This is a genomic window from Pseudomonas entomophila (assembly GCF_013523165.1).
Lineage (GTDB): Bacteria > Pseudomonadota > Gammaproteobacteria > Pseudomonadales > Pseudomonadaceae > Aquipseudomonas > Aquipseudomonas entomophila_A.
In genome coordinates, this window is the sequence record NZ_JAAMQI010000002.1 from 56556 (window position 1) to 256459 (window position 199904).

Below are 199904 nucleotides of genomic sequence, written 5' to 3' on the forward strand. Positions count from 1 at the left end.
GACCCAGCTCACGCAGCAGAGCACCAACATCGATGGCAACCTGGCCACCATGGCCGACCAGGTCAACAAGCTCAGCAGCACCATCGCTCAGTACAACGACCAGATCGCCCGCGTCTCGGCGACCCAGGGCACGCCCAATGACCTGCTCGACAAGCGCGATGGCGCGGTGCGCGAGCTGACGTCGCTGGTCGGCGCCCAGGTGGTCGAGCGCGAAGGCAACTACGACATCTACCTGAACAACGGCCAGTCGCTGGTGCTGGGCAAGACCACCCAGACCCTGTCGGTGGCGCCTGGTCAGAGCGACCCGACGCGCATGGCGCTGATGCTCAACCGCGGCACCACCCAGATGGACATCACCGCCAGCACCACCGGTGGCGAGATGGGCGGCCTGCTGCGCTACCGCAGCGACACCCTGGACCCGGCACTCAACGAGCTGGGCCGTATCGCCCTGGTCGTGTCCGACTCGATGAACAGCCAGCTGGCGCAAGGCCTGGACAAGAACGGCGAGTTCGGCGCCGCCTTGTTCGGCGACATCAACAGCGCCGAGGCGACCAGCCAGCGCAGCATCCCGCGGATCGGCAACAGTGTCGGTTCGGGCAACCTGGGCGTGACCATCGAGAACAGCGGCAAGCTCACCACCAACGACTACCAGGTGACTTTCAGCAACGCCTCGACCTACAGCGTGCGGCGCCTGCCGGACAACACCGAGCTGGGCAGCTTCGACCTGAACGCCGATCCGGCGCCGGTGATCGATGGCTTCAGCCTGGCGATGAACGGCGGTGCACCGAAGGCGGGCGACAGCTTCCGCATCGTGCCGACCCGCAGCGGCGCCGGCGACATCGGCACCAGCCTGACCGACGCCAAGCGCCTGGCGTTGTCTGCGCCGCTGAGCATCAGCACCGCCCTGGGCAACAAGGGCACGGCAGTGGCCGGGCAGCCGACGCTGACCTCGAAGCTGGACGCCTACGATGCCGCCCAGCGCAGCCAGCTGCAGACCGGCCTGAAGTATTCCACCCCGGTCAAGCTGGTGTTCGGCGACGACAGCGCCTCGCCCCAGGGCTACCAGCTGTACGATGCCCAGGGCACGCAGATCGGTACCGGCACCATCGTCGCCGGGCAGAACAACGCACTCAAATTGAGCGTGCCGATGGTCGACGCCAGCGGCAACCCGATCACCGAGAACGGCCAGCAGCAGGCGTTCACCTTCGAGATGAGCGTGGAGGGCGTCCCCCGCAAGGGCGACAGCTTCACCGTCTCGCTGACCGGTTCGGGCTCTACCGACAACCGCAACGCCCAGGCGCTGCTGGCCCTGCAGAACGGCTCCAGCGTCGACGTCGGCGCCACCGGCAAGGGCATGAGCTTCACCGATGCCTACGCCAAGCTGGTGTCCAACGTCGGTGGCAAGGCGTCCCAGGCGAGCATGGACAGCACGGCCACCTCGGCCTTGCAGCAGTCGGCCCGGGACAGCCGCGATTCGGTGTCCGGCGTCTCGATCGACGAAGAGACCGGCAACCTGATCAAGTTCCAGCAGTACTACACCGCGTCGTCGCAGATCATCAAGGCGGCCCAGGAAACCTTCGCCACCTTGATCAACAGCCTTTAAAGGAGCGTCCTGACCATGCGTATCTCGACCTCGCAGTTCTACAACACCAGCAGCGCCAACTACCAGCGCAGCTACGCCAACACGGTCAAGAGCCAGCAGGACGCCAGCGACAACCTGCGCATCCGTTCGGCGGCGGACGATCCGGTCGGCTCGGCGCGCCTGCTGCAGCTCGAGCAGCAGCAGAACATGCTCGAGCAGTACAGCACCAACGTCACCAGCGTGCGCAACTCGCTGGGCACCGCCGAGACCACGCTCAGCTCGATCAGCACCCTGTTGCAGCGGGTCAACGAGCTGGCAGTCAGTTCCGGCAACGGCGCCTTCACCGACTCGGACCGCAAGGCCAACGCCGACGAGCTGTCGTCGCTGGAAAGCCAGCTGTACACCTTGATGAACACCAAGGACGAGACCGGCAGCTACCTGTTCTCCGGCTCCAAAGGCAGCACCCAGCCCTACGTGCGCAATGCCGACGGCACCTACAGCTACCAGGGCGACGAAGTCAGCCTGACCTTGCAGGTCGGCGACATGATCAGCCTGGCGGCCAACGAGACCGGCTACAGCGCGTTCGAGCAGGCGCTCAACACCAGCCGCAGCGAGACCAAGCTGGTCTCGCCGGCCACCGACGATGGGCGAGTCAGCCTGTCCAACGGCCAGGTGTCGGGCAACACCACCTACAACGACCGGTTCCGCAGTGGCGAGCCGTACCAGATCGAGTTCACCAGCAGCACGCAGCTGAAGATCACCGATGCCGCGGGCAAGGACGTGACCGCCGAAGTGGGCGAGAGCGGCACCTTCAACCCGTCGGCCGACAGCAACACCCTCAGTTTCCGGGGCGTCGACCTGCGCTTGCAGGTCAAGCCCGACAGCGCCGACCCTGACGGCTCCATCGCAGGGCATGTCTTCTCGCTCGGCTCCAAGCCCGACACCCTGGTCGGCACGCGTAGCGCTGGCAACCCGTCGACGGCCCAGGTCACCGGTGCGTCGATCAGCAACCCGGACGCCTACCAGTCGACGTTCCCTGGCGAGAGCGCCGTCCTGCGCTTCACCAGCGACAACGACTTCGAACTGTACGCCGCGCCGGTCAACGACAACAGCCGGCCGGTGGGCAAGGGCACCCTGGCCAACGGTGTCGCGACCGTCGCCGGGGTGAGCTTCCAGGTCGCCGGCACGCCGGCGGCGGCCGACCAGTTCATGGTCAAGGCCGATACCCACCAGACCCAGAACGTGCTCGACACCATCGGCCAGCTGCGCAAGGCGCTGAGTGTGCCGATGGACAAGGATCCGGCGGCCCGCCAGACCTTCCTGGCCTCGCTGGACGCCGCCGTGGGCAACATCGCCAACGCCAGCAACCAGGTCGGGGCGTCGATCGCCTCCATCGGCGGCCGTGGGCAGGCGCTGGACGTGCAGACCGAGACCAACGAGGCGTTGAGCATCGAGAACACCAAGACCCAGAGCTCGATCCGCGAGAGCGATCCGGCCGAGGTCATGCTGCGCTTGCAGATGCAGAGCAACATGCTCTCGGCCTCTCTGCAGGCCTATGCCAAGATCGCGAGCCTGTCGCTGGTCAACTACATCTGATTGACGTGCTACGTTCTCCACCATGCGTCGCTTCGCTCGAAGCAGACGCATGCCTCTTTTCAGGGTCATTCACGTGAATCAGTCTACGCCTGTCAGCCTTGTCATCCCTGCCCACCGTGCCCGCTTTTTCACTCCCGCCTTGCACAGCGCACTCACCCAGACCCATGACGCGCTGGAGATAGTGGTCTGTGATGACAGCCGTACGACCGAGATCGAAGCGATCGTCACGGCACTGGACGCCGACACTCGAGCGCGCGTGCGTTATGTGCGGCACGACGACAGCAACGGATTCATCGACAACCTGATACGGGCGATCGAGCTGGCCAGCCACGATGCAGTGAAAGTGCTGTGCGACGACGACCGCCTGTTCCCGCAATGCATCAGTGAGCAGGTCAAGGTGCTGTCGAGCCTGCCGGACGTCAGCCTGGTGCTGTCTCAGCGAGTGCTGTGCGACGAGAACGACTTCATCCTGCCCATGCGCATCGCCAATGCGCGGTTCGCCAGTGAGGACAGCCTCTTCAAGGGCGAAGACATGCTGTCGCTGCTCGAAGGCCGTCCATTCAACTTTCTCGGCAACCTGTCGGCGGCGTTGATGCGACGCGATCAAGCGCTGCATTGGCTACGCGCGCTCAGCGCCGATGGCCAGCGCTTCCAGGCTTTGTTGGACATCGCCGTGTTCGCTTGCCTGATGCGGCGTGGCGACATGGTCATGCTCAGCACGCCTGCATTGATCGAGCGACTGCACCCGGAACGCTTCAGCAAGCTGCCGGAGGTCGTCCAACGCGCGCCTCAAGAATGGCGTTGGCTGTTGCAGATGGTGGCTGCGCGCAGCGGCGAATCGGCGCCGGCCAGCGGCTGGGTACGCTTCGTGCCGCTGGACCAGGCTCAAGAACGGCCGCTGCCTTGGCAGGAACTGTGCGTGGCGAGAATTCTCAGCAATTGGCACACGCGGCTCAGTGGCCGGGTGGGCAGCGACTGTGAAAGCTATGCACAGTTCTACGGGCAGTGGCTGAGTGCTCGGCAGTTCAGCGAGGTGCAGCGCGGCCTGGTGCCGCGAATCGTATCGGCCTGGCCGACGCAACCACGACTGCTGGTGGTGGTGCTGGACCTGGAAGAAGACACTCAGGGCGTGCAGTGCACGCTCGATAGCCTGGCCAGCCAACTCTATCCGGCGCAGGCCTGTCTGCTGCTGAGCAACGTCGTGCCGAGCGCTCATCCGTCGTTGGTCGTATCGCACGAGGCCCCGCAGGCAAATTGGTCCGTGCAGGTCAACCGTTGGGTGGCCTTGACGCCTGCTGTCGACTGGGTATACCTGTTGCGCGCGGGTGACCGCCTGAGCGAATCCGCCTGTCTGCTGCTGGCCGAACGTGCGGCTGTGTTCCCCGGGATCGCCTGTGTGTATGGCGACGAAGGCGCCTGGGTGGACGATGCGCCAACCGAGCCTGTATTCAAACCCGATTTCAACCTCGACCTGCTGCGCAGCTATCCGTATGTCGGCCGAATGCTGGCGTTCGAGCGCGCCGCGCTCCTGGAACTTGGCGGGCTGGACGGCCGCTTCGGCGAGCTCGCGCCGCACGATCTGCTCTGGCGTCTGGTAGAAACGCGTGGGCCCCAGGCCATCGATCACATCGCCGAAATCCAGGCCCAGTGCACGTCGAGCTTCGCCCAATGGTTGTCGTCACCGGCAGTGGCTCAAGGCAGTGAGGCGTTGGTGAGTGCGCACCTGGACCGGCTTGGCGTCGAGTATCGTGTTCGACACGATCAGCTCGACGTGCTCAATCGCATCGACTACCAGCATGCAGGTAGCGCCACGGTGACGATCATCGTGGTTGTCGAAGAGGGCCTCGAACAGTTGCAGAGCAGCGTCGAGCGCCTGCTCGAGCGGACTGTCACGAAGGACTATGAACTGCTATTGGTGGCGGGCGCAGGCTTGTCGGCGCCCGTGACGGATTGGCTCGACGCGATGGCCGGGCTGGATGCACGTCTGCTGCGCGTCATTCGTGTACCAGAGGTGGACGAGCCTGCGCAGCTGATCGACCGCGCCGCCGCCCAGGGCCGGGGTGACTACCTGCTGTTGCTCGGCGCCACGGTAGAGGTGCTCGATGGCCACTGGCTTGACGAGATGCTGCACTTGGCCCGTCGCCCGGAGGTGGCAGTGGTCGGTGGCACCCTGATCGACGCCCGTGGTCGTGTCATCGAAGCCGGGCGTGTGCTGGGCGTGGCAGGCAGTTCAGGGCCAGCGTTCGCCGGAGAAGACAGTCAGGCCCGAGGCTACTTGCAACGCCTGCAGGTCGTGCAGAACTGGAGCGCCGTGGGCGCGGGCTGTCTGATGGTCCGCAAGACGGTCTTCGATGAACTGGGTGGGTTGAGCGCGCAACCGCTGGCACTGGGGCTGGCCGAGGTCGATCTGTGTCTGCGCGCTGGCCAGCTCGGCTACCTGGTCGTCGGCACGCCGCACGCCAGGTTGCTCAAGACGCCCTCGAACCCATCAGGTGTGCCAGGCGTCGATCCTGACCAGTGGCAGATGCAGCAACAGGCGTTCTGCAAGCGTTGGCTGCCCAAGGTGGCACGCGACCCGGCTTACAGCCCGAGCCTGAGTCTGAACAGTGCGGACTTCAGCCTCGAACCCAGCCTTCGAGGGAGTTGGAACCCCTTGTGTGCGCGTGCGCTGCCGGCGGTGCTGGGTTTGCCCGTGAACGACTCGGCCGTCGGACATTATCGGGTTGATCAGCCATTTCGCCAGCTGGAGGCGGCAGGCCGCGTGGTTGGCCGGGTGGTCTACGAATCGCCCAGCATCGTGCAGCTGGCGCGCATGGATCCGGACGTGATCGTATTCCAACTGCGCCATTCCGAGGACTCGGTCCGTGACATCGAGCGCATCGCCCGCTTCTCTGGCGCGCGGCGCATCTTCGAAATCGACGACTACGTGATCCAGGCATCCACCAAGAATACCCATGCGCGCAACAAACCGGCCGACACCGAGCAACAATTGCGTCGTGGCATCGGGCTGTGTGACCGCGTCGTGGTCACGACGCATGCGCTGGCCCAGCGACTTGCGGACATGCACACTGACATTCGTGTGGTGCCAAATATGCTGGCGCCGCACCTGTGGACCACGCTGGCACCCAGCCGGCGGGGCACCTCGCCCAAACCCAGGGTAGGCTGGGGGGGCGGGACCAGCCATAGCGGCGATCTGGAGATCATCGCCGAGGTGGTGCGTGCCTTGGCCGACGAAGTGCACTGGGTGTTCTTTGGCATGTGCCCGGATGACCTCAAACCCTATATCCACGAATATCATCCGGGTGTCGCGCTGAATGCATATCCGGCCAAGCTGGCCAGCCTGGACCTGGACCTGGCGCTGGCACCGCTCGAGTTCCACGTGTTCAACGACTGTAAGAGCAATCTGCGTCTGCTGGAGTACGGTGCCTGCGGGTACCCAGTGGTCTGCACCGACACCGAGGCGTATCGCGGCTACTTGCCCTGCACGCGGGTGTATACCAACAGCACCGAAGAATGGCTGCAGGCGATCCGTCAGCATCTGGCCGACCCCGTCGCCAGCCAGCGCATGGGCGAGGCGCTGCGCGAGGCGGTGATGCGCGATTTCGTTCTGCACGGTGACAACCTGCGCCAATGGGAGTGGGGGTGGTTGGCGCCCTAGCCCCATGCTGCAAGCGCACAACAGTGCGGTCAGTCACCGGTCGCCAGGATGTCGACGCGGCGCTGACGCACTGACGGGCAACGTGCAGCCCGTGACCTTCCTCCCAGATTGGCGCGCTTCCTGCAATGCACCTCCGATATCGCCATAAATCCTTCACCTGTGCACGGTGCAGGTGGGGTCGACAGACGAGGAACTCGATGAAGGCAGTCATTCTGGCAGGTGGGCTGGGCACGCGTATCAGCGAGGAATCGCACCTCAAGCCCAAGCCGATGATCGAAATCGGCGGCAAGCCAATTCTTTGGCACATCATGAAGCAGTACTCAGCCCACGGCATTCACGACTTCGTGATCTGCCTGGGCTACAAGGGGTATGCGATCAAGGACTTCTTCGCCAACTACTTCCTGCACACCTCCGACGTGACCTTCGACATGCGCGCCAACCGCATGGACGTGCACCAGAACTACAGCGAGCCCTGGCGCGTGACGCTGGTCGACACCGGCGAGGAAACCATGACCGGCGGCCGTCTGCGCCGTGCCGCACGCTACCTCGAAGGTGAGGAGGCGTTCTGCTTCACCTACGGCGACGGTGTCTCGGACCTGGACATCGGCCAGCTCGTCGCCTTCCACCGCGCCCATGGCAAGCATGCCACCGTGACCGCCGTGCAGCCGCCCGGTCGCTATGGCGCCTTGCAGTGCGAGGGCGATCGGGTCCTGGGCTTCAGCGAAAAACCACGCGGCGATGGGGGCTGGATCAACGGTGGCTTCTTCGTGCTGTCGCCGGCGGTGCTGCCGTACATCGACGGTGACGCCACCTCCTGGGAGGCCGAGCCCATCACGCAACTGGCGCAAGAAGGCCAGCTGCAGGCCTTCACCCACGAGGGCTTCTGGCATCCGATGGACACCCTGCGTGACAAGAACTACCTGGAACAGCTCTGGGCGAACGGGGAGGCCCCATGGAAACAGTGGACCTGAACCCAGGCTTCTGGGCCGGCAAGCGCGTGCTGGTGACCGGCCATACCGGTTTCAAGGGCAGTTGGCTGGTGCTGTGGCTGCAGCAGATGGGCGCCGAGGTGATCGGGTTCGCCCAGGACCCGTCCACCGAGCCGAACCTGTTCACGCTGGCACGGGTCGGGGAGGGGATCGACGACCGACGCGGCGATGTGCGTGACCTGGGCGCGGTGATGAACGTGCTGCTCGAGGCTCAGCCGCAGATCGTCCTGCACCTGGCAGCCCAGCCGTTGGTGCGCGAGGGTTACCGCGACCCGTTGGGCACCTATTCCACCAACGTCATGGGCACGTTGAACCTGCTCGAGGCGATTCGCCAGATCGGCGGCGTGCGCGCCTGTGTGGTGGTCACCACCGACAAGGTCTACGCCAACCAGGAATGGCCGTGGCCGTACCGGGAGAACGAAGCCCTCGGCGGGCATGACCCCTACAGCAGCAGCAAGGCCTGCTGCGAACTGCTGGTGCAGTCCTACAAGTCGTCGTTCTTCCCGGCCGCCGAGCACGCCGCCCATGGCCTGTGCCTGGCCACGGCGCGGGCCGGCAACGTGGTCGGGGGTGGCGATTTCTCCCCGGAACGGTTGATCCCGGACGTGCTCAAGGCCTGGACCGAAGGCCGTCCCGTGACCTTGCGCTACCCGCAGGCGGTACGCCCCTGGCAACACGTGCTCGAACCGCTGGCCGGCTACCTGCACCTGGCGCAGGCGCTGTACGAGCGCGGCCCGGCGTTCGAAGGGGCCTGGAACTTTGGCCCTGGCGAGGACGATGCGCGCAGCGTCGGCGAAGTCGTGCAGCTGTTGGCCTCGCAGTGCCCCCAGGCCGCCGGGGTCGAGCTGCGCCAGAGTGAACTGCACGAGGCAGGCCTGCTGCGGCTGGACAGCTCGCGGGCGCGCCAGGCGCTGGGCTGGCAGCCACGCTGGTCGCTGTCCGAGTGCCTCGACCATACCCTGGCCTGGCACCAGGGCTGGCAGCAGGGGCTGGACATGCGCGCCGTGTGCCTGACCCAGCTGCATCACTACAAGGAGTCGTTGTGAGCCAATACCGCCTGATCCCTCTGCCGCTCGAAGGCCTGGCCCGGGTCGAGCATCGCCGGCACGACGATGCACGCGGCGCCTTCGCGCGGCTGTACTGCGAGGACAGCCTGCAGACACAGGGCGTGCCGTTCCACGTCCGCCAGATCAACCGCTCGCTGACCCGGCAGTGTGGCAGCGTGCGCGGCCTGCATTACCAGACCGGCCTGCCGGCCGAAAGCAAGTACATCACCTGCGTGCGTGGTGCCGTCTGGGACGTGGTGGTCGACCTGCGCCGGGGCTCGCCGACGTTCCTGCGCTGGCATGCCGAGCGGCTGACGGCCGATGGCGGTTTCAGCCTGCTGGTGCCGCCCGGGTTCGCCCATGGTTTCCAGACCCTGAGCGACGACAGCGAGCTGCTGTACCTGCACAGCGCCGACCATGCGCCGGACCGCGAGGGCGGACTGGCCCATGACGACCCGCGCCTGGCGATCGACTGGCCCCTGCCGGTGATCAACCTGTCGCTTCGCGACCAGCAGCATGCCTGGATCGATGACTCTTTCAGCGGACTGAACCCATGACGCCTGCCTCCCATACTTGCCGCGCCTGCGCCAGCCCCTTGCAGCTGCCCCTGATCGACCTGGGCACCTCGCCACCGTCGAATGCCTACCTGCGCCCCGAGCAGCTGTCGCAGCCCGAGGTCTGGCTGCCGTTGAAGGTCTGGGTCTGCGAACGCTGCTGGCTGGTGCAGGCCGAAGCCCACCAGCAGGCCGACCAGCTGTTCGACGCCGATTATGCCTACTTCAGCAGTTACTCGCGGTCGTGGCTGGCGCATGCCGAGACCTACGTGGCCGACATGGTCGAGCGCTTCGCGCTCACCGCCGACAGCCGTGTGGTCGAGATCGCCGCCAACGATGGCTACCTGTTGCAGTTCGTGGCCCAGCGCGGCATCCCTTGCCTGGGCATCGAGCCGACGCGCAGCACCGCTGCAGCGGCGCGCGCCCGCGGCCTGGCCATCCGCGAGGACTTCTTCGGCACGACATTGGCCGAGGCGCTGACGGCCGAGGGCTGGCAGGCCGACCTGATGGTCGCCAACAACGTGCTGGCCCACGTGCCCGACATCAATGATTTTCTCGAGGGCTTCGCGCGCCTGCTCAAGCCCGGTGGCGTGGTCACCTTCGAGTTTCCACAATTGCTGACGCTGATCGCTGGCCGCCAGTTCGACACCCTCTACCACGAGCACTACTCCTACCTGTCGCTCACCACCGTGGACCTGCTCTGCCAGCGCAACGGCCTGCAGGTCTTCGACGTGCAACCGCTCACGACCCATGGCGGCTCGCTGCGGGTTTTCGTCCAGCGCCACGCGACGGGTGAACAGGCCGTCAGCCCGGCGGTGGGCGCGGCGTTGTCCGCCGAGCGCGAAGCCGGTGTGCTCACCCCGGCGTTCTACGCGACGCTGGCGCCGGCGGCCCAGGCCATCAAGCTGCAACTGCTGGACTTTCTGCTCGAGGCCAAGGCGCAGGGCAAGCGCGTGGTGGGTTACGGTGCGGCGGCCAAGGGCAATACCTTGCTCAACTATGCCGGTGTGCGCAGCGACCTGCTGGCCTGGGTCGCCGATGCCAGCCCGCACAAGCAGGGCAAGTACCTGCCGGGCAGCCGCATCCCCATCGTCGCGCCCGAGCGCATCGCCCAGGAGCGCCCTGACTACGTGCTGGTGCTGCCATGGAACCTGCTGCCGGAGGTCCAGGCCGAACAGGCCGGCATCGCCGAGTGGGGAGGGCGGCTGGTCGTCGCCGTGCCCGAGTTGACGGTCCTGTGAGCGCGCCGGTCGTACTGGTCACCGGCGCCACCGGTTTCGTCGGCCGCCATCTGGTCGGTGAACTGCTGACGCGCGGCATGACCGTCCGTGCACTGGCGCGGGACAGCGTGCGCGCCAGCACGCTGCCGTGGTTCGGGCAGGTGTCGTTCATCGCCGCCGACCTGCACGAGGCCACCGCCGAACAGGTCGCCACCTGGTGCGAGGGCGTGGACGTGCTGGCGCACCTGGCGTGGCCCGGCCTGCCCGATTATCAGGCGCTGTTCCACCTGGAGCAGAACCTGAGCGCCGATTACCGCTTCATCAAGCAGGCCGTGCTGGCGGGTGTGCCGCAAGTGCTGGTGACCGGGACCTGCTACGAATACGGTGACCAGAGCGGCCCGCTGGACGAACGGTGTCCCGCCCGCCCGCAGACGGCCTACGGGCTGGCCAAACACAGCCTGCATCAGTTCCTGCAGGCGTTGCAGCGCCACCATCCGTTCGTCCTGCAATGGGCGCGCCTGTTCTACCTGCATGGCGAAGGGCAGAACCCCAACAGCCTGCTGGCGGCCCTGGACCGCGCCATCGATCAAGGCGCCGCCGTGTTCGACATGTCCGGCGGCGAGCAGCTGCGCGACTTCCAGCCGATCACGGCCCTGGCGCGCCAGCTGGCCTCGGTGATCGCGCAGCGCGCGTTCGACGGCACCGTCAACTGTGCCAGCGGCCAGCCGATGGCCGTGCGCACGCTGGTGGAGCGGCACCTGGCCGCGCGCGGGGCGACGCTGTCGCTCAACCTGGGGCATTACCCCTACCCACGGCACGAACCCATGGCCTTCTGGGCGGTGACCGAGGTGCTCGACCGGCTGCTTGTGGCCCAGGGCACCGGCCATGCGGCCTGAACCCTGCCGAGCAGGGGCGCCTGCCTTTTTCGACACGTGCGCGGCCCTGTTGGTCGCCACGGTGTGGTGTGTTTCGCGGCCGACGCCGCGCCTCGATGATTTTTGGAGACGTTCATGAGCGACAAGACCCCCCAGCAGATCTTTGCCGAAGAGTGCGCGATGCAGATCGCCGAGCAAGGGCAGAGCCAGACGCTCAAGCAGCTGGCGCGCGATTTCTACGACGAGTCGGCCAAGCACAAGTACACCTACCACTTCTCCTGGATGGGGCGACCGATCATCCAGTTGCCGCAAGACATGATCGCCATGCAGGAGCTGGTCTGGCGCATCCAGCCTGACCTGATCATCGAGTGCGGCGTCGCCCATGGCGGCTCGATCGTCTACTACGCCTCGCTGTTGCAGCTGCTGGGGCATGGAGAGGTGCTGGGCATCGACGTGGACATCCGCGCGCACAACCGCCACGCCATCGAAAGCCATCCCATGGCCCATCGCATCACCCTGTTCGAAGGCTCGAGCATCGACCTCGACATGGTCGAGCGGGTCCGCGCCCATGCCCAGGGCAAGCGGGTCATGGTCGTGCTCGACTCCAACCACACCCACGCCCATGTGCTTGAGGAGCTGCGTCATTACGCGCCGCTGGTGTCGGTGGACGGCTACTGCGTGGTCATGGACACGGTGGTCGAGGACATGCCGGCCGATGCCTTCCCCGATCGTCCCTGGGGCCCTGGCGACAACCCGAAGACCGCGGTCTGGGCCTTCCTCGAGGAAAACGACGATTTCCAGATCGACCAGTCGGTGCAGGACAAGCTGCTGTTGACCGTCGCCTCGGACGGCTACCTGCGTCGCGTTCGCTGACCTTTCCTTACCCGTCGCGCAGGAGCGTACCGTGCCTCTTTCTTCTTCCCGATTCGCAGACGACGCGCTACGCAACCGTCTCACCGTCGTGCTCATCACCCACAACCGGCCGGCGTTCCTGCGGCGCACCTTGCATTACTACCGCGATTACCCGGCCTCGCTGATGGTGCTGGACTCGTCCAGCCAGGTCGACGCAACGCTGCAGGCCGATTTTCCGCACGTCGAATACCTGCACCTGCCGCAGTTCACCTACACCGGGTTGCAGGACAAGCTGGCCTATGGCGTCGAGCGGATCAGGACGCCGTTCATGACTTTCGCTGCCGACGACGACTTCCTGCTGTTCGACGGCATGACCCAGTCGGTGGCGTTCCTGCAGGCACATCCCGATTACGGGGTGTGCCACGGCTACGGCATGATGTACGTCGGGCGCGGCACCGAGGTGCAGTACTTCCGCCGTGACAAGCGGGTCCAGGAAGACTACGGCAGCGACGACCCGGCGCGGCGCCTGGTCGAGTTCATGGGGCAGTTCCTGCCACCGTTCTATGCGGTCACCCGTACCGACCTGATCCAGCAGTGGTACCGCCTGTTGCCGGCCGGGACCAGTTTCGAATGGCAGGAGATCGGCCATACCTTCTACCTGCTGACCAACGCCAAGGCCCGCGTGCTGCCGATTCCCTATGCCGTGCGCGAGGCCAACGTGGGCGGTTCGGAGCACAACACCAACGTGCTGACCGTGCTGACCTACCAAAGCGAAGCCGCGTGTCGCGAGCGCGAGCAGTTCGCCGAATTCCTGGCCGGCCTGCCGACCGGCCTGGCGCCGCTGACGCTCGAGCAGGCCAAGCAGGTCGTCCTGGAGGCCTTCCAGGCCATGGCTGACGGCCTGCTCACGGGGCGTGCCTTGCAAGGCTGCATGATCGTGCGCTCGCACTGGCTGCTGCCGACGCCGGAGCCGACCCGCGCCTTCGGTGAACAGCAGTTCCTCGAGATGCCGTACTACACCAAGCCGATGTTCGACCTGCTTGCCGAGTTCGAGCACCTCATCCACAGCCTGCCCTGTGGCCGTCTGCAACTGCGCGAGCTGGAGCCGATCCTGGTGCGTCAGCGGCAGCTGATGCAGGTGCAGGCCAACGACGACGAGCGCACGCTGTGTGCGCGGCTGTGGCAGGCGCTGACCCTGAGCCCGTTCAACCGTCAGGTGGTCGAACGCCTGCTGGCCTCGCTCGAGACGGCAGAAGACGCAGAGGCCGTCCCGTTGCGTGCCTGGCTGGCCCGGCTCGAGGCGGTACCGAGCTACGACAGCCAGGCGCTGCTCGACGCACTGCCGTCGGGCCGGCTGCTGAACTGGCTGGAGCGCCGAGTGCCGTCGCCGGCCGCGCTCGAGCGACTGCGCCAGCGGCTGGCCGAGGCGGACGGTGGGCCGTCCTTCGGCATCGTGCTGCTCGACCTGAAGAACGACCCCGAAGGTCTGCAAGCCACCTTCGACAGCCTGATGAACGGGCTGTGCCGGCGCTTCAAGGTCGTGGTGCTGACGGCCGGTGAGCCACCGGCCCAGACCCATTCGGGGCAGACCGTGCACTTCGTGCCGGTCGACGCTCGGCAGCCGGTCGCTCGCCTCAACCAGGCCGTGGCCCAGCTGGACACCGACTGGGTCGTGATGGCCGATGCAGGCGATCGCTTCACCGCCAGTGGCCTGCTGCGCGCCAGCCTCGAGTTGCTGGGGGCGGAGGGCGTGCGTGCCGTGGCCATGGACGAGGTGCACGTGCAGGCCGACGGTCGCCTGACGGACGTGCTGCGCCCTGGTGTCAACCTGGACCTGCTGCAGGGCGTCCCAGGGCTGATGGCCCGGCATTGGCTGTTGCGTCGGGACCTGCTGCTGACCATGGGCGGGTTCGATGCGCGCTGGCCGCAGGCCCTGGAGTTCGACCTGCTGCTGCGCCTGATCGAGGCGCAGGGGCTGGCAGGGCTGGCGCACCTGGCCGAACCGTTGCTGACCTGCGCGGCACCGACCGAGGAGGACGAAGGCCAGACGCGCAGCGTGCTGGCCCATGCGTTGAGCCAGCGTGGCTACGATGCCGACGTCTCCTCGGCAGCGCCGGGCGTTCATCGCATCGACTACCGGCACACCCAGCGTCCCCAGGTTTCGATCCTGCTGCACTGCCATGACAATGCGGTCGACGTGCAGCGGGCCTTGCTCGCCGTGGTCCAGCGCACGCGTTATCAGCACCATGAGATCCTCATCGCCGACAATGCCAGCCAGTCGACGGCGCTGCGCGAGTGGCTCGACGCCTTGCAGGCGGCCGGCAGCCGCGTGCGCGTGGTGCGCAGCGAGCAGCCGGTGCCGTCGGGTGCGCTGCTCGAGCGCGCGCGTCAGCAGGCGCGAGGCGAGTACCTGGTCGTGCTGTCGGAGTCGGTCGAGGTACTCAATGCCAACTGGCTCGAAGGGCTGCTCAACCAGGCCCTGCGTCCAGAAGTGGGCGCGGTCGGCGGGCTGCTGCTGGATGCGCACGACAAGGTACGCGAGGCGGGCCTGGCCCTGCCTGAGCCGTCGTCGCTGCAGGCCGCCTTCGTCGGCGCGTCGCGCAAGGAATCTGGCTACCTGCGGCGCCTGAGCGTCGAGCATGACGTGTTCGCCGTGTCCGGGTGCCTGATGGTGCGCGCCGAGGCCGTGCAGGCCGTGGGCGGGTTCGACACGCAGCTGGCGTCGGTGCGTGCCGTGCAGGTCGAACTCTGTCCACGCCTCGCGGCGGCCGGGCTGCTGGTGGTCTGGACGCCGCAGGTCCAGGCGATCGACCATGGCGACGCCACGGGCGGGCTGTCCTCGCCCTGGGCCGAGGTGCACCCGGCCTCGATCCCGCATGACCCGTTCCACAATGCCAACCACGGCACCGGCCCGACGCTGTTCACGGTCGACCCACTGGCCGAGGTCGACTGGCAGGCCCTGGGCGGCTGAGCGCCCGCCGGTGCCGCCCTGCTTTCGAGTCGAAGGCAGGGCGGCATCCCCCCTTCGGTGACGTCCTTGCAGGGCACGTCACAAAAAAAGCGCGTGACTCGAGAGTCATATCGCGCATCTCCCCTGTATATTACCCGACCACGAATCGTTGCCTCGTCTTCCGGCGCGCCTGGCAGGTGTCGATGTCCCTCGACAGACCTGGGGCCTGGCCGTTGTGAAGTCGCCGCATGTGTTGCGCTGTCACTGAATTGGGAAGCCATATGATTGGCCTGAAAAGCATCGCCAGCTACGTACCGCTCGAGGGTGTGGACAACTACGCCCAAGGTGCGAAATTCGGCAAAGACCAGGATTTCATCTTCGGCAAGATCGGCTCGACCTTTCTGCCGCGCAAGGACGAGCACCAGGAAACCTCCGACCTGGGTGTCGCAGCCGCCCGCAACCTGTTCGCCGCCAACCCGGCGCTCGACCCTGCCTCGATCGAGGTGGTGATCGTCGTCACCCAGAACGGCGATGCCGAAGGCTTGCCCCACACCGCAGCGATCGTCCAGCACAAGCTGGGCCTGTCCACCGCCGTCGCGGCGTTCGACGTCTCCCTCGGCTGCTCGGGCTACGTGTACGGCCTGTACGCCATGAAGGGCTTCATGGAGGCCACGGGCCTGAAGAACGGCCTGCTGATCACCGCCGACCCGTACTCGAAGATCGTCGACCCTGAGGATCGCAACACCACCATGCTGTTCGGCGATGCCGCCACCGCCACCTGGATGGGCGAGGATGCCCCCTGGCAGCTGGGCAAGTCGCTGTTCGGCAGCGACGGGGCAGGGGCCGAGCACCTGCGCACCACCGACGGCACGTTCTTCATGAACGGCCGCCAGGTCTACAACTTCGCCCTGGTCAAGGTGCCGGCGCATCTTCACCAGTTGCTCGAGGCCAGTGGCCTGAGCGCCGACCAGGTCGACCTGTACTGCCTGCACCAGGGCAGCGCGGCCATCGTCGATGCGGTGTCGTCGCGGTTCGACGACGGCGCGCACAAGCACAAGTTCGTCAAGGACATGCTCGAGACGGGCAACACGGTGTCGTCCAGCATCCCCCTGCTGCTGGAAAAGCACGTGCTCGGCTCTGGCCTGCAGCGCGTCGCGCTCAGCGGTTTCGGCGTGGGCCTGTCGTGGGGCTCGGCGATTCTCGAACGCCAACGCTGACGGGTCGTACGCGTTGCCAACGCCGCTCCTGCCGAGCGGCGTTTTGCGTCAGGCCTTCCAGCACGTGGCCTGGAAGGCGCAGCACGGCAAGTCATTGATTTCTCGACAGTGGCAGCCTGGCAGCAAATTTTTTGCAAATTTTCCTAAAGCAACCCGCCCTGACGACGATAACTACTACGAAGGTTCTCTGTGCCACGCCCGGCGATTTGCCAAGGCCGGAAGCCGTAGTACCCATACCACGAGGAATTCGTCATGGCTTTGACTGTCAACACCAACACCACTTCTCTGGGCGTTCAGAAAAACCTGAACCGGGCTGCCGATGCGCTGAGCACTTCGATGACCCGTCTGTCCTCCGGCCTGAAGATCAACAGCGCCAAAGACGACGCTGCCGGCCTGCAGATCGCTACCCGCATGACCTCGCAGATCCGTGGTCAGACCATGGCGATCAAGAACGCCAACGACGGCATCTCCATCGCCCAGACCGCTGAAGGCGCGATGCAGGAACAGACCAACATCCTGCAGCGTATGCGTGAACTGGCCGTCCAGTCGCGAAACGACACCAACAGCACCAAGGACCGTGAAGCGCTGAACAAAGAATTCGCGCAAATGTCCGACGAGCTGACCCGTATCGCCAACTCGACTCAGCTCAACGGCAAGAACCTGCTCGACGGTACCGCTGGCAAGATGACCTTCCAGGTCGGTTCCAACTCGGGTGCCAACAACCAGATCAGCATTTCGCTGGACAGCGGCTTCACCGCTGGCGCGCTCAGCGTCGACTCGGCTACCGTCGCCATCACCGGTACCGACAGCGCTACTGCTGAAGCCAGCATGAACAAGGCATTGTCGGCCATCGACGCTGCTCTGCAGACCATCAACACCACGCGTGCCGACCTGGGTGCTTCGCAGAACCGCCTGACCAGCACCGTGAACAACCTGCAGAACATCAACGAAAACGCCGAGGCCGCTCGTGGTCGCGTGCAGGACACCGACTTCGCCGCTGAAACCGCTCAGCTGACCAAGCAGCAGACCCTGCAACAGGCGTCCACGTCGGTTCTGGCCCAGGCCAACCAGCTGCCATCCTCGGTTCTGAAGCTGCTTCAGTAATCGGTGAAGGCCATCGGCGGGGGAGTGTCGTAAGACGCTTCCCCGTCTTTTCGTTTCGAGGTGAATGTCATGGACATCAACGTCAGGTTCAGCCAGCCCTATCAGGCACCCCGCGCAGACGACACGGCCGCCGAACGGCCCATCGCGACGCCTGGTTCCCCGCCAGCTGACCCAGGTCGTACGGACATCACCCCCGAGCCTGGGTCGGTGGACGAAGCCGACCAGCTCAAGAGCGCTGTATCCGATATCGAAAAATTCCTGAACGCCAGCCGACGCAATCTCCAGTTCTCGACCGACGAGGAATCTGGCAGGCTGGTGGTCAAGGTCATCGCCAGCGACACCGGGGAATTGATTCGCCAGCTGCCTTCCGAAGAGGCGTTGCGCATCGCCCGTGCCCTGGACGATACCGCGAGCATCCTGTTCAGTGCCAAGGTCTGATCCATCGACCCCTGCCGGTTTTTCCGTTCAGGGCAGGGGCGGGACACCCGGATCAGGCATAGCGATCAACAGAGAGAGACAATGACATGGCTTCTACCATCGTATCCAGCACCGGCCTGGGTTCCGGCTTGGAGATTGGCACCATCGTCACGTCGCTGGTCAAGGCAGACACGGCGGCCAAGCAAGGCCAGATCACTCGGCAGACCAGCAACAACAGCGCGATGCTGTCGGGCATCGGCGCGTTGCGCAGCGCACTGACCACCTTCCAGTCGTCGCTGGACAAGCTCAGCAGCACCACCGCGCCCTCGTTCAACGCCTTTGCCGCCAGTTCGTCCAACGAAAGCGTGCTCAAGGTCAGTTCGAGCAACACGGCGGTCGCCGGCAGCTACAGCGTCCAGGTCGACAACCTGGCGACCAGTTCCAAGATCGCCAGCCAGGTGTTCACCGGGGGGGCAACCAGCAGCGTGGAAGCGGGCAAGCTGACCCTCACCCAGAACGGCAAAAGCTACTCGATCGACGTCGCCGACGGCGCCACCCTGCAGAGCGTGCGCGACCAGCTCAACAAGGAGCTCGGGCCCCAGGGCTTCTCGGCCAACATCATCAATGCCGGGGATGGCGCTCGGCTGGTGCTGGGCTCCAACGTCACCGGTGCGGGTTCGGACGTATCGGTCAGCGGCATCGCCTCGCTGGCGATCGACGGCACCCAGCAGATGAGCGGCAACGGCGCCGGTTTCATCACCGGGCTTGCCAAGGATGCCTCACTGAGCATCGACGGGCTGAAGGTGACCAGTGGCATCAATACCATTACCGACGCCATCAGCGGGCTGACCCTGGACCTGGCCTCGGCGCCGGTGCCGGCGACGGCCGTCACGGTGACGGTGGCGCCCAACAATGATGGCCTGAAGACCTCGGTGCAGGCGTTCGTCGATGCCTTCAACACCTTGCAGAAGGGCATCTCGTCCCTGACCAGCACGTCCACGGACGCCGATGGCAAGACGGTCCTCGGCTCGCTGACCAACGACCCGACCACGCGCTCGTTGCTGGCCGACATCCGTGGCGTGCTGGCGACAGCCGGCGCGGGCGATCAGTTGTCCACCCTGAGTCAGCTCGGTGTGGCCACGCAAAAGGACGGCACGCTGGCCTTCAACACGACCACCTTCACCACGGCGATGAACGACAAGAAGCTCGGCACCAGCGTCGAGGCGTTCTTCACCGGCGAGAAGGGCCTGTTCAGCCGGCTCAAGAGCTCGATCACCCCCTACAACGCCACCGACGGCAGCCTGGCCACCCGCAAGAGCAGCCTGGACAAGGTCGCCAAGGGCCTGACCGAGCAGCAGGCGGCGCTGGACCGCCGGACCGAGTCGCTGACCGAATCGCTCACCAAGCGCTACGTGGCGCTCGACGCCGCACTGGGCAAGATGAAGGCCCAGGCGGCGCAGATCACCTCGATCTTCGACGCGATCAACGCCCAGGCCAAGAATTCCTGATCGGCGTTCGAGCCCACCGACCCGCGGTCGCTTCCAGAGCCCCGCGGGTTTTTTTGGCCTAAAGTTTCTCGGCCTGGCGACGATAACCCAGTACATGCAATCCATTCGCTGCAATGAGGCAGACCATGAACCCAATGCTGGCCATGCGCCAATACCAGAAAGTCAACAGCGTCGCGCAAACCTCCGAAGCCAGCCCGCACCGCCTGGTGCAGATGCTGATGCAAGGGGGCTTGGACCGCATGGCTCAGGTCAAGGGCGCCATGGCGCGCAACGATGTGGCGCAGCGTGGCGTGCTGATCGGTAAGGCCATCGACATCATCGGTGGCCTGCGCGAAGGGCTGGACCTGGAGAATCACGGTGCGCAACTGGCCGACCTGGACAGCCTCTACAGCTACATGAGCCGACGCCTGATCGAGGCCAACGTGAGCAACGACCCGGCCATCATCGATGAAGTGGCGCGTCTGCTGATCACCGTCAAAGAAGGCTGGGACGCGATCGGCGACCAGGCCGGCACGGATTTCTAGGAGGCACCCCGATGAATGCAGTCCTCGAACGCATCGACCAGACCCGTCAGGCCCTGCTCGCTGCACTGTCCACGCGCGACTGGAACGCCATCGGCGAGCTGGACCTGGAGTGCCGGGTCTGCGTCGACGATGTGCTGGCCGAATCGGCGGTCAACCAGCAGGCGGTGAAGGGACGGCTCGAGGAATTGCTGGGCGTTTACCGCCAGTTAATCGATATTGCAAGTGACGAGCGTCAAAGTGTGATGGCAGAAATGACTGAAATCCGACAGGCACAGACGGCGACGAAGGTATACCATCTGTTCAGCTGACACTGGATGATGCAAAACACGTGCGCCAACAAATTGACTGCTCGTGGTTTTTTGACTTAACTAGTAGCTGTTTTCGTAGATGACGTCGTGAACGCTGAGCATTCAGTCGTAATGGTGTCGAGCCTGCCCCCGGGCGCCGATATGACTAGGGAAGTTGCTATTGCATGTGGCGTGAATCAAAAATTCTCCTGATCGACGACGACAGCGAGCGCCGCCGCGACTTGGCGGTGGTCCTGAATTTCCTGGGCGAAGAGAATCTGCCTTGCTCTAGCCAGGACTGGTCTCAATCGGTCGACGCGCTGGCGTCGAACCGGGAGGTGCTCTGTGTGCTCATCGGCACCGTCGAGGCACCTGCGACGGTACTTGGGCTGCTTAAGACCGTGCTGGCCTGGGATGAGTTCCTTCCGATTTTGCTGATTGGCGATATTTCTGTTGCCGACTTCCCCGAAGAGCTGCGCCGTCGGGTGCTGTCCAGCCTGGAAATGCCCCCCAGCTACAGCCAGCTCCTGGATTCGCTGCACCGCGCTCAGGTCTATCGCGAGATGTACGACCAGGCCCGCGAACGTGGCCGCCAGCGCGAGACCAACCTGTTCCGCAGCCTGGTCGGCACCAGCCGTGCGATCCAGCATGTCCGGCAGATGATGCAGCAGGTGGCCGATACCGACGCCAGCGTGCTGATCCTGGGCGAATCGGGCACCGGCAAGGAGGTGGTCGCGCGCAACCTGCATTACCACTCCAAGCGCCGCGAAGCGCCGTTCGTGCCGGTCAACTGCGGGGCGATTCCGGCCGAGCTGCTCGAGAGCGAGCTGTTCGGGCACGAGAAGGGCGCGTTCACCGGCGCCATCACCAGCCGGGCCGGGCGCTTCGAACTGGCCAACGGCGGCACGCTGTTCCTCGACGAGATCGGCGACATGCCGCTGCCCATGCAGGTCAAGCTGCTGCGTGTGCTGCAGGAGCGTACGTTCGAGCGGGTGGGCAGCAACAAGACCCAGAGCATCGATGTGCGCATCATCGCGGCGACCCACAAGAACCTCGAGCAGATGATCGAGATCGGGTCCTTCCGGGAAGACCTGTATTACCGGCTCAACGTGTTCCCCATCGAGATGGCGCCACTGCGTGAGCGGGTCGAGGACATTCCGCTGCTGATGAACGAATTGATCTCGCGCATGGAGCATGAGAAGCGCGGTTCGATCCGTTTCAACTCGGCCTCCATCATGTCCCTGTGCCGCCATGGCTGGCCGGGCAACGTGCGCGAGCTGGCCAACCTGGTCGAGCGCATGGCGATCATGCACCCGTACGGCGTGATCGGGGTGTCCGAGCTGCCGAAGAAGTTCCGCTACATCGAGGACGAGGACGAGCAGATGGTCGACAGCCTGCGCTCGGAGCTCGAAGAGCGCGTCGCGATCAACGGCCAAGCCACCAGTTTCTCGGGCCATGCGATGCTGCCGCCCGAAGGCCTGGACCTCAAGGACTACCTGGGCAACCTCGAGCAGGGGTTGATCCAGCAGGCGCTGGACGACGCCAATGGCATCGTGGCCCGCGCCGCCGAACGCTTGCGCATCCGTCGCACCACGTTGGTGGAAAAGATGCGCAAGTACGGCATGAGCCGGCGTGAAGGGGAAGACGCGGCGGACGAGTGAGCGGTGTGCGGCGCTCGTCCAGAGTCATGGGCGCGCGCCACTGACGTTTCATGGGGCTGCCTTGCAGCCCATCGCGGGCAAGCCCGCTCCCACAGTACCGCGATCGCCTGTACCACTGCGGTGTAACTACGGGTGCGGGAGCAGCCCCCGTGCCGCGACTGGGTCCCACAAGACACTCTTGCAAAAGGGTGAGCGATTGCTGCATCACTGCGGCGTGGCTCATACGGGTGTGGGAGCGGGCTTGCCCGCGATGGCGGCTTCGAACTCGCTGCGTGCCCCCAGGCTGTTTTGTTCCCACCCGGCACGGTGATTGCTTCCTCCTCTCGTACCGTACCGTTTTTGACGGTCAGCCCTACGAGACAGCACGATGCCCCACGCCGCCTCATCTGCCCCGCCTTCGGCTCATCCCGCTTCGGCGCTGCCTGGCCCGCGTAGCCGTTCGCTTCGAGAACAGGCCGTCTCTCGTGTCGATCAGGTGGCCGACCAGCTCACCGATTCCTACGGCATGCTCGAAGCCCGAGTCAACGCGCTCAAGGGCGAATTGGCCGCTGTCAGCGAGCAGCGCCTGGCGGAGCTGGACGACAAGGCGCGCCTGGCCGACCGTCTGCGGCACCTGCTCGACCTGCTGCCCGGTGGCGTGGTCGTCATCGATGCCCAGGGGCGGGTGTGCGAGGCCAACCCGGCCGCCAGCGACCTGTTGGGCGAGCCGCTGCGCGGCGAGCTGTGGCGTCAGGTCATCGCCCGTTGTTTCGCACCGCGCGAGGACGATGGACACGAAGTGTCGCTGCGCGACGGGCGCCGCCTGTCCATCGCCACCCGCTCGCTGGACGCCGAGCCGGGCCAGTTGGTGCTGCTCACCGACCTGACGCAAACCCGGCACCTGCAAGACCAGCTGGCGCGGCACGAACGCCTGTCCTCCCTGGGCCGCATGATGGCGTCCCTGGCCCATCAGATCCGTACCCCCCTGTCGGCGGCCATGCTGTACGCCGGCCACCTGGCCGATGCCGAGGCCAACCTGCCCGCCGCGACCCGTCAACGCTTCGCCGACACCCTCAAGGCCCGCCTGCACGAGCTGGAACACCAGGTGCGCGACATGCTGGTCTTCGCCCGAGGCGAATTGCCCCTGACCGACCGGCTCACGCCCAAGGCGCTGTTCCAGGCCTTGCAGCAGGCCGCGCAGAGCCATGTCCAGGGCCATGCCGTGCGCTGGCAGTGCGACGCGCGCCTGGGCGAGCTGTTGTGCAACCGCGACACCCTGGTCGGTGCCGTGCTCAACGTGCTGGACAATGCCCTGCAGGCCAGCGAGGCACCGGCTCGCCTCAAGGTGCACCTCTACCGACGCGGCACCACCTTGCGCCTGGCCATCAGCGATGCCGGCCCCGGTATCGCGCCGCCCCTGCTGGCCCGCCTGGGTGAACCGTTCCTGACCACCAAGGCCACCGGCACGGGGCTGGGGGTGGCCGTGACGAAGGCGGTGGTGCGCGCGCACCAGGGGCGCGTACGGTGGCGCTCGCGCCTGGGGCGGGGTACCTGCGTCGACCTCGAGCTGCCCTTGATCGAGGCGCACCCCTGCGTGCCGGCGCGCCCATGACCAAGGTCCTGCTGGTGGAAGACGACCCCGCGCTGCGTCAGGCCTTGGCCGACACCCTGGAGGTCGGCGGCTTCGCGCACCGGGCCGTGGACTGTGCCGAGGCGGCCCTGGCGGCCGTGGCGCAGGACGCCTATGCCTTGGTGATCAGCGACGTCAACATGCCCGGCATGGATGGCCATCGGTTGCTGGCGCACCTGCGTCACGCCCAGCCCCAGCTGCCCGTGCTGCTGATGACCGCCCATGCCACCGTCGAGCGCGCCGTCGAGGCCATGCGCCAGGGCGCGGTGGACTATCTGGTCAAACCGTTCGAGCCGCAGGCGCTGCTGGCGCTGGTCGAGCGGCATGGCCAGGGCCGCCTGCTGCCCGACGACGAGGGGCCGGTGGCATGCGACCCGGCCAGTCGCCACCTGCTCGACCTCGCCGCCCGGGTCGCGCGCAGCGACTCGACGGTGCTGATCGCCGGCGAATCAGGGACCGGCAAGGAAGTGCTGGCGCGCTACATCCATGGCCGTTCGGCCCGTGCCGAGCAGCCTTTCGTAGCCATCAACTGCGCGGCGATCCCCGACAACATGCTCGAGGCCACGTTGTTCGGCCATGAAAAGGGCGCCTTCACCGGCGCCATCGCGGCCCAACCCGGCAAGTTCGAGCAGGCCCAGGGCGGCACCTTGCTGCTCGACGAGATCTCCGAGATGCCCCTGGCCTTGCAGGCCAAGCTGCTGCGCGTCCTGCAGGAGCGCGAGGTGGAGCGGGTCGGCGGGCGCAAGCCGATCGCGCTCGATATCCGCGTGCTGGCCACCACCAACCGCGACCTGGCGGCCGAGGTGGCGGCAGGGCGATTCCGTGAGGACCTCTACTACCGGCTGTCGGTCTTCCCGCTGCGCCTGCTGCCGCTTCGCGCACGCAGCGCCGACATTCTGCCGCTGGCCGAGCGCTTGCTGGCGCGCCACGTCGGCAAGATGCGGCACACGCCCGTGCGCTTCTCCGAGGCGGCCCGGCACGGATTGCTGACGTATGGCTGGCCGGGCAACGTGCGCGAGCTGGACAACGCGTTGCAGCGCGCGCTGATCCTGCAGCAGGGGGGCGTGATCGAAGTGGCGGATTTCTGTCTGGAGGGCAGCGTGCCGCCGCCTGCCGCGCCTGACGCGGCGCAAGGCGCTGGCGTGCCTGCAGGGCTGGAGCACGACCTGCGCCGCCATGAATTCCAGATGATCCTCGATGCCTTGCGTGCCGAGCGCGGCCGGCGCAAGGAAGCCGCCGATCGGCTCGGTATCAGCGCCCGCACCCTGCGCTACAAGCTGGCGCAGATGCGCGATGCCGGGTTGGACCTGGACGCCGAACCCGACCTTTGAGCGCCCTGTCACGTCGCTGAAACAGGTACTGGCATCCTTGTTGCTAGATCGTGCCTATCCGCCGCAGGAGTGTCAAAAAAATGCGGCCGCCGCAGAGAGAAGTCCATGAGCCAAGGTGTTGAATTCAATCGTTTGATGTTGGACATGCGCGCCATGCAGGCCGATGCCATGTCGCTGTCCCGGACGACGGTCACGGCCGCCCCTGAGGCCGGTTCGATGAACTTCGCCGACATGCTCGGTCAGGCCATCGGCAAGGTGAACGAGACCCAGCAGGCGTCCTCGCAGCTGGCCAACGCCTTCGAGATCGGCAAGAGCGGCGTGGACCTGACCGACGTGATGATCGCCTCGCAAAAGGCCAGCGTGTCGTTTCAGGCACTGACCCAGGTACGCAACAAGGTCGTCCAGGCGTATCAGGACATCATGCAGATGCCGGTTTGAGGGCAAGCTAAGACATGGCCGACGCACTCGACACTCCACCCGCTACCAGCGGCGCTCCCGCCCCACGCAAGCCTGGCTTGCCGGGCCTGGCGTTCCTGGAGAACATTTCGCGCATGCCGGTGCTGCGCCAGATGGGCCTGCTGGTCGGCCTGGCTGCGAGCGTGGCCATCGGCTTCGCCGTGGTGCTCTGGTCGCAGCAGCCGGACTACCGGCCGCTGTACGGCAGCCTGGCGGGCATGGACACCAAGCAGGTCATGGACACCCTGGCCTCCGCCGACATTCCCTACACCGTGGAACCGAACTCCGGTGCCTTGCTGGTCAAGGCCGACGACCTGTCGCGTGCACGCCTGAAGCTCGCTGCCGCAGGCGTTGCGCCGAACGACGGCAACGTCGGGTTCGAGATGCTCGACAAGGAGCAGGGCCTGGGTACCAGCCAGTTCATGGAGGCGGCCCGTTACCGTCGCAGCCTGGAAGGCGAACTGGCGCGGACCATTTCCAGCCTGAACAACGTCAAGGCCGCCCGCGTGCACCTGGCGATCCCGAAAAGCTCGGTGTTCGTGCGCGACGAGCGCAAGCCCAGCGCCTCGGTGCTGATCGAGATGTACGCCGGACGCTCGCTCGAGGCCGGCCAAGTCATGGCCATCGTCAACCTGGTGGCGACCAGCGTGCCGGAGCTGGACAAGTCGCAGGTCACCGTGGTCGACCAGAAGGGTAACCTGTTGTCCGATCAGTTGCAGGACACCGCCCTGAGCGCGGCCGGCAAGCAGTTCGACTACAGCCGGCGCATCGAAGGCTTGCTGACCCAGCGCGTGCAAAGCATCCTGCAACCGGTGCTGGGCAACGATCGCTACAAGGCCGAGGTGTCGGCCGACGTCGACTTCAACGCGGTCGAGTCCACCTCCGAACAGTTCAACCCCGACCAGCCGGCCTTGCGCAGCGAGCAGGCGGTCAACGAACAGCGCTCCAGCAGTTCGGGTTCGTCGGGCGTGCCCGGTGCGCTGAGCAACCAGCCACCGGCAGCGGCCGCCGCACCGCAGGTCGCCACCGGCGGCGCCGCTGCCGCCGGTGCGATCCAGCCCGGCCAGCCCCTGCTCGACGCCAACGGCCAGCAGATCATGGACCCGGCCACCGGCCAGCCCATGCTGGCGCCGTACCCGAGCGACAAGCGTGAACAGACCACGCGCAACTTCGAGCTCGACCGTTCGATCAGCCACACCCGCCAGCAGCAAGGGCGCCTGACCCGCCTGTCGGTGGCCGTGGTGGTGGACGATCAGCTCAAGCTCGACGCGGCGACCGGCCAGACCTCGCGCGCGCCCTGGAGCGCCGAAGACCTGGCGCGCTTCACTCGCCTGGTGCAGGACGCGGTGGGCTTCGACGCCAGCCGGGGTGACAGCGTCAGCGTGATCAACGTGCCATTCTCCGCCGACCGCGGCGAAGTCATCGCCGAAGTGCCGTTCTACTCGCAGCCCTGGTTCTGGGATATCGTCAAGCAGGTGCTCGGCGTGCTGTTCATCCTGGTGCTGGTGTTCGGCGTGCTGCGCCCGGTGCTGAAGAACATTTCCGGTGGCGGCCGTCCGGCCGAGGCGCTGGGCAGCGACATGGAGATGGGCGGCATGATCGGTGCCGATGGCGAACTGGCCAACGACCGTGTGAGCCTCAGCGGGCCGCAAAGCATTCTGCTGCCTAGCCCGACAGAGGGTTACGAGGCGCAGTTGAACGCAATCAAAGGCCTGGTGGCCGAAGACCCGGGCCGTGTCGCCCAGGTCGTCAAAGAGTGGATCAACGACGATGAGTGACAATCGAGCCGCTACCGCCAAACTGACCAAGGTCGACAAGGCTGCCATCCTGCTGCTGTCGCTCGGCGAGGCCGACGCGGCCCAGGTCCTGCGGCACATGGGGCCCAAGGAAGTGCAGCGCGTCGGCGTGGCCATGGCGCAGATGGGCACCGTCAACCGCGAGCAGGTGCAACAGGTGATGGGCGAGTTCGTCGACATCGTCGGCGACCAGACCAGCCTGGGCGTCGGCTCGGATGGCTACATCCGCAAGATGCTCAACCAGGCCCTGGGCGAGGACAAGGCCAATGGCCTGATCGACCGCATCCTGCTGGGCGGCAACACCAGCGGCCTGGACAGCCTCAAGTGGATGGAACCCCGTGCGGTGGCCGACGTGATCCGCTACGAGCACCCGCAGATCCAGGCCATCGTCGTCGCCTACCTCGACCCCGACCAGGCCGGCGAGGTGCTGAGCAACTTCGACCACAAGGTGCGCCTGGACATCATCCTGCGCGTTTCGTCGCTCAACACCGTGCAGCCGGCCGCGCTCAAGGAGCTGAACCAGATCCTCGAGAAGCAGTTCTCCGGCAACTCCAACGCCGCACGCACCACCCTGGGCGGCATCAAGCGCGCCGCCGACATCATGAACTTCCTCGACAGCTCCGTCGAAGGCCAGCTGATGGACTCGATCCGCGAGGTCGACAGCGACCTGTCCGAGCAGATCGAAGACTTGATGTTCGTCTTCAACAACCTCGGCGACGTCGAGGACCGCGGCATCCAGGCGCTGCTGCGCGAGGTGTCCTCGGACGTGCTGGTGGTGGCGCTCAAGGGGGCCGACGACAAGTTCAAGGACAAGGTCTTCAAGAACATGTCCAAGCGTGCCTCCGAGCTGCTGCGCGACGACCTGGAGGCCAAGGGGCCGGTGCGGGTCAGCGATGTCGAGGCGGCGCAGAAGGAAATCCTCACCGTCGCCCGGCGCATGGCCGAGGCCGGCGAGATCGTGCTGGGTGGCAAAGGCGCCGAAGAAATGATCTGATGGGCCTGGCCGGGTGTCCAACGTGTGATGCCCGGCCCTTCAGTCACGGTTTCGAGTACCCCAGCGCATGTCCAGCAACGACCCCTCCAGCGACCTGATCCGCGCCCGCGACCTGCGGGGCGTGGACGTCTGGGCGCTGCCCAGCTTCGATCCGCCGCCTGAACCGGCGCCTGAGCCCGAACCCCAGGCGGTGGAAGACGAAGTCGAGGAAGTGCCGCTCGAGGACGTCCAGCCGCTGACCCTCGAGGAACTCGAGAGCATCCGGCAGGAGGCCTGGAACGAGGGCTTCGCCACGGGTGAGCGCGAGGGCTTCCACAGCACCCAGCTCAAGGTGCGCCAGGAGGCCGAGGTGGCCTTGGCGGCCAGGCTGGACAGCCTCGAGCGTGTCATGCAGCAGCTGCTCGAACCGATCGCCGAGCAGGACGCGCAGATCGAGCGCGGCCTGGTGCACGTGGTCAGCCACGTCACCCGCCAGGTGATCGGGCGCGAGCTGCGCCTGGATTCCGCGCAGATCACCCAGGTGTTGCGCGAGGCCCTCAAGCTGCTGCCGATGGGCGCCGAGAACATCCGCATCCACCTCAATCCGCAGGATTTCGACGCGGCCAAGGCGCTGCGCGAGCGGCACGAAGAAACCTGGCGGCTGCTCGAGGACGACACGCTGTTGCCCGGCGGGTGCCGGATCGAGACGGCGCACAGTCGCATCGACGCCAGCATGGAGACACGCATTGAGCAGGCCGTGGGCCAGTTGTTCGTGCAGATGCACGATCAGGTCCTGCACCCGGCCAGCCCTGACCTGACCATCGACACGGACACCTTTGATGCCGGTTGAACGCACCAGTTTCGCCAAGCGCCTGTCCGGCTACCTCGGCGCCATCGACCTGCCGACCCGGCCCGTGGTGGAAGGGCGCCTGCTGCGCATGGTCGGCCTCACCCTGGAAGCCGAAGGGCTGCGTGCGGCGGTGGGCAGCCGCTGCGTGGTGATCAACGACGACAGTTACCAGGCGGTGCAGGTCGAGGCCGAGGTCATGGGCTTTTCCGGCAGCAAGGTGTACCTCATGCCGGTCGGCAGCGTCGCCGGCATCGCGCCGGGCGCGCGGGTGGTGCCGTTGGCCGACAGCGGTCGCCTGCCCATGGGCATGAGCATGCTCGGGCGAGTGCTCGACGGCGTCGGGCGCCCCCTCGACGGGCGTGGCGGCATGAAGGCCGAGGACTGGGTGCCGATCGACGGCCCGGTGATCAACCCGCTCAACCGCGACCCGATCAGCCAGCCGCTGGACGTCGGCATCCGCAGCATCAATGGTCTGCTGACCGTGGGTCGTGGCCAGCGCCTGGGTCTGTTCGCCGGTACCGGGGTGGGCAAGTCGGTGCTGCTGGGCATGATGACCCGCTTCACCGAGGCCGAAATCATCGTGGTCGGGCTGATTGGCGAGCGGGGGCGCGAGGTCAAGGAATTCATCGAGCACATCCTCGGCAGCGAAGGCCTGAAGCGCTCGGTGGTGGTGGCATCGCCCGCCGACGATGCGCCGCTCATGCGACTGCGTGCGGCCATGTACTGCACGCGCATCGCCGAGTACTTCCGCGACAAGGGCAAGAACGTGCTGCTGCTGATGGATTCGCTGACCCGCTTCGCCCAGGCCCAGCGCGAGATCGCCCTGGCCATCGGCGAGCCGCCGGCCACCCGCGGGTATCCACCCTCGGTGTTTGCCAAGCTGCCCAAGCTGGTGGAGCGTGCCGGCAATGGCGAGGCGGGCGGTGGCTCGATCACCGCGTTCTACACGGTGCTCTCCGAAGGCGATGACCAGCAGGACCCGATCGCCGACTCGGCGCGTGGCGTGCTCGACGGCCACTTCGTGCTGTCCCGACGCCTGGCCGAAGAGGGCCATTACCCGGCGATCGACATCGAAGCGTCGATCAGCCGGGTCATGCCCCAGGTGGTCAGCCCCGAACACCTGCGCGAGGCGCAGAAGTTCAAGCAGCTCTGGTCGAAACTGTCCCAGGCCCGCGACCTGATCAGCGTCGGTGCCTATGTGGCCGGCGGCGATGCCGAGACCGACCAGGCGATCGCCTTGCAGCCACGGCTGGTCGGCTACCTGCGCCAGGCGCTGAACGAGAACGTCAGCCTCGACCAGAGCCGTGGCCAGCTGGGCAGCCTGTTCGCTGCGCCTCCCGGTAACTGACGGCCATGGCCACCAACAGTCGTGCCGCCCGCCTGGCCCCCGTCGTGGAAATGGCCGAGGAAGCCGAACGCAAGGCCGTTCAGCGCCTGGGGCAGTTCCAGCAGCAGGTCACCCAGGCGCAGGCCAAGCTGAGCGAGCTCGAGCGCTTTCGCGAAGACTATCAGCAGCAGTGGGTCAACCGCGGCGGGCAGGGTGTCGACGGCAGCTGGCTGCTCAACTACCAGCGCTTTCTCGGCCAGCTGGAGACGGCGATGAACCAGCAGCGCCAGAGCCTGACCTGGCACCAGAACAACCTCAACAACGCCCGCCAGACCTGGCAGCAGGCCTACGCCCGTGTCGAAGGGCTGCGCAAGCTGGTGCAGCGCTACCTCGACGAGGCCCGCCGCGCCGAAGACAAGCGCGAGCAGAAGCTGCTCGACGAGCTGGCCCAGCGCCTGCCACGGCTGGAGCAGCCTTGACGATGGCTTGCCCCGCGGGCGCAGGCCTGCTACACCTGTCCTAGCCTCGACGTTCGCACGGGCCCAAGGAATCGCATCATGGCTGTCGATACCGACTTTTCAATGGATGAAAAACGCTTGACGATCAAGGTCCGCGGGCGGTTCGACTTCGGCCTGCATCAGGCCTTTCGAAGCGCCTACGAAGACCAGCCCGTCGCGCCCGAGCAGGTGGTGGTCGACCTGGCCGGCACCACGTACCTGGACAGCTCGGCGCTGGGCATGCTGCTCCTGCTGCGCGACTACCAGGGCGGCGACCAGGCGCGCGTGAACGTCATCAACGCCAATACCGACGTGCGGACCATCCTGGCCATCTCCAATTTTTCCAAGCTGTTCGAGATCGGCTGACGCAGGAGGCCTGCCCATGTCCGCCAGTGAACCGCTGCGCGTGCTGATCGCCGAGGACGCCGCCGCCGACCGGCTGCTGCTGGCACGGATCGTCAGCCGCCAGGGGCACCAGGTGTTCACCGCCGAAAACGGTCGGCAGGCCGTGGAGCTGTTCACCCGCGAGGCGCCTCAACTGGTGCTGCTCGACGCCCTGATGCCGGTGATGGACGGGTTCGAGGCCGCGCGGCAGATCAAGCAGTTGGCCGGCGAGGCGCTGGTGCCGATCATCTTCCTCACGTCCCTGAGCGAAGAGGACGCCTTGGTCCGCTGCCTGGAAGCCGGTGGCGACGACATCATGCCCAAGCCCTACAGCGCGACCCTGCTGGCGGCGAAGATCCGCGCCATGGACCGCCTGCGCCGGTTGCAGGCCACCGTCCTGGCCCAGCGCGACGAGATCGCCCGGCATCACCACCACTTGCTCAACGAGCAGCGGGTGGCCAAGGCGGTGTTCGACAAGGTCACCCACTCGGGCTGCCTGAATTCGCCGCACATCCGTTACGTGCAATCGCCTTATGCGCTGTTCAACGGCGACCTGTTGCTGGCCGCGCACACGCCTTCGGGCGACATGCATGTGCTGCTGGGCGATTTCACCGGCCACGGCCTGCCGGCGGCGGTCGGCGCCATGCCACTGGCCGACGTGTTCTACAGCATGACGGCCAAGGGCTATGGGCTGGCCGAGGTGGTGCGCGAGCTCAATGCCAAGCTCAAGCGCATCCTGCCCGTGGACATGTTCTGTTGCGCCGTGGTGGTCAGCGTCAGCTTTCAGCATCGCACCGTCGAGGTCTGGAACGGCGGCATGCCCGACGGCTATCGCCTGGACGCTACCGGTGGCATCCGCGCGGCCTTGCGTTCACGGCACCTGCCCCTGGGGATCCTCGGAAGCGGGCAGTTCGACGATGAACTGGAGGTCATGCCGTTGCAGGCCGGCGACCGGCTGTTCCTGGTGTCCGATGGGGTGGTCGATCGACGCGATGTCCAGGATCGGCCTTTCGGCGTGGAGCATTTGCAGGCCGCCCTGAACGCCGACGACGCCGGCGGCTCCTCGCTCGAACGTGTTCTGCAGGCCCTGGCGGCCTTCGGCGGGCATGTGCGCGACGATGTCAGCCTGGTCGACATCCGCCTGGCCGAGCCCGAGCAGGCGCCCCTGTCGGTGCTCGGGGCGCAACGCCGCGGGGTGTCCGCCGCGCCGCGCTGGTCGTTGTCCTTCGAGTTGTGCGACGAGAGCCTGCAGCAGCTCAACCCGATCCCGTTCCTGCTGCAACTGCTGCAGGAGGTGCCCGGCCTGCGCGCGCGCAGCGGCGCCTTGCACAGTGTGCTGACGGAGCTGTACTCCAATGCCCTGGAGCATGGGGTGTTGAAGCTCGATTCGGCCCTCAAGCGCGACGCCGCAGGGTTCGCCGATTATTATCGACAGCGCGCCTTGCGACTGGCGGCAGCGCCCGAGGGCTTCGTGCGTCTTGCGCTGCAGGTCGAACCGAAGGACGATGGGGGGCGCCTGGTGATCGAAGTGCTCGACAGTGGCAAGGGCTTCGACGTCCAGCGTGTCCTGGCCCCCGGGCCTGCGCAGCGCGGCTTGAGCGGGCGCGGTCTGGATCTGGTACAACGTCTGAGCCAGCGTGCGCAATGGCTCGAAGGTGGGCGTCGGGCCCATGTGGAATTCACCTGGGGCGCCTAGGGTCAGTGACTTGGTCAAGGAGTGAACAAGTGTCAGAGCATCGCATCGATCACAAGGTCCTGAACGACCTGCGGGAGGTCATGGAAGATGGCTACCTTCACCTGGTCGAGATCTTCCTGGAAGACTCGGAGCGGCGTCTGCTGCAATTGCACGATGCCAAGGACGCCAGCGAGCTGGGACGGGCCGCCCACAGCTTCAAGGGCAGCAGCAGCAACATGGGCGCCGTGGGCCTGGCCGAACTGTGCCGCCAGCTCGAGGAGCGCGCGGGGCAGCTGCCCTTGTACGGCATCGAAGACCTGATCAACCGCATCGACCAGGAATACCTCGAAGTACGCCGCTTCTACCGCGGCGAGCACGAGCGGTTTTCGGCCGTCTGAGGGAAACTGGCGCGAGTCTTGCCTGCTTTTGTGCCAGAGCCATTCAGCCTTCTGGCGCGGAGACCCTTTCAATGCCTGTTGCATCCAATCCTCTGTTGCAGACCGGTCCTGCGACCCCGTCGGTCGGTACGCGTGCCATGTCGGTGGAAAAGGCCTCGCAGGCGGCGAACGACCGTGCTTCGGGCTTCGACCAGGTCATGGCCCGGCAGACCAGGCCAGGGGCGACAACGCGTGCGGACGCGCCCGAACGGGCCCGTGACGATGAGCGCAAGGTCGAGGGGGAAGGGCGGCAAGCCGAGGCGTCAGAGACCGCCGAGGGCGGCAAAGCCTTGCCGGCCGACGTACGCGAGACGGCCGAGGCCACGGCGACCGATTCGACCGACGCGCGCCTGGTGGCCGGTCAGGTGACCGATGCACCGCCGGGGGCGCAGATGATGCAGGCCCAGGCCGAAGCGGTCGCAGGCCTGCCTTTGCCTCCAAGCCAGCCAGTTTCCAGTGACGAAGACGTACCTGAAGGCGAACCATTCGACCCGAGCGGCGATGCCCTGGCTGACCTGCCTGCCTTGCGCCTGGCCTTGCAGCACAGCGCCGAGCGACAGGGCACCACCTCGGCCCATGCCCGCGAAGAAACTGACGCCTCCCCGGGCGATGGGCGTGGGGCCGTCAATACCTTGGCGACCCTCGACCTGACTGCCGAAGGCGAGGCAGGTGCATCCGAGTCGGGCGACAAGGCCTTCGGCGCGCTGATCGACAGCGGCCTGAAGGACATCAAGGGCGCAGGCCAGGACACCCGCGTCGACGATTTCGCCAACCGCCTGGCCGCCCTGACCCAGGCGGTGCCCCACAAGCCCGAGGCGGCCGTGCCGAGCAACCCGCTGCAACAACCGCTCGCCCTGAACCAGAGCGCCTGGAGCGAAGGCCTGGTCAACCGCGTCATGTACCTGTCCAGCCAGAACCTCAAGTCCGCCGACATCCAGCTCGAGCCGGCCGAGCTGGGACGCCTGGACATCCGTGTGAACATGGCCACCGACCAGGCCACCCAGATCACCTTCGTCAGCGGCCATGCCGGGGTGCGCGACACCCTAGACAGCCAGCTGCATCGGCTGCGCGAGCTGTTCACCCAGCAAGGCCTGGCCCAGCCGGACGTGAGCGTCGCCGACCAGTCCCGTGGGCAGCAGCACCAGCAGGCCCAGCAGCAGGGCGAAACGCGCCTGTCGGGCGTGGCAGCCCGCCGTGCCGAGGCCGAAGGGCAGGGTGGAGAGCGTGAGGCGGTGGGGGCGGTGGCTGAGCGACAGGTGGTGATGGGGAGTAGTGCGGTGGATTACTACGCGTAGGAAAAGGGCAGGTTCGATCAGGCCTTCTGCTCGAGCCCATGGCGTACCGGTTCACCAGGTACTGGCTGTACGGGCCTTCATCGCTGGCAAGCCAGCCCCATCGGCCCTCATTCCAAGCCACTGCCTGGCATCAGCCTACTGACTGGCCCCCTGTGGGAGCGGGCTTGCCCGCGATTGCGGTGGTAATGTCACTGCATGCTTGGCAGGCACGACGCGAGTCTGTCAGTGCGTCCATGCTTGAACGTCTTGTCACTGCCTGGCAAACCGCCCGTTCCAGCCTCCGTTTGACTCCCCGCGTCCAGTCGTATCGACAGACCTGGCACAACACTTGCTCCACCCCCCGTCATTCCCCTCGACCCCTCGCTGGATGACGGATTATTGGCATGGCAAAAACCGAAGACACGAAAGAACCCGGCGCCAAGAAGGGCAAGCTCAAGCTGATCCTGCTGCTGGTCGTAGGCCTGCTGCTGGCCGTTGGCCTGTCCGTGGGCGCGACGTGGTTCTTCATGCACAAGAGCGAGCCGGCTCCGGCCGCCGACCCCGCGCAGGCCAACGCCAAGCCGGCGGCGATCTACGAGGCACTTACCCCCGCCTTCGTGGTCAACTTCAACCAGAACGGTCGCCAGCGCTACATGCAGGTGAGCATCACCTTGCAGGCGCGCAACCAGGCCGACCTGGACGCGCTCAAGGTGCACATGCCGGTGATCCGCAACAACCTGGTGATGATGTTCTCGGGGCAGGGCTTCGACACCCTGGCGGGCAGCCCGGTCGGCCAGGAGATGCTTCGCCAGAAAGCCGCCGTGGTCGTCCAGGAAGTGGCGCAGAAGGAAGTCGGCAAGCCGGTCGTGGACCAGTTGCTGTTCACCAACTTCGTATTGCAGTAGGAGCACCCGATGGCCGTGCAGGACCTGCTGTCCCAGGATGAGATCGATGCCCTGCTGCATGGGGTGGACGATGGTCTGGTACAGACCGAAGTGCCCACCGAGCCGGGCAGCGTCAAGAGCTATGACCTGACCAGCCAGGATCGGATCGTCCGTGGACGGATGCCGACCCTGGAAATGATCAACGAACGGTTCGCCCGCTATACCCGCATCAGCATGTTCAACCTGCTGCGTCGCTCCGCCGACGTGGCGGTGGGCGGCGTGCAGGTGATGAAGTTCGGCGAATACGTGCATTCGCTGTACGTGCCTACCAGCCTCAACCTGGTCAAGGTCAAGCCGTTGCGCGGCACCGCGCTGTTCATTCTCGACGCCAAGCTGGTGTTCAAGCTGGTCGACAACTTCTTCGGCGGCGATGGTCGGCACGCGAAGATCGAGGGTCGCGAGTTCACCCCGACCGAGCTGCGCGTGGTGCGCATGGTGCTGGACCAGGTCTTCGTCGACCTCAAGGAAGCCTGGCAGGCGATCATGCCGGTCAACTTCGAGTACATCAATTCCGAGGTCAACCCGGCCATGGCCAACATCGTCGGTCCGAGCGAGGCGGTGGTGGTCTCGACCTTCCACATCGAACTCGACGGCGGCGGCGGCGACCTGCACGTGACCATGCCGTACTCGATGATCGAGCCGGTGCGCGAGATGCTCGACGCGGGCTTCCAGTCCGACCTCGACGACCAGGACGAGCGCTGGGTCAAGGCCCTGCGCGAGGACGTGCTGGACGTGAGCGTGCCGCTGACCGCCACCGTGGCGCGTCGCCAGCTCAAGCTGCGCGACATCCTGCACATGCAGCCGGGCGATGTGATCCCCATCGAGCTGCCCGACCACCTGGTGCTGCGCACCAACGGCGTGCCGTCGTTCAAGGCGCGGCTCGGGTCGCACAAGGGGACCTTGGCCGTCCAGGTCATCGATCCGATCGAGCGCCGCTGAGGCGCTCGCCTGTCATTCTTCCGTTTGAACGCCAGTCGAGGACATCATGGCCAACGAAAACGAAATTCCCTCCGTCGACGACCAGGCGCTGGCCGACGAGTGGGCCGCTGCCCTGCAGGAAACCGGTGACGCCGGCCAGGCCGACATCGACGCCTTGCTGGCGGCCGATGCCGGTCGCTCGTCGTCGGCCGGCGCCGGTCGCCTGCCGATGGAGGAGTTCGCCAGCTCGCCGCGGCCCAAGGAAAACGTCAACCTCGAAGGCCCGAACCTGGATGTGATCCTCGACATTCCGGTGAACATCTCCATGGAAGTGGGCAGCACCGAGATCAGCATCCGCAACCTGCTGCAGCTCAACCAGGGCTCGGTGATCGAACTCGACCGCCTGGCGGGTGAGCCGCTGGACGTGCTGGTCAACGGCACCCTGATCGCCCATGGCGAGGTGGTGGTGGTCAACGAGAAGTTCGGCATCCGCCTGACCGACGTGATCAGCCCCAGCGAGCGCATCCGGAAGCTGCGCTGAGTGGCCGGCCTGATGCGAGCCCTGGTGGCCCTGGGCGTGGCAGGCACCGTGTCGCTGGCGAGTGCGGCCACCGTCGCGCCGGCCGGGACAGTGGCAGCGCCTGGCAGCCTTGGTGGCCAGGTGCTGCAGATGGTGCTCGGCCTGCTGGCGGTGCTCGGCCTGATCTTCGTGATGGCCTGGCTGCTGCGCCGTGTTCAGGGCAGCACGCCGCAGCGAGGGCAGGTGATCGAGATCCTCGGCAGCCGTACCATCGGCCCGCGTGATCGGCTGCTGCTGGTGCAGGTGGGCAAGGCGCAGATCCTGCTGGGGCACAGCCCTGGCAGCATCGAGGCGCTGCACGTGCTGGCCGAACCGGTGGAGGTGCCGGCCAGTGCGCGCCAGGCCACGCCGGAGTTCGCCCAGCGCCTCATGGAACTGATGGGCAAGGACCACAAGGACAAGACGTGATGGGCGCATGGCGCATGCTGTTGACGTTGGCGCTGCTGCTCGGCGCGCCATTGGCCCTGGCGGCCGACCCGCTGTCGATCCCGGCGATCACCCTGGCCAATGGCCCGGACGGTCAGCAGGAGTATTCGGTCAGCTTGCAGATCCTGCTGATCATGACGGCGCTGAGCTTCATCCCGGCGATCGTCATCCTGATGACCAGCTTCACCCGGATCATCATCGTGTTCTCGATCCTGCGCCAGGCCCTGGGCCTGCAGCAGACGCCATCGAACCAGGTGCTCACGGGGCTGGCGCTGTTTCTGACCTTCTTCATCATGGCGCCGGTGTTCGACAGGGTGAACCAGGATGCCCTGCAGCCGTACCTGAACGAGCAGCTGACGGCGCCCCAGGCGCTCGACCGGGCGCAGGGGCCGATCAAGGAATTCATGCTGGCGCAGACCCGCCAGAGCGACCTGGACCTGTTCATGCGCCTGTCCAAGCGCACCGACATCGCCAGCCCCGATCAGGCACCGCTGACCATTCTGGTGCCGGCCTTCGTCACCTCGGAGCTCAAGACCGCGTTCCAGATCGGCTTCATGATCTTCATCCCGTTCCTGATCATCGACATGGTGGTGGCGAGCGTGCTGATGGCCATGGGCATGATGATGCTGTCGCCGTTGATCATCTCGTTGCCGTTCAAGATCATGCTGTTCGTGCTGGTCGACGGCTGGGCCCTGATCATGGGCACCCTGGCCAGCAGCTTCGGCGGCGTCTGACCGCTTTTCAGGAGAAGTGCCGATGACCCCGGAAGTTGCCGTCGACCTGTTTCGCGATGCGCTGTGGCTGACCACGCTGCTGGTGGCCATCCTGGTGGTGCCCAGCCTGCTGGTCGGCCTGGTGGTGGCGATGTTCCAGGCCGCCACGCAGATCAACGAGCAGACCCTGAGCTTCCTGCCGCGCCTGCTGGTGATGCTGGTCACGCTGATCGTCACCGGGCCGTGGCTGGTGCAGAAGTTCATGGAGTACATCACCAACCTCTACACCAGCATCCCGCAGCTGATCGGTTGACGTGGCCATGCTCGAACTGACCGATGCGCAGATCTCCACGTGGGTGGCGACCCTCGTGTTGCCGCTGTTTCGGGTCGTGGCGGTGCTGATGACCATGCCCATCCTCGGCACGCGCATGCTGCCAGCGCGCATCCGGCTGTACCTGGGAGTGGCGATCACCGTGGCCATCCTGCCTTCGCTGCCGCCCTTGCCTGAGGTCAACCCGCTGGGCCTCGACGGCCTGCTGCTGATCGCCGAGCAGGTGATCGTCGGCGTCATGTTCGGGTTGTCCTTGCAGCTGCTGTTCCAGGCCTTCGTGATCGCCGGTCAGATCGTTGCCGTGCAGATGGGCATGGCCTTCGCCTCGATGGTGGACCCGGCCAACGGCGTCAACGTCACCGTGATCAGCCAGTTCATGACCATGCTGGTGAGCGTGCTGTTCCTGCTGATGAACGGTCACCTGGTGCTGTTCGAAGTGCTGACCGAGAGCTTTACCACGTTGCCGGTCGGCCATGCGCTGTCGGTGACGCAGTTCTGGGAGCTGGCCGGTCGGCTGGGCTGGGTGCTGGGCGCCGGGCTGCTGCTGATCCTGCCGGCCATCACTGCGCTGCTGGTGGTCAACGTCGCCTTCGGCGTCATGACCCGGGCCGCGCCGCAGCTGAACATTTTCTCCATCGGCTTCCCGCTGACCCTGGTGCTGGGCATGCTGGTGTTCTGGGTCGGCCTGGCCGACATTCTGTCGCACTACCAGGCCGTGGCCAGCGAGGCCCTGCTGTGGTTGCGTGATCTGGCGAGGGCGCGCTGAGCATGGCAGAGAGCGAGAGCGGTCAGGACAAGACAGAAGACCCCACCGACAAGCGCAAGCAGGACGCCCGCAAGAAAGGCGAGATCGCCCGTTCGCGCGAACTCAACACCGTCGTGGTCACCCTGGCAGGGGCAGGGGCCTTGCTGGCCTTTGGCGGCTACCTGGCCGAAACCCTGATGACCCTGATGCGCATGAACTTCGAGATTCCCCGCGAAGCGGTGCTCGACGTCGGCGCCATGGGCCGCTTCCTGCTCGGGTCCGGCAAGATGGCCATCTGGGCGACCCAGCCGGTGCTGCTGGTGCTGTTCGTGATGGCGTTCATCGGGCCCATCGCACTGGGCGGCTTTCTGTTCTCCGGGAGCCTGCTGGCGCCGAAGTTCAGCCGCATGAACCCCCTGGCCGGGCTCAAGCGGATGTTCTCGATGCATGCGTTGACCGAACTGCTCAAGGCGATCGCCAAGTTCATGGTGATCCTGGCCGTGGCCCTGGCGGTGCTGTCCCATGACCGTGAGGACCTGCTGTCGATCGCCAACGAGCCGCTCGACCAGGCGATCATCCACAGTGTCCAGGTGGTCGGTTGGAGCGCGTTGTGGATGGCCGCAGGCCTGCTGTTGATCGCCGCGGCCGACGTGCCATACCAGCTCTGGCAGTCGCACAACAAGCTGAAGATGACCAAGCAGGAAATCCGTGACGAGTACAAGGACTCCGAGGGCAAGCCCGAGGTCAAGCAGCGTATCCGGCAGCTGCAGCGCGATGCGTCGCAGCGGCGGATGATGGCGGCGGTGCCCGACGCCGACGTGATCATCACCAACCCGACCCACTATGCCGTGGCCCTGAAGTACGACCCCGAGAAGAATGGCGCGGCACCCTTGCTGCTGGCCAAGGGGACCGACTTCATCGCCCTGAAGATCCGCGAGATCGCGGTGGGGCACAACGTGCAGATCCTCGAATCGCCGGCCCTGGCGCGGGCGATCTACTACAGCACCGAACTCGAACAGGAGATTCCGGGCGGACTGTACCTGGCCGTGGCCCAGGTGCTGGCGTACGTGTACCAGTTGCGCCAGTACCGCGCTGGCCGTGGCAAGGCGCCGGATCCGCTGAAGAAGGACCTGCCGATCCCGGAGGATCTGCGGCGAGAGGAGTGACGAGGTCGGGCAGGCGCTGCGGGCCTGATCGAAGCCGGTCCAGTGCCCCGGCAGGGGACGTACAGTTCAAACGGCCTTAGGGGGCCGACAGGCCGACGCAATCCTTTGTGAGATCGGGCTTGCCCGCGATGCAGGCAGTGACGGGCCGGACGCTATCGCGGGCAAGCCCGCTCCCGCAGGTCCATGACAGCCGCTTTTCCCAAGGCGTGGTCAGGGTGAGCGGCCCTGGAAATTGATCAGCGATAAAAACCTCCAAGCCCTGCCGGCGAGCGCGACCTCCAAATTGCGTCTGATGCTCTACTGAAGGCTCATTGCCAGCCCCTGCCCATGACCTGACGACAAAGTTGGAAGGCTTCTTGCAAAGCAGCGCCAAACGCCGTTTCTGGCGTCAAAGTTCTGCTTCGAGAGGATGTCCAGTGGATCGTAGCCAGTTGATCAACCATGCCCGCAGCAACCTGTCGGGTCTCAGCCGAGGCGCCTTGGGTGTGCCGCTGCTGCTGCTGGTGATGTTGGCGATGATGATGTTGCCTATCCCGCCGTTCCTGCTGGACATCTTCTTCACCTTCAACATCGCGCTGTCGCTCGTGGTCCTGCTGGTCTGCGTCTACGCCCTGCGCCCGCTCGATTTCGCCGCGTTCCCGACCATCCTGCTGGTCGCCACGCTGTTGCGCCTGGCGCTGAACGTCGCCTCCACGCGCGTGGTGATGCTGCACGGTCAGGAGGGGCACCAGGCTGCGGGCAAGGTGATCCAGGCCTTCGGCGAGGTGGTGATCGGCGGCAACTACGTGGTCGGTGCGGTGGTGTTCGCCATCCTGATGATCATCAACTTCGTGGTGGTCACCAAGGGCGCTGGGCGTATCTCCGAAGTCAGCGCGCGATTCACCCTGGACGCCATGCCCGGCAAGCAGATGGCCATCGACGCCGATCTCAACGCAGGCCTGATCGATCAGAACCAGGCCAAGGCGCGTCGTACCGAAGTCGCCCAGGAAGCCGAGTTCTACGGCTCGATGGACGGTGCCAGCAAGTTCGTCCGTGGTGACGCCATCGCCGGCCTGCTGATCCTGTTCATCAACTTGATCGGTGGCATGCTCATCGGCATGCTCCAGCACGGCATGCCGTTCAGCGAGGCGGGCAAGGTCTACGCCCTGCTGACCATCGGTGACGGCCTGGTCGCCCAGCTGCCGTCGCTGCTGCTGTCCACGGCCGCCGCGATCATGGTCACCCGTGCCTCGGGCTCTGAGGACATGGGCAAGCTGATCAACCGGCAGATGTTCGATTCGCCCAAGGCCCTGGGGGTCTCGGCGGCGCTGATGATCGTCATGGGCCTGGTGCCCGGCATGCCTCATGTGGCCTTCCTCGGCCTGGGTCTGCTCGCCGGTGGCGGCGCCTACCTGGTCTGGCGCAAGCAGCAGGAGGCCAAGGCCAAGGCGGTCGCCGAGGTGCAGCGCCAGCAGGACCAGCTGCCTTCGCCCCAGCGTGCGCTGGAGACCAAGGAGCTGGGCTGGGACGACGTCACCCCGATCGACATGATCGGCCTGGAAGTCGGCTACCGGCTCATTCCGCTGGTCGACCGCAACCAGGGCGGGCAACTGCTGGCGCGGATCAAGGGCGTGCGCAAGAAGCTCTCCCAGGACCTGGGCTTCCTGATGCCGACGGTGCACATTCGCGACAACCTCGATCTGTCGCCCAGCGCCTACCGCCTGACCCTGATGGGCGTGATCCTGGCCGAGGCCGAGATCTACCCGGACCGCGAACTGGCGATCAACCCCGGCCAGGTGTTCGGCACCCTCAACGGCATCGCCGCCCGTGACCCGGCGTTCGGCCTGGAGGCAGTGTGGATCGACGTGGCCCAGCGCGCCCAGGCGCAGTCGTTGGGCTACACGGTGGTCGATGCCAGCACCGTGGTCGCCACGCACCTGAACCAGATCCTGCAGAAGCACTGCCATGAACTGATCGGCCATGAAGAGGTTCAACAGTTGCTGCAGGTGCTGTCGAAGGCGTCACCCAAGCTGGCGGAAGAATTGGTACCGGGCGTCATTTCTTTGTCGGGGCTGTTGAAAGTCTTGCAAGCTTTGTTGTCCGAACAGGTACCGGTGCGCGATATTCGCAGCATCGCCGAAGCGATCGCCAATAATGCGAATAAGAGTCAAGATACCGCCGCCCTGGTGGCGGCCGTGCGGGTCGGCTTGAGCCGGGCCATCGTGCAAAGCATCGTCGGCATCGAGTCGGAACTGCCGGTGATCACGTTGGAGCCCAGGTTGGAACAGATCTTGCTCAACAGTCTGCAACGTGCCGGGCAGGGTCAGGATGAAGGCGTTCTGCTCGAACCGAGCATGGCAGAGAAGTTGCAACGCTCGTTGATCGATGCCGCCCAGCGTCAGGAAATGCTCGGTCACCCGGCGATCTTGCTGGTGGCCGGCCCAATCCGGGCGATGCTGTCGCGGTTCGGGCGGTTGGCGGTACCGAACCTGCACGTGCTGGCGTACCAGGAAATCCCGGATAACAAGCAAGTCACCATCGTTGCCACCGTGGGCCCCAATGGCTGAGGGTAGTGGGATATGCAAGTGAAGCGTTTTTTCGCTGCCGATATGCGTCAGGCCATGAAACTGGTCAGGGACGAACTCGGCTCCGACGCAGCGATCATCGGCAACCGGCGCATCGCCGGGGGTGTCGAGCTGACGGCTGCGCTGGATTACAAGCAGTCCGCGCTCGCCCCCCGGGTGCCCAATGCCGAACTCGAGGCCGAGCTGCGCAAGACCCAGTCACGCATCGTCACCGCCCAGGCCGAGCTGAACAGCCGCCAGGACGAACCTGAGGAAGAAAGCGGCAACCGTCAGCTGTTCGCCGGGCTGTCCCTGACGGCCTCGGAGCCTCTGGTCGAAGCCCCCGTCGAGAAGCCCAAGGCGGCGCCGGCTGCCGCCCCGGCAGCGGTCGACCCGCGGCTGTTCGACGCGATGCGTTCGGAGCTGTCGGGCCTGCGCGAGCTGCTGGAAGTGCAGCTGGGTTCGCTGGCCTGGAACCAGCTACAGGGTAGCCGCCCGCAGCAAGCCACGATCTGGCGTCGCCTGCAGCGCGTCGGCCTTTCAGGTGCACTGGCGGGTAGCCTGCTCGAACGCGTTGCCGGGATCGACGATGCCCGCCAGGCCTGGCGGATGATCCTGGCGCACCTGGCGCACATGATCAAGGTGCCGCAGGTCGAGCCGATCGAGGAGGGCGGTGTGATCGCCCTGGTCGGGCCGGCCGGCATGGGCAAGACCACCACGCTGGCCAAGCTGGCTGCCCGTTACGTCCTGGCCTACGGCGCGCAGAACCTGGCGCTGGTGAGCATGGACAGTTTCCGGATCGGGGCCCAGGAGCAACTCAAGACCCTCGGCCGCATCCTCAACGTACCGGTGACCTACGTCGACCCGGGCGAATCCCTGGTCCAGGCCCTCGAGCCGCTGGCACGCAAGCGCGTGGTGCTGATCGACACCGCCGGCCTGCAGGCCAGCGACCCGGCGCTGCGCATGCAGCTCGATTCGCTGGCCGGGCGTGGCATCGCGTCACGCAACTACCTGGTGCTGGCCACCACCAGCCAGAAACAGGTGCTGTCGGCCGCCTACCACAGCTACAAGCGCTGTGGCCTGGCCGGCTGCATCCTGAGCAAACTGGACGAAACGGCGGGCCTGGGCGAAGTCCTGAGCCTGGCCATCGAACATGAATTACCCGTGGCCTACCTGACCGATGGGCCGCGGATACCCGAAGACCTGCACCTGCCGCGCAAGCACCAGTTGGTGAGCCGCGCGGTGAGCGTGCAACTGCAGGACGAGCCCAGCGACGAGGCCATGGCCGACATGTTTGCTGATCTCTACCACAACCCTGGCAAGCGCGCAGGTTGACCATGAACGAAGTGCAGACCACCTCCAAACAGGGGTTTTCCAGGCCGCGAGCCCTGAAGACGACGTCCCTCGTGCGGCTTGGATGCCAGCGAGACAAGGTAAATAACAGACATGGGTAGCATGCATCCTGTACAGGTGATCGCCGTGACCGGCGGCAAAGGCGGCGTTGGCAAGACCAACGTTTCAGTGAACCTGTCGCTGGCCCTGGCCGAACTGGGGCGACGCGTCATGCTGCTGGACGCTGACTTGGGTTTGGCCAATGTCGACGTGCTGCTGGGCCTGGCGCCCAAGCGCACCCTGGCGGACGTGATCGAAGGACGCTGCGATCTGCGCGACGTCATGCTGCAAGGACCCGGTGGTATCCGCGTGGTCCCGGCCGCCTCGGGCACCCAGAGCATGGTGCAGCTGGCGCCCGCGCAGCATGCCGGGTTGATCCAGGCCTTCAGCGAAATCGGCGACAACCTCGATGTGCTGGTGATCGACACCGCCGCCGGGATCGGCGACTCGGTGGTGAGCTTCGTGCGCGCGGCCCAGGAAGTGCTGCTGGTGGTCTGCGACGAGCCGACCTCCATCACCGACGCCTATGCGCTGATCAAGCTGCTCAACCGCGACTATGGCATGAACCGTTTCCGGGTCCTGGCCAACATGGCGCAGAGCCCCCAGGAAGGGCGCAACCTGTTCGCCAAGCTGACCAAGGTTACCGACCGCTTCCTCGACGTGGCCTTGCAGTACGTCGGCGCCGTGCCCTACGACGAGTGCGTGCGCAAGGCCGTGCAGAAGCAGCGCGCGGTGTATGAGGCCTTCCCGCGCTCCAAGTGCGCCCTGGCATTCAAGGCCATCGCGCAGAAGGTCGACAGTTGGCCACTGCCCGCCAACCCACGTGGGCACCTTGAATTTTTCGTCGAACGTCTGGTGCAACCGACCAGCGCGGGGCCGGTACTATGAGTGCAAGCGGGTTCAAGATGTACAGCAAGCCATCCAAGGACGCCCAGTACGCGCTGATCGAGCGTCATGCGCCCCTGGTCAAGCGCATCGCCTATCACTTGCTGGCGCGCCTGCCGGCCAACGTGCAGGTCGAGGACCTCATCCAGGCTGGCATGCTCGGCCTGCTGGAGGTCGCCAACAAGTACGATGCCAGCAAGGGCGCCAGTTTCGAGACCTATGCCGGTATCCGTATCCGCGGCGCGATGCTCGACGAGGTGCGCAAGGGTGACTGGGCACCGCGTTCGGTGCACCGCAACACCCGCATGGTCAGCGACGCCATGCGCGCCGTGGAAGCCCGCACTGGCCGCGACGCTAAAGATAATGAAGTCGCTGCCGAACTCAATATGGGCCTGGATGATTATTACGGGATCCTGAACGATACCCTGGGCAGTCGCCTGTTCAGTTTCGACGACCTGTTGCAGGACGGTGAGCACGAAGGCTTGCACGAGGATGGCGCCAGCGCGCAGCTCGGCCCTTCGCGCAACCTGGAGGACGAGCGCTTCCAGGCCGCGTTGACCGATGCGATCGCCAATCTGCCGGAACGCGAGCGTCTGGTGCTGGCGCTGTACTACGACGAAGAGCTGAACCTCAAGGAAATCGGCGAAGTCCTGGGGGTTAGCGAATCGCGCGTCAGCCAGCTCCACAGCCAGTGCGCTGCCCGCCTGCGCAGCCGTCTTGGCGAATGGCGCGCACGATAAGCCGCACGCGAGAAGCGACACGAATCAGCAGTGGGGAAGGGGTCGAGCCTCGTGTACACGACACTTGTCAGCGCGAGGCTCGACGCTCGAAGCCGACCCTTCCCCGAAAGACGCATGCTCGGCGCCGAGCGTGTTTGAGAGTGCCTGGAGGCCTAATTGAACAAAGACATGAAAATCCTCATCGTCGACGACTTCTCGACGATGCGGCGGATCATCAAGAACCTGTTGCGTGATCTGGGTTTCACCAACACCGATGAGGCCGACGACGGCATCACGGCGCTGCCGATGCTGCAGAACGGGCACTACGACTTCCTGGTGACCGACTGGAACATGCCCGGCATGTCCGGTATCGACCTGCTGCGCAAGGTCCGTGCCGACGAGCGCCTGAAGGCGTTGCCCGTGCTGATGGTCACCGCCGAAGCCAAACGTGACCAGATCATCGAGGCGGCCCAGGCCGGTGTGAACGGCTATGTGGTCAAGCCGTTCACCGCGCAGGTGCTCAAGGAAAAGATCGAGAAGATCTTCGAACGCGTCAACGGTTGAAGTCCAGAGGGCGCCATGCAGTCAAATCAAACGTCGCTCGGAGAGTTCGAATCGACTCTCAAGAAGCATGCCCAGGAACTGGTCGAAAGCCTCGAACGAGGCCGTTTCGGCGAGGCCGTGCAGCTGATCCATCAGCTCAACCAGACCCGTGACCGAGGCCTGTACCAGGAAGTCGGCAAGCTGACCCGCGAGCTGCACAGCGCGATCGTCAGCTTCCAGATCGACCCCCGCATGCCGCAGGCCGAAGAGGTCTCGCAGATTACCGACGCCACCGAGCGGCTGGACTACGTGGTCAAGCTGACCGAAGGGGCGGCCAATCGCACCATGGACCTGGTCGAAGCCGGTACCCCGGTGGTCAACGACCTGGCCAACGAAGCGCAGGCGCTGAGCGCCGACTGGCAGCGGTTCATGCGCCGCGAAGTCGATGCGACAGAATTCCGTGAGCTGGCGCGTCGGGTCGACGGTTTCCTGACGCGCAGCTGCGAAGGCAATCGCAAGGTCGGTGGTCTGTTCAACGACATTCTGCTGGCCCAGGACTACCAGGACCTGACCGGTCAGGTGATCAAACGGGTGACCACGCTGGTGACCGACGTCGAAAGCAATCTGCTCAAGCTGGTGCTCATGGCCAGCCAGGTGGACCGTTTCGCCGGCATCGAGCATGACCACAATCAACTGCGCGCGGAAAAAGATCACGAAAAACATCCGCCGCAGGGTGAAGGTCCGCAGATTCATGCCGATAAGCGTGAAGACGTCATGTCCGGTCAGGACGACGTCGACGATCTGCTGTCCAGCCTTGGTTTTTAGGGAGCACCTTTGATGAGCTTCGGCGCCGATGAAGAAATCCTTCAGGATTTCCTGGTAGAGGCCGGCGAGATTCTCGAGCAATTGTCCGAACAACTGGTCGAGCTGGAAAGCCGACCGGACGATGCGGACCTGCTCAATGCGATCTTTCGCGGATTCCACACTGTAAAAGGGGGCGCCGGCTTCCTCCAGCTCAATGAGCTGGTGGAGTGCTGCCATATCGCCGAGAACGTGTTCGACATTCTGCGCAAGGGTGAGCGACGCGTGGACGCCGAGCTGATGGACGTGGTCCTGGAAGCGCTCGACACGGTCAACCGCATGTTCGGCCAGGTGCGTGAGCGCACCGATGTCACGCCGGCCACGCCCGAGCTGCTGGAGGCCCTGGCGCGTCTGGCCGAACCGGCGGGCGCCGAGGCGCCGGCTGCGGCCGTCGTCGAGCCTGAGCCGGTCGCGCCGGTCGAGGTGACGGCCACGGCCGTCGGCGACCAGGACATCACCGATACCGAGTTCGAGCAGTTGCTCGACTCGCTCGATGCGGTCAAGGCCCAAGCCCAGGCCAGCGAGCAGGGTCAGGCCGAGGCCGCGTCGCCGGGGGGCGACGACATCACCGACGCCGAATTCGAGTCGCTGCTCGACCAGTTGCATGGCAAGGGGCAGTTCTCCCCGGCCGTGGCGGTCGCGGCGGCACCTGCCGAAGCCGCGCCCGCGCCAGCCAGCGACGACATCACCGACGACGAGTTCGAGTCGCTGCTCGATCAGTTGCACGGCAAGGGCGCATTCAGCCCCCATGCCCTGCCAGCCAGTCCTGCGGCCGAAGCGCCCCCGACCGTTGCCGACGATCACATCAGCGATCACGAATTCGAAGCCTTGCTCGATCAGTTGCATGGCAAGGGCAAGTTCTCCGGCGACAGCCTGCCCGATGATGCGGCCGTGGCGACCGCCGCCGTGGCAGCCCCCGTGGCGGCGCCTGCGCCGACTCCGCCGGCTGCTGCCCGTAGCGTGGCGGCCGCACCTGCGCCGGCCAAGGCGCCGGCACCTGCTCGAGCCGCGGCGCCCGTGGCCGAAAAGCCCGTGGCCAGCGAAGCGGAAACCACCGTGCGGGTCGACACCGCGCGCCTGGACGAGATCATGAACATGGTCGGCGAGCTGGTGCTGGTGCGTAACCGCCTGGTGCGCCTGGGGCTCAACAGCAACGACGAAGCCATGTCCAAGGCCGTTTCTAACCTCGACGTGGTCACCGCCGACCTGCAGACGGCGGTCATGAAGACCCGCATGCAGCCGATCAAGAAGGTCTTCGGCCGCTTCCCGCGTCTGGTCCGCGACCTGGCCCGCCAGCTCAAGAAAGAGATCAACCTGGAGCTGGTCGGCGAAGAGACCGACCTGGACAAGAACCTGGTCGAGGCCCTGGCCGACCCGCTGGTGCACTTGGTGCGCAACGCGGTCGACCATGGCATCGAGTCGCCCGACGAGCGCGAGGCCGGCGGCAAGCCGCGCACGGGCCACGTGGTGCTGTCGGCCGAGCAGGAAGGCGACCACATCCTGTTGTCGATTTCCGACGACGGCAAGGGCATGGACCCGGAAGTGCTGCGTGCCAAGGCCGTCGAGAAAGGCCTGATGGACCGCGACGCCGCCGACCGCCTGAGCGAATCGGACTGCTACAACCTGATCTTCGCCCCCGGCTTCTCGACCAAGACCGAGATCTCCGATGTCTCTGGCCGCGGTGTCGGCATGGACGTGGTCAAGACCAAGATTTCCCAACTCAACGGCTCGATCAACATCTACTCGGCCAAGGGACAGGGTTCGAAGATCGTCATCAAGGTGCCGCTGACGCTGGCGATCATGCCGACGTTGATGGTGATGCTGGCCAACCAGGCGTTCGCCTTCCCGCTGGTCAACGTCAACGAGATCTTCCACCTCGACCTGTCGCGTACCAACGTGGTGGACGGTCAGGAAGTGGTGATCGTGCGCGACAAGGCGCTACCGCTGTTCTACCTCAAGCGTTGGCTGGTGCGCGACCAGGTGCACGAGGAGCAGCACGAAGGCCATGTGGTGATCCTGTCGGTCGGCACCCAGCGCATCGGTTTCGTCGTCGACCAGCTGGTCGGTCAGGAGGAAGTGGTGATCAAGCCACTGGGCAAGATGCTGCAAGGCACGCCTGGCATGTCCGGCGCCACCATCACCGGCGACGGGCGCATCGCGCTGATCCTCGATGTCCCGAGCATGCTCAAGCGCTACGCCGCACGGCGTATTTGATCTCTGGTGGCGCGCCCGTACGGCGCGTCACCTAATGGAGTGTTTATGGCAGTCAAGGTCCTGGTGGTGGATGATTCGGGTTTCTTCCGCCGTCGTGTCACGGAAATTCTTTCATCGGACCCTTTGATTCAGGTGGTCGGTACGGCCACCAATGGCAAGGAAGCGATCGACCAGGCGCTGGCGCTCAAGCCGGACGTGATCACCATGGACTACGAGATGCCGATGATGGATGGCATCACCGCGGTGCGTCACATCATGCAGCGCAGCCCCACGCCTGTCCTGATGTTCTCCTCGCTGACCCATGAGGGCGCGCGGGTGACGCTGGATGCGCTGGACGCCGGTGCGGTCGACTTCCTGCCGAAGAACTTCGAAGACATTTCGCGCAACCCGGAAAAGGTCAAGCAGCTGCTGTGCGAAAAGGTGCACAGCGTCTCGCGCAGCAACCGCCGTCGCCCGGCCTACCTGTCCAGCAACCCGCTGCCCACGCCAGGCAGCCTGACCGGTCATGCCGCACCGGCCAGTCCGCCTGCCCAGGCCGCGCCGGCCCCTGTGCGCAGCCCGATCCCCTCGCGCGCCCCGGCACCGGCGCCGCAACCCACCGCCAGCTCGCCAGCGCCGCGGCGCAAGCCCTACAAGCTGGTCGCCATCGGCACTTCGACCGGCGGGCCGGTGGCGTTGCAGCGCGTGCTCACGCAATTGCCCGCCGCCTTCCCGGCGCCGATCGTGCTGATCCAGCACATGCCGGCGGCGTTCACCAAGGCCTTCGCCGAACGGCTCGACAAACTGTGCAAGATCCGCGTCAAGGAGGCCGAGGACGGTGACGTGCTGCGTCCCGGCCTGGCGCTGCTGGCCCCGGGTGGCAAGCAGATGATGGTCGACGGCCGCGGCACGGTGAAGATCCTGCCGGGCGACGAGCGCCTGAACTACAAGCCGTGCGTGGACATCACCTTCGGCTCGGCGGCCAAGGCCCATGGCGACAAGGTCTTGGCGGTGGTGCTCACCGGCATGGGTGCCGATGGCCGTGAAGGCGCGCGCCTGCTCAAGCAGGGCGGCAGCACCGTGTGGGCCCAGGATGAAGCCAGTTGCGTGATCTATGGCATGCCCATGGCCATCGTCAAGGCCAACCTGGCCGATGCGGTCTACAGCCTGGACGACATCGGCCGGCACTTGGTGGAGGCGTGCGGCTGATGGATGTGCTGAGCCTGATCGGCCTGATCCTGGCCTTCATCGCCATTGTCGGTGGCAACTTCCTCGAAGGCGGGCACGTGTCGGCGCTGGTCAACGGCCCGGCAGCGCTGATCGTGCTGGGCGGCACGCTGGCGGCGGTGCTGCTGCAGTCGCCGCTGCCGACGTTCAAGCGTGCCTTGCAGATCGTCGGCTGGATCTTCTTCGCCCCGCGCGAGGACCTGGCCGGCGGCATCGACCGGGTGGTCGGCTGGAGCCTGACCGCGCGCAAGGAAGGCTTGCTCGGGCTGGAGACGGTCGCCGAGGCCGAGCCGGACCCTTACGCGCGCAAAGGCCTGCAACTGCTGGTCGACGGCGCCGAGCCGGAGGCGATCCGCAGCATCCTCGAAGTCGACCTGCTGACCCAGGAAGACCGTGACCTGCAGGCGGCCAAGGTGTTCGAGAGCATGGGCGGTTATGCGCCGACCATCGGCATCATCGGCGCAGTGATGGGCCTGATCCACGTGATGGGCAACCTGGCCGACCCCACGCAACTGGGCAATGGCATCGCGGTGGCCTTCGTCGCCACCATCTACGGGGTGGCCAGCGCCAACCTGATCCTGCTGCCTATCGCCAACAAGCTCAAGGCCATCGTCCTGCGCCAGTCGCGCTATCGCGACATGCTGCTCGAAGGCCTGCTGTCGATCGCTGAAGGCGAGAACCCGCGCTCCATCGAACTGAAGCTGCAAGGCTTCATGGAGTGACCATGCGCCGCCGCCATCGTACCGAGGAACCCGTCAACCATGACCGCTGGCTGGTGTCGTACGCCGACTTCATCACCTTGCTGTTCGCCTTCTTCGTGGTGATGTATTCCATTTCCTCGATCAACGAAGGCAAGTACAAGGTGATCTCCCAGGCGTTGATCGGGGTGTTCAACGACCCCGCCCGCAGCACCCGGCCCATCCCGGTGGGCGATGACCAACCGGTGGGCGTACGGCCCGCGCAGCCGTTGATCAAGGACAGCGAGCAGACCGATGCCGGGCTCGGGCAGAGCGCCACCGAGGCCCTGACCCAGATCACCGACGAGGTGCGCCAGGCGTTCGGCGACCTGATCGACGCCAAGCAGATGACCGTGCGGGGCAACGAGTTGTGGATCGAGATCGAGCTCAATTCGGCGCTGCTGTTCGGCAGTGGCGATGCCATGCCCAGCGATGCGGCGTTCGGCATCATCGAGAAGGTCGCCCACATCCTCAAGCCGTTCGCCAACCCGGTGCACGTGGAGGGATTCACCGACAACCTGCCGATCCGCACGGCGCAGTACCCGACCAACTGGGAGCTGTCGGCGGCGCGCTCGGCGAGCATCGTGCGCCTGCTGGCCATGGAAGGGGTGAACCCGGGACGTCTGGCGGCCGTCGGCTATGGCGAGTACCAGCCGGTGGCCGGCAACGACACCGCCGAAGGACGCTCGCGCAACCGACGCGTGGTGCTGGTGATCTCGCGCAACCTGGACGTGCGCCGCAGCCTGACGGGTTCGGGCAGCGCCAATGCTACGCCGGATGCCGCCTTGCAGCGGGCTGGCACACAACGTGCACCGGCATCGCCAGCGACGTCGGAGTCGGCGAGTTCCGTCAAATCTACGTCACCGTCTTCTTGAACCGTTCCTGACAAGGCCTCCCGGCCAGCGGGTGGAAACACGCACGATGAGAGTCTGGGCAGTAGCCAATCAGAAAGGTGGTGTCGGCAAGACCACCACGACCATTGCCCTGGCCGGCCTGCTGGCCGAGGCCGGCAAGCGCGTGCTCGTCGTCGACCTCGATCCCCATGGTTCGATGACCAGCTACTTCGGGCATGACCCGGACGTGCTCGAGCACAGTTGCTATGACCTGTTCGTCCACAAAGGCGCCGTGCCCGATGGGCTGCCGGGCCAGCTGCTGTTGCCGACCAGCCACGAGCGCATCGCGCTGCTGCCGTCGAGCACCGCCCTGGCCGTGCTCGAGCGCCAGTCGCCGGGGCATGGCGGGTTGGGGCTGGTGATCGCCAAGAGTCTGGCGCAGTTGTGGCAGGATTTCGATTTCGCGCTGATCGACAGCCCGCCATTGCTCGGGGTGCTGATGGTCAACGCGCTGGCCGCCAGCCAGCAGCTGGTGGTGCCGGTGCAGACCGAGTTTCTTGCGGTCAAGGGGCTGGAGCGAATGATCACCACCTTGAGCATGATCAACCGCTCGCGCAAGCAGGCCTTGCCGTACACCATCGTGCCGACCTTGTTCGACCGCCGTACCCAGGCCTCGATGGGGACGTTGAAGTTCCTGCGCGACGCCCATCCCGCGCACGTCTGGGAAGGCTACATTCCGGTGGACACCCGGCTGCGCGATGCCAGTCGCGCCGGGGTCACGCCTTCGCAATACGATGGCAAGAGCCGCGGCATCATCGCCTACCGGGCGCTGCTCAAGCACTTGCTGACCCCCCGTTCCAGCCTGCAGGTAGCCTGATGAGTCCAGCCCGGCCCACCACGACCCGTCCGCAACTGGCGTTGCAGTCCTACCTCGATGGCCTGCTGCAGGAGGCGACCGAAGCGTTCGACGCACCTGTGCCTGCACCTGTCGCGGTGGCGGTTGTCGCCAAGACGCCGGTCGCCAATGACGAATTCCAGGCAGCGGTGCTCGAGGAGCAGGTGCGCGATGCGCGTGCCTCGGCGCCCGCGCGCCAGCCCCGTCCGTTCGCCGAGCCGCCTGCGCCGCTGGCGCTGCCGACGGTGCTGCCGCTGCACGAAACGGCGGTGCCGGTGGCCGAGGTCGTGGCCCTGCAGCCGGTCGTCGAGCCTGCCCAAGCGCCTGCCGTGCAGCCACGGATCGACGCGCCTGCTGCACCCGAGCGGATTGCGCCATTGGCCGACCTGCACCGCCCCCACGTCATGGGGCCGCGCCTGCCGTCCACGCCTGACGGGCGACCGGTCTGGGCTGCCGAGCCATTCGAGTGCCTGCTGTTCGACGTCGCCGGCCTGACCCTGGCGGTGCCGCTGGTGTGCCTGGGCTCGATCTACCCGCTGGCCGGCCAGGAGCTCACGCCGCTGTTCGGGCAGCCCGACTGGTTCCTGGGCATCCTGTCCTGCCAGGCGGGCAACCTGAAGGTGCTGGACACCGCGCGCTGGGTGATGCCCGACCGCTACCGGGACGATTTCCGCCAAGGGTTGCAGTATGTGATTTCGGTCCAGGGCTATGAATGGGGACTGGCCGTGCACCAGGTCAGCCGCTCCCTGCGCCTGGACCCCAGCGAGATCAAGTGGCGCAGTCAGCGAGGCCAGCGGCCCTGGCTGGCCGGCACGGTGATCGAGCACATGTGTGCGCTGCTGGACGTCGCCGAGCTGGCCGATCTGATCGCCAGCGGCGCCGTCAAGCAGATGCAGGCCGGTAAATGAATACGCGCGTTTTGCGCACTCACGCAGCACAGACCGCCACCGCGCGGCTTTCGAGGGTAGGGTAATGAAGAAGTCGTCAGCACAAGGTTCCGAAGATCCGATCCTGCAATGGGTCACCTTCCGCCTGGACAACGAGTCCTATGGCATCAACGTCATGCAGGTGCAGGAAGTCTTGCGCTACACCGAGATCGCGCCGGTGCCGGGTGCGCCGAGCTACGTGCTGGGGATCATCAACCTGCGCGGCAACGTGGTGACGGTGATCGACACCCGCCAGCGTTTCGGCCTGATGCCCACCGAAGTCACCGACAACACCCGCATCGTGATCATCGAGGCGGACAAGCAGGTCGTGGGCATTCTGGTCGACAGCGTGGCCGAGGTGGTCTATCTGCGCCAGTCCGAGATCGAGACCGCGCCGAACGTGGGCAACGACGAGTCGGCCAAGTTCATCCAGGGCGTGTGCAACAAGAATGGCGAGCTGCTGATCCTGGTCGAGCTGGACAAGATGATGACCGAGGAAGAGTGGTCCGAGCTGGAGAGCATCTGAGTTGATCTTCGAAGCGGGCTTGCTGTTCCTGGCGCTGCTCTGGGCCGTGAGCCTGTGGCTGTTCCTCAACCACATCAAGCGCCAGCGTCAGCTGCTCGTCGAGCAGGCGCTGGGCGATGCCCTGCGCGACCAGCGCATCAAGGACCTGGCCAAGCGCCTGGACGACTACCAGAACGGCACCGTGCGCATGGGCGAGATGCTGCACGAGCTGCGCCTGCTGGTCGAACCGTTGCCCGAGAAGCTGCAGCAGCTCGAGCAGCGCGATCCGAAGAGCCTGACCTACCACCAGGCGGCGAAGCTGGTCGGGATGGGCGCCAGCGTCGAGGAGCTGACGCAGTCCTGCGGGCTGACCCAGGCCGAGGCGCAACTGATGAGCAAGCTGCACCGCACGCCCTGAGGGGCAGACATGCCGTCGCGCAGCGGTGGCCTGCCTGGGCAACCACAGGTACACGGGCGTGCCCCCTGCGATGCATGCCGGCCGGACACTCAGCGCCAGCAGGCGCTGAGTGTCCGGCCCTGTGTCGGGTCTCTTTTGGCCTTCAGGCCCACGAATGCAACGTGCCGACCCGCGCCACGCGTTCTAGCGGCAAACGCGCTGCATTGACTGCATTGAGGGCGTCCAGGTTGACGAACTGATAGCTGTTGACGCGCGGAATCATGTACAGATTCATCAACTGCCGCAGTGTGTACAGGTCCGGCAGCAGGCGGTCGACCACATCGGTGAGCAGATCCGGGCCTGTGAGTCGACTCAACTGCTCGGCATAGCGTTTGAAGGAAGCCGGGTTCGCCACGCGGTCAGGGCGCACCGGGTACGGCTCCACTGCATGCAGGTAACGCACGCGCATTTCCTGGCTGATCGCCAGCAACGTCGGATTGCCGGCATGGCTGCCGATCATGCTGTTGTTGTAGACGGAATTCAGGCCCATCAACTCGCTCTGTAGCGGCGGCTGCAGCAACAGGCCTGTGGGCGTCGTGGTCAGTTCGACGGTATTGAGCATGGCCTTGCCGGTATCAGGGTGCAGAAGCAGTGTGTCGTCGACGTCCATGTACAGCCCCCCTTCGCTGTGTAGCATCGGGTAGCGAAGGACGTCGGCGGCAGAAGCATAGTTGCTCGCTGGGCCGCCGCCACCGAGTGCGGCCTGATACTGCGGGTAGCTCAGGCCTTGTTCGAACGCCTGGTAGAAGCCTTGATCCTCCAACACCAAGACCTCGAGCCTTGGTACGCGGCTATTGAGCTGTGCCCGATTATAGGCGAAGGCTTCTGGGCTGCGATTGGACAGCATTAACCGGTACCGGTAAGGGCTGTCGGTCAATGCCTGGGCGTTGTGGGCAAGGTTGTCCAGTACCTGCGTGCTGATCTGCCGGTCGCCGACCCACAGGGCGGTAATCTGCTTGGGAATGGCGACGGCACCTTCTGGTACGAGCGGCGGCAATTCGATGGGCAGCAGCAGGTCGATGCCCAGAGCGCGTAGGGTCGCTGTGCGCATGGCAGGGGTCACCTGACGATTGACGGTGGTCATCCGGCGCATGTTGCCGGTCCCTGGATCAGGCTCGTAGTACCATGGCTGCACTTCGTTGACGTCTTGCTGGCGCAAGAACAGGTTGCTGTCCATGTCGTAGACCAGATCCAACCGCCGCGAATAGCCGCCTCCCAGATCCTCGTAGCCCCTGAGCAGATCAAGGTTGCCGTCATAGCGCGGGTGGCGAGACACGGACCTGGCCACTTCGGCATCGCCATCGGCCAGGGGCTCGATGCGCAACCGACGATTGAAGTAGGGTGCGACGTCCTGGCCTGGCAGGCGGGGCGGGTCGATCGGACTGAGCGGGTAGCCGACCTGATCGTTCAGGCGACGTGGCATGACGAAACCTTCGCGCCAGGTCTGGAACAGGCCGTCCATCGCCTTGCTGGCGACTTGCACCGCACCGGGTATGGCGTTGAACAGGCCGTAGGTGATCTCGCCGATCCCCTCCTGCTGGTCTTGCAGGTGCTTGCCATTGATCGCCTGGTCCAGACCGAAACCCAGCTGGACGATGCCACCGATCGCCAGCAGCGGGGCCAGGCCCGGTACCACGAAGGACAGCGGCATCAGCAGGGTGAGCGTTGCGTCGAGGTAATGGCGCCAGCGTCGCTTGCGGATCTCGGCGGTGCTGGTGATGAGAAAGTCGGCATCGTCCAGGCTGCGCTGGCGCTGATGTTCGGCCAGGGCGTGGAACAGGTCGCCGTGCAGCGCCGGGCTGTAGGTGTCGGGACGGTAATGGACGTAGGTCCGCGGCGGCCATTTTCCGTCGTCGTTGAAGAAACCGTGCTCAGGTGACAGGCGGTGACGCCGAGGGTAGACGCCCAGCCCCTCGAGGGCAGTGTCCAGGCCGCTGAAGTCGAGGCCCTGGGGGCCATCGGCCAGGCGGAAGTGACGTTTGAGGTGACGGCGCTTTAGCTCATCCTTGCACTGTTCGCCGACCCAGTCTCTGAGCAAGTCCTGATGGGCGAACTCGAGCAGCGGGGAGCTGTTGCCAGGGATATAGAGGACCGTTACGTCGCTGTGCGTATCGTGCAGGTAAAGCAGATCGGTCGACACATAGCCGTAGATGTTGAGCAGGCTTGCGCTGAACGTGGCGCTGCGTGGGAGCAGGTCTGCCGCTTGCCAGATCAGCCTGCGTGCTGCTTCGCTGAGACTGCCCTCGGCCAGCTGCTTGTTGCAGGCGGCGATGAAATTGAGTTTGCAGCATAAGCGATGCTCGCTCAGGTGAGTCTGCCAAAACTGTTCGAGCTGCGTCTTGTACCGTGTCGAGAAGTCCAGTGCCTCGATATGGCTTTGCAACGTCTCCACGGCTACGTCGATGAGCGTCGAATGGTCGAATTGCGCGGGTTCATGTCGGCGGAACAGGCCGTTGAAGACGATAAAGGGCGACGCGTTCGACAGCACGGACGTGGGCTCGAGCGCCTCGACCACGTCGATCGCGCCATCGGTGGGCAAGCGCCCAGCCCAAGGCGCACCCATCAGTGCGCCGAACACGTCGTTGCTCGATTCGCCCTGCCAGTTGATCAGCACCGCCTGTGGCAGGCTGATGCGCTGCACGATCTTCGCATGATAGCGGCCTGATGCCTGAGGCTGCAGGTGCAACGTCACCACGTCGATCGCATCGGGGTCGAGGCTGACGCCCTGGCTGCGCAGCCAGCCGGCCATGAGCTTCCGGGCTTCGCGGTCAGGGCGGGGCAGTTGAGCCAGGTGGTCACGCACGCGTTGTACGCCTTGGGTGTTGATGCCGGTGTGGGCCATGACGGATCTCCAGGTATGAGGGTTTCGCAAGCCTCCGCTAAGGAGAGAGCGGCAATGCAGTAGATAGTGCTGGTGCTGAGCGGTGCGTCATTGTCCTGCAGGCGGGCGGTTTGTCGGCGCGGGGCAGAGCGCCGTGCCAACGGGGCGCCTGCCGCCATGGCACCCCGGCATGTGCTAGCGCGTCGTGCGCCAGCTGTTCGCGCTCCCGACCTGCGCTATCCGATCCAGCGGCAGGTGGGTATCGAGCATCCGGTTGAACCAGCGCAGGTTGATGATCTGATGGGTGTCGGTCACCGGCGACACCAGCAGCACACAGAGTTCGCGCAGTTGCCGCAACCAGGGCAAGCGTGCGTCGATCACCTCGTTCATCAGGGCAGGTCCTGTCAATCGGCTCAACCGCCGCGCGTAGTCGTCGAATGCCACGGGATCGACATCGGCATCCGGATGGCTGTCGTAGAATGTGGCGTTTTCCGCGTACCGGGCGTGCATGGTTTCCAGCATGGCGTCGAGTGTCGGGTTGTCCGGATGACTGCCGATCATGCTGGTGTTGAACTTGAAATACAGGCCCAGCTGGTCGTTGCAGACCGGCGGTGCCAGCAGCAGTCCATCGGGGGGCGTGCGCAGGGTCATGCCCGTCAGCTTTGCACGCGGTCGACCCGACGCTGCGGTCAGTACCAGCCGATCGTCGGCGTCCAGGTACAGACCGCCCAACCGCTTGAGTAGCTGCACGCGCAGGATGTCACAGGCCGAGCTGAAATTGCCCATGGTGCCGAGTGCTGCCTGGAATTGCGGGAAAACGGGCGACTCGGTGAATGCCTGGTAGAAAGGCTGCTCTTCGAGCACCCGGACCGACAGTTCAGGCGCGTGCTCGGCCAACAGCGAGCGGTTGCGCGCGAAGGCTTGGGGAGACCGTTGCGAAAGGTGGAGCTCGAACGTGTAGTCGCTGTCGCGCAAGGCCCGCGCATTGTGCGCCAGTGTACCGAGGAACGGCTCGCCGAGGATGCGATTGCCCACCCACAGGCTGGAGACGCGCTTGGGAATGGGCGTGATGTCCAAGGCTTCGAAAGGCGCCGTTGAAACGGGCAGGTCCAGATAGAGGCCCAGGCTGCGCAAGGTGACCATGCGCGCTGCGTCGTCGACCTGTCGTTCGTCCACAAGGGGCGTCAGAATGTCCGGCTGCTCGAGGTGGGCGATCCAACGCTGGGCGTCAGGCGTGCCGACCTCGCGGCTCTTGATGAAGGCATTGCTGCTCAGCTCCAGGTCGACGGCTTCCTCGATTCGTGTGGTCCCCAGGTCGAAATGGGCATAGAACCGTGGGAACAGGTCCCACTCCACGCGGGTGCAGTGCGATGCGTGCGCCACGCCCTCGTAAAGGGTCGAAGGGCGAAAGGCCAGGGATGCCGGTGCCAGGTCCGTCAGCTCGAGACCCTCTTCGAGCGACCCCTCACGAACCACCTGGGCCCGTAGCTCGGCCCAGGTCTTGAAACCGGGTGAGCGGTACGCGAATACGCGTGGTATTCGGGTGAACGCCTGGGCAGCCAGCGGCAGGGCGTTGAACAGGCCGAAGACCTGCTGCTGCACACCGTCGGCCTTGGCGGCCAGGCTGCGACCATCGATCGCCTGTTGCAGACCGAGGCCGAACTGGGCCACACCCGCCACGGCCAGCAACGGGGCGATGGGCGGAATCACCACGGCAAACGGCAACAGCACGTTCAACCCGATCTGCAGGTAGTTACCCCAATGCTCGCGGTCGATCTGATGGTTGCTGACGATCTGGCTATCGGTGTCAGCGTATGAACGCTGTCGCTCCAGGTGCATCAAGTGGGCGAACAGATCGCCGGTGATGGCGGGACTGTAGCGCTCTGGGCGGTAGTCGATGATCTCGTCGGGGTCCCAGCGCCCACTGGTGGCGAAGCCAGGAGCATTGGTATCCAACCGATGGGGCTCGGGAAACAGGCCCAGCCCGGTCAGTGCCGTGCGTAGACCACTGAAATCCAGGCCGTCGGGCCAGTCGGCACGTTTGAAATGATGCAGTAGCCTCTTACGGCGTTCCCGTGTCTGACACTGCGTGGCGAACCAATGCTTCATCGCCTGGGGTGTGTCGAAGGTGTGCAGCGGTGATGCATTGCCAGGGATGTACAAGACGTTCAGGTTGCGCTGAAGGTCGGTCATTCGCAGGATCGACACAGAGCTGTAGCCATAGACGTTGAGCATCGACAGCCGCACCTGGTCGGCAGTGGGCATGACGCCGGCTGCCTTCCAGACCAGCGCCTGGGCCGGTGCCGACAGGCTGCCCTCGATGACCTGCTTGTTGCAGGCGGCCAGCAGGGCGATCTTCAAGGCGCGCTGGTAGGCGGCGGCTTGACGTTGCCAATAGGTGTGTAGACGTTCCCGGAACAGATGGTGAAAGCGCAGGTTCCAGATGAAGGCCTGGAACGCCTCGGCGCGAACCGGCAACAAGGTGTCGGGGCCGTAGTGTGCAGGCGTGGTACGGCGGTACAAGCCATTGAAGACTTGAAAGGGTTCTGCGTTCCAGAACAGGGTTCCCGGCGCGAGCCGTTCGGTCATGTGAAGCGGGCCAGAGGGAGCGATGCCTGCCCAGTCGCCGTAATGAAAGCCCCCGTAACCCGATGCCGTTTCACCCTGCCAGTTGCTGAGCAACGCGGCGACCAGGTCCATCTTCTGTCGGACGATGGCGTTTTCCCGAAACTGGTTACGGCCTTCGCCCAGCGGCTCGTATTGGTAATGAACGGTCACGACATCGATGTCGCAAGGCGAATGGGTGACGCCTTGCGTGAGCAACCATTCGCCGAGAAGCTCGGTGGCCATCTCGTCGGGGCGAGGGAAGTCGACCAGGGCTTCGCTGGCCATGCGTTGTGTGTCGAGGAGAGTGCTGTCCATAGGAGGGTCTCGAGAGGAGCGAACGCTGCGAGCATCCTGATCCGACCGCCTGACAGGGTGTTACATAGAGCTGCCGTTCGGCAGGCCCAGGAGGGTCGGCGTGATATCGCGCTCGCGCCCCGTGTTTGCCTGGAATCCCACCGGTGCCTTGCCACGTAGGCGCCAGGCGAACGCGATGATCTCGGCGATGGTCAGGTACAGCGCCTCGGGAATCTGGTCGCCCAGCTCCAGGCGCGCCAATAGCCTGACCAGCTCGGCGTTCTCGTAGATCGGCACCTCGTGCTCGCGGGCCAGGGCCAGGATCGCCTCGGCCAGCTCGTCGTCGCCCTTGGCGCTGAGGGTCGGGGCTTGAGTGCCGTCGTAGGTCAGGGCGATGGCCTGACGAGGGGGATGGTCGGTCATGCGGTTTCGTCCACCCAGCGTTGTTCTAGACGGGTACCGGCACCTTGGGGCGGAGCGCCGGCATGGCAGGCCAGGTCGCCGACGTCCAGGCCACGCGCGACCAGGTGCGCGCGCAGGTCTTCCAGTTGTCCGGCCAGGAGCGTGGCGGTCTCGGCGCGCTCAGCCCAGAGTTGCGCCGACAGGCGTGCCTGGCTCAGTTGCGCCTGCACCTGCAAGGGCCCCAGCGGATCGACATCGAACGCCAGGTCGAGACGCCAGAGCGCCTGCAACGAATCGCGCTGTTCGCGCGGCGGGTCGTCCTCGCGCGGTGGGGGCTCCTCGCGCTGGAGCTTGACCTGGATCGGCACGAAGGCCTGGTCCTGGCGCAGCGCCAATTCGCTCTGCCAGGTGGTCTGCACGTTGCCGTGTTCGTCGATGCCGGTCTGTTGCAGGCTGGCCAGTTGATGGTTCTGCAACCGCGAGATGGCGGCAGCGGCCAGGCGCAGCAGGTGTTCAAGGTCGCCTTCGCCCTCGCTCAGCTGCTGCAGCAGCCGAGCAGGCAGGGGGAAGCCACCCGGTTGCGGACGCGGGCCGACCTGGCCCAGCATCCCCAGGGCATTGCGGACCATGCCGGGCAGGGCCTGGGCCAGGCCGCCGGCGGCCATGGCCGGTGGCAGCGTCGGGTTGCCCGGCACGCCTGGCAGTTGGGCGACCAGGCGCAGCATCTGCGCCTTGAGGTCGCCGGTCAGGCCGCCTGGCTGGCCGCCCAGCAAGCTGGCTTCGAGAAACGCACCCGACCGCGCGAAGGCCTGGGCCAGCCCCTTGGGATCGGTCAGCTGCGCCAGGTCCGGCAGGGCGCTGAGCAAGGTCTGCACCGTCGTGCGCAGTGCCGGGTCGAGCGGGGCATCGTCGGGCAAGGCCTGCAGGGCCGCGAGCAACCCCGGCAGGGAAGCCTGGCGCGCCTGCTGGTTGAGTAGCTGCTGGGCGGTCACCAACTGCTCCTGCCGCCCGGCCAATGGCACGAAGCGCAAGGTCTGGTCGCCCTCTACCAGCGCACTGAGCAGGCTGCCGACAGCCAGCGGGCGTGGGCTGTCGAGGGTCAGCGTCGCACCGGCCTGGGCGGTGTTGAGCAGGGTCGCCAGGATACGGTGATTGACCGGCTGGCCGGGCACCTGGGGCTCGACCTGGCTGGTCACCACCTTGGCCTGCAGCAAGGTGCCCACGGGGGTGCGTGTGGTGTCCAGGCGCACCAGGGTGTCGGCACCGGTCGTGTCCAGCTGGCGCACCATCAAGCCCGGCGAGCCACTGGGTGGCTGGCTGACCCGTAGCTGGCTGCCCTCCGGCAACGGCTGGCGAGCGCTGACCTGCACCTGGTTCTGCGCGCCGTTGGCCTGGGTCAGGCGCAGCAGCATCTGGAAATCCTGGCCGTTCTGGCGCACCGACACCACTTCGGCCTGCGCATCCTCGCCCGAGGCCAGCGGGCTGGTCTGCGGCGGCATCAGGCGCAGCACCTCACCGCTCGGCGCCGTTCGGACGGGCGGTGCGCTCATGGCCGCTGGGGCGTCGAGACGTTTGATGTCGCTCATGGTCTGTACACCCTGTCGCGCCCCACGTGCTTCGCCGGGGGCTTGCGTATGTATAATGCCGATCGCGCGCCGGGTCGAGGACCTGTCGCTGCCAGTATAACGGCAGCCAGGCGAGCGACTTGAGGCAGCCCTAGCACAAGGCGGTACCGTGACCTTTGATCTTCAAGCCGTGGGCCTGGCCTGCGAACGTGACTGGCGCCTGCTGTTCGAGGGCCTGGACCTGCGCCTGCGACCGGGCGAGATGCTTCGGGTCGGCGGCCCCAACGGCAGTGGCAAGACCAGCCTGCTGCGGGTGCTGGCCGGGCTGATGACCCCGACTGCCGGGCAGGTGCTGCTCGATGGCCGGCCTCTGGCCTCGCAGCGCCAGGCATTGGCCGGGCGCCTGCTGTGGATCGGCCATGCCGCCGGCATCAAGGACCTGCTCACCGCCCAGGAAAACCTGCACTGGCTCGGCGCACTGCAAGGCCAGGCCAGCCTGCAGGCAATCGACCAGGCCCTGGATCGAGTCGGCTTGCGTGGCTTCGAAGACGTGCCGTGCCAGAGCCTGTCTGCCGGCCAGCGTCGGCGCGTGGCCCTGGCCCGGCTGTACCTGGAGGCCCCGCTCGTGTGGATTCTCGACGAACCGTTCACCGCGCTCGACCACGAAGGCGTGACGCAGCTGGAAGACCACCTGGCCCGTCATTGCGACCGAGGCGGCGGCGTGGTGTTGACCACCCACCATGCCTTGACGCGCACGGCAGCGCGCTACCGACAACTCGACCTGGGGCGCCAGGCGGCATGAACCTGTTCCTGTCGATGATGCGCCGTGAGGCGCGCGTGCTGTGCCGCCGGCCGGCCGAGCTGGCCAACCCCCTGGTGTTCTTCGCGCTGGTCGTCGCGCTGTTCCCCCTGGCCGTCGGCCCGGAGACGACGGTGTTGCGTACGCTGTCGCCTGGCCTGGTCTGGGTCGCTGCGCTGCTGGCCGTGCTGCTGTCGCTCGATGGGCTGTTTCGCAGCGATTTCGAGGACGGCTCGCTCGAGCAGTGGCTGCTGTCGCGCCGCGCCTTGCCGTTGCTGGCGCTGGCCAAGGTGCTGACGCACTGGCTGTTTTCCGGCCTGGCCCTGGTGGCGCTGTCGCCCCTGCTGGCGCTGATGCTGGGGTTGCCGGGCGAGTGCCTGCCGGTGCTGCTCGTCTCCCTGCTGCTCGGCACCCCGGTGCTGAGCCTGCTGGGCGCGGTGGGCGCGGCCTTGACGGTCGGGCTCAAGCGCGGGGGGGTGCTGCTCGCGCTGCTGGTCCTGCCGCTGTACGTGCCGGTTCTGATCCTGGGCAGCGGCGCGCTGCAAGCGGCGTTGCAAGGTCTGCCGGCCACCGGGCAGCTGTGGTGGCTGGCCAGCCTGATGGTGCTGACCGTGACCCTGGCCCCTTTCGCCATCGCCGCCGGGCTGAGGATCAGCGTTGGCGAATAACGAGACCCGCGCCCGCGCGCGGCCAGTCATTTTGGATGCACCGTGATGAAAACACGCTGGACATGGTTCCACACCTGGGCGTCACCGAAGGGCTTCTACGCCTTCAGCGGGCGCCTGCTGCCGTGGCTGGCCGGGGCCGCGACGCTGCTGTTGCTGATCGGCATCGTCTGGGGCCTGGCTTTTGCGCCCGAGGACTACCAGCAAGGCAACAGCTTCCGCATCATCTACATCCACGTGCCCGCCGCGATGCTGGCGCAGTCGTGCTACGTGCTGCTGGCGGTGGCAGGCGTGATCGGGCTGGTGTGGCAGATCAAGCTGGCGGACGTCGCCTTGCAGTGCGCAGCGCCCATCGGTGCCTGGATGACCGCGCTGGCGCTGCTCACCGGGGCGATCTGGGGCAAGCCGACCTGGGGCAGCTGGTGGGTCTGGGATGCGCGCCTGACCTCGATGCTGATCCTGCTGTTCCTGTACGTCGGCATCATCGCCCTGGGTCAGGCCATCAGCCACCGCGACAGCGCCGGCAAGGCCTGCGCAGTGCTGGCGATCGTCGGGGTGGTGAACGTTCCGATCATCAAGTATTCGGTGCAGTGGTGGAACACCCTGCACCAGGGCGCCACCTTCAGCCTGACCGAAAAACCGGCCATGCCGGCTCAGATGTGGTTGCCGCTGCTGTTCACCGTGCTGGGCCTGTATTGCTTCTTCGGTGCGGTGCTGCTGTTGCGCATGCGCCTGGAAGTGCTGCGACGCGAAGCACGGGCGAGTTGGGTGAAGGCCGAGATCGCCCGCTGCCTGGGCCAGGAGACCCCTTCATGAATTTCGCCTCCTTCAGTGATTTTCTCGCCATGGGCCGCCATGGCCTGTACGTCTGGTCGGCCTATGGCCTGTGCCTGGCGGTGCTGGCGATCAACGTCGCGGCGCCGCTCTGGGCGCGCCGCCGTCACCTGCGCGACGAAGCGCGCCGTCTGCGCCGGGAGCGTGCTCGATGACACCACACCGCAGGAAACGCCTGGTCCTGATCGCCGCGCTGCTGCTCGGCGTGAGCCTGGCCGTGGGCTTCGCCCTGACGGCCTTGCAGCAGAACATCAACCTGTTCTACACCCCGACTCAGATCGCCGACGGCGAGGCGCCCCACGGCACGCGCATTCGCGCCGGGGGCATGGTCGAGAAGGGCTCGGTGCAGCGTTCGGCCGATTCGCTGGACGTGCGCTTCGTGGTGACCGACTTCCACCGCTCGGTGGCGATCACCTACCGCGGCATCCTGCCGGACCTGTTCCGGGAAGGGCAGGGCATCGTCGCGCTGGGCAAGCTGGGTACCGACGGCGTCGTGGTCGCCGACGAAGTGCTGGCCAAGCATGACGAGACCTACATGCCACCGGAAGTCACCCAGGCGCTCAAGAACAGTGGCCAGGCGTCCACCGCCGCGCAGGCCCGCCCATGAACGCGACCTTGCTCGTGCCCGAACTGGGCCAGCTGGCGATGATCCTGGCGCTCTGCTTCGCCGCCGTGCAGGCCAGCCTGCCGCTGATCGGCGCCTGGCGCATGGACCGCCTGTGGATGGGGCTGGCGCGCCCGGCCGCCTGGGGCCAGTTCGGGGGGCTGGTGGTGGCGTTCGCCTGCCTGACCCAGGCTTTCCTGACCGACAACTTCTCGGTCGCCTACGTCGCCAACAATTCCAACAGCGCCTTGCCCTGGTACTACAAGTTCAGCGCCGTCTGGGGCGCCCACGAGGGCTCGCTGCTGCTCTGGGCACTGATCCTCGGCGGCTGGACCTTCGCCGTCTCGGTGTGCTCGCGGCAGTTGCCGCAGGTCATGCTGGCGCGGGTGCTGGCGGTGATGGGGATGATCAGCGTGGGCTTCCTGACGTTCCTGATCGCCACCTCCAACCCCTTCGAGCGCCTGCTGCCGCAGATGCCGGCCAACGGCCGCGACCTCAACCCGCTGTTGCAGGACATCGGCCTGATCGTGCACCCGCCGATGCTGTACATGGGCTACGTCGGTTTCTCGGTGGCCTTCGCCTTCGCCATCGCCGCCTTGCTCGGCGGCCGTCTGGACGCGGCCTGGGCACGCTGGTCGCGCCCGTGGACCCTGGTGGCCTGGGCCTTTCTCGGCATCGGCATCACCTTGGGGTCCTGGTGGGCGTACTATGAACTGGGCTGGGGCGGCTGGTGGTTCTGGGACCCGGTGGAAAACGCCTCGTTCATGCCCTGGCTGGTGGGCACCGCCCTGGTGCATTCGCTGGCAGTGACCGAAAAGCGCGGGGTGTTCAAGAGCTGGACGGTACTGCTGGCGATCGCGGCGTTCTCGCTGAGCCTGCTGGGGACCTTCCTGGTGCGCTCCGGGGTGCTGACCTCGGTGCACGCGTTCGCTGCCGACCCGTCCCGGGGCGTGTTCATCCTGGCCTTCCTGCTGTGCGTGGTCGGCGGTTCGCTGACCTTGTTCGCCGTGCGTGCACCGGTGGTCAAGAGCCACATCCGCTTCGCCCTGTGGTCGCGCGAGGCGCTGTTGCTGGCCAACAACCTGCTCTTGGTGGTGGCGGCGTCGATGATCCTACTCGGCACCCTGTACCCCTTGATCCTCGATGCCCTGACCGGAGCCAAGCTGTCGGTGGGTCCGCCGTATTTCGACGCCCTGTTCCTGCCGTTGATGGCCTTGCTGATGCTGGTGCTGGGCCTCGGCGTGCTGGTGCGCTGGAAGGACACGCCAGGCCGTTGGCTGGCGGGCATGCTGACCCCGGTGCTGCTCGGCAGTGCGCTGCTGGCGCCACTGGGCAGCCTGCTGGTCGGTGATTTCGCCTGGCCGGTGGCGAGTACCGTGGCGCTGGCCGCCTGGATGGTGCTCGGCGGAGTCCGCGACGTGCTCGACAAGACGCGCCACACGGGCCGACTGGCCGGCTTGCGGCGCCTGCCACGCAGCTACTGGGGCATGCAGGTGGCGCACCTGGGGCTGGCGGTCTGTGCGCTCGGCGTGGTGCTGTCCAGCCATGGCAGTGCCGAACGCGACCTGCGCCTGGCGCCGGGCGAAGACGTCACCCTGGCCGGGTACGTGTTCCACTTCGAGGGCGCTGCGCACGCCGAAGGGCCGAACTTCGTGGCCGACCGAGGCACCCTGCGGGTCACCCGTGACGGCCATGAGGTCGCCGTGCTGCACCCGGAGAAACGTCTGTACAGCGTTCAGCGCTCGGTGATGACCGAGGCGGGCATCGATGCCGGCTTCACCCGTGATCTCTACGTCGCCCTCGGCGAGCCGTTGGAGAACGGCGCCTGGGCGGTGCGCATCCACGTCAAGCCGTACGTGCGCTGGATCTGGCTGGGCGGACTGCTGACCGGGCTGGGTGGTCTGCTGGCGGCATTCGACCGGCGTTACCGGGCCAAGGTGACGGCGCGCGTGCGCGAAGGCTTGAACCTGTCTGGAGCGACGGCATGAAGCGTTGGATGAAAGCGGTGCCGCTGGTGGCGTTCCTGCTGCTGGCCGGGGTGTTGTACAAAGGGCTGTTCCTCAAGCCCGACGCGCTGCCGTCCGCGCTGCTCGGCAAGCCGTTCCCGGCGTTTTCGCTGCCGGCCGTGCAAGGCGAGCGGACCGTGACCGAGGCCGATCTGATCGGCCGTCCGGCGCTGGTCAACGTCTGGGGCACCTGGTGTCCGTCGTGCAAGGTCGAGCACCCGTTCCTGAACCAGCTGGCCGAGCAGGGCGTGCTGATCCATGGCATCGACTACAAGGACGATGTGGCCGCGGCCCAGGCCTGGCTGCGCGACTTCCACGACCCCTATGCGCTGAACGTGCGCGACGACGCGGGCACCCTCGGCCTGAACCTGGGGGTGTATGGCGCGCCGGAAACCTTCCTGATCGATGCCCGCGGCATCATCCGTCACCGCCATGTCGGGGTGATCGACGCCACGGTCTGGCGCGAACAGCTGGCGCCGCTGTACCAGGCTCTGGTCGACGAGGCGCGGCCATGAGGCGCTGGCTGGCGGCCCTGGTGCTGGGCCTGGGGCTGGTCGGGACGGTGCAGGCCGCGATCGACACCTACCGCTTTCGCGACGACGCCGAGCGGGCACGCTACCAGCAGCTGACCCGCGAACTGCGCTGCCCCAAGTGCCAGAACCAGGACATCGCCGACTCCAACGCGCCGATTGCCGCCGACCTGCGCCGCGAGATCTTCCGGTTGCTGGGCGAGGGCCAGAGCAACGCGCAGATCGTCGCGTTCATGGTCGATCGCTATGGCGACTTCGTGCGCTACAAGCCGGCCCTGACGCCGCGGACCTGGCTGCTCTGGTTCGGCCCCGGCGTGCTGCTGGTCGCTGGCGCCATCACGCTGGTACTGCGGGTGCGCCAGCGTCGGACGCCGACAGCGGACGAGGCCTCGACCCTTTCACCCGAAGAGCGCGAGCGGCTGTCCCGGCTGCTCGACAGGAAGACCGACCGATGATCGAGTTATGGCTGAGCGCCGGCCTGCTGTTGCTGGTGGCCCTGGGCATGCTGCTGGTGCCCGTGCTGCGCGACCGGGGGGGCCATGCCGAGGTGGACCGCACCGCGGTCAACGTCGAGGCCTACCAGGCACGTGTCGCCGAACTCGAAGCCCAGCAGCAGGCGGGCTTGCTCGACGAGGGGCAGGTGCAGCACGGGCGCGACGAGGCAGCCCGTGAACTGTTGACCGACGCCGACCAGGCCGAGCCCGAGCGCCCCATGCGCCTGGGCCGTGCCGTGCCCCTGGCGGCGGCGCTGCTGGTGCCATTGGCCGCGCTGGGCCTGTACCTGCACGTCGGGGCGGCCGATCGGGTCGCGCTGACCCAGTCCTTCGCCCACCCACCCAAGACGCTGCAGGAGATGACGTCGCGCCTGGAGCGTACCGTCGCCGTGCAGCCCGATTCGGTGGAAAGCCTGTACTTCCTGGGCCGTGCCTACATGGCCGAACAGCGGTTCGGTGACGCCGCCCAGGCCTTCGAGCGGGCCGCGGCGCTGAGCGGGACCCAGCCCGAACTGCTGGGGCAGTGGGCCCAGGCCGTGTATTTCGCCGCCGGCAAGCGCTGGAGCCCACAGGTGCAGGCGCTGACCGACCAGGCACTCAAGGCCGACCCGGGCGAGCCTACCAGCCTGGGGTTGCTCGGCATCGCGGCCTTCGAACGCCAGCGGTACGCCGACGCAATCACCTACTGGACGCGCCTGCTGGCCACGCTGCCCGCAGACGATGCCGCGCGCGCGGCCCTGCAGGGCGGCATCGACCGGGCGAGCGCGAAGCTCGCGGGTGAGGGTGCCGATGCAAGGCCTGCCTCGGCCGTCGAGGGCCCACGCCTGACGGTGCAGGTCAGCCTGGCCCCGGCGCTCGTGGGCAAGGTGAAACCACAGGACAGCGTGTACATCTTCGCCCGTGCCGTGGACGGGCCACCCATGCCGGTGGCGGCCAAGCGGGTCACGGTGGCGCAGTTGCCGGTCGAGGTCACCCTGACCGACGCCGATGCCATGCTGAGCGGGATGAAACTGTCCACGGCCGGGCCAGTCCAACTGTTTGCTCGCGTGTCCCGTGCCGGCCAGCCGACCCAAGGCGAGTGGATCGGGCAGGGCGCGCCGCTGTCCTCCGACGTTCGCGAGGTGCAGCACCTGACCATCGACCGTCCCGATACCCGAGAACTCCGCCCATGAACCGTGCTCTTCGCCTGACCCTGATCACCCTGGCCATCGGGCTGTCCGCCTGTACCACGCACCGACCTGCCGAACCGCCTGCGCCGCCGATCGACAAGGCGCCGCCGGCGGGCCCGGTGGTCAAGCCGCTGCCCGGTGGCAAGCCGACGCCACCACCGAGCGCGCCTGCCGCCAAGCCCAAGCCGTTGCCCCGCACCTCCGCCAGCTTCGCGCCGCCACCGGGTGGCGCCAGCCATTGGGACCCGAAAATGGGGGTCTATGTGCTGGAGAAGCAGCCCAATACGTTCTACCGTCAGCGCACCTACTATCGTTGGAACGACGGCTGGAGCTGGTCCACCAGCCCCGATGGCCCTTGGCAGGCGACCGACAGCAGCGGTGTACCAGGTGGCCTGGGCCGGGCTTTCGCCCAGTGACCTGAGCGGCGCATACTGCCACCTTCCCTGAACCGGAGGTGGCATGCGCAAGACGATCCTGGTACTGGTCGAAACCGTCGACGACTACCTTCCCCTGCTCGAGCAGGCCGGCTATCAGCTACTGCGCGCGCCCACGGCCGCATTGCGCCAGACCTTCATCGCAACCCATGCCGCGCAGATCGACGCCGTGCTGACCCGTGGCCCGCTGGGTCTGACTGCCCAGGAAATCGCAGCGCTACCCGCGTTGAAGATCATCTGCGTGATCGGTGCCGGCTACGAGCAGGTCGACCTGGCGGCGGCCGCCGCCCGCGGCATCACCGTGACCAACGGCGCCGGGGCCAATGCCGGCACGGTGGCCGATCATGCCCTGGCCATGCTGCTGGGCCTGCTGCGCGACATCCCCCGGGCCGATGCCAGCACCCGGCAGGGGGAGTGGCGCCGGGTGATTCGCCCATCGGTCTCCGGCAAGCGCCTGGGCGTCCTGGGCATGGGCGCCGTGGGGCAGGCGATCGCCCGGCGTGCGGCGCAAGGCTTCGACATGCCGGTGAGCTACTGCACCCGCACCTGCCACGAAAACCTGCCCTACACCTGGTACGACAGCCCGTTGGCGCTGGCAGCGGCAGTGGACGTTCTGGTGGTCGCAACGCCTGGGGGCGCAGCGACCCGGCACCTGGTCGACGCCGCCGTACTCGGTGCACTGGGGCCGCACGGCTACCTGGTCAACATCGCCCGGGCCAGCGTCGTCGATACCGACGCTTTGGTCGAGGCCCTGCGCGCAAAGACGCTGGCGGGCGCGGCGCTGGACGTGTTCGACGAGGAGCCCCAGGTGCCCGACGCGCTCAAGGCGCTCGACCGCACCGTGCTGACCCCGCACGTGGCCGGGCAGTCACCCGAGGCGGCCCACGACACCGTCGCCCTGGTGGTGCGCAACCTGCAGGCATTCTTCGCCGGTGAGCCGGTACTGACCCCTGTGAAGGGCTGAGCGCCGGCCGGCTTGCCAAACCGGCGTATTCCTGCGAAAACGACGGCCTTCGAACCCGCAGGCAGACAGACCATGAATGACACCGTGCAGTGCACCGATCTCGTCGAAGGCGACGGCAAGGCAGTGGTCAAGGGCGCCCTGATCACCACCCACTACACCGGCTGGCTGGCCGATGGCACTGAATTCGACTCATCCGCTTCGCGGGGCAAGCCGTTCCAATGCGTGATCGGCACCGGGCGCGTGATCAAGGGCTGGGACCTGGGCCTGATGGGCATGCGCGTCGGCGGCAAACGCCGTTTGCAGGTACCGGCTGCACTGGGCTACGGCGAGCGCTCGGTGGGGCGCATTCCAGCGCATTCGGACCTCACCTTCGAGATCGAGCTGCTCGAGGTGCTCACCCGCGACGATTGACGGTTCGTCGGAAAACGTCGGTCAGGTGCTGTCTTAAAGCCTTAATACGAAGCGATTACGCTCGTTCGTGCTCAAGGATGATCGTTCAGGGCTGAACCAAGTGGGCATTCTCGACTCTCACGCTCGCATCGCCGCACGGAAGCGGCCTTTGGCCTGATGCAGGAGGTGGTCAGGCCGACCTTTCCCATTCGCTGAAAAGAGTTATCCCCCATGACGTTACCTGCGTTTCTGCGTCGTCACCGTCTTGCGTTCACCGGCCTGCTGGCACTTGGCCTCGCAGCGCCTGTGGCTGTCGAAGCCCTGCAAAGGCTGGACAAGCCGGTCGATGGCACCCAGACCCTGGTCTTCATGCGCCACGCCGAGAAACCCGGCGAAGGGCTCGGCCAACTCAACTGCCAGGGCCTCAACCGCGCCATCGACCTGGCGACGTTGCTGCCCGAGAAGTTCGGCAAGGCCGACTACGTGTTCGCCGCCGACCCCACCCGGCACGTGGAAGAGGGCAGCGAGGATGCACGCTACAGCTACATCCGTCCGCTGATGACCATCAGCCCCAGCGCCATCAAGCTGGGCCTGCCGGTGAACATCGATTTCGGCGCCAACGACTACGCCGACCTGGCCGACGAGCTGCTGAGCGAGAAGTACCGCAATGCCACGGTCTACACGGCCTGGTCCAGCGGGTATCTGCCCGAGCTGATCAACACCGTCGCCGGCAAGGCCCTGGGCGAGGAACGGGTCGTGACCCAGAACTGGAAGGGGGACGATTTCGACACGCTCTATGTGCTGACGCTGACCTGGCACGATGGCAAGGCCAGCCTGCTCAGCCGCAACGTGCGTCAGGGGCTCAATGACGGTGCCCAGGGATGTCCGACCTGAGCCGGGCAAGCGCAGTCCACCCTGTGGGGCTTGCCCGCGATGCAGGCGGCGCCTGGCCGGGCCCTATCGCGGGCAAGCCCGCTCCCACCGGCCCTCATTCCAGGCAACTGCCCCGTATCAGCCCACTGACTGGCCCCCTGTGGGAGCGGGCTTGCCCGCGATGGCGTCCGGCCCATCACCGCCTGCATCGCGGGCAAGCCTCTCATAGAGCATAAAATAAGTTGTTGATTTAAAAGCAAATAATTATAAAAATTTGTGGGCCCTGCGGGCCCAGGAATCGATCAGCAACACAGCACTGAGCACTGCCAGCTATCGCCATGTTCTCTGCGCGGCAGCGCGGCGCCAAGGCGGCGGGCGGACTCCTACGGAGGAATGATTGGGCGCATCAGTGCAAGGCGCAGCAGAAAGCCGCCGCGTGCTTGCCGCCTCCAGCCGTCAGCCTTGCTAGAATGCATCCCCTTTTCCCAGCCGCGACCCCGCCATGCCTTCCGCTATCCACACCCTCGAGCAGCACCTGCTCGCTGCTCTCGATCCCGCGCCGAGCGAAACCCGTCGCCTGTTCCACGGCCGTGGCCGCTGCTGGCCTGATCTGGAGCAGATCACCGTCGACTGGCTGCAAGGGGTGCTGCTGGTCGGCCTGTTCCGCGAGCCACCGCCCGGTCAGCTCGATGCCCTGCAGGCCATGCTCCTGCGCCTGACCGAGCAGCCGGTATGGACTGGCCAGGCCATCTTGATCCAGCACCGCTACCTGCCGGACAGCCCCGGACACTGGCTGCGGGGCGAGCCTCAGCCGCAACGCGAGGTGGTGGAAGATGGCCTGCGCTACCTGCTGGACCTGGGCGTGCGGCAGAACAGCGGGTTGTTCCTCGACATGCGCCTGGGCCGGCGCTGGGTGCGCGAGCAGTCGGCCGGGCGACGGGTGCTGAACCTGTTCGCCTACACCTGCGGCTTTTCCGTAGCGGCCATCGCCGGCGGTGCCGAGCAGGTCGTCAACCTCGACATGGCCAAGTCAGCCCTGGCGCGAGGGCGCGAGAACCATCGCCTCAACGGCCATGATGCCTCGCGCGTCGCCTACCTGGGCCATGAGCTGTTCAAGTCCTGGGGCAAGGTGCGCAAGTACGGGCCGTACGACCTGATCATCATCGACCCTCCGACGTTCCAGCGGGGCAGCTTTGTGCTGACCCAGGACTACGCCAAGATCCTGCGTCGGTTGCCGGAGCTGTTGAGCGAAGGCGGGACCGTGCTGGCCTGCGTCAACGACCCTGGGATCGGTCAGGACTTTCTCATCGACGGCATGGCCGAGCATGCGCCGACGTTGCACTTCGTCGAGCGCCTGGCCAACCCGCCGGAGTTTCCGGACGCCGACCCCCAGGGCGGCCTCAAGGCGCTGGTCTTCCAGCGCTGAGACGTCGACGGTTCACCCCTGGACCGCCTCCCCGCGCAGGGCAGGCGGCAGCGGATAGAGCTGGGCGAAGCTGACGTCGCCGGTCTGGTCCACGCGTTTTTTCAGGCGCTCGTTGAAGGCGCGGCTGACCGTGTACTGCCCCCCGGAGATGGTGCGGAACTGCGCGGTCAGCACGAAGCCGTTGAGGTCCATGCGGTCCACGCCGAAGACCTGCAGCGGGCCTTGCAGGTTGATCTTCAGCAGCGGGTCCTCGCTGATCGAGTGGCCCACTTCATGGATCAGCTCCAGGGCCTTGTCCACGTCACTGTCGTAGGTGAACTGCACCGAGAAGAACGCGTAGGCGAACTGCCGCGACTGGTTGGTGACCGCCTTGATCTGGCCGAACGGCACCGAATGCACGAAGCCCTTGCCGTCGCGCAGCCGCAGTGTGCGGATCGTCAGGCTCTCGACCGTGCCGGCGTGCCCCGAGTCGAGCACCACCCAGTCGCCGATGGCAATGGTGTCCTCGATCAGGATGAACAGCCCGGTGATCACGTCTTGTACCAGCTGCTGCGACCCGAAGCCGATGGCCAGCCCGACCACCCCGGCCCCGGCCAGCAACGGGGCGACGTTGATGCCCAGGTTGGCCATGGTGGTGATGGTGCAGATCACCACCAGGATGATCTTGATGGCGTTGCGCAGCATCGGCAGGATGGTGCGCACGCGGGTGCTCGGCTGGCGCGAGGCGCGGCGTCCGACGGCGGGCTTGAGCGCCTCCTGGATGGCGGTGTCGAGCACCACCCAGAGCAGCCAGGTCACCAGCAGGATCAGGCCGATGCTGCTCAGCGAGTCGCTGATCGCTCGGCCCAGGCGATTGCTCAGCGCGAAGTCGATGACCGAGACACCCCAGATGCGCCCGAGCAGCTCGATGAAGGTGACCGCCATGGCGATCCTCAGCACCGCATGAGCCAGGCTGCGCAGCAGTTCCTTGTAGGGGCGGGCACGTTGGTTGAGGTCGGTCTTGCGTGGCGCGAACAGGTGTTGCAGGACCGTGCTGAGAAACACCGTGCCCACCAGCAGCACGGTGGTCAGCAGGGCATTCTGCAGCGCACGCTGGCTTTCTTCACCGGCGCCGATCAGGTGCACCGCCGACACCAGGATCATCAGCAGGATCGGCAGGTACCAGAGGGTGGAGAATATCCGCAGCGTCTCCTGCACGGCGCGGTGCTGCAGGCGGTCCTTGAGGTCGCGGTTGCGGATCAGGTGCGCCACCGGGCGGCGCAGGCGAATCACCAGGCTGGCGAAGATCAGCGTGGCCACCAGGCCGGTGCACACGGCGATGCTGCCGGTGAGGTTGGTGCCAAGCTGGCGGGCGATCTGCGGGCTGGTCAGCGCATCGCTCCAGGCTGCTAGGAAGCCGATCATGAACAGGGGGCGCGGCGCCAGCCGACGGATCACGCCGACGGCGGCACGCTTGTGGCCGGCGTCGAACAGCACGATCAGGCACAGCACGATCGAGGTCGAGAACAGCCCGCTGCTGGTCGCGTAGGCCAGGCTCAGGCCTGAAGCGCGTGCCACCGACGGGTCCAGGTAGCGGCTGGCGTACAGGGTCAGTGGCAGGCTGGCCAGTGCGGGGAGGGTGAAGGGCAGCAGATAGCTCAGCAGGCCCTCGATGCGGGGGCGCTTGGCCAGCCAGGGGCGACGGCGAGCGCGCTGGAAGAGCCAGCGGCCAATGCCGGTCAGCACGGCGAAACTGGCGACCCAGGCCAGGGTGACGAGCAGGAAGTCACCGATCAGGCCCAGCCCGTCGTTACCTGCATGGCGGTCGACCAGGCGCTCCACTTCCTTGGCAGCGCGGTCGGTACGCACACGCCAGGCATCCACCAGGTGCGCGTCCAGGTCGAGGTCGTCGGCTGCGGTGTCCAGGCCATCGGCCAGGGCGCCGAGCAGCCCGCCCTGGACGACCGGGGCCGGTTCCTCGGCAGGGGCGTCGGCCGGGGCCGGGTCGGCCGCCAGCAGGCGCGTGCTCAGCAAGAGACCGAACAGCAGGGTGATGAGTGAACGCGGCACGGGAGGACTCCTTGGACCGGTGCGGGGGAACGGGTTATCCAAGGAAACTGAGGGTGGGGGCGTGGGAAAGTTCGATGAGGGGGCAGGGCGGGTCGCATCGGGTGGTCAGTGGGCAAGCCCCTCACTGCGGTGAGCGTGGACCACACGGTGCCGGGTTTTGCGGCCCCTGGCGGGCCCGATCGCGGTCAGAGCCAGGAGGCGCATGGTGTGGACGGCATGACTGATCCGACAGAACGGAACACTACTTTGTAGGCGTGGGCGTGGGCGTGGGCTTGCCGGCGATGCAGGCGGTGACGGACCGGACGCCATCGCGGGCAAGCCCGCTCCCACAGGCCTGTGGGAGCCGGTCTCACTGCGGTGTGGCTATGGGTAAGCGTTCCTCACAATGAGTAGGTCACGCAGGAAAAGCCCCGGCTGACCTGGCAATGCCCCCATGGCTCAAGAACGCTGGCTCGACGTTGCCTCACTGCCCGCCATAGATCTGGTCGAACACGCCGCCGTCGTTGAAGTGGGTCTTCTGCACCGTGCGCCAGTCACCGAAGGTCTTTTCCACCGACAGGAAGTCCACCTTCGGGAAGCGGTCGGTGTACTTGGCCAGCACCGTCGCATCCCGCGGACGCAGGTAGTTCTGCGCGGCGATCTCCTGGGCGGCCGGCGACCACAGGTACTTCAGGTACTCCTCGGCCACGGCCCGGGTGCCCTTCTTGTCCACCACCTTGTCGACCACGCTGACCGGTGGCTCGGCTTCGGCGGACACGCTCGGGTAGACCACCTCGAACTGATCGCGACCGAACTCGCGGGCGATCATCTCGGCCTCGTTCTCGAACGTCACCAGCACGTCGCCGATCTGGTTGGTCATGAACGTGGTGGTGGCGGCGCGGCCTCCAGTGTCGAGGACCGGCGCCTGCCTGAACAGCTTGCCGACGAAGTCCCGGGCCTTGGCTTCGTCACCGCCGGTCTTGAGCACGTAGCCCCAGGCCGAGAGGTAGGTGTAGCGACCGTTGCCCGAGGTCTTGGGGTTGGGCACGATCACCTGGACACCGTCCTTGAGCAGGTCCGGCCAGTCCTTGAGTGCCTTGGGGTTGCCCTTGCGCACGATGAACACCGTGGCCGAGGTGAACGGCGCGCTGTGGTTGGGCAGGCGGGTCACCCAGTCGTCCGGGACGAGCTGGCCGTGGTCCACCAGTGCATTGATGTCGGTGGCCATGTTCATGGTGATCACGTCCGCCGGCAGGCCGTCGATGACCGCGCGCGCCTGCTTGCTCGAGCCGCCGAAGGACATCTGCACGTTGGCCTTCTCGTGGTGCTCGGCCTCCCAGTGCTTCTGGAACGCCGGGTTGTAGTCCTTGTAGAAGTCGCGCATTACGTCGTACGAGACGTTGAGCAGGGTAGGAGCAGCCTGGGCCAGGTTGCCGAGCGCAAGGCCGGCGACCAGCAACGAAGCGCTGAAGAGTCTTTTCACGACGCGTTCCTTGTTCGAGGGAGAAGGGCGATGGTCCGCGACTATAGCGGTTGGCCATCGCCCTTATAAAGACCGAAACGTGCTGTGCTTATTCGGTCTTGCGAAACAGCGCGCTGCCACAGCGGGCGCAGAAGGCGGCGCTGGGCTCGTGCTGCGGCTTGGCGCAGCTCGGGCAGTCGTGCACCAGTTGCCCCGGGCGCATGGCGCTGGCCAGTTCTGCCGTGAAGATCCCGGTGGGCACGGCGATGATCGAGTAACCGGTGATCATCACCAGCGACGACAGCACCTGGCCCAGTGGCGTGGTCGGCACGATGTCGCCGAAGCCTACGGTGGTCAGCGTCACGATGGCCCAATAGATGCCCTTGGGAATGCTGGTGAACCCATGCTCCGGGCCTTCGATCACGTACATCAGGGTGCCGAACACCGTAACCAGCGTCGAGACGCTGACCAGGAAGACGATGATCTTCTGCTTGCTGCCGTGCAAGGCGGTCAGCAGATAGTTGGCCTGGTTAAGGTAGGGGCCGAGCTTGAGGATCCGGAAGATCCGCAGCATGCGGATCACGCGGATGATCAGCAGGTACTGCGCATCGCTGTAGTACAGCGCGATGATGCCCGGCACGATCGCCAGCAGGTCGACCAGGCCGTAGAAACTGAAGGCGTAGCGCAGTGGCTTGGGCGAACAGTACAGGCGCGTCAGGTATTCGAGCAGGAAGACCGTGGTGAACCCCCACTCGATGCCGGCCAGCACATGGGCGTAGTTGCGGTGCACCGAATCGATGCTGTCGAGGATGACCGTGACCAGGCTGGCGAGGATGAGCAGCAGCAAGGCTTTGTCGAAACGGCGGCCGGCGGTGTTGTCGTTCTGGAAGACGACGATGTAGAGGCGTTCGCGCAAGGAGAGTGAGGAGGACATGAAAGCACAGGTTCCAAAGACAGAACCGCAAGGCTAGAAGTGGAGCAAGGTCCGTGGCAAGCGTTTCAAACCGGCAGAATTGATAGAAATGTCAGTTTCGCGTGCACGACGATTTCCTCATGCTACAGACTCATCGACAAGGTAGGGCCTAGTCATGAAGATGAGAGACTGCACGTGGTCGAACCGTTTCTACCTGCACGACCGTTTCGTTGCCGAGGTGGGCGCCAGGAACCGTCGATTGGTGTGGGCAAGCGACAGCCCAGTGGCTGCTTGTGATCACCGGGTGCGACTGCTGGAAACGGACGGGGATGGATCGTTGCTCAGGCCGTCTGACACAGGTGCAGGCCTGGCCTATACCCCTCATGGCCATGCCAGCGGCTTGCTGCGCGATATACCCTGCGGCTTCAATGGCCAGCGGTTGGAGCACGCGATGCACGGCTACGCCTTGGGCAACGGCAAGCGGTTCTACTGTCCAAGCTTGCAGCGTTTCTTGCAGCCCGACCGGATGAGCCCCTTTCTGGCGGGTGGGCTCAATGCCTATGCGTATTGCCAGGGAGATCCCGTCAATCGAGCGGATCCCAGCGGCCATCTTCCTCAGATGAAGTCACCGGCTGCGCCGAAGATCCTGCCGGTGGCTCGGCATTCAGCGCTGGCTCCACTTTTCACACGCGATCTTCCGCCAGAAAAAGGCCGCATACGACTCACGTGGACGGGCGTACAGGTGGGCGTGCGCTGGTCCGACATCCAGCAGGCACTCCGTTCCTCGCGCTTGAGCCTTTCCAATCAGGGGCTTCGTGCCAGCATCCCTCTGGACAACATGTTCAGTGAGTTCGTAGGTGGTCACATGCAGATAAGCAAGAACGGCATTCAGCTCGAGGTGCCCACCTTCAAGGTGGCTACCACCGTGCGCAATGTCTCGACAGAGCCGCTCGCCGGAGCACTGAATGTCTCCGTTCCGTACGCCACGTTGTTGCAGTCGCAGAAGCGTATTTCATCGACGCGTACGACCATTGACATGGATTGGAAAACGGCAGGTCGCATAATGCTTGACAATGTCGCTGAAAAGATCAGATCACCAACGTCTGGCTGATCCGAGCTCCTGGCGTCAGTACAGCCCACTGTCTCATGACTGCGGTCCACGGTCTCGTCCAGGTCTCAGCCAGCCCAACCCATCCTCGGTGCGGCCCCGAGGGTGATATTCCGCGCCGATCCAGCCCGAGTAACCGATGCGCTCCAGATGATCGAACAGAAAACGATGATTGATCTCCCCGGTACCCGGTTCATGGCGTCCCGGTGTGTCGGCCAACTGGACATGGCCGATCCGGTCCAGGTGGGTCTGGAGCGTTTGGGCCAAGTCACCTTCCATGATCTGCATGTGATAGAGGTCGTACTGCAGCAGCAGGTTGGCACTGCCGACCTCGGCCTGGATCGCCAGGGCCTGGGCTGTCCGGTTGAGATAGAACCCCGGCACGTCACGGGTGTTGATCATCTCCATGAGCAGCGTGATCCCGGCGTCTTGCAATGCATCTACCGCATAGCGCAGGTTGTCGACGAACGTACGCTGCACCAGCGCGTCGTCCCGGTTCGTGGGACGTATCCCTGCCAGGCAATTGATCTGCTGGGTGCCCAGGACCTTGGCATAGGCCATGGCCGTATGCACCCCGGCGCGGAATTCTTCGATGCGGTCCGGGTGACAGGCGATGCCGCGCTCCCCACGCGCCCAATCGCCTGCCGGCAGGTTGAACAGCACCAGGGGCAGGCCATGGCGGTCCAGGCGCTCACGGATCTGCCTGGCGTCGAAAGCATAAGGAAACTGGCATTCCACACCGTCGAACCCGGCCTTGGCGGCGGCTTCGAAACGGGACAGGAAGTCCACTTCGGTAAAGAGCAAGGTCACATTGGCGGCGATGCGCATCATTCGTCTTCTGCCTGGTGAAGGGGTGACGGTGTGGAACAAGGGTCTGTGCACGAATCCGCAAGCGAGTGGGCAGACGTGACGGACAGACGGTGACGATGTCCTGACGTCCAGGCACTCACGAGAACGCCCTCGAGTGCTGGACGCCTGAGCAGAACTGTTTTACCCGCAACGGGTCTGAACGCCATCTTCCCGGGCATCGTGCTGTTCCCGTAGGACCGTCTGGCGAACCTGATACGTCAGGAGCGCGAGAGGGCAAGAATCGACTTAGGGTGAAATGAAATGGCGGGCAGCAGTTTTTTTGCGTTACTGGATGACATCGCGGCGCTACTGGATGACATCTCGCTGATGAGCAAGGTCGCTGCGAAAAAGACGGCCAGTGTCCTGAGTGACGACTTGGCCGTCAATGCCGAGCAGGTGACGGGGATGAAGGCGGACCGCGAATTGCCCGTGGTCTGGGCCGTGTTCAAAGGCTCGCTCAAGAACAAGGCGATCCTGGTGCCCTGTGCGCTCCTGCTCAGCGCCTTCCTCCCGGCCGCCGTCAAGTGGCTGCTCATGGCAGGCGGTGTCTACCTGTGCTACGAAGGCTACGAGGCGATAAAGGACAAGTTTTCGCGCAAGGAGCAGGGCACGCAGGAGCCGAAAAAGAAGGCCGTTCCGCGAACCCCCGAAGCGCTTGCCGAGTACGAGAAGCGCAAGGTCAAAGGTGCCATCAAGACTGACTTCATCCTGAGCGCCGAGATCATCGTCATCACCCTGAACGTCGTGGCCGAAGCGCCGCTGTATCAGCAGATCCTGACCTTGATCGTGATTGCGGTCGCCATGACCGTGGGCGTGTATGGCGTGGTGGCAGGCATCGTTCGCCTCGACGATGCCGGGTTCGCGCTCGCCAAATCCAAGGCCCAGGGCCTGTGGGGCAGGATGGTCAGGAAAGGTGGCCAGGTCCTGGTGTCGGCAGCCCCGCTGTTGATGAAGGCCCTGTCGTGGATCGGGACGGTTGCCATGTTCCTGGTCGGCGGGACGTTCGTGGCCGAAGGCATCGCGCCACTGGAGCATGCCGTCGAGGCCGTGGTCGCAGGCAGTGGAAGCTGGGGCGCGGTCGTCAAGATGGGCCTGTTTGGCGTGGTGGGGATCGTGTCGGGCTTCCTGGCAGCCGTGGCGGTGGGCGGCGTGTCCTGGGTGCGTGAGCGCGCAGCCCGTTGATCGCAGGCCCGGGCCCATGGCCTGGGTTGCCTTGCCGACCTGGCGGATCGATGCTCAGCCCCCTGTGGGAGCGGGCTTGCCCGCGATGCAGGCGGTGATGAGGCGGACGCTATCGCGGGCAAGCCCGCTCCCACAGGCCCATGATGGCCGGTCCAACCACGGTGTGGTCCTGCCCGCTTACCCTGTTCTCTACGCGACCACAGGACGCCGAAGTAGCGGGCAGACGCCTTAGAACTGCACCTTGACCAGCAGGCTCGCGGTGTTCTGGTCGGTCTCGAAGGCGCTGCTGTCCTTGATCCCGTACTTGTTCTTCCAGTAGTCGTACTCGAAGCCGACGTACAACTGCTTTTCACCCAGCTTCAAGGCCTTGCCCAGGTCGTACTTGATCTGCGGGTTGAAGTGCAGGTTGGCCTGGTAGGTGCCACGGCTGTTCACGTCGTTGTCGACCACCCAGTCCATGTAGCCATCGATCAGCACGTCCGAGCGGCCGACGGGAATCGTGTAGGACCAGACCGGGGTGATCTGCCAGACGTTGTCGCCCGGGCGGCTGCCATCGGTGGTGCGATGGTAGAAGTTGACCTGGAACCAGTCGAAACCAGGCACGGCGAGGTCGAAGCCGGGGCCGATCAGGTACGACTCGACGTCGCCTTCGCCGAACTCGTAGGTCATCGCCAACAGCACGTCCTTGACCGGGCCGAACGCGAGCTTCTGGTCGAAGATCTTGTTGAACGACAGGCGCGGAGTGATCTCGCCGTACAGCGTGCTGCGGCCGTTGCCCGAATCCTTCTTGCCGTTGTAGAAGATGCGGTCGACGAACACGAAGTTGTCGCCGTACTTCCAGGCGTCGGCGTGCTCGAAGGTAAAGGTCTGCTGGATCTCGGGGTTGACCTTGAAGTCGTGGCCGTACAGGTAGGTGAGGCTGTTGCCCTGCCACTGCAGCAGGTCGCCGGCAAGGCTGGTGCCGGTGGTCAGCAGGCCGGCGGCCAGTAGCAGGCTCTGGGAGATGCGCATTGCGAAGGAAGCTCCGGGTGTCAGTGTCGGCGTTGGCGGCCGTATCGTTAGGGTATGCACACAGGCGTCTGCCCAAGCACTCAGGCAGAGGGCGACCGAGGCTTGGCATGCGACAGGATGCAGGGGTGTCCAGGGTTTTCGAGCGTCAGCGCAGCGCGCCTGCAAGCCAGGCTGCTCGAAGGGCGCGCAGGTTACTGAGTTGTTGAGAGAAGCTCAAGCGTTCGATCGTGGAAGTTGACGTCGATAACTTGAGCGATCGATCAAGTTCGGCCCATTCTTCAATGGGTTTGAAGTGGCCGATGACGAGAACGACGATGTCATCGTCCGCTTCGTATCCCTAAGACTCGGTTTTTATGGTCGTGCGCGCCAGTGACCAAAGCACCTCCCACATTGAACAGAAAGCCGGTTGCTTCACCTTTCGAGAGCCACGTGTAAGCCGCCGACAGATGAGCGCCACTGTTACTCCGCTCGTCTGCCTGCACCTGGGTGACGAGGGCAGCGTAGTGGCGGCTGCCCTCCATCGAAATCCTGCTGTTGCCATGAGAGGCCAGGTTCGTGTTGACGTACTGGACGGATCGAGGGAAGGGTTCCAGGCGCTCGACCGGGTAGGCGGAAAAGGCAGCATCGAGCACCTGTCGCTCGGGGGACATGTGAAGGGCAGGCTTTCGCTTGTAGAAGAGCGCCTGCCGGGCGTCTTCCAGTTGCGTGGCGATGTACGCTTTTTTCTTCAGGACAATCGGCACTGAGGTCTTGAGCCCACTGGTCATGAGTGTCTTGATCAGTGGGCGTACAAAGGGGGTGTTGAATACTCTTACCCTGCCGCTGGGATCTTGATGATTGACAGGGTCGTTCGCACAATACGCATAGGCATTGATGCCACCTGCGCCGAAGGGGCTCAGTACGTCTGCACTGAGAAAACGCCGTAGCGCAGGCTGATAGGCTCTGTGTCCGTTGCCCAGCAGATAGCCTCCGATGGCAGCGTCGAACAACATCCCTGTAAAGCCGACGGCCGATGGTGGCGAACACGAGAAGACATGGCCATAAGGCGTATAGATCATGCGCTGCGTCGTCTGCGCCGAGACTATCGCATGCACGGAGTTCTGCAGGTCGACCTTGAGCAGTCCGTTGGCCTGTGCATGCGAGTGCTGGGAAAGCCATGAGCCTTGGTGCTGCATCAGGTGCAGATGCCTGGTGTCTTCCAGGAGTTCAGTGAGATGCTCGGCGCGATAGAACAGCACACGTCGATGTTGAGTTGAGGTCATAGATACGCTCTCCGGCAGCAGAGCGTGTACTGTGAGCCACCCCCGTGCACCTGAACAACTGACAAAACTGTCAGTCGTCCAGGCCGCGACCTGGAGGGCCTGGCGCGTGGATTACCGTGTGTGCACGCACCGCCCGGCCGCATACGTCTCGCGCACCACCCGGTCATCCCCCAGCGTCGTCAGCACGAACAGCGTCTCCTCGATGCTGCGCGACTGCTGCAGGCGGTAATCGAGCAGCGGCGTGGCCTTGTAGTCCAGTACCACGAAGTCTGCGTCATGCCCCGGCGCCAGGCTGCCGATGCGATCCTCCAGGCGCAGCGCACGCGCGCCACCCAGGGTCGCCAGGTACAACGACTTGAACGGGTGCAGGCGCACATCCTGCAATTGCATCACCTTGTAGGCCTCGTTCAACGTCGCCAGCAGCGAGAAGCTGGTACCGGCCCCCACGTCGGTACCCAGGCCCACGCGCACGCCGAAGCGCTCGGCCTGGGGCAGGTTGAACAGGCCGCTGCCCAGGAACAGGTTCGAGGTCGGGCAGAAGGCCACCGCCGAGCCGGTCTCCGCCAGGCGCTGGCATTCGGCATCGCACAGGTGCACGCCATGGGCGAACACCGAGCGTTCGCCCAGCAGCCGATAGTGGTCGTAGACGTCCAGGTAGCCGCTGCGCTCGGGGTACAGGGCCTTGACCCAGTCGATCTCCTTGAGGTTCTCGGACAGGTGCGTGTGCAGGTACACGTCGGGGTATTCCTCGAGCAGGCGGCCGGCTGCGGCCAGTTGCTCGGGCGTGCTGGTGGGCGCGAAGCGGGGGGTCACGGCGTAGTGCAGGCGGCCCTTGCCGTGCCAGCGCTCGATCAGCGCCTTGCTGTCGTGGTAGCTGCTCTCGGCCGTGTCGGTCAGGTAGTCCGGCGCGTTGCGATCCATCATCACCTTGCCGGCGATCAGGCGCAGGTCGAGCCGCTCGGCCTCCTCGAACAGGGCCTGCACCGATTCAGGGTGCACGCTGCCGAACACCAGGGCGGTGGTGGTGCCGTTGCGCAGCAGTTCGCCGAGGAACAGCCGGGCGACCTGGTCGGCATGGGCCTTGTCGGCGAACTGCCGCTCGCAGGGGAAGGTGTAGGTCTCGAGCCAGTCGAGCAGCTGCTCGCCGTAGGCACCGATCATGCCCGTCTGTGGGAAATGGATGTGCGTGTCGATGAAGCCGGGGGTGATCAGTGCATCGGTGTAGGTGACCACCTGGGTATCCGGCGTCAGGGTCGGCAGCAGCTCGCTGGCTGGGCCGACGGCGCTGATCCGGCCTTCGTCGACCACCAGCAGGCCGTCATCGAAGTAGGCGTAGGACGCGTCCAGGCCGACCTCGCTGGGGTCGGCCAGGCTGTAGAGAATGGCGGCGCGGTAGGCGGTGCGGGGTGTGCTCATGCGGCTCTCGTCTGTCAGAAAAAGTGCAGCGTCGTAGGCCCTGTCCTCAGACGAGGCAGGGCACGTTCGACGCGGGCCATGGGTAAGCGTACCAGACCCGCAACGGCTCGCGCCGCCGGGCATCAAGTGCGCTACAATTGCGCCCCTTCGCCCAGCCCCATGACCCTTAAGGACCCCCATGACGTTCAAGGCGCCGGACAGCCTCTGCGAACAGATCGCCCGCCACCTGGCCGAACGGATCATCCGTGGCGAACTCGCGCCTGGCGAGCGCATCCAGGAACAGAAGGTCACCCAGGCCCTGAACGTCAGCCGCGGCTCGGTGCGCGAAGCGCTGTTGATCCTCGAGCGGCGGCACCTGGTCGTCATCCTGCCACGCCGCGGCGCCCACGTGACCGTGCTCGACGCCCACAGCGTGCGCAGCCTGTGCCACATGATGGGCGAGCTGTACATCCTGCTGGGCAACGCCGTGGCCGCCCGCTGGCGCACCGACAGCGACCTGCTGCCGTTCCTGGCGGTGCAGCAGCGGCTGGTGCAGGCCTGCGCGCGCAGTGACATCGAGGCCTTCGTCGCCGACAGCTTCGCGGTGATGCGCACCGCCTACCCGTTCGCCGACAACCTGTACCTGCAAGAGACGGCCGAGAACCTGCAGCCGGCCATGAGTCGCGCCTACCACCTGGCACTCGCGCAGCGCCAGGCGAGCATGGCCGATTTCGTCCAGCTGTTCGACGACCTGCTCGATGCCGTGCTGCGGCGCGACACGGCGCGCATCCGCGAGGTGCTGGTGACCTATTGCACACGCAGTGGCGACCTAGTCATCGCTGCCTTGGCCGCGGGCTGACCGATGCGCCTGAAATGCATTCGCCTGGCCGGCTTCAAGTCCTTCGTCGATCCGACCACGGTCAACTTCCCCAGCAACATGGCCGCCGTGGTCGGGCCCAACGGTTGCGGCAAGTCCAACATCATCGACGCCGTGCGCTGGGTGATGGGCGAAAGCTCGGCGAAGAACCTGCGCGGCGAGTCGATGACCGACGTCATCTTCAACGGCTCGACCAGCCGCAAGCCGGTCAGCCAGGCGAGCATCGAGCTGGTGTTCGACAACAGCGACAACACGCTGGTGGGCGAGTACGCGGCCTATGCCGAGATCTCCATTCGCCGCAAGGTCACTCGCGACGCGCAGAACACCTATTACCTCAACGGCACCAAATGCCGGCGCCGGGACATCACCGACATCTTCCTCGGCACCGGCCTCGGCCCGCGCAGCTACTCGATCATCGAACAAGGCATGATCTCCAAGCTGATCGAGGCCAAGCCCGAGGAGCTGCGCAACTTCATCGAGGAGGCGGCCGGCATCTCCAAGTACAAGGAGCGTCGCCGCGAGACCGAGAACCGCATCCGTCGCACCCAGGAGAACCTGGCGCGCCTGACCGACCTGCGCGAAGAACTGGAGCGCCAGCTCGAGCGCCTGCACCGCCAGGCCCAGGCTGCCGAGAAGTACAAGGACTACAAGGCCCGCGAGCGCCAGCTCAAGGCCAGCCTGTCGGCGTTGCGCTGGAGCGCCCTGGACGAACGGGTTCGCCAGCGCGAGGCGGTGATCCTGGATCAGGAGGTGGCGTTCGAGGCGCTGGTGGCCGAGCAGCGTAACGCCGATGCCAGCATCGAACGGCTGCGCGACGGGCATCATGAACTGTCCGAGCGTTTCAACCAAGTGCAGGCGCGCTTCTATTCGGTGGCAGGCGACATCGCCCGTGTCGAGCAGAGCATCCAGCACGGTCAGCAGCGCTTGCGTCAGTTGCAGGACGACCTCAGGGAGGCCGAGCGCACGCGCCAGGAGACCGAGTCGCACCTGGGCAACGACCGCGCCTTGCTGGCCAGCCTGGCCGAAGAGCTGGAGATGCTCGAGCCGGAGCGCGAGCTGAGCCTGGCCGCTGCCGAAGAGAGCGCGGCCACCCTGGAGGAGGCCGAGCACGGCATGCAAGGCTGGCAGGCCCAGTGGGACGACTTCACCGCCCGCTCGGCCGAACCACGTCGCCAGGCCGAAGTGCAGCAGTCACGCCTGCAACAGCTCGAAGCAGGGCTCGAGCGCACTGCCGAACGCCAGCGCAAGCTGGGCGAGGAGCGTGATCAGCTCGGTGCCGACCCGCAGGACGCCGTCCTCCTCGAACTGGCCGAACAGGTCGCCGCCGGCGAGGCTTCGATCGAAGCGTTGCAGATGGCCGAGCAGGAGACGCTCGAGCAGCTCGAGCAGGTGCGCGAGCACTGGCGCGAAGGCAACGAACGTCGTCAGCAGCTGCAGGGCGATCTGCAACGCCTCGGGGGCCGCGTAGCCTCCTTGGAAGCCTTGCAGCAGGCTGCGCTGGAGCCGGGCGCCGGTACCGCGCACTGGTTGCGGCAGGCGGGGCTGGAGCAGCGCCCACGGGTGGCCACCGGCCTGCGCGTCGAACCGGGCTGGGAGCAGGCGGTGGAAACCGTGCTTGGCGCCGACCTGCAGGCAGTCCTGGTCGATGACCTGGCCAGCCTCGACTACGCCAGCCTGGCGCAGGGCGAGTTGCGCCTGGTGACGGCGACGGCTGCCGGATCGGCGCCGGCCGGCAGCCTGCTCGACAAGGTCGAGAGCGCTGTCGATCTGTCTGCCTGGCTGGGCCCGGTGCGCCCCGTGGACAGCCTGGAGCAGGCCCTGGCCCAGCGCGCCGGCCTGGCCCAGGGCGAAAGCCTGGTCAGCCGCGACGGTTACTGGGTCGGTCGGCAGTTCCTGCGCGTCAGCCGCGGTGACGATGCCCAGGGCGGCGTGCTGGCGCGCGGTCAGGAGCTTGAACGCCTCATTGCCCGGCAGCTGGAGCAGCAGGCGCACCTCGACCAGCTCGCCGAACAGGTGCAGGCGCTGGGCGAGCGTCAGCGCGAACATGAGGCGCAGCGCGAACACCTGCGTCGGCGCAATCAGGAAGAAAGCCGCCAGCTGGGCGAGACCAAGGCGCGACTGTCCGCCGTGCGCGCCCGTGCCGAGCAGGTGGCGCTGCGTCGCCAGCGCTTGCAGGAAGAACTCACCGACGTGCAGGAACAACGTGCCCTGGAGCATGAGCAACTGAGCGAGGCCCGGCTGCTGCTGCAAGACGCGCTGGAGCTCATGGCCCAGGATACCGACCAGCGCGAACAGCTGCTGGCGCACCGTGATGGCCTGCGCGAGGCCCTCGACCGAGCCCGCCAGGACGCCCGTCAGCACAAGGACCATGCGCACCAGCTCGCCGTGCGCCTGGGCTCGCTGCGGGCCCAGCATGACTCCACCCATCAGGCCCTGGAACGCCTGGAACAGCAGGCTGCGCGCCTGCTCGAGCGGCAGGAGCAACTGAGCCTCAACCTGGAGGAGGGCGAAGCCCCGCTGGAAGAGCTGCGCCTCAAGCTCGAGGACCTGCTCGAGCAGCGCATGGGCGTCGATGAAGAAATGCGCCTGGCGCGGTTGCACCTGGACGACGCCGACCGCGAACTGCGCGATGCCGAGAAGCGCCGTACCCAGGCCGAGCAGCAGGCTCAGTTGCTGCGCGGCCAGCTGGAGCAGCTGCGCCTGGAGAGCCAGGGGCTGGACGTGCGCCGCAAGACCCTGCAGGAACAGCTGCTGGCCGACGGCTACGATTTGCACGGGGTGCTGGAGACCCTCGACGCACAGGCCAGCGAGGAGGGCACCGAGCAGGAGCTCGAACAGCTCGACGCGCGCATCCAGCGCCTGGGTGCGATCAACCTGGCGGCCATCGACGAGTACCAGCAACAGTCCGAGCGCAAGCGCTACCTCGATGCCCAGGACGCCGACCTGGTCGAAGCGCTCGACACGCTGGAAAACGTCATTCGCAAGATCGACAAGGAAACCCGCAATCGCTTCAAGGATACCTTTGATCTGATAAATGCAGGTTTACAGGCACTTTTTCCAAAAGTTTTCGGTGGCGGCAGCGCTTATCTGGAACTGACGGGCGAAGATCTACTCGATACTGGGGTGACGATCATGGCGCGTCCGCCGGGCAAGAAGAACAGCACCATCCATCTGCTGTCCGGTGGCGAGAAAGCCCTGACCGCGCTGGCACTGGTCTTTGCCATCTTCAAGCTCAACCCGGCCCCGTTCTGCATGCTCGACGAGGTCGATGCACCGCTGGACGATGCCAACGTGGGGCGTTACGCCCGGTTGGTGAAGGAGATGAGCGAAACCGTGCAGTTCATCTACATCACCCACAACAAGATCGCCATGGAGAAGGCCGATCAGCTGATGGGGGTGACCATGCACGAGCCAGGCTGTTCGCGGCTGGTGGCGGTGGATGTGGAAGAGGCGATGGCCTTGGTGGACACCTGAGGCGCGAGAAGAAGCGTGCAAGTGGCAAGAATGCCACTGACATGTCAGACAGACGGTGAAACTTACCGTGGGTCGTGCTAGCTTTATGTCACCTGTTTTAAACGTGGGAAAACGCCTGCCAGAACAGCGAGTTGGCGCCACGAGTTAAAGGGCTTTGAAGCCTTTGTTTCCAAGCACATTTTTTTACAGAGGCACGGAATTACATGGAAATCGGTCTGCGCGAGTGGCTGATCCTCATCGGCGTCATCGTCATCGCCGGCATTCTGTTCGATGGCTGGCGCCGGATGCGCGGCGGCAAGGGTAAATTGAAGTTTCGTCTGGACCGCAGCTTCTCGAACCTGCCCGAAGAAGAGGGCGGCGCCGAGGTACTGGGCCCTTCACGGGTGCTGGACAAGCAGCGCGAGCCCGAGCTGGACGAAAGCGACCTGCCGTCGATGAGCGCGCCGGCGCGTGAACGCGATCACAAACCGGTCAAGGCGCCCAAGCGCAAGGAGAAGGTGGTCGAGAGCGCGCCAATCGCCGCGTCACGTGAGGTGCGTGAGCCGGAACTGTTCGCCGACGATCACGACGACTATGCCGACGAGCGCCGTGGCACCGGCTTCGTGTCGGCCCAGGCGGCGCCTGCCAGTCATGCGCCTTCCCAGGCGCCGGCCAAGGAGCTGCCACCGGCCGAGGAAGTGCTGGTCATCAGCGTCATCTCCCGTGACGAAGGCGGTTTCAAGGGCCCTGCGCTGCTGCAGAACATCCTGGAAAGCGGGCTGCGCTTCGGCGAGATGGACATCTTCCACCGCCATGAAAGCATGGCCGGCAACGGCGAGGTGCTGTTCTCGATGGCCAACGCGGTCAAGCCGGGCGTCTTCGACCTGGACGACATCGACCATTTCAGCACGCGGGCCGTGAGCTTCTTCCTCGGTCTGCCGGGGCCGCGCCATCCCAAGCAGGCCTTCGACGTGATGGTCGCTGCAGCGCGCAAGCTGGCCCACGAGCTCGATGGCGAACTGAAGGACGATCAGCGCAGCGTGCTGACCGCCCAGACCATCGAGCACTACCGCCAGCGCATCGTCGAATTCGAGCGCCGCGCGTTGACCCAGAAGCGCTGAAGGTGACGCGGGCTCGCCGGGGCGGGCCCAGCCGTTAACAGACAGGAAAGCAGCTTCGGCTGCTTTCTTGCTTTTGCAAGAGAAGAACCTAGACATGACTGCCGAATCCAGAATCCTCGAACTGCGTGACGCCATCGCCCAGCACAACTACCGCTACTACGTGCTCGACGAGCCCAGCGTGCCGGATGCCGAGTACGATCGCCTGTTCAACGAACTCAAGGCGCTCGAGGCCGAGCACCCCGACCTGGTCACCGCCGACTCCCCGACCCAGCGCGTCGGTGGCCAGGCCCTGGCGGCGTTCAGCCAGATCCGCCACCAGATCCCCATGCTCAGCCTGGGCAATGCCTTCGAAGAGAGCGACCTGCGCGAGTTCGACCGGCGCGTGGTCAGCGGCCTGGACTTGCCCCATGCCGGTTCGGCCGTCGACTACAGCTGCGAGCCGAAGCTCGATGGCCTGGCGGTCAGCCTGCTCTACCGCGACGGGCAGCTGGTGCAAGGGGCCACCCGCGGCGACGGCACCACCGGCGAAGACATCAGCGCCAACGTGCGCACCGTGCGCAACATTCCGCTCAAGCTGCACGGCAGTGGCTGGCCGAGCGAGCTGGAGGTGCGCGGCGAGGTGTACATGAGCAAGGCCGGGTTCGAGCGGCTCAACGCCAGCCAGGCCGAGGTCGGCGGCAAGACCTTCGCCAACCCGCGCAATGCCGCTGCCGGCAGCCTGCGCCAGCTCGACTCGAAGATCACCGCCAGCCGGCCCCTGGAGTTCTGCTGCTACGGGGTCGGTCACACCTCGGCCCCGGTCGCCGACAGCCACATCGACACCCTCGAGACCCTCAAGACCTGGGGCCTGCCGATCAGCCGCGAGCTGCGCCATGCCGCCGGCATCGACGAGTGCCTGGCCTACTACCACGACATCGGCGCACGGCGTGACGCGTTGCCGTACGAAATCGACGGCGTGGTGTTCAAGGTCAACAGCCTGGCCTCGCAGCGCGAGCTGGGCTTCCGCTCGCGCGAGCCACGCTGGGCTCTGGCGCACAAGTTCCCGGCGCTCGAAGAGATCACCGAAGTGCTCGACGTCGAGTTCCAGGTCGGCCGGACCGGCGCGGTCACCCCCGTGGCACGGCTCAAGCCGGTCAAGGTCGCCGGCGTCACCGTGTCCAACGCCACCTTGCACAACATGGACGAGATCGGCCGCCTGGGCCTGATGATCGGCGATAGCGTGATCATCCGCCGCGCGGGCGATGTGATCCCGCAGGTCATGCAAGTGGTCACCGAACGCCGCCCCGACGACGCCCGCCCGGTGCACGTGCCCGAGCAGTGCCCGGTGTGTGGCGCCCAAGTCGAGCGCACCCAGCTGGTCAAGCGCAGCAAGGGCCGGGAAACCACCAGCGAAGGCGCGGTGTACCGTTGCGTCGGCCGCCTGGCCTGCGCCGCCCAGCTCAAGCAGGCGATCATCCACTACGTGTCGCGCCGCGCCATGGACATCGACGGCCTGGGCGAGAAGAGCGTCGAGCAACTGGTCGACCAGCACCTGATCCGCTCGCCGGCCGACCTGTACCGCCTGACCTTCGACCAGGTGGTGGCCCTCGAAGGCTTCGCCGAGGTGTCCAGCAACAAGCTGCTGGCGGCGATCGAGGCCAGCAAGCGCCCGAGCCTGGCCCGCTTCATCTATGCCCTGGGCATCCCGGACGTCGGCGAGGAAACCGCCAAGGTCCTGGCCCGCTCCCTGGGCAGCCTCGCGCGGGTCCAGGCCGCCTTGCCCCAGGTGCTCACCTACCTGCCGGACATCGGCCTGGAAGTCGCCTACGAGATCCACAACTTCTTCGACGACGAGCACAACCGCAGCGTCATCCAGCAACTGCTTGACTGCGGCCTCACGCTCCAGGACGAAGGTGAGCTGGGCGCCGAGTTCGCCGCCAGCACCAGCCTGGCCGGCCTGATCGCCAAGCTCGACATCGCCTCGGTCGGCCCGACCGGTGCCGAGAAGCTCGTGGCCCGCTTCGACAGCCTGGACGCGATCATCGAGGCCGACGGCATCGACCTGCGTCAGGCCCTTAACACCCGCCAGGCCGACGCCGTGCGCGCGTTCTTCCGCGACGAGGCCAACCAGCGTCTGGCCCATGCCCTCGAAGCCCAGCTGCGCGACTTCGGCATGCACTGGGCGAGCGAGAAGAAGACCGCCGAAGGCCTGCCCCTGGCCGGGCAGACCTGGGTGCTGACCGGCTCGCTCGAGCGCATGAGCCGCGACGTGGCCAAGGACAAGCTTGAAAGCCTGGGGGCCAAGGTATCCGGCTCGGTGTCCGGCAAGACCCACTGCGTGGTCGCCGGGCCCGGCGCCGGCTCGAAGCTGACCAAGGCCAATGAACTGGGGCTCGACGTGCTCGACGAGGACGCCTTCGTGCGCTTCCTGGAAGGGCAGGGCATCGCCGTTTGACGGGCCTGCGCGACAAGTCATTGAGAAATGATGGGTTTTTCTCGACGCAGAGGTTGTAAGTTCTGCCCAGCGCGGTACAATGGCGCCGCTTGTCGCATGACAAGTGGCGTCGTGGTGGCCCTACCGGTCCCTCCGCAACGATTACCCGTTAACCTGGTCAGGCCCGGAAGGGAGCAGCCATGGCGGGAACATCGTGTGCCGGGGTGTGGCTGGTGGGGCTGCCTCCATTACGCAGGTCGTCGAACGCTCGACGGCATCGCGATCAAGAAGACCTTCTTCGAATCCGCAACCCGGTCCTGGGTCGTGACTCTTTTCGACACCTCGAATCAGCCCGTGCACTGCAGACGGTCGAGACCGTCACACCGCACACCCCACTACCGCATTCACCCCCTCCAGTTTCGCAAACGAAATATCCTTCGCCGTCAGCAAGAAATCCCTCATGTACGCGACCTCCAGCATGTCGCTGCGCACGGCCGCGAACAGCGTCGCCTGCAACCCTTGCTTCCCCAACCGCTTGGCCATCACATACCCCCGCGCGCTGTACTCGTGCACGGCCCAGTTCGGCAGGCAGCACACCCCACGCCCGCTGGCCACCAGCTGCATCATCATGACCGTCATCTCCGCGGTGCGGACCTGCGCCGGCTCGACATCGGCCGGGTCCAGAAAGCGGGTGAAGATGTCCAGGCGGTCACGCTCGATGGGGTACGTGATCAACGTTTGCCCGACGAGATCGGCAGGCTCCAGATACGGCTTTTCGCGCAGCGCATGACGCCGGTCGAGGGTCAGCAGCGCTTCGTAGCCGAACAAGGGGATGTACGTGATACCCGGCAAGGTCACCGGGTCGGACGTCACCACCAGATCGAGGTCGCCCCGCGCCAGTGCTGGCAGCGGCGCGAACGACCACCCCGAGGCCAGGTCCAGCTCGACCTCCGGCCAGTCGCTGCGAAACGCGTCCAGCGTGGGCATCAGCCATTGGTAGCAGCTGTGGCACTCGATGGCGATGTGCAGCCGGTCGGCGGTGCCGCTGGCCAGCTTGTCCAGGTGGCGTTCGGTCGTGCGGATCAGCGGCAGCACCTGGTCGGCCAGTTGCAGCAGCTTCAGGCCCGCGGTGGTGAAGCGCACGGGCCTGGACTTGCGCACGAATACCGGCAGGCCCAGGCGGCTTTCCAGCTCGCGGAACTGGTGCGACAGCGCCGACTGCGTCAGGTGCAGGCGTTCGGCGGCCAGGGGCAGGCTGTCGGTTTCGCGCAAGGCGTGCAGGGTGCGCAGGTGCCTCAGGTCGATCATGGGCAGCGGGCTACGCTCGCGGCTGTCGTCATGGCGCCGACAGCTCCTGGCGAACGAGCGCCGCGCCTGCGCTCAAGGCCCTCAGCTTGCCCTGCGCCACCGAGCGCGGCAACGGTGCCATGCCGCAGTTGGTGCACGGGTAGAGCTTGTCGGCATCGACGAATTGCAGCGCCTTGCGCAGCGTGTCGGCCACCTCGTCGGGCGTCTCGATGGCAGGGGTCGCCACATCGATCGCGCCCACCATCACCTTCTTGCCGCGAATGAGTTCGAGCAGTTCCAGGGGCACGTGCGAGTTGTGGCACTCCAGCGAGACGATGTCGAGGCTGGAGGCCTGGAGTCTGGGGAAGGCGTGCTTGTACTGTCGCCATTGGTGACCCAGTGTTTTCTTCCAGTCGGTATTGGCCTGGATGCCATAGCCGTAGCAGATGTGCACGGCCGTCTCGCAGGTGAGCCCTTCGGCGGCCCGCTCCAGTGCCGCGACGCCCCAATCGTTCACCTCGTCGAAGAACACGTTGAACGCAGGCTCGTCGAACTGGACGATGTCGACGCCGGCCGCCTGCAGCTCCCGGGCTTCCTGATTGAGGATCTCGGCGAATGCCCAGGCCAGTTTCTCGCGGCTCTCGTAGTGGCCGTCGTACAGCGTATCGACCATGGTCATCGGGCCGGGCAGGGCCCATTTGATGGGTTGGTCGGTGTGTCGACGCAGGAAGGCGGCGTCTTCCACGAACACGGGCGCGCGGCGCGCGACGGTCCCGATGACCGTCGGCACGCTGGCCTCGTAGCGGTCACGGATCCTGACCGTTTCACGCCTTTTGAAATCGACGCCCTCGAGGTGCTCGAGGAAGGTGGTGACGAAGTGCTGACGGGTCTGTTCGCCATCGCTGACGATGTCGATGCCCGCCTGTTGCTGTTCTTGCAAGGCCAGGCGCAGCGCGTCCTGCTTGCCCTCGATCAGCGCCTCGTCGTCCAGCTTCCAGGGCGACCAGAGCGTTTCGGGCTGGGCGAGCCAGGCGGGTTTGGGCAGGCTGCCGGCGGTGGAGGTGGGCAATGGCGTTTTCATGGGAAAGAACCTGGTGTGCCGCGTCGATCACGCGGTGTAGGTGGCCGACCACTGTTCGAGGAGCGCGTGGTAGGGCTCGATGAAGTGCGCTTCGACGAAGCGGGCTTGTTCGACGGCCAGACGGCTGCGCTCTTCGCGGTCGTAGACGATGCGTGTCAGGGAGTAGTCCTGGTGCTGCAAGCTGGGCCGATAGGTCTTGCCGGCTGCCGAGTTGGCGTTGTAGATCTCGGGGCGGTAGATCTTCTGGAACATGTCCATGGTGCTGATGGTGCTGATCAGTTCCAGCGTGGAGTAGTCGGCCAGCAGATCGCCCGTGAAATAGAACGCCAGGGGCGCGACACTGTTGGCCGGCATGAAGTAGCGCACCTGCAGGCCCATCTTGGCGAAGTACGCGTCAGTGAGTGAATGCGCGTTCTGCTGGTATTCGAAGCCCAGCACCGGGTGGTGATGGTCAGTGCGGTGGTACGTCTTGCTGCTCGACACGCTCAGGCAGATGACCGGCGGCTTGTCGAAGTGCGCGGCGTACGCGCTCGACTGGACGAAGCATCTGAAGAGCTTGCCGTGCAGCTCGCCGAAGTGCGCAGGTGCGCTGGCGACCGAGCAAGCCGTGGCATGCGCGGGTAGCACGATGCTGAAGTCGTAATCGCGCAGGTAGGAGGAGAAGTTGTTGCCGACCATGCCTGCGCTGCGCTCACCGGTGTGTCGATCGAGCACGGTGGTTTTCAACATCTCGATCAGCGGGAGTGCGTGACCGTCACGCGCAGCGGTGAGGTGCAGGTCGACGGAAACGATGTCGAGCTCGACGGCGTAGCGGTTGCCTTCAGGGTTGTCCCGCTGTGCCAGGGCGTTGAAGCGGTTGTCGATCATGCGCAACGTGTTGCGCAGGTTGTCCTGACGGCGTTCGCCCCGCGCCAGGTTGGCGAAGTTGGTCGTCACCCGTGTCGTGGGGGCAGGGCGGTAGTGTTCGTAGAAGTCCACGGTCTTGATGGAAAAAAGGAAGTCTGTGCACGTCATGATCGGTCGTCTCGCTCGCATATCGACAGGCCCTGCCAGTCGGTCGTATGGTAGGGACGGGGTAGAGGGGGCGGAACTGAATTGATTTCACAGGCCCTTTAGCCGCGCTCATGACGCTGTCTGGCGGGGTGGGCGAACGCATCGGTAGCTCGACCTGCATTGCACATTTTGAATCCTTGCACCGCTTGATCCTGCCGGCATCCTGGTGCCTACTCGTCAGTGATGTTCGTCAACGCGTCAGGAGTGGTAACCGTGGATCAAGTCGACCCGCTCATCGCGGAGCGCATTCGGGAATGGCAGGCCCGGCGTCTGGCCATCAAGGATCAGATGCAGGCGTCTCCGGAGCGCACCCTGGAATTGTCATGGGTGCTGGATGAAATGGATGAAGAGCATGAGCGCATCCTGCAGGCCCAGGGCGACGCGCCGCCGATGGACGTGCCTGACCCGGTCGAGTCCGTGCCCGCGCTGCCCCTGTCCGACGAGCTGGCGCCTGGACCCGGCCGCCAGCGGTTCGACCTGCGGCTGGACGTGTCTGCCGCCACCGTCGACGACCTTCGTGCATTGATCCAGACCGCTCTGCATGAACTTGACGGTAGACTGCACGACGCCGAGGCGCATTCGCTCACCGGCAAGATGGGCGGCACCCTGGGTGACTACCGCTTCGACCTCGAGTGCACAGGCCTTTCCGATGAGTGATTCGACCCCGCCAGACCCTGACGCGACGCTGCCGGCTGCAGCCGATCCGCCCGCTGCACACCTCTCGGACGAAGTGCTCGCCCAGCACCTGGCGCCGCTGCTCGCCACCTATGAGGTGAAGTGGCGTGGCCATGGCGTGATCTATGTCGACGACGAGCCCTACAACATCGAGACCGCGCAACGTATCATCGCCGACCTCGGCAGGACGTTGTCCTTGCCGGCCGCGACCGTACGCCAACGCCTGATCGATGCCCAGCTGCTGCGCGACGTCCGTCAGCGGCCGGCGCCCGTCAACCCGGCGCAGCGCATGGTCGCGCAGCTCGCGGCCTCCAAGCTGCTGGCCAATCGCCCCGCCAGGCGCGACGACCCTGAAGAACCTGACCAGCGTTGACGCCTAGCCCCATCGTCCACACCACGAGACCCCATGCAACCGGAACATTTCGACCTCTCCAGCCCCGTCTACCTGCCCATTGCCGAGGAGCGCTGCCAGCAGTTGCTCGGCGAGGAGGGGGTGGCGGAGCTGGAGACGCTCAGCGACCCGGAACTGGCCGCGGTGCTGGTGATCCAGCACGTGGCGCAGGCGGGCGAACACGCGGTCAGTGCCGGTGGCGCGGAGACGATCCTGGCCAAGCTGCTGGCCTGGCAACGGGAGCGCGTCGAGGGCAGGGGCGCCCGCCTGCTGACCGAGGCGCAACGCTTGTTCGATGCCCGCAAGCTCTACTTCGGCCTGGGCTTGCTCGATGGCCTGGGCCTGCGGTTGCTCGAGGCGGACGAGGTGACGGCTCAGGAGTACCTGCTGCCCGACGGTCGCTGGGACGTGCACTACAAGGCCCGCCATTTCCATCGCCACCACCCGTTCGCCAGCCAGATGATCACCGCCCGTGGGCGTGAGCGCTGGCTGAGCTCGGCGCAGGACCGGCTGGTGCGCACCTTTCGCGCCAACCTCGACGAGCACCTGCACGTGCAAGGGTACGCCGGGGTGGGCAAGAGTCACCTGCTCGGCGCCTTGGTGGACTGCCTGCGGCCGGGGCGCACCCTGGCCCTGGCGCGTACCGACAAAAAGCTCGAAGCCCTGCGGCGTCGCCTGGGCGGCAAGGGCAAGCTGCCGGGCCTGAGCTTCAAGGCCTTCGCCGACACCGTCCTGGCCGCGCCGCGTGGCGCGCGTACCGTAAAGAGCACGGCGCGGCTCGCGACCAAGGCGGCGGTGTGTGACGAACTGTCGATCCACGGGTTTCGTGCGTATGGGCCGGTGCAGGCGCTGGACATCTGTCTGGTCGTGCTGGCGCGCTACTGTGACGCGTGGGACCGCACGCTGTGCAACGCCCACCTGCCGGTCTTCCAGCAGCCGTTGACGCCGGTCGAGGCGCGCGTGCTGCTCGAGCTGGCCAGCCGCGTCTGGACCTGGCTGGACATGCATCCGCACTGGGCGCCGCGCACGGGGTTCGAGATGCTGCTGCTGATCAAGCGCGCCAGCCTGGCTGGCTGCCAGGTGCCGTCACGCTTCACCCACGTGATCGTCGACGAAAGCCAGGACATCCCGCCGCCGCTGTTGCAGATCATCGAGCGCGGGCGCCAGGTGCTGGTGACCCTGGGCGACGAATACCAGAAGGCCAGCGGCCCGATGGTCAAGCGCGAGCGCCGGGTGCGGCAGAGCGATGTGAGCTATTCGGTACGCTCTGGCCGCAAGGTCGAGGCGCTGGTCAACCCCTTGATCTCGCTGCACTCGCACCAACCCCGGCTGCCGTTCGAGGGCGCGCGCGATGCCGATGTGCGGATCGAGACCTACCCCGAGCGCTTCACGCCCCCGGCCGGCTGCGTGGTGCTGACCGGGTCGCGCTGGGACAGCATGCGCTGGGCCCTGGAGCTGGGTCGCCAGCACTGTGGCTTTGGGTTCCTCGAAAAGCGGGCCGAGGATGACCTGAAGTGGTTCATGGAGAGCGCCGTCAGGCTGTTCCGTCCGGACGTGTACGGCGAGACCGGGCGGGCCGAGCGGCATCCGGCCTTCGCCGAGATGACCGACTGGCACCGGGTGCGCGAGGCCAACCGGTTCGATGAGTCGTTCCTGTGGGTGCAGGACGAACTCGAGCAGGGCCTGCGCGTGGCCGATGTGACGGCGCTCGATCGGGTGATCAGCGAGGGCGCGTCGAGCTGCCTGTTGTTGATGGCCGAGGAGGCCGGTGGCTGGGAGTTCGACCAGGTACTGCTGACACCGGGGCTGCTCACCACGGTGCCGTTCAAGGATGCGTACGAGTTCGACCATCGCATCTGTGCGATCTACATCGGGATCTCCCGGGCCAAGCATCGGTTGTACCTGCCGTACGACTTGCAGGAGTGGATCGGGTTTCACGCGAGCAACCACCGTGGGGCGCATGGGTATTGAGCAGGCCTGGCAAGAACCGCGTCGTGTTCATCGCGGGCAAGCCCGCTCCCACAGAGGCTGTGTGAAAACCTCTCCACCGATGCAGCTGATCAAAAAACAGCCTGAAAATCAGATTGCTATGTGAATTCTGGGTGAGTTGAGTCGCCAAACTTCTTCAGAATTCGCGTAGGAACGCGATTTGAAAAAAGCAGGTGGGGTTTTCACATAGCCTGCACAGGACCGTGATGGCCCCTCTCACCGTAGGGCTCGAAGCGTCCATGACACTGTTTCCACAGGGTGGTCGAGTGTCGACGTGTACCGTTGCGGTGTGGCTACGGGGTGGGAGCGGGCTTGCCCGCGATGACGATGCAAGCTGCACCGTCGCAATCGCCGACAGGTCGGTGCTCTTCATCCGGGATCGCCAAAGCTCGATCTGGGTCTCGATCTACCGACGCTTCCTCACCCGCACCGCATTCGCCGATACCTTGAGCAACCGCTGAAAGGTCGGGCAGCTCAGGTGGTCCTGCGCGGGGCACGCGGCGGCATGGCGGAGGCCTTTGCCCAGGGCCATCAACCGCCTGGCCGTCGCTTCCAGCTCCACGGCCTTGTCGACTAGCCGTTGCCGATCGATCTGAGACGGGCCGAACATGCCGTCGATGTCGTCGAGGGAAAACCCGCAGCCTGGCCCAGCGCGATCAGCGCCAGCCGGTCGATGACATCGGCCGGAAACTGACGCCGCTGGCCTGGCCCCGCTAGCGATCGGATCAGCCCTTTCTTCTCGTAGTACCGCAACGTCGAGGCCGGTACGCCCGTGCGTCTGGCGACGTCGGCAATGTCCATGAAAGGCTCCTTGACTTGAAGTTGACTTCAACTTCTATGCTGCGCGGCAGGTCATCACCCGTCAACGCGCAAGGATCTCGCCATGAACATCGCTGCTTTCACGCTCGCCACCCTGCAGGTCGGACTCGGTGCCACGCTGGTCATGGACCTGTGGACGTGGCTGCTCCGCCGTCTGGGTGTGCGCACGCTGGATTACGCCCTGCTGGGGCGCTGGGTCGGTCATGGGCTGCGGGGGCGATGGCGACATCAGGCCATCGGCAGCGCCTCGCCAGTGGCGTTCGAGCGCGCGTGGGGCTGGGGGCTTCACTATGGGGTGGGCATCGTGTTCGCCGGTCTGTTCCTGGCGTGGGTCGGCGCCGGGTGGAGCCGGCAGCCGACGCTCGGCGTGGCGCTGGTGTTCGGTGCGCTGACGGCGATGGTGCCCCTGTGCGTGATGCAGCCGGCGATGGGGCTGGGGCTGTTCGCACGGCATACGGCTACACCCTGGCGTGGGTGCGCGCGGAGTGTAGCGACACACCTGGTGTTCGGCGCGGGGTTGTATGCGTCAGCCTGGGTGTGGGCTGTATAGGAAGGGGCCAAGGCCCTGGCAGCAAGGGGGGGGGCTGCTGTCAGGGCCAGGGCCGGGTCGTGGATCAGCTGGTCGGGCCGATCACAAGGTCCATTTCAGGCTGAACATCACGTTGCGCGGGTCGCCGTAGACGCCCTGACCGGTACCGGTCGGGATGCCTTGCCAGTACTTCTCGTCGAACACGTTGTTGAGGTTGACCCGGCCGTCCCAGTGCTCGTCGAAGCGATAGCCGGCCATCAGGCCGACCACGGCGTAGCTGTCTTGATCGGCGTGACCAAGGCCGACGCGTTCGTAGGTGCTGCTCTGGGCGAACACGTCCGCGCCGACGCGCCACTTGCTCAGGTCGCCTGTGAGGTTGTACGAGGTAACCGCCTTGAACAGGTGCTTGGGCTGGTTGGGTGCGAACCGGCTGCCCTGGTAGGTCTTGTCCTTGACGTACTCGCTCATGACATAGGTGTAGGAGGCCGAGAAGTTCCAGTTGGGCGTGATCGCGCCGCTCAGCTCGGTATCGATACCGCGGCTGCGGACTTCGCCCGCGGCTTCATAGCAGGTGCGATTCGTCGCCCTGCACGCTGCCGGCTGATTGGCGATGGCGTAGGCCCGGTTTTCTTGGTTGGTCTCGAACAGTGCTGCCGAGGCATTCAGGGCGCCGTCCAGGTACGCGGCCTTCAGACCCACTTCGTAGCTTTTACCCGTCATCGGTTCGAGGACAGAACCGCCAACGTCCTCCTGACTTTGTGGTTTGAAGATTTCGGTGTAGCTGGCGTAGGCCGAGTAGGTATCGTTGAAGTCGTAGATCACGCCGGCGTACGGGGTGAATTCACGCGTCGTCTTGTAGTCGCTGTCGCTGCCGATCTTGTCGTAGTCCCACCAGCTCACGCGACCGCCCACGATGACATGCAACGGATCGATGGGGTTGAAGCGTGCCACTGCGTAGGCCGCTTCTTCAGTGGTGACGTTATGGTTGGAGTAGGCTGTGCGATCGCTGAGCGATGGCTTGGTGACGCTGCCCGGATCGAAGTTGTAGATGTCGACCGGCGTGAGGCCCCAGTAGCCGCCGCGCTGGTTGTACTTCTCCTGACGGCGGTTCAGGCCGACCATGAACTCATGCTCGCGTCCGCCCAGCTGGAAGTTGCCGCCTAACGAGGCATCGACGTTGAACAGGTCGTCGTCAGTCAGGTAATGACCCGAAGCTGTTCCGAGCTTGGAGACCGAGGTGTAGGCAAATCTGTTTTCCTGGTCTGTCGAACCGAGGTAGTTAGAGAACGTGTCCGACTCGCCCCAGACTTTCTGCGCGGCGATCTTGCCCTTCCAGCCATTGCTAAAGGTATGGGTGATGTCGCTGAACAGTGTGTAGGTGTCCTGGTCCCAGTACCCCCAGTCGCCACTGAGGAACGTGGAGCGCGACAGGCCCAGGTTCTCGCCGTTTGGGCCTGCCGGCAGGCTGCCCCAGTCGGATTTCTTGTCTTCGCGCTGCTTGGAGGCGCCGACCGTGAAGGTGGTCGCATCGCTCAAGTCGGCTTCCAGGATGCCGTAGAAGGTCTGGCGCTTGGTGCCACGGACATCGACGAAGCTGTCGTTGTCCTCGTAGGCCGCCACTGCACGCCCACGCAGCGTACCGCTGTCGTTGAGCTTGTTGGAAACATCGACCTCGGTGCGGTAACGGTCCCAGCTGCCGGCACTGGTGGTGACGCTGGCCTGCGGCGTGGCGGTCGGGCGCTTGCGCACTAGGTTCAAGGTGGCGGAAGGGTCGCCGGCACCGGTCATCAGGCCCGTCGCGCCACGGACGACTTCGATGCGGTCGTAGATCGCCAGGTCGGCAGCGGACAAGGTGTCGAGGGTGAAGGTGCCCGCCGTGGTGGGCAGGCCATCGTACATCAGGTTGTCGATGCGAAAGCCTCGCGCCAGGTATTCACGACGGTCCGAACCGGTCCTGCGCAGCGTTATCCCGGGCGCAGCCTTCACCACGTCATCGAGGTTGTTCAGCCCTTGGTCCTCGATGCGCTGGCGCGTGATCACGCTCACCGACTGCGGCGTTTCCCGGATCGACAACGGCAGGCCTGCCGATGTGCTCATCGACCCCGTGGTATACGACCGGGTCCCCTCGGTCGTCGCCTGCCCGGCCACACCCGAGGTTTCCGCCGTGACCTGGCTCGCATCCAGCTGGATGACATCAGCGGCGGCGGCCAGCGAGCTGGCGGTGGTCAGCGAAATCAGCAGCGCCAGTGGGCGCACAGCAAAGCGATTCATGCTCGAAAGGTTCCCCGGGCAAAACCCAAGCGGACCCGCGCCTCGAATGGGGCGGTGTCGAAGTCTGAGAGTGAACGTCCTTTTAAGGCGAAGGCACCTAGCCATCGGTGCGGGCAGAAGGCTAGCCAATTGTGAAAAAAGTGTAAATAAAAATATTTCACATATGCGTTTATGTTTCAGATGGTAAGTGAACGCAATCGCACACCGTGTGTGCCAGCGGCCTGCGACCGCGCCAGGTCAGTCGCTGGGGGCAGTCGCCGTCCTGGCCAGGTAACGGCGTACCACCTGATCGATGTCTCCCGAACGCTTCATGCGCTTGAGCTCGGCCAGCAGCGCACGCACCGGGAGCCGGGGGTCGTCGCGCACCAGGCACCCCAGCGCGTCCTCCTCCAGCACCTCGAGCGCCTGCAGCCGCTCATCCGGCGGCAGTTGGCGGTTGTACCAGTCGAGCGTCAGTTGGTTGCTCACGGCGAAGCGGAACCGCCCAGCCTCGAGCTTCTGCAAGGCCAGCAGCTGGTTGCGGCTGTCTTCGCGGCGCAGTTCGCCAGACTGCCAGGCGGTATCCAGCGCGGGGTAACGAAAGCCCAGCACGGCGCCCACCGTCTCTCGATGCAGCTGGGCCAGGGTGGTCGACGCCGCCACGCCTGGCGCGGCCACCAGCACATCGCGCTGGACCAGCAGCGGCACGCTCCAGCGATAGCCAGGCGGGATCGGGTCGAGCCAGGCCGGCGCCACGTAGCACTGCACGTCGATGTCGCCCTCGCGCATGGCCTGCTGCAGCCGCAGCCGCGGCATGAGGTGGTACTCGGGTTCGACCCCCGCCCGTCGGGCCAGGGTCTGGAACACCTCGAACAGAATACCGTCCACCGGGCGATCGTCGCGCAGTTGCATCAGCGGCATGCTCCAGCTCTCGGAGACCGCGATGCGCAGGGTCGCAGGGGTTGCCAGGCAGGGGGCTGCGCACAGCATCAACAGGGCTAGCAGTCGTCGCACACCAAGGTCTCCCCGGGTCAAGAGGGTGGGGCCTGGCCCGCTGGGAGGAAGACGTGCAGGGCAGGGTGCAATTTTGCCCCCGCTCCGCTAGCATTAGCGCCTCTTCCGCTCGTTCAGGCTGTGGCGTTTTCCCATGAGTTATCAGGTTCTTGCACGTAAATGGCGTCCGCGCTCGTTCCGCGAAATGGTCGGCCAGGCGCACGTGCTCAAGGCGCTGATCAACGCGTTGGACAACCAGCGCCTGCACCACGCCTACCTGTTCACCGGGACCCGGGGGGTCGGCAAGACCACCATCGCTCGCATCATCGCCAAGTGCCTGAACTGCGAAACCGGCATCACCTCGACGCCGTGCGGCACCTGTTCGGTCTGCCGGGAGATCGACGAAGGCCGCTTCGTCGACCTGATCGAGATCGACGCCGCCAGCCGCACCAAGGTCGAGGACACCCGCGAACTGCTGGACAACGTGCAGTATGCCCCGAGCCGCGGGCGCTTCAAGGTCTACCTGATCGACGAAGTGCACATGCTCTCGACGCACTCGTTCAACGCGCTGCTCAAGACGTTGGAGGAGCCGCCGCCTTACGTCAAGTTCATCCTCGCCACCACCGACCCGCAGAAGCTGCCGGCGACCATTCTGTCGCGCTGCCTGCAGTTCTCCCTGAAGAACATGAGCCCGGAGCGCGTGGTCGAGCACCTGAGCCATGTGCTCGGCGCCGAGAACGTGCCGTTCGAGGACGATGCGCTGTGGCTGCTCGGCCGCGCCGCCGATGGGTCGATGCGCGACGCCATGAGCCTGACCGACCAGGCCATCGCGTTCGGCGAAGGCCGGGTGCTGGCCGCCGACGTACGGGCCATGCTCGGGACGCTGGATCACGGCCAGGTCTACGGTGTGTTGCAGGCCCTGCTCGACGGCGACGCCCGGGCCTTGCTCGAGGCGGTGCGCGCGCTGGCCGAGCAGGGGCCGGACTGGGGCGGCGTGCTGGCTGAGATGCTCAACGTGCTGCACCGGGTCGCCGTCGCCCAGGCCCTGCCCGAGGCGGTGGACAATGGCCAGGGCGACCGGGACAAGGTGCTGGCGCTGGCCTCGGCGCTGCCCGCCGAGGACGTGCAGTTCTATTACCAGATGGGCCTGATCGGCCGCCGCGACCTGCCGCTCGCGCCCGATCCGCGCGGCGGTTTCGAGATGGTGCTGCTGCGCATGCTCGCGTTCCGGCCTGCCGACACCGACGATGCGCCGGCGCCCCGGCTAAAGATCTCGGGGATCAGCCAGGCCACGGCTGATTCCACGGAGCCAGTGGCTGTCGCCTCGTCCACCCCGGCGGCGGTACCGCCCACGCGGCCTGACCCGCTGCCAGCACCTGCGCCGCTGGAGCGCGACGACCCGGACGCGCCCCTGACGGCGGTCGCAGGCCCGACGGTCAAGCCGCGCGCGGCCGTCGAGGCCCCCGAGCCGGCGCCTGCCGAGGCCCAGGGGTTCCACCCACCGTGGGAGGCCTCGCCCGAGGCGGCCCCGACGCCACCGCGGACCAATGCCGGCCCGCACGCCGACCCGCCACCGGCTGCCCCGGTGGCGAGCACGGCCCCGTCACGTGACGACGAGCCGCCGTTCGACCCCGAGGCCTACGACCTGGCGGGCATGACCCGTGATGACGAGCCGCCATCGGACGACGAGGACGACTACCCGGTCGAAACGGACCCAGCCGGCTTCACCTACCTCGACGCGTTGGCCGAGCACGTGCACGACCCCGAGCCGCTCAGCGTCCCGGAACCGTCGCCCGCCGCACGTCCGGCCACGGGGTTGGCATTGCAATGGCTGGAATTATTCCCACAATTGCCTATCTCAGGGATGACAGGCAACATCGCCGCCAACTGTACGCTGATAGCGGCCGACGGCGACGACTGGCTGCTGCACCTGGACCCGGCGCAAGGCGCGCTGTTCAATGCCACCCAGCAGCGCCGCCTCAACGAGGCGCTCGATCAGCACCTGGGGCGCAGCCTGCGGTTGAAGATCGAGCTGATCCGGCCTGAGCAGGAAACGCCTGCCCAGGCGGCTGCGCGCAAGCGGGCCGAGCGTCAGCGCGAAGCCGAGGTGGCGATCGAGAGCGATCCGCTGATCCAGCAGATGGTCCGCCAGTTCGGCGCGACGGTGCGCCCGGACAGCATCCAGCCTGTCGAGGCCATGGCCCCCCAGGGCAATTGAACGCACACCCCGCGGCCAGGCATGCCTGGTCGCCTTACACGACACAACCGAGGAATTCCCCATGATGAAAGGTGGCATGGCCGGCCTGATGAAGCAGGCTCAGCAGATGCAGGAAAAGATGGCCAAGATGCAGGAAGAACTGGCCAACGCCGAAGTGACCGGCCAATCCGGCGCCGGCCTGGTCAGCGTGGTGATGACCGGTCGTCACGACGTCAAGCGCCTGAGCATCGACGACAGCCTGATGCAGGAAGACAAGGAAGTGCTCGAAGACCTGATCGCCGCCGCCATCAACGATGCCGTGCGCAAGGTCGAGCAGAACAGCCAGGAGAAAATGGGCGGCATGACCGCTGGCATGCAGCTGCCGCCAGGCTTCAAGATGCCGTTCTGACCGACGCGGCGTCAGGTCCAGTGGGAGCATCGGCCAGCGCGTCGCTGCTCCCATTTTCGTTGCAGTCCCTCTGAATCACCGACAGGTTGCCCCCCATGAGCTTCAGCCCTCTCATCCGCCAACTGATCGACGCGCTGCGAACCTTGCCCGGTGTCGGCCAGAAGACCGCCCAGCGCATGGCGCTGCAACTGCTCGAACGCGACCGCAGCGGCGGCGTTCGCCTGTCCCAGGCCCTGGCCCAGGCCATGGACGGTGTGGGGCATTGCCGGCAGTGCCGCACCTTGACCGAACTGGAACTGTGCCCGCAGTGCGCCGACCCGCGCCGTGACGACACCCAGCTGTGCGTGGTGGAAAGCCCGGTGGACGTGTATGCGGTGGAGCAGACCGGCTACCGGGGGCGCTATTTCGTGCTCAAGGGCCACCTGTCGCCGCTGGACGGCCTGGGCCCGGATGCCATTGGGGTTCCGCAATTGATGGCGCGGATCGAAGAGCAGGGCACGTTCAGCGAAGTGATCGTCGCCACGAACCCGACCGTCGAGGGAGAAGCGACCGCGCATTACATCGCGCAGTTGCTGGCCGAGAAGGGCCTGCCGGCGACTCGCATCGCCCATGGGGTGCCGTTGGGTGGGGAGCTGGAGCTGGTGGACGGCGGGACCTTGGCCCATGCCTTTGCGGGGCGTCGGCCGATTTCGTTGTAAGGGCAGGGTGTGGGGATAGGCCCCGGGCGCCTGCGTCTCTGGCAAAGCCTGCTCCGTTACGCGTGTCTGTCAGCGGTGTGCCTGACGTACGGGAGTAGCTGGCTTGTGGGGTCCGCAGGGCCCACAAAACCAGCCAACGCGTTGATGCATGAATGAGCAGTCTCCAAAAAGACTGCCCGCCCTTAGTATTCGCTGAGCGAAAACGCTGTCAGGCAGAACGTCGGCACGCCGACCGCCTGCAAGCGCTTGGAGCCGTCCAGCTCCGGCAGGTCGATGATCGCTGCCGCTTCGAACACCTGGGCGCCGGTGCGGCGGACCAGATTGGTCGCGGCCAGCAAGGTCCCGCCGGTGGCTATCAGGTCGTCGAAGATCAGCACCGAGTCGCCCTCGCACAGGCTGTCGGCATGCACCTCGAGGAAGGCTTCGCCGTATTCGGTCTGATAGCCTTCCGACAACACGTCGGCCGGCAGCTTGCCTTGCTTGCGGAACAGGATCAGCGGCTTGTTCAGTTGATGGGCGATGATCGCGCCGATCAGGAAGCCGCGCGCGTCCATGGCGCCGATGTGGGTGAAGTCGGCCTCTACATAACGCTCGACGAACTGGTCGGTCACGTAGCGCAGGCCACGGGGCGACTGGAACAGCGGCGTGATGTCGCGAAAGATCACGCCCGGCTTGGGAAAGTCCGGTACGGGGCGGATCAGGGCTTTGAGGTCGAAGGTGTCGCTGTGCATGAGGCAGGTATCCTGGAAAACGAATGCGCCAGTATACCTGCTGCCCGGCGTTTTCAGGTGTCCATCGAGCCGCCGGCCAGCGCACAGAGCTGGATCGGGTCGAGAATGTGCACTTCCTTGCCCTCGGCCTTGAGCAGGCCGTTCTGCTGGAAGCGGGTGAACACCCGGGAAACGGTCTCCACCGCCAGCCCCAGGTAGTTGCCCATCTCGTTGCGCGACATGCTCAGGCGGAACTGGTTGGCCGAGTAGCCGCGGGCCCGGAACCGCGCCGACAGGTTGACCAGGAAGGTCGCGATGCGCTCGTCGGCGGTCTTCTTCGACAGCAGCAGCATCATCTGCTGGTCGTCACGGATTTCGCGGCTCATCACCCGCATCAGCTGGCGTCGCAACTGCGGCAGTTGCACCGACAGCTCGTCCAGGCGCTCGAAGGGGATCTCGCAGACCGAGGTGGTCTCCTGGGCCTGGGCCGACACCGGGTAGGATTCAGTGTCCATGCCGGACAGGCCGACCAGCTCGCTGGGCAGGTGGAAGCCGGTGATCTGCTCTTCACCGCTGTCGCTGAGGCTGAAGGTCTTCAGGGCGCCCGAACGCACGGCGTAGACCGAACCGAAGCCATCACCCTGCCGGAACAGGAACTCGCCTTTCTTCAAGGGGCGGCCGCGCTTGACGATCTCGTCCAGTGCGTCCATGTCCTCGAGGTTCAGGGACAAGGGCAGGCACAGGGGGGCCAGGCTGCAATCCTTGCAGTGGGCTTGGCTGTGGGCGCGCAGTTTGACGGGCTCGGGCATTCGTTTCGGTCCTTGTGGGAAAGCACACATCGACTGTAAGGGTAACCCACGACCGGGCTGTAGGCCAGCGCGCAGGGGCCGCGAGGGGTGACAAGACCGGGACACGTGTACCCCGCGGCGAGAGTGGCGTTGCCCGGCCCCGCGCCGAAGCATGCCCCTGCGCGGCTCAGATGACCTTGGAAAACCGTTGCAGGTTGCCGTAGTCCAGGTACGCGTCGAACACCTTGCACACCGAGCGCACCAGCAGCCGCCCGGCGGGCAGGACCTGGATGCCATGCCGGTCGAGGTGGATGAGCCCGTCGCCGTGCATGGCCTGCAAGGCGGGCCACTGGTCCTTGAAGTACCCCTGGAAGTCGATGGCGAAGCGCGCCTCGATGGCGTCGAAAGTCACTGCGAAGTGGCAGATCAGCTGCTGGATCACGGCCCGGCGCAGGCGGTCGTCCGCCGTGCAGACCAGGCCGCGCTGGCTGGCCAGTTGACCGCTGCCCAGGCTCTCCTGGTAGGTGGCCAGGTCGCTGGTGTTCTGGCAATACAGGTCGCCGATCTGGCTGATCGCCGAGACGCCCAGGCCGATCAGGTCGCAATGCCCGTGCGTGGTGTAGCCCTGGAAATTGCGCTGCAAGGTGCCGTCTTCCTGGGCGATGGCCAGGTCGTCGTCGGGCAGGGCGAAATGGTCCATGCCGATGTAGCGATAGCCAGCGGCGGTCAGTTGCTCGATGGTGGTCTGCAGCATCTCCAGCTTGGCCGCCGGCGAGGGCAGCGCCTGGCTGTCGATGCGCCGTTGCGGCAGGAAGCGGTCGGGCAGGTGGGCATAGTTGAAGACCGCCAGCCGCTCCGGTTGCAGGCCGATGATCTCGCTCACCGTTCGGGCGAAGCCGGTCGGCGTCTGGTGCGGCAGGCCGTAGATCAGGTCGAGGTTCACCGAGCGAAATTGCAGGGTGCGTGCCGCCTCGATCAGGGTGCGGGTCTGTTCCAGGCTCTGCAGGCGGTTGATCGCCCGCTGCACGGTCGGGTCGAGGTCCTGTACGCCGAGGCTGATGCGGTTGAAGCCCAGTTCGCGCAACAGGCCCATGGTCGACCAGTCGGCCTCGCGCGGGTCGATCTCGATGCCATAGTCGCCGGAGTCGTCGTCGAGCAGGCCGAAGTGCTGGCGCAGGCTGGCCATCAGCGCGCGCAGCTCGACATGGCTGAGGAAGGTCGGGGTGCCGCCGCCGAAGTGCAGTTGCTCGACCGGTTGGGCCCGGTCCAGGTGGCAGGCGACCAGCTGGATCTCCTGCTCCAGGCGCTGCAGGTAGGGCTGCGCACGGGCGCGGTCCTTGGTGATGACCTTGTTGCAGGCGCAGTAGTAGCAGATGTTGGCGCAGAACGGCACGTGCACGTACAGCGACAGGGGGCGCATCGCGCGGCGGCTGTCGCGCAGCGCATGCAGCAGATCGAACGAGCCGACTTCGGGGCGTAGCTGTACGGCGGTAGGGTAGGAGGTGTAGCGAGGCCCGGCCATGTCGTAGCGACGGATCAGGTCTGGATCCCAACGGAGGTCGTCGAGCATGGCAATTTCCTGGAGAAAGCGGCGGTAGCGCAGTCTAGGACGTCTGCGTCGGGGGGCCTTGATCTGCATCAAGGCCCCGTCGCTTGGTGTCACCGGTCGGGCCGGTGCAGGGCGCGGGCGTCGGGGCCCGCCGGCTTGGTCTTCCGAAGCCTGAAAGGCGTACGGGCCCCGAGCGCCCGGGGTTATCCTGAGCGCTCGAGACCCTGCCCACGGTCGGCGAAAGGGTGGAAGGCAATGACGGGAGAAAGCGCAGTGAGTGAGCGACAGATGACGGCCAGTGACCTGGCAGCCTGGGAGGCCTTGGCGCACGTGCCTGGGGTGTGCTGCGATGCGCCTCGGCGTGCGATGACGGGTATCGGCTGCCTGGTACTTGCCCACGGCGCAGGGGCGCCCATGGACAGCCCGTTCATGGACACGATGGCACGGCGTCTGGCGGCCCAGGGGGTCGGGGTGGTGCGGTTCGAGTTCCCCTACATGGCGCAGCGTCGACTGGACGGCAAGCGCCGGCCACCGAACCCGCAGAAGGTCCTGCTCGAGCGCTGGCGCGAGGTGCTTGTGCAGGTCCGTGCGCACCTGGCGGGGCCTGTGGCGATCGGGGGCAAGTCCATGGGGGGACGCATGGCCAGCCTGCTGGCCGATGAAATGGGCGTCGGGGCGCTCGTGTGCCTGGGGTACCCGTTCTACGCGGCGGGCAAGCCGGAGAAACCCAGGGTCGAGCACTTGGCGTCGTTACGCACCCCGACCCTGATCGTGCAGGGCACGCGCGATGCACTAGGGGACCAGGACACGGTCGCGGGGTATGCCTTGTCGCCTGCGATCGACGTGTGCTGGTTGGCGGCGGGGGACCATGACCTCAAGCCGTTGAAGGCTTCAGGGTTCACCCATGAACAGCATTTGCAGGCGGCGGCGGAACAGGTGGCGGCTTTCTTGCGTACGCGGGCCTGAAAGGGGGGCTCGCTCGTCTCGGTGGTGGCTGGGCTGACGTCATCGCGGGCAAGCCCGCACACATGGGCCTGTTCAAGCAGGCCGCAGCACGCTGGCGCACGCTTCTGTGGAAGCTGTGTGAAAACCTCCCAACCGATGCAGCTGATCAAAGAACAACCTGAAAATCACGTTCCTACGTGAATTCTGGGTTAGTTGAGTAGCCAAGCTTCTTCAGAATTCGCGTAGGAACGCGATTTGAAAAAAACAGGTGAGGTTTTCACACAGCCTGTGTGGGAGCGGGCTTGCCCGCGATGGCGCCCGTTCAAGCGCCACTGCACCGTACTGCGTTCACCGTCACTCAGTCGCGGTACTCGCACAGGTACGCTGTATCCACGGCCACCTTCAATTGGAACTTGCTGTCGGCCGGCACCTGGAACTGGCTGCCGCTTTCGAAGGTTTCCCAGCTGTCGCTGCCAGGCAGCTTCGCCGTCAGCGCGCCGGACACCACGTGCATGATCTCGCGCTTGGCGGTGCCGAACTCGTATTCGCCCGGCGCCATGACGCCCAAGGTGGCAGGGCCTTCCTGACCGGTGAAAGCGATCGACTTGACGGTTCCATCGAAGTATTCGTTGACCTTGAACATGGCGCGGCTCCTGCGTGAAGGCTATGAGAGAGGGCCGGCCAGTATGCCCAAGGCCCCCTGCGCCGTCATCTGCTTTCAGGCGCGCGCCAGCGGCAGGCTCAGGGGCAGCAGGCGTGCCGTGTTGCGCGCATCCTCCAGCGCCCGATGCTGTTGCCCGGCGAACTGCAGGCCCGCCAGGTGCAACGCGCCGTTGAGGCCCGTGGGCCGTTGCAGTTGCCGGGCCTTGGCGAAGCGCTGCTTGAGGTTGACGTGTGGCAGGGCACCCAGCAGGCTCTGCACGCCGTGCACCTGCCACTCTTGCAGCAGTTGCCGGCGATCGTAGTCGCCCCAGCTCACCCAGCCTTCGAGCCGTGGCTGGTGGTGCACCAGCCAGCGCTCGAACTGCGCCCACACCTGGGCGAACGGCTCGGCAGCGTCGATGCTGGCCTGGCCGATGTGCGTCAGGTGACGGCAGAAAGTGGTCAACTGCGGACGCCGCCGCGGCCGCACGAACCGCTGGAAGTGGTCGACCTCGCGACCTTCCCGGTTCACCAGGCTGGCGCCGATTTCGATGATTTCCATTTCCGTGATCGGCCAGCCACCTTCGTCGGTGGTGGCTTCCAGGTCGATCACCAGCCAGTGGCCCATGGCGAGGCTCCCTTGCAAGATGTGGCCCAAGCGTAGCTGCTGTGGCAGCCAACGCCATTTCGTGGCATTTTGCCGTTGCCCAGTGCTCAGTCACTTCAGTGACGCGAGCGGGTCCATCACGTGGCCAAGGCCATGTCCTTCACAATTCGTAACGAGCGCCTGGTCGTGCCCCGATTCATTCGCCTGCTGTCCCTGACCTGTCTGACGATGTTCGTCGGGCTGTGGTATACCCAATCGCCGATGGCCGCCGAGGCCATTGAGGTCAGGATCGGGGCGACGCACTTCCCGCCGTACACGATACGACCCGAACAAAACGTAAAGGTTGGCTTGCTGGCGCAATTGGCCCAGGCACTGAACCAGGCGCAGCAGGCGTACCACTTCGTGCTGGTGCCGACCTCCGTGCCCCGGCGCTTCGCCGATCTGGAGCAGGGCCGTACCGACATGGCCATCTTCGAGAACCCGGCCTGGGGCTGGCAGAAGGTGGCGCACAGCACCGTGGACCTGGGCCTGGAGGACGCCGAGATCTTCGTCGCAGCGCGCCAGGCCGGGCGCGACCAGCACTTCTTCGACGACCTGAGCGGCAAGCACCTGGCGTTGTTTCACGGCTACCACTATGCCTTCGCCGGTTTCAATGCCGACACGCGTTTCCTGCAGCAGACCTACGGCGCGACCTTGACCTACTCCCACGACAGCAACCTGTACATGCTCGAACGTGGACGCGCCGACATTGCCCTGGTGACCCGTTCGTATTTCAACGACTTCCTGCTGCGCCATCCCGATCAGGTCGAGCGTCTGCTGGCTTCCGAGCGCGTCGACCAGACCTACCGGCATTACGCCCTGCTGCGCCCCGAGGCGCCGATCAGCGCGCAGGCGTTCGCCCAGCTGGTGGAGCGCCTGCGCGCCAATGGCGAACTGAAACGGATCTTCGCGCCGTACCAGGTGCGTGTGATGACGCCGCTCTGAGCGGCCAATCAGGTGACTGGCTGCTGGCGCGCAACCCGACCTGCCAGCGCCTGACCTGAACGTTGCCCCAGGTGCCAGTCGAGGCGACGGGCTGCGGCTTGCTGGCAAGAGGAATGGCTGTCGCCAGACGCAAGGGGTCTACCGCGAAGAGCGCTCCGATTGCCCACGCACGCGTGTGCGCTGACGAGGGCAGGGCGCGAGGCGTGCGGGTTGAGGTGGGACGGTCGGCAGTGAGTGGGCAGGCCTCATCGCGGGCAAGCCCGCTCCCACATGATCGCGCTTGCCTGAACCCTCGGCGTGTGAGGGAGGCTGGCCATCAAGGCCGATGGAGGCTTGGAATGACGGGTCTGTGGGAGCGGGCTTGCCCGCGATGAGGCCCGCCCAGTCACCGCCTGCTGCTCGACTACTTCGCTACCGATCCAGCCCGGCAGGCCAGTCCAGGGCCGCTCTGGCCTCTGCAACAGACGGACCGGCACCTTCACCCCTGTCGATTGGCCGTGTTGCGGCAATGCACCAGCGCGTCGCGAATCATGAAGTTCACCAGGGTCGGCGAGACCCCCAGCTCCTTGGCGATGTCCTTCTGCAACACCCCATGCAGACGATACATCTCGAACGCATAGCGAGTGCGCTTGGGCAGTTCGTCCAGCGCTGCGGCGATGTGCTCGAGGGTGGCGAAGTTGATGTGGCGGGTTTCCGGCGTGGCGCTCTGCACCACCACGTTCATGCCTTCCTCCTCGGGCCCGGAATACCTCTGCTCCATCGACTGCTTGCGATAGTGGTCGATGGCCAGGTTGCGCACGATCTGGAACAGGTAGCTGAGCTGAGCCTTGAACGAGGAGGTGATCTGCGGCGCATGGGTCAGGCGGAAGAACGCGTCCTGCACCACGTCCTCGGCACGCGAGCGGCAACCGGTGATGCGTGCGGCGATCTTCACCAGCACGGTGCGGTTGTCGACGAACGCCTGCAGCAACGGTGAATCGCACTTGCCTGTGGAGAGTTGTTCCGCCATGGAAATCACCTGGTTTCGAAAAGAGAAAGAAGTCTTTGGGTGGTCGAGGTCCTTGCGACGAGCGACAAGTTATTCAGAATGATAATGATTGTCAATTGAGAAAAGCCTTTGCGCGTCGCAATCTCCCGATGACCTTGCGGCCATGTCGTACAGCCCTGTCGCAAACGGCTGATGGCGGCACCGTGTTCACCTGTGGCAAGACCTATACCCTTACGATAGGCAGCCGATATACCACCCCTTCAAGGCAGAATGAGACGCTGCCGACCGCGTTCCGCTGACCCTTGATTCTTCGCCTGTCCATCCGCCCTCGGTGAACAGGGCGGTCTTCGACACTTCAGCCCTACCTGTGAGAGCGAGTTTGCCCGCGATAGGCGGCGACACAACCCGGTGTTCATCCAGGTGAAGAGGGGGCGAACGTCCGTCATGCAGCCCCTTCTGCCCCTTACCGCTTGCTGCTTCGCCTCAATGCATCGCCACGATCTTCAATCCTACCCGCTGCTCACCAATGCCCTGATCCGCCACCCACACCACTTCCGCACTGGCCTGCAGCCCGCTGAGCGAGGCATGTTCGGACTCGATGCTCACGTCCACCTGATCGCCGACGGCGAAACGTCGCGGCGCCTGCACTTGCAGACCACTGGCAGACAAGTCGATGCACACCGCCGATACCACCTCGCCGGCATGCAGCAGGCTGGCCTCGCTGTCGATGCGCATGCGGATGAAATCGCGTTTCTCTTCATGACCCTGGGATACCGTCGACATGCTCACATCCTTCCATCAGGTTGTTGTACATGAAGTTCTTATAACGTCTGGCAATTTGCGCTGTAAAGCGCACCCGCCCAATGGCCTGTCGTGCTTGAAACGCCCTGCGGATGGGAGTACCGTCAGCGCCTTACAGGGCACCTCTGCCTTTTGCCGGGTCGACCGTCAGGGTCCATCCCCAATAGAAGCGTGCCAGAGAGAATTCCAGTAGCCGTTCGTCGCGTTGTCGACGCCGCTACGCCAACCTATTTCTGGCGCCGTTTGCCCACATGCCGAACACCAGTGCAACGTTGCTGATCATCGATGACGACGACGTGGTCCGTGCAAGCCTCGCCGCCTACCTGGAAGACAGTGGTTTCGCCGTGCTGCAGGCCTGTAACGGCCAGCAGGGCCTGGACGTGTTCGAGCAACACGCGCCCGACCTGGTGATCTGCGACCTGCGCATGCCGCAGATGGGTGGCCTGGAGTTGATCCGCCGCATCAGTGAGCGCGCGCCGCAGCTGCCGGTGATCGTGGTGTCCGGTGCCGGGGTCATGAGCGATGCGGTCGATGCGCTGCGCCTGGGCGCGGCCGACTACCTGATCAAGCCCCTGCAGGACCTGGCGGTGCTGGAGCATTCGGTACGCCGTGCGCTCGACCGTTCGCGGCTGCTGCTCGAGAACCAGCGCTACCGGGAAAAGCTCGAAGCCGCCAACCGTGAACTCGAGGCCAGCCTGCACCTGTTGCAGGAGGACCAGACCGCCGGTCGCCAGGTGCAGATGAACATGCTGCCGGAGAGCCCGTGGTACGCTGGCGGCTTCTCGTTCGATCACCAGATCATCCCGTCGCTGTATCTGTCGGGTGATTTCGTCGACTACTTCCGGGTGGATGACCGCCGCATCGCGTTCTACCTGGCCGACGTGTCCGGCCATGGTGCGTCGTCGGCCTTCGTCACCGTGTTGCTGAAGTTCATGACCACCCGCCTGCTGTTCGAATTCAAGCGCAGCGGTGGCCATTCACGCGAGTTCAAGCCCTCGGAGGTGCTGTCGCACATCAACCGCGGGCTGATCAACTGCAAGCTGGGCAAGCACGTGACCATGGTCGGCGGCGTGATCGACGAGCACACCAACGTGCTGACCTATGCCGTCGGCGGCCATCTGCCGCTGCCGGTGCTGCATACCCCGGACCAGGCCCGCTACCTCGAGGGCCGTGGTTTGCCCGTGGGGTTGTTCGAGGAGGCGACTTACCAGGATCATGAGATGACCTTGCCCGGTCAGTTCAGCCTGAGCCTGATGTCCGATGGCATCCTGGACCTTTTGCCGGGCGCGACCCTCAAAGACAAGGAGGCGTCGCTGCCGCAGATCGTCCAGGAGGCGGGAGGCAGCCTGGATGGGCTGCGTCGACGTTTCAATTTGGCTACGCTTGGGGAGATGCCGGATGATATCGCCCTAATGGTGTTGAGCAGGAACCTTCAATGAGTACCGGTAGAATCCAGTTCGCCGAGCAGTGCGGCACCTTCGTGCTGAAATTCGTCGGTGAAGTGCGCCTGACCCTGTGTTCGGCACTGGATGCGACGATCGACAAGATCTTCAGTGCCCTCAACTTCTCGGCCATCGTCATCGACCTGACCGAAGCCGAGAGCATCGACAGCACCACGCTGGGCCTGCTGGCCAAGCTGTCGATCCTGTCGCGCCAGAAAGTCGGGCTGCTGCCCACCGTCGTCACCACCAACCCGGACATTTCCCGGTTGCTGCAGTCGATGGGCTTCGAGCAGGTGTTCAACATCGTCGACCGGCCGATCCCGTGTCCGGACTGCCTGAGCGATCTGCCCTCCCAGGACCAGAACGAAGACGTGGTGCGCTCCAAGGTGCTCGAGGCGCACCGTATCCTGATGGGCCTGAACGACTCCAACCGCGAAGCCTTCCGCGACCTGGTCAACGCCCTCGAGCGCACCTGATCGGCCTGCAGGTTACGTGGTTGGCGCAAATCCGGTCGCCGACGTGCCATCGGCGTTGAGCTGCAAGATCTGCGTCGGCCGACCCTCGGCATCGAAGAACACCTGACCCAACCCCGCACCGTTCCACAGCCGCTCGCCCGCCTGGCTGCGGTCGGGCGTGCGTGGGATCACTTCCATCCGGCGACGCTTGGTGAAGCCGTTGAGCGGCGAACGCGGCGCGTACAACCAGCGGTTGAGCCGGTCGAACACCTTCAGCAGGCGCCGGGGGAATTCGTTCTTGATCCCGCTGCTGGTGATCTGCCAGAGGTGCGGGGTGTGCTGGCGGTTTCGGATCAGCACTTCGTAGACGAACGAATAGTGCACGTCGCCCGAGAGAATCACGTAGTGCCCCGGCGTGCGTGAGTGGCGGAAGATGTTCAGCACCACCTGGGCTGCACCGCGATGCGCCATCCAGTTCTCCGCATCCACCAGCAGCGGAAAGCCCAGCCCGCTGACCACCCGCTGCACCGTCTCGATCAGCTTGACCCCGAAGACCGGTGCTGGCGAGACGATCACGGCTGAGCGGTGGTCGAGCAGGGCCTGCTGCAGTTCGCTCAGGGCTTCCCAGTCGAGCAGCCCGGAAGGCTTCTTCAGGTTGCGCTCGCTGCGCCAGCGCCGCGTCCGGGTGTCGAGCACCACCAGCGGCGGCTCGCTGGCCACCTCGAACTGCCAGCCCTGAAAGGCCAGGAGCCGATCGATCACGCCGTCCTGGTCGTCGCTGGCCAGCCAGCCGTCTTCTGCCTGCGATGTCATCGCCTGGCACGCCTCGATCAGCGGCTGGCAGCGCGCCGGGGCATTGCCCCAGCCTTGGCACAGCAGGTAGCCGATCAGCGCATTGCCGACGATGCGGCGTGAGAACGGGTGGCCATAGACCGACGCCTCCCACTGCGCCGACAGGTTCCAGTCGTCGGTGATGTCATGATCATCGAAGATCATCAGGCTGGGCAGGTGCGCCAGTACCCGTGCCACCCCCTCCAGGCCATCGGTGAACGCCTCTACCCACGGCAACTCCTGGTCGTAGCGCGCCTGATGCGTGGCGCTTAGGCCAGACGGCTGCGTCATGCGCACCAGGCGCCAGCAGACCGGCGACCAGACCAGCAGGTACATGGCCATGACCTCGGCGAAGGTCACCAGGTGATTGTCGGCGTTGCTGCTGGTGAAGATGGGCTTGCGTGTGCCGCCGAAGAAGCGCCGCCGCAGGCCTTCGTTGGCCTCCAGCGCCGGCAGCAGGTCGGCGCGTTGATAGTAGCAGGCGCCATGGGCGTACAGCGCCTGGCTGTCGTCGACCACCGCGCCGGCGAGCGGCTCGTCGAACAGCCCCACCTGCTCGATCAGCCGATGAATGGCCCGCAGCATCGGGCCGGCCACATCGTCGGCGTAGATCTGATCCCCGGTCATCAGCAAGACCGCAGGTCGGTCTTCGGGACGTTCGCACGCGAGGAGCAAGCGATCGGCGCACAGCAGGCCGTCCGCCGCCCGATGGTGAGGCTTGCGGCAGGAGCCGTGCAAGACCTGATCGAGCCGCGCACGCAGCACGAAGTCCGCCCGTGGGCGCCCTGGGTAGAGCAGGTGTGGCGCCCAGTCGGCGATGCCCTGCGGGCCGTCGTCGGTGTCGATGAGCACGTCGTAGGCGATCACCTGATCCACCGGCAGCGGTGCGTTCAGGTGCACGTCGACCAGGTGCACGAAGGCCGCGCGCCCGATCTGCACCACCTGGCAGTCGGTGGTGGCCTCAAGGCCTGGGCCGTCCACGGTCACCTCGAGAGTCAGGCGCTGCGTGCCGACCAGCCACAAGGCGAAGCGCTGCGCCTCCAGGCGACGCAGGAGCGGGCCGGCGAGCACGAGGGGGAGCGGGGCAGGGGTCAACGGCATCGGATACTCAGCGAAGAAAAAGCGGACGTGGGGCAAGCGGCGCGATCGTCAGCGGACGTCGGGCAGCGTCGAGGTGCATGATCGAGCGAGCATGCTGGGTAACGATCGCTTCTCGGGCAATCGGCATGTGTGTCAGATCGTTTCTGACAGGGAGGTGTTCACTCGCAAGAGGGAGGCTGCAGGGGCCGTCCGACAGCCCCTGCGGCGTGGCACGTGTCAGCCGTTCCGGCTCATGCCTTGCCGGCCATCACGGCTTCGAGCTTCTCCTGGTCGCGGGCGAACTGACGGATGCCTTCGGCCAGTTTCTCGGTGGCCATGGCGTCCTCGTTCATGTCCCAGCGGAACTGCGCCTCGGTCAGCGAGCGCTTGGCTTCGCTGGCGTTGCCAGGCTGCAGGATGCGAGGCAGGTCGCCCTGGTCCTGGCCCAGTTTCTCGAGCAGTTCCGGGCTGATGGTCAAGCGGTCGCAGCCGGCCAGTTGCTCGATCTGGCCGACGTTGCGGAAGCTCGCGCCCATGACCACGGTCTTGTAGCCATTGGCCTTGTAGTAGTTGTAGATACGCGTCACCGACTCCACGCCCGGGTCTTCGGCGGCGCTGTATTCCTGGCCGGTGCTTTTCTTGTACCAGTCGTAGATCCGGCCCACGAACGGCGAGATCAGGAACACGCCAGCATCGGCGCAGGCCTGGGCCTGGGCATAGGAGAACAGCAGCGTCAGGTTGGTCTGGATGCCTTCCTTCTCGAGGACTTCCGCGGCGCGGATGCCTTCCCAGGTGGAGGCCAGCTTGATCAGCACCCGATCACGGCCGACACCGGCCTCGTCGTACAGCGAAATCAGGTTGCGCGCCTTGGCCAGCAGCTTGTCCTGGTCGAACGACAGGCGGGCATCCACCTCGGTGGAAATGCGCCCCGGGATTTCCTTGAGGATCCCGGTCCCCACGGCCACGGCGAAGCGGTCGCAGGCCTGGTCGACGTCGTCCTTGTACTCGGCGCGGATCTTCTCCAGCACCTCGCCATAGCCTGTCAGGGCCGCAGCCTTGAGCAGCAGGGACGGGTTGGTGGTGGCATCGACCGGCTTGAGCCGTCGGATCGCCTCGATGTCGCCGGTGTCCGCGACGACGGTGGTGAACTGTTTGAGTTGTTCCAGCTTGGAAGTCATGGGCGTGCTCTGTCCTGTGCAATGGCTCGACATTAACGGACCCCGGGCAAGCACTCAAGGTTCGCGAAGAGCCTGAAGGATAGATGAGATTGCCGGGGTAGGGCGGGTGGCTTGCCCGCGATTGGGCCTGTGCTTCCCCTTCCAGGGTTGGCAGGCCCGTGCCCAGCCTGCCTGCGATGCGGTGGGGCGGCCGCCGTCATCGCGGGCAAGCCCGCTCCCACACCCGTAGCCGCACCGCGGCGTTGCAGGCTATCGCAATCACCTGTGGGAGATTCTATGATTTCTACCAAGTGTGATGTGGGCCCTGTGGGCTCAATCGCGGCACAGGGGCCTACACCCATAGCCGCACCACGGCATCGCAGGCAATCGCCGTCCCCTGTGGGAGCGGCCCCCGTGCCGCGATTGGGCCCGCAGGGCCCACAAAATCAGCCACTCATCTCCCAATGCTCACCACACCCGCCCAGCACCCTCCACCCCAGCCCTACCGCCCCACCATCAACTCCGCCGCCCGATCGAACACCCCCAACGGATCATCACTCTTGTGAATGTCCGCCGACAGCAACTGCCGGAACCGCCGCGCCCCTGGGAACCCTTGCCCCAACCCCAGGATATGCCGCGTCACATGGTGCATCGCCCCGCCCTCGGCCAGGTGCGCCACGATGTAGGGCCGCAACCGCGCCAGCACCTCGCTGCGGCTCACCACCGGGGCCTCGCTGCCGAACAGCCGCTGATCCACCGCCGCCAGCAGGTACGGATTGTGATACGCCTCCCGCCCCAGCATCACGCCATCGAAGGTCTGCAAGTGCGTCTCGCAGTCGTCCAGCGTCTTGATCCCCCCGTTGAGCACGATCTCCAGCTCCGGGAAGTCAGCCTTCACCTGCGCCGCCACGTCATAGCGCAACGGCGGGATGTCGCGGTTCTCCTTCGGCGACAGCCCTTCCAGGATCGCGATCCGCGCATGCACCGTGAAACTCCGGCACCCGGCGTCCCGCACCTGGCCGATGAAATCGCACAGCTCGGCATAGCTGTCGCGTCCATTGATGCCGATGCGGTGCTTGACCGTCACCGGGATCTGCACCGCCTCGCGCATCGCCGTGACGCACTCGGCCACCAGCGCCGGATGGCCCATCAGGCAGGCGCCGATCATGTTGTTCTGCACCCGGTCGCTCGGGCAGCCGACGTTGAGGTTCACCTCGTCGTAACCGGCCGCCTCGGCCAGGCGCGCGCAGGCGGCCAGGTCAGCGGGGTTGCTGCCGCCCATTTGCAGGGCCAGCGGGTGCTCGGTTTCGTCATGGCGCAAGAAGCGCGCCGCGTCGCCGTGGAGGAGGGCGCCGGTGGTGACCATTTCGGTGTAGAGCAGGGTGTGGCGGGAGAGCAGTCGCAGGAAGAACCGGCAGTGGCGGTCGGTCCAATCCATCATCGGCGCAACAGAAAACCGCCTCACTACTGGATCTACTGGGGAGGCCTTATTTTCTGGGGTCGCAGGGGGCATTTTCGATTCTCTCGTTTGCTACCGTCTCCCATCATTTTTGCTCGTTTGCCGTCTCTCGTTGCTACAATGTAGTAACTCATAGCAGCCGTGTAGCAAAACCAATGGGAACCATCACGCTTCGGAAGCGTAAGGATGGGTCTGCAGCGTACACCGCGCAGATCCGGATCATGAAGAAGGGTCAGTCAGTCTATCAGGAAAGCCAGACGTTCGATCGCAAGGCTACAGCGCAGGCCTGGATCAGGAAGCGCGAGGCCGAGCTACATGAGCCAGGCGCGATCGACAAGGCGAACCGCGGCGGCACCACGGTCAAGCACATGGTCGACCGTTACCTGGACCAGTACGAGAAGTTGCGCCCATTGGGCAAAACGAAACGCGCTACCCTGAACGCCATCAAGGAAACTTGGCTGGGTGAGGTTGCGGACACAGACCTAACCAGCCAGAAGCTGGTCGAGTACGCCATGTGGCGGATGGAGAACAGCGGCATTCAGGCACAGACTGTAGGCAACGACTTGGCGCATCTGGGCGCGGTCCTCTCCGTTGCGCGGCCGGCCTGGGGCTATGAAGTTGACCCGCACGCTATGCCCGACGCCCGGAAGGTGCTGAGGAAGATGGGCGCGGTCAGCAAAAGCCGCGAGCGAAACCGACGGCCGACTCTGGACGAGCTTGAGCGCCTGCTAGCGTACTTCGACGAGATGCGCGACCGCCGCAAGCAGGAGATAGATATGCTTCGGGTGATGTTATTCGCGCTCTTCTCTACCCGGCGGCAGGAAGAGATCACACGCATACGCTGGGATTCGCTCAACGAAAAGGACCGGTCAGCCCTCATCACCGACATGAAGAACCCCGGGCAAAAGTACGGGAATGACGTGTGGTGCCATTTGCCGGACGAAGCCTGGCGCATCCTGCAGTCGATGCCGCGTGTAGCCAGCGAGGTTTTTCCGTACAACTCGAGATCGATATCATCCTCGTTCACTAGGGCATGCAATTTTCTAGAGATCGACGACCTGCATTTTCACGACCTACGCCATGATGGCGTGAGCCGGCTTTTCGAAATGGGGTGGGATATCCCGAAGGTGGCCTCTGTTTCCGGTCACCGGGATTGGAACTCGATGCGGCGCTATACGCACCTGCGGGGGAATGGCGATCCGTACGCGGGGTGGGGGTGGATCGACAGGGTGATAGCGGGCCCCGTGATCGAGGCCCGGAAGAGGGTCAGTAGACGCGTCGAAGACCGCGACCCATGAGCTTGTCGTGCTCGGTCTTGGCCTTAGCATGCTGAGCGTCGAGGTAGGCAGCCAGATCGTTCAGATGTACGCCTCGGGCCGATTTCTGGCTGGCCTCCATGCAGACAAGTGGCAGGTTAATTTCGCCCCGGGCGACCTTGGCCTTCATCTTTTCCGGGGTCAGATGGCTGAAGTAGTCGAGGCATATGCGCTCGAGCGGGATGATTGCCTGGCCACCGTACTGGGCCATCAGCAGGAAATGGGTGTTCACGAGTTCTCCATGCCCGCGCATGTCGGCGAGCTAGATTAGGGGGAAGGGTTACAGCAGGTGTGCGCCGGCTTCGAGCAGGTTGTTGAGTTCTTGGCGCAGACGATCTGCCAGATGCCAAGGCGTCCAATAGCCATCATTCATGGGTACTGCGATAGGCTGCTGTGGACCGTTCCAGCGAAGACCGTAGCGAGGCAGGCCATCGCCGGCTGGTGGTCGCGGTGGTCCTTCAGGCCTCAAGCCATTCAGGCGGATATTCTCGGTGCGCAGTCGCTCAACCTCGGCAGGATCGGCAGCGCTGGCGAAGACCGGCCGAATCTCGCGCATGATCCCGAATTGATTGAAGCGGCCTACCTCATGAGAGTGCAGGGCGCGTTCGGTATCACAGCACTCCCGCCATGGCATCCACTGTGACCCGGGTCTATCAGTCTTGCTGCGGATCTGGTAACCCACCGGCTCGCCCTGGCCCTTCTGGGCTTCCAGCGCCGCCTGATACCCAGCATGGAAGAGGTGGTATTCGTTGATCGTCTGCGGCTCGACGAAGCTGGCGCCATTGCGCTCCAGCTCTTTCTCGTCCAGGCCGCTTGGGTTGATGCTGACGAACAGATCGTGCACATCGATGTAGTCGTGTTCTGTGGGCATGGGATACCTCGCCTGTGGTGTCATAGGGTTTCGAGATAGGCGGCTATGAAGTGCGCCGCCGCTTCAGCATTGATGGCGTTTCCGTAGGCGCGCAGGCGTCCCACTCGGCTGGGAGCCCCATGAGCCAGCGGGGATGTTCCGGGCTCAACTGGCCGCCACTTTCCATCCCTGCAGAAGAGCCAGTCAGCATCTGCCCACAGGCCGTTAACCGGACTGGGTGGTCGTGCATCAGATAGCGCACAGCATCCTTGAGGTTGACCTGATGGCCCTGGGAGCGGCGTGTTTCGGGATCTTGACCATTGCCGCGTAGGCTCTGGGGCGTCCCAGCGTTGGGGGTCGGCCAGCCGCTCAGCACTGCCGCGTGATTCAGCGTTATGTTCGGTGTCTTGAAGTCCTGCGACGGCTTTCTGTTCGAATCGCAGGCCGTTGGGCTTGGCCAGCCCGACAGCAGTGCTGACCCGCCCAGCGTCTGTAATCCGCGCCGTGTCTCGACCTGGTCCTTTGCGTTGGCCGTGGGAGTCGGCCATCCCACCAGGCAGGCCGCTGCCGCCAGGTCCAGACCATGATTGCGCATCGCTTCCATGAGGCCGCCTTCGAAGGTGCGCACCCCTTTTTCGGCCAGTGCTGCCGTGGGCGTGGGCCACCCAGTACGTGCGATCTCGGATGTGCGGAGCACCGACGCCCGCAGACGGGAACGCGACAGCCCCGAAGGCATAAGCCATGGCTTCCACGTCAGCTTGTACAAGGTCGAGCCAAGGATCTGCGTCCTTGCTTGCAACCTGCTCTCCAAAGACGACTGAAGGCTGGCGCTCGCGGATGAGCCAATGGAAGTGCGGCCACAGGTGCCGCTGGTCATCAAACCCAGCGCCCGCGCCTGCCGCGCTGAAAGGTTGGCACGGACAGGAACCGGTCCAAATAGGTCGATCGTCTGGCCAGCCGGCGCGGCGAAGGGCATAGGACCAAACGCCGACGCCGGCGAAGAAGTGGCATTGGGTGTAGGGCTTGAGGTCATCAGGGTGTACGTCCTCGATCGAGCGTTCGTCAACGTCGCCTGGCGCGATGTGGCCAGCGGCAATAAGGTTGCGGAGCCACTGCGCGGCGTATATGTCGATCTCGTTGTAATAGGCAGGCATGGGCGGTCCTCGCCGGGCAGCTTCGGCTAGTGATTGACGGGGTGGTCATAAGGCGTTGTCAAAATCATTCTGGCTGCAGCACGGCTTCTTGCTGAGTGCTAATCTCATTACGCACCACGGAAAACAGTATGTAGGCTGAACATGGAGAATGATTATGGAAGAGTTTTTGAACCAGCTTGATAAAGTTGCTAATAGTGGATTCAGCTATGTTTCGCTGTTCACTGCTTTAACTGTGCCTGATATATGTGGAGCGCTAGAGTCTGACGATGGACTTGCTAAGGGTGATAAATATCGGGCGTGGTTTGATAAGTGGGTTGCTCCCAAATATACGGTTGGTCCAGATCGTAGGCCTTCATTGAGCGGCGCGACTTGTTATGCTTATAGATGTGGGCTCTTACATCAAGGCCGTAGCATGCACAAACAACTAGGTTACTCTAGAATAATGTTTGTGGAGAGAGCGAATGGAAACGTTTTCCATAATAATGTTTTGAATGATGCTCTGAATATTGATATTCCTTTGTTTGTAGAGAGTATTACATCTTCGGCTAGGGATTGGATTAAAACTATGGCCGGGAATGAAGCGTTTGAGAGAAATATCGAACACTTTATGAAACGCCATGCTGGCGGTCTTCCTCCATACATCGTGGGTGTGGACGTAATTTCGTAATAGCGTAGGTCAGCAAAGCTAGGGGCGTCTCGGGACGCTCCTTGTTGATTTACTTAGTGCCGATGCTGCCCAGCGTCAGCTTGGCAGCATCGCTTACCTTGCTCTCAAGCACCTGCTTGAACTCCTGAGCGATCGCCTCGCGCTGCGCCTCCTCACCGATCCAGCGTAGCTTCAGCGCCAGCTGCGAGCCGCTGGTGATGACGGACATGCGCAGGCGGGCAAGGAACATCTCAAACCTGAGTGAGCTGCAATAGATGCTCGCTGCCGGTGGCCAGCCCTGGGTTGATCTCTACGCGCTGCCCGGCCAGCAGACCGGCAATCTGAGCTTCTAGGTCCAGCTCGATCTCTGGATTCCTACGGGCTTTGCCTATTTCTCTACCTGCCAGGTGCTGCTCGATCAGAGCTTTGTCCTGAACTTCAACCGCCACCAGGTCGCGACCGCTTGAGCCGCTCGGTAGGGCGGCGTCCTCTTCGCCGCACGGTACTAGGTCTTGCACCAATGCTTCACGTCCAGGGGCCGCACGCCGAATGCCCTTGCCACGATCGCGCTGAGTTGCCTGTCCCAGGTTGGCCGGCGAGTGATTCGGTATTCCTTGGAGTCGACCTCGCCGACGTCGCTCAGCCGAACATCAACCTCGGTGAGACGGTATTCGCGCATCAGCGCCTGGGCCTGGCGCATCGCGGTTGTGGCTTCGGTTTCGTTGGAGCTCGCTGATAGTGCCAGGCAGCGTTTTATCTTGCGGATTACACGCTCGAGCTTGGCGTCGTCGATTTTTCTATCGGACATGGGTGCTCCGTGCCATGGCGGCGTATTTGATTCTGAAAATATTTGGCTATGCGCTTGCAGGGCGCTACAGTTCAAGTTGCCTTGTATTAGCGGAGGACAAGAGCTATGGATGCTGAATCCATGTTGAAGGCGATTGGTATTATGGTTGCGCTCTCAGGTTGGTTCAAAGTTTATTTGGATCACCTTGCGAATAGGCCCAAGCTATATGGAAAGATTCTGTGTGTTATGAAAGGTACTACTGAAATAAAACAAAAAGAATACACAAGTTTTATGCTCTATCCATATATAACTAACTTGAGAAAAAATGAGGCGTATATACTTGATTACGAGCTTTCTTATAAGGCATCGAGGTTTAGTAAATGGAAAAGATTAGACAGAGGCTATGGCTTGGATAAAGTCAATAATTTCAGAATGTTTACGTCTCAAGGCGAGCCTATCGTATTGAATAGGTTCGGCGAAAAGTTGATTTACAAGAACGGTGCTATAGTCAAGCATGGCACGGCTCTTCATGGATGGATACCGTTCTTTGGAGTTCAAGATCTTTATGAGTTAGACGAATACAAGTTTAAACTAGTCTGTATTGATGCTTTTGGCAGAAGGCATTCTATAATTCGAGGAAAGGAAAGCGAGTTTAATCTGTACCTAGTCATGGAAATTGCAGATATGTCACTCCCTAGTCATATGGGTCCCTGAAAAAATTTTGACAACCCGCTACATCAGCCAATGGTTGTCTCAGAGAGGGCGTGGCCGATCTGGCTTGCGAACGCGCCGCCGTTGAGTTCCTGCAGGAGCTCGGCGGTGTCGGTAGGTTTGGGCATTGCGATATTTCCTGACAGACAAGGCGGCTGGGCGGCAGGTGGCTGTGTTGCTGGCGTCGGCCGAGGCGGGCGCGGTTGAGGACTCGTTTCATTTGGGCTGGCGCCACTTGGGGAAGTGGATGTCGTGCTCGTCGACGAGCCTGGTCAGGCGCTGCTGGCTGATGCCGATCAACTTGGCGACCGCATCGCGGCTGAGGCCAGTGTGGGCGTACACGCGGATCCTCTCGACCAGAGCGTCTTGTGTCTTGGCTCTGACCTGGCGCCTCAGCTCCCGCTCGGCATGCTGCTTGGCGTCGATCCGAAAGCAGAACGAATGCTTTCGGGAGAGCGTCAGCAGCTGTGCGCGGCTGGCGCCTAGGTGGGCGCTGGCTTCGCTGACGGTCATGGTCTTGGCCACTTGGATGGCCCGGCCGAGCAGCTGGGGGCTGTGCTGCGGCTGCACTACCTGCTTGTCCTGCGGCTGCTGGTCTGGGTACCACCGGAAGTTGGGCCGGCGGGATACCGAGGCAGCGCCTCCGCAGTCCTGAATCTGGCCGCCATTGGCGAGGAACTGCTCCGCGCTGGCCTCAAGTTCTGCGCGAACTTTCTCATGCTGTTCTAGGACGCTTTCGCCGATCATTGCCGCCCGACCAGCTTGCACCGGGCAGCTGCCTCCATCGCATCGACGAACACCAAGGCGGTGTTGTATCGGTAGGCCATGCCCATGACGGCGCCGGTACCGAGGTCGACCACTTCCCAAATCTCGCCGCGGCTCATGGCTTGGTAGCGGGGAGCGGTGACCTTGACACGGGCCTGGGCCTCTTGCCGGGCGAGACTGGTGCTGGCCAGCAGCGCCTTGAGCTCTGGAACGCCTTGAGCGAAGGCGCGACTCGTTGCTGTTTGCATGATGTGATCCTCGGTCAGACGTGAAGCTCGAAGGCCTCGGCCTTGCGAACGATTCGAACTTGGGCGGTGCGGCGCTCGGGCACGCGGCGGTCGCGGCGCATGGGGTCGCCCATGTCGATGGCGGCGTGCAGCGCGATGAGGCTGGCCAGCGCGATGCACAGGGGGCTGATGATCTGGCGGCTCATGGCCTTGGTGACGGCCTCGACACGCCGGCTGACCTGCATCTTGAACAGGGCCAGCTTCACGCGGTTGGCGGCGGTACCGGGGGTGGTGCCCATCTGGCGGGCGATCTCTTTCGTGGTGAGGCCTTGGGCGACCCACAGCAGAGCTTCAAGCTCGCGTGGCGCCAGGGCATCGCCGAGCTGGCCAGTCCATGTACCGCAGGTGATCGTTTCCATAATCTGTCTCGGGGGACCGCATTGGTCAGGCGCCAGGGCGGGTGACCAAACCCACGCGCAGCCGGAGGCGCGTGCCTGGCGTCTGCCAATGCAGTCGTATGTGAAGGGAAGGGGACGCGGGGTGCATCGGTGGATCAACTGATGAAGGACTACCCAGCCTCTCATGCTCCTGGCGAAGCTGGTCGAGTCATGAAGCCAGTTGCTCCACCGATGCACCAGTAGCAGGGCATCGGGCAGTTAACGGCAGGCTGCCGTGACGCTGGTTGTTCGGTCAGACGGCGGCCTCAGCTTCAGCCTTGATCCGCTCTTGGACCTCATGGCGGTGCACTGGCACGTCCTCTGGTGCCTCAATACCGATCCGCACTTGGTTGCCTTTGACGGCCAGAACGGTCACTCGGATGTTCTCGTTGATCACGATGGTTTCGCCCGTCTTGCGGGTCAGTATCAGCATGGTCCTACTCCTTGGTTGGTTTCCCGTCTGGCCCGCGTGTGCAGGCCAATCGGTGAAACCTCAGCGACCCGCTGCTGGCGTCGATCGCTGGCTGTTGTTCTGGCTGTAGATACAGGGTTACTCGCCACCCTGGTGGGCATTACTGCTCGCTGCTTCGAGCTGTGCCGGCGGAGCGCCTAATCTCGGCTCCGGCAGGGAGCGCTAACAGCGCAGGACGTTGGCTGCTGGGTCCAGATGCACCAGCGGGTCGTCCTGGCCCGGTCTCCAGAGCCAGGCATGGGCCAGTCCTAACTGGCATGGTCGACGACTTAGCTTGTGCCGACCCAGGTGATGGCCTGGGTGCGTCGAGGTGGTCACGTCTGGTTGTGTAAAGAGCGAGGCGGCTAGCGCCTATAACCTGTGTTATGAAGCAAATCATAATCTATGTTTTCGTCCTGTCAATAACTCAGGTTATAAATCGATCCAAAAAAACCCGCTCAAGGCGGGTTGTGCTTGGAAACGGGGGTTTAAAGCTTCATGAGTGCACGGACTACGACACCTACGATGCGGCAGTCGCCAGCGCACATTTCGGTAGGGTAGGCAGGATTTAAAGGCTTCAGGAATCGCCGCCCACCGTCTTCAACCAGCTTCTTGAAAGTCGCTTCGTTGCTATCGGCCAGCTTGGCAATAACAAGCTTCCCATGCTGTGCGTCAGCCTCAGTGTCCACGAGGATCAGAGTGCCCTCGACGATGCTTTGGCCAACGGGGGAAGTCATCGAGTCCCCTTTGACTTCCAGCCAGAAGGCTGGACCTTTGGCCTCGTATTCGGACATCTCATAACGGTCCGAAAAGCCTGGGGGAAAGGGCTCGACAGCCTCAGCCCAAGCGCCAGCAGCAACCCAGCTGATTACTGGGTAGCGATACGTCATCTCGGGGTTGCGCGCTGGAGCAACGTTTCTGACTCGGCCATGACTTTCGGTTCCAGATGCCAGCCACTCAGCAGTCACGCCGAGAGCCTTGGCGATCTCAAGCAGCTTTTTCGAAGACGAGTTCCGGCCGCTCTCCAGGTGCTGGATGGTCACCTGGCTTACCCCTGCCTTATCAGCGAGCTGCTGCTGGCTCAAACCTAGGGCTTGCCGCTTCGAATGGAGCCGGTCTTTCAGTGCAAGGGTATGTGTATTCATAAGCGCAAGGGTAAAACACGCGTTATCACCCTTCAAATAACATGTGTTTGCGTCTTCTATAACTTGGGTTATCATTCTGACACGATCCATTGAGGCACACAGACATGCCAGAAAAAGAGAGACCTATCGAAGCGGTGGTCCGCTTGGCGGGAGGCCAAGCAGAGCTAGCGCGGCGATGCCAGACGAGTCAGCCGCGGATATGGCAGTGCGTTCACCGGAATCTCCGGGTGCCAGCGGACTTGGTCATTCCACTCGAGCGGGCTGTGCAGGGGCAGGTCACGCGACACCAGTTGAGACCCGACCTATACCCGGCAGACGAGCCTGCCTCACCAACCTGATGAATTCTGACCCATCAAGGGAGGCGCTAACAGATTCCCAATGTGACTGATGATCCATCCAGTACCCCAATCAGCCGCGAATTTAACCAATAGGAGAGGCGATGGAAAAGCTTGGAAAAGCCGCCAAACGATTGTGGTTCGGCGGACAATTTGAGAACGGGGTTATCTACTCTCCGCTAGAGCTACTGCTGCTCGTAGGGTTGAAAGAAGTGCTTCGACGCAGACTTCGACGGGTTCTCCGGTGGTGTGGTTTATCAAGTAGACCGGACCGAGATGCTGGGGATCGAAACTCACTTCGTCTCGGAGGCTTAGCTCTCCCTGCATCAGATCCATCACCAAGTAGCCTGCAGGCGATCTCACGACATAGCGGCCAATGTACAAGTTCGCCGCCGCGATAGTCCCTTTCACCTTCATTTCATGCCTTCCTGGACCTTTTCGTGTGGAGGCAAAAAGCTACCACAGATGAGCTTTACACCTATAGAACCTGAATTACAGGCACAAAAAAACCGCCTGGCAGGGCGGTTTCTTCAACGACGTAACGAGACCAATTATGCACTTATCACTTATCGCAGGCAACACCGCTGCCTGGGCGCTCCCGATGTGGTTTTTTTCATGAGTACGATCATCATGACAGCTTGCTGGCCACTCCAGAGCATGAGCCCTGCACAGAAGGCCGTGCTGATCTCGCTTGCTGACAACGCGAACGACGATGGTGTGTGCTGGCCTTCGGTATCGCGCATCGCTCAGCGCACCTGCCTGTCGGAACGCGCTGTCCGCACAGCTTTGCGCTGGCTTGAGCAGGCCAAAATCCTGACCGCACACCAGCGTTCGGGCCGCTCGACCTGGTACACCGTTAGCCCTTCCAGCTATGACCCCGGCAGCTCCTGCCCCCAGAACCGTAAAGGAACCATCAAGGAACCGTCAGAAGAAGAAAAGGGCATCGGCGACAGCGCCAAGGTGCCGGTCGAAAAGATCATTGGTTTGTTCAACGAGTTGCTGCCGACACTGCCAAGCGTGGTGCTGATCAACAAGGATCGGCGCAGCAAGCTTGCTGCACGATGGGCCGATAGCCCTGTGCACCAAGACCTGGAGTTCTGGCGAGACCTGTTCGGCATGGTCGAGTCGAGTGACTTCCTAATGGGCCGCATCGAAGGTCGCGAAAAGCAGTTCCGTTGCACATTCGACTGGCTGATCGCTCCTACCAACTTCGTGAAAGTGGTGGAGGGCAACTACCATGCGTGAACCCTACAACGCAGACGCCGAACATGGACTGTTGGGAGCCATGCTGCAGCGTCCAGAGCTGATCGATACGCTGTCCGATGACCTGACCCCTGAGTCGTTTTACTTCGTGGAAAACGCCGAGGTGTATCGGGGTATTCTGGAACTCCGGGCTGCTGGAAAGCCTGTGGACTTGCTGACTGTGGCTGATCACGTCGGAATGCTGCACACGGGTGACCTAGCCCTGGGTCATTGCGGCTCGCTGATCGCCAACACGCCCAGTGTTGCCAATGCCGGCGCCTACGCGCGGATCGTTCGAGAGCGCGCCATTGAGCGTGCCCTGTATGACCTGAGCGCTCAAACGCTTGATATCGTCCAAGGCGGCAGTGACATCCAAGCCAAGATTGCAGCTGTCCAAGCGGCAGCTATGGCGATCGACACCGGCGCGGATCAGGATGAAGTGGTTAAAGCTGGCGACCTGATGGCTGAACAGGTCGAGGTGTGGCAAGAGCGCCATGACCGGCATGCGCGCGGCGAGACCTTGATCGGCTTGTCCACCGGCCTGGCGGACTTGGACGAGAAGCTGGGCGGACTGCAGCCTGAGCAACTGATCATCGTCGCAGGGCGGCCTGCCATGGGGAAAACCACCCTGGCCATGGGGTTCGCCATTGAAGCTGCTGTGCGCCAGCGTAAGTCGACCCTTGTGGTCAGCCTTGAAATGAGCAAGGGACAGCTGCTTGACCGGGCGATGGCGTCCGAAGGGCGTATCCCGCTCAACCTGATCAAGAACGGCGCCGCGTGCCAGTCTCACGGGACTGAAATGGGTGTAGCTGCTCACAAGATCCAGCAAGCGAACCTGTTCATCGCCGATCGAGCTGGCGCCACTGTGGGCCGCATCCGCTCCATGGCCCGTCGCCACAAGCTGCGCTATGGCTTGGACCTGCTGGTGGTCGACTACCTGCAGCTGATGGAAGGCGATGGCGGGAACCGCACCGAGGAGGTGAGCAGCATTAGCCGTGGCTGCAAGTTATTGGCGCGCGAGCTGGGCATCCCAGTCGTGCTGCTGAGCCAGTTGTCCCGCAAGTGCGAGGAGCGCCCCAACAAGCGCCCGGTGCCATCCGACCTGCGTGAGTCGGGCGCCATCGAGCAGGACGCCGACGTGATCCTGTTTGTGTACCGGGACGAGGTCTACAACGAGAACACCGAATACAAGGGCATTGCCGAAATCATCATCGGAAAGGGCCGGGACGTGGAAACCGGTACCGTCCGCGCAGCCTTCCTTGGCCAGTACAACCGCTTTGAAAACCTGTCAGCCAGCTGGCAACCGGCCACAGTCGAACGGCCGGCCAAGGTCACCAGTATGGCCTCACGGTACGGCAACAGGGAAAAGCGCCAATGAGTGTCGTTAGGTATCGAACTACGCGTTTCCATGGCGATTGGTTTTCAACATGAGTGCGACAGCAGTTGTAAAGGTGTCCAACACCGAGATCCGGCGACAATCGGCTGTGGACGGCGTGCGAGATTTACGGGATCCACGCCACCCAGGTTTGCGGTTCCGCTTTGATCAAGGCCGAAAGGCCGGTACCTGGTTTCTCGTCGTGCGCGGCAAGTGGAACCGGCTTGCCCGCTTTCCCGAATACGGCGCAGCGGCGATCTTTGCAGAGCTTCCTGCCTTGCGACAGCGTTTGCTGGGTCAGCCTGACGATGCTGTAGCTCTGGAAGGTCTGGTGACCGTAGGCGATCTGCTGCGATGGTTCAGTGAGCGAGTAGGCAATGACGCGTCGCTATCCGACTCTTGGAAGGGCACGGTCAAAACCGTGATCAGCAAGCAGCTATTGCCACGCTTGGATGAACTGCCGATCGCTGCTCTAACTGCGGCTACGCTCGACAAACTGCTGATGTGGCCAGCCCAGGCAAGGTTCTCGACGGCCTACGTTCGGCAGATGTTTCGCGTGCTGAGTCTAGCTGTCGGTAAAGCGCGAGAGCTGGGGCTGATTGCCGCGAACCCAATGGCTGAGATGCGGTTCACCCACTTCATCAAGACCAAGATCCTGCCGAAGGATGGCCGGCTGCGCGCAGACCATCTGCATGAGGTAGTACCCGCGTTGGCTGCGCTATTTGAGCAGAGGCCTGCCGAGGCCATGCTGGTGCTGCTGATGATCTGTCACGGTACTCGCCTGGGCGAGTCTCGCCAGGCGCAATGGGCAGACTTCTCGCTGAGCCATGCGGAGTGGGTCATTCCCGCAGTGCGCACCAAAACGCGGTCCGAACACCGCCTGCCGCTGACTTCCCGAGTATCGGCGCTTCTACGACGGTACCGGGCCGCGCAAATCACAGCCGGGTACAGCGGGCAGTACCTGTTCCCTGGTCGTAAGGGGCAGCCGCTGAGCGAAAGCCAGGCCTCGGCCATTTTCCGCCGCCTGGCCAGCCGGGCCTGGTCTAGTCATGACTTACGCAAGGTTGCCCGCACGGCATGGCTCGACATGGGTGTCGACGGTTTCATTGGCGAAATGCTGCTGAATCACTCACTGGGGAAGGTTGCTGATACCTACATCAAGACCAAGGCAAATGGCCTACGCAGGGACGCCCTAGAGCAGTGGCATGAATGGCTTGACGGGATCGGCTTCGCAGCCATTCACAAGTTGACAGACATGCAATCCGCAATTTCTCACAACGGGCCGCAAGCCAAGCCACGCAAGGCGCGCAGCCCCATCGACGAATTTATTACAGGGGAGAATGCACAACGTGAAAAAGAGCACCAACCGTGGCTTTGAGCAGCCCCGCTTGGACCTGATCAAGTGCCCGACATGCAAGGGCAGGGCAGTGGTAGAAGGCGTGTTTTTTGAGCTGGCATGCACGGATTGCAACGGGTCAGGTTGGGTTGTTGAAGGTTCTAGGTTGGTGCTTTCACTGGAGCACCTAGTGACCCAGCTCAGCTTCAAGTTGCAAGCGGCAGAGCAAGAAATAAAACAGATGAAAAGGCCTAGCGTGATGCAAGGGCCGGAGCAGCATTACCAAGGTTCCAACCGACGCGGCGCGGGCGGATCCAACTTCACTGGGGATTGAGCGGCACATGAAAAAACGAACCTACACGGACAAGCCCCTGGGTGATACCGAGTACATGCTTGAGCAATGGGGGTGGTGGCGCATGGATGGGATGGGGGTACCGCGTTATATCTCTCCGCTGTTCGCGTTGATGCGTGATCACGTTCCATCGGAGGGCGGACTGAAACAGTACGTCATCACCGATGATCTGGCATTGGCGGTAGACGGCGCTCTTGCCCGCCTGACCAAACGCGATCAGCAAATGGGCGACTTCCTTTGGCTCTACTTCGGGGCAAAATGGCCTGCTCTCCGTGTGGCCCGAGAAAGCAAAATAAGCGAAGCCAAAGCACGCGAGCTGATCAAGGCTGGAGTCGCCTGGATTGACTGCGCGCTGGAGCAAGTGAGAGAGGCAGCTTAAAAAGTTCTTTCCGCGCGGATAAAGACCTGTTTCTATAGCAGCGTGTCCAGCTTGCAACGCAATGTGACACTGACGAACCCCGGCCAATGAGTCGGGGTTTTTCGTTTCTGCGCCTCGGCACTTGCCGGGGCGTTTTACTTTGCACTCCCGATTCGGGAGGAATCGAGATGCAGACCATGCCCCCCGAAAAGGATCCGACCTTCTGGGTCATGCTTGTGGCCGCCTTGCGTGACCACGGCATGCCCGCCGCTTTGGCCACCATCCTCAGTTACCTGCGAATCCTCTACGACGACAAAGAACCCCGTTGGGATCGCCGCCTGCTCGAGGCTGCGCTGGGTGGTGTGCTGGTCTTCATGGTAGGCATCGGCGCGGAAAAGTTCGGTATGACCGGCGGCTACGCCTATGCAGTCGCTGGCTTTGTTGGTGTGCTTGGCGTTGAGCAGGTCCGCCAGTTGGGTCGCCAATGGGCCAGCCGCAAGGTTGATTCGCAATGATTGCCCGGCCGCTTCTGGCTGTTGTCGTCGCCTTTGTCGCGTTTGCGCTGCAGGGTCATATGAGTTCCTACGAATCGATCACCTCTCTGGCTGCCTCTTCCTACAGCGAGGACTGCAATGATCAGTTCAACCATTCTTAACGTCTGACTTGTTCAGGAGCCAGCCATGATCGACTTCAAGCTGGACATCGACCGCGTCCCACTGGCCCGCGAACTCTCGGACATCCAGAAGCGGCAGATCCCGTTCGCACAGATCCTCGCCCAGACCCGGCTGGCCCAGCAGATCAAGGCCGGCATGCTGGAAGTGATGAAGCAGCGCATCGATCGGCCCACGCCGACTACGATGCGCAGTTTGTACGTCCAGGCGGCCACCAAGGCCCGCCCGGCCAAGGTCTATTTCAAGGACGCTTGGACCTCGGGCATTCCTGCTGACACCTACCTGCAGCAGGCCGTCCAGGGTGGGCAGCGGCCCCATAAGCGGTTTGAGAAGTCGCTGATCGCCAAGGGGCTGATGAAGTCCGGGCAGTACGCGGTACCGGTCAACGACCTGCTCAACCAGTACGGCAACGTCTCGCGCGGCACCATGACTCGCATCCTATCGGGCCTGGGTGCGGCTGAGTCGGCAAGTGGCTTCCAGGCCAATGCCACCGGCAGCAAGCGCAGCCAACGCAAGGGCAATGCCAAGCGCTACTTCACTGGCACGGTCAACGGTGAGCAGGGTGTGTGGGAAAGCAAGAAGACAGCCTTTGGTGATGCAGCCAAGCCGGTCTTTCTGTTCACTGACGGCGCGCCGCGATACCGCGTGATCTTCCCGTTCTTCAAGATCGCCTCGAACATCGCCAAGGCTCACGGCCCGACCATCCTCGAGCGTGCACTGCGCGACGCCATCCTGACCGCTCGGGCCTGACCATTTTCGACCCTACCCCCCTGAAGGCCCCGTGTTCCGTGGCCTGTAGAGGTGAGGGTCGGTGCGAAATGGTCGATTCGGTCGATTTTGGTCGATTTTTGACCATTTTTGACGGGTCCTCCCGAGGGTACCGGGGGTAGGGGGTAATTCGGGCCCCGCTTCTTCGCTATGTACGACCCAATTTCAGAGGTTGGTTGTTGTTTCGTCTATGGCCATTTCAACGATCGCACGCAAGCCGTACTGGCTGAACAAGAAAAGCATGGCCGAAAGCCTCGGGATCACCGTTCAAGCCTTTGATAAATGGGGGGTTGAGCCGGTCGCGAAGATCGGTCGCGAATCCTTCTACGACACCCGGTCGGTGCTCGACAACCGTCTGCAGCACCAGACAGGGAAACAACAACCTGGTGCTGCCGACATTGATCCGCTGATCGGACACAAGATCGACTTCGAGCGATGGCGGCCCACCAAGGAGCAGGCCGACGCCCAGGCCCGGAAAAACCGGGTAGGGGAGAAGGAGCTGGTCCCCGTCGCTTTCGCCACGTTCATGTTGGCCAGGCTGTGCGCTTTGCTGGCTTCCTACCTGGACACGATCCCCAAGAAAGTGAAGCTCAAGCACCCCGACCTCGAGATCCGTTTTATGGAGAGCTTCGAGCGGGAGATTGCTGTGACGCGTAACGAAGCGGCCGGTCTGGCCGAAACCATACCGGAGCTGCTAGATGAGTACGTCGCCGCCCTGGACAAAGAGTCTGGGTGAAGCGGTCAGGCGTGGCTTGGCCGCGCTCTACAAAGAACCCCCCCTGTCGGCCGTTGAGTGGGCCGACAAGCATTTTTACCTGTCGTCCGAGTCGTCCTATCAGGAAGGACGGTGGACCACGGCGCCGTTCCAGGTTGCGCTGCTCAATGCGATGGGCAATGACCTGATCCGCATCGTCAACCTGATCAAGTCAGCGCGGATCGGCTACACCAAGATGCTGATGGCGAACCACGGCTACAAGGTGCAGCACAAGAAACGCAACCTGCTCATGTACTGCCCGACCGACCCGGACGCGGAAGGCATGATGAAGCGGCACGTCGACACGATGATTCGGGACGTGCCGGTGCTGCTGGCCTTGGCCCCGTGGCACGGCAAGAAGCACGGTGATAACACCATCGACTCGAAGTGCTTCGAGAACCGCAAGATGCTGTGGTGCCTGGGTGGCAAAGCGGCCCGGAACTACCGCGAGAAAAGCCCCGACGAGGTGGTCTACGACGAGCTGTCGAAGTTCGACCCCGACATCGAGGGTGAAGGCGCACCGACGATGCTGGGCGACAAACGCCTGGAGGGTTCGACCTACAAGAAGTCGATCAGGGGGTCGACCCCCGGTATCGCCGGCGCCTGCCAGGTCAGCCGAGCCGCCGAGAAGTCTTCGCGGTACATGCGCTTTTATATCAAGGCCCCATGCTGCGGTGCTGAGCAAACCCTGAAATGGGGCGGGCCTGATGAGCCGTATGGCTTGAAGTGGCGCAAGGGTGAGGACGGCGAGGTGGTAGCGGCTTGGTACCTGTGCGAGCACTGCCAGGGCGGCACGTTCGAGTACCACGAAATGGTCGAAGCGGCCGCCAAGACCGGGCGCTATATCTGCGACCGGACCGGCGTGTGGACGCGCGACAGCATGTCGTGGTTTCGCGCGGACGATAAGCCGATCGCGCCGCCGCGCTCGGTCACGTTTCACATCTGGACCATCTATTCGACCTTCACCACCTGGGTAGAGATCGCCGCCGAGCGCGTCGAGGTCGGCAAAGACCGCGGCAAGCTGAAAACCTTCGTCAACACCACCCTCGGCGAGGTGTGGGAAGAGGACGAAACGGAAAAGGTCAGCTGGGAGCAGCTGCGCGAGCGGCGCGAGGTCTACCCGGCGCAGGTGCCGGCGCGCGCCCTGGTACTCATGGGATCGATCGATACCCAGGACGACCGCTACGAGTTGCGAGTATGGGCGTTTGGCTCTGGCGAAGAGTCATGGCTGATCTATCGGCGGGTGCTTACGGGCGACCCGTCCAGTATCGAGCTGCTGCGGCAGGTCGGGCTGGAGCTGCACCGACAGTTCACCCGTGCCGATGGCACGGTCATGGGCGTGATGCGGTGGTGCTGGGACTCCGGTGGTCACCACTCCGACACCGTCAAAGAGCAGAGCCGCAAGCACGGTCTGCATTGGGTCATCCCGATATTTGGGGCCAGTACCTACGGCAAGGCCATCGCCTCGTTCCCGAAGAAAAAAGACAAGAAGTCCAAGACCTACCTGACCGAGGTCGGTACCGACAACGCCAAAGAGGTCATCTACAACCGCCTCAAGCTACAGCCCGATGGCGATCGCCCGGTGTCTGGGCTTGTTCACTTCCCTGCAGACGATCTGATCTGCGACGACGACGAACTCAAGCAGCTGACCAGCGAAAGCAAGGTGTGGGTCATCGTGCGCGGTCGTCGCGTGCTGCGCTGGGACGCCAAGAAGCGGCGCAACGAAGCCCTCGACTGCTTTGTATATGCCCTTGCCGCGCTGCGGATCAGTCAGCAGAAGTTCGGCTTGGACCTTGAGGTGCTGGCCCTGCAGAACCCAGCAGTGCAGGCCTACAAGATTCAAGCGCAGCCGCTGGAACCCTACCCCGAGGCTGACGAGGAGGCTGATGAAACAGCCGCCGAGCAGCCAAGCGAACCCGAAAGCGAGCCGGAGCCTGCCCCAGTAGCAGATCCCCCGGCATCCCCCCAACCAGATCCCCCGTCAGTCTCTGGCGACTGGATCGATACAGGAGACAGCGGATGGCTTTGACCCCGCAGGAAATGGTAGATCGCTACCTGCAAGCTGAGGTCGACCTGCTCGAGGGCGGCAAGGACGTGCAGTTTGGCGGTCGCCGCGTGACGATGGCCGAGCTGCCGCAGATCCGTGCCGGCCGCTTGGAATGGGAGCGCCGCGCCGCTGCTGCAGCGCGCGGAGGGCGTCCAGGGCACTCCCTGGCGACGTTTGAATGATCGGTGACCTGGTCGACCGTGCCTTGGCACCGTTCTTCCCGCGAGTGGTCGCCGAGCGCATGCGTGCTCGCAACGTGATTCTGGCCTTCGAGGCCGCCAAGCCCTCACGCACGCACAAGCCCAAGAAACAGGCAAAAGACGCCGACAGCTCGCTGCACGGCTCGCTGAAATCCCTGCGTGAGCAGTGCCGCAAGTTGGACGAAGACCACGACCTGGTCACGGGCCTGTTCGATCGGCTCGAGGAACGCGTGGTCGGCGGGCCTGGCATCGCGGTCGAGCCGATTCCCCTGCGCTATGACGGCACGGTGCATACGACCTTTGCAGCAGCCATCAAGTCGCTGTGGGCCGAATGGTCGCTGCGCCCTGAGACCTCTGGCGAACTGACCCGGCCGCAGATGGAGCGGCTGGTGTGCCGCACCTGGTTGCGCGACGGGGAGGCCCTGGGGCAGATGCTCATGGGCAAGGTGCCAGGCTATACGCACCTGCACGGTGTGCCCTTCGCTATTGAGCTGCTCGAGCCTGACTACCTGCCGGTTGACTACGTCGACTACAGCGCCGGCATCGTCCAGGGCGTTGAGCGCGACAACTGGCGGCGGGTGATGGCTTATCACCTGCTCGACGGCCATCCGGGGGCCATGATTGGCCAGAAGTGGGCGAGCAACACCAAGCGCGTGCCGGCCGATCGGGTGATTCACATTGCCAACCGCAAGCGCATTGGTCAGAACCGGGGCCAGCCCCTGCTGCACGCGGTGGTCATCCGCTTGGCGGATATCAAGGATTACGAGCAGAGCGAGCGTGTGGCCGCGAGGATCAGCGCCGCGCTGGCCATGTACATCAAGAAGGGCACGCCTGACGACTATGTGCCACCGGGCCAGGGACAGGCGCAGCAGCAGCGCACCTTCCCATTCGGGCCAGGCATGGTGATGGACAATCTGCTGCCCGGCGAGGAAGTCGGGACGATCGAAAGTAACCGCCCGAACCCCTTCCTTGAAGGCTTCCGCAACGGCCAGCTCAAGGCCGTGGCCGCCGGCGCGCGCAGCACCTATTCGAGCGTGGCCCGCAGCTACGACGGCACCTACTCGGCGCAGCGGCAGGAGCTGGTCGAGGGCCAGCTGGGCTACGACCTGCTGCAGCACGAGTTCATCGACTACTGGTGCCGTCCGGTGTACCGGTCCTGGCTGCGCATGGCGGTCATGAGCGGACAGCTGCGCGTACCGCCTGACGTGGATCAGCGGACCCTCTACGGCGCCTTCTATCAAGGCCCGGTCATGCCCTGGATCAATCCGGTGCATGAGGCAACCGCCTGGGAAATCCTGGTCAAGGCAGGCTTTGCCGACGAGGCCGAGGTGGCCCGATCGCGGCAGCGCAACCCGTCCGAACTCAAGGCCTCGCGGATTGCGGAAATTGCCGCCAACCGCGAGGCCGAGCTGGTCCTGAGTTCGGACTACTACCACCAAATCTACGGGAAGAACCAAACCGATGCAGACGCAAACAAGGAACCTGCCCCCGCCGCTGATGGAGCCGCAGGGGTCGGTCGGGACGACGACGGATAACCCCGGCAGCAGCTGGTACACCATCAAGGCTGCTGCCACGCGCGGCGTGGCCGAGGTGTATCTGTTCGGTGACATTGGCGACTGGGGGATCTCGGCGCAGCAGTTCGCCAACGACCTGCGCGCCGTGGGCGACGTGTCGCAGATCAACCTGCACATCAACTCGCCCGGCGGTGCCGTCTTCGAAGGCATGGCCATGTACAACCTGCTCAAGAGCCACAAGGCGCGGGTAATCGGCACCGTAGTCGGCCTGGCCGCGAGCATGGGCAGCGTGGTGGCCATGGCCTGCGACGAGATCCGCATGCCGGCCAACGCCATGATGATGGTTCACAAGCCCTGGGGCATCCAGGGCGGTGACGCCGAGGCCATGCGCAAGTACGCCGAAACTCTCGACAAGTTCGAGACCGGCATGGTGGCGGTGTACGTCGCCAAGACCGGCAAGAGCGTCGAAGAGGTCGAGGCGTTGCTGACGGCCGAAACCTGGATGACCGGCGCCGAGGCGGTCGCCCTGGGCTTTGCCGACACCTTGCTTGACCCGATCGAAGCCTTCGCCACGATCAACTCCAACCGCCTGAAGGACTACACCAACATGCCCCCAGCTGCACAGCACCTCTTCACCCCACGCGGTTCGGTCACCCCGCCTGCAGGCGTGCCAGCAACGACGCCTGGCAACCCTACTGAAACCGCCGAGCAGATCGCCGCGCGTGTCCTGGCAGCTGACGGTGCTCGCCGTACCGCCATTCAGGCGGCCTTCACCCCCTTCACCGGGCATGAAACGCTGCGCGATACCTGCCTGAATGACCCCGGCTGCACGCTCGAGCAGGCCAACGCCAAGCTGCTCGAGGTCATCGGCCAAGGCACGACCCCGACCGGTACCGTTCGTCACCATGGCCACCTCACCAACGGCAACCTGGTGGGCGACTCGGTCCGTGCCTCGATCTACGCACGGGCCGGCCTGGACGAGCTGCAGAACGACAACGGGTTCAACTTCATGACCCTGCGCGAGCTGGCCCGTGCCTCGCTGGTCGAGCGCGGCGTGGGCGTCTCGACGCTCAACGTCATGAACATGATCGGACTGGCCTTTACCCACGGCTCGAGCGACTTCGGCAACATCCTGCTCGACGCGGCGTATAAGTCGCTGCTGACGGGCTGGGAGAAGTCCGAAGAGACCTATCACCTGTGGACCAAGAAAGGCCGCTTGAGCGACTTCAAGGTCGCCAACCGGGTAGGCCTGGGGTCGTTCTCGTCGCTGCGCGAGGTGCGTCCTGGTGCCGACTACAAGAACATCACCCTGGGCGACACCGGGGAGACTATCCAGCTGGCCACCTACGGCGAGCTGTTCACCATCAACCGTCAGGCGATCATCAACGATGACCTGGACGCGCTGACCGCGATCCCGCGCCTGATGGGTGAGGCCGCGCGTGCGACCATCGGCGACCTGGTCTACGACCTGTTGACCAAGAACGGCAAGATGAAGGACGGCCGACCGCTGTTCGATGCCTCGCGCAAGAACCTCTTCACCGGCGCCGCTTCCAAGCTGTCGATCGAGGCGATGAGCGCGGCCAAGACCGCCATGGCGCTGCAGCAGGCCACCGTGGCCAAGGACGCCAAGCCACGTCCGTTGAACATCCGTCCAGCCTTCCTGTTGTGCCCGGTGGCCCTGGAAGACAAGGCCAACCAGCTGATCCGCTCGGCCTCGGTACCGGGTGCCGAAACTAATGCCGGCATCGACAACCCCATTCGCAACTTCGCCCAGGTCATCGCTGAGCCGCGACTGGACGCGGATTCGTCGAGTGCCTACTACCTGGCGGCCAAGCAAGGTGCCGATACCATCGAAGTGGCCTACCTGGACGGCATCGAGACGCCGTATTTCGACCAGCAGGAAGGCTTCACCAGCGACGGTATCGCCTCCAAGGTCCGCATCGATGCCGGCGTGTCCGCGCTCGATGCACGCGGCTTGAACAAGTCCGCCGGCCAGTAAGCCGCACGCGATGCCAAACACCCCGCCTAAGCGGGGTTTGTTGTTTCTGGAGGAAGAGAATCATGGCGACCAACTATGTGAACAGTGGCGACACGCTCACCCTGCCGGCACCGACCGGCGGGTCGGAAAAAGGCGTGCCCCAAGTCATCAACGACCTGGCGGTCATGCCGCTGGAAAGCGGCTCCAAGGGCACGCTCATCACCTACCGCACGGCCGGGGCCTGGAGCGTCCCGGCTGACGCGTCCCTCAAGGCCGGCAACGCGGCCAGCGTGAAGGACGGCGCCCTGGTCGCGCCGGGTACGGAAGGCTCCAAGCCCTACGGCAAGCTGCTGAGCGATTCCGCCGGCGGCTATGCCGAAGTGCTGATCGTGCAGTGATGGCGACGGCATCGAGCTTTCGAGAGCGCGCGGCCCGGCGCCTGGACGGCCCCATCCTGCGACGTGTTGGCGATCGAGCCACGCTTGCCGATGGCCGTTCGGTGCTGGGCATCTTCGAAAACCCCTTCCACGATCCCCAGCTGGGCAGCAAGCGCCTGGCCTCGAGCATCAACGCTGAGGCTGTGCGCGAACCCCAGTTCAGTCTGCCGGTGGCCAACGCGGCGGGCCTGGGCAAGGGGGCGGCTCTGACCATCGAGCTGGCCCCCGAGGACGGTGGCGGGGCCTACACCGTTGTACGGCCGGAGCCTGATGGTACCGGCTGGGTAACCCTGATCCTAACGGTGAAGCATGAGCGAACAGCAGACATCACCTAGCGAGCTGACCCAGTTGCACACGGCCATGACCGAGGCCATGACCCAGGCGCTGCCGCAGTTGCAGAACATCGCGGCCTACCCGGTGCTCGAGGCCGGCATGAAACTGCCGGCGTTGTTCTATGCCATCACTGGCATGGCCCCTGGGCCAGACCCCGGCGACGGCCGCACCTGCATCGTGGCCACCTTCGAGGCCTTGATTCTGGTCGAAGAGGTCCGCGAACAGGCGCCGCTGCAGGCTGCGATCCTGGCCAGCAAGCTGGTCAAGTTGCTGGACGCGCAGTATTGGGATCTGGACTTCGTCGACCAGACCCAGGACGTGCAGGCCATGCCGTCGGAGATCACCCCGGAGCTACTGAAATGCGTCGGCTGGTCTGTGCAGTGGCGGCAGGATGTCTATCTGGGCAACACCGAATGGCCATGGCCAGACGAACCGCCGGGGTCGTTGGTCTTCGCCTTCGATCCCCAGTCCGGGCCGGGCAACGAAGGTCACTATCAAGCACCGGAGAGTCTGGCATGAGCTACGCGGCTGCCCAGGCCGACCGCATGCTGGCATGCCTGGTGATCCCTTGCTACGTCGTTGGGGTGGACCTGGCGGCCGGCAAGGTGCGCGTGTCAGACGGCGGCGACTGGACCAGCGCCTGGGTGCGCTGGCATGCCATAGCCGCCGGCAAGGCACGTCATTGGCGAGCGCCCAGCCTGGGTGAGCAGGGTGCGCTGATCAGCCCGAGCGGTGAGCCAGCGCAGGGCACGTTCGTGCCGGGGCTGTACGGCAATGCCGGCCAGCAGCCAGACAACCGCGACCACGTCGAGGTGTGGCGTTTCGACGATGGCGGCTCGCTGGTCTACGACTGGAAGGCCAAGAGCTACACCGTCACGGTGCCCAGCGGCACGGTCACCATCAAGGTCGGTAGCAGCACGGCGGTGCTCACTGACGACGCCATTACCGCCAAAACTTCGACCGCATCGGTAGAAGCCCAGGCGGTCACGGTCAAGGCGCCGAGCATCACCCTGCAGGGCAACGTCCAGGTCAACGGCGCGTTACGCGTAACGGGCGACATCTTCGGCGGCGCAAGGATCATCGATACCGCCGGCAACACCCCCAACCACAAGCATTGAGGCAGGCATGGCGAACAGCAAGACACGCGGACCCATCAACGGGGTCGACAGCGAGACGGTGGCCACCATGGTGGCTCGCCAGATCACCGGGGAATTTGATCAGTACCGCATGCGCGATTACTGGCGTCGGCTGCTGGCCGGCGACAACGAGCCAGAGGTTATCGCTGAGGGCCTGTGTCGCGCATTGAGCGGCGGCCGCTACATCGAAGGGCCGGCGCGCAGTGTGACGATTAACCTCAACATCCAAAGCGCGGCCAAGCCCCAGGCCCTGGCCGCTGCGCTGGCTGTAGAAGTCGAAAAGGCCGTCGCCAAGCACGGCTAACACCCCTCCCACAAACCCTTTCAAGGCCCGCCGCGTGCGGGCCTTTTCATTGGAGCCACACATGGCCACGAAGAAGACCACCGACGCCGAGGCTGATGCACCTGCAGCACCTGAAGCGGCCGCCGAGCAGGCGCGCGTCACCTTCCGCGACACCGTCTACACCTCCCGCTCACTGGTGCTGCCTGACAGCGACCGCGTGCTGCAGGTGCAGGCCCACGCCGTTTCGGTCGGGCCAGACGACGCTGAGGCCCTGAACTACCTGAGCAACCACGCGGACATGGCCAGGGAGTAACCCCATGATCGGACTGGACCGCCGCACGGGACAGCCGCTGTCCGGCAAAGCTCACCTGCAGCAGTCCATCGAAGTGATTCTGACCACGCCGGTGGGCAGTCGCCGGATGCGCCCGGAGTTCGGCAGCAACCTGCGCCGCTACATCGATCTGCCCGTCACCGAGGGGTGGAAAAGCGCTGTGCAGGCTGAGGTTGCCCGCGCGCTTGGACGCTGGGAGCCGCGCTTGAGGCTTGAGCGTGTCCGGGTGGTGGCCGTGGTCGGTGGGCAGATAACCATGCAGCTGACCGGCCAGTACCTGGGCGACAGCGCAATTCTCGAGGTGACGGCATGAGCACAATCGACCTTTCGGCGCTGCCGGCGCCGCAGGTGCTGGAAGACCTGGACTTTGAAGACACCTACCAGCAAAGCCTCACCGTGTTCCGCGAAAACATGGGCGAGAGCTGGAGCGCTGAGCTTGAGAGCGACCCGGTGACGGGTCTGCTCGAGGTAGGGGCCTTCAGTCGCTTGCAGGACCGCGCACGCGTCAACGATGCCGCCAAGGCCCTGCTGCTGGCCTATGCCAAGGGCGCGGACCTGGATCATCTGGCGGCCAACGTGCAACTCACGCGTCTGGTCGTCCAGGCTGAGGATCTGACGGCCGTCCCCCCGATAAAAGAAGTGCTCGAGGAAGACGACGCGCTCCGCGAGCGGGTACAGCTGGTTTATGAGGGCCTGACCACGGCCGGGCCGCGTAACAGCTACATCCTGCACGCGCGCAACGCCTCGGGGCGGGTCGCCGATGCGACGGCCGAAAGCCCATCGCCGGCCACCGTGGTGGTCACTGTGCTGAGCCTTGAAGGTGATGGCGCGGCAGATGACAGCCTGCTGGATGAGGTAGCGCTGCATCTGAACGACGACGATGTCCGGCCGGTCGGTGACCGGCTGATCGTGCAAAGCGCGCAGATCCTGCGCTACCAGATCAAGGCGGTTGTGTACTTCACCGGTAATGGCCCGGAAAACGAGGCCTTGCTGGCTGAGTGCATCCGGCGCGTGAAGACCTGGATCAACCCACGCCGGCGGCTGGGTGTCGAGGTGCCCCGGTCTGCCGTCGACGCGCAGCTGCACATCGCAGGCGTCAGTCGCGTCGACTTGATCGGCTGGGCCGACATCAAGCCTACCAAGGCCCAGGCCGCGTGGTGCTCGAGCGTGACCGTAACGCGAGGCACCTGACGTGACGAGTCTGCTCCCTTCCAACAGTACGCAGCTCGAGCGTGCGGTGGAGGCGGCCAGCCGTGACCCGGCCGGCATCCCCCTGCGCGCGCTCTACAACGCAGATACCTGCCCGGCGCACCTGCTGCACCAGTTGGCCTGGGCCTGGTCGGTCGACCGCTGGGACGACACCTGGTCCGAGTCGGTCAAGCGCTCGGTGATCCGCTCGGCGTTCTACGTCCACGCCTACAAGGGCACGATCGGCGCCCTGAGACGGGTGGTGGAGCCGTTCGGCTTCCTGATTGAGGTCGTGGAGTGGTTCGAGACCCAGCCGCATGGGGTGCCGGGCACCTTCGCGCTGCGCGTGGGCGTTTCGGACTCGGGTATCAGCGAAGAAACCTACAACGAACTGAGCGCGCTGCTCGACGACGCGCGGCCCGTGAGCCGGCACATGACGGCCTTGGCTATCAGCCTTGAGACCACCGGCCACCTCTACGTCGGCGGCGCGATCTTCGACGGGGACGAGTTGGACGTGTACCCGCCGGCGATCCGCGACATTGAAGTCACAGGCTCGATAGGCCGTGGCGGTCGCGAACACACTATCGACACCCTGGATATCTCATATGGTTGACCAGAACACCCAGTTTTACGCCATCCTGACGGATATCGGCGCCGCCAAGCAGGCCAACGCGGACGCCCTGAATATCCCCTGGACCATCACGCACATGGCCGTGGGCGATGCCAACGGTACCGACCCCAAACCCGATGCGTCGCAGACCAAGCTGATCAAGGAGTGGCGCCGCGCGCCGCTCAATCAGCTGAAGATCGACGACAAGGACAAGTCCATCATCGTCGCCGAACAGGTGATCCCAGCCGACGTGGGTGGCCGCTGGATTCGTGAAATCGGCCTGTTCGACAGTGACGGCGACTTGGTGGCGATCGCCAACTGCGCGCCTACCTACAAGCCGCTGCTCAGCCAAGGCTCGGGGCGTACCCAGGTCGTGCGCATGAGTCTGATCGTCAGTAGTGCCAGCAACGTGCAGCTCAAGATCGACCCTAGCGTCGTGCTGGCCACCCGTGAGTGGGTGACCGAGGAACTGGCCCGTCAGGACTTTAAACATTCGGTGCTTGCGGCCACCACGGGCAACATCACCCTCAGCGGCCTGCAGGCGGTGGACGGGGTATCGCTGCCTGCAGGTGCTCGGGTGCTGGTCAAGGATCAGAGCGCGGCCAAGGATAACGGCCTGTACCTGACCGCTATCGGCACCTGGACGCGCTGCCCGGATGCCAACACCAGCGTCAAGGTGACGCCCAACCTGCTGGTCTTGGTCGAGCGTGGCACGGTCAACGGCGATAGCGCCTGGCAGCTGGTCACCGACGCGACGATCAGCCTGGGCGTTACCGCTCTTGCCTTCGAAATGGTCTTCGGGCGCACCGGGGTCGCACCTGGTACCTACCGCAGCGTGCAGGTGGACAAGTACGGCCGCGTGGTCGCAGGCACCAACCCGACCACTGTCGCAGGCTATGGGCTGACCGATGTCTACACCAAGGCCCAGGTCGACGACGCGCTGAGCAAGAAAGCCAACCTGTCTTCGCCCAAGTTCACGGACGTACCCGAGGCGCCGACCGCTGAGGTAGGGACCAGCTCCAACCAGCTGGCCACCATGAAAGCCATCGTGCAGGGGTTGGGTGCGTATGGGTTGGCCGACAAGTCCAGCCGCCCGGCGGACCTGGATGCACTGCGCGGCACGCGCTTTTTCGGGTTCACGCACTGGACGATCGGCTCCCCGGTTGAGTCGGGAGCCTATGACGCGGTCGGCCTGCAGATCGAGTCCTACGGGCAGCGCACGCAGTTTGCGGTCTCAGGCGGTGCCAAGCTGCAGATCCGCACCGACGACAGCGAGGATTACAGCGGCTTCTCGCCGTGGGTTGAGCTGTCGACCGTGGACGCGCTGAGCGCACTTTCCAGTGCGATGGATATTCAGCTGAGCCAGAAGGCGCCTTTGGCCTCGCCCAAGCTCACCGGCAAGCCCGAGGCGCCGACAGCAGGCAAGGGGACCAACAGCGATCAGCTGGCCACCACCGCGTTTGTGCAGGCGGCTATTGCCGCGCTGGTTGACTCTGCGCCTGGTGCACTGGATACGTTGCGCGAGTTTGCAACGGCCTTGGGCAACGATCCGAACTTCGCGACCACGACGCTCAACGAGCTGGCCAAGAAGGCTAACTTGGCCTCGCCCAAGTTCACCGGCATTCCCGAGGCACCGACGGCAGCCGTGGGCACCAATACTGACCAGCTCGCGACGATGAAAGCCTTGCTGCAAGCCCTGGCGGCCTTCGGGCTGACCTCCGGGCGTTCCACTTTTGTCGATGACCTGAACGCGCTACGCGGCACCTGCTTTTTCGGGTTTGGTGAGAAGGCCATCGGCGCGGTTGAGGCAGGCATTTACGACGCGATCGGCTTTCAGATTGAGTCGGTAGGGCAGCGCACGCAGTTTGCGGTGCCGGGCGGGACTAGACTGTACATGCGCACGGACGACACCGGCGATGCCAGCGGCTTCGAGCCTTGGGGGGAACTGGCATCTATGAACGCGCTGAGCGCGCTGGCCGACATCGTGGCAGGCAAGGCGCCGATCACTTCGCCCAAGCTCACAGGCTTGCCCGAGGCGCCGACAGCAGGTAAAGGGTCCAACACCGCCCAGGTGGCCAATACGGCTTTCGTTCAAACGGCGATCGGCACGGTGGTCGATTCGGCGCCGAGTGCCCTAGACACCCTGAAGAAGATCGCCTCGGCGCTGGACAATGACCCGAACTTTGCCAGTACGGCCATGAACCTGCTGGGCCTCAAGGCGCCTTTGGCTTCGCCCAAGTTCACAGGCCTGCCCGAGGCGCCGACAGCCAGCAAGGGCACCAACACCAGCCAGCTGGCCACCACCGCCTTTGTACAGGCCGCCGTTGCGGCGTTGATTGACTCGGCACCTGGTGCGCTGGATTCGCTGCGCGAGTTGGCGGCCGCGATGGGCAACGATCCGAACTTCGCGACCACGATGCTCAACGAGCTGGCCAGGAAGGCCACCTTGGCCTCGCCCAAGTTCACAGGATCGCCCGAGGCGCCGACAGCCGCTGTGGGTACCAATACCGACCAAGTCGCCACGATGAAAGCCGTGCTGCAGGGCTTGGCGGCGTTTGGCCTCAGCACTACGCGTGCCGCACACGTTGGCGACCTAGACAGTCTGCGCGGTACTTCGTTCTTCGGGTTCACCAACAACAGCGTAGGTGCGGAAGTTACGTCGGGGGGCTATGACGCGGTCGGGTTTCAAATCGAAGGCCCTGGCCAGCGGACTCAGTTCGCCGTAGGCAGCGGTGCGCGGCTCACGATAAGGACCGACGACAGCAACGATTACAGCGGCTTTGAACCCTGGTTCGAGATGGCTACGGTCCAGGCGCTGAAAGCCCTTGAGGATCGGGACGTGGGCATGGTCGGCTATTTCGCCCTGCCTACCCCGCCACGTGGTTGGTTGAAGCGTAATGGCGCGGCAGTTTCGCGCACTACTTACGCGAATCTCTTCGCCAAAATCGGGACGAAGTTCGGGGAGGGGGACGGCTCTACGACGTTCAACCTGCCGGACGACCGTGAGTTGGTGGACAAGGCCTGGACCGATGGTTTGAACGCCGCCGACCCAGGGCGGGAACTGTTCTCGACTCAGGCCGGGCAGAACGAGGCGCACGTACACACCGGCACGACCAGCAGCGGCGGTGCTCACCAGCACAGCATCCAGGTTATCCGCGAGCGGATTGGCTCGGGTTATGTGGCTTCGGGCGGTAACGCTGTACTGGGCGATCAGGAAAGCGACGGCTTGCAAACGTACACATCAACAGTCGGCGGCGCGCACACCCACACGCTGAATATCAGCAGCAGCGGTGGTAGTGAAGTCCGCGTGGCGAACCGGGCTTATCTGGCCTGCATCAAGTATTGAAGGAGTACAACGTGGAAGATCAAGTCGATAAGACGAGTCCTCTGGCAACCTCATGGTGGGAGCTGCCGGGCGTCATGGCGCCAATTGTCTGCAACCTGGCGCCGCGCACCGGTGAATTCCTGTCCAGCAGCCCGGCCGATCCAAGTCCCCTGGAGCCAGGCGTGTGGTTGTTCCCGGCGCACATCTGCCACCTGGAGCCACCGGTGGTGCCTGACGGCTTCGTCGCGATCGCTGTGGAAGATGGCCAGGCCTGGCAGATCGTGGCCAACCATCGCGGCGCTGTGGTGTACAGCACCGAAACCGGCGCGCCGCAGGTATGGCAAGAGCTGGGCGACCTGCCGGCCGGCTGGACCCTGCAGGCGCCGGTGACCGAGTTCGACACCTGGGGCGGTGAGGAGTGGGTAGTGGACGAAGCGGCCAAGGCGAAAGCAGCCAGCCAGGCCGCGAGCCGAAAGAAATACCTGCTCGAGCAGTACGCCACCAGCATGATCGCCACGCTGCAGGACGCGGTCGAGCTGAACCTGGCCACGCAGGCCGAGATCGATGCGCTCAAGGCTTGGCGGGTCTTCCGCGTCCAGCTCAGCCGACTGGAGACGACCCCGGCGGCTCCCCCTGCCGAGCAGTGGCCGGCCAGTCCGAACATGGCCGCCACGGAAAATTGGCTCACCGGGCAAGGCTTCCAGGAACCAGCCACCGACACCGCCTAAAGCGCCCCGCATCGACGGGGCGTTTTCTTTTCTGCCGATCACAGGCCCTGCATTGCGGGGCCTTTTCACATCTGGAGATTGACCTATGAGTTTCTTCCACGGCGTCACCGTGACCAACGTCGACAAGGGCGCGCGCAACGTCTCCCTGCCGTCGTCCTCGATCATCGGTCTGGTCGACACCTTCACCCCGGCGCCGGCCTTCACCGCGCAGGTCAACGACCTGGTGCTGATCACCAGCGACCGCGAGGCGGTTTCGGCCTGGGGGCCTGACGCGGCGATCACCAAGGCCTGCATCGCCATCCTCACCCGATCCAAGGCCGTGATCGTCGCCTGTGGCGTGGCCAAGGTGGCCGAAGCGGCGGCGCAGGCCTCGGCGATCATCGGTGGCGTGCTGGCCAGCGGTAAGCGTACCGGCCTGCAGGCGCTGCTGGACGGCAAGAGCCGCTTCAACGCCCAGCCTCGCCTGCTGATCGCGCCCAAGCACAGCTCGAGCCTGCCCGTGGGGACGGCGCTGGTAAGCCTGGCCGACAAGCTGCGCGGCCTGGCCATCATCGACGGCCCAGGCACGACCGATGAAGCGGCCATGGCCTACGCCAAGAATTTTGGCGCCAAGCGCGCCTTCATGGTCGACCCCGGTGTGCAGTATTGGGACACCACGTCCAGCGGCACGGTCAACGCGCCGGCCTCGGCTTGGGCCGCCGGCGTGTTTGCCTGGACCGATGCCAACTACGGGTTCTGGGCCTCGCCTTCCAACAAAGAGTTGGTCGGGATCACCGGTACCACGCGCTCGGTGGAGTTCCTGGACGGCGACGAGACCTGCCGGGCCAACCTGCTCAACAACGCCAACGTGGCCACGATCATTCGTGATGACGGGTTCCGCCTGTGGGGTAACCGCACGCTGTCGAGCGATCCGAAATGGGCGTTCGTCACGCGGGTGCGCACCCTGGACATCATCATGGATGCCATCCAGGCCGGCCACAAATGGGCGGTCGACCGCTCGATCACGGCGACCTACGTCAAGGACGTGACCGATGGCCTGGAGGCGTTCATGCGCGACCTCAAGGCGCAGGGCGCGGTGATCAACTTCGAGGTCTACGCCGACCCTGAACTCAACACTGCCTCTCAGCTCGGCCAAGGCAAGGTGTATTGGAACATCCGTTTCACCGACGTACCGCCTGCCGAGAACCCCAATTTCCGCGTGGAAGTCACCGATCAGTGGCTGACCGAAGTCCTGGACAACGCTTAAGGAGCGCACAGCATGGCAATGATTCCCGAGACACTGACCAACTTTAACCTCTTCGCAGACGGTATCAGCTTCCAGGGCGATGTCCCGAGCCTGACCCTGCCCAAGCTCACGCTGAAGACCGAAGAGCATCGCGCCGGCGGCATGGACATGCCGATCGAGATGGATCAGGGCATGGAAAAGATGGAGGCCGGCTTTGTCACCACCGGCGTGCGCCGCGAGTCGCTGAAGTTCTTCGGCCTGGCTGACGGCAAGGCGTTCAACGGCACGTTCCGAGGCTCGTTCAAGGGCCAGGGCGGCAAGACCACCGCTGTGATCGTCACCCTGCGCGGCATGCTGAAAGAGGTCGACATGGGCGACTGGAAGGCAGGCGACAAGGCCGAGATCAAGCACAACGTGGCGGTGACCTACTACAAGCTCGAGGTCGGCGGCCGCGCGGTGTACGAGATCGATCCAGTTGGCATGCGCCGCGTTATCGACGGCGTCGACCAGCTGGCCAGCCAGCGCGCTGACCTGGGCCTGTAAGGCCCTCCCTGACCCCCTCATATTCGAATCAAGGATCCTGCACCATGACCAACAACATCGTCCCTGCCTACCTCGTCCTCGCTGCTGACGGCGTCACCATCAAACTGAGCACCCCCACCGAACTCAACGGCACCACGGTCGACTCCTTACGCATGCGCACGCCTATGGTGCGCGATATGCGCAACGCCACGGCGGTGTGCGGGGATGACAACGAACAGCTCGAGCTGAACCTGTTCGCCTCCTTGGCGGAGGTGGGCGTCAAGGATCTGGAAAACATGACCCTCAAGGACTACGAGCGCGTCAAGAAGGGCTACCGCTTTCTGGTCAATGAAAGCTGAGTTCACCCCCACCGTGCAGAAGCAGCTGGCCAAGCGCCTGGCTGCTGAGCTGAATTTTTCCGCCGCCGAGATTGTGACCATGTCCTTTGCCGACATGGTGTGGTGGCTTTCGGACTGAGCCGGGGGATAGCTGATGTCGAGCAAACTGGCGTTAGCAGTGGTGATCGGCGGCGCCGTCAGTTCGTCGGTCGGCGCCGCGTTCAAAAACGTCGAAGGCCGCATCGACAAGCTGGAGAAGCAAGGCAACAAGGCCAAGGCCCTCAAGGGCATGATTGGCGAGACGGTGCGCCTGCGCGAAGAGTGGCGCAAGGCGCACGAAAGCGGCGCGGCCAACGCAGGCAAGCTGCTAGACAAGCTCGAGGCCAACAACAACGCCCTGCGTAAGCAAGGCGTCGAGGTGGGCAGGCTTGCGTCTGAGTATGCGCGCCTGGGCCAGGTGGCCAGGGCGTCCGATCTGCAGATGAAGGGCCACCAGCAGATCGAGCAGGGCCGGGCCTCGCTCAAGTCGAACATCGGGCAGGCGGTGGTGGCCACCGGCCTGGCTGCGGTACCGACAAAGATCAGCGCGGACTATCAAGCGATCATCCGCGACATCGCGATCAAGGCCGACATCGTCAACCAGCCAGGCGAGGCCCAGCTAAATCGCACGGTAATCGACACGGCCAGCGATACCGGGATGTCGCGCAACGACGTGGCCGACCTGGTCAACCAACTGGTCGGTGCCGGCATGGAGCTGGACAAGGCGCTGTCGTATGCCCCGGTCGCGGCCAAGTTTGCGATCGGGCAGGGCGCATCCGGGGTCGACACAGCGTCGATGATTCAGGCGCTCGAGCAGAACGCCAAGATCAGCGACCCCAGGGTCATGCAGCAGGCCCTAGAGGCGATCGCCTACCAAGGCCAGGCGGGCAGCTTCGAAGCCAGCGACATGGCCAAGTGGTTCCCGCAGCTGCTCGCCGGCATGGAGAAGAACGGGATCACCGGGCTGGATGCGGTGACCTCGCTCGGCTCGATGCTGCAGGTGCAGATGAAGACTGCCGGCAGCTCGGATGAAGCGGCCAACAACTTCAAGAACTGGATGGAGAAGTTGGGCGCCGGCGACGTGGTCAAGGCCTACAAGGACGCCGGCATCGACTATCAGGCCTCGCTGAACACGGGCCTGCAGAAGGGCATGAACGTTATCGAGGCGTCCATGGCCCTGGCCATGAAGTACGTCAAGGCAACCGACCCCGCCAAGGCCAAGAAGATCGAAGAGGCCAAGGCCAACATCGACAAAGAGGCCGACCCGGAGAAGGCCAAGGCCGCGCTCGAGGCCTTGGAGAAGACCCTGCGCACTGGCGATATCTTTGCCGACATGCAGGTCAAGGCCGCGCTCACCGCCTACGGGCAGAACCGCGGACTTTACGAAGAACTCAAGGCCGACTCCAAGAAGGCCTCGGGGATCCTCGACAAGAACCTGGCCGAGCGCCGCGAGACCTCGGCGCAGCAGTGGGCCGAACTGGGACAGGCGGTCGACGACTCGATGCGCAGCATTGGGGACGCGATTCGGCCGGTCACTGACGGCGCCGCCAAGGGCCTGACCAAGGTGGCCAGGGGCATCACCAAGCTGTCGGACGGTGCGCAGCCGGTGGTCCTGGGCATTACCGCCATTACGGCCGCATTCCTGGGCCTGCGCACGGCGGCCAGCGCCTTCAAGATCGGCCGGGGCCTGCTCAACCTGACCCGTGGCCGTGTCATGGAGCGCGGCGCCGGACGCGCAAGCCTCAAGCCTGCGGCCGCCATCCAGATGCCCAAGACAGGCAACAAGCTGGTGGACGTTGGGCTGGGCGCCCTGGGTCAGGTGCTGGGCGCAGGAGGGGATGAGCCAGCAGCGGCCAGCAATGAGCCGCAGCGCGTGTTTGTGGTCAACGCCTCGGACTTGGGCGGGATTGGCAGTAGCGTCGCCAATAGCGCCCCTGTAGAGCCTGCAAAGGGTGGTTCACGCTCACGTCGACAGCGCCGGCAGGCCACACGCCGGCAACGTCGCGCGGCGTCGCCTATCCGGTCGGTTTCTGTCACGCGGGCCGGCAAGCCTGTGGTCCTGCAGGAGCGTCCTGTACCGCCCAAAGCTGTGCCCAAGCCACCAGCAGCACCTGCAGCACCTGCGGCCGCTGCAGGGCGGATCGGCAAGGCAGCCAAGCTGCCCGAGCGTCCTGCAGTGCCCAAGCCTGCCGTCTTGCCTGCAGCCGCTGCAGGGCAGGTCGGCAAGCTGGCCAAGCTGGGGCAACTGACAGCGCTCGCCGGCAAGGCCGGGGCACTGACCCGTTCCACGCCCGGCGGGGCCGTGTTCGAGGCCGGGACCAAGGCCATCGACACCTTCATCAACGCCAAGACCCAGGACGAGAAGGCCGAAGGCTATGGCGGCGCTGCAGGTGGGCTAGCGGGTACCTTGGCCGGCATGGCCGCCGGCGCTGCGATTGGCTCGGCCGTACCGGTTATCGGCACAGCGATCGGCGGTGCTATCGGCGCCTATCTGGGCAGCATGGGGGGTGATGCCGGCGGCAGCTGGCTGGGCAAAAAGCTATTCGGGTCTGACGACAAGGACGAGGACGAGCCTCGGCAGTCACCGCCGGCGGAAGAGGGCCAGCCCGCCAAGCCGCTCGAGGCCGAGGCGCCGACCAAGCCTGCAGACGCGGTCACGGTCGCGCCTGTTGTGGTCAAGCCAGGCCCGGTGGTAGTGCCGCCGGCGGCGCCAAGCCAGCCCGTCAAGCCGCTCGAGGCCAAGCCTGCAGACGCGGTCGCGGTCCCCCCGGTGGTGGTCAAACCTGGTCCGGTAGTCGTGCCGCCGGCAGTGCCCAGCCAGCCCGCCAAGCCGCTCGAGGCCAAAGCGCTGGCCAAGCCTGCAGGTGCCGAGTCCAAGCCGATCGTGGCTCCGACGGTGCTGCCCGCGCCGCCATTGCCTGCGGTCGGTGATGCCGTGCCCAAGCAGGCCAAGCCTGCCGCCGAAGGGAGGGTTTCATACGATCCACGCGACCCGGACTACGAGGACGCATTCGTTGTGCCGGCGTTGGTGGCAGGCCGGGTGCGCTTCCCAGGCGCGGACCTGGTCCCGCCGGCGGTGAAACCGGAGTGGCCACCAGAGCGCAAGGTTGAAAGCAGCCCGCGCCTTCCGCCTGCCGTACAGGCTGCGCTGAAGTTGCCCAAGGCTACCGATCGGCCTGCCAGTCCGCTGGTGCTGCCGGCTACTGCCCAGCCACCTGCAGCGTTGGGCGACCTGGTGCGTGAAATGGCCATGCCGCCGGCGCAGTCAGCGGCAGTGCTCGCCAAGGCGCCGGCGCCGGCCAAGGCGGTCGCGCCCAAGGTCGAGCAGCTGTTTGAGTTCAAGCCCAGCCTGCAGATCACGGTCCAGGGCGATGTCAAAGACCCTGCCCAGCTGGCCCGCGAACTGGAGCCGCACATGCGCTCGCAGTGGGAGGCGTTCGCCCGCGAGGTTGCGGCGCGCCAAGCCTCTACGCAGCTTTTCGACGCACCGCACGTTTAAGGAGGGGGCCATGCCCTATATGAAACAACTGCAGTCGGGGCTGACCAGCCTGGTGGCAGCGGGGGAGGCTGGCCGTACCAGCCTGGACGGCATGGTCAGCCCGCTGAATGGGGCCGTCAGCGATATTACAGGCGCGGCCTCGGACCTTGAGGGCATCCCGTTCGTGGGGCCTGCGATCGGGGCCAAGCTGCAGCGCACCATGCGTGCCATCAACGTGGCCCAGGCCACTGTAGGTCGGGTGACGTCGACCTACGGCCAGGCGGTCGCGGCGGTGGGCCAGGTGCAAGAGCGCCTTGGCGTTCTCAAAGAGCAGGCCGGCCGGGCGACTGCCGCCATCGGCCGGCTTGCGGGCAAGGCTTCACCGGCGCTGGCCAACGTCGTGCCAAGCAGCGCGTTTGCGCCGCAGCTCACGCCGACGGCCGATGCAGTGAAAGCCTTCCCGCACCTGCTGATCCTGCAGCCGCTCGAGCCGAATGCACCGTCGTACTACTTCAACCTGGACACGGCAGCGTTCGACGAGCTGCGCCGGCAAACCTCGTTCAAGTGGGCAGGACAGGAGCGTCTGACACGCAGCATTGCCCAGCAGGCTGTAGGCCTGGGCGAGGACAAGCTGACACTCAAGGGCGCCATTTTTCCGGGCTTCAAGGGCGGTCTCAAGCAGCTGGATACGCTGCGCAGCATCGGCCGCAAGCTTCAGCCTGTGGGCTTGACCACGGGCTACGGCGAGGTGCTGGGTACCTGGTGCCTGCTCAGCGTCGAAGAAGACCAAAGCAACTTGCTCGCCGGCGGGATTCCGCGAAAATAGGCCTTCACCTTGGAGTTTGTGAGCTATGGCAACGACCTGCAGAACGTCTGACGGGGATCTGCTCGACAGCATCTGTTACCACCACTACGGGCACCTGAATGGGTCAGTCGAGGCTGTGCTGAGCGCTAATCAGGGCCTGGCCGAACACGACCAGCCTTACCGGGCCGGGGTGATCATTCATCTGCCAGACCTGCCAACGCAGACCGTCGAACTCATTCAGCTGTGGGACTGACCCCACCGTTACCCGTCACGAACCCCGCCCAGTGCGGGGTTTTGCTTTTCTGGAGCCTGGAGCATGCAACCCACTTACCAGATCGTCGCAGACGGTAGGGACATCACCCTGCTGATCAACGATCGGCTGCTGATGCTGCGACTCTCGGACAAGCCCGGCATGGACTCGGACGAGTTCGAGCTGCGCATTGACGACCGGGATCAGGCAGTGGCCCTGCCATCGCGCGGGAGCAATATCGTCGTGATGATGGGCTATGTGGGCCAGGCGCTCACCCGTATGGGCGCCTACACGGTCGACGAGGTGGAGGTGAGCGGCCCGCCTGACACGATCGTCATTCGCGGCAAGGCCAGCAACATGCGCGGCAGCGGCAAGACCATGCGCAGCGGCAGCTGGGAGGGCACGCCTCTGTCGCAGATCGTCAACGACATTGCCAAGCGCAACGGCTGGGAGCCGGTGTGTTCGGTGGGCACCAAGGTCGCGCGCGTCGACCAGCGCAACGAGTCCGATTTTAACTTCATCACCCGTCTGGCCAGGCAGTACGACTGCACGGCCAAAGTAGCCGAAAGCAAGCTGCTGGTGATGCCACGCCAGGGTGGCCAAAGCGCTTCGGGCAAGGCGATGTCGGTCGTGACGATCAACAAGGCCGACGTGAGCCGGTACCAGTTCCGGCTCGGCGATCGCAACACGCAGAAGGCCGTGAAGACCCAGCACCAAGACCAGAAGACCGGAAGGCTGCAGGTGGTCGAGCTGGACAACGACGACGCCCCGGACGGCCTACCGCCGGTGCATACCGACCGCCACGTCTACCCCAACAAGACCGCCGCCGAGCAGGCCGCCAAGGCGCGCTTGGCCGCGTTCAACCGCAGCACCGCCGCCGTGCGCCTCGAGATGGCCGGCCGCACTGACCTGTTCGCCGAACGCTCGATCAACGCCCAGGGCTTCAAGCCGGGCTTGGACGGCGAGTACCTGGTGGATGGGGTAGAGCAGGTATTCACCCAGTCCGGGTGGACCACGACCGTCGAGTGCAACGGCGGCAAGAAGGGCAAGGCGAAAGCCAAGGGCAAGAAGGCTACGAAAACCAACAAGCCGCTTCGTGTGGAGCAGCTGTAACGCGGGGCCATGCCCCCTACCTGGAGAGACAAGATGACCATCACCGTTCGACAGCTACAGCAGATTTTCCCCAACGCCGGCCGCAATGCCGGCGTTTTTGTTCCTGCACTCAATGCGGCTATGGGCAAATGGGGCATCGTCACCAGACTGCGCCGCGCGGCCTTCCTGGCCCAGGTCGGGCACGAGTCCGGGCAGTTCCGATACGTGCGCGAGCTGGGCAGTGACAAGTACCTGGCCAAGTACGACACCGGCCCCCTGGCTGCGCGCCTGGGCAACACGCCCGAGGCTGACGGCGACGGGCAGAAGTATCGCGGCCACGGCCTGATCCAGATCACTGGGCGCGACAACCACGTGCGCTGCGGTGAGGCCCTGGGTCTGGATCTGCTCAACCACCCCGAACTGCTCGAGCAGCCAGAGCACGCGGCGAACTCGGCGGCCTGGTTCTGGCACAAGGAGGGGCTGAACAGCCTGGCCGACAAGGGGGCTTTCGTGGCCATCACCAAGCGGATCAACGGCGGCACCAACGGCCTGGCGGAACGTCAGACGTTCTACGAGGCCGCGCTGCAGGTGCTGCAGTGATGGGCCTGAACTGGCGGTTAGCGATCCTGGTACTGCTGCTGGGCCTGTACGTCGGTGGCCGGGGCGCTTGGCTCTGGCAGGACAATGAGTACGGGCGGCAGCTGGCCAGCAAGGGCCGCGAGCTGGCCGACATGGAACGCCAGTCTGCTCAGCGGCAGGCCAGCGCCGTCTCGACGGTCCTGGAGCAGGTCCAGCAGCAACAAGCCAAGCGCGGGGCGCTCGAGCAGCGCCTGCAGGCGCAAGATCAACTTCACCACAAGGAACTCACCCATGCTCAGAACGAGCGCGATCGCCTGCGTGACAGGCTTGCTACTGCTGACCTGCGGCTGTCAGTCCTACTCAACGCCGGCGCCGGTTCCCCCGCAGGTGGTGACAGTGGGCTGCGAGCCACCGCCGGCGCCGGCGGCGTGGTTCATGGAGCCACGCGAGCCGAACTTGACCCAGCGCATGCTCAACGAATTGTCGGCATCATCGGCGACGGCGACGACGGATTGAGAGCGTTGAGAGCTTGTCAGGACTATGTAAGGCTAGTTGTTGACTAGGTTATGAGGTTGTAATTCGAAATATAGATTATGCGTCAGTTATTGGGTATGAATAAACACGCAGTGTGAAGGTTTTGGTGTTGTCCCGGGATGAGGTGAAGATTAATTGCGTCTTCTTTCTTAATTATTTATTTATTGTTGTTTGTTATTGTGTGTGATAAGATCGCGAGGCCTAATTTGGATGGGTCGCGCATGCACATTGTTTCTATGAGTACTTTCAATATCTTTGGCTCTGTTGAAACTCGTACTGTCGAGCTGGATTCTCCTGTCGTGATTTTAACTGGGTATAATGGGGCCGGTAAGTCAACTTTCCTTGGGGTTTTGCACAGTACACTGTCAGTTGCCAGTGGCCAAGAGTATCTGTTTCCCAAGAGCGACTGGGGGTGTAGTGTTAAGTTTTCTAATGATAGTGAGCTGATACATGTAAAGACTGGCAGGTCTCTGCCTGACGGTTTTTCGCCTCCGACTTTCAGAAAAACTCGTAACGGGGACTCTTTAAAAAACTACTATGAGTCTATTAATGGTGCAATAGATGATCGTATTGATAAGAAAAATGTAATTGTAAAGCGAGAGGGCGAGGGTCGAGTCGCCCAGTCTACCAGCATTGTAAGTATGCGGGCTGGTAAAGGTGCTTTCTCGGTTCTAAATTCGGTATTATACGGCGATGAGGTTTTTAGTTCCAAGCAAGATGATTTGGATTCGAAAAAATTTGAAGGTCTAGATATCTTTTCTAAAAAGAAAAATCTTGATAAGACTTTCTTTTTGCTTCAGGCTGAGTTTTCAACGCATGCTAAAGGCTCTAGTGGAAGCTCTAGTTCTGAGCTTATCAATCTAATTGAGAACACCCTTAAAGCTCTGGGTTCCCTAGATAAAAATGAAAGTGAAGAGCTTCGCGCGCATATAGCTACATTGAAGAAGTTAAGGGATGCAAAATTGGTTTCGAATCCTCTTGTAAAAGAAGCGAATCTATTCTTCGCCTCCACAAATCGCGAATTAAAAATAAGAGACAACGGCTTTTTGTACATGGAAACCGTGCACGGTGAAGTCAACTGGTATGATTTCTCAAAGGGCGAAAAGACCCTGCTCTGCTTATTGCTGGTTGCTTACCTAAATGGCGATAAAAAAACAGTATTTCTTTTGGATGAGCCGGATCTGTCTCTCCACATAAAATGGCAGCGCCAATTAATTCCATCATTGCGTGCTCTCGCGCCTAACTCGCGTTATATAGTTGCTACCCACTCTCCGGCTTTGGTGGGTAGAACTGATGAAGAAATTGTTATTAATATTGGTGCGATTTCGAGAAGCTAATCATGGAAGAAGAATTGGGGTTTCCCTTTGATGTAGATTATCTGGAGAAGCTAGACCTATTTCTAGATCCTCAGGAAGGTTCGCCGCAAGAAGTAGTTGTCTGGGTGGAGTCTAAAGATGATATTAGATTATGGCAGCGTGTTTTAAAGGATAATAGGTCTTTCACTTTTGATTTTCGTCCAGCTTCGATGTTTTGTGGGCCTGATGGGAAGCGGGCAAACGGATGCAATAGGTTAATAAAGCTTTGGAAATCTGGTGAGATTCAAAGTGGTTTTAGAAGTATATTTTGTCTGGATAGTGACTTTAAGTATCTAGCGGGCCTTTCCGGCATTTACAATGGTGAAAATTATAATATCCCGCATTTTTATTGGACATTGGTGCATTCTAAAGAGCATGTGTTTGTCTGTAGTGAAATGGTGGACGACATAATTTCTCATGCTGCATGTATTCCGAGAAGTAAGCTGCAGCAAAATACGGCAGGGATATACTCAAGCCTCTCTCGAGCGATCTATTCATCTTTTGTAAGACTTGTGTATTTGAGGTCTAGTTGTTTCGAAAGCCCAAGTCCTTTGGTGGCAGAACTTGGTAGTCGGTTGGATTCGGCAATTCAGCTGCTGTTTAAGAAGCCGCAAGGTTTGTTTGCTGTTAGTGAGTGTGATATCTGGTCGGACTTCGTAGGTCGTCTTGAGTTGCTTTCTAGAGATTTATCTCGGCATCTTACGGAACTGGAACTTAACGATGAGTTCGCTCTTTTCGAAGCTCGTATTTCAGCTGAGGGAGTGAGCCCAGAAAACATATATTTGTTTTACCGGGGTCATGATTGGTATGAGTTGTCCTTTGGTATCGCCAAGTCATACTTGGGGGCTTTAAACAAAAATATTATTGACAGTATTAAAATCTCTTCTGTTGATCCCGGTAGGGACATTAAGGAACATAACAATCAAACCCCGAAGATACGTGAGGCTTTTCTTTGCGCTATGCCTTCTGTAGAAGATTTTCCCTTTTTTAAAAAAACTGTGAAGACGTTGAGGTCTTCTTATTCTGAATAGGGCAAGGGTTATGGGTAAAGGTAATCATGTGACGCCAGACCATCCGCTTTACCTGCAAGCCAAAGATGCACATCGTGCCTACTTAGAATCAATAGAGCGTGGCGATCCAGTGACCACAGTAGACAGGCTTCGGCTAATTTATGAGGCGCAGATTAAGGCTGCTACCGACTATCACCTGCATGCAGGGACGTCTAAGCTACCTGTTCAGTGAGCCTTGGTCAGCACATTGGCCTTTGGCAATGATTACTATGAATCCTGTCCAATGTAGTCACTTCGGGATCTTGCTAGAATTTTGCTACAGCAAAAATTCAAGCGCCTTAATCCTCAGTATTTAACGGTCAATACTTTTTAATCGACCCGATCCATCATCGGGGCAACAGAAAACCGTCTCACTACCGTATCCACTGGGCGGGCCGCGTTTTCTGGTGTTTCGGGTCGCATTCGTCTATCTCTCACTCTCTATCGTTTACCACCCTTTTACTTATCCCCCGAACCCCTTTGCTAAATTTCAGCAAGGACAACAGAGGATTCAGCACATGGGCACCATTACCACCCGCAAAAGAAAAGACGGGTTTACCACGTACGACGCCCAGATCAGGGTCATGCGCAAGGGCGTGAAAGTCTATCAGGAAAGCCAGACGTTCGACTGGAAGACGACGGCCCAGGCCTGCGCTGGGCTTTTTGCATCTGTAGGGCATGAAAAAGCCCGCGCTTGGCGGGCTTGTAGAGTTGCCTCAGGCGACTAGGCGACGTACCGCTCCGGCAATCTCTTCTCCGTGTTCTTGTTCGGCCTTGCGCAGCTCGTACGCTGTTTGCAGGTTGAGCCAGAACTCCGGGGTGGTGTCCAAACACACGGCCAGGCGCAAAGCCATGTCAGCGGAAACGCCGCTACGCTCGAGCAGGATGTTGTTTACGGTTGGGGTAGCAACACCCAAGGCACGGGCCAAGGCAGCAGCGCTAAAGCCCATTTCGCTTTGGAAGTCCTCCCGAAGCACTTCGCCAGGATGTACTGGTCGCATGCCATTCTTGAACATGATGCACCTCAGTGATAGTCGACAATTTCAACGTTTTCTGGGCCGTCGTCGGTCCATATGAAGCAGACTCGCCATTGCATGTTGATGCTTATGCTGTGCCGGCCTTCTCTATCACCTTCCAGGGGGTGGAGCCGATTTCCTGGCGGAGAGCGCAAGTCTCGAAGCTCTTTAGCTGCATCCAGTGCGGATAGCTTGCGCTCCGCCACCGACCTGATGTCAGCCCAGCGCCGTGTCCTGCCAGTGGTGAACAGCGTTTCCGTGTCGGCGCATGCAAAGCTTCGAATCTTGAATGTAACGCTTAACGTTATTCGTTAAGGCGAGTATACGCCCTTCGACACTGTATTCAACTGATTGTTGAATAGAGACCTCGACGACCCATTCGGCACTTGCTTCGGCGCGAGATTCGGGCATGGATTCAGTGGGGAGTTCGGTTTGGGCTACGACGAGATAGCCATGAAAAAGCCCGGCGCTTGGCCTGGCTTGGGGCTACTTGGCGAGCTCGTCATCTGCTCCTGGCAGGGCATTGAACACCGAGCGATGGAGCGTCGTAGTCAGCAGGCCGGGTCAGGCTCTGGTATCCGGTGAGCGTCGCCAGCAGCAGAACGAGAGACAGCGGTTTGTACATGGTTTCCGTGCGTTCCTGGCAACAGCGCAGTACGCCGGGCTAACCGCTTCTGGTCGGCGATCTTCGCCTGCCACCTTCCCATCGCCACAGCAAAGACACACCCGGTATGGGCAACGGCCAACGTTCCTATACTATGCGATCCACTTTCATTCACGACGTTGTCCTTCATGACCAAGCCCACCTCCAACCTGGAATTGATCAGTGCCCTGGCACTGCACGACGACGTGGTCGGCTGCATCCGCCGGCGTTTTCACGGAGCCCCGTTCACCCGTGACAGGCGCGGTCTCGCTCGACACGGGGGGCCGGCACGGCTCGCGCTGGCAGGACGCTGCTAAGCCATGACAGAACGCCGTCGCCCCGGGCCCGAACATTCCCTGACGCTCCTCGAACACGTCCTGCGGGACCAGGTGCCGTCCCGCGAAGCGCTGCTGGCTGAAGCCAAGTCTCAAACGGTGCGTCAGCGTCGGCGTAAGCAGGTGCTTGGTGCCGGCCTCTCGGTGATGGGACTGGTCGCGCTGCTGTGGGCGTTCGATCCCGCCTGGCATAGCGACGATGTGCAGACGGTTTACGGGGAGCATGAACACGTGCAACTGGCCGATGGCAGCCTGATCGCCCTCAACAGCGCCACCCACCTGCGCATCGAGCACCGTATGCGCAGTCGGCAGTTCGAGCTGCTCGACGGTGAGGCGACGTTCACCGTCGCGCCGGGCGACACGCCCTTCATCGTCCATGCGCAGGGTGTCGCCGTGCGTGGCATCGGCACGGTGTTCAACGTACGCAGCGACAGCCGGGGGGTGGCCGTTGGCGTGGTCGACGGCACCGTGGGCGTCTCGACGGCGCAGGCTGCGCCACGACGGCTCGCAGAGGGTCAGCAGTTGCTGGTCGAGGCTGGACGTTCGGGGCCGGTCACGGCCTTCGAGGCGGGCCGTTCCATCGCCTGGCAGCAAGGTAAGCTGCGTTTCGACGACACGCCATTGCGCGACGTACTCGCTGACATTCGTCGCTATCGCCAGGCGCCGGTGCGCCTGAGCGAGCCTCGCCTGGGAGAGCTGCGGATGTCCGGCGAGTTCGACAGCGCGGCGGTGGAGTCACTGATTGACGCGTTGCCCGTCATCTTGCCCGTGACGCTCAGCCGGAATGACGATGGCAGTGTGATTGTCGACGCGCGCTAGCACCCGCGCGTGAAGGGAGCCGTGCGCGTGCCCTTGCCGTCGCACGCAAACGAACCCCCTGTCATGGCCAGACGCTGCGACGCCTGCTGACGGCAGGCTTTTCACCTTCTTGCGTCAGATATCTCCCATTCATTTATTGCGAAGCATTCTCATTATTTGTACGCTAGCCACCTCGTCGGGTGGGCCCGGCATCCATTCTCCTGGGAGTGCACCTTGGCTGAGGACCTCAATCAGCTGTTTCGCCTCTACCGTCATGAGCTGCAACAGATGGCCTATCGGCGCCTTGGGGACCGGGAAGTGGCTGCCGACCTGACCCAGGATGCGTTCGTGCGTTACGTCAGCCTCGAGCGGCAGCAGCGCACGGCGTCGATCGACAGCCCGCGTTTCTTCCTGCTCCGCATGATGCGCAACCTGATCATCGATCTTGGGCGCAGTCGCTCGCGGCGCGGTTGCGTGGCGTCGCTGGAGGACGTTCAGGACGAACTGCTCGATCCCAACCCCTGTCCTGCACGCGCGCTGGAGCTGCAGCAGCAGGTACGGCTGTTGCACGAGGCGCTGAACGAACTGCCGGACAACTGCCGACACGCCTTGCTGCTCAATCGCCTGGATGGCCTGGGCCATGCGGCGATCGCCGAGCGGTTGGGCGTGTCGTCGAGCATGGTCAGCAAATACATCATGCGTGCGCTGCGCCACTGCATCCGCCGTCTCGGCCTGCTCGATGCGTAGGCGGCCTTCCGATCGCGCCCTCGATGAGCCACTGCCAGACCTGTATGAACAGGCGCTGCAATGGTTGGTGGAGCTGCATGCCGAGGGCGCGCAGAGCGCCCGTTGGGACGACTACCTGCGCTGGTGCGAGACCTCGCCTGCACACCAGCGTGCGGCGCAAACCGCCGAGCGCCTGTGGCTGGGCCTGGGCAACACACCGCGACGGCCCGCGCGCAAGCGCCTGCCGGTGCTGGGCCTGGCGCTGGCGTTGCTGCTGGGCGGCGGCCTGTACTGGCAAGGGCAGAGCCAGGGCTGGATGGCCGATCAGCGCACCGCCGTGGGCGAACGTCGGCAAGTGCAGTTGGCCGATGGCTCGAAGCTGGAGCTGGCGCCGCAGACCCGTGTGGATGTGCACTTCGAGCACGACCGTCGGGTGCTGCGGCTGTACGCCGGCGAGGTGTTCGTGCAGGTCGCAGCCGATGCGCAGCGGCCGTTCGAGGTGGAGGCCCAGGGCGGGCGCATGCGTGCCCTGGGCACGGCCTTCGATGTACGGCGCACGCAGAACACGGTGCAGTTGACAGTCACCGAGCATGCCGTGCGCGTCAGTCTCGATGACGACGCCCACGTGGCAGAGGTCCACGAAGGGCAGGGCCTGCACTACGGTACGCACTGGCTGTCGCAGCCGCGGGCCATCGATGTCGAGGCGATGACGGCGTGGCGTCGCGGTCGGCTGGTGTTCGACGCCAAGCCATTGGGCAAGGTGGTCGAGGCGCTGGGCCGCTACCACCACGGCATGATCCTGATTCGCGACGCGGACCTGCGCGAGCTGCCGGTCACCGGTATCGTGAACACCGACGACCCCGCTGCGCAGCTTGAGCTTCTGCAACGGGCGTTGCCGGTGCGCATTCGCCAGCTGCCATGGCTGACGCTGATCGAACGCGATCCGACCCATCGCCTGTGAAGCGAAAAAAAGACTGTGCAGGGCGCTGTCAGGTTGACGAGGACCGACGTCTTTCTTGTCGAGAACGATTGTTATTCGTTCATTTCGTCGGGGGAGACGCATGCAGCACATCATCAAACAGACGGCCCTGAGCCTGGCCCTTGCCGCCGCTGGCACCATGACCATGACGGCTCAGGTGAACGCGGCCAGCCAACCACGGGATGTCCAGGTCTTCGAGATCGCCCCCGGCCCGCTCGGCCAGGTGCTGACACGCTTTGCCGATCAGGCGGGCCTGCGCCTGGTGGTCGCCAGCGATGTCCTGGCCGATCGGCAGTCGCAAGGCTTGCATGGCCGCTTCGAGGTCGACCAGGGGCTGGCGCAGCTGCTCGGCGACCAGGGGCTGCGCGGCACCTTGAGCGGTGATGTGATGCTGATCGAGAAAGCGCCGTTGGGCAGCACCTCCCTGGAGCTGGATGCGACCACCATTCAAGGGCAGGGCATGGGCGAGGCCACCGAGAACAGCGGCTCCTACACCACAGGCCTGGTCAGCGTAGGCTCCAAGACGCCGGTCAGCCTCAAGGACACGCCCCAGGCGGTGTCGGTCATCAGTCAGCAGATGATCGAAGACCAGCGCATGACCGCGTTGTCCGATGCGATGAAACGCGCCCCCGGCATCACGTTGCGCAATGCCAACTACAACACCTTGGCGTTCTACTCCCGCGGCTTCGGCATCGACAACGTGCAGATCGACGGCGCCGCGCCCATGGACATCGGCACGGGGGTAGGCACCTTCTACAGTGAGCGGCAATACGACATGGCCGCTTACGATCACATCGAGGTGCTACGAGGGGCCAGCGCGCTGCTGGGCGGCAGTGGGGACCCGGGGGCGATCGTCAACCTGGTGCGCAAGCGTCCCATGGGTGACTACCAGCTCAAGCTCAACACCTCGGCCGGTTCCTGGGACAACTACCGCAGCGAAATCGACCTGACCGGCCCGCTGGGGTTCGAGGGACGCTTGCGCGGTCGGGCGGTCGCCGCCTACACCGATCGTCAGTATTTCATGGACGAGCGCAGCACCGAAAAGCCCTTCGTGTATGGCATCGTCGAGGCGGACCTGACGGACGATACCTTGCTGACGTTGGGCGGCAGCTATGACAAGGTCAAGGAAAACGGCACGGGCGACGGCTTGCCACGCTACAGCACCGGCGGCGACCTGAAGCTGCCGCGGCACCGCTGGTTCACCAATGGCCGGGCCTGGAGCGATAGTGAGTCGCGCGAATGGTTCGCCAAGCTCGATCATCACATCGACGAGGACTGGACGCTCAACACCTCCTACACGCACTCCTTCAACACGGCCAACACCGAAGGCGTCATTCCCTACGGCTCGGTGGATGAAACGACCAACACCGGTACCTACTGGTGGGGCAGCTATGTTTCCAGCTGGAGCCAGCAGTCGGTATTCGACGTGAACCTCTCCGGCGGCTTCGAGGCCTTCGGGCGTCGGCATGAACTTCTGCTCGGCGCGGACTACCAGAAGGTCACCAGCCGCTGGCGTGCCGCGTTGGGCGTCAATGGCAAGGGCGGCTTGATCGACCTGTGGAATCCAAGCGCCACACCGCTGCCGGATACCGGGACCCGCCGCCAATTCTGGCGTGACTATTCCCCCAACACCCGAGAGCAGTATGGGGTGTACTCGACCCTGCGCCTGCAATTGACCGACCCGCTGAAGCTGGTGCTGGGCGCGCGTGCCCAGCGCTACGCGTTCGAGCATGCCTACAGCACGGCTGCCAACACCGACGGCACGGGTGGCTGGACGACGGATGACCCTGTCCATGACCGAGTGGGCACCACGCTGATACCTTACGGTGGCGTGATCTATGCCCTGGACGATCAGTGGTCGGCCTATGCCAGCTATTCGGAGATGTTCAAGCCGCAGTCGCTGAACATGCAGGCGCCAGAAGAGGCACCGACCTCTATCGAACCCATGACCGGCAGGGCATACGAAACCGGGATCAAGGGCGAGTTGTTCGAAGGCGCGCTGAACGTCAGCGCTGCGCTGTTCTACATGACCCGTGAACACCAGGCCGTGACCGACCCGGCCTACCCCGATCCGCCTTTCGGCTACAGCGGCGCCTGCTGCTTCCTCGCCCAGGACAAGGTCACCAGCAAAGGGATCGATCTGGAGGCCAGTGGCGAGCTTGCGCCGGGCTGGCAGGTACTGGCCGGCTACACCTATAACCAGGTACGCAACGACACCGAGACGACGCTGCACAGCTCGATCACGCCTAAGCACCTGCTCAAGCTCTGGAGCGTCTACACCCTGCCAGGCTCACTGTCGGCCTGGCGCGTCGGTGGCGGTGTCACGGCGACCAGCCCCACCTATGTATCGGGCAAGGCCTATCGCTTCGACAATGTCGGTAATCCGATCGACAGTCACGACTACGACTTCAGCCAATCGGGTTATGCGGTCTACGATGCAATGGTCGAGTACCAGGCGGACGAGCACTGGACAGTGGCGCTCAACGGCCGCAACCTGTTCGACCGTACCTACTACGCCAGCGTCGGGACCTCCGAATACGGCAACTACTATGGCGAGCCGCGCAACTTCACGCTGACCCTGCGCGGGACCTTCTGGTAATCCAGCACGCAATGAAACGCCCGGCTCGACCGTCGGGCGTTCCAGGACGAAGGGAATCAGGCGCTGCCCAAAACCCCACGCGGACGGACCGGTGCACTGCCCTGAGCCATTGAGTTTCGCCCCTCGACAAACTGTTAACGTCCGCACACTTTCAGCATCCTCTCTTGTGAGCGACGGCCCATTTGATGTGCCCAACGCCTGCCGCCGTTGCCAGTCTCCCGTCCGTTGACTTCAATGTCCGTCCTCTTTTATTCCAGGCCCGCCAGCACTGCCTGCGTCATCGTCCTTTTGCGCTCTTCTCGGCAACGTCTTCGCGTCCGACAAGCCCGCCAGCCCACGATGTCGACGCGCAGCACTGGCTCCGGGCATGACCAGGACCGACCCATGACCACCCCTGAACACCGCGCCCCCACGCCCCAGGCCGCCCAACGCCAGCACGTCATCACCGAACTCCAGCAGGTCATCGAGCGCGTACCTGAAGAGACCCCATTCACCAACTCCACCGTCTACAAGATCTGGGGCCCGGTCGCCGTGGTGGGTCTGCTGGTGCTGCTGGGCATCACCCTCCTGATGGGCCGTCTCGACCTGATCGCCTGCTGCGCCTTTCTCCTGCTCGGCGCCGTTTGGGTCACCTGGCAGCACCGCCAGGCCGGACGCCATGTGTTCATGCGCCTGACCCGTCGACAGCTGTTCGTCGATACCCTGGATGGCCCGGTGGACCTGGCCAAGGTCGAGCACATCGAGGTGGACAAGGAAGCCATGGGCATGCTGAAGCAGACCCTGCACCTGAGCGACGCCGACGGCCTGCCGACTCACCGCGTGGTGAAGATGCAGGCGTTCTGCAACCAGGCGCTGGTGGAGCCGAATCAAGCGCAGGTGCGCATCCTGTCGGCGGGCCTGGCCAGCGGCGGGCGCACGCTGAACCGCGACGAGGTGAGCGCGCTGCTGGGCGCCTACCGCGATGCCGCGCAGGCGCAGCAGCGTCTGGACGAGCTTCAGCGCCATGGATGAGGCTGCCCGCGAGGCCCACCTGGACATGCTGCAGGACGCTGCGGACGGGCCGACCGAATCGTTCGCGATCCACGAGTCTTCTCTGGGCAAGGCCATCGCCTGCGCCGTGGTGAGCGGGTCGCTGGTGGCCGTAGGCGGCTGGCTCCTGCAGGCGACGGCGGTACTGGCGGCGCAGCTCTCGGCAGGCTTGCTCGTGCTGATGGTGAGCGTGGCACTGCTGTTCCTGCTGCCCGGCCTGGCGGGGCTGGCCCTGGCCGAAGCCCTGCGCCGCCGGCACGGTCAGTGCGTGCTGGCCGTGACCCGCGATACGCTGCGTTTCGCCAACGCCCTGGAGCCGGTGCCGTGGGTGACCTTCGATGGCTTCGACGTCGATCAGAAGCACCTGACCCTCAGCCTGCTGTTCTGCCGTTCGGGGTTCAGTGCACTGCCCGTGCTGACACCGGCGTGCTTCAAGTCGCTGATGGCGCCCGACGCCTACCCGATCGCCGGGGGTCTGCAACTCAAGGTCTGGATGTGTGGGCCCACGGTGGCGGGCAAGCGCTTGGACATCGACGGCGTGATCAAGCGGCTGTTTCCCTACCTCGAAGCGGCCCAGGCGCGGCGGACGCTCGGGTTGCTGTATCCGGAGGCGGAGCGATGGAATGCGTCTAGTTGAATGGGGCGAGGCCCACCAGTTCGAATTGCCATGTGTTCGCACCGTCTTGGCTTGTGAGTGATCAGAGGCTACGCCTGTGCCCGAGCGCATTCGTTTTGCCTCAGGCGCAGACTGTGCGTTGTTGTCAGCTTGATGCAACGTCTATCCGCTGTGGCCAATGGATTGGCATCTGACGGATTCGTCTCGTCGATGCGCAAAAGTGCTCGGCCTGCCTCGTTCGATAATGCCGTCGTGGCTTCAGCCATCTACCAGGACTCAGAACCCGTCCTCCCATCTCGGGTCTGACTAGGTTTCCAACCCACTTTCCAATCCATACACGGATGTCCCTCCCATGACCGAACAAACCATCTACACCACCAGCGGCGACAGCCCAGCCCTGCAGACCGCCGTCGCCAACGCCCAGGCCACCTTCAAGTTCTTCTGGCGCGAGCTCTCTTGGGAGTCACGCCGGATCGTCAAGGGCCTGAGCCTGGCCGCTGTGAAGATGTCGTTCCCCGTTCACAGTGATGACCCTGAAGTGCCGACGGTCGAGAACATGTGGCTGAACGAGGTCGACTTCGATGGCGCCTCCATCAGCGGCATGCTGCTCAACGAACCGGAGTGGGCCACAGGCTTCGATGCGTCCGAGCGGGTGACGCTGCCGTTCGCGGCGCTCAACGACTGGATGTACGTCTGTGGCGAGGTGGTGTTCGGCGGCTTCACCGTCGATGCGATGCGCAGCGAGATGGCGGACGGCGAGCGTGCCGAGCACGATGCGGCGTGGGGGCTGGAGTTCGGGCCGCCTGGCGCCGTGGAGTTGACGATGATGCCGGAAGGGCAGCCGCGTGTGCGGTTGTCGAGGGCGCTGGACACGCCCGCCGACCAGGAAGCGCTGAAACGGTTGGAGGAGGGGGATCACCCTATGGCCGTGAACATGAGCGCGAGCATGGACGACATGCTGCGCGAGCACCCAGGCGCGGTGACCGACGTCGATGAGGCAGGTTGGTCGCTGTTGCACCGGGAGGCATTGGCGGGTAACGCGCCGATGGTGAGTGCTTTGCTGCGCCATGGGGCGGATGCGTCGGCACGAACCGTCGCAGGGCAGACGCCGGTGCAGCTGGCGGAGCAGGCGGGGTGGCCGCGGGTGGCGCGGTTGTTGCGGGGCGAGGAGGCGCTGATGGTGGTCGAGGCGAAGGCGGCGGCGCAGGTGCGGCCTGAGCAGGAGGTGGAGGCGTCTACCCAGGCAGGAAGGCAGGGGCATGCGCAGGCGCAGGTTCAGGCACCGCCTCAGGCAACGGGGTTGCCTCGGTGGGTGGTGGGGGTAGGGGTGGCTGTCGTGGCTGTCGTGGTGTGGTGGTTGATACGTTAGGGCGTTCGGGTGGATGGGAAATTGTGGTGACGGGGAGGCTGGTCGCGTTGGCAGGCTGCTGGGCGGGACTGACGGACGTTTGACTGAGGCAGTGGGTGGGCTGATTTCATGAGCCCTACGGGCTCAATCGCGGCACAGGGGCCGCTTACAGAGGGAGCGCGTTGGCTTGTAGCGCTGCGGTGGAACTACGGGTGTGAGCGGCCCTACGGGCTCAATCGCGGCACAGGGGCCGCTCAGAGGGAGCGCGTTGGCTTGTAGCGCTGCGGTGGAACTACGGGTGTGAGCGGCCCTACGGGCTCAATCGCGGTACAGGGGCCGTTCCTACAGAGGGAGCGCGTTGGCTTGTAGCGCTACGGTGGAACTACGGGTGTAGGAGCGGCCCCCGTGCCGCGATTGGGCCTGAAAAGGCCCATGAGATCAGCTCACCCCATGCATCAGGTGGTCTGCGATCGTACAGCCACATGAATCGCCAGCCATGCGCAGATGAAGGTTCGCCCGCGATGGGGCCGTGAGCGCCGCGTGTCTCACGAGCGGGGTCTACCTTCCTCGAACGCCCAGCCCTACCGAACGATCCATGTTCCCGCATCCTAATCTTCAGGCTGCAGCCCGCCCGTGGTAGCTCGCCGAGTGATCCCATGCTGACGCAGCTTGCGATACACCGTGTTGCGGCTCAGCCCCAGGCGGGTGGCCACGCGACCGATGTGCCAGCGCTCCGCCTCGATCAGCTTCAACAAGGTATCGTGCTCGGATCGTCCCAGCGGGTCGTCTTCCACCGCCTCGGGCGTCATCAACTCGGGCAGCACCTCCGCCACGTCCTCCAGGCTCACCCGTCCCTCGACCGCCAACGCCGCCAGCGTCTTCAGGCAGGTGCGCAGTTGCCGCACGTTGCCGGGCCAGTCGTAGGCCAGCAGCCGGTCCTTCACGCCAATGTCCAGACGTAGCGCCTCGTGCCGGGTCTCGGTGCGCCACAGGCGGTCGAACAGCGGGCCCTTGTCCGTGCGCTCGCGCAGCGGGGGCAGGGTCACGCTGAAGCCGCACAGGCGGTAGTACAGGTCCTCGCGAAAACGCCCGTCCGCCACGCGCTCGCGCAGGTCCTGGTGGCTGGCGCTGACCACCCGCACGTCCAGCGGTCGCGCGGTCGCGCTGCCCAAGGGGACCACCTGGCGCTCCTCGAGCACGCGCAACAGACGGGTCTGCAACGCCAGGGGCATGTCGCCGATCTCGTCGAGGAAGAGCACGCCGCCATGGGCCTGTTCGAGCTTGCCGACCATGCCTTCCTTGCGCGCACCGGTGAAGCTGCCGCCGCGGTAGCCGAACAGTTCGCTCTCGATCAGGGTCTCGGGAATGGCGGCGCAGTTGATCGCCACCCAGGGCTGGTCGGCGCGCGTGCTGGCGCGGTGCAGGGCGGTGGCGAAGGCTTCCTTGCCGGTGCCGGTCTCGCCATGCAAGAAAACCGGCACATCGCGCTCCAGCACACGCACGGCACGCGCCAGGCTGCGCTGCAGGCGTGGGTCTTCCAGGCACAGGTGAGGGTCACCGAGAGCAGGCCTGGCCGGTATCGGCGCAGGTCGAGGGCGCGGCGCGAGCGGGGCTCGCACTTGGGCGTAGAAGGTCCGCCCGTCCGCCAGGCGCACCGGCAGGGCCAGCCCCGGTTGTGCGCAGGCCTGGGCAAGCAGGTGGTCGACGGGGGTGGCGAGCAGGGTCGCCAGGCGACAGCCCTCGGCCTGCTCACGCGTCAGGCCCAGCAGGTCCAGTGCGGCCTGGTTGATCGAGCGGATGCAGGCCGTGTCGTCGACACCGACCAGGCCCTCGCCGAGCAGCCCGACGAAGCGGGCGTCCGGGTGCAGGCGCAGCAGGTAGCCCTGCGGGTCGTGGCCGAGGAAGAAGCAGCTCTCGATCAGCTTCGCCGACAGGTGGGTCAGGGCCATGGCGTGCTGGGCCTGGTAGGCGTCCCGGCCTGGTCCGGCGCTGGAGAGGTTGAGCACCGCCAGCAGCTCGCCGTGAGGGTCGAAGATCGGGCTGGCCGAACAGCTCAGGCCGGCATGGCGGCCCCGAAAATGCTCGTCACGGCGGATGCTCACCTGTTGCCGCTCGACCAGGCAGGTGCCGACGCCGTTGGTGCCTTCGCAGTCCTCGCGCCAGACCGCGCCCAGCCACAGCCCGGCGCGCTGAAAGGCCGTACGTTCGGCGTCGCGGTAGACGCTGTCGATCACCACGCCTTGGGCGTCGGTCAGCAGCACCACGTGATCGGCCTCGCCCAGTTGCCGGTGCAGGCTGTTCATCTGCCAGCGCGCGACGTCCATGACAGCGTCGAGCGGGGCGCGATGATCCTGCAGGCGCGGCCGTTCGAGCACGTTCGGCGCGCGGGGGCTGGCGGGGTCGAGGTGATGCTGGTCCAGGCAGCGACGCCACGAGCGGGTGATGGCCGCATCGGCCAGCAGGCCGGGCGCGGAGGGGTCGCCCTGGATGGCTTGCAGCACGTGCTGGGCATGGGTGTCGATCGAGGCAGACGTCATGGGCAGGGGCTCCGCAATTCGCTGGTACCGGTCTGCTCGCAGCTTAGCCAAGTTCGCCCCCGTCTGCCGGGCCCTGGGGTGACACTCTGTCATCGACCATTCACGCGAACGTGACAGTCCCAGGCGTCAGCCGCGTGGCAGGGCAAGCCCGTCACGACGGCGAAGGCTCTGCGACGCGGCCTTTGGCGAGCTGGCCCGACCTTTGCTCCAGCTCCTGCGCCACGACAACAACAATCAGGGAGAAGCCCCCATGAACGTCGCCCTCGACACCCCTCTGCACACCCCGACCACCGACCTCGCGGACTGGGTCGCACGCCTGAACGACCGCCTCACCCAACGCGACCTGGACGGCGCGCTCGCGCTGTTCGGCGATGAATGCCACTGGCGCGACCTCTTGCTGTTCAGCTGGAACCTGGTGACCCTCGAAGGCAAGCCGGCCATCCGCGAGATGCTCGAGGCACGCCTGGACCTCACGCATCCCCAGAACTGGACACTCGAAGGCGAGGCCAAGCAGGAGAACGGCGTGCTCGAAGGCTGGATCAGCCTGGAGTCCGACGTCGCCCGCGGCAAGGGCTACGTCCGCCTCAAGGACGGCCGCTGCTGGACACTGCTCACCGCCATGCGTGAACTCAAGGGCTTCGAAGAGCCCACCGGGCGCCGTCGCCCCCTGGGGGCGAACCATGGCCACGGCCACGCCGACCGGCGCAACTGGCTCGAACGCCGTCGCGACGAAGAGGCCTCGCTGGGCATCACCACCCAGCCCTATTGCCTGATCGTCGGCGGCGGCCAGGGTGGACTAGGGCTGGCCGCGCGGCTCAAGCGGCTCGGCGTGCCGACCCTGATCATCGACAAGGCCGAACGCCCCGGTGACCAGTGGCGCAGCCGCTACAAGTCGCTGTGCCTGCACGACCCGGTCTGGTACGACCACATGCCGTACCTGCCTTTTCCCGAACACTGGCCGATCTTCACGCCCAAGGACCAGATCGGCGACTGGCTGGAGATGTACAGCAAGGTCATGGAGCTCAACTACTGGACCCGCACCGAATGCCTCGGCGCCAGCTTCGACGACTACACCGGCACCTGGTCGGTGGAGGTCGAACGCGACGGCGAGCGGCGGGTGCTGCGCCCGACGCAGTTGATCCTCGCCACCGGCATGTCGGGCGTGCCCAACGTGCCGCGCTTCCCTGGCGCCGACACGTTCCTCGGCCAGCAGCACCACTCCAGCCGCCATCCCGGCGGGGACGCCTGGCGCGGCAAGCGCGCCGTGGTGATCGGCTCGAACAACTCGGCCCACGACATCTGCGCCGACCTGGTCGAGAACGGCGCCGAGGTGACCATGGTGCAGCGCTCCTCGACCCACATCGTGCGTTCGGACAGCCTGATGGAGCTGGTCTTCGGCGGGCTGTACTCGGAAGACGCCATGGCCGCCGGCCTGACCACCGACAAGGCCGACATGCTGTTCGCCTCGATCCCCTACAAGGTCATGCCCAGCTTCCACCGGCCCTTGTTCGAGGCGATCAAGACCCGTGACCAGGCGTTCTACGAACGGCTGGAGAAGGCCGGTTTCATGCTCGACTTCGGCGATGACGGGTCAGGCCTGTTCCTGAAGTACGTGCGCCGTGGTTCGGGCTACTACATCGATGTCGGTGCCTCGGAGCTGATCGCCGACGGCACCATCCGTCTCAAGAGCGCGCCGGGCCTGGGCGTCGAGCGGATCGAAGCCGATGCGGTGGTGCTGACCGACGGCAGCCGTCTGCCGGCCGACCTGATCGTCTACGCCACCGGCTATGGCTCGATGAACGGCTGGGCGGCCAAGCTGATCTCGCCCGAAGTGGCCGACAAGGTCGGACGCTGCTGGGGATTGGGCTCCGGGACCACCATGGACCCCGGCCCGTACGAAGGCGAGCTGCGCAACATGTGGAAGCCGACCCAGCAGGACAACCTGTGGTTCCACGGTGGCAACCTGCACCAGTCGCGGCATTACTCGCTGTACCTGGCGCTGCAGCTCAAGGCACGGTTCGAAGGGCTGGCGACACCGGTGTACGGGCAGGCAGCGGTGCATCACGTCGGTTGACGGCAGGCGGGGGCAGAAGCCATCGGCGGCTGCCCGAGCGCCTTCAGTCGTGCAGGTCGGATGCAGGCTCGGTCGATTCGGTCGAGGCCTGCGCCGCTGTCTCGGCCGCCTTCGCCCGGTCGGCCTTGCTGACGTACGGGTTCTTGTTGCGCGGCGCGAGCTTGGCGCTGGCCTTCTTGGCATTGGCCTTGAACAATTGCTGGAGTTTTTTCTGACGGTTCATGGGGTGCGGCTCATCGATCGGAGGGGCGGCAGGCCCAGGCCTGCGCAATGGCGCGCATGATACGCGAGCTTCCCCGTTTCGTTGATCCCCACACGGTCGCGCCGTCGGAAAAACGGCGTGGCGCCTGGCGACCGACCTCAAGAGGGCCGCCGGGCGCCGGCGCTTACACCGCGCCTGGTCGAGCGGCGCCGGCCTTGCCGAACGTCGCCTTGCCCCAGCACACGCCCAGCACCGCGGCCAGGGTCGAGGCCGCGAGCACGCTGAGCTTGGCCGCCGACAGCAGGGCCGGGTCAGAGAAGGCCAGGGCAGCGATGAAGATCGACATCGTGAAGCCGATCCCTGCCAGCAGACCGACCAGCGTCACGCCTCTCCAGGTCACGCCTTCAGGCAGCGCGCAGACCTTCAGCTTGACCAGCACGACACTGGCGAGCAGCACGCCCAGCGGCTTGCCCAGCACCAGGGCCAGCATCACGCCGAGGAAGACGTGCTGCGACACCGACTCGCTCAGATCCACGCCCGACAGGCTCACGCCGGCGTTGGCCAGGGCGAACAACGGCATGATGACGTAGGCCACCCAGGGGTGCAGGCCCATCTGCACGCGCTGCACCGGCGGCAGCACTTCACGCTGGGCGTGGCGGAGCTGTTTCAGCGGTTCGGCGACCGCCTGTGGATCCGGGCCGCGGTGCGAGAAGCGGTCGACCAGCTCGTGCAGCGTGCGCTGGATGGTCTCGAGCGGGCGTTCGGTCATCGGCTTGGAGGCCACCGGGGTCATCAGGCCGAGCAGCACGCCGGCCAGGGTCGGGTGCACGCCGGTCTTGAGCAGGCCGAACCAGACGATCGCGCCGGGCACGATGTAGGCGTAGGCCTTGCCCACGCCCATGCGTTGCAGCAGCAGGACCAGCAGCACGCCCACGGCCGCGACGACCAGGCCGAGGTAATCCAGGCTGGCGGTGTAGAACACCGCGATGATCAGGATCGCGACGATGTCGTCGATGATCGCCAGCGCCAGCAGCAGGACCCGCACGCCGCTGGGGATCGACTTGCCCAGCAGGGCCAGCACGCCGACGGCGAAGGCGATGTCGGTCGCGGTGGGCACGGCCCAGCCGGTGCTGGCCACGTTGCCGTGGTTGAAGGCCAGGTAGAGCGCGGCGGGCATCAGCACACCGCCCAGGGCGGCGCCGAGCGGCAGGGTCGCCAGGCGCAGGTTGGCCAGGGCACCGTCCTTGATCTCCTGGCGAATCTCCGCGCCCACGACCAGGAAGAAGATCGTCATCAGCCCGTCGTTGACCAGAAAGTGCAGCGACGGCGAGACCGAGTAGGGGCCTATGCCCAAGGTCAGCGGCAGGTGCCAGAAGTGTTCGTAGCTCTCGGCGGCCGGGCTGTTGGCCCAGATCAGCGCGGCGATGGCGGCCAGCAGCAGGACGATGCCGCTGACGGCCTCGATGTGGAAGAAACGCTCCACGGCCGACAGGGCACGCTCGGTGAGGACCTGCGGGCGAGGAATCGGGGGTGGGGTCAGGTTTCGATCGGACACGGCAAGTCTCCATTGGCGGCCCGACCAACGTGTCAACTTTAACCTGCGCTCAGCCCTATGCCGCGACGCACCCGCGGCGATGATAAAGGCGCAGCGCCGGCCGATGCAAACGATCGGCCCTGCAGGACTGAACGAAACGGTCGCTGCAGGGCTCAATCGAGCAGTCGAGGACCTTGGAGAAGCCCGTATGATTGCCCGTTGGCGCTGGATACTGAGTCGATTCACCAAGCGGTTGTGGTTCAGGGCGACCCTGTTCTCGCTGCTGGGTGTGGTCACGGCCCTGCTCGCCGTGGTCTTCAAGGACCTGATCCCGGCCTCGCTGCCCACGCGCATCGGTGCCGATGCGGTGGACAAGATCCTCGGCATCATCGCCTCGAGCATGCTGGCGGTGACCACCTTCTCCCTGAGCACCATGGTCAGCGCCTACAGCGCCGCCAGCAGCGGCGTGACCCCACGGGCCACCACCCTGATCATGGAGGACAGCGCCACCCAGAACGCGTTGGCCACCTTCATCGGCTCGTTCCTGTTCAGCCTGGTCGGCATCATCGCCCTGAGCACCGGGGTCTATGGCTCGCAGGGCCGGGCGCTGCTGTTCGTGGTGACGCTGGCGGTGATCCTGCTGATCGTCTACACCTTGCTGCGCTGGATCGACCACCTGTCCAAGCTCGGCCGGGTCGGCGAGACCATCGACCGGGTCGAGGCGGCGGCCATGCATTCGCTCGGCCAGCGGGCCCGCTGGCCCTACCTGGGCGCGGTGGCGTATCCCCGTGAGCTGGTCGTGCCGGCCACGGCCCGCTCGCTGGCGAGCCTGCAGACCGGCTACGTGCAGCACATCGACGTGCAGGCGCTGGGCGCCATCGCCCAGGACAAGGGCCTGCTGATCTACCTGGAGGTGCTGCCGGGCAGCTTCGTCCACGAAGGCCTGCCCCTGGCCCGACTGGTGCCCCTGGACGGCTCGGCCCTGCTGGACGATGAAAAGGCCCTGGAAAAGGTGCGCGGTGCCCTGACCATCGGTCTGCGCCGCACCTTCGAGCACGACCCACGCTTTGGCATCTCGGTGCTCTCGGAGATCGCTTCGCGGGCCTTGTCGCCGGCCACCAACGACCCTGGCACGGCCATCGACGTGATCGGGCGCGGGGTCAGGACCCTGGCCTGCTGGGGCAAGCCCCAGGCGATGACGGCGCAGCGGGAGCCAGGGTGCGACCGGGTGTACGTGCGCGGCCTGCATGTCGATGACCTGTTCGACGACTTCTTTGCGCCACTGAGTCGCGACGGGGCAGGCCTGCTGGAGATCGACCTGCGTCTGCTGAAGGCGCTGATCAGCTTGTCGCAGATCAACCCACCGTTGTTCAAGGCCGCGTGCGCCCGGCAGGCCGAACTGCTGCTGGCTCACGCCGAGCGGTCCCTGGTGCTGCCGCGAGAGAAGGACCAGCTGAGGGCGCTGGCGGCCACCACCTTCGAGCTGCGCCCGGGCTGAGACCGATGCGTCAGGTCATCGAGCATCGCTGCCCAGGGCGCCGGGCCTGGGCGGGAAGAGCCCGGCGCCCACGCTTCAGGTGAGCTTGCGTGAACGGATGTTGCCGCACGGCGGGCCGGTCAGTTGCTCGCCGGACTCCAGGCTGAACACCGAGAAGTGCAGCGGGCACATGATGGTGCGCCGGTGGGCGTTGACGGTGCCGTGCTCCAGCCAGCCCTGGCGGTGCGGGCACAGGCTCGAGACCTCGTAGGCGTCCTGGCCGACCTGCACCGTGAAGGTCGACGGGCGCAGGGCCAGCTCCGTGTCTTCATGCATGGGCAGGCTCCCGTGTCGGCTGGCGGCTGGCCTGGGCCTTGTACACCGCTTCGTCGAAGGCATGGTTGGTGATCGCCCGGCCCATGCAGATGCCCTGCCAGGCCTTGACCGGGTCGAGCTGGCCGTCGTTGTCCATGGCCTTGAGCAGGCGCTGGCCTTCGAGGGCATGGAACACGTCGATGTGCACGTGCTCGCTGTAGTACAGGTGCGCCTCGATGGCCAGGCGCTCGCAGGCGGCGGTGTAGCAGCCGAAGAAGAACGGCACCACCGTCTCGAAGTAGGTGATCACCCCGGCGAAGTACGACGGATCGTCGGCGCGCATGGTCAGCCAGCAGAACATGTTGGGGAACGAGCAGCCCGCCTCGCCATTGGCCTGGATATGGCTTTCCAGGTCGGTCGGCAGGCCCAGTTCCTCGAGCAGCACCTGGTACAGGGTGGTGTGCGAGCGCTTGATGTTCCCCGAGCCGAACTCGTCGATCATCATGCGCAGCATGGGCATCTGCGCCGACAGGCTCAGGCGCGGCATGAGGTGGTAGAACACCTGCGCTTCGGTCAGCCCGTCCAGGGCGAACTCCTGGACCAGGATCTTGAACTCGTCGCGGGTCATGTCGTTGGCCACATACCGTGCGGTCGGCGGTTCGTCGGCTTTGTCCTGTGCCACCAGGGCGTCGAGCATGCGCCGCAGCTCGCTGAGCGAGGCCGGCTGCTGCTCGGTCAGGTTCTCGGCGATCGTGGTATCGATCCAGCGTCGCTCGAACTCCAGCAGCTGCGCCGGGACAGGGGTGAGGTGTTCGATGTGCGCGCGGTTGGCGCGGAACAAGGCTTTCTGCGAAGCAGTCATGCGCGTCGCTCCTGTGTGGTGAGTGCACAGCCCAGCACGCCGCGGGCCGACAATTCCCGCTTCACGTGCGCGTACCAGTCGTCTTCGCCCAGGGAAAACAGCTCGTCCAGACGGCCAATCTGCGTGGCCACATGGGGCTGTCGTGGCTGGCAGGCCACCCGGCACAGCGCAGGCTCCAGGTTGGCCAGCGACACGACGTTGCCGTCGCTGACGTGCTCGCCCGCCAGGTCCTTCTCCCAGCCGAGGTAGTAGGCCAGACCGGCCTGGCGGAGCTGGTCGATCTGCGCCTGGGTACGTGGCGCGGAGGGCGAATCCTTCAGGCCGGTGACGCGCGGCAGTCGTGCGATCGCCAGCAAGGTCTCGAGGCTCTTTTCGTTCCCCGACAGCGCCGCTTCGTTGTAGACCAGCAGCTCCAGGTCCGAGGCGGCCTGGATGGCGCGATAGTGCGCCACCAGCTGTGCCTGGCTCAGCTGGCCGCCGAAGGGTGAGGTGACCATGATCGCCCGCGCACCCAGCTCGGCCGCCAGGGCGGCGCGCTCGATCACCGCCTCGGTGGTGGCCAGCTCGATGCCGACGATGACTCGGTGCGTGGCGCCTGCGCAGGCCAGGGTGTGGCGCAGCATGTCCGACCACTGCTCGGTCGACAGGCTCCAGCCTTCGCCGGAAGTGAGGCAGGGGATGAACCCGTCGACGTGGGCGCTGCAGGCCCGGATCAGGCGCTCTACGCTCTGCCGGCAGACGTTGCCCTGCGGGTCCAGCGGGGTCACCAGGGGCACCAGTACGCTCGAGCTAGACATCGCGAAAGTCCTCCGTGGCGATGCGCAGCGCCAACGAGGCCTGATACAGCGCCTGCAGCGCTGTCGGGAAGCCGCGGGTGCTCGGTGCGTCGTCGAAGCGTGCAAGGAAGGGCCGCAGCACCTCGCAGCGTGCGTAGTCGGGATCGTGGGTGTAGAAGGGCGATTCGCTTTCCAGGACCTGGGCGGCCTGCAGGCGCTGCACGGGCGAGAGCATCGTCAGGGCCGGGTCGTTGGCGGCACGTTCGAGCACGGCCTCGCTGTAGCCCACTCGCAGGATGTCCATGTCCGAGTGCAGCACGTCCATGAACGGGTAGTACAGGTCCTGCAAGGCGCGGTCCTTCTTCCAGATGATCGCGTCGCATAGGCCGATCTGGCTGAAGTTCATGCGCACCTGGCGGTCGTAGCGTTCGGTGAAGAACGCCAGGGTGCGCGCGCGAAGGTGCGGGTCCTCATGGTGCATGCCCATGAAGACGGTCGCGTCGATGAGAGGGATACGCTCAACCATGGTAGGCCTCCAGCGCCTGGCGGATCACCTGCATCGCGGCGCGGAAGTCGTCCGGGTCACGCGCCAGGGCCAGGCGCACGTAGCCACGGCCTTGTTCCGGGTTGCTCCAGAAGAAGTAGCGACCCGGCAGCACATAGGCCTGGTACTCGAGCAGATAGGCCTGGAGGGCGTCGCCGGACAGGTCCTCGCGCTGGATCTCGAACCAGGCCACGCTGGTCTCGATGGCCGGCTCGATGTAGCGCAGCAGCGTGCCGTCGAGGTACTCGCGGGCGGTCCGGCGGTTGGCCTGCAGCACGTCGCGCACCGAGGCGAAGCCGTCGGCCTGGCTGTCCTCGATGTAGGCGGTGACCACCTGCAGGATGAACGGCGAGACGTTGAGCAGCACGCTGGTGACGATGCTGTAGATTTCCGGGTTCAGGCGTGCGCTGGACATCAGCGAGGCGCACTTGGTGTCCTGCAGGGGCCAGGTCTTGCCAGTGTCTTCCATGACGATGTAGTCGACGCCCACCTCGTCCAGCAGGGCGTAGGCATCGACGCGCTGGCGGTTGCCGACCTTGAGGAACGAGGCGAAGCAGAAGTCCAGGATCAGCAGCTTGCCGTGGTCACGGCAGTAGCGGGCCACCTCGATGAATGGCTCCGGGCCGTCGGCGAACATCGAGCTGCCGGTGGGGTTGTTCGGGTCGACCAGGAAGATCGCGTCCAAACCATGGGCGTGCTTTTCCAGCAGGCGGTAGACCTGGGTCGGGTCGGCCAGGATGGCCTCGGGCAGCGGCGACATCGGCACTTCCATGTGCTTGAGCAGGTCGTGCAGGTTGTCGAAGCACGGCTCGATCAGGCCCACGCGCATGTCGTGCTTGCGCAGGAAGGTGGCGGTGATGTGCATGGCGATCGAGGCGGCGTAGACCAGGTAGATCTCGTCGCTGCGCTCGAGCGCGTGGTGCTGCCCATGGAAGGTGTAGAACGCCTTGATGAATGCCTGTTCGCTCTCGTACTGCGTCAGGTTCTGCGCACGGTCCCACAAGTGCGGCAATTGGCGCACGATCTCGGCCTGGGTCGCGCTCTGGTGCTGATGGGTATGGGCATCGGCGAGGTTGTGGCGCGTCTTGAGGGCGGAAATCTCGTGCTGGGTGATGTCCTCGAGCACGGGCGTTTCACGGGAGAGGGCAGGCTGGGCTGACAGCGTCATGGGGGCAAGTCCTTTTATTGTTGGGTTAGACCTGTAGTGCCCCTTCATCATTGTGCGCGGTGCGGGTTTGTGTAACTGCACCTAGGTACAGGTCGGAGCGCTGCGTCGCCCCGACCGAGGCCCGGTCAGGCCAGCCCGAGGCGCGAGGCCTCGAAGACGGCCTGCTTGGCGGTGTGCACGTCCAGCTTGCGCACCACGTTGGCCATGTGGAACTTGACGGTGCGCTCGCGGATGTCGCAGATGCAGGCGATCTCGCTGTAGGACTTGCCCATGGCGACCCAGCCCAAGATCGTGTGCTCGCGCACCGTCAACGGCTGGTCGCTGGCCAGCGGCGCGGCCGGCGGCGCGTTCACCTGGCTGTGGAAGGCCACCAGCGCCAGTTGCAGGGCACCTTCGACGCGTCGCACCTCGGTGTGGAAGTCCGGGTTGCGCTCGCGGTTGAACAGGCTGAGCAGCCCCATGCGCTGGTGCGGGTCATGCACCACGAAGGTGTAGCCATCCTCCAGCGCACATTCGCGGATCAGGTCATCATAGGCGGCCTGGCCCTGTACCCGTCGGCGTTGCCAGGCCTCGCGCCAGGAAAAGGGCGCGACGCTCTCGACCGCATGGGCCACGATCGGATCGACGCGGTACAGCGCCTGGCGGCAATAGTCCCGCTGCCAGGCCATGGGGAAGCTCGAGAGGAAGTTCGACAGGCTCAGGGTGCGTTTATCCAGGGTGCCATAGGTGAACGGGCAGTCGATTTCCGACGGCAGCAGCTGGATCAGTGTGGCCAGGTTGGGGTCCTGGCCAGGCCGGATGAAAAACGGCGTAGGCGTCATCATGCGCGGTGCCTCGTTTCAGGCAGACAGGTGTCACGGCGTGGTCACGTTGTGGCGCGAGCGCTCCAGGCCGCGCTGGACCGCCGGGCGCGCTTCGAGGGTGGCGAGCCAGGTGCGCACGGCAGGGAACGGTTCGAGGTCCAGGTGCAGCTCCTCGAACGTGCGCAGCCAGGTGAACAGCGCGATGTCGGCGATGCTGTAGTGATGACCCGCTATATAGGGACGCTGCTTCAATTGGCTCTCGACCACGCCGTACAAGCGCAGCGACTCTTTGGTGTAGCGCTCCAGTGCTTGTTCGTTGACGGTCTGCGTGCCATGGCGGAACCACCACAGCTGGCCGAGCATCGGGCCGATGCTGCCGACCTGGAACGCCAGCCATTGCTGCACCGTCCAGCGGTCCATGTCGGCTTCGGCGCCCAGGCGACCGTGCAGCTCGGCCAGGTAGGTGAGGATGACCGCCGACTCGAACAGTGGGCGCTCGTGCGCCACATCGACCAGCACCGGAATCTTGCCGTTGGGGTTGAGCGCGACGAAGTCTGGCTGCTTCTGTTCGTTCTTGCCCAGGTCGACGTCGATCTGCTGGTACGTCAAACCCAGCTCTTCCAGGGCGATGGAGATCTTCTGGCCGTTGGGGGTGTCGGCGGTGTACAGGCGAAAGGGGACATCGCTGCTCATCAGGTTCCATCCTTGTGGTTGCATTTGCAATGAGTCTGCATTATCCCTAGTGCATCCCGCAAGGGCAGCCAGAGGAGTTTCATGGATGGACCATCTTCGCTTGAGGCATACCGCCAGTACCGGTTCGGCCGCGCATGCCTGCCTGGCCCACATCGCCCGTCATCACCCTGGCGGCACCCAGGCGTCGCCCCTGTTCACCGTGACCGAGATCGTCAGACGCCTGCAGCAGACGCCTGCCACCTGCGACCGGCTGTGGGTGATCAACGACCGCTCCGACGGCACCTCCGGCACCGGCCCGGTCAGTGCCTGGCCCTTGTGGTTCAGCGAGCAGTCGCGCAATGACGAGCGCCCGTTGTTCTATCTGACCCAGTCACCGACCTCGGCGCACCTGTCGATGCTCACGGCGCAGACCGCCGAGCGCGGCATCATCCTCAACGACATCGAATCGGCGCCGTCGCGCTGGGCCAAGGGCGCGCACCCCTGGTTGCCGTTGTGGCTGGCCGCTAACCGTCAGTGCACGCCGTTCGACCCGGCCTGCGGTGAGGAAGCCAAGGCGATCGTGACCGGGGCGTTGCAGGACCTGTACGTCGAAGGCCAGCCAGGGTTCTGCTACCTGACGCTGCACGACGAACCAGGTGACGGACTGGCGTGCGACCGCTCGCAGGCCAGCCTGGGCCTGTATCGGCTGGACGCCGGCCCCCAGGAAACCGGGGCGCCGCAGGTGCGTCTGCTCGGGGCGGGGCTGATGCTGCGTGAGGTGCGCGCAGCGGCGGCCTTGTTGCACGAGCGGTGGGGCGTCTGCGCCGAGGTGTGGAGCTGCCCGAGCTACACGCGCCTGGCACGCGATGCCGACCGCCATGCGCGGCGCAACCGCTTCGCACGGGGGCAGGTCACGACCCGGTGCCACCTGCACGCCTGCCTGGCGGGCGCGGCATCGCCCATCGTGGCGGTGACCGGCTATGCCGAATTCGTCGCCGCGCAACTGGCCGCCCACGTCACAGCGCCCTTCACGGCCCTGGGCAGCGACAGCCTGGAGCCAGGGCAGCGGCTCGATCGGCACTGGATCGTGGCGACCGCCTTGCGCGGGCTGGCCGGGCAAGGCGCGATCGGTGAGCAACGCGTGGTCGAGGCGCTGAAGGCCTACCGGCTCGGGTGATGACGCTGGCGACTGGCGCGCGCATTGCCGATGGCGCGCTCCAGCGCCAGGGCCACGGTGTCGCGCTGCGCCTCGTCGAACTCGCTCAGGAACAGTTCGTCGACCGCCTGCTTGTAGACACCCCACATCTGCGCGCGCAGGGCCCGGCCTGCGTCGGTGATACGCGCGATGGCACCACGCCCGTCGTCGGTGGCCTTCTCTCGCGTCACCAGGCCGTCCTTTTCCAGGCGGTCGACCAGCCGGGTGAGGTTGTAACGCTCGATGGCCATCACATCGGCCAGTTCATGCATGCGCCGGCTGCCCTGCGGACCGCTTTCGATGCCCCATAGTGCGTCGTACCACGCATAGGGCGGCAGCTTGTCCTCGGCCAGGCGACGTTCGATCTCACGGATCAGGCTGCGGTGTGCGCGGATGAAGTTGTACCAGAGGTCGGGCGAGGGGGGCATGGGGTCTCCGAAAGGCCGGCTGTTCATTGCAGTTGCAATCATAACGCAGATAAGGCTAGATTCAATTGCAAGTGCAACTAAGGGTGGGCCACACAACGGCTCGCCGCTGCCAGACAAGGAGAGTGACCGATGGCGCAGAGCTACCCGCTTCGCGATGAAGACCCCCAGGAAACCCGCGAATGGATCGACTCGATCGCATCGGTGGTGGAAGTCGAAGGACGGCCTCGGGCCCACTTCCTCATCGACCAGTTGCTCGATTTCGACGTCTCCCTGCACGGTGATTTCCATGGCCGGGTGACCACCCCCTACGTCAACAGCATCGCGCCGGAGCGCGAGCTGCCATACCCTGGCGACCTGGGCGTGGAAACCCGCCTGAACGCCTACATCCGCTGGAACGCGCTGACCATGGTGCTGCGCGCCGGCAAGCATTCGGGCGTCGGTGGCCACATCGCCACCTATGCCTCGGCCGCCGTGCTCTACGACGTCGGCTTCGACCACTTCTTCCGCGGCCGCACCGAGCAGTTCGCCGGGGACATGGTGTACATCCAGGGTCACTCCGCGCCGGGCATCTACGGGCGCGCCTACACCGAGGGGCGCTTGAGCGAGGAGCAACTGGACAACTTCCGCCGCGAGACCGACCGCGATGGCATCTCGTCCTACCCGCACCCACGCCTGATGCCGGACTTCTGGCAGTTCCCCACCGTCTCCATGGGCCTGGGGCCGATCACCGCCGCCTACCAGGCGCGCTTCATGCGTTACCTGGAAAACCGCGGCCTCAAGGCACACCAGGGCCGCAAGGTCTGGGCCTTCCTCGGCGACGGCGAGATGGACCAGCCCGAGTCGCTGGCCGCGATCTCCCTGGCCGGGCGCGAGAAGCTCGACAACCTGATCTTCGTGGTCAACTGCAACCTGCAGCGCCTGGACGGCCCGGTGCGCGGCAACGGCAAGGTGATCCAGGAGTTCGAAAGCCTGTACCGGGCGGCCGGCTGGAACGTGATCAAGGTGATCTGGGGCAGCGGCTGGGACGCGCTGCTGGCCAAGGACAAGACCGGCCTGCTGCGCCAGCGCATGATGGAATGCGTCGACGGCGAGTACCAGACCTACAAGTCGCAGAACGGCGCCTACGTGCGCGAGCAGTTCTTCGGCAAGTACCCCGAGCTGCTGGAGCTGGTCAGTGACCTGAGCGACGAGCAGATCTGGAAGCTCGCCCGCGGTGGCCATGACCCGGTCAAGGTGTACAACGCCTACGCGGCCGCCGTCCGTCACACAGGTCGCCCCACGGTGATCCTGGCCAAGACCGTCAAGGGCTTCGGCATGGGCGAGGCGGGCGAAGGGCAGAACATCAACCACCAGCTCAAGAAGATGGGCGCCGATGCGGTCAAGGCCTTCCGCGACCGTTTCGGCCTGGAGCTGACCGATGACCAGCTGGGCGACATGCCTTACCTGCGGCCCAAGGACGACAGCGCCGAGGCGCGCTACCTGCGCAGCCGCCGTGATGCTCTGGGTGGGCACGTGCCTGCGCGCCAGGCCAAGGTCGAGCCGCTGCAGATCCCGCCGCTGTCGATCCTCGAGGCGCAGCTCAAGGGCACCGGAGAACGCGAGATCTCCACCACCATGGCCTTCGTGCGCATCCTCGGCACCCTGCTCAAGGACCCGAACATCGGCAAGCTGGTGGTGCCCATCGTGCCGGACGAATCCCGGACCTTCGGCATGGAGGGCCTGTTCCGCCAGATCGGCATCCACTCCCACGTCGGCCAGCTGTACACACCCCAGGACGCCGGCACCTTGTCCTACTACAAGGAAAGCGTGGACGGCCAGATCATGCAGGAGGGCCTGAACGAGTCCGGCGCCACCTCGTCGTGGATCGCCGCGAGCACCTCGTACGCCAACCATGGCGTGATGACCCTGCCGTTCTACATCTTCTATTCGATGTTCGGCTTCCAGCGCGTAGGCGATCTGCTCTGGGCGGCCGGCGATGCCCGAGCCCGCGGCTTCCTGCTGGGCGCCACCTCGGGCCGTACCACACTGATGGGCGAAGGCTTGCAGCATGACGATGGCCATAGCCACGTGATGTCGGCGACCGTGCCGTGCTGCGTGTCCTACGACCCGACCTACGCCTACGAGCTGGCGGTGATCGTGCAGGACGGCATGCGGCGCATGTACGTCGAGCAGGAGGACATCTACTACTACATCACCGTGCTCAACGAGAACTACGCCCACCCCGCGATGCCCGAAGGCAGCGAGCAGGGCATTCTCAAAGGGCTGTACCGCCTGCCCATCGAGCGCGAAGCGAAAGGTGCGCTGCACGTGCAACTGATGGGCAGCGGCTCGATCCTGCCGGAGGTGATCGCCGCGGCCGAGATCCTCGAGCGTGAGTACGGGGTCAGCAGCGAGCTGTGGAGCGCGACCAGCCTGACTGAGGTTCGCCGCGAGGCGCAGCAGGTCGAGCGCTGGAACCTGCTGCACCCGCTGGACGAGCCGAGGGTGCCGTATCTGACCCAACTGCTGGACGGTCACCCGGGGCCAGTGATCGTGGCGACCGACTACATGAAGATCCACGCCGACCAGATCCGTCCATGGATCGGCAACCACCGTTTCGTGGCCTTGGGCACCGATGGTTTCGGTCAGTCGGACACCCGCGAAGCGCTGCGCCGGCACTTCGAAGTGGACCGGCAGTTCGTGGTGCTGGCGGCCTTGAAGGCCCTGGCCGATGACGGTGCCATCGGCCGCGACATCGTGGCCAAGGCGCTGGCAGACCTGCAGATCGACGCGGACAAGGTCGACCCGATCACGGTCTGATCGCATGGGCATGGCCGGACGGTATGCCGTCCGGTCGCGCCACAGGGGCCGCTCACCCGTAGCCCCACCGCAGCGTTGCAGGCCATCGCCGTTCCTGTGGGAGATTCTATGGTTTCTGCCAAGTGCTGATGTGGGCCCTGGCGGGCCCAATCGCGGCGCAGGGGCCGCTCCTACACCCGTAGCCCCACCGCGGCATGGCAGGTCATCGCCGTTCCTGTGGGAAATTCTATGGTTTCTGCCAAGTGCTGATGTGGGCCCTGGCGGGCCCAATCGCGGCGCAGGGGCCGCTCCTACACCCGTAGCCCCACCGCGGCATGGCAGGCCATCGCCGTCCCTGTGGGAGCGGCCCCAGTGCCGCGATTGGGCCCGCAGGGCCCATGAAATCAGCCACCCCGGCACGTCAGGCACACCTGCACCCCAACCGCCCAGATTCCATCCCCCTCACCATAGCCTTTTGCCATAGGCAACCAGGTCAGCCCTGCTTTATGCTGTCTCCAGCACAACCTGCCCACCCGATCGAAAGGATGCTCGACATGAACCCCACCCCCCACACCCCGTACCTGGCCGCCGGTCTGCCACTGACCCTTCTGGGCGTGACCTTCGTGGCTATCGGTGCCGCCGGTCAACCGGCGTTCCTGTACACCGCCTGTGGGCTGTTGGCCCCTGGCGCCGTGCTGCTGGTCTTCGGGTGGCGTGCGTGGCGGCGTGCCCGCTGAGGCCTAGCGGGCCAAGCCACACGCCAGGTCGCGCGGTACCGAGCGCCCTGCGTAGGCGAACCCCATGCTCAGCAGGCCCAAGGCCGCCATTCCGACGCCCACCCACAACGGCGCGCGCAGGCCGAACCCGGCGCTGATCGCCACGCCGCCCGCCCAACTGCCGAACGCCAGCCCTGCGGTGATCACCGACGTGTGCAGGGTATTGACCAGCGCCACCGGCTCGGCGGCGGTCATCACCCGGGCCACCATCGCCGGGTTCAACGCCACCCCGGTCAGGCCCAGGAGCAGGAAACAACCGACGTTCAGCCACACCTGGCCCTCGGCGAGCGCGAAGCCCGCCAGTGCCAGCACCATCAGCGCCAGCCCACCGGTCAGCAGCGCCCGCATGTGACGGTCGGCATGACGCCCCACCACGGCATTGCCGATGACGTTGGCCACCCCATACAGCGCCAGCAGCGGCGCGATGTGTTCGGGTGCGATGCCGACGTCCTCGATGAAGATCGGCGTGCAGTAGCTGAACGCCGCGAAGGTCGCGCCGATGATCAGGCCGCTGGTCAGGTAGGCCGCCCACAGCCCTCGGTTCTTGACGGTTGCCAACTGGCGCCGCAGCCCGGCATCGCCATGGGCGTCGTCGCGCGGCAGGCGCGTGGCGGTCAGCAGCGTGCAGGCCAGGGCCAGGCCGACCACCAGCCAGGAGCTGGCACGCCAGCCGGCATGCTGAGAGACCCAGGCGGTCAGCGGCACGCCGATCACGGGAGACAGCATCAGCCCTGCCAGGACGATGGCCACGGCCCGGCCACGGTATTCGGGCGTGACCAGGCCTGCGCACAACGTCATGCACAGACCGATGCAGGCTGCACTGGACACGCCCATCACGATCCGCGCCAGCGCCAGTACTTCATAGGACGTGGCGGCTGCGGCCAGCGCGCCTGCCACGACATACACACCCAGCAACCCCACCAGCGCCCGCTTGTTGCTGACGCCCTTGGCCAGCAGCAGCACCGTGACCGGTGGGCCGCCCAGGGCCATGCCCACGGCGTAGTAGGCGATCAGGTTGCCGATCTGCGCCAGGCTCACGGAGAACGCCTGGGCCAGGGCAGGCATCATGCCGGCGACCATGAATTCGGCGGTCACCAGGGAGAAGATGGTCAGGCCCAGCAGGTAGACCGTGTAGGGAATGGGTGTACGGACAGACATGAGATGCTCGACTGCGAAAAGGCCGCTCACCCTAAGCAGAGTTGATCGCCTGGTCAAATCCGTACGACCTCTGGACGCCAGGCGCCGACGCCTGGGCGAGACAACAGCGGTGCCACCACTCGGCATGCTCACACGATCTGTTTATCATTTGCTTCGTGTCGTGACGCTGCTTAAGGTGTCAGAGCTTTCCTACAATTACACGACGGTCGACCCTCACAGACCGGCATGATCAGGCAATCGACGCAAAGGGCGCGCGATCCCCACGCCTTTTGCGGAACGACTATCGAGACCTTCCATGGACCGAGACAGCGCTCAGGCCCTCTTCACCGATGACGCCATCGCGGCGCAGGCGCCGGGATTTCCCCACGATGCCGTGGAACGGCTGCAACTGGCGCTGGACGCCGGTGCGATCATCGGCACCTGGGTGTGGGACATCCCGGACAACTGCGTCAAGGCCGACGAACGCTTTTCGCGCACCTTCGGCCTGCCGGTGCGCCAATGCCTGAGCGGCATGCCGATCGAGCATGCCTTCGTCTCGATTCACCCCGACGACCGCGAGCGGGTGTCCGACAGCATTCACCAGGCCGTGCAGCGGGGTGGTGCGTACCGCTGCGAGTACCGGGTGCGGCACGCCGATGGCTCGTTCCGCTGGGTGGAGGCCAATGGTCGCGTGGAGCTCGACGCCAGCGGGGTGGCGATACGCTTCCCCGGCATTCTCATGGACATCGAGTCGCGGCGTGCCGCCGAGGCCGAGCGTGACCGCATGTCCACGCTGTTGCGGACCTTCGCGGCGGCCGTGCCCGGTGTGGTCTATGCCAAGGACCGCGACGGCCGCATGCTGGTGGCCAACCATGGCACCACCCGCCTGATCGGCAAACCGCCGGAGTTCTACCTGGGCAAGACCGACCTGGAGTTCCTCGAGGACGAAGCGCAGGCCTTGCGCATCATGGAGACTGACCAGCGCATCATGCAGGCCGGCAAGGCCGAGCAGGTCGAGGAGCACGTCGACATGCCCGACGGCTCGGCAGCCGTCTGGCTCTCGGTCAAGGCTCCGCTGGTCGATGACGAAGGCGAGGTGGTCGGGCTGATCGGCTCGTCCATCGACGTGACCGCCAAGAAGAATGCCGAGACGGCGCTGCTCGAACTCAACCGGACCCTCGAGGCACGCATCGCCGATGCCATCGCCGAGCGTGAGGCGGCCGAGGCTGCCCTGCGTCAATCGCAGAAGATGGAAGCCGTCGGGCAACTGACCGGGGGCATCGCGCACGACTTCAACAACCTGCTGGCCGGCATCACCGGCAGCCTCGACCTGATCGGCCTGCGCTTCGCCCAAGGCAGCACCGCCGACCTCGAGCGCTACCTGTCCGTGGCCCGCGGCGCGGCCCAGCGTGCCGCGGCGCTGACCCACCGGCTGCTGGCGTTTTCCAGGCGCCAGACGCTGCTGCCGGTGCACACCGACGTCAACGCCCTGGTGGTCGGGATCGAAGAGCTGATCCGGCGCTCGGTCGGGCCTGGCATCAACCTGACGGTACAGGCCCAGGCCCAGGCCAACATTTGCCTAGTCGACCCGGCGCAAGTGGAAAACGCCTTGCTCAACCTGTGCATCAACTCCCGCGATGCCCTGGGCGAGGGTGGCGACATCCTCATCGAAACCTTCGACAGCGAGTTGTCCGCCGGCCCTGACCTGGACGCCGAGCTGAGCCCTGGGCGCTTCCTGACCATTCGGGTGACCGACAACGGCGCCGGCATGGCCCCGGACACCCTGGCCCGAGCGTGCGAACCCTTCTTTACCACCAAACCGGTGGGGGCAGGCACGGGGTTGGGGTTGTCGATGATCTACGGGTTCGCCAAGCAGTCCGGCGGGCAGGTGCGGATCTGCTCGCAGGAAGGCGAGGGCACCCAGGTGTCCTTGCAGCTGCCGGTGCACGAGATGCAGCCCAAGGTGGCCGAGCCGGTGCCCGAGGGGGCGGGCAGAACGCCGGTCGCTTCGGGCGAGGTGGTGCTGGTGGTGGACGACGAGTCATCGGTGCGCATGTTCGTCAGTGAAGTGCTCGGCGGCCTGGGGTACCGGGTCATCGAAGCGGCGGACAGCGCCGGTGGGTTGGAGTGGCTGCGGTCGGCGCAGCGCATCGACCTGCTGGTCACCGACATCGGCCTGCCGGGCGGGATGAACGGCCGCCGCCTGGCGCAGGCCGGGCGCGAGCTGCGGCCCGGTCTGCCGGTGCTGTTCATGACCGGTTATGCGCACCCCCATGTGCTCGATCCGTGTGCGGACGAGACCGTCACGGCCGTGCTGACCAAGCCGTTCGGGCTGGACACGCTGGGGGCGAACGTCAATGCGTTGTTGCGCGATGGCAGCGTGTAAGCAGCGCGCGGCAGGGTAACGGGGCCGACGCCATCGCGGGCAAGCCCGCTCCCACACCCGTAGTGACAGCGCAGTGGTGCAGGCGATCACGGGCCTGTGGGAGCGGGCTTGCCCGCGATAGCCGTCGCCGCGTCACTCAGGCTTCACAGAACCGGATCCGGTTGCCGAACGGATCATGCACTTCCAGCAACCTGCCCCAAGGCTGTTCGACGATCTCGGGCCGTCCGTAGCCGTATTCCTTGGACTGCAGTTCATCGCGCAGGCGTTCGACCTGGTGCATCCACACGAACACCGTCGAGCCCGGGCTGGCATCGCCGTGGTGTTCGGACAGGTGCAGGTGCAGCCCGGCACGTACCAGCCCCAGGTACAAAGGCAGACCCGGTTCGAAACGGTGCTCGAAATCGACGCTGAACCCCAGAAACTCCAGGTAGAACTCCCGCGCCTTGGCTTCGTCGAACATGCGCAGGATCGGTATCGGACGCTCGAAGCGGATCGAGGCGGGGTCAGGCTCGGCGGGCAGGACCGCAGCGGCGGTGTTCCAGTCCTTGTAGCCCAGTTGCCGGGCGACCAGTTCCAACGCGGTCGAGTGCGACAGCGCGTGCTGCTGAGCCGCGAGCGAGGTGCGCAGGGATTTGGCCATCTGTTTGGCGCGTGCGACGGTGATCATGGTGCCTCCTGAACAGTAAAGCGTCAGGTGCTCGCGTTGCCGGGGCTCGACTGTCGAAAGGCGTGCGAAGGGCAGGGGGGACGATACTTTCACCTTCCAACGAGGGGCGAGCGGCGGGCAGCATCGGGCCGAGCGACAGCGTACCCGTTTTCAGGCGGCTGGCCTACAGGGCACGCTGCACATCATGCGCATCGATCCTTACCGACCGACCGCGCGCACGGCCTGCAAGGCCCGCTCGCGAGACAGCGGTACGAGCACGCCCGCCGCGTTGCCGGTCTTGGTATAGAGAAAGTGACGATTCGCCTCGGCGCGCACGATCCGGTACACCTCGGTCGTCTGGTCGGTGTTGGGCAGCGTCACCTTGTCCACCAGCAGCTCCCAGCGCTCGATGCCGAGCGCGTTCAGCGCCGCGGCGAACTCATCGTCCAACTGGCGGCGCGAACGTGCGCGCTGATACTGGATGAGCTTCAACAGCCCCAGGAACATCACGATGACGACGGTAAAGCTCAGGATCTGCTGCCACATGCCTATTTCGTCCTTGTCAGGCCCGTCGCCGATGCGAGGGGGATGACAGCTTACAAACCAGCAGGCGGGCGTTCAATGCGCAGGTACGGCTTCACCAGTCGATCGGCTGGCCGTCCCAGGCCCAGAAGCTGCCGCTGTCGGCTGCGCCATGCCGCGCCACCTGCTCGAGCAGGCAGCGCGCCGCGAACGCCGGGTCGAACAGCTGCTCGGTCGGCACGTTCTTCTGGAAGGGCTCGGAGAGCTGCGTGTCGGTCGTGCCAGGGTGCAGCGCCAGCACCGTCGAGGCCGGGTTGAGGCGGCGCAGTTCGATGCTGGCGGTGCGCAGCAGCTGGTTGAGCGCAGCCTTGCTGGCGCGGTAGCTGTACCACCCGCCCAGGTGGTTGTCGGCGATGGACCCGACCCGGGCCGACAGCGCGACGAAGGTCGCCGGCTGCTTGCGCAGCAGGGGCAGCAGGTGCTTGAGCAGCAGCACCGGCGCGAAGGTGTTGGTCGCGAAACTGGCCTGGAGGCTGGCCAGGTCAAGGTGCGCCAGGCTCTTTTCGGCCCGTGCGCCGTCCTGATGCAGGATCCCCAGGGTGCTGATCACCAGGTTCAACGGCGTGCCCTGGCTTCCCACGTGCGCAGCCAGCTCGGCGAGCGAGGGTTCCTGGCGCGCATCGCAGTCCAGGCGCTTGAGGCGCTCGCCATAGCGCTCGCTCAGCGCCGCCAACCCTGTGCTTTGCGTGGCGGTACGCGCCACGGCCCAGACACAGGCCACATCGTCACGGGCCAGCAGTGCCTCGCACAGCGCCAGTCCGATACCCTGGCTCGCCCCACAGATCAGGGCATGGGCGGGGGTGGACAGGTCGGGTATCAGACTCATTGGGTCACCTCGTGCGGTCGCTGTGCGTGTGACTGGCTTCGTCATGGGAATGTTCAGCCGGGGCAGGAGGCGCCGCCTCCGAGCGCTGTGCATTTCTTTTGCCTGATAATGGCGGTAGCCTCATGGCTCCACTTTGTTGACTCGCTCCAGGTCGTGACCCTCGTGCCCACCACTGCGCTTGCCTTGCCCTCGCTCAACGCGTTGCGTGTCTTCGACGCGGTGGCGCAGCAAGGCAATTTTCGGCTGGCTGCCGAAGCACTGGGGGTGACCCAGGCGGCAGTCGCCCAGCAGATCCGTGGGCTCGAGGCGCACCTGGGCATTCGCCTGTTCGAGCGGCTGGCGCGGGGTGTGGCGCTGACCGCCGCCGGGCACGGCTACAGCACCAGCGTGCGCGAAGCGCTGAGCCTGATCGAGGCGGCGACCCAGCGGCTCTACCCGGACGCCGGACAGATCACCGTCAGCGTCACCCCCAGCTTCGCCTCGCGCTGGCTGATTCCCCGGCTTGGTCTGTTCGCCGAGCGTCACCCCCGCATCGACCTGAACGTGCTGGCCAGCGATCGGCTGGCGCAGTTCCAGGCCGATCGGGTGGACCTGGCCGTGCGCCATGGGCGACCTCCGTTCGGTGCCGGGCTCAATGCCGAGTTGCTGTTCGAGCCGCGCGTCATGGCCGTGGCCAGCCCTCGGCTACTGGACGCGCACGGCGTGCTGACGACGCCCTGGGCGGACGACGTGGCCATCCTGCACGATGCCCATGACCTGTGGCCCCTGTTGCTCGCCGCTGTCGGCCCGTCGATCACCCGCACTACCGCACGGCACGTACGTTTCAACCAGACCTCCCTGGCGATCGAGGCGGCGCTCGACGGGCAGGGCATCGCCTTGGTCGACCATGCTTTCATCGCCCGCGACCTGGCCAGCGGTCGCCTGGTACAGGTGCTCGATCACATCGTGCGCCCCGATGCCGCGTTCTACGTCGTATGGCCGCGCAAACCGGGTCACTCGAGCGCCTTGCCGGCCGTCGTCGACTGGTTGAAGCAGCAGGCAGCCGATAGCTGAGCTACTGGCTGGGCAGCCAAGCGCTGTCTGCCTCGCAGGCGACCTGCTCGCTAGAGTGTTCGCTCACGGACTTCTCACGCGATCGGAGGCAACATGACAGTCGAAAAGGTAGCAATCATCACCGCCGGTGGCAGCGGCATGGGGGCGGCAGCAGCGCAACGGCTGGCCGCTGACGGTTTCAAGGTCGGCATTCTGTCGTCCTCGGGCAAGGGCGAGGCCCTGGCCGAGAGCTTGGACGGCGTCGGTGTCACCGGCAGCAACCAGTCCGTGGACGATCTTCAACGGCTGGTGGACGCGGTCATGGCGCGCTGGGGGCGGGTGGACGTGCTGGTCAACAGTGCCGGCCACGGGCCACGGGCACCGATCCTCGAACTCAGCGACGCCGATTGGCACGCCGGCCTGGACACTTACCTGCTCAACGTCGTCCGTCCGACCCGCCTGGTAGCACCGATCATGCAGGCGCAGGGCGGCGGCGCGATCATCAACATTTCCAGCGCCTGGACCTTCGAGCCGAACGCGCTGTTTCCTACCTCGGGCGTCTTCCGCGCAGGGCTGGCGGCCTTCACCAAGCTGTTCGCCGACGCCTATGCCGCCGACAACGTGCGCATCAACAACGTCCTGCCCGGCTGGATCGACAGCCTGCCCGCCACCGAGGAGCGTCGGGCCAGCGTGCCATTGCAGCGCTATGGGCGCAGCGAAGAAGTGGCCGCGACCATCGCGTTTCTGGCCAGTGAAGGCGCGGCGTACATCACCGGGCAGAACCTCAGGGTCGATGGCGGGGTGACCAAGAGCGTGTGAACCGCCAGGCCATGGCAGACGGTAAACGCCAGGGTGAGTTGACAGCCGCTCGGCTGCCAGCGACCCTTTGCCACTTGCCACTTGCCACTTGCCACTTGCCACTTGCCACTTGCCACTTTGAAACGGACCTCTCCATGCTGACCCTGCACCAATGCCTCGGCTTTCTCCTCGCTGCGCTCCTGATCACCGCCACCCCAGGGCCGGACAACCTGATGGTCCTGGGCATGGGGGTGTCGAAAGGGCGCCGGCATGGCATCGCCTTTGGCCTGGGTTGCGCCTTCGGTTGTCTGAGCCACACCGTGCTGGCCGTGATCGGCGTCAGTGCGCTGATCGCCGCATCGCCCACGGCGTTCACCGTCCTCAAGATCGTCGGTGGTCTGTACCTGGTCTGGCTGGGCTACAACGCCTGGCGCAGTGCCGGGGCGGTGCAGGTGGCGACGGTGCAGGGCGAAGACGCCTCGCTCGCACGGTTGTTCTTCAAGGGGTGCCTGGCCAATGCGATCAACCCGAAGGTGGTGCTGTTCTTCCTCTCGTTCCTGCCCCAGTTCGTGGTGGCCGAGCAGGGCGAGGTCGCGTTGCAGCTGGGCGCACTCGGACTGATCTTCACGCTGCAGGCGGCGGTGCTGTTCGGGGTGCTGGGGTATTTTTCCGGCGCGATCGGGCAGTGGCTGCGACGTCGGCCAGGGGCGGGAAAGGTGCTCGATCGGGTGGCGGGAACAGTGTTCGTCGGGCTTGGGGTGAAGATCATGTTGGGGCGGTGAGGGCGGCGGGATACGCTGTGCTTTTCGGGCTGGCAGCTGAGTCGGCGGCGCTGCTTTTACGGGCCCGTTGGGCCCGATCGCGGCACAGGGGCCGCTCCTACACCCGTAGCCCCACCGAGGTGGTTCAGACAGGCGCATCCTCCCTGTAGATACCGTCTTGATCCTCACATCGCAAGTGCGATCTGAGGGTCGAACGGTTTGTCGGATTTCACCACGCCATACACCAGGTGCAGCAGCTTGCGCATGGCCGCACAGACGATCTGTTTGTACGCCTTGCGTCGATTGCCAAGCCGCTCGGCCATCGCCTTGATGACCGGGTTGAAGCGCATCGAAACCGTTCCAGCCATGAACAGACCTGCCCGCAGCCTGGACGAGCCAACGCGCGAGATGGTCGTTTGGCCAACCTTATCTCCTGACTGATGAACCATCGGGTTCAGCCCAGCGAACGCAACGATGGCAGAGGGACTTTCGTACTTCAGCG

Annotated in this window: 193 protein-coding genes, 1 other RNA gene and 4 pseudogenes (1 of these 198 only partly in view); 142 read left to right on the top strand and 56 right to left on the bottom strand. The window is 64.8% G+C overall.

Annotation, left to right across the window (positions count from 1 at the left end):
* The 51 genes from flgK to G7Z99_RS02310 all read left to right on the top strand — a co-directional run.
* On the top strand, positions 1 to 1603 hold the 3' portion of the coding sequence (flgK, locus tag G7Z99_RS02060; protein ID WP_181091575.1) for a flagellar hook-associated protein FlgK. The gene continues 443 nt to the left of window position 1, outside the view; the window shows 1603 of its 2046 coding nt (coding positions 444–2046); its start codon lies off the left edge, out of view; it ends in the stop codon at positions 1601 to 1603.
* Positions 1604 to 1618: 15 nt separating this feature from the next.
* The gene (locus tag G7Z99_RS02065; protein ID WP_181091577.1) at positions 1619 to 3178 is read left to right on the top strand and encodes a flagellar hook-associated protein 3; all 1560 of its coding nucleotides are present in this window, start codon (positions 1619 to 1621) and stop codon (positions 3176 to 3178) included.
* 73 nt (positions 3179 to 3251) lie between these two features.
* The gene (locus tag G7Z99_RS02070; protein WP_181091579.1) at positions 3252 to 6836 is read left to right on the top strand and encodes a glycosyltransferase; all 3585 of its coding nucleotides are present in this window, start codon (positions 3252 to 3254) and stop codon (positions 6834 to 6836) included.
* A 197-nt stretch (positions 6837 to 7033) separates the two neighbouring features.
* Positions 7034 to 7807, top strand: a complete 774-nt coding sequence (gene rfbF / locus G7Z99_RS02075) for a glucose-1-phosphate cytidylyltransferase (RefSeq protein WP_181091581.1) — start codon at positions 7034 to 7036, stop codon at positions 7805 to 7807.
* Positions 7789 to 8871 carry a CDP-glucose 4,6-dehydratase gene (rfbG, locus tag G7Z99_RS02080; RefSeq protein WP_181091583.1) on the top strand — a complete coding sequence of 361 codons (1083 nt, stop codon included), beginning with the start codon at positions 7789 to 7791 and terminating at the stop codon, positions 8869 to 8871. The genes rfbF and rfbG overlap by 19 nt, the downstream gene beginning before the upstream one ends.
* Positions 8868 to 9428, top strand: a complete 561-nt coding sequence (locus G7Z99_RS02085) for a dTDP-4-dehydrorhamnose 3,5-epimerase family protein (protein ID WP_181091585.1) — start codon at positions 8868 to 8870, stop codon at positions 9426 to 9428. The genes rfbG and G7Z99_RS02085 overlap by 4 nt, the downstream gene beginning before the upstream one ends.
* Complete coding sequence (locus G7Z99_RS02090) at positions 9425 to 10666, top strand: class I SAM-dependent methyltransferase (protein WP_181091587.1); 1242 nt, start codon at positions 9425 to 9427, stop codon at positions 10664 to 10666. The genes G7Z99_RS02085 and G7Z99_RS02090 overlap by 4 nt, the downstream gene beginning before the upstream one ends.
* Entirely contained in the window at positions 10663 to 11541 is an 879-nt protein-coding gene (locus tag G7Z99_RS02095) for an NAD-dependent epimerase/dehydratase family protein (protein WP_308812270.1), read from the top strand. Before G7Z99_RS02090 ends, G7Z99_RS02095 begins: the two co-directional genes overlap by 4 nt.
* 114 nt (positions 11542 to 11655) lie before the next feature.
* Entirely contained in the window at positions 11656 to 12393 is a 738-nt protein-coding gene (locus G7Z99_RS02100; RefSeq protein WP_181091591.1) for a cephalosporin hydroxylase family protein, read from the top strand.
* Positions 12394 to 12424: 31 nt separating this feature from the next.
* Positions 12425 to 15343, top strand: coding sequence for a TIGR00180 family glycosyltransferase (locus G7Z99_RS19980; RefSeq protein WP_181091593.1), 2919 nt, complete (start codon positions 12425 to 12427; stop codon positions 15341 to 15343).
* A 260-nt stretch (positions 15344 to 15603) separates the two neighbouring features.
* Positions 15604 to 16539, top strand: coding sequence for a ketoacyl-ACP synthase III (locus G7Z99_RS02110; protein WP_181091595.1), 936 nt, complete (start codon positions 15604 to 15606; stop codon positions 16537 to 16539).
* 252 nt (positions 16540 to 16791) lie between these two features.
* Positions 16792 to 17643 carry a flagellin domain-containing protein gene (locus G7Z99_RS02115; RefSeq protein ID WP_060394408.1) on the top strand — a complete coding sequence of 284 codons (852 nt, stop codon included), beginning with the start codon at positions 16792 to 16794 and terminating at the stop codon, positions 17641 to 17643.
* A gap of 69 nt (positions 17644 to 17712) precedes the next feature.
* Positions 17713 to 18081, top strand: a complete 369-nt coding sequence (locus G7Z99_RS02120; RefSeq protein ID WP_181091597.1) for a flagellar protein FlaG — start codon at positions 17713 to 17715, stop codon at positions 18079 to 18081.
* Positions 18082 to 18167: 86 nt separating this feature from the next.
* Positions 18168 to 19568, top strand: a complete 1401-nt coding sequence (fliD, locus tag G7Z99_RS02125) for a flagellar filament capping protein FliD (protein WP_181091598.1) — start codon at positions 18168 to 18170, stop codon at positions 19566 to 19568.
* A 125-nt stretch (positions 19569 to 19693) separates the two neighbouring features.
* Positions 19694 to 20092, top strand: a complete 399-nt coding sequence (gene fliS / locus G7Z99_RS02130) for a flagellar export chaperone FliS (RefSeq protein WP_181091600.1) — start codon at positions 19694 to 19696, stop codon at positions 20090 to 20092.
* An 11-nt stretch (positions 20093 to 20103) separates the two neighbouring features.
* Positions 20104 to 20400: a flagellar protein FliT gene (locus tag G7Z99_RS02135; protein ID WP_181091602.1), complete on the top strand. Its 297-nt coding sequence runs from the start codon at positions 20104 to 20106 to the stop codon at positions 20398 to 20400.
* Positions 20401 to 20564: 164 nt separating this feature from the next.
* On the top strand, positions 20565 to 22040 hold the full coding sequence (locus tag G7Z99_RS02140) for a sigma-54 dependent transcriptional regulator (protein ID WP_181091604.1): 1476 nt from the start codon (positions 20565 to 20567) through the stop codon (positions 22038 to 22040).
* 367 nt (positions 22041 to 22407) lie between these two features.
* On the top strand, positions 22408 to 23631 hold the full coding sequence (locus G7Z99_RS02145) for a sensor histidine kinase (protein ID WP_181091606.1): 1224 nt from the start codon (positions 22408 to 22410) through the stop codon (positions 23629 to 23631).
* On the top strand, positions 23628 to 24980 hold the full coding sequence (locus tag G7Z99_RS02150) for a sigma-54-dependent transcriptional regulator (RefSeq protein WP_181091608.1): 1353 nt from the start codon (positions 23628 to 23630) through the stop codon (positions 24978 to 24980). The genes G7Z99_RS02145 and G7Z99_RS02150 overlap by 4 nt, the downstream gene beginning before the upstream one ends.
* Before the next feature lie 105 nt (positions 24981 to 25085).
* On the top strand, positions 25086 to 25418 hold the full coding sequence (gene fliE / locus G7Z99_RS02155; RefSeq protein ID WP_144938648.1) for a flagellar hook-basal body complex protein FliE: 333 nt from the start codon (positions 25086 to 25088) through the stop codon (positions 25416 to 25418).
* 14 nt (positions 25419 to 25432) lie between these two features.
* Positions 25433 to 27214 carry a flagellar basal-body MS-ring/collar protein FliF gene (gene fliF, locus G7Z99_RS02160; RefSeq protein WP_181091610.1) on the top strand — a complete coding sequence of 594 codons (1782 nt, stop codon included), beginning with the start codon at positions 25433 to 25435 and terminating at the stop codon, positions 27212 to 27214.
* Positions 27207 to 28226, top strand: a complete 1020-nt coding sequence (fliG, locus tag G7Z99_RS02165; protein ID WP_181091612.1) for a flagellar motor switch protein FliG — start codon at positions 27207 to 27209, stop codon at positions 28224 to 28226. The genes fliF and fliG overlap by 8 nt, the downstream gene beginning before the upstream one ends.
* Positions 28227 to 28293: 67 nt before the next feature.
* Positions 28294 to 29055: a flagellar assembly protein FliH gene (gene fliH / locus G7Z99_RS02170; RefSeq protein WP_181091614.1), complete on the top strand. Its 762-nt coding sequence runs from the start codon at positions 28294 to 28296 to the stop codon at positions 29053 to 29055.
* Entirely contained in the window at positions 29045 to 30403 is a 1359-nt protein-coding gene (fliI, locus tag G7Z99_RS02175) for a flagellar protein export ATPase FliI (protein WP_181091616.1), read from the top strand. Before fliH ends, fliI begins: the two co-directional genes overlap by 11 nt.
* A 5-nt stretch (positions 30404 to 30408) precedes the next feature.
* On the top strand, positions 30409 to 30861 hold the full coding sequence (gene fliJ, locus G7Z99_RS02180) for a flagellar export protein FliJ (protein WP_181091618.1): 453 nt from the start codon (positions 30409 to 30411) through the stop codon (positions 30859 to 30861).
* A 78-nt stretch (positions 30862 to 30939) separates the two neighbouring features.
* Positions 30940 to 31245: an STAS domain-containing protein gene (locus G7Z99_RS02185; RefSeq protein WP_181091620.1), complete on the top strand. Its 306-nt coding sequence runs from the start codon at positions 30940 to 30942 to the stop codon at positions 31243 to 31245.
* Positions 31246 to 31261: 16 nt separating this feature from the next.
* The gene (locus tag G7Z99_RS02190; RefSeq protein ID WP_181091622.1) at positions 31262 to 32959 is read left to right on the top strand and encodes an ATP-binding SpoIIE family protein phosphatase; all 1698 of its coding nucleotides are present in this window, start codon (positions 31262 to 31264) and stop codon (positions 32957 to 32959) included.
* Positions 32960 to 33039: 80 nt separating this feature from the next.
* A complete protein-coding gene (locus tag G7Z99_RS02195; protein ID WP_219854040.1) occupies positions 33040 to 33336 on the top strand; it encodes an Hpt domain-containing protein in 297 nt (98 codons plus the stop codon).
* A 71-nt stretch (positions 33337 to 33407) separates the two neighbouring features.
* Entirely contained in the window at positions 33408 to 34670 is a 1263-nt protein-coding gene (locus G7Z99_RS02200) for a flagellar hook-length control protein FliK (protein ID WP_181091626.1), read from the top strand.
* A 383-nt stretch (positions 34671 to 35053) separates the two neighbouring features.
* Positions 35054 to 35554, top strand: a complete 501-nt coding sequence (gene fliL, locus G7Z99_RS02205; protein ID WP_181091628.1) for a flagellar basal body-associated protein FliL — start codon at positions 35054 to 35056, stop codon at positions 35552 to 35554.
* A gap of 9 nt (positions 35555 to 35563) precedes the next feature.
* Entirely contained in the window at positions 35564 to 36532 is a 969-nt protein-coding gene (gene fliM / locus G7Z99_RS02210) for a flagellar motor switch protein FliM (protein ID WP_181091630.1), read from the top strand.
* 46 nt (positions 36533 to 36578) lie between these two features.
* A complete protein-coding gene (fliN, locus tag G7Z99_RS02215) occupies positions 36579 to 37052 on the top strand; it encodes a flagellar motor switch protein FliN (protein WP_181091632.1) in 474 nt (157 codons plus the stop codon).
* Between the two features lie 12 nt (positions 37053 to 37064).
* Positions 37065 to 37499, top strand: a complete 435-nt coding sequence (fliO, locus tag G7Z99_RS02220) for a flagellar biosynthetic protein FliO (RefSeq protein WP_181091634.1) — start codon at positions 37065 to 37067, stop codon at positions 37497 to 37499.
* The gene (gene fliP, locus G7Z99_RS02225; RefSeq protein ID WP_060394387.1) at positions 37499 to 38251 is read left to right on the top strand and encodes a flagellar type III secretion system pore protein FliP; all 753 of its coding nucleotides are present in this window, start codon (positions 37499 to 37501) and stop codon (positions 38249 to 38251) included. The genes fliO and fliP overlap by 1 nt, the downstream gene beginning before the upstream one ends.
* A 22-nt stretch (positions 38252 to 38273) precedes the next feature.
* Entirely contained in the window at positions 38274 to 38543 is a 270-nt protein-coding gene (gene fliQ, locus G7Z99_RS02230) for a flagellar biosynthesis protein FliQ (RefSeq protein ID WP_144938635.1), read from the top strand.
* Between the two features lie 7 nt (positions 38544 to 38550).
* Entirely contained in the window at positions 38551 to 39327 is a 777-nt protein-coding gene (fliR, locus tag G7Z99_RS02235; protein WP_181091636.1) for a flagellar biosynthetic protein FliR, read from the top strand.
* A 2-nt stretch (positions 39328 to 39329) separates the two neighbouring features.
* On the top strand, positions 39330 to 40472 hold the full coding sequence (gene flhB / locus G7Z99_RS02240; RefSeq protein ID WP_181091638.1) for a flagellar biosynthesis protein FlhB: 1143 nt from the start codon (positions 39330 to 39332) through the stop codon (positions 40470 to 40472).
* A 416-nt stretch (positions 40473 to 40888) separates the two neighbouring features.
* Positions 40889 to 43018: a flagellar biosynthesis protein FlhA gene (gene flhA, locus G7Z99_RS02245; protein WP_181091640.1), complete on the top strand. Its 2130-nt coding sequence runs from the start codon at positions 40889 to 40891 to the stop codon at positions 43016 to 43018.
* 12 nt (positions 43019 to 43030) lie between these two features.
* A complete protein-coding gene (flhF, locus tag G7Z99_RS02250; protein ID WP_181091642.1) occupies positions 43031 to 44350 on the top strand; it encodes a flagellar biosynthesis protein FlhF in 1320 nt (439 codons plus the stop codon).
* A gap of 102 nt (positions 44351 to 44452) precedes the next feature.
* Positions 44453 to 45295: a flagellar synthesis regulator FleN gene (gene fleN / locus G7Z99_RS02255; RefSeq protein ID WP_181091895.1), complete on the top strand. Its 843-nt coding sequence runs from the start codon at positions 44453 to 44455 to the stop codon at positions 45293 to 45295.
* A complete protein-coding gene (locus G7Z99_RS02260) occupies positions 45292 to 46032 on the top strand; it encodes an RNA polymerase sigma factor FliA (RefSeq protein WP_060394380.1) in 741 nt (246 codons plus the stop codon). Before fleN ends, G7Z99_RS02260 begins: the two co-directional genes overlap by 4 nt.
* Positions 46033 to 46200: 168 nt before the next feature.
* Positions 46201 to 46575 (top strand): chemotaxis response regulator CheY, encoded by a 375-nt coding sequence (locus G7Z99_RS02265; RefSeq protein WP_181091644.1) that lies wholly within the window; start codon positions 46201 to 46203, stop codon positions 46573 to 46575.
* Between the two features lie 15 nt (positions 46576 to 46590).
* Entirely contained in the window at positions 46591 to 47379 is a 789-nt protein-coding gene (locus tag G7Z99_RS02270; protein WP_181091645.1) for a protein phosphatase CheZ, read from the top strand.
* A gap of 12 nt (positions 47380 to 47391) precedes the next feature.
* The gene (locus G7Z99_RS02275; protein ID WP_181091647.1) at positions 47392 to 49629 is read left to right on the top strand and encodes a chemotaxis protein CheA; all 2238 of its coding nucleotides are present in this window, start codon (positions 47392 to 47394) and stop codon (positions 49627 to 49629) included.
* A gap of 45 nt (positions 49630 to 49674) precedes the next feature.
* Positions 49675 to 50817, top strand: coding sequence for a protein-glutamate methylesterase/protein-glutamine glutaminase (locus G7Z99_RS02280; protein WP_181091649.1), 1143 nt, complete (start codon positions 49675 to 49677; stop codon positions 50815 to 50817).
* Positions 50817 to 51557, top strand: a complete 741-nt coding sequence (locus G7Z99_RS02285) for a flagellar motor protein (RefSeq protein ID WP_181091652.1) — start codon at positions 50817 to 50819, stop codon at positions 51555 to 51557. Before G7Z99_RS02280 ends, G7Z99_RS02285 begins: the two co-directional genes overlap by 1 nt.
* A 2-nt stretch (positions 51558 to 51559) precedes the next feature.
* Positions 51560 to 52447, top strand: a complete 888-nt coding sequence (gene motD / locus G7Z99_RS02290) for a flagellar motor protein MotD (protein ID WP_181091655.1) — start codon at positions 51560 to 51562, stop codon at positions 52445 to 52447.
* Positions 52448 to 52493: 46 nt separating this feature from the next.
* Positions 52494 to 53282, top strand: coding sequence for a ParA family protein (locus G7Z99_RS02295; RefSeq protein ID WP_181091657.1), 789 nt, complete (start codon positions 52494 to 52496; stop codon positions 53280 to 53282).
* Positions 53282 to 54208 carry a CheW domain-containing protein gene (locus tag G7Z99_RS02300; protein ID WP_181091659.1) on the top strand — a complete coding sequence of 309 codons (927 nt, stop codon included), beginning with the start codon at positions 53282 to 53284 and terminating at the stop codon, positions 54206 to 54208. Before G7Z99_RS02295 ends, G7Z99_RS02300 begins: the two co-directional genes overlap by 1 nt.
* Positions 54209 to 54272: 64 nt before the next feature.
* Entirely contained in the window at positions 54273 to 54752 is a 480-nt protein-coding gene (locus G7Z99_RS02305) for a chemotaxis protein CheW (protein WP_060394371.1), read from the top strand.
* A gap of 1 nt (position 54753) precedes the next feature.
* Positions 54754 to 55149, top strand: coding sequence for a DUF2802 domain-containing protein (locus G7Z99_RS02310; RefSeq protein ID WP_181091661.1), 396 nt, complete (start codon positions 54754 to 54756; stop codon positions 55147 to 55149).
* A 142-nt stretch (positions 55150 to 55291) separates the two neighbouring features.
* On the opposite strand, the gene G7Z99_RS02315 is transcribed toward G7Z99_RS02310, so the two are convergent.
* The 4 genes from G7Z99_RS02315 to fliK all read right to left on the bottom strand — a co-directional run bounded on the left by G7Z99_RS02315 (position 55292) and on the right by fliK (position 62898).
* Positions 55292 to 58030, bottom strand: coding sequence for a dermonecrotic toxin domain-containing protein (locus G7Z99_RS02315; RefSeq protein WP_181091663.1), 2739 nt, complete (start codon positions 58028 to 58030; stop codon positions 55292 to 55294).
* 174 nt (positions 58031 to 58204) lie between these two features.
* Positions 58205 to 60931 carry a dermonecrotic toxin domain-containing protein gene (locus G7Z99_RS02320; protein WP_181091665.1) on the bottom strand — a complete coding sequence of 909 codons (2727 nt, stop codon included), beginning with the start codon at positions 60929 to 60931 and terminating at the stop codon, positions 58205 to 58207.
* A gap of 60 nt (positions 60932 to 60991) precedes the next feature.
* Complete coding sequence (locus G7Z99_RS02325; RefSeq protein WP_181091667.1) at positions 60992 to 61333, bottom strand: EscU/YscU/HrcU family type III secretion system export apparatus switch protein; 342 nt, start codon at positions 61331 to 61333, stop codon at positions 60992 to 60994.
* Positions 61330 to 62898, bottom strand: coding sequence for a flagellar hook-length control protein FliK (fliK, locus tag G7Z99_RS02330; RefSeq protein ID WP_181091669.1), 1569 nt, complete (start codon positions 62896 to 62898; stop codon positions 61330 to 61332). Before fliK ends, G7Z99_RS02325 begins: the two co-directional genes overlap by 4 nt.
* Positions 62899 to 63046: 148 nt before the next feature.
* Between fliK and ccmA the strand changes: the two genes are divergently transcribed.
* From ccmA to G7Z99_RS02400, 14 genes are all read left to right on the top strand, one after another.
* Complete coding sequence (ccmA, locus tag G7Z99_RS02335; protein ID WP_181091671.1) at positions 63047 to 63679, top strand: cytochrome c biogenesis heme-transporting ATPase CcmA; 633 nt, start codon at positions 63047 to 63049, stop codon at positions 63677 to 63679.
* Positions 63676 to 64344 (top strand): heme exporter protein CcmB, encoded by a 669-nt coding sequence (gene ccmB / locus G7Z99_RS02340; RefSeq protein ID WP_181091673.1) that lies wholly within the window; start codon positions 63676 to 63678, stop codon positions 64342 to 64344. The genes ccmA and ccmB overlap by 4 nt, the downstream gene beginning before the upstream one ends.
* A gap of 45 nt (positions 64345 to 64389) precedes the next feature.
* Positions 64390 to 65157 (top strand): heme ABC transporter permease, encoded by a 768-nt coding sequence (locus tag G7Z99_RS02345; RefSeq protein ID WP_181091675.1) that lies wholly within the window; start codon positions 64390 to 64392, stop codon positions 65155 to 65157.
* On the top strand, positions 65154 to 65330 hold the full coding sequence (gene ccmD, locus G7Z99_RS02350; protein WP_181091677.1) for a heme exporter protein CcmD: 177 nt from the start codon (positions 65154 to 65156) through the stop codon (positions 65328 to 65330). Before G7Z99_RS02345 ends, ccmD begins: the two co-directional genes overlap by 4 nt.
* Positions 65327 to 65782, top strand: coding sequence for a cytochrome c maturation protein CcmE (ccmE, locus tag G7Z99_RS02355; RefSeq protein WP_181091679.1), 456 nt, complete (start codon positions 65327 to 65329; stop codon positions 65780 to 65782). The genes ccmD and ccmE overlap by 4 nt, the downstream gene beginning before the upstream one ends.
* On the top strand, positions 65779 to 67767 hold the full coding sequence (locus tag G7Z99_RS02360) for a heme lyase CcmF/NrfE family subunit (protein ID WP_181091681.1): 1989 nt from the start codon (positions 65779 to 65781) through the stop codon (positions 67765 to 67767). The genes ccmE and G7Z99_RS02360 overlap by 4 nt, the downstream gene beginning before the upstream one ends.
* Positions 67764 to 68300 (top strand): DsbE family thiol:disulfide interchange protein, encoded by a 537-nt coding sequence (locus tag G7Z99_RS02365; RefSeq protein ID WP_181091683.1) that lies wholly within the window; start codon positions 67764 to 67766, stop codon positions 68298 to 68300. The genes G7Z99_RS02360 and G7Z99_RS02365 overlap by 4 nt, the downstream gene beginning before the upstream one ends.
* Positions 68297 to 68770 (top strand): cytochrome c-type biogenesis protein, encoded by a 474-nt coding sequence (locus G7Z99_RS02370; RefSeq protein WP_181091685.1) that lies wholly within the window; start codon positions 68297 to 68299, stop codon positions 68768 to 68770. Before G7Z99_RS02365 ends, G7Z99_RS02370 begins: the two co-directional genes overlap by 4 nt.
* Entirely contained in the window at positions 68767 to 69981 is a 1215-nt protein-coding gene (gene ccmI / locus G7Z99_RS02375; RefSeq protein WP_181091687.1) for a c-type cytochrome biogenesis protein CcmI, read from the top strand. The genes G7Z99_RS02370 and ccmI overlap by 4 nt, the downstream gene beginning before the upstream one ends.
* Positions 69978 to 70394 (top strand): hypothetical protein, encoded by a 417-nt coding sequence (locus G7Z99_RS02380; protein ID WP_181091689.1) that lies wholly within the window; start codon positions 69978 to 69980, stop codon positions 70392 to 70394. The genes ccmI and G7Z99_RS02380 overlap by 4 nt, the downstream gene beginning before the upstream one ends.
* Positions 70395 to 70437: 43 nt before the next feature.
* Entirely contained in the window at positions 70438 to 71376 is a 939-nt protein-coding gene (locus G7Z99_RS02385; protein WP_181091691.1) for a 2-hydroxyacid dehydrogenase, read from the top strand.
* Between the two features lie 72 nt (positions 71377 to 71448).
* Entirely contained in the window at positions 71449 to 71787 is a 339-nt protein-coding gene (locus G7Z99_RS02390) for an FKBP-type peptidyl-prolyl cis-trans isomerase (RefSeq protein WP_181091693.1), read from the top strand.
* Positions 71788 to 71997: 210 nt separating this feature from the next.
* Positions 71998 to 72660, top strand: coding sequence for a histidine phosphatase family protein (locus G7Z99_RS02395; protein ID WP_181091695.1), 663 nt, complete (start codon positions 71998 to 72000; stop codon positions 72658 to 72660).
* 481 nt (positions 72661 to 73141) lie between these two features.
* On the top strand, positions 73142 to 74065 hold the full coding sequence (locus G7Z99_RS02400) for a class I SAM-dependent methyltransferase (RefSeq protein ID WP_181091697.1): 924 nt from the start codon (positions 73142 to 73144) through the stop codon (positions 74063 to 74065).
* 12 nt (positions 74066 to 74077) lie between these two features.
* On the opposite strand, the gene G7Z99_RS02405 is transcribed toward G7Z99_RS02400, so the two are convergent.
* From G7Z99_RS02405 to G7Z99_RS02415, 3 genes are all read right to left on the bottom strand, one after another.
* Entirely contained in the window at positions 74078 to 76114 is a 2037-nt protein-coding gene (locus tag G7Z99_RS02405; RefSeq protein WP_181091699.1) for a mechanosensitive ion channel family protein, read from the bottom strand.
* Positions 76115 to 76577: 463 nt separating this feature from the next.
* Positions 76578 to 77576 (bottom strand): sulfate ABC transporter substrate-binding protein, encoded by a 999-nt coding sequence (locus G7Z99_RS02410; RefSeq protein ID WP_181091700.1) that lies wholly within the window; start codon positions 77574 to 77576, stop codon positions 76578 to 76580.
* 88 nt (positions 77577 to 77664) lie between these two features.
* Positions 77665 to 78489 carry an ion transporter gene (locus G7Z99_RS02415; RefSeq protein WP_181091701.1) on the bottom strand — a complete coding sequence of 275 codons (825 nt, stop codon included), beginning with the start codon at positions 78487 to 78489 and terminating at the stop codon, positions 77665 to 77667.
* Between the two features lie 154 nt (positions 78490 to 78643).
* Between G7Z99_RS02415 and G7Z99_RS02420 the strand changes: the two genes are divergently transcribed.
* The gene (locus G7Z99_RS02420; protein WP_181091702.1) at positions 78644 to 79579 is read left to right on the top strand and encodes an RHS repeat-associated core domain-containing protein; all 936 of its coding nucleotides are present in this window, start codon (positions 78644 to 78646) and stop codon (positions 79577 to 79579) included.
* A 33-nt stretch (positions 79580 to 79612) separates the two neighbouring features.
* On the opposite strand, the gene hyi is transcribed toward G7Z99_RS02420, so the two are convergent.
* Positions 79613 to 80407 carry a hydroxypyruvate isomerase gene (gene hyi / locus G7Z99_RS02425; protein ID WP_181091703.1) on the bottom strand — a complete coding sequence of 265 codons (795 nt, stop codon included), beginning with the start codon at positions 80405 to 80407 and terminating at the stop codon, positions 79613 to 79615.
* A 279-nt stretch (positions 80408 to 80686) separates the two neighbouring features.
* Between hyi and G7Z99_RS02430 the strand changes: the two genes are divergently transcribed.
* Complete coding sequence (locus G7Z99_RS02430) at positions 80687 to 81607, top strand: DUF808 domain-containing protein (RefSeq protein ID WP_181091704.1); 921 nt, start codon at positions 80687 to 80689, stop codon at positions 81605 to 81607.
* 228 nt (positions 81608 to 81835) lie between these two features.
* On the opposite strand, the gene G7Z99_RS02435 is transcribed toward G7Z99_RS02430, so the two are convergent.
* The 3 genes from G7Z99_RS02435 to guaD all read right to left on the bottom strand — a co-directional run bounded on the left by G7Z99_RS02435 (position 81836) and on the right by guaD (position 85296).
* On the bottom strand, positions 81836 to 82618 hold the full coding sequence (locus G7Z99_RS02435) for an outer membrane protein OmpK (RefSeq protein ID WP_181091705.1): 783 nt from the start codon (positions 82616 to 82618) through the stop codon (positions 81836 to 81838).
* 317 nt (positions 82619 to 82935) lie between these two features.
* Positions 82936 to 83880 (bottom strand): RHS repeat-associated core domain-containing protein, encoded by a 945-nt coding sequence (locus tag G7Z99_RS02440; RefSeq protein ID WP_181091706.1) that lies wholly within the window; start codon positions 83878 to 83880, stop codon positions 82936 to 82938.
* A gap of 111 nt (positions 83881 to 83991) precedes the next feature.
* Positions 83992 to 85296, bottom strand: coding sequence for a guanine deaminase (guaD, locus tag G7Z99_RS02445; protein WP_181091707.1), 1305 nt, complete (start codon positions 85294 to 85296; stop codon positions 83992 to 83994).
* A gap of 178 nt (positions 85297 to 85474) precedes the next feature.
* Here guaD and G7Z99_RS02450 point away from each other — a divergent pair, with 178 nt between their 5' ends.
* The 5 genes from G7Z99_RS02450 (at position 85475) to ffs (ending at position 93378) form a co-directional block, all read left to right on the top strand.
* Positions 85475 to 86134 carry a GntR family transcriptional regulator gene (locus G7Z99_RS02450; protein WP_181091708.1) on the top strand — a complete coding sequence of 220 codons (660 nt, stop codon included), beginning with the start codon at positions 85475 to 85477 and terminating at the stop codon, positions 86132 to 86134.
* Between the two features lie 3 nt (positions 86135 to 86137).
* On the top strand, positions 86138 to 89626 hold the full coding sequence (smc, locus tag G7Z99_RS02455) for a chromosome segregation protein SMC (protein ID WP_181091709.1): 3489 nt from the start codon (positions 86138 to 86140) through the stop codon (positions 89624 to 89626).
* A 203-nt stretch (positions 89627 to 89829) separates the two neighbouring features.
* A complete protein-coding gene (gene zipA / locus G7Z99_RS02460) occupies positions 89830 to 90726 on the top strand; it encodes a cell division protein ZipA (protein ID WP_181091710.1) in 897 nt (298 codons plus the stop codon).
* A gap of 94 nt (positions 90727 to 90820) precedes the next feature.
* Complete coding sequence (gene ligA, locus G7Z99_RS02465) at positions 90821 to 93160, top strand: NAD-dependent DNA ligase LigA (protein WP_181091711.1); 2340 nt, start codon at positions 90821 to 90823, stop codon at positions 93158 to 93160.
* Between the two features lie 121 nt (positions 93161 to 93281).
* Positions 93282 to 93378: signal recognition particle sRNA small type (gene ffs / locus G7Z99_RS02470), an RNA gene on the top strand.
* Between the two features lie 139 nt (positions 93379 to 93517).
* Here ffs and G7Z99_RS02475 read toward each other — a convergent pair.
* The 3 genes from G7Z99_RS02475 to G7Z99_RS02485 are packed head-to-tail and all read right to left on the bottom strand — an operon-like array spanning position 93518 to position 96521.
* The gene (locus G7Z99_RS02475; protein WP_181091712.1) at positions 93518 to 94447 is read right to left on the bottom strand and encodes a LysR family transcriptional regulator; all 930 of its coding nucleotides are present in this window, start codon (positions 94445 to 94447) and stop codon (positions 93518 to 93520) included.
* A 28-nt stretch (positions 94448 to 94475) separates the two neighbouring features.
* Positions 94476 to 95507, bottom strand: coding sequence for a methionine synthase (locus tag G7Z99_RS02480; RefSeq protein ID WP_181091713.1), 1032 nt, complete (start codon positions 95505 to 95507; stop codon positions 94476 to 94478).
* 27 nt (positions 95508 to 95534) lie between these two features.
* Positions 95535 to 96521, bottom strand: a complete 987-nt coding sequence (locus tag G7Z99_RS02485) for a DUF1852 domain-containing protein (protein ID WP_181091714.1) — start codon at positions 96519 to 96521, stop codon at positions 95535 to 95537.
* Between the two features lie 252 nt (positions 96522 to 96773).
* Here G7Z99_RS02485 and G7Z99_RS02490 point away from each other — a divergent pair, with 252 nt between their 5' ends.
* The 4 genes from G7Z99_RS02490 to G7Z99_RS02505 all read left to right on the top strand — a co-directional run bounded on the left by G7Z99_RS02490 (position 96774) and on the right by G7Z99_RS02505 (position 100076).
* Positions 96774 to 97217, top strand: a complete 444-nt coding sequence (locus G7Z99_RS02490) for a hypothetical protein (protein ID WP_181091715.1) — start codon at positions 96774 to 96776, stop codon at positions 97215 to 97217.
* Positions 97210 to 97608 carry a hypothetical protein gene (locus G7Z99_RS02495; protein WP_181091716.1) on the top strand — a complete coding sequence of 133 codons (399 nt, stop codon included), beginning with the start codon at positions 97210 to 97212 and terminating at the stop codon, positions 97606 to 97608. The genes G7Z99_RS02490 and G7Z99_RS02495 overlap by 8 nt, the downstream gene beginning before the upstream one ends.
* A 33-nt stretch (positions 97609 to 97641) precedes the next feature.
* Positions 97642 to 99597, top strand: a complete 1956-nt coding sequence (locus G7Z99_RS02500) for a hypothetical protein (protein ID WP_181091718.1) — start codon at positions 97642 to 97644, stop codon at positions 99595 to 99597.
* Positions 99598 to 99854: 257 nt separating this feature from the next.
* Positions 99855 to 100076, top strand: a complete 222-nt coding sequence (locus tag G7Z99_RS02505) for a hypothetical protein (protein WP_181091909.1) — start codon at positions 99855 to 99857, stop codon at positions 100074 to 100076.
* On the opposite strand, the pseudogene G7Z99_RS02510 reads toward G7Z99_RS02505, so the two are convergent.
* Positions 100022 to 100416 (bottom strand): annotated as a pseudogene (locus G7Z99_RS02510) (helix-turn-helix domain-containing protein). The gene G7Z99_RS02505 and the pseudogene G7Z99_RS02510 sit on opposite strands and share 55 nt — an antisense overlap.
* A gap of 82 nt (positions 100417 to 100498) precedes the next feature.
* Between G7Z99_RS02510 and G7Z99_RS02515 the strand changes: the two are divergent.
* Positions 100499 to 100984, top strand: a complete 486-nt coding sequence (locus G7Z99_RS02515; RefSeq protein WP_181091720.1) for a DUF2938 domain-containing protein — start codon at positions 100499 to 100501, stop codon at positions 100982 to 100984.
* A gap of 81 nt (positions 100985 to 101065) precedes the next feature.
* Here the strand turns inward: G7Z99_RS02515 and G7Z99_RS02520 are convergent, their stop codons facing one another.
* Positions 101066 to 103234 carry a TonB-dependent siderophore receptor gene (locus tag G7Z99_RS02520; protein WP_258196924.1) on the bottom strand — a complete coding sequence of 723 codons (2169 nt, stop codon included), beginning with the start codon at positions 103232 to 103234 and terminating at the stop codon, positions 101066 to 101068.
* A gap of 237 nt (positions 103235 to 103471) precedes the next feature.
* Positions 103472 to 104227: a substrate-binding periplasmic protein gene (locus G7Z99_RS02525; protein WP_181091724.1), complete on the bottom strand. Its 756-nt coding sequence runs from the start codon at positions 104225 to 104227 to the stop codon at positions 103472 to 103474.
* Between the two features lie 133 nt (positions 104228 to 104360).
* Between G7Z99_RS02525 and dnaX the strand changes: the two genes are divergently transcribed.
* From dnaX to recR, 3 genes are all read left to right on the top strand, one after another.
* Positions 104361 to 106424, top strand: coding sequence for a DNA polymerase III subunit gamma/tau (dnaX, locus tag G7Z99_RS02530; RefSeq protein WP_181091725.1), 2064 nt, complete (start codon positions 104361 to 104363; stop codon positions 106422 to 106424).
* 61 nt (positions 106425 to 106485) lie between these two features.
* Positions 106486 to 106812 (top strand): YbaB/EbfC family nucleoid-associated protein, encoded by a 327-nt coding sequence (locus G7Z99_RS02535; RefSeq protein ID WP_060394327.1) that lies wholly within the window; start codon positions 106486 to 106488, stop codon positions 106810 to 106812.
* Positions 106813 to 106907: 95 nt separating this feature from the next.
* Positions 106908 to 107510: a recombination mediator RecR gene (gene recR / locus G7Z99_RS02540; protein WP_181091727.1), complete on the top strand. Its 603-nt coding sequence runs from the start codon at positions 106908 to 106910 to the stop codon at positions 107508 to 107510.
* A gap of 182 nt (positions 107511 to 107692) precedes the next feature.
* Here recR and G7Z99_RS02545 read toward each other — a convergent pair whose 3' ends face one another.
* From G7Z99_RS02545 to hemN, 3 genes are all read right to left on the bottom strand, one after another.
* Positions 107693 to 108241: an adenine phosphoribosyltransferase gene (locus G7Z99_RS02545; protein WP_181091729.1), complete on the bottom strand. Its 549-nt coding sequence runs from the start codon at positions 108239 to 108241 to the stop codon at positions 107693 to 107695.
* Between the two features lie 53 nt (positions 108242 to 108294).
* A complete protein-coding gene (gene fnrA, locus G7Z99_RS02550; protein WP_181091731.1) occupies positions 108295 to 109029 on the bottom strand; it encodes a Crp/Fnr family transcriptional regulator FnrA in 735 nt (244 codons plus the stop codon).
* A gap of 166 nt (positions 109030 to 109195) precedes the next feature.
* Positions 109196 to 110578, bottom strand: a complete 1383-nt coding sequence (hemN, locus tag G7Z99_RS02555; protein ID WP_181091733.1) for an oxygen-independent coproporphyrinogen III oxidase — start codon at positions 110576 to 110578, stop codon at positions 109196 to 109198.
* Positions 110579 to 110845: 267 nt separating this feature from the next.
* On the opposite strand from hemN, the gene G7Z99_RS02560 reads away from it, so the two are divergent.
* Entirely contained in the window at positions 110846 to 111523 is a 678-nt protein-coding gene (locus tag G7Z99_RS02560; RefSeq protein ID WP_375139131.1) for an alpha/beta fold hydrolase, read from the top strand.
* Positions 111524 to 111860: 337 nt separating this feature from the next.
* On the opposite strand, the gene ppnP is transcribed toward G7Z99_RS02560, so the two are convergent.
* Both ppnP and G7Z99_RS02570 read right to left on the bottom strand, forming a co-directional pair.
* On the bottom strand, positions 111861 to 112145 hold the full coding sequence (ppnP, locus tag G7Z99_RS02565) for a pyrimidine/purine nucleoside phosphorylase (protein WP_181091735.1): 285 nt from the start codon (positions 112143 to 112145) through the stop codon (positions 111861 to 111863).
* A 75-nt stretch (positions 112146 to 112220) separates the two neighbouring features.
* On the bottom strand, positions 112221 to 112772 hold the full coding sequence (locus tag G7Z99_RS02570) for an exonuclease domain-containing protein (protein WP_181091738.1): 552 nt from the start codon (positions 112770 to 112772) through the stop codon (positions 112221 to 112223).
* Positions 112773 to 112904: 132 nt separating this feature from the next.
* Between G7Z99_RS02570 and G7Z99_RS02575 the strand changes: the two genes are divergently transcribed.
* Positions 112905 to 113735, top strand: coding sequence for a substrate-binding periplasmic protein (locus G7Z99_RS02575; RefSeq protein ID WP_375139127.1), 831 nt, complete (start codon positions 112905 to 112907; stop codon positions 113733 to 113735).
* A gap of 478 nt (positions 113736 to 114213) precedes the next feature.
* Here the strand turns inward: G7Z99_RS02575 and G7Z99_RS02580 are convergent, their stop codons facing one another.
* Entirely contained in the window at positions 114214 to 114744 is a 531-nt protein-coding gene (locus G7Z99_RS02580) for an RNA polymerase factor sigma-70 (RefSeq protein ID WP_181091740.1), read from the bottom strand.
* Positions 114745 to 115206: 462 nt separating this feature from the next.
* On the bottom strand, positions 115207 to 115506 hold the full coding sequence (locus G7Z99_RS02585) for a PilZ domain-containing protein (protein WP_181091742.1): 300 nt from the start codon (positions 115504 to 115506) through the stop codon (positions 115207 to 115209).
* Between the two features lie 269 nt (positions 115507 to 115775).
* On the opposite strand from G7Z99_RS02585, the gene rssB reads away from it, so the two are divergent.
* Positions 115776 to 116963, top strand: coding sequence for a two-component system response regulator RssB (gene rssB / locus G7Z99_RS02590; RefSeq protein ID WP_181091744.1), 1188 nt, complete (start codon positions 115776 to 115778; stop codon positions 116961 to 116963).
* Positions 116960 to 117442 carry an anti-sigma factor antagonist RssC gene (gene rssC / locus G7Z99_RS02595; RefSeq protein ID WP_060394314.1) on the top strand — a complete coding sequence of 161 codons (483 nt, stop codon included), beginning with the start codon at positions 116960 to 116962 and terminating at the stop codon, positions 117440 to 117442. Before rssB ends, rssC begins: the two co-directional genes overlap by 4 nt.
* A 12-nt stretch (positions 117443 to 117454) precedes the next feature.
* Here the strand turns inward: rssC and G7Z99_RS02600 are convergent, their stop codons facing one another.
* The 3 genes from G7Z99_RS02600 to dusA all read right to left on the bottom strand — a co-directional run bounded on the left by G7Z99_RS02600 (position 117455) and on the right by dusA (position 122002).
* Positions 117455 to 119353: an alkaline phosphatase D family protein gene (locus G7Z99_RS02600; RefSeq protein WP_181091746.1), complete on the bottom strand. Its 1899-nt coding sequence runs from the start codon at positions 119351 to 119353 to the stop codon at positions 117455 to 117457.
* A gap of 230 nt (positions 119354 to 119583) precedes the next feature.
* Complete coding sequence (gene tal, locus G7Z99_RS02605; RefSeq protein ID WP_181091748.1) at positions 119584 to 120510, bottom strand: transaldolase; 927 nt, start codon at positions 120508 to 120510, stop codon at positions 119584 to 119586.
* Positions 120511 to 120991: 481 nt separating this feature from the next.
* A complete protein-coding gene (dusA, locus tag G7Z99_RS02610; protein ID WP_181091750.1) occupies positions 120992 to 122002 on the bottom strand; it encodes a tRNA dihydrouridine(20/20a) synthase DusA in 1011 nt (336 codons plus the stop codon).
* A gap of 101 nt (positions 122003 to 122103) precedes the next feature.
* On the opposite strand from dusA, the gene G7Z99_RS02615 reads away from it, so the two are divergent.
* Positions 122104 to 123246: a site-specific integrase gene (locus tag G7Z99_RS02615; protein ID WP_181091751.1), complete on the top strand. Its 1143-nt coding sequence runs from the start codon at positions 122104 to 122106 to the stop codon at positions 123244 to 123246.
* Here G7Z99_RS02615 and G7Z99_RS02620 read toward each other — a convergent pair.
* Genes G7Z99_RS02620 through G7Z99_RS19785 form a run of 3 tightly spaced genes read right to left on the bottom strand, consistent with a single transcriptional unit; the run spans position 123215 to position 125268 of the window.
* The gene (locus G7Z99_RS02620; RefSeq protein WP_181091753.1) at positions 123215 to 123496 is read right to left on the bottom strand and encodes a pyocin activator PrtN family protein; all 282 of its coding nucleotides are present in this window, start codon (positions 123494 to 123496) and stop codon (positions 123215 to 123217) included. The genes G7Z99_RS02615 and G7Z99_RS02620 overlap by 32 nt on opposite strands.
* Before the next feature lie 48 nt (positions 123497 to 123544).
* Complete coding sequence (locus G7Z99_RS02625) at positions 123545 to 124135, bottom strand: hypothetical protein (RefSeq protein ID WP_181091755.1); 591 nt, start codon at positions 124133 to 124135, stop codon at positions 123545 to 123547.
* A 20-nt stretch (positions 124136 to 124155) separates the two neighbouring features.
* On the bottom strand, positions 124156 to 125268 hold the full coding sequence (locus G7Z99_RS19785; RefSeq protein WP_181091757.1) for a DNA cytosine methyltransferase: 1113 nt from the start codon (positions 125266 to 125268) through the stop codon (positions 124156 to 124158).
* 154 nt (positions 125269 to 125422) lie between these two features.
* On the opposite strand from G7Z99_RS19785, the gene G7Z99_RS02635 reads away from it, so the two are divergent.
* Entirely contained in the window at positions 125423 to 125935 is a 513-nt protein-coding gene (locus G7Z99_RS02635) for a hypothetical protein (RefSeq protein WP_181091759.1), read from the top strand.
* Positions 125936 to 125984: 49 nt separating this feature from the next.
* On the opposite strand, the gene G7Z99_RS02640 is transcribed toward G7Z99_RS02635, so the two are convergent.
* Genes G7Z99_RS02640 through G7Z99_RS20075 form a run of 3 tightly spaced genes read right to left on the bottom strand, consistent with a single transcriptional unit; the run spans position 125985 to position 126722 of the window.
* The gene (locus tag G7Z99_RS02640) at positions 125985 to 126164 is read right to left on the bottom strand and encodes a DUF2303 family protein (protein WP_181091761.1); all 180 of its coding nucleotides are present in this window, start codon (positions 126162 to 126164) and stop codon (positions 125985 to 125987) included.
* Between the two features lies 1 nt (position 126165).
* Positions 126166 to 126432 carry a hypothetical protein gene (locus tag G7Z99_RS20070; protein WP_375139128.1) on the bottom strand — a complete coding sequence of 89 codons (267 nt, stop codon included), beginning with the start codon at positions 126430 to 126432 and terminating at the stop codon, positions 126166 to 126168.
* Positions 126420 to 126722 (bottom strand): DUF2786 domain-containing protein, encoded by a 303-nt coding sequence (locus G7Z99_RS20075; protein ID WP_375139129.1) that lies wholly within the window; start codon positions 126720 to 126722, stop codon positions 126420 to 126422. The genes G7Z99_RS20070 and G7Z99_RS20075 overlap by 13 nt, the downstream gene beginning before the upstream one ends.
* 105 nt (positions 126723 to 126827) lie before the next feature.
* Here G7Z99_RS20075 and G7Z99_RS02650 point away from each other — a divergent pair, with 105 nt between their 5' ends.
* Positions 126828 to 127415 carry a hypothetical protein gene (locus G7Z99_RS02650; protein WP_181091763.1) on the top strand — a complete coding sequence of 196 codons (588 nt, stop codon included), beginning with the start codon at positions 126828 to 126830 and terminating at the stop codon, positions 127413 to 127415.
* A gap of 213 nt (positions 127416 to 127628) precedes the next feature.
* Here G7Z99_RS02650 and G7Z99_RS02655 read toward each other — a convergent pair whose 3' ends face one another.
* The 5 genes from G7Z99_RS02655 to G7Z99_RS02675 all read right to left on the bottom strand — a co-directional run bounded on the left by G7Z99_RS02655 (position 127629) and on the right by G7Z99_RS02675 (position 130512).
* Positions 127629 to 128159, bottom strand: coding sequence for a hypothetical protein (locus G7Z99_RS02655; protein WP_181091765.1), 531 nt, complete (start codon positions 128157 to 128159; stop codon positions 127629 to 127631).
* Entirely contained in the window at positions 128156 to 128425 is a 270-nt protein-coding gene (locus G7Z99_RS02660; protein WP_181091767.1) for a hypothetical protein, read from the bottom strand. The genes G7Z99_RS02655 and G7Z99_RS02660 overlap by 4 nt, the downstream gene beginning before the upstream one ends.
* Positions 128426 to 128439: 14 nt before the next feature.
* Positions 128440 to 128823 carry a response regulator transcription factor gene (locus G7Z99_RS02665; RefSeq protein ID WP_181091769.1) on the bottom strand — a complete coding sequence of 128 codons (384 nt, stop codon included), beginning with the start codon at positions 128821 to 128823 and terminating at the stop codon, positions 128440 to 128442.
* Positions 128824 to 129094: 271 nt separating this feature from the next.
* On the bottom strand, positions 129095 to 129274 hold the full coding sequence (csrA, locus tag G7Z99_RS02670; protein WP_060394309.1) for a carbon storage regulator CsrA: 180 nt from the start codon (positions 129272 to 129274) through the stop codon (positions 129095 to 129097).
* A 506-nt stretch (positions 129275 to 129780) separates the two neighbouring features.
* Positions 129781 to 130512, bottom strand: a complete 732-nt coding sequence (locus G7Z99_RS02675; RefSeq protein ID WP_181091771.1) for a LexA family protein — start codon at positions 130510 to 130512, stop codon at positions 129781 to 129783.
* Positions 130513 to 130541: 29 nt separating this feature from the next.
* Here G7Z99_RS02675 and G7Z99_RS02680 point away from each other — a divergent pair, with 29 nt between their 5' ends.
* The 38 genes and pseudogenes from G7Z99_RS02680 to G7Z99_RS02850 all read left to right on the top strand — a co-directional run.
* On the top strand, positions 130542 to 130775 hold the full coding sequence (locus G7Z99_RS02680) for a transcriptional regulator (protein ID WP_181091773.1): 234 nt from the start codon (positions 130542 to 130544) through the stop codon (positions 130773 to 130775).
* 612 nt (positions 130776 to 131387) lie between these two features.
* Entirely contained in the window at positions 131388 to 132017 is a 630-nt protein-coding gene (locus tag G7Z99_RS02685; RefSeq protein ID WP_258196925.1) for a helix-turn-helix domain-containing protein, read from the top strand.
* A complete protein-coding gene (gene dnaB, locus G7Z99_RS02690; protein ID WP_181091776.1) occupies positions 132010 to 133392 on the top strand; it encodes a replicative DNA helicase in 1383 nt (460 codons plus the stop codon). The genes G7Z99_RS02685 and dnaB overlap by 8 nt, the downstream gene beginning before the upstream one ends.
* 49 nt (positions 133393 to 133441) lie before the next feature.
* Positions 133442 to 134767 (top strand): tyrosine-type recombinase/integrase, encoded by a 1326-nt coding sequence (locus tag G7Z99_RS02695; RefSeq protein WP_181091778.1) that lies wholly within the window; start codon positions 133442 to 133444, stop codon positions 134765 to 134767.
* Positions 134739 to 135059 (top strand): hypothetical protein, encoded by a 321-nt coding sequence (locus G7Z99_RS19790; protein WP_027915053.1) that lies wholly within the window; start codon positions 134739 to 134741, stop codon positions 135057 to 135059. The genes G7Z99_RS02695 and G7Z99_RS19790 overlap by 29 nt, the downstream gene beginning before the upstream one ends.
* Before the next feature lie 7 nt (positions 135060 to 135066).
* Entirely contained in the window at positions 135067 to 135456 is a 390-nt protein-coding gene (locus G7Z99_RS02700) for an antiterminator Q family protein (RefSeq protein WP_181091780.1), read from the top strand.
* Positions 135457 to 135623: 167 nt separating this feature from the next.
* The gene (locus G7Z99_RS02705) at positions 135624 to 135950 is read left to right on the top strand and encodes a phage holin, lambda family (protein WP_258196926.1); all 327 of its coding nucleotides are present in this window, start codon (positions 135624 to 135626) and stop codon (positions 135948 to 135950) included.
* Between the two features lie 165 nt (positions 135951 to 136115).
* Positions 136116 to 136856: a hypothetical protein gene (locus G7Z99_RS02710; RefSeq protein ID WP_181091782.1), complete on the top strand. Its 741-nt coding sequence runs from the start codon at positions 136116 to 136118 to the stop codon at positions 136854 to 136856.
* 208 nt (positions 136857 to 137064) lie between these two features.
* A complete protein-coding gene (locus G7Z99_RS02715) occupies positions 137065 to 137610 on the top strand; it encodes a terminase small subunit (RefSeq protein WP_181091783.1) in 546 nt (181 codons plus the stop codon).
* Positions 137573 to 139657, top strand: coding sequence for a phage terminase large subunit family protein (locus G7Z99_RS02720; protein WP_181091785.1), 2085 nt, complete (start codon positions 137573 to 137575; stop codon positions 139655 to 139657). Before G7Z99_RS02715 ends, G7Z99_RS02720 begins: the two co-directional genes overlap by 38 nt.
* Positions 139648 to 139857, top strand: a complete 210-nt coding sequence (locus tag G7Z99_RS02725) for a hypothetical protein (RefSeq protein ID WP_027915047.1) — start codon at positions 139648 to 139650, stop codon at positions 139855 to 139857. The genes G7Z99_RS02720 and G7Z99_RS02725 overlap by 10 nt, the downstream gene beginning before the upstream one ends.
* The gene (locus tag G7Z99_RS02730) at positions 139854 to 141410 is read left to right on the top strand and encodes a phage portal protein (protein ID WP_181091787.1); all 1557 of its coding nucleotides are present in this window, start codon (positions 139854 to 139856) and stop codon (positions 141408 to 141410) included. Before G7Z99_RS02725 ends, G7Z99_RS02730 begins: the two co-directional genes overlap by 4 nt.
* The gene (locus G7Z99_RS02735) at positions 141337 to 143388 is read left to right on the top strand and encodes a ClpP-like prohead protease/major capsid protein fusion protein (protein ID WP_375139130.1); all 2052 of its coding nucleotides are present in this window, start codon (positions 141337 to 141339) and stop codon (positions 143386 to 143388) included. The genes G7Z99_RS02730 and G7Z99_RS02735 overlap by 74 nt, the downstream gene beginning before the upstream one ends.
* Before the next feature lie 62 nt (positions 143389 to 143450).
* Positions 143451 to 143765 carry a hypothetical protein gene (locus tag G7Z99_RS02740; RefSeq protein ID WP_181091789.1) on the top strand — a complete coding sequence of 105 codons (315 nt, stop codon included), beginning with the start codon at positions 143451 to 143453 and terminating at the stop codon, positions 143763 to 143765.
* Positions 143765 to 144139, top strand: a complete 375-nt coding sequence (locus tag G7Z99_RS02745) for a head-tail joining protein (RefSeq protein WP_181091791.1) — start codon at positions 143765 to 143767, stop codon at positions 144137 to 144139. The genes G7Z99_RS02740 and G7Z99_RS02745 overlap by 1 nt, the downstream gene beginning before the upstream one ends.
* Entirely contained in the window at positions 144114 to 144656 is a 543-nt protein-coding gene (locus tag G7Z99_RS02750) for a hypothetical protein (RefSeq protein WP_181091793.1), read from the top strand. Before G7Z99_RS02745 ends, G7Z99_RS02750 begins: the two co-directional genes overlap by 26 nt.
* Complete coding sequence (locus tag G7Z99_RS02755) at positions 144653 to 145255, top strand: phage baseplate assembly protein V (protein WP_181091795.1); 603 nt, start codon at positions 144653 to 144655, stop codon at positions 145253 to 145255. The genes G7Z99_RS02750 and G7Z99_RS02755 overlap by 4 nt, the downstream gene beginning before the upstream one ends.
* 7 nt (positions 145256 to 145262) lie before the next feature.
* Positions 145263 to 145577 (top strand): hypothetical protein, encoded by a 315-nt coding sequence (locus G7Z99_RS02760; RefSeq protein WP_181091796.1) that lies wholly within the window; start codon positions 145263 to 145265, stop codon positions 145575 to 145577.
* A gap of 61 nt (positions 145578 to 145638) precedes the next feature.
* On the top strand, positions 145639 to 145869 hold the full coding sequence (locus G7Z99_RS02765; protein WP_181091798.1) for a hypothetical protein: 231 nt from the start codon (positions 145639 to 145641) through the stop codon (positions 145867 to 145869).
* Between the two features lie 4 nt (positions 145870 to 145873).
* Positions 145874 to 146200 (top strand): GPW/gp25 family protein, encoded by a 327-nt coding sequence (locus tag G7Z99_RS02770; protein ID WP_181091800.1) that lies wholly within the window; start codon positions 145874 to 145876, stop codon positions 146198 to 146200.
* Complete coding sequence (locus tag G7Z99_RS02775; RefSeq protein WP_181091802.1) at positions 146197 to 147078, top strand: baseplate assembly protein; 882 nt, start codon at positions 146197 to 146199, stop codon at positions 147076 to 147078. The genes G7Z99_RS02770 and G7Z99_RS02775 overlap by 4 nt, the downstream gene beginning before the upstream one ends.
* 1 nt (position 147079) lies before the next feature.
* Complete coding sequence (locus G7Z99_RS02780; protein WP_181091804.1) at positions 147080 to 147688, top strand: phage tail protein I; 609 nt, start codon at positions 147080 to 147082, stop codon at positions 147686 to 147688.
* Positions 147681 to 148505, top strand: a pseudogene (locus G7Z99_RS19795) (phage tail protein); the annotation flags it as partial. The gene G7Z99_RS02780 and the pseudogene G7Z99_RS19795, both read left to right, overlap by 8 nt.
* A 2025-nt stretch (positions 148506 to 150530) precedes the next feature.
* Positions 150531 to 151031, top strand: a complete 501-nt coding sequence (locus G7Z99_RS19800; RefSeq protein WP_258196935.1) for a phage tail protein — start codon at positions 150531 to 150533, stop codon at positions 151029 to 151031.
* A gap of 74 nt (positions 151032 to 151105) precedes the next feature.
* Positions 151106 to 151738: a tail fiber assembly protein gene (locus G7Z99_RS02790; protein WP_181091808.1), complete on the top strand. Its 633-nt coding sequence runs from the start codon at positions 151106 to 151108 to the stop codon at positions 151736 to 151738.
* Positions 151739 to 151823: 85 nt separating this feature from the next.
* Positions 151824 to 152984 (top strand): phage tail sheath subtilisin-like domain-containing protein, encoded by a 1161-nt coding sequence (locus G7Z99_RS02795; RefSeq protein ID WP_181091810.1) that lies wholly within the window; start codon positions 151824 to 151826, stop codon positions 152982 to 152984.
* A 12-nt stretch (positions 152985 to 152996) separates the two neighbouring features.
* On the top strand, positions 152997 to 153506 hold the full coding sequence (locus tag G7Z99_RS02800) for a phage major tail tube protein (protein WP_181091812.1): 510 nt from the start codon (positions 152997 to 152999) through the stop codon (positions 153504 to 153506).
* A 44-nt stretch (positions 153507 to 153550) separates the two neighbouring features.
* Positions 153551 to 153844, top strand: coding sequence for a phage tail assembly protein (locus G7Z99_RS02805; protein WP_181091814.1), 294 nt, complete (start codon positions 153551 to 153553; stop codon positions 153842 to 153844).
* Positions 153834 to 153962, top strand: coding sequence for a hypothetical protein (locus G7Z99_RS19805; RefSeq protein WP_258196927.1), 129 nt, complete (start codon positions 153834 to 153836; stop codon positions 153960 to 153962). The genes G7Z99_RS02805 and G7Z99_RS19805 overlap by 11 nt, the downstream gene beginning before the upstream one ends.
* 15 nt (positions 153963 to 153977) lie before the next feature.
* A complete protein-coding gene (locus G7Z99_RS02810) occupies positions 153978 to 157361 on the top strand; it encodes a phage tail tape measure protein (RefSeq protein WP_181091816.1) in 3384 nt (1127 codons plus the stop codon).
* A gap of 10 nt (positions 157362 to 157371) precedes the next feature.
* Complete coding sequence (locus G7Z99_RS02815; RefSeq protein ID WP_181091817.1) at positions 157372 to 158166, top strand: phage tail protein; 795 nt, start codon at positions 157372 to 157374, stop codon at positions 158164 to 158166.
* A 25-nt stretch (positions 158167 to 158191) separates the two neighbouring features.
* Positions 158192 to 158398 carry a tail protein X gene (locus tag G7Z99_RS02820; protein ID WP_181091819.1) on the top strand — a complete coding sequence of 69 codons (207 nt, stop codon included), beginning with the start codon at positions 158192 to 158194 and terminating at the stop codon, positions 158396 to 158398.
* Between the two features lie 63 nt (positions 158399 to 158461).
* The gene (locus G7Z99_RS02825) at positions 158462 to 159508 is read left to right on the top strand and encodes a phage late control D family protein (RefSeq protein WP_181091821.1); all 1047 of its coding nucleotides are present in this window, start codon (positions 158462 to 158464) and stop codon (positions 159506 to 159508) included.
* A 33-nt stretch (positions 159509 to 159541) separates the two neighbouring features.
* Positions 159542 to 160087, top strand: coding sequence for a glycoside hydrolase family 19 protein (locus G7Z99_RS02830; protein ID WP_181091823.1), 546 nt, complete (start codon positions 159542 to 159544; stop codon positions 160085 to 160087).
* Positions 160087 to 160629, top strand: coding sequence for a lysis system i-spanin subunit Rz (locus G7Z99_RS02835; RefSeq protein ID WP_181091825.1), 543 nt, complete (start codon positions 160087 to 160089; stop codon positions 160627 to 160629). The genes G7Z99_RS02830 and G7Z99_RS02835 overlap by 1 nt, the downstream gene beginning before the upstream one ends.
* A gap of 192 nt (positions 160630 to 160821) precedes the next feature.
* Positions 160822 to 161937 carry an AAA family ATPase gene (locus tag G7Z99_RS02840; protein WP_181091827.1) on the top strand — a complete coding sequence of 372 codons (1116 nt, stop codon included), beginning with the start codon at positions 160822 to 160824 and terminating at the stop codon, positions 161935 to 161937.
* A 2-nt stretch (positions 161938 to 161939) separates the two neighbouring features.
* Positions 161940 to 162986: a DUF4435 domain-containing protein gene (locus G7Z99_RS02845; RefSeq protein ID WP_181091829.1), complete on the top strand. Its 1047-nt coding sequence runs from the start codon at positions 161940 to 161942 to the stop codon at positions 162984 to 162986.
* Positions 162987 to 163522: 536 nt separating this feature from the next.
* A pseudogene (locus tag G7Z99_RS02850) lies at positions 163523 to 163654 on the top strand (site-specific integrase); the annotation flags it as partial.
* A gap of 66 nt (positions 163655 to 163720) precedes the next feature.
* Here the strand turns inward: G7Z99_RS02850 and G7Z99_RS02855 are convergent.
* Both G7Z99_RS02855 and G7Z99_RS02860 read right to left on the bottom strand, forming a co-directional pair.
* On the bottom strand, positions 163721 to 164020 hold the full coding sequence (locus G7Z99_RS02855; RefSeq protein WP_181091831.1) for a HigA family addiction module antitoxin: 300 nt from the start codon (positions 164018 to 164020) through the stop codon (positions 163721 to 163723).
* Between the two features lie 8 nt (positions 164021 to 164028).
* Positions 164029 to 164304, bottom strand: a complete 276-nt coding sequence (locus G7Z99_RS02860) for a type II toxin-antitoxin system RelE/ParE family toxin (RefSeq protein WP_181091907.1) — start codon at positions 164302 to 164304, stop codon at positions 164029 to 164031.
* A 508-nt stretch (positions 164305 to 164812) separates the two neighbouring features.
* Between G7Z99_RS02860 and G7Z99_RS02865 the strand changes: the two genes are divergently transcribed.
* From G7Z99_RS02865 to G7Z99_RS02900, 8 genes and pseudogenes are all read left to right on the top strand, one after another.
* On the top strand, positions 164813 to 164980 hold the full coding sequence (locus G7Z99_RS02865) for a hypothetical protein (RefSeq protein WP_181091833.1): 168 nt from the start codon (positions 164813 to 164815) through the stop codon (positions 164978 to 164980).
* Positions 164981 to 164983: 3 nt separating this feature from the next.
* Positions 164984 to 165817 carry a FecR family protein gene (locus G7Z99_RS02870; RefSeq protein ID WP_181091835.1) on the top strand — a complete coding sequence of 278 codons (834 nt, stop codon included), beginning with the start codon at positions 164984 to 164986 and terminating at the stop codon, positions 165815 to 165817.
* Between the two features lie 213 nt (positions 165818 to 166030).
* Positions 166031 to 166543 carry an RNA polymerase sigma factor gene (locus G7Z99_RS02875; RefSeq protein WP_181091837.1) on the top strand — a complete coding sequence of 171 codons (513 nt, stop codon included), beginning with the start codon at positions 166031 to 166033 and terminating at the stop codon, positions 166541 to 166543.
* Positions 166536 to 167108 (top strand): annotated as a pseudogene (locus G7Z99_RS20080) (FecR family protein); the annotation flags it as partial. The gene G7Z99_RS02875 and the pseudogene G7Z99_RS20080, both read left to right, overlap by 8 nt.
* 475 nt (positions 167109 to 167583) lie before the next feature.
* Entirely contained in the window at positions 167584 to 170100 is a 2517-nt protein-coding gene (locus tag G7Z99_RS02885; protein ID WP_181091841.1) for a TonB-dependent siderophore receptor, read from the top strand.
* Positions 170101 to 170484: 384 nt separating this feature from the next.
* A complete protein-coding gene (locus G7Z99_RS02890; RefSeq protein ID WP_181091843.1) occupies positions 170485 to 171111 on the top strand; it encodes a hypothetical protein in 627 nt (208 codons plus the stop codon).
* The gene (locus G7Z99_RS02895) at positions 171104 to 171766 is read left to right on the top strand and encodes a hypothetical protein (protein WP_181091845.1); all 663 of its coding nucleotides are present in this window, start codon (positions 171104 to 171106) and stop codon (positions 171764 to 171766) included. The genes G7Z99_RS02890 and G7Z99_RS02895 overlap by 8 nt, the downstream gene beginning before the upstream one ends.
* 331 nt (positions 171767 to 172097) lie before the next feature.
* Positions 172098 to 173114, top strand: coding sequence for a DUF2314 domain-containing protein (locus tag G7Z99_RS02900; RefSeq protein WP_181091847.1), 1017 nt, complete (start codon positions 172098 to 172100; stop codon positions 173112 to 173114).
* A gap of 587 nt (positions 173115 to 173701) precedes the next feature.
* On the opposite strand, the gene G7Z99_RS02905 is transcribed toward G7Z99_RS02900, so the two are convergent.
* Positions 173702 to 175630, bottom strand: coding sequence for a sigma-54-dependent Fis family transcriptional regulator (locus G7Z99_RS02905; RefSeq protein ID WP_181091849.1), 1929 nt, complete (start codon positions 175628 to 175630; stop codon positions 173702 to 173704).
* A 250-nt stretch (positions 175631 to 175880) separates the two neighbouring features.
* On the opposite strand from G7Z99_RS02905, the gene G7Z99_RS02910 reads away from it, so the two are divergent.
* Entirely contained in the window at positions 175881 to 177704 is a 1824-nt protein-coding gene (locus G7Z99_RS02910; protein ID WP_181091851.1) for an NAD(P)/FAD-dependent oxidoreductase, read from the top strand.
* Between the two features lie 43 nt (positions 177705 to 177747).
* On the opposite strand, the gene G7Z99_RS02915 is transcribed toward G7Z99_RS02910, so the two are convergent.
* Complete coding sequence (locus G7Z99_RS02915) at positions 177748 to 177927, bottom strand: DUF2986 domain-containing protein (protein WP_181091853.1); 180 nt, start codon at positions 177925 to 177927, stop codon at positions 177748 to 177750.
* A gap of 163 nt (positions 177928 to 178090) precedes the next feature.
* A complete protein-coding gene (gene nhaA, locus G7Z99_RS02920) occupies positions 178091 to 179461 on the bottom strand; it encodes a Na+/H+ antiporter NhaA (protein ID WP_181091855.1) in 1371 nt (456 codons plus the stop codon).
* 187 nt (positions 179462 to 179648) lie between these two features.
* Between nhaA and G7Z99_RS02925 the strand changes: the two genes are divergently transcribed.
* Positions 179649 to 180938 (top strand): DUF2254 domain-containing protein, encoded by a 1290-nt coding sequence (locus tag G7Z99_RS02925; RefSeq protein ID WP_181091857.1) that lies wholly within the window; start codon positions 179649 to 179651, stop codon positions 180936 to 180938.
* A 75-nt stretch (positions 180939 to 181013) separates the two neighbouring features.
* Here the strand turns inward: G7Z99_RS02925 and G7Z99_RS02930 are convergent, their stop codons facing one another.
* The 7 genes from G7Z99_RS02930 to G7Z99_RS02960 all read right to left on the bottom strand — a co-directional run bounded on the left by G7Z99_RS02930 (position 181014) and on the right by G7Z99_RS02960 (position 186078).
* Positions 181014 to 181253 (bottom strand): Rieske (2Fe-2S) protein, encoded by a 240-nt coding sequence (locus tag G7Z99_RS02930; RefSeq protein WP_181091859.1) that lies wholly within the window; start codon positions 181251 to 181253, stop codon positions 181014 to 181016.
* On the bottom strand, positions 181246 to 182094 hold the full coding sequence (locus tag G7Z99_RS02935) for an iron-containing redox enzyme family protein (RefSeq protein WP_181091861.1): 849 nt from the start codon (positions 182092 to 182094) through the stop codon (positions 181246 to 181248). The genes G7Z99_RS02930 and G7Z99_RS02935 overlap by 8 nt, the downstream gene beginning before the upstream one ends.
* Entirely contained in the window at positions 182091 to 182891 is an 801-nt protein-coding gene (locus G7Z99_RS02940; RefSeq protein WP_181091863.1) for a dihydrodipicolinate synthase family protein, read from the bottom strand. The genes G7Z99_RS02935 and G7Z99_RS02940 overlap by 4 nt, the downstream gene beginning before the upstream one ends.
* Complete coding sequence (locus G7Z99_RS02945) at positions 182884 to 183396, bottom strand: DUF6190 family protein (RefSeq protein ID WP_181091865.1); 513 nt, start codon at positions 183394 to 183396, stop codon at positions 182884 to 182886. The genes G7Z99_RS02940 and G7Z99_RS02945 overlap by 8 nt, the downstream gene beginning before the upstream one ends.
* Positions 183389 to 184582 (bottom strand): pyridoxal phosphate-dependent aminotransferase, encoded by a 1194-nt coding sequence (locus G7Z99_RS02950; protein WP_181091867.1) that lies wholly within the window; start codon positions 184580 to 184582, stop codon positions 183389 to 183391. Before G7Z99_RS02950 ends, G7Z99_RS02945 begins: the two co-directional genes overlap by 8 nt.
* A 125-nt stretch (positions 184583 to 184707) precedes the next feature.
* Positions 184708 to 185406, bottom strand: coding sequence for a LuxR family transcriptional regulator (locus G7Z99_RS02955; protein ID WP_181091868.1), 699 nt, complete (start codon positions 185404 to 185406; stop codon positions 184708 to 184710).
* Between the two features lie 30 nt (positions 185407 to 185436).
* On the bottom strand, positions 185437 to 186078 hold the full coding sequence (locus tag G7Z99_RS02960) for a glutathione S-transferase family protein (protein WP_181091870.1): 642 nt from the start codon (positions 186076 to 186078) through the stop codon (positions 185437 to 185439).
* Between the two features lie 85 nt (positions 186079 to 186163).
* Between G7Z99_RS02960 and G7Z99_RS02965 the strand changes: the two genes are divergently transcribed.
* Positions 186164 to 187234: a transketolase-like TK C-terminal-containing protein gene (locus G7Z99_RS02965; protein ID WP_258196928.1), complete on the top strand. Its 1071-nt coding sequence runs from the start codon at positions 186164 to 186166 to the stop codon at positions 187232 to 187234.
* Here G7Z99_RS02965 and G7Z99_RS02970 read toward each other — a convergent pair.
* Complete coding sequence (locus tag G7Z99_RS02970; protein WP_181091872.1) at positions 187219 to 187680, bottom strand: MarR family winged helix-turn-helix transcriptional regulator; 462 nt, start codon at positions 187678 to 187680, stop codon at positions 187219 to 187221. The two genes, G7Z99_RS02965 and G7Z99_RS02970, sit on opposite strands and share 16 nt — an antisense overlap.
* A gap of 129 nt (positions 187681 to 187809) precedes the next feature.
* Between G7Z99_RS02970 and aceE the strand changes: the two genes are divergently transcribed.
* The gene (gene aceE / locus G7Z99_RS02975) at positions 187810 to 190479 is read left to right on the top strand and encodes a pyruvate dehydrogenase (acetyl-transferring), homodimeric type (protein ID WP_181091874.1); all 2670 of its coding nucleotides are present in this window, start codon (positions 187810 to 187812) and stop codon (positions 190477 to 190479) included.
* A 533-nt stretch (positions 190480 to 191012) separates the two neighbouring features.
* Complete coding sequence (locus G7Z99_RS02980) at positions 191013 to 191195, top strand: hypothetical protein (protein WP_181091876.1); 183 nt, start codon at positions 191013 to 191015, stop codon at positions 191193 to 191195.
* 3 nt (positions 191196 to 191198) lie between these two features.
* Here G7Z99_RS02980 and G7Z99_RS02985 read toward each other — a convergent pair whose 3' ends face one another.
* Complete coding sequence (locus tag G7Z99_RS02985) at positions 191199 to 192392, bottom strand: MFS transporter (RefSeq protein WP_181091878.1); 1194 nt, start codon at positions 192390 to 192392, stop codon at positions 191199 to 191201.
* Between the two features lie 295 nt (positions 192393 to 192687).
* On the opposite strand from G7Z99_RS02985, the gene G7Z99_RS02990 reads away from it, so the two are divergent.
* Positions 192688 to 194757, top strand: coding sequence for a hybrid sensor histidine kinase/response regulator (locus G7Z99_RS02990; RefSeq protein WP_181091880.1), 2070 nt, complete (start codon positions 192688 to 192690; stop codon positions 194755 to 194757).
* 136 nt (positions 194758 to 194893) lie between these two features.
* Here G7Z99_RS02990 and G7Z99_RS02995 read toward each other — a convergent pair whose 3' ends face one another.
* The 3 genes from G7Z99_RS02995 to G7Z99_RS03005 all read right to left on the bottom strand — a co-directional run bounded on the left by G7Z99_RS02995 (position 194894) and on the right by G7Z99_RS03005 (position 196811).
* Positions 194894 to 195424, bottom strand: a complete 531-nt coding sequence (locus G7Z99_RS02995) for a glyoxalase superfamily protein (RefSeq protein ID WP_181091882.1) — start codon at positions 195422 to 195424, stop codon at positions 194894 to 194896.
* Positions 195425 to 195622: 198 nt separating this feature from the next.
* Positions 195623 to 195949, bottom strand: a complete 327-nt coding sequence (locus G7Z99_RS03000; protein ID WP_181091884.1) for a hypothetical protein — start codon at positions 195947 to 195949, stop codon at positions 195623 to 195625.
* A 91-nt stretch (positions 195950 to 196040) separates the two neighbouring features.
* Entirely contained in the window at positions 196041 to 196811 is a 771-nt protein-coding gene (locus G7Z99_RS03005) for an SDR family NAD(P)-dependent oxidoreductase (protein ID WP_181091886.1), read from the bottom strand.
* A gap of 162 nt (positions 196812 to 196973) precedes the next feature.
* On the opposite strand from G7Z99_RS03005, the gene G7Z99_RS03010 reads away from it, so the two are divergent.
* The 3 genes from G7Z99_RS03010 to G7Z99_RS03020 all read left to right on the top strand — a co-directional run bounded on the left by G7Z99_RS03010 (position 196974) and on the right by G7Z99_RS03020 (position 199423).
* The gene (locus G7Z99_RS03010; protein WP_308812272.1) at positions 196974 to 197864 is read left to right on the top strand and encodes a LysR substrate-binding domain-containing protein; all 891 of its coding nucleotides are present in this window, start codon (positions 196974 to 196976) and stop codon (positions 197862 to 197864) included.
* Positions 197865 to 197957: 93 nt separating this feature from the next.
* Entirely contained in the window at positions 197958 to 198662 is a 705-nt protein-coding gene (locus tag G7Z99_RS03015; protein WP_181091890.1) for an SDR family oxidoreductase, read from the top strand.
* Between the two features lie 134 nt (positions 198663 to 198796).
* A complete protein-coding gene (locus G7Z99_RS03020) occupies positions 198797 to 199423 on the top strand; it encodes a LysE family translocator (RefSeq protein ID WP_181091892.1) in 627 nt (208 codons plus the stop codon).
* 164 nt (positions 199424 to 199587) lie between these two features.
* Here G7Z99_RS03020 and G7Z99_RS03025 read toward each other — a convergent pair.
* A partial coding sequence (locus G7Z99_RS03025) for a transposase (RefSeq protein ID WP_181091894.1) occupies positions 199588 to 199904 on the bottom strand: 317 nt, incomplete at its 5' end.

Excerpts from the sequence above, each read along its gene's own strand:
- ppnP (WP_181091735.1), bottom strand. The coding sequence starts at position 112,145 with ATGTTCAAGGTCAACGAATACTTCGATGGAACCGTCAAGTCGATCGCT.
- G7Z99_RS02600 (WP_181091746.1), bottom strand. The coding sequence starts at position 119,353 with ATGCCGTTGACCCCTGCCCCGCTCCCCCTCGTGCTCGCCGGCCCGCTC.
- hemN (WP_181091733.1), bottom strand. The coding sequence starts at position 110,578 with ATGCTCGACGACCTCCGTTGGGATCCAGACCTGATCCGTCGCTACGAC.
- G7Z99_RS20075 (WP_375139129.1), bottom strand. The coding sequence starts at position 126,722 with ATGTCCGATAGAAAAATCGACGACGCCAAGCTCGAGCGTGTAATCCGC.
- G7Z99_RS02295 (WP_181091657.1), top strand. The coding sequence starts at position 52,494 with ATGAGAGTCTGGGCAGTAGCCAATCAGAAAGGTGGTGTCGGCAAGACC.
- fliG (WP_181091612.1), top strand. The coding sequence starts at position 27,207 with ATGAGTGACAATCGAGCCGCTACCGCCAAACTGACCAAGGTCGACAAG.
- G7Z99_RS02915 (WP_181091853.1), bottom strand. The coding sequence starts at position 177,927 with ATGAACCGTCAGAAAAAACTCCAGCAATTGTTCAAGGCCAATGCCAAG.
- G7Z99_RS02140 (WP_181091604.1), top strand. The coding sequence starts at position 20,565 with ATGTGGCGTGAATCAAAAATTCTCCTGATCGACGACGACAGCGAGCGC.
- G7Z99_RS02745 (WP_181091791.1), top strand. The coding sequence starts at position 143,765 with ATGGCGACGGCATCGAGCTTTCGAGAGCGCGCGGCCCGGCGCCTGGAC.
- G7Z99_RS02660 (WP_181091767.1), bottom strand. The coding sequence starts at position 128,425 with ATGCAAACAGCAACGAGTCGCGCCTTCGCTCAAGGCGTTCCAGAGCTC.
- G7Z99_RS02270 (WP_181091645.1), top strand. The coding sequence starts at position 46,591 with ATGCAGTCAAATCAAACGTCGCTCGGAGAGTTCGAATCGACTCTCAAG.
- ccmD (WP_181091677.1), top strand. The coding sequence starts at position 65,154 with ATGAATTTCGCCTCCTTCAGTGATTTTCTCGCCATGGGCCGCCATGGC.
- G7Z99_RS02515 (WP_181091720.1), top strand. The coding sequence starts at position 100,499 with ATGAACATCGCTGCTTTCACGCTCGCCACCCTGCAGGTCGGACTCGGT.
- G7Z99_RS02710 (WP_181091782.1), top strand. The coding sequence starts at position 136,116 with ATGATCGACTTCAAGCTGGACATCGACCGCGTCCCACTGGCCCGCGAA.
- fliJ (WP_181091618.1), top strand. The coding sequence starts at position 30,409 with ATGGCCACCAACAGTCGTGCCGCCCGCCTGGCCCCCGTCGTGGAAATG.
- G7Z99_RS02820 (WP_181091819.1), top strand. The coding sequence starts at position 158,192 with ATGGCAACGACCTGCAGAACGTCTGACGGGGATCTGCTCGACAGCATC.
- G7Z99_RS02415 (WP_181091701.1), bottom strand. The coding sequence starts at position 78,489 with ATGTCCTCCTCACTCTCCTTGCGCGAACGCCTCTACATCGTCGTCTTC.
- G7Z99_RS02395 (WP_181091695.1), top strand. The coding sequence starts at position 71,998 with ATGACGTTACCTGCGTTTCTGCGTCGTCACCGTCTTGCGTTCACCGGC.
- G7Z99_RS02545 (WP_181091729.1), bottom strand. The coding sequence starts at position 108,241 with ATGCACAGCGACACCTTCGACCTCAAAGCCCTGATCCGCCCCGTACCG.
- dnaX (WP_181091725.1), top strand. The coding sequence starts at position 104,361 with ATGAGTTATCAGGTTCTTGCACGTAAATGGCGTCCGCGCTCGTTCCGC.
- G7Z99_RS02775 (WP_181091802.1), top strand. The coding sequence starts at position 146,197 with ATGAGCACAATCGACCTTTCGGCGCTGCCGGCGCCGCAGGTGCTGGAA.
- G7Z99_RS02910 (WP_181091851.1), top strand. The coding sequence starts at position 175,881 with ATGAACGTCGCCCTCGACACCCCTCTGCACACCCCGACCACCGACCTC.
- G7Z99_RS02770 (WP_181091800.1), top strand. The coding sequence starts at position 145,874 with ATGATCGGACTGGACCGCCGCACGGGACAGCCGCTGTCCGGCAAAGCT.
- fliR (WP_181091636.1), top strand. The coding sequence starts at position 38,551 with ATGCTCGAACTGACCGATGCGCAGATCTCCACGTGGGTGGCGACCCTC.
- G7Z99_RS02995 (WP_181091882.1), bottom strand. The coding sequence starts at position 195,424 with ATGATCACCGTCGCACGCGCCAAACAGATGGCCAAATCCCTGCGCACC.
- G7Z99_RS02390 (WP_181091693.1), top strand. The coding sequence starts at position 71,449 with ATGAATGACACCGTGCAGTGCACCGATCTCGTCGAAGGCGACGGCAAG.
- G7Z99_RS02485 (WP_181091714.1), bottom strand. The coding sequence starts at position 96,521 with ATGACGTGCACAGACTTCCTTTTTTCCATCAAGACCGTGGACTTCTAC.
- G7Z99_RS02890 (WP_181091843.1), top strand. The coding sequence starts at position 170,485 with ATGACCACCCCTGAACACCGCGCCCCCACGCCCCAGGCCGCCCAACGC.
- G7Z99_RS02320 (WP_181091665.1), bottom strand. The coding sequence starts at position 60,931 with ATGGACAGCACTCTCCTCGACACACAACGCATGGCCAGCGAAGCCCTG.
- G7Z99_RS02715 (WP_181091783.1), top strand. The coding sequence starts at position 137,065 with ATGGCCATTTCAACGATCGCACGCAAGCCGTACTGGCTGAACAAGAAA.
- fliS (WP_181091600.1), top strand. The coding sequence starts at position 19,694 with ATGAACCCAATGCTGGCCATGCGCCAATACCAGAAAGTCAACAGCGTC.
- G7Z99_RS02110 (WP_181091595.1), top strand. The coding sequence starts at position 15,604 with ATGATTGGCCTGAAAAGCATCGCCAGCTACGTACCGCTCGAGGGTGTG.
- G7Z99_RS02730 (WP_181091787.1), top strand. The coding sequence starts at position 139,854 with ATGATCGGTGACCTGGTCGACCGTGCCTTGGCACCGTTCTTCCCGCGA.
- G7Z99_RS02965 (WP_258196928.1), top strand. The coding sequence starts at position 186,164 with ATGGACCATCTTCGCTTGAGGCATACCGCCAGTACCGGTTCGGCCGCG.
- G7Z99_RS02700 (WP_181091780.1), top strand. The coding sequence starts at position 135,067 with ATGAAAAAACGAACCTACACGGACAAGCCCCTGGGTGATACCGAGTAC.
- fliF (WP_181091610.1), top strand. The coding sequence starts at position 25,433 with ATGGCCGACGCACTCGACACTCCACCCGCTACCAGCGGCGCTCCCGCC.
- G7Z99_RS02145 (WP_181091606.1), top strand. The coding sequence starts at position 22,408 with ATGCCCCACGCCGCCTCATCTGCCCCGCCTTCGGCTCATCCCGCTTCG.
- G7Z99_RS02420 (WP_181091702.1), top strand. The coding sequence starts at position 78,644 with ATGAAGATGAGAGACTGCACGTGGTCGAACCGTTTCTACCTGCACGAC.
- G7Z99_RS02705 (WP_258196926.1), top strand. The coding sequence starts at position 135,624 with ATGCAGACCATGCCCCCCGAAAAGGATCCGACCTTCTGGGTCATGCTT.
- recR (WP_181091727.1), top strand. The coding sequence starts at position 106,908 with ATGAGCTTCAGCCCTCTCATCCGCCAACTGATCGACGCGCTGCGAACC.
- G7Z99_RS02300 (WP_181091659.1), top strand. The coding sequence starts at position 53,282 with ATGAGTCCAGCCCGGCCCACCACGACCCGTCCGCAACTGGCGTTGCAG.
- G7Z99_RS02560 (WP_375139131.1), top strand. The coding sequence starts at position 110,846 with ATGACGGCCAGTGACCTGGCAGCCTGGGAGGCCTTGGCGCACGTGCCT.
- G7Z99_RS02505 (WP_181091909.1), top strand. The coding sequence starts at position 99,855 with ATGACACTGTTTCCACAGGGTGGTCGAGTGTCGACGTGTACCGTTGCG.
- G7Z99_RS02815 (WP_181091817.1), top strand. The coding sequence starts at position 157,372 with ATGCCCTATATGAAACAACTGCAGTCGGGGCTGACCAGCCTGGTGGCA.
- fliN (WP_181091632.1), top strand. The coding sequence starts at position 36,579 with ATGGCCAACGAAAACGAAATTCCCTCCGTCGACGACCAGGCGCTGGCC.
- G7Z99_RS02380 (WP_181091689.1), top strand. The coding sequence starts at position 69,978 with ATGAACCGTGCTCTTCGCCTGACCCTGATCACCCTGGCCATCGGGCTG.
- G7Z99_RS02905 (WP_181091849.1), bottom strand. The coding sequence starts at position 175,630 with ATGACGTCTGCCTCGATCGACACCCATGCCCAGCACGTGCTGCAAGCC.
- G7Z99_RS02185 (WP_181091620.1), top strand. The coding sequence starts at position 30,940 with ATGGCTGTCGATACCGACTTTTCAATGGATGAAAAACGCTTGACGATC.
- G7Z99_RS02750 (WP_181091793.1), top strand. The coding sequence starts at position 144,114 with ATGAGCGAACAGCAGACATCACCTAGCGAGCTGACCCAGTTGCACACG.
- G7Z99_RS19785 (WP_181091757.1), bottom strand. The coding sequence starts at position 125,268 with ATGCCTGCCTATTACAACGAGATCGACATATACGCCGCGCAGTGGCTC.
- G7Z99_RS02825 (WP_181091821.1), top strand. The coding sequence starts at position 158,462 with ATGCAACCCACTTACCAGATCGTCGCAGACGGTAGGGACATCACCCTG.
- fliD (WP_181091598.1), top strand. The coding sequence starts at position 18,168 with ATGGCTTCTACCATCGTATCCAGCACCGGCCTGGGTTCCGGCTTGGAG.
- G7Z99_RS02865 (WP_181091833.1), top strand. The coding sequence starts at position 164,813 with ATGACCAAGCCCACCTCCAACCTGGAATTGATCAGTGCCCTGGCACTG.
- ccmB (WP_181091673.1), top strand. The coding sequence starts at position 63,676 with ATGAACCTGTTCCTGTCGATGATGCGCCGTGAGGCGCGCGTGCTGTGC.
- G7Z99_RS02990 (WP_181091880.1), top strand. The coding sequence starts at position 192,688 with ATGGACCGAGACAGCGCTCAGGCCCTCTTCACCGATGACGCCATCGCG.
- G7Z99_RS02970 (WP_181091872.1), bottom strand. The coding sequence starts at position 187,680 with ATGCCCCCCTCGCCCGACCTCTGGTACAACTTCATCCGCGCACACCGC.
- G7Z99_RS02345 (WP_181091675.1), top strand. The coding sequence starts at position 64,390 with ATGAAAACACGCTGGACATGGTTCCACACCTGGGCGTCACCGAAGGGC.
- G7Z99_RS02195 (WP_219854040.1), top strand. The coding sequence starts at position 33,040 with ATGGAAGATGGCTACCTTCACCTGGTCGAGATCTTCCTGGAAGACTCG.
- G7Z99_RS02365 (WP_181091683.1), top strand. The coding sequence starts at position 67,764 with ATGAAGCGTTGGATGAAAGCGGTGCCGCTGGTGGCGTTCCTGCTGCTG.
- G7Z99_RS02685 (WP_258196925.1), top strand. The coding sequence starts at position 131,388 with ATGAGTACGATCATCATGACAGCTTGCTGGCCACTCCAGAGCATGAGC.
- G7Z99_RS02440 (WP_181091706.1), bottom strand. The coding sequence starts at position 83,880 with ATGACCTCAACTCAACATCGACGTGTGCTGTTCTATCGCGCCGAGCAT.
- G7Z99_RS03000 (WP_181091884.1), bottom strand. The coding sequence starts at position 195,949 with ATGTGGCAGCAGATCCTGAGCTTTACCGTCGTCATCGTGATGTTCCTG.
- zipA (WP_181091710.1), top strand. The coding sequence starts at position 89,830 with ATGGAAATCGGTCTGCGCGAGTGGCTGATCCTCATCGGCGTCATCGTC.
- G7Z99_RS03005 (WP_181091886.1), bottom strand. The coding sequence starts at position 196,811 with ATGAGTCTGATACCCGACCTGTCCACCCCCGCCCATGCCCTGATCTGT.
- G7Z99_RS02570 (WP_181091738.1), bottom strand. The coding sequence starts at position 112,772 with ATGGGCCACTGGCTGGTGATCGACCTGGAAGCCACCACCGACGAAGGT.
- tal (WP_181091748.1), bottom strand. The coding sequence starts at position 120,510 with ATGACTTCCAAGCTGGAACAACTCAAACAGTTCACCACCGTCGTCGCG.
- G7Z99_RS02435 (WP_181091705.1), bottom strand. The coding sequence starts at position 82,618 with ATGCGCATCTCCCAGAGCCTGCTACTGGCCGCCGGCCTGCTGACCACC.
- fliE (WP_144938648.1), top strand. The coding sequence starts at position 25,086 with ATGAGCCAAGGTGTTGAATTCAATCGTTTGATGTTGGACATGCGCGCC.
- G7Z99_RS02885 (WP_181091841.1), top strand. The coding sequence starts at position 167,584 with ATGCAGCACATCATCAAACAGACGGCCCTGAGCCTGGCCCTTGCCGCC.
- G7Z99_RS02760 (WP_181091796.1), top strand. The coding sequence starts at position 145,263 with ATGGCGAACAGCAAGACACGCGGACCCATCAACGGGGTCGACAGCGAG.
- G7Z99_RS02500 (WP_181091718.1), top strand. The coding sequence starts at position 97,642 with ATGCAACCGGAACATTTCGACCTCTCCAGCCCCGTCTACCTGCCCATT.
- G7Z99_RS02325 (WP_181091667.1), bottom strand. The coding sequence starts at position 61,333 with ATGACCGACCATCCCCCTCGTCAGGCCATCGCCCTGACCTACGACGGC.
- G7Z99_RS02795 (WP_181091810.1), top strand. The coding sequence starts at position 151,824 with ATGAGTTTCTTCCACGGCGTCACCGTGACCAACGTCGACAAGGGCGCG.
- G7Z99_RS02200 (WP_181091626.1), top strand. The coding sequence starts at position 33,408 with ATGCCTGTTGCATCCAATCCTCTGTTGCAGACCGGTCCTGCGACCCCG.
- G7Z99_RS02735 (WP_375139130.1), top strand. The coding sequence starts at position 141,337 with ATGCAGACGCAAACAAGGAACCTGCCCCCGCCGCTGATGGAGCCGCAG.
- G7Z99_RS02315 (WP_181091663.1), bottom strand. The coding sequence starts at position 58,030 with ATGGCCCACACCGGCATCAACACCCAAGGCGTACAACGCGTGCGTGAC.
- G7Z99_RS02520 (WP_258196924.1), bottom strand. The coding sequence starts at position 103,234 with ATGAATCGCTTTGCTGTGCGCCCACTGGCGCTGCTGATTTCGCTGACC.
- G7Z99_RS02925 (WP_181091857.1), top strand. The coding sequence starts at position 179,649 with ATGATTGCCCGTTGGCGCTGGATACTGAGTCGATTCACCAAGCGGTTG.
- G7Z99_RS02625 (WP_181091755.1), bottom strand. The coding sequence starts at position 124,135 with ATGCCCACAGAACACGACTACATCGATGTGCACGATCTGTTCGTCAGC.
- G7Z99_RS02695 (WP_181091778.1), top strand. The coding sequence starts at position 133,442 with ATGAGTGCGACAGCAGTTGTAAAGGTGTCCAACACCGAGATCCGGCGA.
- G7Z99_RS02930 (WP_181091859.1), bottom strand. The coding sequence starts at position 181,253 with ATGCATGAAGACACGGAGCTGGCCCTGCGCCCGTCGACCTTCACGGTG.
- G7Z99_RS02755 (WP_181091795.1), top strand. The coding sequence starts at position 144,653 with ATGAGCTACGCGGCTGCCCAGGCCGACCGCATGCTGGCATGCCTGGTG.
- smc (WP_181091709.1), top strand. The coding sequence starts at position 86,138 with ATGCGCCTGAAATGCATTCGCCTGGCCGGCTTCAAGTCCTTCGTCGAT.
- rssC (WP_060394314.1), top strand. The coding sequence starts at position 116,960 with ATGAGTACCGGTAGAATCCAGTTCGCCGAGCAGTGCGGCACCTTCGTG.
- G7Z99_RS02980 (WP_181091876.1), top strand. The coding sequence starts at position 191,013 with ATGAACCCCACCCCCCACACCCCGTACCTGGCCGCCGGTCTGCCACTG.
- G7Z99_RS02665 (WP_181091769.1), bottom strand. The coding sequence starts at position 128,823 with ATGGAAACGATCACCTGCGGTACATGGACTGGCCAGCTCGGCGATGCC.
- G7Z99_RS02120 (WP_181091597.1), top strand. The coding sequence starts at position 17,713 with ATGGACATCAACGTCAGGTTCAGCCAGCCCTATCAGGCACCCCGCGCA.
- G7Z99_RS02945 (WP_181091865.1), bottom strand. The coding sequence starts at position 183,396 with ATGGTTGAGCGTATCCCTCTCATCGACGCGACCGTCTTCATGGGCATG.
- ccmI (WP_181091687.1), top strand. The coding sequence starts at position 68,767 with ATGATCGAGTTATGGCTGAGCGCCGGCCTGCTGTTGCTGGTGGCCCTG.
- G7Z99_RS02385 (WP_181091691.1), top strand. The coding sequence starts at position 70,438 with ATGCGCAAGACGATCCTGGTACTGGTCGAAACCGTCGACGACTACCTT.
- G7Z99_RS02150 (WP_181091608.1), top strand. The coding sequence starts at position 23,628 with ATGACCAAGGTCCTGCTGGTGGAAGACGACCCCGCGCTGCGTCAGGCC.
- fliM (WP_181091630.1), top strand. The coding sequence starts at position 35,564 with ATGGCCGTGCAGGACCTGCTGTCCCAGGATGAGATCGATGCCCTGCTG.
- G7Z99_RS02090 (WP_181091587.1), top strand. The coding sequence starts at position 9,425 with ATGACGCCTGCCTCCCATACTTGCCGCGCCTGCGCCAGCCCCTTGCAG.
- fnrA (WP_181091731.1), bottom strand. The coding sequence starts at position 109,029 with ATGCCCGAGCCCGTCAAACTGCGCGCCCACAGCCAAGCCCACTGCAAG.
- G7Z99_RS02895 (WP_181091845.1), top strand. The coding sequence starts at position 171,104 with ATGGATGAGGCTGCCCGCGAGGCCCACCTGGACATGCTGCAGGACGCT.
- G7Z99_RS02430 (WP_181091704.1), top strand. The coding sequence starts at position 80,687 with ATGGCGGGCAGCAGTTTTTTTGCGTTACTGGATGACATCGCGGCGCTA.
- G7Z99_RS02950 (WP_181091867.1), bottom strand. The coding sequence starts at position 184,582 with ATGACGCTGTCAGCCCAGCCTGCCCTCTCCCGTGAAACGCCCGTGCTC.
- G7Z99_RS02855 (WP_181091831.1), bottom strand. The coding sequence starts at position 164,020 with ATGTTCAAGAATGGCATGCGACCAGTACATCCTGGCGAAGTGCTTCGG.
- G7Z99_RS02985 (WP_181091878.1), bottom strand. The coding sequence starts at position 192,392 with ATGTCTGTCCGTACACCCATTCCCTACACGGTCTACCTGCTGGGCCTG.
- rssB (WP_181091744.1), top strand. The coding sequence starts at position 115,776 with ATGCCGAACACCAGTGCAACGTTGCTGATCATCGATGACGACGACGTG.
- G7Z99_RS02720 (WP_181091785.1), top strand. The coding sequence starts at position 137,573 with ATGAGTACGTCGCCGCCCTGGACAAAGAGTCTGGGTGAAGCGGTCAGG.
- fliO (WP_181091634.1), top strand. The coding sequence starts at position 37,065 with ATGCGAGCCCTGGTGGCCCTGGGCGTGGCAGGCACCGTGTCGCTGGCG.
- guaD (WP_181091707.1), bottom strand. The coding sequence starts at position 85,296 with ATGAGCACACCCCGCACCGCCTACCGCGCCGCCATTCTCTACAGCCTG.
- G7Z99_RS02790 (WP_181091808.1), top strand. The coding sequence starts at position 151,106 with ATGGCGCCAATTGTCTGCAACCTGGCGCCGCGCACCGGTGAATTCCTG.
- ccmE (WP_181091679.1), top strand. The coding sequence starts at position 65,327 with ATGACACCACACCGCAGGAAACGCCTGGTCCTGATCGCCGCGCTGCTG.
- G7Z99_RS02650 (WP_181091763.1), top strand. The coding sequence starts at position 126,828 with ATGGATGCTGAATCCATGTTGAAGGCGATTGGTATTATGGTTGCGCTC.
- G7Z99_RS02100 (WP_181091591.1), top strand. The coding sequence starts at position 11,656 with ATGAGCGACAAGACCCCCCAGCAGATCTTTGCCGAAGAGTGCGCGATG.
- G7Z99_RS02305 (WP_060394371.1), top strand. The coding sequence starts at position 54,273 with ATGAAGAAGTCGTCAGCACAAGGTTCCGAAGATCCGATCCTGCAATGG.
- G7Z99_RS02585 (WP_181091742.1), bottom strand. The coding sequence starts at position 115,506 with ATGTCGACGGTATCCCAGGGTCATGAAGAGAAACGCGATTTCATCCGC.
- G7Z99_RS02830 (WP_181091823.1), top strand. The coding sequence starts at position 159,542 with ATGACCATCACCGTTCGACAGCTACAGCAGATTTTCCCCAACGCCGGC.
- G7Z99_RS02725 (WP_027915047.1), top strand. The coding sequence starts at position 139,648 with ATGGCTTTGACCCCGCAGGAAATGGTAGATCGCTACCTGCAAGCTGAG.
- G7Z99_RS02575 (WP_375139127.1), top strand. The coding sequence starts at position 112,905 with ATGTCCTTCACAATTCGTAACGAGCGCCTGGTCGTGCCCCGATTCATT.
- G7Z99_RS02955 (WP_181091868.1), bottom strand. The coding sequence starts at position 185,406 with ATGATGACGCCTACGCCGTTTTTCATCCGGCCTGGCCAGGACCCCAAC.
- G7Z99_RS02370 (WP_181091685.1), top strand. The coding sequence starts at position 68,297 with ATGAGGCGCTGGCTGGCGGCCCTGGTGCTGGGCCTGGGGCTGGTCGGG.
- G7Z99_RS19800 (WP_258196935.1), top strand. The coding sequence starts at position 150,531 with ATGGTCGGCTATTTCGCCCTGCCTACCCCGCCACGTGGTTGGTTGAAG.
- G7Z99_RS02135 (WP_181091602.1), top strand. The coding sequence starts at position 20,104 with ATGAATGCAGTCCTCGAACGCATCGACCAGACCCGTCAGGCCCTGCTC.
- flhB (WP_181091638.1), top strand. The coding sequence starts at position 39,330 with ATGGCAGAGAGCGAGAGCGGTCAGGACAAGACAGAAGACCCCACCGAC.
- G7Z99_RS02190 (WP_181091622.1), top strand. The coding sequence starts at position 31,262 with ATGTCCGCCAGTGAACCGCTGCGCGTGCTGATCGCCGAGGACGCCGCC.
- csrA (WP_060394309.1), bottom strand. The coding sequence starts at position 129,274 with ATGCTGATACTGACCCGCAAGACGGGCGAAACCATCGTGATCAACGAG.
- G7Z99_RS02480 (WP_181091713.1), bottom strand. The coding sequence starts at position 95,507 with ATGAAAACGCCATTGCCCACCTCCACCGCCGGCAGCCTGCCCAAACCC.
- G7Z99_RS02960 (WP_181091870.1), bottom strand. The coding sequence starts at position 186,078 with ATGAGCAGCGATGTCCCCTTTCGCCTGTACACCGCCGACACCCCCAAC.
- dusA (WP_181091750.1), bottom strand. The coding sequence starts at position 122,002 with ATGCCCCCTGCGACCCCAGAAAATAAGGCCTCCCCAGTAGATCCAGTA.
- fliQ (WP_144938635.1), top strand. The coding sequence starts at position 38,274 with ATGACCCCGGAAGTTGCCGTCGACCTGTTTCGCGATGCGCTGTGGCTG.
- G7Z99_RS02615 (WP_181091751.1), top strand. The coding sequence starts at position 122,104 with ATGGGAACCATCACGCTTCGGAAGCGTAAGGATGGGTCTGCAGCGTAC.
- G7Z99_RS02900 (WP_181091847.1), top strand. The coding sequence starts at position 172,098 with ATGACCGAACAAACCATCTACACCACCAGCGGCGACAGCCCAGCCCTG.
- G7Z99_RS02495 (WP_181091716.1), top strand. The coding sequence starts at position 97,210 with ATGAGTGATTCGACCCCGCCAGACCCTGACGCGACGCTGCCGGCTGCA.
- G7Z99_RS02655 (WP_181091765.1), bottom strand. The coding sequence starts at position 128,159 with ATGATCGGCGAAAGCGTCCTAGAACAGCATGAGAAAGTTCGCGCAGAA.
- ligA (WP_181091711.1), top strand. The coding sequence starts at position 90,821 with ATGACTGCCGAATCCAGAATCCTCGAACTGCGTGACGCCATCGCCCAG.
- G7Z99_RS02115 (WP_060394408.1), top strand. The coding sequence starts at position 16,792 with ATGGCTTTGACTGTCAACACCAACACCACTTCTCTGGGCGTTCAGAAA.
- G7Z99_RS03020 (WP_181091892.1), top strand. The coding sequence starts at position 198,797 with ATGCTGACCCTGCACCAATGCCTCGGCTTTCTCCTCGCTGCGCTCCTG.
- G7Z99_RS02475 (WP_181091712.1), bottom strand. The coding sequence starts at position 94,447 with ATGATCGACCTGAGGCACCTGCGCACCCTGCACGCCTTGCGCGAAACC.
- G7Z99_RS02740 (WP_181091789.1), top strand. The coding sequence starts at position 143,451 with ATGGCGACCAACTATGTGAACAGTGGCGACACGCTCACCCTGCCGGCA.
- fliK (WP_181091669.1), bottom strand. The coding sequence starts at position 62,898 with ATGAGCGACATCAAACGTCTCGACGCCCCAGCGGCCATGAGCGCACCG.
- G7Z99_RS02360 (WP_181091681.1), top strand. The coding sequence starts at position 65,779 with ATGAACGCGACCTTGCTCGTGCCCGAACTGGGCCAGCTGGCGATGATC.
- G7Z99_RS02635 (WP_181091759.1), top strand. The coding sequence starts at position 125,423 with ATGGAAGAGTTTTTGAACCAGCTTGATAAAGTTGCTAATAGTGGATTC.
- fliH (WP_181091614.1), top strand. The coding sequence starts at position 28,294 with ATGTCCAGCAACGACCCCTCCAGCGACCTGATCCGCGCCCGCGACCTG.
- G7Z99_RS02580 (WP_181091740.1), bottom strand. The coding sequence starts at position 114,744 with ATGGCGGAACAACTCTCCACAGGCAAGTGCGATTCACCGTTGCTGCAG.
- G7Z99_RS02275 (WP_181091647.1), top strand. The coding sequence starts at position 47,392 with ATGAGCTTCGGCGCCGATGAAGAAATCCTTCAGGATTTCCTGGTAGAG.
- G7Z99_RS02835 (WP_181091825.1), top strand. The coding sequence starts at position 160,087 with ATGGGCCTGAACTGGCGGTTAGCGATCCTGGTACTGCTGCTGGGCCTG.
- flhF (WP_181091642.1), top strand. The coding sequence starts at position 43,031 with ATGCAAGTGAAGCGTTTTTTCGCTGCCGATATGCGTCAGGCCATGAAA.
- G7Z99_RS02870 (WP_181091835.1), top strand. The coding sequence starts at position 164,984 with ATGACAGAACGCCGTCGCCCCGGGCCCGAACATTCCCTGACGCTCCTC.
- G7Z99_RS02260 (WP_060394380.1), top strand. The coding sequence starts at position 45,292 with ATGAGTGCAAGCGGGTTCAAGATGTACAGCAAGCCATCCAAGGACGCC.
- G7Z99_RS02840 (WP_181091827.1), top strand. The coding sequence starts at position 160,822 with ATGCACATTGTTTCTATGAGTACTTTCAATATCTTTGGCTCTGTTGAA.
- G7Z99_RS03015 (WP_181091890.1), top strand. The coding sequence starts at position 197,958 with ATGACAGTCGAAAAGGTAGCAATCATCACCGCCGGTGGCAGCGGCATG.
- G7Z99_RS02400 (WP_181091697.1), top strand. The coding sequence starts at position 73,142 with ATGCCTTCCGCTATCCACACCCTCGAGCAGCACCTGCTCGCTGCTCTC.
- G7Z99_RS02285 (WP_181091652.1), top strand. The coding sequence starts at position 50,817 with ATGGATGTGCTGAGCCTGATCGGCCTGATCCTGGCCTTCATCGCCATT.
- hyi (WP_181091703.1), bottom strand. The coding sequence starts at position 80,407 with ATGATGCGCATCGCCGCCAATGTGACCTTGCTCTTTACCGAAGTGGAC.
- G7Z99_RS02845 (WP_181091829.1), top strand. The coding sequence starts at position 161,940 with ATGGAAGAAGAATTGGGGTTTCCCTTTGATGTAGATTATCTGGAGAAG.
- G7Z99_RS02940 (WP_181091863.1), bottom strand. The coding sequence starts at position 182,891 with ATGTCTAGCTCGAGCGTACTGGTGCCCCTGGTGACCCCGCTGGACCCG.
- G7Z99_RS02640 (WP_181091761.1), bottom strand. The coding sequence starts at position 126,164 with ATGTTCCTTGCCCGCCTGCGCATGTCCGTCATCACCAGCGGCTCGCAG.
- G7Z99_RS02810 (WP_181091816.1), top strand. The coding sequence starts at position 153,978 with ATGTCGAGCAAACTGGCGTTAGCAGTGGTGATCGGCGGCGCCGTCAGT.
- G7Z99_RS02800 (WP_181091812.1), top strand. The coding sequence starts at position 152,997 with ATGGCAATGATTCCCGAGACACTGACCAACTTTAACCTCTTCGCAGAC.
- rfbF (WP_181091581.1), top strand. The coding sequence starts at position 7,034 with ATGAAGGCAGTCATTCTGGCAGGTGGGCTGGGCACGCGTATCAGCGAG.
- dnaB (WP_181091776.1), top strand. The coding sequence starts at position 132,010 with ATGCGTGAACCCTACAACGCAGACGCCGAACATGGACTGTTGGGAGCC.
- G7Z99_RS02450 (WP_181091708.1), top strand. The coding sequence starts at position 85,475 with ATGACGTTCAAGGCGCCGGACAGCCTCTGCGAACAGATCGCCCGCCAC.
- fliI (WP_181091616.1), top strand. The coding sequence starts at position 29,045 with ATGCCGGTTGAACGCACCAGTTTCGCCAAGCGCCTGTCCGGCTACCTC.
- G7Z99_RS02935 (WP_181091861.1), bottom strand. The coding sequence starts at position 182,094 with ATGACTGCTTCGCAGAAAGCCTTGTTCCGCGCCAACCGCGCGCACATC.
- G7Z99_RS02680 (WP_181091773.1), top strand. The coding sequence starts at position 130,542 with ATGCCAGAAAAAGAGAGACCTATCGAAGCGGTGGTCCGCTTGGCGGGA.
- rfbG (WP_181091583.1), top strand. The coding sequence starts at position 7,789 with ATGGAAACAGTGGACCTGAACCCAGGCTTCTGGGCCGGCAAGCGCGTG.
- G7Z99_RS02265 (WP_181091644.1), top strand. The coding sequence starts at position 46,201 with ATGAAAATCCTCATCGTCGACGACTTCTCGACGATGCGGCGGATCATC.
- G7Z99_RS19805 (WP_258196927.1), top strand. The coding sequence starts at position 153,834 with ATGAAAGCTGAGTTCACCCCCACCGTGCAGAAGCAGCTGGCCAAGCGC.
- fliL (WP_181091628.1), top strand. The coding sequence starts at position 35,054 with ATGGCAAAAACCGAAGACACGAAAGAACCCGGCGCCAAGAAGGGCAAG.
- G7Z99_RS02805 (WP_181091814.1), top strand. The coding sequence starts at position 153,551 with ATGACCAACAACATCGTCCCTGCCTACCTCGTCCTCGCTGCTGACGGC.
- motD (WP_181091655.1), top strand. The coding sequence starts at position 51,560 with ATGCGCCGCCGCCATCGTACCGAGGAACCCGTCAACCATGACCGCTGG.
- G7Z99_RS02675 (WP_181091771.1), bottom strand. The coding sequence starts at position 130,512 with ATGATAACCCAAGTTATAGAAGACGCAAACACATGTTATTTGAAGGGT.
- G7Z99_RS02765 (WP_181091798.1), top strand. The coding sequence starts at position 145,639 with ATGGCCACGAAGAAGACCACCGACGCCGAGGCTGATGCACCTGCAGCA.
- fliP (WP_060394387.1), top strand. The coding sequence starts at position 37,499 with ATGGGCGCATGGCGCATGCTGTTGACGTTGGCGCTGCTGCTCGGCGCG.
- G7Z99_RS02535 (WP_060394327.1), top strand. The coding sequence starts at position 106,486 with ATGATGAAAGGTGGCATGGCCGGCCTGATGAAGCAGGCTCAGCAGATG.
- aceE (WP_181091874.1), top strand. The coding sequence starts at position 187,810 with ATGGCGCAGAGCTACCCGCTTCGCGATGAAGACCCCCAGGAAACCCGC.
- G7Z99_RS02065 (WP_181091577.1), top strand. The coding sequence starts at position 1,619 with ATGCGTATCTCGACCTCGCAGTTCTACAACACCAGCAGCGCCAACTAC.
- G7Z99_RS02280 (WP_181091649.1), top strand. The coding sequence starts at position 49,675 with ATGGCAGTCAAGGTCCTGGTGGTGGATGATTCGGGTTTCTTCCGCCGT.